The 173,039-nt window shown below is 37.7% G+C and carries 151 protein-coding genes and 2 tRNA genes (1 of these 153 cut by a window edge); 73 read left to right on the forward strand and 80 right to left on the reverse strand.

What is annotated here, in order from left to right; translation table 11 throughout:
* Positions 1–422, forward strand: partial view of a hypothetical protein gene (locus tag BM327_RS13255; protein WP_090251394.1) — the 3' end only. Its footprint begins 502 nt before the window's first position; only the last 422 of its 924 coding nucleotides appear in the window; its start codon lies beyond the left edge, outside the window; its stop codon occupies positions 420–422.
* Between the two features lie 65 nt (positions 423–487).
* Positions 488–1,600 (forward strand): TraB/GumN family protein, encoded by a 1,113-nt coding sequence (locus BM327_RS13260; RefSeq protein ID WP_090251399.1) that lies wholly within the window; start codon positions 488–490, stop codon positions 1,598–1,600.
* A gap of 78 nt (positions 1,601–1,678) precedes the next feature.
* Here BM327_RS13260 and rnr read toward each other — a convergent pair whose 3' ends face one another.
* Both rnr and BM327_RS13270 read right to left on the reverse strand, forming a co-directional pair.
* On the reverse strand, positions 1,679–3,829 hold the full coding sequence (gene rnr, locus BM327_RS13265; RefSeq protein ID WP_090251403.1) for a ribonuclease R: 2,151 nt from the start codon (positions 3,827–3,829) through the stop codon (positions 1,679–1,681).
* 198 nt (positions 3,830–4,027) lie between these two features.
* Complete coding sequence (locus BM327_RS13270; RefSeq protein WP_090251407.1) at positions 4,028–8,683, reverse strand: hypothetical protein; 4,656 nt, start codon at positions 8,681–8,683, stop codon at positions 4,028–4,030.
* Between the two features lie 196 nt (positions 8,684–8,879).
* On the opposite strand from BM327_RS13270, the gene BM327_RS13275 reads away from it, so the two are divergent.
* The gene (locus BM327_RS13275) at positions 8,880–10,124 is read left to right on the forward strand and encodes a T9SS type B sorting domain-containing protein (RefSeq protein WP_090251411.1); all 1,245 of its coding nucleotides are present in this window, start codon (positions 8,880–8,882) and stop codon (positions 10,122–10,124) included.
* The gene (locus BM327_RS13280) at positions 10,124–11,053 is read left to right on the forward strand and encodes a PorP/SprF family type IX secretion system membrane protein (protein ID WP_090251414.1); all 930 of its coding nucleotides are present in this window, start codon (positions 10,124–10,126) and stop codon (positions 11,051–11,053) included. The genes BM327_RS13275 and BM327_RS13280 overlap by 1 nt, the downstream gene beginning before the upstream one ends.
* Before the next feature lie 17 nt (positions 11,054–11,070).
* Here BM327_RS13280 and BM327_RS13285 read toward each other — a convergent pair whose 3' ends face one another.
* Both BM327_RS13285 and metG read right to left on the reverse strand, forming a co-directional pair.
* Entirely contained in the window at positions 11,071–11,679 is a 609-nt protein-coding gene (locus BM327_RS13285; protein ID WP_139230378.1) for a hypothetical protein, read from the reverse strand.
* A gap of 163 nt (positions 11,680–11,842) precedes the next feature.
* Positions 11,843–13,897: a methionine--tRNA ligase gene (gene metG, locus BM327_RS13290; RefSeq protein WP_090251421.1), complete on the reverse strand. Its 2,055-nt coding sequence runs from the start codon at positions 13,895–13,897 to the stop codon at positions 11,843–11,845.
* Between the two features lie 181 nt (positions 13,898–14,078).
* On the opposite strand from metG, the gene BM327_RS13295 reads away from it, so the two are divergent.
* The 5 genes from BM327_RS13295 to BM327_RS13315 all read left to right on the forward strand — a co-directional run bounded on the left by BM327_RS13295 (position 14,079) and on the right by BM327_RS13315 (position 19,627).
* Positions 14,079–14,528: a DUF1569 domain-containing protein gene (locus BM327_RS13295; RefSeq protein WP_090251425.1), complete on the forward strand. Its 450-nt coding sequence runs from the start codon at positions 14,079–14,081 to the stop codon at positions 14,526–14,528.
* 80 nt (positions 14,529–14,608) lie between these two features.
* Positions 14,609–15,190 (forward strand): MiaE family protein, encoded by a 582-nt coding sequence (gene miaE / locus BM327_RS13300; protein WP_090251430.1) that lies wholly within the window; start codon positions 14,609–14,611, stop codon positions 15,188–15,190.
* A 47-nt stretch (positions 15,191–15,237) separates the two neighbouring features.
* A complete protein-coding gene (locus BM327_RS13305; protein ID WP_090251435.1) occupies positions 15,238–17,598 on the forward strand; it encodes a TonB-dependent receptor in 2,361 nt (786 codons plus the stop codon).
* Between the two features lie 70 nt (positions 17,599–17,668).
* On the forward strand, positions 17,669–18,913 hold the full coding sequence (locus tag BM327_RS13310; protein ID WP_090251439.1) for a DEAD/DEAH box helicase: 1,245 nt from the start codon (positions 17,669–17,671) through the stop codon (positions 18,911–18,913).
* 87 nt (positions 18,914–19,000) lie between these two features.
* Positions 19,001–19,627, forward strand: coding sequence for a DsbA family protein (locus tag BM327_RS13315; protein ID WP_090251443.1), 627 nt, complete (start codon positions 19,001–19,003; stop codon positions 19,625–19,627).
* A 415-nt stretch (positions 19,628–20,042) separates the two neighbouring features.
* Here BM327_RS13315 and BM327_RS13320 read toward each other — a convergent pair whose 3' ends face one another.
* Positions 20,043–20,468, reverse strand: a complete 426-nt coding sequence (locus BM327_RS13320; protein ID WP_090251447.1) for a hypothetical protein — start codon at positions 20,466–20,468, stop codon at positions 20,043–20,045.
* A complete protein-coding gene (locus BM327_RS13325) occupies positions 20,458–21,555 on the reverse strand; it encodes a hypothetical protein (protein WP_090251452.1) in 1,098 nt (365 codons plus the stop codon). Before BM327_RS13325 ends, BM327_RS13320 begins: the two co-directional genes overlap by 11 nt.
* Positions 21,556–21,746: 191 nt before the next feature.
* Here BM327_RS13325 and BM327_RS13330 point away from each other — a divergent pair, with 191 nt between their 5' ends.
* The 4 genes from BM327_RS13330 to BM327_RS13345 all read left to right on the forward strand — a co-directional run bounded on the left by BM327_RS13330 (position 21,747) and on the right by BM327_RS13345 (position 23,253).
* Positions 21,747–22,118, forward strand: a complete 372-nt coding sequence (locus BM327_RS13330) for a hypothetical protein (RefSeq protein WP_090251456.1) — start codon at positions 21,747–21,749, stop codon at positions 22,116–22,118.
* A gap of 156 nt (positions 22,119–22,274) precedes the next feature.
* Positions 22,275–22,751: a hypothetical protein gene (locus BM327_RS13335; RefSeq protein ID WP_090251461.1), complete on the forward strand. Its 477-nt coding sequence runs from the start codon at positions 22,275–22,277 to the stop codon at positions 22,749–22,751.
* Complete coding sequence (locus BM327_RS13340; protein ID WP_090251465.1) at positions 22,748–23,071, forward strand: hypothetical protein; 324 nt, start codon at positions 22,748–22,750, stop codon at positions 23,069–23,071. The genes BM327_RS13335 and BM327_RS13340 overlap by 4 nt, the downstream gene beginning before the upstream one ends.
* A 2-nt stretch (positions 23,072–23,073) precedes the next feature.
* Positions 23,074–23,253, forward strand: a complete 180-nt coding sequence (locus BM327_RS13345) for a hypothetical protein (protein ID WP_090251468.1) — start codon at positions 23,074–23,076, stop codon at positions 23,251–23,253.
* A 102-nt stretch (positions 23,254–23,355) separates the two neighbouring features.
* Here BM327_RS13345 and BM327_RS13350 read toward each other — a convergent pair whose 3' ends face one another.
* A complete protein-coding gene (locus BM327_RS13350) occupies positions 23,356–24,630 on the reverse strand; it encodes a DEAD/DEAH box helicase (RefSeq protein WP_090251472.1) in 1,275 nt (424 codons plus the stop codon).
* Positions 24,631–24,841: 211 nt separating this feature from the next.
* Entirely contained in the window at positions 24,842–25,048 is a 207-nt protein-coding gene (locus BM327_RS13355) for a YwbE family protein (protein WP_090251476.1), read from the reverse strand.
* Between the two features lie 86 nt (positions 25,049–25,134).
* Between BM327_RS13355 and BM327_RS13360 the strand changes: the two genes are divergently transcribed.
* The gene (locus tag BM327_RS13360) at positions 25,135–25,608 is read left to right on the forward strand and encodes a GNAT family N-acetyltransferase (protein ID WP_090251480.1); all 474 of its coding nucleotides are present in this window, start codon (positions 25,135–25,137) and stop codon (positions 25,606–25,608) included.
* Positions 25,609–25,697: 89 nt separating this feature from the next.
* Here BM327_RS13360 and BM327_RS13365 read toward each other — a convergent pair whose 3' ends face one another.
* Positions 25,698–26,303, reverse strand: coding sequence for a hypothetical protein (locus tag BM327_RS13365; protein ID WP_090251485.1), 606 nt, complete (start codon positions 26,301–26,303; stop codon positions 25,698–25,700).
* A 152-nt stretch (positions 26,304–26,455) separates the two neighbouring features.
* Here BM327_RS13365 and BM327_RS13370 point away from each other — a divergent pair, with 152 nt between their 5' ends.
* On the forward strand, positions 26,456–27,415 hold the full coding sequence (locus BM327_RS13370; protein ID WP_090251490.1) for an isopenicillin N synthase family dioxygenase: 960 nt from the start codon (positions 26,456–26,458) through the stop codon (positions 27,413–27,415).
* Between the two features lie 235 nt (positions 27,416–27,650).
* Here BM327_RS13370 and BM327_RS13375 read toward each other — a convergent pair whose 3' ends face one another.
* From BM327_RS13375 to dprA, 12 genes are all read right to left on the reverse strand, one after another.
* On the reverse strand, positions 27,651–28,364 hold the full coding sequence (locus tag BM327_RS13375; protein ID WP_090251495.1) for a head GIN domain-containing protein: 714 nt from the start codon (positions 28,362–28,364) through the stop codon (positions 27,651–27,653).
* Positions 28,365–28,770: 406 nt separating this feature from the next.
* Entirely contained in the window at positions 28,771–30,507 is a 1,737-nt protein-coding gene (locus BM327_RS13380) for an STN domain-containing protein (protein WP_139230379.1), read from the reverse strand.
* The gene (locus BM327_RS13385; protein ID WP_170853767.1) at positions 30,479–31,465 is read right to left on the reverse strand and encodes a FecR family protein; all 987 of its coding nucleotides are present in this window, start codon (positions 31,463–31,465) and stop codon (positions 30,479–30,481) included. Before BM327_RS13385 ends, BM327_RS13380 begins: the two co-directional genes overlap by 29 nt.
* A 14-nt stretch (positions 31,466–31,479) precedes the next feature.
* On the reverse strand, positions 31,480–32,037 hold the full coding sequence (locus tag BM327_RS13390) for an RNA polymerase sigma-70 factor (protein ID WP_090251507.1): 558 nt from the start codon (positions 32,035–32,037) through the stop codon (positions 31,480–31,482).
* 134 nt (positions 32,038–32,171) lie between these two features.
* Positions 32,172–33,140, reverse strand: a complete 969-nt coding sequence (locus BM327_RS13395) for an OmpA family protein (protein WP_090251510.1) — start codon at positions 33,138–33,140, stop codon at positions 32,172–32,174.
* 90 nt (positions 33,141–33,230) lie between these two features.
* Complete coding sequence (locus tag BM327_RS13400; RefSeq protein ID WP_139230380.1) at positions 33,231–33,803, reverse strand: hypothetical protein; 573 nt, start codon at positions 33,801–33,803, stop codon at positions 33,231–33,233.
* 11 nt (positions 33,804–33,814) lie between these two features.
* Positions 33,815–34,027, reverse strand: coding sequence for a hypothetical protein (locus BM327_RS13405; protein WP_090251522.1), 213 nt, complete (start codon positions 34,025–34,027; stop codon positions 33,815–33,817).
* Between the two features lie 53 nt (positions 34,028–34,080).
* Positions 34,081–37,968 (reverse strand): adenylate/guanylate cyclase domain-containing protein, encoded by a 3,888-nt coding sequence (locus BM327_RS13410; RefSeq protein ID WP_090251527.1) that lies wholly within the window; start codon positions 37,966–37,968, stop codon positions 34,081–34,083.
* A gap of 137 nt (positions 37,969–38,105) precedes the next feature.
* Positions 38,106–38,627 carry a ferritin gene (locus BM327_RS13415; protein WP_090251532.1) on the reverse strand — a complete coding sequence of 174 codons (522 nt, stop codon included), beginning with the start codon at positions 38,625–38,627 and terminating at the stop codon, positions 38,106–38,108.
* 373 nt (positions 38,628–39,000) lie between these two features.
* Positions 39,001–41,226: an NADP-dependent isocitrate dehydrogenase gene (locus BM327_RS13420; protein WP_090251536.1), complete on the reverse strand. Its 2,226-nt coding sequence runs from the start codon at positions 41,224–41,226 to the stop codon at positions 39,001–39,003.
* 196 nt (positions 41,227–41,422) lie between these two features.
* Positions 41,423–42,178 (reverse strand): response regulator transcription factor, encoded by a 756-nt coding sequence (locus BM327_RS13425; RefSeq protein ID WP_090251541.1) that lies wholly within the window; start codon positions 42,176–42,178, stop codon positions 41,423–41,425.
* A 92-nt stretch (positions 42,179–42,270) separates the two neighbouring features.
* On the reverse strand, positions 42,271–43,371 hold the full coding sequence (dprA, locus tag BM327_RS13430; protein WP_090251545.1) for a DNA-processing protein DprA: 1,101 nt from the start codon (positions 43,369–43,371) through the stop codon (positions 42,271–42,273).
* Positions 43,372–43,479: 108 nt separating this feature from the next.
* On the opposite strand from dprA, the gene kdsB reads away from it, so the two are divergent.
* From kdsB to BM327_RS13450, 4 genes are all read left to right on the forward strand, one after another.
* Positions 43,480–44,217 (forward strand): 3-deoxy-manno-octulosonate cytidylyltransferase, encoded by a 738-nt coding sequence (gene kdsB / locus BM327_RS13435; RefSeq protein ID WP_090252049.1) that lies wholly within the window; start codon positions 43,480–43,482, stop codon positions 44,215–44,217.
* Positions 44,218–44,278: 61 nt separating this feature from the next.
* Complete coding sequence (locus tag BM327_RS13440; RefSeq protein ID WP_090251550.1) at positions 44,279–45,442, forward strand: HU domain-containing protein; 1,164 nt, start codon at positions 44,279–44,281, stop codon at positions 45,440–45,442.
* A 49-nt stretch (positions 45,443–45,491) separates the two neighbouring features.
* Positions 45,492–46,688, forward strand: a complete 1,197-nt coding sequence (locus BM327_RS13445; protein WP_090251553.1) for a C1 family peptidase — start codon at positions 45,492–45,494, stop codon at positions 46,686–46,688.
* Positions 46,689–46,845: 157 nt separating this feature from the next.
* Positions 46,846–47,142: a BlaI/MecI/CopY family transcriptional regulator gene (locus BM327_RS13450; protein ID WP_090251558.1), complete on the forward strand. Its 297-nt coding sequence runs from the start codon at positions 46,846–46,848 to the stop codon at positions 47,140–47,142.
* 5 nt (positions 47,143–47,147) lie between these two features.
* On the opposite strand, the gene BM327_RS13455 is transcribed toward BM327_RS13450, so the two are convergent.
* The 5 genes from BM327_RS13455 to BM327_RS15800 all read right to left on the reverse strand — a co-directional run bounded on the left by BM327_RS13455 (position 47,148) and on the right by BM327_RS15800 (position 50,771).
* Complete coding sequence (locus BM327_RS13455) at positions 47,148–47,969, reverse strand: UbiA prenyltransferase family protein (RefSeq protein ID WP_139230382.1); 822 nt, start codon at positions 47,967–47,969, stop codon at positions 47,148–47,150.
* Positions 47,966–48,421 (reverse strand): hypothetical protein, encoded by a 456-nt coding sequence (locus BM327_RS13460; protein ID WP_090251568.1) that lies wholly within the window; start codon positions 48,419–48,421, stop codon positions 47,966–47,968. The genes BM327_RS13455 and BM327_RS13460 overlap by 4 nt, the downstream gene beginning before the upstream one ends.
* Before the next feature lie 82 nt (positions 48,422–48,503).
* Complete coding sequence (locus BM327_RS13465) at positions 48,504–48,917, reverse strand: BrxA/BrxB family bacilliredoxin (protein WP_090251572.1); 414 nt, start codon at positions 48,915–48,917, stop codon at positions 48,504–48,506.
* Positions 48,918–49,007: 90 nt separating this feature from the next.
* On the reverse strand, positions 49,008–50,066 hold the full coding sequence (locus BM327_RS13470) for an NAD(P)/FAD-dependent oxidoreductase (protein WP_090251575.1): 1,059 nt from the start codon (positions 50,064–50,066) through the stop codon (positions 49,008–49,010).
* A gap of 63 nt (positions 50,067–50,129) precedes the next feature.
* A complete protein-coding gene (locus BM327_RS15800) occupies positions 50,130–50,771 on the reverse strand; it encodes a ComF family protein (protein WP_139230383.1) in 642 nt (213 codons plus the stop codon).
* A 532-nt stretch (positions 50,772–51,303) separates the two neighbouring features.
* Here BM327_RS15800 and BM327_RS13480 point away from each other — a divergent pair.
* A complete protein-coding gene (locus BM327_RS13480; protein ID WP_090251588.1) occupies positions 51,304–52,278 on the forward strand; it encodes a ribonucleoside-diphosphate reductase small subunit in 975 nt (324 codons plus the stop codon).
* A gap of 36 nt (positions 52,279–52,314) precedes the next feature.
* On the forward strand, positions 52,315–54,675 hold the full coding sequence (locus tag BM327_RS13485; RefSeq protein ID WP_090251592.1) for a ribonucleoside-diphosphate reductase subunit alpha: 2,361 nt from the start codon (positions 52,315–52,317) through the stop codon (positions 54,673–54,675).
* Positions 54,676–54,837: 162 nt separating this feature from the next.
* On the opposite strand, the gene BM327_RS13490 is transcribed toward BM327_RS13485, so the two are convergent.
* Positions 54,838–56,343, reverse strand: a complete 1,506-nt coding sequence (locus tag BM327_RS13490) for a T9SS type A sorting domain-containing protein (RefSeq protein WP_090251596.1) — start codon at positions 56,341–56,343, stop codon at positions 54,838–54,840.
* A 263-nt stretch (positions 56,344–56,606) separates the two neighbouring features.
* Between BM327_RS13490 and BM327_RS13495 the strand changes: the two genes are divergently transcribed.
* Complete coding sequence (locus BM327_RS13495; RefSeq protein ID WP_090251600.1) at positions 56,607–59,396, forward strand: alpha/beta hydrolase family protein; 2,790 nt, start codon at positions 56,607–56,609, stop codon at positions 59,394–59,396.
* A gap of 448 nt (positions 59,397–59,844) precedes the next feature.
* On the opposite strand, the gene BM327_RS13500 is transcribed toward BM327_RS13495, so the two are convergent.
* The 3 genes from BM327_RS13500 to BM327_RS13510 are packed head-to-tail and all read right to left on the reverse strand — an operon-like array spanning position 59,845 to position 61,917.
* Complete coding sequence (locus tag BM327_RS13500) at positions 59,845–60,825, reverse strand: glycosyltransferase family 9 protein (protein WP_090251603.1); 981 nt, start codon at positions 60,823–60,825, stop codon at positions 59,845–59,847.
* A 4-nt stretch (positions 60,826–60,829) separates the two neighbouring features.
* Entirely contained in the window at positions 60,830–61,441 is a 612-nt protein-coding gene (locus BM327_RS13505; protein ID WP_090251606.1) for a suppressor of fused domain protein, read from the reverse strand.
* Positions 61,442–61,443: 2 nt separating this feature from the next.
* Positions 61,444–61,917: a DUF6495 family protein gene (locus tag BM327_RS13510; RefSeq protein ID WP_090251610.1), complete on the reverse strand. Its 474-nt coding sequence runs from the start codon at positions 61,915–61,917 to the stop codon at positions 61,444–61,446.
* A 200-nt stretch (positions 61,918–62,117) separates the two neighbouring features.
* Between BM327_RS13510 and ricT the strand changes: the two genes are divergently transcribed.
* Entirely contained in the window at positions 62,118–63,647 is a 1,530-nt protein-coding gene (gene ricT / locus BM327_RS13515) for a regulatory iron-sulfur-containing complex subunit RicT (RefSeq protein ID WP_090251617.1), read from the forward strand.
* Positions 63,637–64,101: a gliding motility lipoprotein GldH gene (locus BM327_RS13520; protein ID WP_090251622.1), complete on the forward strand. Its 465-nt coding sequence runs from the start codon at positions 63,637–63,639 to the stop codon at positions 64,099–64,101. The genes ricT and BM327_RS13520 overlap by 11 nt, the downstream gene beginning before the upstream one ends.
* 196 nt (positions 64,102–64,297) lie before the next feature.
* On the opposite strand, the gene BM327_RS13525 is transcribed toward BM327_RS13520, so the two are convergent.
* Complete coding sequence (locus BM327_RS13525) at positions 64,298–65,167, reverse strand: hypothetical protein (RefSeq protein WP_139230384.1); 870 nt, start codon at positions 65,165–65,167, stop codon at positions 64,298–64,300.
* 451 nt (positions 65,168–65,618) lie between these two features.
* On the opposite strand from BM327_RS13525, the gene BM327_RS13530 reads away from it, so the two are divergent.
* A complete protein-coding gene (locus BM327_RS13530; RefSeq protein ID WP_139230385.1) occupies positions 65,619–66,023 on the forward strand; it encodes a hypothetical protein in 405 nt (134 codons plus the stop codon).
* A gap of 70 nt (positions 66,024–66,093) precedes the next feature.
* Here the strand turns inward: BM327_RS13530 and BM327_RS13535 are convergent, their stop codons facing one another.
* From BM327_RS13535 to kynU, 3 genes are read right to left on the reverse strand one after another with little or no spacing between them, the layout of a single operon-like run.
* Complete coding sequence (locus BM327_RS13535; protein WP_090251635.1) at positions 66,094–67,428, reverse strand: FAD-dependent oxidoreductase; 1,335 nt, start codon at positions 67,426–67,428, stop codon at positions 66,094–66,096.
* Between the two features lie 39 nt (positions 67,429–67,467).
* Complete coding sequence (locus tag BM327_RS13540) at positions 67,468–67,677, reverse strand: hypothetical protein (RefSeq protein ID WP_090251639.1); 210 nt, start codon at positions 67,675–67,677, stop codon at positions 67,468–67,470.
* Position 67,678: 1 nt separating this feature from the next.
* Positions 67,679–68,953: a kynureninase gene (gene kynU, locus BM327_RS13545; RefSeq protein WP_090251643.1), complete on the reverse strand. Its 1,275-nt coding sequence runs from the start codon at positions 68,951–68,953 to the stop codon at positions 67,679–67,681.
* Between the two features lie 510 nt (positions 68,954–69,463).
* Between kynU and BM327_RS15805 the strand changes: the two genes are divergently transcribed.
* Positions 69,464–69,991 carry a hypothetical protein gene (locus BM327_RS15805; RefSeq protein WP_139230386.1) on the forward strand — a complete coding sequence of 176 codons (528 nt, stop codon included), beginning with the start codon at positions 69,464–69,466 and terminating at the stop codon, positions 69,989–69,991.
* Between the two features lie 91 nt (positions 69,992–70,082).
* Here BM327_RS15805 and BM327_RS13555 read toward each other — a convergent pair whose 3' ends face one another.
* Positions 70,083–71,372 (reverse strand): peptidoglycan DD-metalloendopeptidase family protein, encoded by a 1,290-nt coding sequence (locus BM327_RS13555; protein WP_090251652.1) that lies wholly within the window; start codon positions 71,370–71,372, stop codon positions 70,083–70,085.
* Positions 71,373–71,650: 278 nt separating this feature from the next.
* Here BM327_RS13555 and purD point away from each other — a divergent pair, with 278 nt between their 5' ends.
* The 3 genes from purD (at position 71,651) to BM327_RS13575 (ending at position 77,056) form a co-directional block, all read left to right on the forward strand.
* Positions 71,651–72,925, forward strand: a complete 1,275-nt coding sequence (gene purD / locus BM327_RS13560) for a phosphoribosylamine--glycine ligase (protein WP_090251657.1) — start codon at positions 71,651–71,653, stop codon at positions 72,923–72,925.
* A 156-nt stretch (positions 72,926–73,081) separates the two neighbouring features.
* Positions 73,082–74,338 carry a hemolysin family protein gene (locus tag BM327_RS13565; RefSeq protein ID WP_090251661.1) on the forward strand — a complete coding sequence of 419 codons (1,257 nt, stop codon included), beginning with the start codon at positions 73,082–73,084 and terminating at the stop codon, positions 74,336–74,338.
* A 537-nt stretch (positions 74,339–74,875) separates the two neighbouring features.
* Positions 74,876–77,056 carry a peptidylprolyl isomerase gene (locus BM327_RS13575; protein ID WP_090251671.1) on the forward strand — a complete coding sequence of 727 codons (2,181 nt, stop codon included), beginning with the start codon at positions 74,876–74,878 and terminating at the stop codon, positions 77,054–77,056.
* 355 nt (positions 77,057–77,411) lie between these two features.
* On the opposite strand, the gene rlmN is transcribed toward BM327_RS13575, so the two are convergent.
* Together rlmN and BM327_RS13585 are read right to left on the reverse strand one after the other, a co-directional pair.
* The gene (rlmN, locus tag BM327_RS13580) at positions 77,412–78,482 is read right to left on the reverse strand and encodes a dual-specificity RNA methyltransferase RlmN (RefSeq protein WP_090251674.1); all 1,071 of its coding nucleotides are present in this window, start codon (positions 78,480–78,482) and stop codon (positions 77,412–77,414) included.
* A 112-nt stretch (positions 78,483–78,594) separates the two neighbouring features.
* Positions 78,595–80,454 carry an LTA synthase family protein gene (locus BM327_RS13585; protein WP_139230387.1) on the reverse strand — a complete coding sequence of 620 codons (1,860 nt, stop codon included), beginning with the start codon at positions 80,452–80,454 and terminating at the stop codon, positions 78,595–78,597.
* Between the two features lie 283 nt (positions 80,455–80,737).
* Between BM327_RS13585 and BM327_RS13590 the strand changes: the two genes are divergently transcribed.
* The 11 genes from BM327_RS13590 to BM327_RS13640 all read left to right on the forward strand — a co-directional run bounded on the left by BM327_RS13590 (position 80,738) and on the right by BM327_RS13640 (position 89,540).
* A complete protein-coding gene (locus tag BM327_RS13590) occupies positions 80,738–81,124 on the forward strand; it encodes a DUF983 domain-containing protein (RefSeq protein WP_090251685.1) in 387 nt (128 codons plus the stop codon).
* Between the two features lie 2 nt (positions 81,125–81,126).
* Positions 81,127–81,426: a thioredoxin gene (gene trxA / locus BM327_RS13595; RefSeq protein ID WP_090251689.1), complete on the forward strand. Its 300-nt coding sequence runs from the start codon at positions 81,127–81,129 to the stop codon at positions 81,424–81,426.
* A 292-nt stretch (positions 81,427–81,718) separates the two neighbouring features.
* Positions 81,719–82,108 (forward strand): ribonuclease P protein component, encoded by a 390-nt coding sequence (locus tag BM327_RS13600; RefSeq protein WP_139230388.1) that lies wholly within the window; start codon positions 81,719–81,721, stop codon positions 82,106–82,108.
* 4 nt (positions 82,109–82,112) lie between these two features.
* Positions 82,113–83,750 (forward strand): S41 family peptidase, encoded by a 1,638-nt coding sequence (locus BM327_RS13605; RefSeq protein ID WP_090251696.1) that lies wholly within the window; start codon positions 82,113–82,115, stop codon positions 83,748–83,750.
* Between the two features lie 113 nt (positions 83,751–83,863).
* On the forward strand, positions 83,864–85,327 hold the full coding sequence (locus BM327_RS13610) for an O-antigen ligase family protein (RefSeq protein WP_170853768.1): 1,464 nt from the start codon (positions 83,864–83,866) through the stop codon (positions 85,325–85,327).
* 93 nt (positions 85,328–85,420) lie between these two features.
* Entirely contained in the window at positions 85,421–86,326 is a 906-nt protein-coding gene (locus tag BM327_RS13615; RefSeq protein ID WP_090251704.1) for an N-acetylmuramoyl-L-alanine amidase, read from the forward strand.
* A gap of 62 nt (positions 86,327–86,388) precedes the next feature.
* A complete protein-coding gene (locus BM327_RS13620) occupies positions 86,389–86,835 on the forward strand; it encodes a single-stranded DNA-binding protein (protein ID WP_090251707.1) in 447 nt (148 codons plus the stop codon).
* Positions 86,836–86,950: 115 nt separating this feature from the next.
* Positions 86,951–87,024 (forward strand) — tRNA-Asn (locus tag BM327_RS13625).
* Positions 87,025–87,188: 164 nt separating this feature from the next.
* Entirely contained in the window at positions 87,189–88,355 is a 1,167-nt protein-coding gene (locus BM327_RS13630; protein ID WP_090251710.1) for a hypothetical protein, read from the forward strand.
* A complete protein-coding gene (locus BM327_RS13635; RefSeq protein WP_090251714.1) occupies positions 88,348–88,908 on the forward strand; it encodes an RNA polymerase sigma factor in 561 nt (186 codons plus the stop codon). Before BM327_RS13630 ends, BM327_RS13635 begins: the two co-directional genes overlap by 8 nt.
* Before the next feature lie 11 nt (positions 88,909–88,919).
* Complete coding sequence (locus BM327_RS13640) at positions 88,920–89,540, forward strand: hypothetical protein (protein ID WP_139230389.1); 621 nt, start codon at positions 88,920–88,922, stop codon at positions 89,538–89,540.
* Positions 89,541–89,598: 58 nt separating this feature from the next.
* On the opposite strand, the gene BM327_RS13645 is transcribed toward BM327_RS13640, so the two are convergent.
* The 3 genes from BM327_RS13645 to BM327_RS13655 all read right to left on the reverse strand — a co-directional run bounded on the left by BM327_RS13645 (position 89,599) and on the right by BM327_RS13655 (position 90,870).
* The gene (locus tag BM327_RS13645) at positions 89,599–89,799 is read right to left on the reverse strand and encodes a hypothetical protein (protein ID WP_090251722.1); all 201 of its coding nucleotides are present in this window, start codon (positions 89,797–89,799) and stop codon (positions 89,599–89,601) included.
* Between the two features lie 66 nt (positions 89,800–89,865).
* On the reverse strand, positions 89,866–90,486 hold the full coding sequence (locus BM327_RS13650) for an HAD family hydrolase (protein WP_090251730.1): 621 nt from the start codon (positions 90,484–90,486) through the stop codon (positions 89,866–89,868).
* A gap of 21 nt (positions 90,487–90,507) precedes the next feature.
* Positions 90,508–90,870 carry a diacylglycerol kinase family protein gene (locus tag BM327_RS13655; protein ID WP_090251734.1) on the reverse strand — a complete coding sequence of 121 codons (363 nt, stop codon included), beginning with the start codon at positions 90,868–90,870 and terminating at the stop codon, positions 90,508–90,510.
* Positions 90,871–90,984: 114 nt separating this feature from the next.
* On the opposite strand from BM327_RS13655, the gene BM327_RS13660 reads away from it, so the two are divergent.
* From BM327_RS13660 to BM327_RS13670, 3 genes are all read left to right on the forward strand, one after another.
* Positions 90,985–91,692 (forward strand): hypothetical protein, encoded by a 708-nt coding sequence (locus BM327_RS13660; protein WP_090251740.1) that lies wholly within the window; start codon positions 90,985–90,987, stop codon positions 91,690–91,692.
* 2 nt (positions 91,693–91,694) lie between these two features.
* A complete protein-coding gene (locus BM327_RS13665) occupies positions 91,695–92,333 on the forward strand; it encodes a cation diffusion facilitator family transporter (protein ID WP_090251745.1) in 639 nt (212 codons plus the stop codon).
* 62 nt (positions 92,334–92,395) lie between these two features.
* Positions 92,396–93,952 carry a sensor histidine kinase gene (locus BM327_RS13670; protein WP_090251750.1) on the forward strand — a complete coding sequence of 519 codons (1,557 nt, stop codon included), beginning with the start codon at positions 92,396–92,398 and terminating at the stop codon, positions 93,950–93,952.
* Between the two features lie 55 nt (positions 93,953–94,007).
* Here BM327_RS13670 and BM327_RS13675 read toward each other — a convergent pair whose 3' ends face one another.
* Positions 94,008–95,738: a TonB-dependent receptor gene (locus tag BM327_RS13675; protein WP_139230390.1), complete on the reverse strand. Its 1,731-nt coding sequence runs from the start codon at positions 95,736–95,738 to the stop codon at positions 94,008–94,010.
* Complete coding sequence (locus BM327_RS13680; RefSeq protein ID WP_090251757.1) at positions 95,713–98,811, reverse strand: tetratricopeptide repeat protein; 3,099 nt, start codon at positions 98,809–98,811, stop codon at positions 95,713–95,715. The genes BM327_RS13675 and BM327_RS13680 overlap by 26 nt, the downstream gene beginning before the upstream one ends.
* A 153-nt stretch (positions 98,812–98,964) precedes the next feature.
* Between BM327_RS13680 and BM327_RS13685 the strand changes: the two genes are divergently transcribed.
* Positions 98,965–99,666 (forward strand): cell division ATP-binding protein FtsE, encoded by a 702-nt coding sequence (locus tag BM327_RS13685; RefSeq protein ID WP_090251761.1) that lies wholly within the window; start codon positions 98,965–98,967, stop codon positions 99,664–99,666.
* Here BM327_RS13685 and mce read toward each other — a convergent pair.
* Complete coding sequence (mce, locus tag BM327_RS13690) at positions 99,656–100,069, reverse strand: methylmalonyl-CoA epimerase (protein WP_090251765.1); 414 nt, start codon at positions 100,067–100,069, stop codon at positions 99,656–99,658. The two genes, BM327_RS13685 and mce, sit on opposite strands and share 11 nt — an antisense overlap.
* A 49-nt stretch (positions 100,070–100,118) precedes the next feature.
* Entirely contained in the window at positions 100,119–100,919 is an 801-nt protein-coding gene (locus tag BM327_RS13695) for a hypothetical protein (protein WP_090251770.1), read from the reverse strand.
* 159 nt (positions 100,920–101,078) lie between these two features.
* Between BM327_RS13695 and BM327_RS13700 the strand changes: the two genes are divergently transcribed.
* From BM327_RS13700 to BM327_RS13710, 3 genes are read left to right on the forward strand one after another with little or no spacing between them, the layout of a single operon-like run.
* Positions 101,079–102,818, forward strand: a complete 1,740-nt coding sequence (locus BM327_RS13700; protein ID WP_090251773.1) for an ABC transporter substrate-binding protein — start codon at positions 101,079–101,081, stop codon at positions 102,816–102,818.
* A gap of 11 nt (positions 102,819–102,829) precedes the next feature.
* A complete protein-coding gene (locus BM327_RS13705; RefSeq protein WP_090251777.1) occupies positions 102,830–105,265 on the forward strand; it encodes a TonB-dependent receptor in 2,436 nt (811 codons plus the stop codon).
* 39 nt (positions 105,266–105,304) lie between these two features.
* Positions 105,305–106,162 (forward strand): DUF6252 domain-containing protein, encoded by an 858-nt coding sequence (locus BM327_RS13710; RefSeq protein ID WP_139230391.1) that lies wholly within the window; start codon positions 105,305–105,307, stop codon positions 106,160–106,162.
* Between the two features lie 70 nt (positions 106,163–106,232).
* Here BM327_RS13710 and purQ read toward each other — a convergent pair whose 3' ends face one another.
* Both purQ and BM327_RS13720 read right to left on the reverse strand, forming a co-directional pair.
* Entirely contained in the window at positions 106,233–106,922 is a 690-nt protein-coding gene (gene purQ, locus BM327_RS13715) for a phosphoribosylformylglycinamidine synthase subunit PurQ (RefSeq protein ID WP_090251787.1), read from the reverse strand.
* Between the two features lie 77 nt (positions 106,923–106,999).
* Positions 107,000–107,953 (reverse strand): hypothetical protein, encoded by a 954-nt coding sequence (locus BM327_RS13720; RefSeq protein ID WP_090251792.1) that lies wholly within the window; start codon positions 107,951–107,953, stop codon positions 107,000–107,002.
* Between the two features lie 72 nt (positions 107,954–108,025).
* On the opposite strand from BM327_RS13720, the gene BM327_RS13725 reads away from it, so the two are divergent.
* The gene (locus BM327_RS13725; RefSeq protein ID WP_090251795.1) at positions 108,026–108,214 is read left to right on the forward strand and encodes a hypothetical protein; all 189 of its coding nucleotides are present in this window, start codon (positions 108,026–108,028) and stop codon (positions 108,212–108,214) included.
* Positions 108,215–108,289: 75 nt separating this feature from the next.
* Here BM327_RS13725 and BM327_RS13730 read toward each other — a convergent pair whose 3' ends face one another.
* The 4 genes from BM327_RS13730 to BM327_RS13745 form a co-directional block, all read right to left on the reverse strand.
* The gene (locus tag BM327_RS13730; protein ID WP_090251800.1) at positions 108,290–108,700 is read right to left on the reverse strand and encodes a hypothetical protein; all 411 of its coding nucleotides are present in this window, start codon (positions 108,698–108,700) and stop codon (positions 108,290–108,292) included.
* Positions 108,701–108,744: 44 nt separating this feature from the next.
* Positions 108,745–109,128: a hypothetical protein gene (locus BM327_RS13735; protein ID WP_090251804.1), complete on the reverse strand. Its 384-nt coding sequence runs from the start codon at positions 109,126–109,128 to the stop codon at positions 108,745–108,747.
* A gap of 77 nt (positions 109,129–109,205) precedes the next feature.
* Positions 109,206–109,589 (reverse strand): hypothetical protein, encoded by a 384-nt coding sequence (locus tag BM327_RS13740; protein WP_139230392.1) that lies wholly within the window; start codon positions 109,587–109,589, stop codon positions 109,206–109,208.
* Positions 109,590–109,603: 14 nt separating this feature from the next.
* Entirely contained in the window at positions 109,604–109,999 is a 396-nt protein-coding gene (locus BM327_RS13745; protein WP_090251811.1) for a hypothetical protein, read from the reverse strand.
* Positions 110,000–110,349: 350 nt separating this feature from the next.
* Here BM327_RS13745 and pheS point away from each other — a divergent pair, with 350 nt between their 5' ends.
* From pheS to BM327_RS13770, 5 genes are read left to right on the forward strand one after another with little or no spacing between them, the layout of a single operon-like run.
* Positions 110,350–111,372 carry a phenylalanine--tRNA ligase subunit alpha gene (pheS, locus tag BM327_RS13750; protein ID WP_170853769.1) on the forward strand — a complete coding sequence of 341 codons (1,023 nt, stop codon included), beginning with the start codon at positions 110,350–110,352 and terminating at the stop codon, positions 111,370–111,372.
* Between the two features lie 11 nt (positions 111,373–111,383).
* Positions 111,384–111,746 carry a bacillithiol system redox-active protein YtxJ gene (ytxJ, locus tag BM327_RS13755; RefSeq protein ID WP_090251815.1) on the forward strand — a complete coding sequence of 121 codons (363 nt, stop codon included), beginning with the start codon at positions 111,384–111,386 and terminating at the stop codon, positions 111,744–111,746.
* A complete protein-coding gene (locus BM327_RS13760) occupies positions 111,743–112,465 on the forward strand; it encodes a LytR/AlgR family response regulator transcription factor (RefSeq protein ID WP_090251818.1) in 723 nt (240 codons plus the stop codon). The genes ytxJ and BM327_RS13760 overlap by 4 nt, the downstream gene beginning before the upstream one ends.
* Entirely contained in the window at positions 112,466–113,533 is a 1,068-nt protein-coding gene (locus BM327_RS13765) for a glutaminyl-peptide cyclotransferase (protein WP_090251822.1), read from the forward strand.
* A 53-nt stretch (positions 113,534–113,586) separates the two neighbouring features.
* A complete protein-coding gene (locus BM327_RS13770; RefSeq protein WP_090251827.1) occupies positions 113,587–113,910 on the forward strand; it encodes a hypothetical protein in 324 nt (107 codons plus the stop codon).
* 6 nt (positions 113,911–113,916) lie between these two features.
* Here BM327_RS13770 and BM327_RS13775 read toward each other — a convergent pair whose 3' ends face one another.
* On the reverse strand, positions 113,917–114,171 hold the full coding sequence (locus BM327_RS13775; RefSeq protein ID WP_139230393.1) for a hypothetical protein: 255 nt from the start codon (positions 114,169–114,171) through the stop codon (positions 113,917–113,919).
* A 309-nt stretch (positions 114,172–114,480) separates the two neighbouring features.
* Between BM327_RS13775 and fbp the strand changes: the two genes are divergently transcribed.
* On the forward strand, positions 114,481–115,488 hold the full coding sequence (gene fbp, locus BM327_RS13780) for a class 1 fructose-bisphosphatase (protein ID WP_090251835.1): 1,008 nt from the start codon (positions 114,481–114,483) through the stop codon (positions 115,486–115,488).
* A 49-nt stretch (positions 115,489–115,537) separates the two neighbouring features.
* Here the strand turns inward: fbp and BM327_RS13785 are convergent, their stop codons facing one another.
* From BM327_RS13785 to bcp, 4 genes are all read right to left on the reverse strand, one after another.
* Positions 115,538–116,215, reverse strand: coding sequence for a DUF4377 domain-containing protein (locus tag BM327_RS13785; protein WP_090251839.1), 678 nt, complete (start codon positions 116,213–116,215; stop codon positions 115,538–115,540).
* A 49-nt stretch (positions 116,216–116,264) separates the two neighbouring features.
* The gene (locus BM327_RS13790) at positions 116,265–117,203 is read right to left on the reverse strand and encodes an alpha/beta hydrolase family protein (RefSeq protein WP_090251844.1); all 939 of its coding nucleotides are present in this window, start codon (positions 117,201–117,203) and stop codon (positions 116,265–116,267) included.
* A gap of 191 nt (positions 117,204–117,394) precedes the next feature.
* Positions 117,395–118,408 (reverse strand): recombinase RecA, encoded by a 1,014-nt coding sequence (gene recA, locus BM327_RS13795; protein WP_090251848.1) that lies wholly within the window; start codon positions 118,406–118,408, stop codon positions 117,395–117,397.
* Between the two features lie 52 nt (positions 118,409–118,460).
* A complete protein-coding gene (bcp, locus tag BM327_RS13800; RefSeq protein WP_090251853.1) occupies positions 118,461–118,931 on the reverse strand; it encodes a thioredoxin-dependent thiol peroxidase in 471 nt (156 codons plus the stop codon).
* A 192-nt stretch (positions 118,932–119,123) separates the two neighbouring features.
* On the opposite strand from bcp, the gene BM327_RS13805 reads away from it, so the two are divergent.
* Positions 119,124–121,973, forward strand: coding sequence for a PD-(D/E)XK nuclease family protein (locus tag BM327_RS13805; RefSeq protein ID WP_090251858.1), 2,850 nt, complete (start codon positions 119,124–119,126; stop codon positions 121,971–121,973).
* Positions 121,974–121,976: 3 nt separating this feature from the next.
* On the opposite strand, the gene BM327_RS13810 is transcribed toward BM327_RS13805, so the two are convergent.
* Positions 121,977–122,837 (reverse strand): DUF547 domain-containing protein, encoded by an 861-nt coding sequence (locus tag BM327_RS13810; RefSeq protein WP_244526230.1) that lies wholly within the window; start codon positions 122,835–122,837, stop codon positions 121,977–121,979.
* A gap of 24 nt (positions 122,838–122,861) precedes the next feature.
* On the opposite strand from BM327_RS13810, the gene BM327_RS13815 reads away from it, so the two are divergent.
* From BM327_RS13815 to BM327_RS13830, 4 genes are all read left to right on the forward strand, one after another.
* Positions 122,862–123,560 (forward strand): TIGR04283 family arsenosugar biosynthesis glycosyltransferase, encoded by a 699-nt coding sequence (locus BM327_RS13815; protein WP_090251865.1) that lies wholly within the window; start codon positions 122,862–122,864, stop codon positions 123,558–123,560.
* 403 nt (positions 123,561–123,963) lie between these two features.
* Positions 123,964–124,893, forward strand: a complete 930-nt coding sequence (locus BM327_RS13820; RefSeq protein ID WP_090251869.1) for a PfkB family carbohydrate kinase — start codon at positions 123,964–123,966, stop codon at positions 124,891–124,893.
* Between the two features lie 21 nt (positions 124,894–124,914).
* Positions 124,915–126,618: a DUF349 domain-containing protein gene (locus BM327_RS13825; protein WP_090251873.1), complete on the forward strand. Its 1,704-nt coding sequence runs from the start codon at positions 124,915–124,917 to the stop codon at positions 126,616–126,618.
* A gap of 9 nt (positions 126,619–126,627) precedes the next feature.
* Positions 126,628–127,311, forward strand: a complete 684-nt coding sequence (locus BM327_RS13830) for a hypothetical protein (RefSeq protein WP_139230394.1) — start codon at positions 126,628–126,630, stop codon at positions 127,309–127,311.
* A 2-nt stretch (positions 127,312–127,313) separates the two neighbouring features.
* Here the strand turns inward: BM327_RS13830 and BM327_RS13835 are convergent, their stop codons facing one another.
* The 7 genes from BM327_RS13835 to BM327_RS13865 form a co-directional block, all read right to left on the reverse strand.
* Positions 127,314–127,982 carry a 2-C-methyl-D-erythritol 4-phosphate cytidylyltransferase gene (locus tag BM327_RS13835; protein WP_139230395.1) on the reverse strand — a complete coding sequence of 223 codons (669 nt, stop codon included), beginning with the start codon at positions 127,980–127,982 and terminating at the stop codon, positions 127,314–127,316.
* Between the two features lie 133 nt (positions 127,983–128,115).
* The gene (locus BM327_RS13840) at positions 128,116–130,005 is read right to left on the reverse strand and encodes a T9SS type A sorting domain-containing protein (RefSeq protein ID WP_090251890.1); all 1,890 of its coding nucleotides are present in this window, start codon (positions 130,003–130,005) and stop codon (positions 128,116–128,118) included.
* A gap of 203 nt (positions 130,006–130,208) precedes the next feature.
* Positions 130,209–131,372, reverse strand: coding sequence for a 1-deoxy-D-xylulose-5-phosphate reductoisomerase (locus BM327_RS13845; RefSeq protein ID WP_090251898.1), 1,164 nt, complete (start codon positions 131,370–131,372; stop codon positions 130,209–130,211).
* A 38-nt stretch (positions 131,373–131,410) separates the two neighbouring features.
* Positions 131,411–132,703, reverse strand: coding sequence for a glutamate-1-semialdehyde 2,1-aminomutase (gene hemL, locus BM327_RS13850; protein ID WP_090251901.1), 1,293 nt, complete (start codon positions 132,701–132,703; stop codon positions 131,411–131,413).
* A gap of 307 nt (positions 132,704–133,010) precedes the next feature.
* Entirely contained in the window at positions 133,011–133,334 is a 324-nt protein-coding gene (locus BM327_RS13855) for a hypothetical protein (protein ID WP_090251907.1), read from the reverse strand.
* Positions 133,335–133,509: 175 nt separating this feature from the next.
* Positions 133,510–133,585 (reverse strand) — tRNA-Met (locus BM327_RS13860).
* Between the two features lie 114 nt (positions 133,586–133,699).
* The gene (locus BM327_RS13865; protein WP_090251908.1) at positions 133,700–135,646 is read right to left on the reverse strand and encodes an ABC-F family ATP-binding cassette domain-containing protein; all 1,947 of its coding nucleotides are present in this window, start codon (positions 135,644–135,646) and stop codon (positions 133,700–133,702) included.
* Between the two features lie 320 nt (positions 135,647–135,966).
* Between BM327_RS13865 and BM327_RS13870 the strand changes: the two genes are divergently transcribed.
* From BM327_RS13870 to BM327_RS13905, 8 genes are all read left to right on the forward strand, one after another.
* The gene (locus tag BM327_RS13870) at positions 135,967–136,539 is read left to right on the forward strand and encodes a hypothetical protein (protein ID WP_139230396.1); all 573 of its coding nucleotides are present in this window, start codon (positions 135,967–135,969) and stop codon (positions 136,537–136,539) included.
* A 285-nt stretch (positions 136,540–136,824) separates the two neighbouring features.
* The gene (locus BM327_RS13875; RefSeq protein ID WP_139230397.1) at positions 136,825–137,145 is read left to right on the forward strand and encodes a hypothetical protein; all 321 of its coding nucleotides are present in this window, start codon (positions 136,825–136,827) and stop codon (positions 137,143–137,145) included.
* A 61-nt stretch (positions 137,146–137,206) separates the two neighbouring features.
* Entirely contained in the window at positions 137,207–137,608 is a 402-nt protein-coding gene (locus BM327_RS13880) for a hypothetical protein (protein WP_090251916.1), read from the forward strand.
* Between the two features lie 25 nt (positions 137,609–137,633).
* Positions 137,634–138,512 (forward strand): hypothetical protein, encoded by an 879-nt coding sequence (locus BM327_RS13885; RefSeq protein WP_139230398.1) that lies wholly within the window; start codon positions 137,634–137,636, stop codon positions 138,510–138,512.
* A gap of 61 nt (positions 138,513–138,573) precedes the next feature.
* Positions 138,574–138,948, forward strand: a complete 375-nt coding sequence (locus BM327_RS13890; RefSeq protein ID WP_090251925.1) for a hypothetical protein — start codon at positions 138,574–138,576, stop codon at positions 138,946–138,948.
* A gap of 519 nt (positions 138,949–139,467) precedes the next feature.
* The gene (locus BM327_RS15810; RefSeq protein ID WP_170853770.1) at positions 139,468–139,833 is read left to right on the forward strand and encodes a hypothetical protein; all 366 of its coding nucleotides are present in this window, start codon (positions 139,468–139,470) and stop codon (positions 139,831–139,833) included.
* Between the two features lie 106 nt (positions 139,834–139,939).
* Positions 139,940–140,587, forward strand: coding sequence for an ankyrin repeat domain-containing protein (locus tag BM327_RS13900; protein ID WP_139230400.1), 648 nt, complete (start codon positions 139,940–139,942; stop codon positions 140,585–140,587).
* Between the two features lie 200 nt (positions 140,588–140,787).
* Positions 140,788–142,920, forward strand: coding sequence for a prolyl oligopeptidase family serine peptidase (locus BM327_RS13905; protein WP_090251946.1), 2,133 nt, complete (start codon positions 140,788–140,790; stop codon positions 142,918–142,920).
* Between the two features lie 216 nt (positions 142,921–143,136).
* On the opposite strand, the gene BM327_RS13910 is transcribed toward BM327_RS13905, so the two are convergent.
* The 15 genes from BM327_RS13910 to BM327_RS13980 all read right to left on the reverse strand — a co-directional run bounded on the left by BM327_RS13910 (position 143,137) and on the right by BM327_RS13980 (position 161,112).
* Positions 143,137–144,873 (reverse strand): hypothetical protein, encoded by a 1,737-nt coding sequence (locus tag BM327_RS13910; protein ID WP_139230401.1) that lies wholly within the window; start codon positions 144,871–144,873, stop codon positions 143,137–143,139.
* Positions 144,874–144,925: 52 nt separating this feature from the next.
* Positions 144,926–147,577: an AsmA-like C-terminal region-containing protein gene (locus BM327_RS13915; RefSeq protein ID WP_090251954.1), complete on the reverse strand. Its 2,652-nt coding sequence runs from the start codon at positions 147,575–147,577 to the stop codon at positions 144,926–144,928.
* Between the two features lie 106 nt (positions 147,578–147,683).
* Positions 147,684–148,883 carry a GTPase HflX gene (gene hflX, locus BM327_RS13920; RefSeq protein ID WP_090251959.1) on the reverse strand — a complete coding sequence of 400 codons (1,200 nt, stop codon included), beginning with the start codon at positions 148,881–148,883 and terminating at the stop codon, positions 147,684–147,686.
* Between the two features lie 15 nt (positions 148,884–148,898).
* Positions 148,899–149,207, reverse strand: coding sequence for a c-type cytochrome (locus BM327_RS13925; protein WP_170853771.1), 309 nt, complete (start codon positions 149,205–149,207; stop codon positions 148,899–148,901).
* Positions 149,208–149,218: 11 nt separating this feature from the next.
* A complete protein-coding gene (locus BM327_RS13930) occupies positions 149,219–149,662 on the reverse strand; it encodes a hypothetical protein (protein WP_090251965.1) in 444 nt (147 codons plus the stop codon).
* Between the two features lie 133 nt (positions 149,663–149,795).
* Positions 149,796–151,019 (reverse strand): glycosyltransferase family 9 protein, encoded by a 1,224-nt coding sequence (locus BM327_RS13935; protein ID WP_090251968.1) that lies wholly within the window; start codon positions 151,017–151,019, stop codon positions 149,796–149,798.
* Complete coding sequence (locus BM327_RS13940) at positions 150,988–153,795, reverse strand: hypothetical protein (protein WP_139230402.1); 2,808 nt, start codon at positions 153,793–153,795, stop codon at positions 150,988–150,990. Before BM327_RS13940 ends, BM327_RS13935 begins: the two co-directional genes overlap by 32 nt.
* 109 nt (positions 153,796–153,904) lie before the next feature.
* Positions 153,905–155,239: an acetyl-CoA carboxylase biotin carboxylase subunit gene (gene accC / locus BM327_RS13945; protein WP_090251976.1), complete on the reverse strand. Its 1,335-nt coding sequence runs from the start codon at positions 155,237–155,239 to the stop codon at positions 153,905–153,907.
* A gap of 32 nt (positions 155,240–155,271) precedes the next feature.
* Entirely contained in the window at positions 155,272–155,760 is a 489-nt protein-coding gene (accB, locus tag BM327_RS13950; protein ID WP_090251978.1) for an acetyl-CoA carboxylase biotin carboxyl carrier protein, read from the reverse strand.
* 38 nt (positions 155,761–155,798) lie between these two features.
* On the reverse strand, positions 155,799–156,788 hold the full coding sequence (locus BM327_RS13955) for a beta-ketoacyl-ACP synthase III (RefSeq protein ID WP_090251982.1): 990 nt from the start codon (positions 156,786–156,788) through the stop codon (positions 155,799–155,801).
* A 1-nt stretch (position 156,789) separates the two neighbouring features.
* Complete coding sequence (gene plsX, locus BM327_RS13960; protein WP_090251987.1) at positions 156,790–157,728, reverse strand: phosphate acyltransferase PlsX; 939 nt, start codon at positions 157,726–157,728, stop codon at positions 156,790–156,792.
* Positions 157,729–157,764: 36 nt separating this feature from the next.
* Entirely contained in the window at positions 157,765–157,956 is a 192-nt protein-coding gene (gene rpmF / locus BM327_RS13965) for a 50S ribosomal protein L32 (RefSeq protein WP_090251990.1), read from the reverse strand.
* A gap of 23 nt (positions 157,957–157,979) precedes the next feature.
* Entirely contained in the window at positions 157,980–158,546 is a 567-nt protein-coding gene (locus tag BM327_RS13970; RefSeq protein ID WP_090251994.1) for a YceD family protein, read from the reverse strand.
* 93 nt (positions 158,547–158,639) lie between these two features.
* Positions 158,640–159,746 carry a 4-hydroxythreonine-4-phosphate dehydrogenase PdxA gene (pdxA, locus tag BM327_RS13975; protein ID WP_090251998.1) on the reverse strand — a complete coding sequence of 369 codons (1,107 nt, stop codon included), beginning with the start codon at positions 159,744–159,746 and terminating at the stop codon, positions 158,640–158,642.
* 1 nt (position 159,747) lies between these two features.
* Entirely contained in the window at positions 159,748–161,112 is a 1,365-nt protein-coding gene (locus tag BM327_RS13980) for a leucyl aminopeptidase family protein (RefSeq protein WP_090252002.1), read from the reverse strand.
* 459 nt (positions 161,113–161,571) lie between these two features.
* On the opposite strand from BM327_RS13980, the gene BM327_RS13985 reads away from it, so the two are divergent.
* Genes BM327_RS13985 through BM327_RS14010 form a run of 6 tightly spaced genes read left to right on the forward strand, consistent with a single transcriptional unit; the run spans position 161,572 to position 167,369 of the window.
* The gene (locus BM327_RS13985) at positions 161,572–161,757 is read left to right on the forward strand and encodes a Sec-independent protein translocase subunit TatA/TatB (RefSeq protein ID WP_090252006.1); all 186 of its coding nucleotides are present in this window, start codon (positions 161,572–161,574) and stop codon (positions 161,755–161,757) included.
* 14 nt (positions 161,758–161,771) lie between these two features.
* The gene (gene gatA / locus BM327_RS13990) at positions 161,772–163,178 is read left to right on the forward strand and encodes an Asp-tRNA(Asn)/Glu-tRNA(Gln) amidotransferase subunit GatA (RefSeq protein ID WP_090252010.1); all 1,407 of its coding nucleotides are present in this window, start codon (positions 161,772–161,774) and stop codon (positions 163,176–163,178) included.
* A gap of 5 nt (positions 163,179–163,183) precedes the next feature.
* Complete coding sequence (locus tag BM327_RS13995; RefSeq protein ID WP_090252013.1) at positions 163,184–164,440, forward strand: lytic transglycosylase domain-containing protein; 1,257 nt, start codon at positions 163,184–163,186, stop codon at positions 164,438–164,440.
* Between the two features lie 2 nt (positions 164,441–164,442).
* Positions 164,443–165,579 (forward strand): DUF4837 family protein, encoded by a 1,137-nt coding sequence (locus BM327_RS14000; RefSeq protein WP_090252016.1) that lies wholly within the window; start codon positions 164,443–164,445, stop codon positions 165,577–165,579.
* The gene (locus BM327_RS14005) at positions 165,572–166,339 is read left to right on the forward strand and encodes a glycosyltransferase family 2 protein (RefSeq protein WP_090252022.1); all 768 of its coding nucleotides are present in this window, start codon (positions 165,572–165,574) and stop codon (positions 166,337–166,339) included. The genes BM327_RS14000 and BM327_RS14005 overlap by 8 nt, the downstream gene beginning before the upstream one ends.
* Positions 166,317–167,369 carry a glycosyltransferase family 9 protein gene (locus BM327_RS14010; RefSeq protein WP_090252026.1) on the forward strand — a complete coding sequence of 351 codons (1,053 nt, stop codon included), beginning with the start codon at positions 166,317–166,319 and terminating at the stop codon, positions 167,367–167,369. Before BM327_RS14005 ends, BM327_RS14010 begins: the two co-directional genes overlap by 23 nt.
* A gap of 57 nt (positions 167,370–167,426) precedes the next feature.
* Here the strand turns inward: BM327_RS14010 and BM327_RS14015 are convergent, their stop codons facing one another.
* Positions 167,427–170,336 carry a T9SS type B sorting domain-containing protein gene (locus BM327_RS14015; RefSeq protein WP_090252029.1) on the reverse strand — a complete coding sequence of 970 codons (2,910 nt, stop codon included), beginning with the start codon at positions 170,334–170,336 and terminating at the stop codon, positions 167,427–167,429.
* Positions 170,245–172,407, reverse strand: coding sequence for a hypothetical protein (locus BM327_RS14020; RefSeq protein ID WP_090252034.1), 2,163 nt, complete (start codon positions 172,405–172,407; stop codon positions 170,245–170,247). Before BM327_RS14020 ends, BM327_RS14015 begins: the two co-directional genes overlap by 92 nt.
* Positions 172,408–173,039: the final 632 nt, after the last annotated feature.

A 173,039-nucleotide genomic window follows, 5' to 3' on the forward strand; every position in this document is an offset into this window, starting at 1 on the left:
ATTATGGGAGTGATCACGATTCTACCAAAGCTGCCGAAGAAAGGGTGTTTTATATTGACAGTCTTAATCAATCCAAATTAAAAGATATAATAAAAGAGTATGGTTTTCCAGGGGATTGGCTGTGTCCTGGTCAGTCTTATTTGATAGGAACTCTTTTAATGCATGCTACTCGCAAAGAGTTCTACCTTGAAATGAAGGAAATCTTGATTGATGAGGTAAGGAAAGGACATTTAGCACCCAGTAATTTTGCATATTGGGAAGACCGATACTACATAGATGTTTTGAATAAAATGAAATATGGCGTTTATCCTCTTCCTACTAATTTTAGTGGTGTAAGATTGAGCAAAAAGGATATTATTGATAACAGAATGGAAATAGGACTATCAAAATACTTTGGAAATTTTAATTCAGAATATCAATAGTATGAAATCCAAAATGTAGTTTTCTTGCCTGTGTGCTTCTAGTCCACCATCTTAAAATCAAATCAATGAAATTTTTGATAATACCCATTATTCTTCTATTCGTAACCTTTATCTCCTTTACGCAAAATGGAATACTAAACCTAGGGGAGAAATTAGACGCAAATGAAATACTTACTCATGTTGCATTTAAGGAAGCTCAAGTCATTGTCTTGGGAGAAGATCAGCATTTTGGTAGTGTAGAGAATAAACTAAATGCGGATTTAATTGAGGTTTTAGTTAAAGACCATGGTTTTACAGATTTGATCATAGAATCTGATTTTTTTGCTTTACATCAAATATCTCAAGGAGAAGAAGGTGTTGTAAAAGAGAACATTTTCCCAGCCTGGAGTGAGGTTAAAGAATTTGAGAAAATCTTTGATTTGGTGAAGGATACTTCTTTAAATATTTATGGATTTGATTCGAACCACCATGGTATTTATTCAAAAAAGAATGGAGTTGAATTCATTGTTAATCAGATAATTCAACTTAACGCGGCAGATTCTATTTTCTTTATTGAAAAGGCGGAAAGTTTGCTTAATTTATGGATAGACGATACCATTTGCGCGTTTAATAAACAACGCTTTTGTTCTTTGTTAGATACGTGGTCTCGACAGTTTAATAAAGCAAGTTTTATTCACCAAGAATTGATGAATTTTAAGGGATATGCGCAACAAACATGGGCAGATAAAACAGGTGGTTGGCGTGAGTTAGTTCGTTTACGAGATGAGAATATGGTGAAGAATGTGGAGTATTTGCTTGATTATCCTTTAAAGGAAAGAAAAGTCATAGTTTTAGGTGCCAAACTGCATGTGGAGCCAGGTATTACTGCATACTCAAAACATGTGGATAAGAGTATAGGAGATCTTCTCTCAGAAAAGTATAAGGTAGTTACACTTTTACCTTATGTTTATGAAGGGAGTAGAGGCTCAAAGGATTACACGATCACTCGAAAAGTATCGAAAAAAAGAAGATACACCTTAGCCCATCAATTAGCCCATCAAAAAGTTGAATTTGCACTAATAGATGTGCACGTATTAACTGATAAACAAATCGTGTATGTAAAGAAGGAAAACACTAGTAAGTATGGAAATTATTTAATTTTCATAAGGGAAACCCAACCCGCAGAACGAAGTAAATAAAAAAAGGAAACCACACCTGTAGTTTCCTTCTCAATATTTTTCTAGGTATCTAGCTGTCTAGAACTCTAGATATCTATTTTAAAATCCTTGATAGATCTCTAAATCAATTTGTCTTTTCTTAGGATTAACACCGGTAATTTGAACTTTTACCTTATCTCCAAAGTTGTATTCTTTGGTAGAATTTCTTCCCACTATACTAAATACTTCTTGATCAAAATAGAAGTTGTCGTCGGGTAAACTTTGTAAACTTACCATACCCTCACATTGGTTTTCGTCCATTTTCACAAACATTCCAAAGTCAGATAAACCGGACACCGTTCCTTCAAAAACTTCACCTACCTTGTCTCTCACAAATTTCACTTGGAAGTATTTGTTCGAGTCTCTTTCCGCCTCTGTGGCTTTTTTCTCTTGATTCGAAATGTGTTTACAAATTCCGTCCAATTCGCCACTGTAAGGATGTGTTTTTCCATTCAACTCATCAAAGAGTATTCTATGTACCATTAAATCGGCATAACGACGTATGGGCGAGGTAAAATGGGTGTAGTGTTCAAAGGCTAAACCGTAGTGACCAATGTTTTTGGTTTCGTAGGTAGCTTTAGACATAGAGCGTATGGCCATCAATTGAATCAGGCCGTATTCATTCTTCAATTTGATATCACTCAAAAGTCGGTTAATAGCAGTTGAAATTTCATCCTCATTAGAAAAGTGGATTTCATACCCAAATTTGTCGATAAAGGTTTTGAAGGTTTCAATTTTACCGATATCTGGCTTGTCGTGTACCCTGTAAACAAAAGGAACATTACCCGCTTTGTCTTTCTTCTTTCCTACATATTCTGCTACCTTCTTGTTGGCCAAAAGCATGAATTCTTCAATCAGTTTATTGGCATCTTTCGATACTTTATAAACGACTTCTATAGGTTCACCATTTTCATCGAGTTTGAATTTAACTTCTTCCGATTCTATGTTTAGAGCTCCGTTTTTCAAACGCTTTTTACGGTAGATTTTTGCAATTTTATCGAGGGCAAGAATTTCTTCTTTCATGTCCCCATCGGCCCCTTCAATAATTTCTTGGGCTTCCTCGTAGGTAAAACGTCTATCACTGTGAATAACCGTTTTACCAAACCATTGATGATATAATTTTCCTTCTTCATCCATTTCAAAAATGGCAGAGAAGGTGTATTTATCTTCGTTAGGACGTAAAGAACACGCCAAGTTAGAAAGCTGTTCGGGTAGCATAGGAATTACTCTATCTACCAAGTAAACAGAATTACCGCGCTTTAGAGCTTCGGCGTCCATGGCACTGTTTGGCGTAACGTAATGACTCACATCTGCAATGTGAACACCTACTTCTATATTTCCGTTTTCCAGAACTCGGTAAGAAAGCGCATCATCAAAATCTTTTGCGTCAAATGGATCTATGGTGAAGGTAGTAACCCCACGCATATCTCTACGCTTTTTAATTTCTTCAGGATCCAGCTCCATACTTACTTTCTCGGCTTGAGCAACAACAGCATTCGGGAAGCTTGTTTCAAAATCATTGCTGATAAGTATAGCTTTCATTTCAGTGTCATTGTCGCCCGGTTTCCCTAAAACTTCAATAATTTCACCGAAAGGATTTTGCATGGCTTTGGGCCAAGAAACCAATTTACACACTACTTTATCACCATCCTTCGCTCCGTTGAGTCGCTCTGGTGTAACATAAAGGTCCATGTTCAAACGTTGGTTGTCTGTAGAAACAAAAGCATATTTTGGGTGCATTTCAACCGTACCCACAAATTGGGTTGATTTACGTTCGGTAACCTCTATTACTTTTCCTTCAATACGGCGTTTACCGTGTTTTATGACCATTACCTTCACTTTGTCACCGTGCAAGGCTTGGTTGGTATTTTCTGGTTGTATGAATATATCTTTCTCGAGTCCTTCGATAATAACGAAACCGGCACCTCTTTGGGTAATTTCTATTACTCCATCGTAGTATTCTGTTTTAGATTCATTGATGCAGAAGTTTCCGCGCGAGTATTCATTGAGAACTTCATCATCTTTGAGTTCGTACATGGCTGTTAATACCAACTTTCTTGTGGCACCATCTTTTACTCCGAGTGAAGCACTAACTTGTTTATAGTTGAGTTGGGCGTCTGGGTTTTGTTCAAATACCTTACGAATATTTGATTTTAATCTTTGTTTGAGTTTGTTCGATTTTTTTCCGCCTTTTTTCTTTTTTCTTGACATAAATTGTTTTGTAAGGTTCGCGAATATTTATGCTAAACCTAATCGGTACAAAGGTAAGTAAATTCGCGATGTAGCTCAGCACTATAATTTTAAGAAAAGGTTACTTAAGGTCCAAATTAAAAGCTACGTAATTATTTTGTGATTGATCCTCTACAAAACACAAAAAAACCGCTCTTAATCAAGAGCGGTTGTAATCTATTATCTTCTTCTTTGAATCGGTGTGGGTTGTGTTGTACCCCCTTCATTTTTTATATCCAAGACTTTGCTTTGTTGCAAGCTTACCACTTGTGTGGCAGAGCTGCTTCCTCCAGAATTGGTTGCAATAATCTGAAGGTTAACATTGGCATTGCTCGCTGTAATTGATAAGGTAGTGTTGAGCGTAAGCACTCCGTTGTTCAATTCTGCTTGGTAATTGGTGTAAAGTTTACCATTCATATACACTTTAACCTGAGAAGCTGTAGTGATATTGGTCACATTTGCTTGAAACAACACCCTACCTTCTTTGGTTAATATGCTCGGCGAAGCATCTGGGTTTGTGATGGTAATAACCGGTTTTGCTTCTTGTTTTTTCTCTTTGTAATCGATTTCAAAATTTAAACTAGCACTTCCACTTGCATTAACTGCGGTAACAGCGAAGTTGTTTACACCTGTTTTTAAGGTTGTATTGAAGGTAATCATTTGAGATGCTGCTTGGAATTTGAACTTCGTGTTTACACCATTAATTTTAACCTGTATATCTGTAGCAGAGGCAACGTCAGAAGCTTTGATTTTTACCGTATGATTGGCTTGTTCTGTGGCAAATTTTTGCGTTTGAGGGTAAACCAATCTCAAAGTTGGTTTTGCTACCACAGGCTTCGGCATGTAGTTAAAGCTAAAGGTTTGTTTGCTTTCACCACATTCATTTTTCGCCTTTACAACAATTAGGTTTTTCCCGATGTTTAAGTTTTGTCTCAAAGAGAAAGCACCATTGTTTGGAGAATAATTAAAGGCTATAGCACGACCATTAAACAATACCTCAACATCTGCTCTATTGTTTACATTGCTGATACTCCCTGATATCATTACTAATTCCTCTACGATTGTTTTTTGAGTAACCGTCTGAGATTCTTTTAAATTCATTACTGGTTTCTCACAAGCTTCTCTGAAAATCACATAGTTTGCATCTGTTCCTCCACAAGCGTTGTTGGCCATTATTTTAAGGGTATTATTCCCCATTTGTAAAGGATTGATAGCAACACGGAGTTGTTTACTTGCTGGGTCATAAGTGAAAGGATGTGTTTTACCATTCACCATAACTTTGATCATGTTAGCACCTGTAACGCCATTGACTTGAGCTAAGAAAGAAGTAGCACTGTTTTTCGTGTTTATTTTACTTGCTTGTCTGCTCGTTATACTTGGTTTATCACATGGTTTTTCTGGAGCCTTGTAATTTACAGTGATGTTTTCTTTGCTTTGTCCACATTCATTGGCAGCAATAATTTCTATACTGTTACTACCTTCAGTCAAGTAAATTTTAGCTTTTAATAAACCGTTTAAGTAGCTAAAGTTCTTCGTATTTCCATTCACTTTTAATTGAACTTGGTTAGCGATAGCTACATTTTTGATGTTCAATTCTAAGTTTAAACTGTTTCTATCTGTAGAAAGACTCGTTGTTGAAGGAATAGATAAGCGAATCACTGGTGCATCACATTTTACTACAACCGTTCTGTAAACAACAGAGATACTTTCTTCTGTGCTTCCCGCTGCATTTGTTGCTATGATTTTGTAGATGTTGTTTCCAGCAACCAAATTGTGGTTAAAGCTTAATTCTTTGCTCGCCGTATTAAAGTTGTAGAGGTTACCGTTTACGGTTTGACCGTTGTGCTGTAAAGTAATTTGTGCTTTTGTATCAACGTGTAAAACCTTCGCTTTTAAGTTGTAGTTAGGAGTATTTACCGTGATATTACTACTTGGTTGTAAGTAATATACTTCTGGTAATTTTTGCGCTTCTTGTGGCTTGTAGTTAATGTTTACATTGTCGCTTGCAGAACCCGCAGCATTGCTCGCTACAATTTGAACCGTGTATATCCCTGCATTGTTAAAGTTGAGGGTATAGCTCAATTCTAAAGTATTCGGATTGTAGGTGAAATTGTTAATTCCACTTCCGTTAATTACCAAGTCTATATCGTTTGCACTGTTTATGTTCTGAACAAGCGCTGTTATTTGGTAGCTGTTAGTTCCTACCGTAACATTGGTAGCCGGTTGCGTAATGTGCACAACAGGTGGCGTTGCTACTTGCTGTCGTTTGTAAATGATGGTAGTGCTCTCGCTGTCTTGCCCTGCATTGTTGCTCGCAATAATTTGTACGGTGTTCGCTCCTTCATTCAACCCTACATTTACGCTTACCTGATTGTTAGAAGCTACGTAGTTGAAATTCTGAGTGGCAATACCGTTAATTTTTACAGAGATGTCTTGACTTCCATTTACATGTTGTACTTGCGCTTGTACCAAGTAACTGTTGTTGTATACAGTAAGCGGACTTTGAACTGGGTCAACTATAATAATGATGGGCGGATTTTGTGTTACGGGTTTTCTGTAGATAATCGTTTGCGTATCATTATCAGATCCTGCAGAATTTGTAGCACTAATTGTAATGATGTTAGCCCCTTCAATTAAGTTCACTGTAAAGCTTACTTGGTGTGCGTTCGCATTGTAAGAGAAGTTATTGAAATTGCTTCCGTTTACACTGATGTTAATTTCATTGGCATTGTTCACATTATACACCGCTGCAGTTATATATTGTTGCGGTGTGTTTGTAGTGAAAGGAGTGTAATTAGGCTGTGTGAATTCAACACTTGGCGCTTGAACCGTAACCGGTTTTCTATAAACAATCGTACATTGCTTGCTATCCGTTCCATCTCCATTTGTGGCAGTAATAGATATGATGTTGTTTCCTTGCACCAAGTTTACATTGGCCGTAAGTGTATTGTTACTGTTGTTGTAGCTAAAGTTTTGTGTGGCATTACCATTTACTGTCATTGTAATTTGACTCGCAGAACTAATATTCAAGATGTTGGCAACTACCGTATGGTTGTTATTGTTGGTAACATAGGTTGGGTTTTGAGGATTTGTAATAGCTACAACCGGAGGAGTAGGTGCAGGTTCTCTATAATTAATGAAAACGATATCTTGATCTGTTCCTGCGCTGTTACTTCCTATGATTTCAAAGACGTTTTGTCCACCCATTAAGATTACATTGGCTGTAAAAACACCTGTATTGGCGTTGAAATTAAAGTTCTGGTTCTGCGTTCCATTTACTTTAAAAATGATGTTGTTGATGTCCGTTACATTCAACACATTCGCCATTAAGTTAAAAGTGTTGGTATTGTGGGTATATGGACTTATAGAAGGATTAGTAAACTGAACATCGGGTTGTTTTACGGTTACCTCTCTTTTGTAGATCAATAAAGTTTCATCACTGGCGCTTCCATCCGTATTTGTAGCAGAAATATGAACGGTATTCGTTCCTGGAATTAAAATCAGATTAGCACTTAAAACACCGTTTTGCGTATTGAAATCAAAGTTGTTTAATACTTGATTGTTTAAGGTAAACGTTATGTTTTGCTTACTAGCAACATTTAATACATTCGCTGTTAAGCTGTACACACTTTTGTAAAGGGTGTGCGGAGAATTGTTAGGGCGTGTAATTTCAACTACTGGTGGAGTTTTTACTTCTCTTTTATAATTGATAATTATCGTTTCCTGATCTGCTCCTTCTTCATTAGTTCCCTGTAAAGTAAAGGTATTTTGTCCTGGAATCAGCGTAACATTCGCTGTAAATACATCCGTGCTAGCATTGTAAGTAAAGCTTCGTGTACTTTGCCCGTTCTGACTAAATTGTACATTGTCTTTACCCGCTACATATTGCACCTTAGCTTTTAGCGTATAACTTGGATTGGCAACTGTAGTTGGAGTAGAAGATGGTAAGGTGAAATCAACGATGGGTAAGTAAACTTTGTTTACATCTTCAACGATATTATTCTCTTCGGGTTGAGGTTCTTCAACGTGCTCAACTTCATCTCTGTGTCTGTCTTTGATATACCACTTCAAGTATAAATTGGTATAGTGGTACAAGTCATTATAGTTATCTGCGAAACCGCTCTCGTCTACCACCGTTCCATCGTAGTAATCGGTTAAAGTGAAAGTAGTTCTGTGTTCAAATCCTACAGAAACACGAGGGGCAAAATAATACCCTAAACCAAAACCTAAACCTGGAGTAGTTCTCCAAACAAAATCATTGTAGGTAAGTGTTCCATCATTTGCTTCCAAAGGTGTTCTGTATACACCACTTAATTGTTGACCGGCTTCAAAATCATAAGGAACTTGATTAAAATCAGCGTCGTAAGTAAAGATGTCACCATAACTTTGGTGAGCTGTAAATCCTATCGCTCCAAAAAGGTAAGGATCCCAACCTGTTCTTTCTCTTAATCGGTTAAAGTGAAGGGCAAGTTCTAGATCACCGGCGTGTTGTTCGCTTAAGAAGTTTTGTTGGAAAGAACCTAAATTACTGTAGTAGTTGTAAACAGGTGTGTTGGCAGAGATGTTTGTGGTTCTAAAATCGTCCACACCTTCCCAATATCCGTAGAGATATCGTACACCTAGGTCGAAAGAAAGTAGTCTTCCCCTGTCCATGTTGAATGACTTCCCAAAAACGAAGCCTGAACCCAATCTAACTTTGGTGTTAACATCGGTGGTTTGCCAAGTGGCTCCAGCGTTTAAACCGAAATACCATCTACTGTTATAGTCGTAATCTACCTTCTGGGCAGTAGTTGTAAAGAGGGTTAAAATTGCGAGTAGTGTAAAAATTCTTTTCATATCCCTAGTGTTATTTGACAAGGTAAAATCAGTTACTATGCCACGAAATGTTAAAGATGTTAATTTTCACAAAACTAGGGAATGGAGGTTAGAAAATGTTATCGCTATAGGCTTGTGTATAAAATGAAAGGAAGTCCTTTGTAATCCTTGCAATGAGGCCCTTTATTTTTCGTTTATAAAATGTAACTTAGTCGAAATGAAAAGAATTAGTAGCATATTATTTATCCTAGGCTGGATGGGGTTTGCACACGCACAGCCTACTTATGACCTTTGTAATCAGGCACTGGAGATTTGTGCGAATACTCCCTTAACGGTAAATAATATTGGTGCTACGAGTTGTGCTTCTTGCGCCGATGACGCCCCTTCTTGTTTTACAACCCAAAATTCTGTTTGGGTAAAATTTACGAGTGATAACAACGGTGGCGATGCGAGTATAAACTTTTCTAATTTTTCTTTTCAAACGGGTGCTGCATTTCAGGCTGTATTGTTCGAAGCAAGCAATGGATGCGATCCAAATGGACTGACAGAGGTAAGTACCTGCGAAGCCAATATCACTACTAATTTCACCTTAAATGCTTTTGCTTTAGCAGCGAATCAAGAATACTTTTTATTGATCAATGGCAATGCCGGGGCAGAAGGAAGTTTAGACCTATTATTATCAGGAACAGCCGTGCAACCCGATCCAGTAGATTTACTTATTTCTTATGAAAATTCCATCATCTGTTTTGGCGAGGAGGTAAGTATAAATGCTTCCATTACAGGTTGCGATACGAGCGCTGTAAATTGGTATATCAACGGCAATTTTATAGAAACTAATACCCAAGGATTTTTTACCACTTCGGCACTTCAAGATGGTGATGTGGTAACAGCAGATATAGTTTGTTTTGCTCCATGTAATCAAACGTTTACAAGCAATGCCCTTCCATTTACAGTGAATGGATTTAATGTTTATGCGGGTGTAGATAGAACCATAGAATTAGGAGAGGATACACAGTTAAATGCTAGTACCAATGCTCCAACGTTTACGTGGTTTCCTACCATAGGAATGAAATATCCAGACTTAATTCAACCTTTTGTTTCTCCAAAACAAACCACAACTTATACGCTCACTGTTACAGATGGAAACTGCACGAGTAGTGATGAGGTTGTAGTAACCGTAGACTCTCCTTTGGACATAAAAAACACCTTCACACCCAATGGCGACGGAAAAAATGATACTTGGGAGATCTTAGGGATAGAAAAATATGCTGATTGTAGGGTAGAGATTTTTAACCGTTGGGGACAGGTGGTTTTCAAAAAAACGGGATATAACAAGGAGGAAGAATGGAATGGTACGCACAATGGACAAAACTTGCCTGCAGGCGTGTATTATTATGTGATATATTTGACACAAGATAAAGACGAAACCCCTTTGAAAGGTCACATCAACCTTATTAGATAATGAGATACATCCTTTCTCTTTATATATGTATTTGTAGTTCGCTTTTGTTTGCACAACAATTGGGAAGATTCAGTATGTGGTCAGAAAATTCTTTTGCCTATAATCCCTCTTTTGCTGGAATCACCAAAAAGTTTGAATTCAAAACAGGTTACAAAGAACAATGGGCCGGTTTTGATGGAGCACCGAATATTGGGTTGTTAACCTTTAATGCTCCCATGGTGTTTAAACGAGGGAATTATTTAAAACCTTATCATGGTGTTGGACTCAATGTACAACGCGACCAAGCCGGTGAATTCACCCACATGATGGTAGGATTCAACTACGCCTTTCATATACCATTAGATAGGGTACAAATGTTGAGTTTTGGAACCAGTGTAGGTATACAACAATTGGCTTTCGATCAAATAAATGCCACTACAGTGGATCCTGATATTACAGTGGGAACTAACGTTTCTAACATCTACTTTCCGCGCGTTACATTAGGTGCACTCTACAACAACAGTGATTTTTATTTAGGCTTGAGCGGAGAAGAAATATTGCGTAATAAATGGACAGCTCCCGGTACCGAAAGTCGTTTTCGCATGCATTATTCCTTACAAGCAGGCTATAAATTCGATAACAAGTATGGTTTCTGTTTTTTACCTAGAGCCAAGATAGACTATGTTCGTGGTGCCAATCCCCAAGCGAGTTTAATGTTCATTTTTGACTATTTCGACAAGTTTGCATTTGGTGTGGGATACAGAACAGAAGATGCCTTGACAGGTATGCTTCGTTTACGCATTAAGGAAATGTATACCATTGCTTATAGTTACGATTTCACAACCACTTCACTGCAAAGCAACACCTTTGGTACACATGAAATCATGTTCTCGTTTAAAGCGGGGAAAATGTATCATGAATACGATAAAGGAGTTCCTGTTTTTGATTAAGGGATGATGTTTCCATATTACTCGGCATTCATTAATTGATCATGTCCTGTGTTTACTAATATGAGCGTAACCTCCTCTTTATTTCTTTTTTTGAAACCTGACAATTTCTTAAGCATTTGAAGAGAAGACCATCCTGACGAAATGTTCCAATAGCCAACAATAAAATACTTACTTTTTGTTTGTGTTATTTCGTCTAAAGTTGAAGGCTCAATATCCCAAAATCGCGCATCTGATTTTAGCTTTAGATGAAGGTTCCAATAAGAAAGGAAACTGTCAGGAAACTGGTGATAATCTAATATTGTTGTATCGCCAATTTCGCTGAAAGCTGAAATTTTACCGTAACATAAGCTATATCCATTAAGAATTTCCCCCTCAATATTGTAAAACCTACTTTGTATTAATCGAGCTTTATTTCCATTTTGAATTCTGTACAAATAGAAAGCATTTTCTTCTTTGGATAAACTATCTAAACAATCATCTTTAAATGTGAAGGAGTAATCGTAATTATCAATTCCTTTTCGTTTTAAGTACTTACTTATTTCGGAAAGGGATTCATCGCTTGGTTTTTTCGAGGATAGATAACTATAGAAAACACAGGAGTTACATAAAAGAAGCGTTACTATCATTAATAAGAATTTTGGCATAGGAAATGATTTAAGTGCAGCACCAAGGTTTTAATTAATAATTAGTGAACCAAATTTTTTCTGTTTTTTTAGCAATATAGGTTAATGATAAAACAAAAAAGGAGTCACATCACTGCAACTCCTTTTCTTATTTTAAGGTAAATTCTTATCTAATTTCTCCTCCGGCTTCGAAGGCTTTTTCTGGTGAAACAAAGCTCAATTCTCCCGCTTCATTTTCGGCCATTAAAATCATACCTTGAGATTCAACACCTCTAATTTTACGTGGCGCCAAATTCATCAAAACACTTACTTTTTTACCAATAACTTCTTCGGCGTTGTAGTGTTCAGCTATACCCGAAACGATAGTTCTTTTATCAATTCCTGTATCTACCAATAACTTCAACAATTTATCCGCTTTGGGTACTTTTTCAGCTTCTAAAATGGTACCAATTCTAATGTCCATTTTCGTGAAGTCGTCAAAAGAAATATTCTCCTTTTGTGGCGGTAAACTTGGGTTACTTTGTTGTGACGCTTTTAAAAGATTTTGTTCCTCTTCTACCAAACTGTCTTCTATTTTTTGGAATAAAATTGTTGGCTTATTGGTAGCAGCACCTTCTGGCAATAAATCCATGCTACCTGCTTTACTCCAGTCCATTTTTTCCAAGTTCATGAAGCCTCTTAACTTATCTGCGGTGTCTGGTAAGAATGGTTCAAAGACAATGCTCAAGTTTGCCGTAATCTGTAAGGCAATGTTCATGATAGTCTTTACACGCTCCGGATCTGTTTTGGCCAATTTCCAAGGCTCTGTATCTGCCAAGTATTTGTTACCAATACGCGCCAAGTTCATAGCTTCTTGTTGGGCTTCTCTAATTTTGTATTTGTAGAGCAATTCAGCAATGCGTGTAGGAATATTTTCTACTGCTGCAATTACTTCTTTGTCGTAAGCATCTAATTCTCCTCTTACCGGAACTTCACCTTGGTAGTACTTTTGATTCAATACCAATGCACGGTTTACAAAGTTCCCCATTACGTCAGCCAGCTCGTTGTTCACACGTGCTTGGAACTCATTCCACGTAAATTCACTGTCTTTACTCTCTGGAGCAATCGCAGTAAGGGTGTATTTTAATTCGTCTATTTTGTCTGGGTGTCTTTCCAAGTACTCGTGCAACCAAACCGCCCAGTTACGAGAAGTTGAGAATTTGTCTCCTTCTAAGTTTAAGAATTCTGAAGCAGGTACATTGTCTGGTAAAATTAAACCACCGTGTTCTTTCAACAAAATAGGGAAAATAATGGCGTGGAATACGATGTTATCCTTCCCAATGAAGTGTACTAGTTTTCTATCACCTGTCCAGTAATCTTCCCAGTTTTTACCATTGTCCAAAGCCCATTGCTTGGTTGCTGAAATGTAACCAATAGGAGCATCTAACCAAACGTACAATACTTTTCCGTCTGCACCTTCAACAGGAACGGGAACTCCCCAGTCCAAATCTCTGGTCATGGCACGAGGCTTTAAACCACCATCTATCCAACTCATACATTGCCCAATAACTTGCTTACGCCATTCATTTGGGTTGTGTTGTTGTTCTCCGTTTAATTTTCCTTCCTTAATCCACTCTTTTAACCACGCTTCTGCTTGGTCCATAGGTAAGAACCAGTGCGAAGTTTCTTTTAAAATAGGTGTTTTCCCACTTAAGGTTGATTTTGGGTCTATTAATTCTGTTGGACTCAAAGCCGAACCACATTTCTCACATTGGTCACCGTAAGCACCTTCGTTTTTACAGCTCGGACAAGTTCCAGTAATGTATCTATCTGCTAAGAATTGGTTGTATTCTTCGTCGTAGTACTGTTCACTTGTTTTTTCAATGAATTTCCCTTCATCGTTCAATTTCTTAAAGAAAGCTTGTGCAGTTTCTTTGTGAATTTCTGTAGATGTTCTGTGGAAAATGTCAAAATTGATGTTGAAATCAGAAAATGATTGTGCAATAATACGGTTGTATTTATCTACAATTTCTTGTGGGGTAATCCCTTCTTTTTTCGCTCTTAACGTAATGGCAGCTCCGTGTTCATCACTTCCACAAATGAAAGCCACATCATGACCGTTTAAACGTAAGAACCTCGAAAAGATATCTCCTGGTAAATAAACACCCGCAACGTGACCTAAATGAAGGGGTCCGTTAGCATACGGAAGGGCTGCGGTAATTGTATATTTTGCTTTGCTCATTGTCCTAATTTTATGGCAGCAAAGATAATTGTTTTAATTGGATGAGCAGGGGAGGAGAGAGAAGAGTTTTTAAGTGCCAGACCAGCAGTGAAATCAAGGGAAAAATGACGAATATAAATTTTGTAATCAACCAGGAGTTAGATGTGAACTATCCCCCTATTTTTGTAGCAAAATAAAGCACATGAAAATTTATAACGACGCCTATTTAACAGAAGTTCAAGAGCGCTTGGATAAGCTTGATACAAATACGCAACCCTTATGGGGTAAAATGAATGCTCCACAGATGTTGGCGCATTTGAATGCTACCTACACCAACAGTTTTTCTAAAGATGAAAAGAAGAATGGATTTTTGATGAATTTCATGTTAAAGAAATTTGTGAAACCTTTGGTGGTGGGAGACAAGCCTTACAAGAAAAATATACGTACTTCTCCAGCATTTTACATCGCTGATGAAAGAGAATTTACAAAAGAAAAAACGGAGCTTTTGGCAAACATAGAGAAGGTAATTCAAGAAGGTGAAGCAAGTTTTGAAGGAAAAAAGAGTCCCAACTTTGGTACTTTAACTGCTGCAGAATGGAACACTTTGTTCGACAAACATTTGCAACACCACTTCGCACAATTCGGTATATAAAGTCCGTAAATCTTAAATAAATAGAGAAGGAGACCGAAGAAAACTTTCAAATTCCTTTTCTTTGCAAAAAATTTTATCAGATGCTTAGATTAAAGTTACCTACAGATCCAAGATGGGCTAAACTTGTGGAAACGAACATACAAGAAGTGTTAACCGACCATGCTTGGTGTGAACAAAAAGCAGCGAGTAATGCAATTTCTATTGTGGTTCAAAATTCAGAGTACCCAGATTTGGTAACGGAAATGTTGAAGCTTGCCCAAGAAGAATTGGAGCACTTCGAAATGGTACACGAAAAAATCAAAGCCAGAGGTTTTAAACTAGGTTTAGAGCGTAAAGACAGCTACGTAAATGAATTGTACAAATTCATGATTAGTGGCGGATCTAGAAACCAGCGTTTGGTAGATAGATTACTTTTCTCAGCAATGATAGAAGCCAGAAGTTGTGAGCGTTTCAAAGTTTTGTCTGATAATATAGATGATGAGGAATTGGCTGAATTCTACAGAGAATTGATGATTTCTGAAGCGGGACATTATACGATGTTCTTGCGCTTGGCCAAAGAGTTAACAGAGGGTACAGACGTAGATCAGCGTTGGAGAGAATGGCTGGATTACGAAGCGGAAGTGATAAAAAATTACGGAAAAGAAGAAACAATTCACGGATAAGTGAACAATTGATTTGAAGTGTTGTTATTCCTGCATAATTTAGTAGCATGCGAGGAATAACAACACTTTTTTTATGCCTGATAGTTTCCTTTATAGGTCTAGCTCAGGAAGGTACGCTGAGAGGTACCGTAACCGATCAAAAAACAGGTGAGGCCCTGTTCGGAATCAAAGTGAAAATTGTAGGTGAAGACAAAGGAGCGGTCACCGATTTTGATGGAAAGTATGAGATAAGCGGACTTTCACCGAAAACCTATGCTTTAGAAGCAACAGGTACTGGGTATAAAGCGGAAATCAAATATAACATAGTGGTGAGATCAGGTGGTAACCCAGATGTAGACTTTGTTTTACAAGAAGAAGCCACAGATTTAGAAGGAGTAGAAATTGTTGCCAACCCTTTTAAAAAGGATAAGGAAACGCCTCTTTCTTCCAATAAATTGAGTCAAGAAGAAATTGCAACCTACCCTGGAGGGAACAATGATATTGCTAAAGTTGTACAATCGCTACCTGGAGTTTCGGGTTCTGTAGGTGGTTTTAGAAACGACGTGATTATACGTGGTGGAGCACCCAACGAGAATGTATATTACTTGGATGGAATAGAAATTCCGAATATCAATCACTTCTCTACACAAGGGAGTGCGGGTGGACCCGTAGGTCTGCTCAATGTATCTTTCTTTGAAGGAGTAACGCTTTCAACGTCATCTTTTGGCGCACAATACGACAATGTACTTTCTGGAGTTTTACAGTTTGAGCAAAGAACGGGAAATGCACGTGAGATGAAAACCAACTTTAGGTTGAGTAGTAGTGAAGCGGCATTGACTTTAGAAGGTCCTTTATTTAAGAAAGACAACGAAGAGGCTAAAACAACTTACATCGTTTCTGCAAGAAGATCTTATTTACAGTTTTTGTTTCAGGTTTTAGACCTTCCTTTCTTACCCGATTACTGGGATTACCAATATAAAATCAACCATAAAATCAATAAATACAATGAGTTGAACTTTACAGGTGTGGGTTCAATTGATGATTTTGCCATTAACGTACCGGATGAATTTGATGCCGAACAGCAAGCCACTTTAGAGCAAATACCAGTGATCAAACAATGGACAACTACAAGCGGATTGAGTTGGAAAAAGCGTTTTAAAGATGTGAACGGATACATGCTTACGGCTGTGAGTAAGAATATTCTCAACAACAACTTTAAACGTTACCAAGACAATATTAACCTTACCGGTTTGTACTTAAACAACGAATCGCAAGAACAAGAAACAAAGGCGAGATACTATTACAAGCGTTTCTACGACAAATGGGAATTGGCCTTTGGTGGAGTGGTTCAGAATGTTGATTACTCCAATAGAACCACGAACACCGTTAGCGGATTTAATTATGAAAACGCATTGAACTTTTGGAAGTACGGTGCTTTCGTGCAGGCATCTACCAAAGTATTAAAGGATAAATTGAGCATTTCTGGAGGTTTGCGTTTTGATGGAAACGATTTCACCAAAAGAGGAAATGATATTTACAGAACCTTGAGTCCACGAGCGGCATTGTCTTATTCTTTAGACAAAAAACAACGTTGGAGTTTGAACGCTTCTGTAGGTCGTTACTTCAAATTACCAAGTTATACGATTCTCGGGTTTACAGATAACCAAGGGATGTTTGCCAACAGAGAAGTTGACTACATTCAATCCGACCACTTGGTAGCAGGTGTAGAATTTTTATTGAATTCTTCTACAAAATTCACGATAGAAGGATTCTACAAGAAATACAGCAATTACCCGGTGTCTTTAACAGACTCTGTGAGTTTGGCCAATTTAGGAGGAGATTTCTCTGTGTTAGGAAACGAACCGGTAACCAGTATAGGTTTAGGAAGAACATACGGGGTGGAATTGTTGGCACAAAAGAAATTCACCAAACATTTCTATGGAGTTGCATCGGTTACTTTCTACAAGAGTGAGTTTACAAGTTTCGATGAAGATGTATACTTACCCTCAGCATGGGATAACAAAGTCTTGATCAGTTTAACGGGTGGATACAAGTTTGGCAAAAACTGGGAATTGAGTGCCAGAACACGCTTCTTAGGTAAAACACCTTACGCTCCTGTTGACGTAGAAGCAAGTGAGCAAACCTATCCTGCTTTGGTAAAAGATTACAACCGTTTGGGTGAGGAGTTCTTGGCTTCTTTCAACCAAACAGATATACGTATAGATAAGAAATGGAACTTTGAGAAGTGGACATTGGACATTTACTTCGAAGTGCAAAATGTTTTCGGACAAGCTACTCCATCTGAACCTTCGTACGGTTTAGTGCAAGATGAAAACGGAGTGCCTGTTCAACCAACAGAATTGAAACAATTCCCATCAGTGGCTTCAGGAACTGTACTTCCTTCCCTAGGAATTGTGATAGATTTCTAATCCAATAGAATAGACTATCTTTGTACCAAATAAAAGGGACGACACGAGTTCGTCCCTTTCAAGTTTATATATGACATTCAAATCATTAGGATTAAGAGAAGAGTTGCTAACTGCAATTCAAGAACAAGGGTATACCACGCCTTCACCCATTCAAGAAAAGGCCATTCCAGTTGTATTAGAAGGAAAAGATGTTTTAGCTTCTGCACAAACGGGAACAGGGAAAACGGCAGGATTCACTTTGCCGATATTACACAATTTAAGTCAACAAGAAGTTAAAGGGAAAAGAGCCATTCGTGCCCTTATTTTAACTCCCACTCGAGAATTAGCCAGTCAGGTATACGATGCGGTGAGAACCTACGGTGCGCATTTAAACCTGAAGGCTGCGGTAATTTTTGGAGGAGTTAATCAAAACCCACAAGTAAGAACCTTAAACCAAGGCGTAGATGTTTTAGTAGCTACACCGGGTAGGTTGTTAGATTTACACCAACAGAAACACATAAAATTAGGTCAAGTACAAACCTTTGTTCTCGATGAGGCCGATCGTATGTTAGACATGGGGTTCTTGCGCGATATAGAGCGTATTTCTAACCTTATTCCCAAGCAAAAGCAAACACTTTTGTTCTCTGCAACTTTTAGTAAGGAGATTAAAAAATTGGCCAATGGCATCTTAAAACATGCGGTTCAGGTAGAGGCAACACCAGAAAACACTACGGCAGAACGAGTTGATCAGGAAGCGTATCGCGTGGATAAATCAGACAAAACTGCGGTGTTAATTAAGTTGATTTACGACTTAGAAATGGAGCAAGTATTGGTTTTTACCCGTACAAAATATGGGGCCAATCGCTTGTGTCAAAAGTTGGATAGACGCGGTATAAAATCTTCTGCGATTCACGGAAACAAGAGTCAAAACCAGAGAACTAACGCGTTAAACGACTTCAAAGCAGGTAAAATAAAAGCCTTGGTAGCTACAGATGTTGCTGCACGTGGATTAGATATTCCTTTGTTGCCGCACGTGGTGAACTATGAGTTGCCCAACGTACCCGAAGATTACGTGCACCGTATAGGTAGAACAGGTAGAGCAGGAGCTGCAGGTTTGGCGATTTCTTTGGTAGGAGCCGATGAACTCGATTATTTAAAAGGAATAGAGAAATTGTTAAAAACGCAAATTTCTTTACAAACCGTAGAAGGTTATCTTCCTACTGATGAACCGGAGCCGAAGGCAGAGAAAAAGAAAAAGCCCAACCGTAACAGAAAGCGCAAGCCAGATCCAAATTCTAAAAAGGAGAGAAGAAAGCAGGTGCTGAATAAAAAATAGACATAGATTTTGTCATTCTAAGATAGTTACAGAGGATATAAACCCAAAGCGTTTGTATCCTCTTTTTTTACCCCTACTTTTGCCCCCATGAAAGGAACAATATTTTACTTCTACGACGCCCTTTGCGGATGGTGTTACGGATTTTCTCCTGTGATGATGGAGTTGTACGAGAAATACAAAGACGAATATGATTTCCAGGTGATTTCTGGAGGAATGATTACGGGAGATAGAGTAGGACCCATCGGAGAAGTTGCACCCTACATTAGCGAAGGTTACAAACAAGTAGAAGAGCGTTCTGGTGTAAAATTCAGCGAGGCCTTTTTGAAAGACATTTTGGAAGAAGGAAGCACAGAATTTACTTCTATCCCAACTGCTGTGGCCTTAAGTGTTTTTAAACAACACAAACCACAAGAACAAGTCGCTTTTGCAGCACGTTTGCAAAAGGCCATTTACTTTGATGCTATTCAACCGATGGATACAGAAGCTTACGGTAAACTAGCCGAAGAATTTGGTTTAAACGGTGATGAGTTCATTGCGCAAATGCAAGACAAGAAGATTGTTGAACAGAGTTTCGAAGAATTCAGTGTTTGTCAGCAAATTGGTGTAAACGGTTTCCCAACGGTAGCTGTTGACAAAGGAGAAGGAAAACTCTACGCCATCGCCAGAGGTTACGTGCCTTTAGAAGTGGTAGAAGAGAACTTGCAGAATTTGTAAAAATTTTGAAATATAGCATTATTGAAGGGTCCGAAAGGGCCTTTTTTTAGTTATGGGTTAGTGAGTGCAGAGTTAAGAGTTTTTTATAATTGATTCCCGAGCGGAGCGCCGTACTGAGCATTTGTCGAAGTGTCGAGGGGCCAATATCCAATTAAGGTTCCCGAGCGAAGTCGAGGGGCCAATTTCAAATCTAATACGGGGCTTTTAACGGGCTCTCCGCTCTAGTCCTCGGCTGCAAAGTGCTTTTAGTAACACGGGCCAAAAAGCTTCTTAAGTCGCTTTCCACCCCGCACAAAAACACCCTTTCCATCCTCCGGGCTGCCGCTGCTATCCCTAAGCGAAGGCAGTTTGGAGTGTGAGTAGGGAGGATGGAATGAAGTTATGAGTTAGTGAGTGCAGAGTTAGGAGTTTTTTGTTATTTCACTACCAAATTTACGGTTTCAGGTGTAATTAAAATGGTTGAATCTACAGCGCAGTTTTTTAGAATGAAAACAGCGGGTGAATTGATATTAAAGTAAGTATCAATGATTTCATTCGTGTCATAGATAATATTGGGATTGGTAGAACTAATAAAAGAAGAGTAATCTACTTTGCTGCCCAATCCCGAAAAGAAAATGAGCGTACTATCTTTAAATTGTTCTTCTTCTAAAAACCGCATAAATTTATAACTGCACTTAAGGCAGTACCCTTTTTCATTCAAGGCATAGATTTTATTAAAGTCTTTACAATCTATCGCAAATTTACTTTCTAACAGACTTGCGAATGACTTTTCATTTTTTGATGTATCAGAACATGCTATTAAGATGAAAAGTAGAAATAAGGGAAGTAGTTTATTGAGCATACAGTGATGGGTTAATTTCTAGTAATTGAAGGCTGTTTAGTTTTGTTTTATTTAGCAAATAGACAGAGCCATCGTACTCAAGTAATTGATGAATAAGAATGTTTTTGTCAATTATTTCTTCATGTATTAATTGTTGAGAAGATGAATAAAGTTGTATTACCTTTTTGCCGCTTCTGTTATCCGCAAGAAAAACAAAATAAGTATTTAGTGTTGGAGAATAATGAGCACTTGAACAATGAGCACCTTTGGTTAGAATTTTCATTTCGTTTTCAATTAATTTGTCAATAGTAACTGGAGATATTTTTAACGAATCGAAAAACTTACTATTGAGTTGAAAAGAAGAAATACTTAAGTCGGTGTTATTAATTACGAACAATGAGTCAACCCTACAACTTGTATAAATTTTGTTTTTTGAGTTATAGGTAAAGTGTCTTCCTTCACTCGAATATTGGGTAGATTCTAAGAATCTAGATATTAAGTTTTTAAGTAAAAAATCACCCTGATTTAAGGTGTCTTGAGATAGGTTAAATTCTAAGAAAATTGGAGAAACTAGAGCATTGGTAAATGATTTTTGCGCAATTTCTTTTAGGCTAAGTATTGAATCTGCTGCTTGAGAATTATGTGAATAAACAATAGCTGCTTGTATTTTACTTTGAGTGAAATTAAGAGGAGGTAGAAACAAATGGCCTTTTAGTTTTTGTTCTTGGAAATCCCATTTTTTCAAAACCTCTAATTTTCTATTGATGAGGTAGAACTTGTTGGTGTATTTAGAAAGAAGTAAAATTGAATCACGAGAAATAACATTGTAAGTCAGAATTCCTTCAGGAATAGAATCATACAATTTATGAAGATTTAATACCTCAGCAGACTTATCCTTAAGGTTTAAGGAAGCAATTTGTTTTCTGGTATTAAATTCTGCAAAATAAACTCTATCGTTTACTATAGAAAATGTATTAAAAGCTTGAATTTGAGGATGGTCTAATGTTAGCGTGTCCACAATCAAATCTATAGGAGCAATGTCTTTTTTGTTCTGACATGCAAATGAAATACAGGCTAATACCAAGCCGTACAAAAACAATCTTTTCAAGAGTTAAAATTTAAGTGTTTATGAGTTGGTTGAAGCCAAGTTAAAAAATAGATGGCTAATTCATTCAAAGGAACAATAAAATTTTATTTGTACAACTTCGGCAATTTCATTTATACTACTTATAAAAACATATATATCACTTACATGGTGCAACACTAGAACCAACATCCCTCCTCAAACGTTCATATCACATGACAAACGACGAACATCTTTTGGCCCTCCGAACTTTCGAAGCAGATATAAAAGCCAATAAGTCTGAAGTAGAAGAATTTCAGCACCGCGTTTTGCGACCGGTTTTAAAACATTTGAATGAAAAACTATTGGCCCTTATCGCACAAGAAACGCACTTTCAATTGCTGCTCAAAAAGAGTTTGCCTGCCAAAGAGAAGGAGCTAGAACTCCGCAATTTCATTAAGAAAAACAAACATTTTAAGTTTACCAGTATAGGTTTAACCTGCGCGCTTTTTACCACCGAAGAATTTGAGTTTTATCTAGCCCATAAAAAGGACTTGGATAAACGAATTAGTCAGATGGTGGAGGAGAGAGTGGTGAGTCAGTTTTGAGAGAGAAAAATACACTCGTAGTCGAATGTAAATAATTGGTAAACTTTTAGCTTTGGTTTATCCTTATTTAATAATAAATCTATTAAAAGGACTTATGATAACGAATAAGTCAGGTGAATGTGTACAAAAGTTTTTTATATTGCAAAAAAAATAAGAATGGACCCCCTAGATCAATTTGCATCTGAATTGAAAACATTCAGATTAGGAAAGGTAGAGGATATTATTTATTCATCCTCAAACCCAATTAACGATATTATAGATTTCTTTTCAAAAGAAGCCAAAAGCCGGAGTTCTTTTACAGAATCTGGATTATTAGTTCATAGCTTTATTCTAAGAAAGAATTTAATCGGTGGAATGCCCCGAGAAGTTGCAACAGTTTCAATAGATAATGGAGAATTAGTAGGTATTGGTATCCATGGGAATACAGATAAATTGAGGGCTGAATTCAACAATTTAAAAAGATTGATGAAAAAGCTTGATGAACAGCCTGAATTCTATTTAGGAATGCTAGGTGAGAGAAAAGGATATGAGTATTATGGAAATCTTTATTCAAATTATGTTTTTGGCTTCGCATCTAATATTCAAATCCAAGGAGACACAGTTCAGACAATTACCATAAACCCTTTTAAATGAAAATAAGGATTAAAAAAGTATACTCTAAAACAGAAGCAACAATAAAACTAAGTTGGTTAAGAAGTATTGACGTAACTGTTCCGACTCGACATGTAATGTATATGTGTTCAGATCCCCTCCGATGGAATGAAATAGACCAAATAAATTTTAATAAGGAAACACTTAAAGAAGTAGTGAGTGATTTATTGGATTTAGAAGTTGAACATAATGCTGTGTTAGCAGAAATGTTTTTGAAAATTTCAGGCAATCATCCAAATAAATTTGAAAATGAATTTGTAAAACAGATGATTGTTAATCATGAATTGAATAATAAAAATTAGATATGGTATTACTCGGTATTATAATAGGGTATTTTGTAGGGAAAATATTAATAGGTGGAATATTATTTACTTTTTTAACAAAGGCAGACGAGGACCCAAATGGTTCTTCAGGTAAGTTTTTTGAATATTTTGGCGGGTTAATTGGAGCCATTTCGTTAGGATTCCTATTTAATGAATTTTAAAAATTAATTTGGTGAATAATTAATAGTTTATATTGAATTTAAGTGGAGTTGTTTTTAGCTTTTCAAGAGTCGAACAACTCCCTACTCACTCTCCAGACTGCCTTACCCTTCTTTCTTCGGACTTTGAGCTTTAGGCTTTCCACCATCTTTGTTCCCGTTTCCGCTTTTTCCTTTCTTGTAAAACTTCTTCTTTCCAGAATACCTTTTGTTTTTAGAGCGGGCTGGGGCTTCTTTCCATTCTGGTCCGGGGGCAAAGCCTTCGGGTAATTCTAATTTTGGGATAGAATTTTCGATTAACTTCTCGATGTTGCGTACGCGGAACATGTCTTTTTCGTTCACCAAAGTAAAGGCTTCTCCCTTTGTGTTGGCACGGGCTGTTCTACCTACACGGTGTACGTAATCGGCTGCGTCATGCGGTACATCATAGTTGATGACCATGTTGATTTCTTTGATGTCAATACCACGACTCATCACATCAGTAGCCACCAAAATACGTATGCGCTTAGACCTAAATCCACGCAATACTTCTTCTCGTTTGTCTTGTTCTAGGTTAGATGAAATTCCCTTGGCTTTAAAACCATTTTGGTTGAGCGACTTCACAATTTCACTCACCTTACTCTTCGATGAGGTAAAGATGATAATGGAATCGTAATCTTTTCTATCTGCAAAAATATGTTTAAGGATGTCTAACTTTTGGTTGTCGTGTACCAAGTAGATTTTATGATCTACACCTTCTGCAGGTTTGGCAATTCCCAAACGAATTTCTGTATGATCATTTAAAATACGTGTAGCTAAGCCCATCAAACTTTTGGCCATAGTGGCACTAAACATAAGGGTTTGGTGCTTTTTGGGCAAGTAAGAAATGATGGATTTTAAATCGTCGATGAAGCCCATGTCTAACATACGGTCGGCTTCATCTAAAACCAGGTGCTTCACGTGTTTAAAGTTTACGTGACCCATTTTTAAATGCGATAACAATTTACCGGGCGTTGCAACAATGATGTCTGTTCCTTTAGAAAGCGCTTCCTTTTGCTCCGACCAATCGGCACCGTCTCCACCACCATAAATGGCTTTAGAACCCACAGAAATAAAATAAGACAAGCCTTGAATTTGTTGTTCAATTTGAACGGCCAATTCACGCGTTGGAACGATGATAAGTGTATCTATATTGGTGTCTTGTTTTCCAACTAATTTGTTGAGTATAGGCAAAACGAAGGCCGCTGTTTTTCCCGTTCCAGTTTGGGCACAGGCCAAAACATCTTTGTTTTCTAAGATTAAAGGAATGGCTTGTTCTTGAATGGGTGTTGCCGTTTCAAAGCCCATGTAATCTAAGGCACTTACGAGCTCGTCGTTTAAGTTTAATTCTGTGAATTTCATTGGGTTTAAAGATAAGGAGATAATTGGAAACCTGCTCCGAATTTGTGGATTGTTCATTTTTTCATCTCCACCAGAATTAAACAATGGTTCTAGTTATAGGTTCCCGTGCGGAGTCGAGTTGCCGAATATTAAGTATAGGTTGAAATTTTGCCAACCTACAATATGACAAACCATTTAACTTTTTTATCTAGCCATCTAGAACTCTAACGGTCTAAACATCCGTATCCAATATATGCTGTACACGCCCAACTTCTCCAGTGGTCAATTGCACTTTAATTCCATGAGGGTGTTGCGGACTCTTGGTCAGCAAACGCTTTACTTCTCCTTCGGTAAGTTCACCCGTACGTTGGTGGTGCTTTTGCACAATTTCTACGATGTAACCTACCTTGATGTCTTTGCGAAAAGTCCCTTCACTCATGAATTCTGATTTTGTAACAAAGATAGCGTTTCTACGGTGCTACGAAAGCGCAAGTTCTCCTATCTTTAGTGCTTTATTTTTCACAAATGATTAGAGAAATACAAGTCCAAGATAATGTAGCCATTGCCCAAGTAATTCGCAGAGCTTTGGAAGAATATGGTCAGGCCAAAGAAGGAACGGTTTATACAGACCCAACCACGGATGATTTATTTGAACTTTTTAAAACGGAGGGTTCTGTTTATTTCATTTTGGAATTGGACGGTAAAGTTGTGGGCGGTTGTGGTATTTACCCGACCAAAGGTCTCCCAACAGGCTACGCAGAATTGGTAAAACTCTACCTCAACGCGGATTTAAGAGGGAAAGGTTACGGTAAAGCACTCATGCAAAAAAGCATGGAAGCCGCACAAAAAATGGGTTATACTCACTTGTATTTAGAATCCATACCTGCTTTAAACGAAGCCGTGCATTTGTACGAAAAAGTAGGTTTTGAAAAGTTAGACGCACCGCTGGGAGACTCTGGTCATTTTTCCTGTGATCTTTGGATGGAAAGGCAGCTTTGAGCAAAGACAGTCAAGAGTGTGAGTAGGGAGTAATTAGGATTTTTAGTAAACTTGAACTACACTCTTGAATGAAATAACATCTAAGCGTTTTATTTTTTGAATTCCTCTGCAGTTATTGTCCATTTATTAACCCACGTACCTTTCATTTCTTCTCTGAAATCCATGTTTACTTTTAGGACTTGAATGCGTAATTCGGGGTTATTTAAAACGAATTGCTTTTCGAAGTCAAGAATTTCTCCGCTGAATTTTCCTCTCCAGCTCGAGAAGTAAATGATAAGTGTGTAATCGAAATTTTTATAGTCTTGTTTTATATGATTATAAATGATGGTGTCTTGAGCGAGGTGTTGTGAAGTATCCTGTACTTTCTCCATTTCACTAAAATCTTTCAGAAAAGTATAAGAATTTGCTCTGCAGGTAATGCTATCGGCGTTGGTTTGATTTACGCGAAAACCTTCTTGATCATACAGTTCCCATTTATCAAATGACCAACCGGGTTCTTGTATCTTTTTTACAAGGTTGGAATCGCTTAAAGTGATATACTCCGTTTGCGTAGAAGCATATTTATCATAAAACTTATTGATTTGCTTTTCACTTGCGTAATTGGGAAATATTTTAGCCTTTTTTACGGTCTTAAGCATGACCAATTTACAAGAAGAAAGACTCAACAGAGCGAGTGCGATTAAGATGGTTTTCATGTTTCAAATATAAAAACTCTATTTAAGCAAACATTGAACCATTGAAGAACCGAAACTTTAGCATTGTTCTAAACGTTCTAAAAATCTAAAAGTCTAACCGTCTAAAAATCTCAAACTCTTTCCTATTTTAGAGTTTCCAAAAATTAAAAAACATGAGTACACCCAAAGGCATACCTTCCGTAGATTTAGCAGATTTTGTAAAGGGAACAGCAGCACAGCGCGAGCAGTTTGTGCAGGATCTCGGTAATGCTTACGAAACCATAGGTTTTGTGGCGGTTAAAAATCACGGTATTCCTCAAGATTTAATTGATGCTTTGTACGCAGAAATGAAGGCCTTTTTTGCTTTGCCAACGGAAGTGAAAGCAAAGTATGAAATAGAGGGTATAGGCGGACAACGCGGGTATACATCTTTTGGAAAAGAACACGCCAAAGGGATGAAGGCGGGAGATTTGAAAGAATTCTGGCATTTTGGTCAGTTTGTGGAAGATGGAGACCCCATTAAAGCACAATATATTGATAATGTGGCTGTGGAGGAGTTACCTAACTTTTTGCAAATTGGTAGAGATGCTTACAAGAGTTTTGAGAACAGTGGTCAAGAATTATTGAAAGCCATTGCCTTATTCTTAGGCTTAGAAGAAAACTACTTCCACGAATTTGTGCACAACGGAAACAGCATCTTGCGTCCTTTGCATTACCCACCTATTCAAGGAGAAGTAGAACCTGGAGCCGTAAGAGCAGGTGCGCATGAGGACATCAATTTAATTACCCTTTTGGTTGGAGCTTCGGCAGACGGACTAGAAGTATTGAACAAAAACAACGAATGGGTGGCGGTCACTGAAATTCAAGACCACATCGTTGTAAATGTTGGAGACATGTTGCAACGCTTGACCAACAACAGGTTAAAATCTACAACTCACCGTGTGGTAAACCCACCTGCTGCAGAAATGGGCAAGAGCAGGTATTCAGTACCTTTCTTCTTACACCCCAAACCAAGCATGCCTTTAAACTGTTTGGCATCGTGTATAGATGAGGACAACCCACAACACTACGCAGACATCACCGCAGGAGATTATCTGATGGAAAGGTTGAGGGAGATAGGGCTGGTGAAGTAGGACTATTCAAGAATTTGAAAATTCAACGATTCAAAAATTCATTTCTCGGCTATCGCTCGAGAACCTTTTATTTAAAAATTTAATGATTTAAACATTTAAAGAAATAGAAAAAGGGAACCCAAGTGGTTCCCTTTTTTACTTTAAAGCCTGATTATTTTGGGTTCTCGAGCGGAGTCGAGAGACTAATAATCTACTCGTCTAGGCATCTAGAAATCTAGCAATCTAGACATCTAACCTACATTTTTGTCACAGACGATGCATCCGTAATATCCATGTGATCTATCGTTGGATTTCCTTTGTATTTCAAGCTACTTGCGTCTTTGGCAGTAACTTTCAAAGTTTGGTTTACCGTAAGTTTTGCGCTGCTGGCATCTTTTAAGAAAATATCCAAGTGCTCTACTTCAAATCCGTAGCCTACGAAAGAGGATGCATCTGAGATATTGATTTCCGTTGTGTTACACACGCCCGAAAAATCTACGTGCGAAGCATCACTAATGTTTAAAATGGCATCGTCTAATCTTAATTCGCCTTCGAAATGACTCGCATCTGTTACCTTAGCTTCAAAAGTTGCTGTTTCTAGTGTGTTTTCAAAAATAACGCTACTTGCATCGTGGGCGTCTACGGCTTTTAAATACGGCACGGTGATGTAAGCATTAATCACGGCTCCTTTTCTGAAACTGGTGTTGTGTTTCAATTCAATTTCCAATTCTCCAGAAACCATGGTAACTACGATTCTATCGTGAATGTTTTCATTGGCTTCTATAATTACGCCCTCATTTTCGCTAGAGAAAGTAACGTAAGCATTGATGTTGTCTCTTAATTTTAGTTTCGTAAAACCAGTTATTCCTTTATCCTCTGTGGTTATTGTTGATGATGGGTTGATTTTAAATTTCGAGCAAGAGCTAAATACCAATCCAACCAATGCTATAAGTAATACATAACTTTTCATAATCTTCTTTTTTATAGTAGACAAGGCAAAAAGTGTTTACCCCTACGCGTTAATTAAAAATTTAAAGTTCAAAATTCAAAAAACCAACTTAAAATTTCTTTTTCAAACAGTGACAGCAATGGCAGCGCCCTGAGGTTTGAACTTAGTAAGCGCAAGGAAAAGCTTACGACCACCGGAAGTGAGCTTGCCCTTTTGTGCGACTTGGGTTAAACCTTAGGGACTATAATGGATGGCACGGCCGTTTGCCTAAAACAGTTTGGAGTTTGAGTAAGGAGTATAGAGAAGCTTCAACTTCTGGTATGTTCGTCTTTTTGAATTTTGATTTTTTCTTTATGAATTAAAGCTTGCCACCTATTCCGGCTATACGTTGTAGTCCCCAATTTTGTTGGGGACTATCCGGGGTGGATTAGAAAAATCTCAAGGCTACATGAGCACCAATCCATGCGTTGGATTTTACGTAAGTATCATGGGTATAGCTATATCCTTTCCAAGGCATCAAATTATCTAAGAATTGTCCGCTTACGGAACTGTAATCTGAAATAGTATGTACGTTCAAGCTTGGACCAAATGCCAAAGCCACTTTCTTAAACATTTGCCAATGGAAACTCATATTTATTTTACCTAAAACGTTGGGGTTTAAATAGTATTCCGTTTGTAAACTACTGGCTTCTAAATCGAAGAACAAGCGCAAACGTTTACTCAAACCAACCGAAGATCCTATTCCATACCCAAAGGTATACACGGGTTGACTTCTTTTGAAACTTGCACCTACTCTAAACGTGTTGTAAAAACTGTGCGATCCGGAGCGGAGTGCAATGTTGGCTTCTGTTATTTCATTGGCAGAAAGTTCTAAGTTGTGATAACCGTGTTTTGAATAAGAGAAGAAACCGATTGTAGGTCCGGAAATACTATCACTAATATTGATAAACCCAATTTGGGCTCCTTTTACGTGGGTAGCAATATTCAGAAATCCTGCGGCTTGTAAACCTCTAACTTCTCCACGAGCTATGTTCATAAAACCAGCCAATTGCGCACCTTTCACGTTGTTGTTGGCATAGTTCATAAAACCAGCTCCTTGCACACCCTTTACTTCTCCTAAAGCTATGTTTGAGAAACCGGCAAATTGTCCGCCCTTAAAAGATCCTTTTGTGTAATTTATCAAACCTCCGAACTGACCACCGCTGAAATTAGCACCATTCAAATTGGTAATACCTGCCATTTGCACACCGCGTTGGTTTCCTCCAACCGCATTAAACAAACCTGCCGATTGGAAATAACTTACGCTATCTACGTTTAAATTGAACAAGGTTGCGACTTCCAATTTGTTTACACCACCCGTAATTCCTCCAAATAAGTTGAAAGAATAATCATAGGTACTGGTGCTACTTAGTTTGCCTGCTGTTCCTACACCTGGCACTACAGAAAACTGCGCTTTACCTTCTAACTTATTAGAGAAGTTTGAGATGTTTGCCTTGTTTTCATCGGACAGTTTAAACCACTTGAAAGATTTTACCTTATCTAGCAATTGATTTTCTTTTAAGGAATCTGTAGCAGTATTTATTGGTGTCATTTCAATGTTGAGTACTGCATATCCATCTGTTGGCCAAAGGATCAAGGTGTCTTTGTAGCCTTGTTTTTTAACGTTGATGTATACCTTTTCAGCACTGGAAACTTGTAAATCATAATAGCCATATTGATCAGATATGGATGAACTCAAAGTCAGGGTATCGTACAAACTCACATAAGGAATTTTGGCTTGTGTAGTTGCATCTACCACATAACCTTGTAGGTGTACCTCTCCAGGTTTGGGAACCGTTGTTTCGCGCAATAGGATATAATTACCTTTTACCTTGTAAGTGATCTTTCCTTGGAAAATATCGTCCAATACCTCACGTGTAGTTTGGTTCTGGTAGGTGCGAGATAAACGTTGGTTTTCGTCTATGGCATCCGTTCTGTAGGCAAAGGTATATTCGCCCATTTTTTCCATTTCATCCAAAACCACTTTTAAGGTAGTAGATTGCAATTGTAAACTTACTTTGCGCTCCAAGGGTGGTAAGGGGTTGCTTTGTCCGAACGCCAGGGCAACATTGATATAACAGCCCAATAGAATTAGCTTAAATACATTCATCTCCGTAAATTTCATATTGGTTATTGTTATACTTCACCTCTAAATCCATCAATTCTTTGATGATGTTTAGTATGGTTGCCAAATCTTCATTTTTAAAGGTCACACTCAATTCACAGTTTTGAATGGCTTCATTTTTAATAATGATGTCCTTTTGGTAGAAAGCGGAGAGAATTTCGGTTACTTCTTTGAGTTTAGTTCCGTCAAATTCAAAGACTTTGTCTTTCCTTGCTTCCACTTTCTCATACTTCTTTACAAGCGCTTCTTTGGCTACATAAAAGGCGCTGTCTCCTTCAATGAGACGTATGTCTTCATCTCCTAACTTTAATTCAACTATACCTTCTGTAACTACAACTTTCACTGTGTCACCTTTGTCTTGAATGTTGAACACCGTTCCTATATCTACCACTTTGAGTTCTTTCACGTGAACGGTAAAGGGCAAATCGTCTTTGTGTTCCACCGCAAATTCTGCACTTCCTTCCAGGGTTAAACTTCTGTTGCTTTTGTCAAAACCTTCGTTGAGCATTATTTTACTGTGCGGTTCTAATTTAACCTTAGAGTTATCCTTCAAGGCAAAAGAAGTGGCTTCCGTACTCGCGGTGTAACTCTCTAAGCTAAAGGTGTTTTGTATGCTGTCATTGATCACGGGTTGTTCAGCTATTTCACTAGGCTCAACTTCATTGTTCCATGTAAATACAGTAAACACCAGGGCAATACTTGCAGCTACAGCTAAGGCACTGTACAACATACGCAGGTTGTTTTTTCCTTTGTTTTGGATTTGACTTTCTACTTTCTGCCAAGCTTCTTTTGTATTCACTGCTTTAAAAACTTCTTGTTGATGCGAAAGCGCAAAGGCTCTTTCATACTCCAAGAACAAGGCTTTGTTGGCAGGGTTTTCATCCATCCAGCTTTGAACTTCCTGGGCGTGTTGTGGTCCTGCTTCTCCTTTTAAAAAAAGAAGAATTAAATTTTCCATGTATGTGTTTTCTTCTACCATCCTCTTAAAATTAAAATGTGAATGATAAAAGCCGGTAGGTATTCTTGTAGCGCCGTGCGCATCAATTTTAAGGCTTTGCCCATTTGATTTTCTACCGTTTTGGTTGAAATGTTGAGTTGATCAGCTATCTCTTTATAGGAGAGTCGTTCCTGTCTGGAAAGCTGAAAAACTTCTCTACACTTGGGGGGTAATGTTTGCATAGCTAATTCTATGGTTTGTTCTAATTCCTTACTTTCTATACCACTGTCTGTTCGTTCAGAACCCGACAAGCTATAGTCTTCTTCTACTTCGCGATGATAATTTTTACGAGCTGCTGAGTTTAAATGATTGAGACTGGCATTGTGTACAGCGCTGTACAAATAGGATTTGGTTTGACCTGTAATTTCCAGTTCTTTTCGTTTTTCCCAAAGCTTGATAAATAGCTTTTGTACTATATCTTCTGCTTCTTCTTGTCGCTTCACCATGGTAAAGGCGTAGCGCGCTAAAGGCTCATAGTATTGGTTAAACCATGCCTCTAAGGTTTGGGAAGTAATCGCTTCAACTAGCTCCATTCTTTATTATCGCTTTGTGTAGTAGACAGCAGAAAGTAAGCATACCCCTATGCGTATTTCAACTTTTTTAAAATTAAGGCAAAAAAAAGAGGAAAACTGTGTTTCCTCCTTTAAATATTTGGTGTGAGAAGTGCTTATTGCTCGTTTCCGATAATCTCAAACAAGGCGTTTAAGTTTGGAGAGATAATTACTTCTATTCTTCTGTTCTTTGCTTTATCCGTTTCGCTTACAGGGTGGAATTGAGATCTACCTGAGGCACTTAAGATAGCTGGATTGATGTCAGAATTTGCCAACATGATTTCAACTACAGCTGTAGCTCTTAATACAGATAATTCCCAGTTGTTTTTTGGGTGTTTTGCACTGTTTAAAGCATCAGCATCTGTGTGACCTTCAACAATGATTTCTAAATCATCATCACCTTGTATTGCTTTAGCCAATTCTATGATCGCTTTTTGTCCTTCTGACTCAACATTTGTAGAACCAGAAGCAAACAACAATTTCGCTTCAAGACTTACGTATATTTTTCCATCTTTTTGCTCTACGGTTAATCCTTTATCGTTGAATCCGTGAAGGGCTTCAGCTACTTTGTTTTTCAGAGCTGAAACTGCAGCATCTTGTCGCGCAATGATTTCCTCTAATTCTTTTACACGTTGCTCTCTATCTACCAACAACTTTTGCTTTCTTCCTAACTCATCCTCCAATTTTAAAAGAGCATCCTCTTTACGCTGTGCTTCTAAAATACTTGCTTCTAAGTTGGCTTGTAATTTTGCAGTTTCTATTGCATCTCTAGATCTAGAAAGGGTGAACTCTTTTTCTAAAGTCGTGTTGAGTTCTACCATTTTATCGTACTGCGTTTGTAAGACACGGTAGTCTACACCCATTTTTAAGGTGTCTTTCTTCAACTGTGTTACTTCAGCGCGTAAAACATCTCTTTCTTCAGTAAGGTTTTTTGCTTTGGCCTCATTATCTATGGCCATTGTCTTGTATTTTTCAAGCTCTTGACTACACGCTTGTTCCTTGCTTAATAAATCTTGGTATTTCTGAGGAGTTACACAAGAGGCAACAATTAATCCTATACCTAGTATGCTAACAATAGACTTCATAACTGATTATTTTAAACAAAGATGCGAAGGATTATAGGTCCCTCGCATCTAAAATTTTAATGTTATAAACAGTTGAATATGAATAGGTGCTTATTGTTGCTCCTTTTCTAATTCCGTTAGTATTTTCTTTTTCTTTTCTAATTCCGTTTTCAGAATGTTTATTTTTTGTTCTGCTTCGGTAATCTTTTGCTTTTTAGCATCGTGCTCTTCTTGAGAGATTTCTTTGTTTTCTAAAAGAATTCGAATCTTTTCACGCGCTTCTCTTACTCTCTCTTCTCCAGTGGCAATTGTTACTTCGCTTTCTTCGATTTCTTGTTCAAGTTCAGCCTTTGCTTTTTTGGCATCTTCCGCTCGTTTTTGTCCGAACTCTCTTCCACTTAAATCACCCTTGTTTTTACCGTAGGCATTACCTTTTCCTGGGTGTTCTTTGTCTTTACCTTTTGCTTTGTCCGACTTATCCTTTTCCTTATCCTTGTCTTTCTCTTCTTTATCGTCGTCGTCGTTTTCTGCTTTTTGCTCTTTCTTTTCTTTTTCTTTCTCTACGAACTCTGATTTTTCAGCCTTCTTTTCTTTCCCTTTTCCCTGAGGTCCTTGAGCAAAACTAAACTGGTTCATCCCCATGAATAGGAGGAGGGCAAACAATACTTTTATTAACTTTTTCATCTTCTTAAATTTTATAGACTATCTAATTCGTGCAGTGCTTCAGCGGCATCGTCGTTATACTTTTTCAATTCATCTGTTGCCGTTGAAAGCTCTTGAATTACCTCCTCATTTTTTTCAATTTGTGCACTTTCTTCAGGAGTTAATTCTGCTTCATTAGAAGTTGTGTTTGACGTACAGGAAAGCATGAATAATGCCAATCCTAAAAAGATCAATCCTTTTTTCATAATATCAAGTTTTGATGGAAGATACGATATTTTTGGAAAAAAGTTGGTAGCAATTAATAATCGTCCTTAGCTAATCGCTCTTCGATTTCTTTGAGGTTCTCCATTTTTTTAGGACGACGCGTTTCTATAGATGTCTTGGTAAAATACTTGTGCATTTTTAAGAAAGCCACCTGCATCATATCCCATTCTTTAGCACTAGCTATTTTACCATGTTCCATCAATTCTTGCTTCAATTTGTCGGCAATTTCATGGAAATCGTCTCTACCTAAATAATCTAAATCTGCGTCACAAATAATTTCCTCTAAGTGATTTTTAGGGTTGTGAGGTATGGCAGTAGAGTAGATCAATTCCTTAATTCGAGCAATGTCCTCTTCCGTATAACCGTATTCAGGCAAAACTTCTTCGGCCATGCGCGCCCCTATGGGTTCATTCTTTTCGTATTGCTCAATAAACCCAGCATCGTGGTAAGACGCTGCAGATTTCAACAAGAACAAATCTTTATCTGTAATTCCTTCTCCAATGGCAATACGCTCGGCCTGACGTGTTACGTCTATGGTATGAGCCACACTGTGGTAATGTAAATTCGGAGAAAGTCTTTTCTTGAGCATGCGCATAATTTTACGCTCTGCATTCATGTAATTAATGGAAGAAAAGTGGTGCAAATTCACCAATTTGTAGAAGGCTTCATTGGGTAGAATTCCTTCTCCGTTTACAGAAAGTTCAGGCTTGATGCTGTCTACAAAGTACATATCAATTTTTCCCTTACTTTTCGATTCTGCAATACCTGCAAAAGAACATTCAAAGTAGGCTTCTATGTGTTCGAAAGTGGATCCTGTAATGGCTATTCTTCCCGGTTGTGAAAGTCGCTCCATACGCTGGGCATGGTTCACGGTTTTTCCCCATACGTCGTAGGCAAAACGCTTGGTTCCTATAATACCTGCAGATACAGGGCCTGTGTTTATACCTATCCTAACCTTCCATTGTATATCTCCCGTTTCTTTCGCTCTTTCTTGTTCTTCTTTAACGAATTCTCTAATTTTTAGGGCAGCTAAAACGGTGTCTATAGGATTGGTCTTGTTGCGTATAGGAACCCCACCCGCACACATGTAAGCATCACCTATGGTTTTGATTTTTTCCAAATCGTGTTGCCCAATGATGTCGTCAAACTTTCTAAAGTACCTGTCTAAAATAGAAACCAATTCTTGCGGTTCTAGGTTGTCTGAAATAGTGGTAAAGCCAACAAAATCGGTAAACATTACAGATACCGTTTCGTAACCACGGGCATTGGCTTTTCCTTCTCGTTTTAGTTGGGTTAAGGTATCCGAAGGTAAGACATTACGCAAAATACTGTCCGATTGATTCTTCTGTTCTTCAACCTTGTCTTTTTGCTTTTCTATCTTGGCTTTTTGTTCCTCAATTTTCTTTTTCTGCTTCTCAATTTCTCGGTTCTTTTCTTCGAGTTCGTGGGTACGTTCTTTTATGCGCAACTCAAGAATTACCTGCTCTCTACGGGCTGTATCTATACGTTTTCTGATGTAGATGAAAATGAACAAAGCAAATAAGAGTGCTACGGTAATTCTAAACCACCACGTCATCCAAAAGGCCTTTTCTACCATGATGGTAATACTTGCCGGCAAACTTGTCCATTCACCATTTCCACGACGCGCATAGACGTGCAGGGTGTAGATTCCTGGAGAAATACTGGTAAAACGAATTTGGTTTTCATCCCCTAAAAGTTCTTCCACCTCGTCATCTCCTTTGAGTTTGTACTTGTAGTTAATTTGTTGTGGATTGGAAAAATCATCAGCGTAGAAACTTAAACTCAAGGTTCTGTGGTTGTAAGGAACGGTTATAGTTTTGGTAAGTGCTAAGTTTTGGGCTAAATAATCTGTGTTGCCCGGAATAATTTTTTCGTTCTCCAACCATAAACTCGAGAAGTATACATTCATGCGTTTGTATACTTGGTTCAATTTAGAAGGATGGAAGTAATTGTAACCCATGATACCACCGAAATAAATATTACCCTGGGCATCTTGGTAAGCGGCATTCATGTTGAATTCATCACTCAACAAACCATCTTCTTCTGTATATGAGGTGAATTTGTTTTTCGGGATGGAATATTTAATAATACCGCGGTTAGAGGATAAAAAGAGGTCTTTTCCATCGGTAGATTTTATACCGTAAATCACTTCATTGGGTAGTCCTTGCGCCTTGGTAAAGCTTTTAATTTCTTCTGTTTTTTGGTTAAAATAGTGTAGTCCTCCACCCAAAGTTCCAAACCAATATTCATCGGCGTTAGGTTGATATACCGTAGTAATGTAATCTTGTATGGTCAGTTTTATTTTGCGGTAAAAATTAGGCTGCTCGGCTATGAACTCACCTTTTTTATTGTAGCGCAACTCATACAAAGAACCTGAGCTTGGAGCTGTATAGAATTTACCGTCTAAGGATTTGAAAATTAAACGACAACTACCCGGACCTATGGTTTCACCATCATTGAGTTTATGCACCAAAAATTTCCAAGTATCTGTAGATTTAAACCAAACGGCAACTCCACCTTTGGTACCAAAGAGGTAAGTGTCTTCATCAAAGGCCTCTATATCGTAAATCAAATTAAAACCAGGTGGTCGATTTGAAGGCATTTGAATACGCTTAAAGCTGTAATTGTTATAATCAGTGGTGTCTATAATTAAGTGAAACAAACCGTCGTCATTACCTACCAATAAATTTCCGTTGTGCATTTCGTGGAGGGATAGGGAAGGGTGACTCGCCATTTGCTCTCCCGTAGAGGATAGTCGGGTATAATGGTAAAACCTTCGTTGCTTATGGTGATACATGCTCACGCCTTTGTCTGTAGCCACATAAAGGTTTTGGTTGTTTTCATTTTTGGTTAAGCTCCAAACCGATAAGGTGTTTAGTCCCTTTTGCGGATTAGTAGATATTCCCACCGAAACAAATTCCTTTTGCATGGGGTTATAACTCGAAATACCGCGGTTAGATCCCACCCAAATTACACCTCTTAGGTCTTCATAGATAAAATTAATATGGTTATCGGCGATTGCGTTCTTTTGAAAAAAATCGGCCATGAAAATTTCAGGAACTTGATCTTTTTTGTTTCTGTTTACACGAACAAAACCATTTTTTGCCGAAGCCAAATAGAGGGTTTCTTGGTTGAAATGTAAATCTTGTATATCAAACTTAAGGAGTTGTTCAGAGAAAACGTGCAGACTTTCATCCTTTAAATTATAGGTAAACAACCCATTGGTGGTACAAATAAATAAACTGTCTTTGCTAAACTTTTTAATTTTGTTGATGCGAGAATTTGGAGCAAGTTGCGTTTTTAATTCTACCAATTCCTCATCAGCGATGTTGTATTGAAATATGCGTCCGAATTGTGTAGATAAAATAAGTTCATTTTTATTACCTTCTTCTATACTGTTGATCCCACTTCTCAGAAAAACAGGCTTTTTAACTTTTAAAAACTTCTTTCCTTTTTCTTGGGTTAATACCAGTAGTCTACCGTCTTCAGTTCCTGCCCAAATTTCATCATTTAAAAAAGCCAAGGTATTGACCTCCTTACGGGCTCCACTTTCAGAGTAAACGGTTTCGAAAGATTGAAGAAAAGGGTTGTAGATAATAACCCCTTTGTAGGTTCCAAAGTAAAGGTAGCCCCTCTTGTCTTTGGTTGCACAAAGAATAAACTCATTCTCTATTCCTTTGGTTTCCCCCGAAGTGAATACATCAAATTTACTTCCATTGAAACGGTTCAAACCATCTTGGGTACCTATCCATAACGCACCGAAATTATCTTGTATCATGGCCGTACTCACACTCTGAGATAAACCATCTTTAATCGTGTAATTATTAAACTGTATGTTTTCCTGACCTATCGCAGAAGATAGGCATAAGAGTAGGGTGAGGAAAACCAATATTTGTTTCATTCTATACGGTATAGATACGTGCGTTTCTTAGACAAAGATAGGGTGTTTGGTGAAATAAAGAAGGACAAAGAAATTGAAAGCGCAAAAGAAAAGCCGTATCCCAAAGAATACGGCTCAAATATGATTAAAAACGAGTATTAATTTCCTGCTCCAGGACCAGCAGCTTCTGGTGCAATTGCAGCATTTTCTAAATCTCTATCGAACAAGTAAAGTCCACCCTTATCTTGACCAATTAATTTCAATTTATCCAAAATAGTTCTTGCCAAAGCTTCTTCCTCTAACTGCTCTGTAACATACCATTGCATAAAGTTGTGTGTAGAGTAATCTTTTTCCTGTAAACATACATCCACCACTTCGTTAATGCTTTCTGTTACCATAATTTCATGCTCCAACAACAATTCAAAAACACGTTCTAAATTGTCGAATTCTTGTGGCGGTTGCTCAACAGAAGGAATTATAGCTTTTCCTCCACGCTCGTTAACAAATTTCACCAATTTCAACATGTGGAAACGCTCTTCATCAGAGTGTGTGTACATGAATTTTGCTGTTCCATTCAATCCGTTTGCCTCTGCCCAAGATGCCATGGCCAAGTAAAATTGAGATGAAGATGATTCTTTAACTATTTGCTCGTTTAATTTTTGTTCTACTCTTGCGTTCATATTGTGGGTATGTTTATTTGTATCAAATTTAACATTTATCTACTAAACAGCTAGTGTGCCTGCTTTGTTTAGATTCATTTTAGAGAACCAAGCGCGTGAAACCCTAATATCAATTTTAAATGTTGAATTTTGATTTTCGAATGTTGAATTAAAAGGAGGGGCTTTTAACGGGCTATACGCTATAGTCCTTTGTTGCTTTTGTTTTGCGTTAAAACCTACACCAAGCTTCTAAAGTCGCTTTCTGTAGGCTAAACTCCAATACAAAAGCACCTGCAGGCCTGCCGCTGCTATCCCTAAGCCAGTTAATCTTTCTCAGGCATAAAAAAAGGGTGATACATTAGTACCACCCTTCTATATTTTTCAAAAGCTATCCTTAGATGGCTTCGATAATTGCGTTTAAAGTTGCACTTGGACGCATAGCTTTGTTCACCAAATCAACTGATGGGTAGTAGTACCCTTTGATTTCTTGCGCTTCACCTTGTGCAGCATTTAATTCCTCAATAATTTTTGCTTCGTTTGCAGCCATATCTGCGTAAACTTTAGCAAAAGTTGCTTTCATATCTGCATCTTCGTCTTGCGCAGCCATTGCTTCTGCCCAGTACATTGCTAAATAGAAGTGAGATCCTCGGTTGTCTAACTCATTCACCTTACGTTTTGGCGATTTGTCGTTCAATAAGAATTTCTCTGTTGCTTTATCTAATGCAGTAGCCAATACGATAGCTCTGTTGTTGTTGTATTTCTCTCCTAAGTGCTCTAAAGAAACCGCTAAGGCTAAGAACTCTCCTAAAGAATCCCATCTTAGGTGACCTTCTTTCACAAACTGTTGAACGTGCTTCGGTGCAGAACCTCCCGCTCCAGTTTCAAACAATCCACCTCCGTTCATCAATGGAACAATAGATAACATTTTTGCAGATGTTCCTAATTCTAAAATTGGGAATAAATCTGTTAAGTAATCTCTCAATACGTTACCTGTAACAGAAATTGTATTTTCTCCAGCTTTTACTCTATCCAAAGTGTAGATTGTAGCATCGTATGGAGTTTTGATCATGATTTCTAATCCAGAAGTATCGTGGTCTTTCAAGTACATGTTTACTTTCTTGATCAATTCAGCATCGTGCGCTCTGTTCTCATCTAACCAGAAAATTGCTGGCCATCCTGTAGCTCTAGAACGTGTAACAGCTAATTTAACCCAGTCTTGGATAGGTGCATCTTTAACTTGACACATTCTCCAGATATCTCCAGCTTCTACATCGTGCTCAATAATTGTGTTTCCAGCTGCATCCACTACACACACTTTTCCATTTTCTGACATTTGGAAAGTCTTGTCGTGAGAACCGTACTCCTCAGCTTTTTGTGCCATCAATCCTACGTTAGGAACAGTTCCCATAGTTGTTGGATCAAATGCACCATTTTCTTTACAGAAGTCTATTGTCGCTTGGTAAATTCCTGCGTAAGATCTGTCTGGAATAACTGCCTTCGTATCTTTTGGATTTCCATCAGGTCCCCACATTTGTCCTGAATTTCTAATCATCGCTGGCATAGAAGCATCGATAATTACATCAGAAGGAACGTGAAGGTTAGTAATTCCGTTATCAGAATCAACCATAGCTAAAGCAGGTTGTTTTCCGTAGATAGTTTCAATAGCGCTCAACAATTCTGCTTTTTCGTCTGCAGAAAGTTTTTCCATTTGCGTGTATAAATCACCCAAACCATTGTTAGCATCGAAACCTAATTTTTCCATTAATGGAGCGTGAGAAGTGTACAAGTCTTCAAAGAAAACCTCTACCAAAGATCCAAATAAAATAGGATCACTCACTTTCATCATTGTTGCTTTAAGGTGTACAGAGAATAATACATCCTTTTCTTTCGCGTCAACGATTTGTTTTTTGTAGAAAGCTCTCAATTGGTTCATGCTCATTACAGAAGCATCAATAATTTCACCTTCTAAAAGGTTTAAACCTTCTTTCAATATAGTCTCTCCGTTTGCACCTTTAAAAACGATGTTTACCGTTTCTGGCTTAGAAGTAGTGTAAGATTTTTCAGAACCGTAGAAATCTCCACCTTCCATACTTGAAACGTGAGATTTAGAATCTTTTGCCCATGCACCCATAGAGTGAGGGTTGTTTTTCGCGTAATTTTTAACAGCCTGTGGTGCACGTCTGTCTGAGTTACCTTCTCTCAAAACAGGGTTTACAGCACTACCTTTAACTTTGTTGTATAAGGCTTGAACCTTTTTCTCCTCATCTGTTTGAGGGTTTTCAGGGTAATTTGGTAAAGCAAATCCTTGTGCTTGTAATTCTGCAATTGCCGCAGTTAACTGTGGAATAGAAGCAGAAATATTTGGAAGTTTAATGATGTTTGCTTCTGGTGTTTTTGCTAATTCACCTAATTCTGCTAATGCATCACTAACTTTTTGATCATCGTTTAAGTAGTCTGAGAAATTAGCTAAAATTCTTCCGGCTAACGAAATGTCTCTCGTTTCCATGTTTACATCCGCCTGAGCTGTAAATGCTTCAACGATAGGAAGTAATGAATGTGTTGCTAAAAACGGCGCCTCGTCTGTTTTTGTGTAAATAATTTTTGCTTTCTCTGATGACATAATTAAAATTTTGTAGTGCCCACAAATCTAATAAAATCTTCTTGTTTTTAGGTAGGAATGTGGTGCTTAAAAACAGGACAAAAGTCTAGCAGTTTTAAAACAACGAGATGTATTCCACAAGGATCTTTTCTAGTTTTATCGTCAGATCAAAATCCAGAAAGAATGCGGCAAACAAATTAAGGATGAATGCTTTCCTTTAATTGTTGGTTTTGAAAATCTCTACTAAATCAGAAATTTTATGAATGTTGAGCTTTTTGTAAATACGCTTCACATGCGTGTTCACGGTGAGGTAAGAAATGTTCATTTGGTCGGCAACCTCTTTGCGCGAATATCCTTTCATCAAATGCTCGGTAATTTCTTTTTCCTTTTTGGTAAGTATCTCCACAACATGAGAGATGGTTTCGTCAAACAAAGTTTGCTGACCATTGGCAGTGTTCAAACGAACGATGCCTCGAACTCCGTTGAAATTGAGAACTGATTCAAAACACATACCCGTAGAAAGAACAGGAACACCCTTTTCGTCTAGTTTACTGTAAGAGCTGTATTCTACAATGGGAGTTTTAACCTCGGTAGTTGGATTAAACATGTTGTAGTGCATTTCGAAAACAACTTGTGTAATGTCAATGTCTTTTTGTTCGGCCACAACAGCGTTCATCTTTGGAAATAAACTCGTAGATAAAACCTCAAAATCTATAGGGTCTATAATCTCCGGCAATATACTTACCCCTTTTTTGTAGAAATCTTGAGCACTTTGTCCGGTAAAACTTTTACATACATCATTGATGTAGGCATATTTCATGGAGGTCAAATTCAAGATGTAAAAAATAGAATTGCGGTTAATTCCTGTATTGGCTAAGATTTTAAACTTTTCAATGTATCCTTCTATTTCTTCTTTGGAAATAGTATTGGGATTTTTTATTTCCTCTATGTGCGTTTGTAGGGGTGTTGACATTTTTAATAGCAGTTAAAAAGTGACGATAATACGAACTTATCGCCACTGAAAGTATTAAAAATAGTTTAAATTATCATGACACGCATAGTTTTTTAAACTGCAAGTAAGTAGCGTTTACCTGGTAAACTTTTTACACAACCTTGAAATTCTAGGTTGAGAAGTGTAGTGCTTACTTGACTTACGGGCTGTTTTAAATGATAAGCCAATTCATCTATACTTTGTTCATTTTTATCCCTAAGTAGGTCCACTATATTTTGCTCTTCTGCATTTAATTCTAAAAAGAGAGGGATTTGTACGGCTTCAGGAGCTGATTTTTCCCAATTCATGAGGTAAAATAAATCTTCAGAAGAGCTAATGAGATGGGCGCGTTGCAGGCGTATGAGTTTGTTGCATCCTTTGGAATAGGGTTTATTTACATCACCAGGAAAAGCAAATACATCTCTGTTGTAATCATTCGCGAGGTAGGCGGTAATGAGGGAACCACCTTTTTCACCACTTTCAACAACTATGGTAGCGTCACACATACCGGCAACAATTCTATTTCGGGTGGGGAAGTTTTCTCTATCGGGTTTTGTACCTGGAAGAAATTCGGTAAGCAAACCTCCTTTAGCCATCATTTGTTGGGCTGTGTTTTTGTGTATGGCCGGGTAAATTCTATCCAAACCATGTCCTAAAACACCTACAGTAGAAAGTCCGTAATTGACACAAAGTTTATGGGCGTGTATGTCTATACCATAGGCTAAACCAGAAACCACTTGTAACTTGTGTTCGGCAAATTTTTGTATCAATTCCTCAACAAGCATTTTACCGTAAGGTGTTGCGTTTCGCGTTCCTACAATGGCAACTGTTTTGGGATAATCAAAATCTAAGTTTCCTTTTCCAAATAGGAGTAAAGGTGCATCTGCACAATGTTTTAATCTTCTAGGATAAAGAGGAGATAGGTAGTTAAAAACGGAGAGGTCTTCACGGGTGAGAAAGTCGAGATATTCTTCTGCTTCCTTTAAAGCTTCCTTTCTTTTTATTTTTTGAACAAGCTTATCACTGGCACCTTCTAAATTTTTCAGTTGCACCTTACTTAAGCTGTAAAAGTTTTCTATTCCTCCACTTTGGGCAATAAGACTTTTGGCGGTTTTAATTCCTATTCCTTTCATAAATTGAAAGCCGAGGAACAATTTCAATTCTTCTTTTGTCATTACAATTAGGTTGATGTGAGCATGTTGCTTCTTTTAAAGATAAAGAAAGTTCTCCAAGCATCAAAAACTAATTCCTTTATCTTTGAAGCCAATCCAAAAACATCAATTATGAAAGTACTGGGGGTAATTCCATCTCGTTACGGTTCTAGCAGGTTTCCCGGAAAACCCTTGATAGATATTAAGGGAAAGTCCATGATACAACGCGTGTATGAAGGAGCTAAACAATCTAGTTTATTGGATGAGTTAGTGGTAGCAACAGATGACCAACGCATTGTAGATGAGGTAGAGGCTTTTGGAGGAAAAGTGATGTTAACAGCCGCGCATCACCCGAGTGGAACAGATAGATGTGCCGAGGTGGCAGAGCAGTACGCAGATTATGATGTGGTGATCAACATACAAGGAGATGAACCTTTGGTAAATCCAAAACAATTGGATGCCTTGTTGGCAGTGTTTAAAGATTCAAAAGTAGAGATAGCTACTCTCGCTACACGTAACATTTCGGAGGAGGATGTACAAAACCCAAATCGTATAAAATTAGTGTGTAATGCAGAGCAAGAGGCCTTGTATTTTTCGAGAAGTGCTATTCCTAATCAACACCATGCCAAGCAAAGTGCTTTGGAAAACTTCCCCTTCTTTAAACACATAGGATTGTATGCATACAAGACAGAAGTTTTAATGAAATTGACACAATTAGAACCAAGTCTTTTGGAGCAAGTGGAGTCTTTAGAACAATTGAGGTGGATGTATTATGGGTATAAAATTAAAGTGGTAGAAACTGATTTAGAGACCCCAAACATAGACACACCAGATGATTTGGAAAAAGTATTGCAATTTTTAGAAGATTAGCGCAACTTTTTTCCATTGGTGGCGTAGACTTTCTACTCCAAATTGAGTATTTTTGTTAGGAATGAAGCAGGTAAACGAGGCGATAGCAGAACTATTATTAAGACACAATTGTGTGATCATCCCCAACTTTGGTGGATTCATTGCCAATGTGCTTAATGCTCAAATAGATTTAAATCAAGGAAGAATAGAGGCGCCTAAAAAGGCCCTTACTTTTAATACAAACCTGATCAACAACGACGGTTTATTAGCCAACTATATGGCCAATAAAAACCAATGGAGTTTTGAGCAGGCAAGTACAACCATTCAAGAAGAGGTTGTAACTTGGAAACAACAATTGAAGCAAGGAGAGCGCGTGGAAATCGAACGTGTAGGTTTCTTGTATTTCGATAAAGAACAGAACCTCAATTTTGAACAAGACAGATTCTTTAACTTGTTGTTGTCTTCTTATGGTTTAAGCGATGTTAATTTCGTTCAACCTGCCAAAGAAGAAAAAACAGCTCCGGCTTTAACCGCTGTAAAAGCAATTGAGGAGGAAAAAGAAGAGAAAACACCTATCATTTCTATAGGGAAAGCAGAAGAAATAAGAACGGTTGCAGAGCAAGAGGTAGAACAACCAACAAAGCGTAAGCGTGCGTTCTGGAAGTATGCAGCGGCTGCGGCATTTATTCCCGTTGCCTTCTATTCTTATTGGATACCGACACAAACGGATGTTTTACAATCAGGAGTTGTGTTGAAAGGAGATTTTAATCCTTTTGTACAACCAGAGCTAAAACAATACGATCCTGCAAATTCACCCGTATTAGAAGTTGAGCGTTTAGCACCAGAAAAATCTTTGGAAGAGATTATGAATGAACTTCCGGAGGGTGTGGAAACCTATACCTTCCCTGTAGACGATTACTTCTACTTAACGGTAAAAAAAGAAAGCACTGAAACTATTCCAACGCAAGTTGAAAAGGTTGAAGAGGTTTCTACTCCTGTAGCAAAAGAAGAAAGTGTTGCCACTACTTACAGTCGTCATTTAATAGCTGGGTGTTTTACAGAAAAAGAAAATGCCGAAAGTTTGGTAAATGCGCTTAAAAATGATGGCTTGAATGCTTTCGTTTTGGATTATCACAAAGGTTTGTACAGAGTGAGTGCTGCGCAAAGCAATGATAGAGAAGAGGCATTGGCCCTAAAGAAGAAATTACAAGGATCAGGTGTAATCACTTGGTTACTTCATCTATAATAATTTAAATGCTCCTTTTCGGAGCATTTTTTAATTCAATACATTTTATATGAAAAAATCTGTGTTAATGTTAGGTGCTTTGGCGCTTACATTTAATTCTTTTAGTCAAGATTTCACAACGAACAGTGAAACGTCACAATACAAATTTGAGAAAGTGGCACATTTGGATGCTACACCTGTACAATCTCAAGGGTATACAGGTACTTGTTGGAGTTTTTCAGCCTTGTCTTTCTTTGAGTCAGAAATGATAAGAATGGGGAAGAAAGATGTTCCACAATTGTCTGAAATGTATGTAGCGCGTAAAGCTTACGAAGGAAAAGCAGAAAAATACATCCGTATGGATGGGAAAACAAACTTCTCACAAGGTGGTGCTTTTCATGATATTCCTTGGGTATTTAGAAACCACGGATTGGTTCCTGCAGAAGCTTATGAGGGATTGAACTATGGTACTGATAAGCACAACCACAGCGAAATGTTTGCTGGTTTAGAAGGTTTTGTAAAAGGAATCATGTCTACCGTAGGTTCTACAGGTTTAACGAGTTCTTGGAAGGCTGGTTTTGCAGCCATCTTGGATGCTTATTTGGGAGAAGATCCAACAAACTTTACGTACAAGGGTAAAGAATATACGCCACGTTCTTTTGCAGATGAAACAGGCTTAAAAATGGATGATTATGTTTCTTTAACTTCATTCACAAACCATCCTTTGAACCAACAATGTTTCTTAGCGATTCAAGATAACTGGGCTTGGGGAAGTTCTTACAATGTAAGTTTAGAGGACCTCGTAAGTGCAACAGAAGAAGCCTTGAAAAATGGTTATACTGTTGCTTGGGGAGCTGATGTTTCTGAAAAAGGATTCTCTTTTAGAGATGGATTAGCAATAGTACCCGCAGATGAATCTACCATTCAAGTTAGAGGTAGAGACAATAGAAATTATTCGGATGCAGGAGCAGAGAAGATTTCAAATGCTTTTGATACACCTGTTGCAGAAAAAGAAATAACTGCGGAGCTTCGTCAGAAAGGTTATGATAATAAAACGACTACGGATGACCACGGTATGCACATTACAGGTTTGTACAAAGAAGCGAATGGAACTCCTTACTTCTTAGTGAAAAATAGTTGGGGAACAGGTAATTACCCAGAAGGTTACTTATACGTTTCTGCTAACTACTTTAAATGGAAGACCATCAATGTTTACTTGCATAAAGATGCATTGACCAAAGAAATGAAGAAGAAATTGAATTTATAATTTCGTTCAACTAAAAATGTGAAAAGCCTTCCTTCGGGGAGGCTTTTTTTATGCAATGGCCTGCTATGATTTGTATTTGTGATGGCAAAATGAATATTTGATTTTGTGTATAACTAATAATGTCGTAACTTGTGTATAACAACTAAACGTATTGATTATGCAACGATTAACTCCAGCAGAGGAGAAGGTTATGCTCAAATTATGGCAACTGGAGGTTGCCGTAGTGAAAGACATTCTAGAGCTTTATGAAAAGCCCAGACCTTCGTACAACACAGTTTCTACCATTGTGAGGATACTCGAAAAAAAGAAATTTATTGAACACAAAAAGAAAGGACGAGGTTACATTTATATGCCGCGCGTTACGAAAATGGACTACAGTGAGTATCTCATTTCCTTTCTAAAAGTCAATTATTTCGACAATGATGTAGAAAAATTTAAAGCTGCAATAGTGTAATAAGCTTACGGAACAGAACAAAAACTGATGGCCAACAAAATTATACCGCCATCGATTAAACCTGAGTAAAAGAGCTCAGGTTTATTTTTTGTAGTAAGTTGTATCAATACCGCCTGATAAATTAAAGCAATCGTTAATAGACTTTGTTGCAATAAATTTGTGCTTAAGTAAGAAAAGATACAAGCAGATGAAATCAAGGTAATGAGTGCTATTTTCTTGGCTAAATCAATTCCAAAAACTTGAGGAACCGTTTTGCTGTTGGGATCATCATAGTTTAAATCTCTAATGTCAAATGGTACGGTAATGGCCAAAATGTAGAGGTAAAATGCTGCGCCGAATAAGAAACTATTCCAACTTAAAAGCTCTTCGTTTAAGGCCGGAAAAATGCAAGTAGAGCTTACCCAAACGAGGGCAATAAGGTGAATCTTTACGTGTGGAATTTCTCTCAAATTTTTAAGGTTACCCAATTTTAAGGCGTAGAATATGGAGATAAAGGCTAGGGGAATAAGAAAAATAAAAGAGTGTAAATGGTAAAGGTGTTGGAAGTAAATGATCAAACAAAGTATAGAACTCAATATACTAAGAATGTAAAGTAGTTTGGAATGTTGCTTTAACCAGAGTAAACGGCCGGTGTCCCATTCTTTTTTATCCTGACTCCTTTTTATAATGCGCTGAGCGTTGTAGGTTAGAAGGGTAGCAGAGAAAACGAAAAGGGCATAGTAGAAAGCATTTTCAATATCCTGTTGTACACAAAAAGCATAACTCATACTCGCAGCCGAAAGGCTTACTAAAATATTGGAGTATACTATGAACCGAATGCTTTTCAAAATTCAATTTCTTTGCTTTCGCCAAAGCTATCTAAAGTATCGATTTCTACATCATAGGCGGCTTTAAATCTTACCTGTATAAGCGCATGAAAGTAAATGGAGTCTAATACATAGTACCCTACAATTAAGAGGGAAATTCTGCTGAATTCACTCGCCGAACTTCCAAAAATGTAAAATGCAAGTATGGTTAAAAATGCTCCCGCAGTATGAATAACAAAGGTAAATAGATGAAGTCCCATTTTACTATTTTCCTTTTGAAGTCTGTAATACATTAGAGCAAGGAAAATAATAATGAAGGGCAGTGAAGTGATCAAAGCGACTACGGCAGCAATTAGTCCCATACCTATAGCTTCTAAAGAACCGTTAATAGGGATGGCTAAAAATATAGAGCTCACCAAGCATGCTAAATAGGCTAAAAGAAAATGTCGGGCTTTAAGGTTTTGCTTTTTCATACCCACAAGATAAACAAACAGAAAGTATGGAAAAAGAAAAAGGACCAGTTACCTGATCCTTTTCGTATGCTTTTGTGAGGAATTAACAAAATTGTTTGTAAGCCTCTTTTAAATTTTCAGCAATCATTTCAGCAGTTCCACCTTCGATGTGGTGTCTTTCTAAGAAGTGAACCAATTTACCATCTTTGAACAAAGCAATAGATGGAGATGATGGAGGGTAAGGTAAGAAGTACTTTCTTGCTTGGTTTGTAGCTTCACCGTCAACTCCTGCAAAAACAGTTGTTAAAGCATCTGGTTTTACATCACCTTGAATTGATAATTTAACACCTGGTCTCATGTTACCAGCTGCACATCCACATACAGAGTTTACAACTACTAATAAACTTCCTTCGCTTCCGTTTATTTTATTGTCTACCTCTTCTGCTGTTGTTAATTGTTCAAATCCAACTGAAGTTAAATCTTCTTTCATTGGAGCAACTAATTCTGGAGGGTACATATTTCTCGTTTTTTAATTTTGTACAAAGATAGTAAGCATCTTAACATAGCGGCAAGAAATTACTGTCTGGTGAAGTACATCATTTCAATTCTACAACTCTCCTGCCTCTTGTTTCCTAAATCTCTTATGAAAACGTTGGATGTTTACTTCTGCTATTAAGTCCTCTCCATTTAAAATATGGTCTAACAAATGTTCGCTCAAATAAGGTGCTAACATATAACCTTTTGTACCCAGACCATTAAAAACAAACAAGCCTTTGTGTTTGGGATGTTCGCCTAAAAATGCACGTCTGTCTGGAGAGGTAGGACGTATACCTGTGATGTGTTCGTTGATAGTAAACTTAGCCGTAGAATTTAGGTCATATTTTTCTAAAAGCTCTGCCTTCTTTTCTTCAGTTGGCGTTAAATCAGTAGTGTTCCAATCGAAAGTTGCACCCAGTTTAAAACGTTGGTCACCAACAGGTAATACAAAACATTTACGGTTTAAAATTTCATCTTCACTTAACTCATCAGAGGAAATGTCTAACAATTCTCCTTTGGTTTGACCCAAGGGCAAGTAATTGAACCAAGGGTTTTCCTTGCCTTTATATCCTTCCGCAAACACAATGAAATCAAAGTGCTCTTGCTTGTAGCTTTTTTGTTCAATATCAATGGCTTGATGGTCTATACTTTCATAGCGAAGTAAGCCTTTTCCTTCAAAATAGTCTCTGTTGGCTTTCAAGAAATTTTCGCTGTGTATGTAGCCGCCTTTTAATACAAAACCTTGACCAAAAGTGTCTTTTGCATAAGCAGGATGAGGTTGAGCATCCAATTGTAAATAGGATGAGTATTCAGGATCTTCACTTCTTTCCTTCCACAATTTAGCTTCATCTTCGGAAGAAAATAAGCGTCGAATAGGAATGTGATGAAAGAAAGTGCTTCCCGTTTTTTCTTCGAGGTTTTTATAGAAATTATTGAGGTAGGGAATGAATTCATCTGCTTTCCAACTTTTGAGCATTCTTCGAAAAACAAAAGGATTGATCATACCTGCAGCAACACGTGTACTGTGGTTTTCTTTTTCAGTAATGATTAGAAAATCTTCTCCTCTTTTTTCCAATTGATGTGCGATACTGAGTCCGGCAACACCTCCACCTATAATCAATGTTTTCATACGAGATCAAAAGTAAGCAATCCCTTTCATCAAAGGATGAACAGATATCAGTTTTCCGCGTGATTATTGTGCGTAGGCCAAGGTGTAAATACTTATAGTGAGGTTGGGTACGCTTTCTTTTAAAGTGAGGGCACAGGCTTCTAGGGTGGCACCTGTTGTTAATACATCGTCCACCAATAAAATATGTTTGTTGGCTATGCTTTCTGCGTGCTTTACGTAGAATACTTTGCGCACATTATCTATGCGTTCTGCACGTGATTTTTTGGTTTGTGAACTGTTGTGCTTCCCCTTGTAAAGCACCTTGTCGTAGATGGGGATTTCAAAGACTTCACTCAAACCTTGAGCAAGTAGTTTACTTTGGTTATATCCGCGTTTAAAGTGTTTCTTTTCGTGTAAGGAAACGGGAATGATTCCGTCAAATGCTTCGAAATGAGGAGAAGCTTTCCATTTTTCGGCCATGAGTTGACCCAAGTAAATGGCAAGTTCTTTTCCGTGATTGTATTTTATTTGATGAAGTATATTTTGTGTACTTGAATTGGTTTTGAAATAAAGTAGAGAGAGGACAAGATTTAAATAAACCCGACCGTAAAAAATTTCATTGATATAAGCGTTTTTCCCTTGTTGTTCGAAGTGGGTAAATCGTAGATTATCATGACAATCAATACATAAGCATTTTTGTTGATAAGGGAGGTCCTTTTCACACACAAAACAGCGGTTAGGAAATGGAATTGACAGTAGAGATTCTCCTATTTTCGTAACTTGATAATATAGCTTATTTAATCGAGACAAAAGGCGGTTTTTTTGTTTATTTCTTTAAACAAGTTGATGTTGGAAAATATACTTAAAAATTTCCTAAGATTTTGATTGATAAGTCATTAATTTTATAAAAAGTTCATTAGTAAGTGGTTTTACTGGGCTTCTAAGCGGAGAAAAAATTTCTAAAGAAATTAGATTAATTTTATGTGAATATCTTTTAAGCAGATGTTAATAATCCGGTTTCCTTCCACAAGTCAGGGGTTTACAATCTTCAATGTGGATAAAGTTGGAAAATTGTGAATTTCTTTAGTTGATTGATGTCAAAAAATTAGCAACATTTGTACACGCCTCAAATGAATGACTGATTCGAGAAATTCTTTCCAAATAATTAGAGGACAAGTAAAATTTTAAGACTAATAAACAGGGCAAACAAGAGTTGTTTGCTTATTAGATAAATATTGCACTAAAAAAGGTTAAACAAATGGCACAAAATGAACCAATTTTAGAGGAAAACAAGGACAGATTCGTTCTCTTCCCAATTAAACACGACGACATTTGGTCGTTCTACAAAAAAGCTGAGGCAAGTTTTTGGACTGCTGAGGAAATCGATTTATCTCCAGACTTAATCGACTGGGAAAACAAGTTGAATGACGACGAGCGTCATTTCATCAAGCACGTCTTAGCATTCTTTGCTGCATCAGATGGGATAGTTAACGAAAACTTGGCAGAGAATTTTGTTGCCGAGGTGCAATATACAGAGGCTAAATTCTTCTATGGTTTCCAAATCGCCATGGAGAACATCCACTCAGAAACGTATTCATTATTAATAGATACTTACATTAAAGATTCTAAAGAAAAGAATCAATTGTTCAACGCAATCGAAACGATGGATTGTGTTCGTAAGAAGGCAGATTGGGCTTTGCGTTGGATAGACGAAGGGAGTTTTGCTGAGCGTTTGATCGCGTTTGCAGCAGTAGAGGGTATTTTCTTTTCAGGATCATTTTGTTCTATCTTCTGGTTGAAGAAAAGAGGCTTAATGCCAGGATTATCTTTCTCTAACGAGTTGATCTCAAGAGACGAAGGATTGCACTGTGATTTCGCTTGTTTATTGTACAACAGCCACTTGAATAACAAACTTTCAACAGATACGGTTAAGAGCATCATCTTAGACGCTGTTGAAATTGAAAAAGAATTTATTCTTGAATCTCTTCCTGTACGTTTAATCGGGATGAACTCTGAATTGATGTCGCAATACATTGAGTTCGTTGCTGATAGATTACTTGCGGAGTTAGGATGTGAAAAAGTATTCAATGTATCAAATCCGTTTGATTTCATGGATATGATTTCTATCCAAGGGAAAACTAACTTCTTTGAGAAGAGAGTAGGAGAGTACCAAAAAGCAGGAGTAATGTCAGGAAATGAAGGACAATCATTCTCTATGGATGAGGACTTCTAAGAACCAATTATTGAGAAACACCAAAAACACGCGCCCATGTACGTTATAAAGAGAGACGGAAGAAAAGAGCCGATTAAATTCGACAAAATTACTGCCCGTATTATTAAGCTTTGTTATGGATTAGACCCATTAGTATCTCCAGAAGGAGTAGCTATGAAGGTTATTGAAGGAATCTATGACGGGGTAACCACTACTGAATTAGATAATTTAGCAGCTGAAGTTGCAGCAGCTAAAACAATCGATCACCCAGATTACGCTTTATTAGCATCACGTATTTCTGTATCTAACTTGCACAAGAAGACAAAGAAAACCTTCTCTGAGGCAATGGAAGATTTATACAGATACATTGATCCTAAGACAGGTGAAAACGCTGCTTTGTTAGCCGATGACGTGTACAACGTTATTATGGAAAACAAAGACAGATTAGATTCAAGCATCATTTACGATAGAGATTTCCGTTACGATTACTTCGGTTTCAAAACTTTGGAAAGATCTTACTTATTAAAGTTAGATGGTGAAATAGCTGAACGTCCTCAACATATGTTGATGCGTGTATCTGTAGGTATCCACAAACACGATATCGAAGCAGCTATCAAAACGTATAACTTGATGTCTGAAGGTTGGTTTACTCACGCTACACCAACTTTATTTAACGCCGGAACTCCAAAGCCGCAAATGTCTTCTTGTTTCTTGTTGACAATGAAAGAAGATAGCATCAGCGGTATCTACGACACTTTACAATCATGCGCGCAAATCTCTCAAAGTGCTGGTGGAATTGGATTGGCTATTCACGATATTAGAGCAAAAGGTTCTTATATAAAAGGAACAAATGGTACTTCTAATGGTATCGTTCCTATGTTACGTGTATTTAATGACACGGCACGTTACGTTGACCAAGGTGGAGGTAAACGTAAAGGTTCTTTCGCAATGTACTTGGAACCATGGCATGCGGATGTGTTTGACTTCTTAGATTTGAAGAAAAACCACGGTAAGGAAGAACAAAGAGCAAGAGATTTATTCTACGCACTTTGGATTCCAGACTTGTTCATGAAGCGAGTAGAAGAAAACGGACAATGGACCTTGATGTGTCCTCACGAATGTCCAGGACTTTCTGAAACTTACGGAGATGAGTTCGAAGCATTGTACACAAAGTATGAAGCAGAAGGAAAAGGAAGAAAAACAATCAAAGCACAAGATCTTTGGTTTAAGATATTAGAATCGCAAATCGAAACAGGTACACCTTACATGTTGTACAAAGATGCTGCGAACAAGAAATCTAACCAACAGAATTTAGGGACGATCAAGTCATCTAACTTGTGTACAGAGATTATAGAATACACGGCACCAGACGAGGTAGCTGTATGTAACTTGGCTTCTTTGGCATTGCCGAAGTACGTTGAGGATGGAGTATTTAACCACGATAAATTATTCGAGGTTACTTACCAAGCAGCAGTGAACTTAAATAGAATTATCGACGGAAATTACTACCCAGTACCAGAAGCTGAGAATTCTAACTTACGTCACAGACCAATCGGTTTAGGAGTTCAAGGTTTGGCAGATACGTACATTTTAATGCGTTACCCATTCGATTCTCCTGAAGCAAAACAATTGAACAAGGAGATTTTTGAAACAATTTACTACGCGGCAATGACTGCTTCTAAGGATTTGGCGAAAGTAGAAGGACCTTACCAAACAATTGAAGGGTCTCCAGTTTCAAAAGGAATTTTCCAATTTGATATGTGGGGTGTTACTCCATCTAACAGATGGGAATGGGATGTGTTGAAAGAAGAAGTGAAAGAGCACGGAGTACGTAACTCATTGTTGTTAGCACCAATGCCAACGGCTTCAACTGCACAAATCTTAGGAAACAACGAATGTTTTGAGCCTTACACTTCTAACATTTACACAAGACGTGTATTATCAGGTGAGTTTATTATCGTAAACAAGCACTTGTTAAGAGACTTGGTAAAAGAAGGTTTATGGAACAACGAAATGCGTCAAAAATTGATGGCTTCTAATGGTTCTGTACAAAACATTTCTGAGATTCCACAAGAATTAAAAGACCTATACAAAACAGCATGGGAGTTATCTCAAAAAGAGATTATCGAACAAGCTGCAGATAGAGGAGCTTACATCTGTCAATCTCAATCGTTGAATGTATTTATGGAGAACGCTAACTTCGGTAAGTTAACTTCTATGCACTTCTTCGGATGGAAACAAGGATTGAAAACAGGTATGTACTACTTAAGAACGAAAGCTGCAACAGACGCAATTAAGTTTACAGTAGACAAATCAATTACAGCAGACAAAGTAGTAGCGAAAACGGAAGAACAAAGACAAGCAGAAATTGCATGTTCTTTAGATGATCCGGATAACTGCGAAATGTGTTCAGGATGATATCTGAGGGAAATGATAGGGTCATAATCAAAGGCTTGAGCGGCATAACTCGAAAATTTGAGACCCAGTCATTTTAACAATACTGCGTAAAGGTTAATAATTGTGCCGTTTTTATAAACCACGCAATGCAAACGCCCCATGTTTTTGGGGCGTTTTTTTTGTCTAATTTTTAATGATTTTTTGACATGTGATTCCTGCGTCACTTTCCAATTGAAGCAGATAGACACCAGCAGGAAAGGCTGAGAGGTCAATTTGGTTTATAGGACCATTCGAACATAATTGCCTTAGGAGTAAGTTACCTTGTAAATCTGTTATGGAGCAGGAAGTTAGAGTTTCCGTATTTTTTATCGTTAATAGGTCTTCAACCGGGTTTGGATATACCACGAATGTTTTAGCAAGCGGATTTTCACTATTTAAATACACTTTTGTTCCAATTCTATTGCCACCTATGTTCGCATATATTAGCTCGGCATAAGTGTCATAATTTGTCCATAAATCTGGATAGTATGACTTTCTTTTCTCTGTTTGACCAAAATTTGCTGTGTAGGTATACCCCTCAAAAGTACCGGAGACTTCCCATGTGTAATAAGGAATAATTCTATCTATAAATGGACAGTAGCCCTCAATGTTAAAGGCATCAATTACTTTTTTGTAAGTGGGGTACAAATCGCCGTAAAAATTAACCTCTCCCTGTTGGAATTGATAATGGGTGGTGTATGTTACTGGAGCAGAGGAATAGGCTACTTTGCCACTAACGAAACTAATGGGATTCGGATATTCTACCGTATAATCAATTGTGGTAGTATCTATATTAGCAACCTGGTTGTTATGATATTGGTAGTGAAATACATCTCTGTCCCAGTATATTTCAACATATCCATTATTTTCAACCCTGGAGGTAATAATGTAAGTTACATAGGTTTCTGTAAACGTTCCAACACCAGGAGCCGTTACGCCTTTGTAAATCAAAGTGTCACCAGGCTGCCATGGGTATAATTCATCAAAAGTGATGTGGGGGTAATCTCCATAGATAACTTGGTTTTCATAGCTTCCTATCGCCCTGAATTCTTTTTGTGTTGAAGGGAAATTACGCAAGTTTATAAACGCAGTAAGACCATAATTTTTTGAAAGTTGTATAGGTTCTATCCCAAAATTATGAGTAAGGGAAATCCCTGAATTGTCGTATTTGTGTATGGTGTAAGTTAAAACAGAGTCGAGATTACCGTATATAAGCTCTTCAGATTTATGATCCAGTTTTAAGTAGTAGCTAACCATATTCGTATCGGTATACAGTAAAGTAGAATCACCTATGATTTGTGTGAAATAGGTGGTAATGGCATCCCTATTATTATTTCTAAAGGTGAGTTGAAAACCGTTGTTCTGAAGCGAAGTCAACGTTTCTAAACCTAACCAATTATCAAGGTTGTAGATAACGGCAGGGCTGTAAAAAGAAGCTCCCGATGAGCAGCTGTCTATGTCGCTAGGACTAGGTTCTAAACTACTTAATTGGGTGATGGGTTGTGTTGGGCTATGGAAAAGAAAGGTGGTTTCACCTATTCCGTCCAAAGGTTCAAATTGAATTTTTCCATGAAAGGGGTAGTAATCAAAGTTTTGAGCGCAGGTATAAAAGCTTAATAAGATGAGAATAGTTTGAATTAGAGTTTTCATACAATGTTGATTTGGTGGATACTAAAGGTAGATAACTTTATAGTGTGACTCGTCATTTAATTCAATTTTTTTATTCTTCCCGGAGGTAAGTACTTGTTTAGATTTAATAACAGCTTGACGTTATTGGCTTTGAAATTGAAAATTTTAGATTCGAAATTATCAAGGTGTAGTTCTGAAGTTAAGTCCAATGTTTCATACCGGAAGATTTAGTTGAGATTTGAGAGTGCTTTTGTTTTACTATTTTTGGGGAAAATCAAAACCAAATGAAACTAAGACTATTAGTATTATGTGTGCTTACAGCAGTTGGTAGCGCTGTAGGACAAAAGAAAATACTGGATCACACAGTATACAATGAATGGAATTCTGTACGCAACACAGAGACTTCAAAAAATGGTAAGTGGGTAGCCTATCAAGTTGACCCTCACCGAGGAGACGGAACTTTGTACTGGTACAATACGGATACGAAACATCAAAACGCCGTAGAACGCGCACAAAACCCAGTATTTAGTGCTAATAGTTCTTTTTTAGTTGCTGGAATATCGCCTGGTTTTGATACACTTAGAACCTTAGAATTAGAGAAGGTTAAAAGACAAAATTGGGTAAAGGATAGTATGGTTGTGGTTTGGTTGGAAAGTGATTCCATTCGAAAATTTGCAAATGTAGCTTCTTACCAGGTTAACGAAAGCAACGATTGGATGGCTTTTTTACGCACCGAAAACCTAGAAAAGGAAGTAGAGAAGAAGCGTTTTAGATTATTTAAAAAGAAAAATAAAGGTCCTGAAATAACAAGTGAAGGAAAACAATTAAATCTATACAACCCTATTACAGGTGCTGACCATAGTTTTGGAGATGTTAGTGATTACGGTTTTGGAAAGAATGGAAAATATTTCTTGTACACCAAAAACCTTAAGATAAATGGAGCAGACAGCAGTTTCATTTTTGTTTTTGATTTGGCTAGTGAGAAGCACCTCACTAAATCTCCGGCATTTACAGCTTTGGGTAATTATGGTATGGACTATGAAGGAAATTTTATCGCCTTCTTGGCCAGTAGAGATACAGTTGAAGAAAATAAAGTTTTTGATTTATACGAATGGGATATAGCGCAAGATCAATTAACGAAACTCGTAGATACAACTACACAAATCCTTTTAGGAAAAACTGTTTCTAATTTCGCAGCACCTTCTTATTCCAGAGATGGAAGTAAGTTGTTTTTTGGAATAGCTGATATTCCAGAACAAGAGCCTGAAGATACTTTGTTGGCTTCGGAAAAAGCAACCTTAGATTTATGGCATTATAAAGATAAGCAGTTACAGCCGCAACAGTTGTTGTATAAATCGTGGGAAGAAAGAAAAACCTTTATGGTAGTTCACCACAGAGGAGATAAGGATGCATTTGTGCTATTAAGTAATGATACCTTGGATGTTAGAATATTGGATCATGGCAACAGTGATGTTGCATTAGGAACTTCGAATGAATCTTACGCTGGAACCTATAATTGGGAGTATCCTTGGCCTTCTGATTACTATGCGGTTGATGTGAAAACTGGGCAAACACGTTTATTGAAGAAAAAGGTGGGATACAACTTCGGTCTCTCTCCACAGGGGAAATATTTCTTGTATTTCGATACGACGGGAATAGTGATTCAAGACCTAAATGTGGGAACTGAAAAGTGTATCACTTGTTTAGCTCCTGGAGTAAATTGGTTAGAAGACATGAATGGTATGCCCGCAATGGCAGGTCCTATTGGCGTAACAGGATATACAGAAAATGAAGAAGGAATTTTGTTGAATTCAGAGTTTGATGTTTGGTATTACGATATAGAGGCACACACCTTGAGAAGAATAACTGAGGGTAAAGAAAATAAGGTGGTTTACCGTATCAACCAATGGGAGCGAGACAGTACGTATTTTGCTGCTGACAATGCTTACGTAAAAGCATTCGATAAAGTGACTAAAGCAGAAGGTGTTTTTACTATAGATTCATTTAAGGAGGATGCAAAAGTAAAAGAGATGTATTTTACAGATCACGCCATAGTATACTTACACAAAGCAGAGGAAGGAAATACAATTGTTTACCGAGAGATGTCTATCAAAGACTACCCGGATGTTAAAGTAACAAAGGATAATTTTAAGTCGACCGAGCAAGTTTCTACCGCAAATCCGCAGCAAAGTGAATACAATTGGGCTACCGTTGAGCAGGTGAATTGGACAAGTTATGCAGGAGATAGTTTAAATGGATTGTTGTACAAACCCGAGAACTATGATTCTACGAAGTCTTACCCATTATTGGTGTATTACTATGAATTGTACTCAGACGAATTGCACAATCATTATGCACCGAGACCAACAGCTTCTATCATATTTGCAACAGAATACGCTTCAGCTGGATACATGGTGTTTTTCCCAGATGTGAGATACGAAGAAGGTCACCCCGCTCAAAGCGCTTACGATTGTATTATGAGTGGAACGGATAAAATTTTGGAATTATACCCGAATGTAGATTCTACCCGTATGGGACTTCAGGGACAAAGTTGGGGTGGTTACCAAACTGCACAATTAATTACGATGACCAATAGATATGCTGCAGCAATGGCGGGAGCGCCAGTATCTAACATGTTCTCAGCTTATGGAGGAATTCGTTGGGGAAGTGGGTTAAACCGTCAATTCCAATATGAAAAAACGCAGTCTAGAATAGGTAAAACGATTTGGGAAGCGCCAGAATTATATGTAGAGAACTCGCCAATTTTCCATTTACCAAATGTGGAGACTCCCGTATTGATTATGCACAATGACAATGATGGAGCAGTTCCATGGTACCAAGGAATTGAGATGTTTGTTGGTTTAAAGCGTTTGGGTAAACCCGTATGGATGTTAAACTACAATGGTGACGGACACAATTTGATGGTGAATGCCAACCGTATGGATTTAAGTATTAGAATGCGTCAATTCTTTGATTACTATTTATTAGGGGCTCCAGCTCCTGAGTGGTTAGTAGATGGAATTCCAGCTTTGGACAAGGGAGTAGATTACAAACTTGAGCTTGAAGAGAAATAAAAAAGGTATTTGACAATATATTAAGAAGGGTTTCCGAGAGGGGACCCTTTTTTTAGTTAGGAGTTATGAGTAATGAATTACGAGTTAGGAGTTTTGCGGTGGTGAGAAGGAAGTGAAAGGAGTTGGTTTTAGTGGGGGTTTGGGAGGTTTTAGAAAAGTCCTGTATGAATATCCGCTATGTTGCCGAATGAAGGGGAAGTTTAAACCGTTTTAAAAAGAAAGAGGATAGCTTATCACCTGATTATAAAGCTAAGCAGCTACTTGTTACGATGAAAAAAGACAGTGTATAAATTTATCCTTTTTAAATCTTTATCTCGTACATGGTTTGGTAAGAAAAGCCACTATTTCTGGTCTATTTGTCTCATTTAGATGTAGCTTTCAAGGTGTCATTGAGGTCCATTCGGCAGAATGGCGGATATTCAGGTGAAAAGATGTGTAATCCCTTGTTTTAGTAACCATTCACATCACGAACAATCTCCTCTACATCCTGTTTAACCATACAATTAAAGTGCTTTTTTGGACACCCCTTGTATCCTATCTTCGAGCAAGGTCTACATTTTAAATCTTTTACTTCATGTATATGTACCAACTCTGGTTTAGCAGGCATGTAGGCGTACATTCCTAAATCAGGAACTGTATTTCCCCATACAGACACGATAGGCATCTCAAAGGCTGAGGCTATATGCATTAAACCTGTATCGTGGGTCAGTAAAACAGAAGCTTGCTTAAGTACACTAGCACTTTGCTGTAAATTAAGTTTACCACAAAGGTTAAGAATGGATTTATCAGTTAAAGAATCTTTGAGCTGATCTCCTAGTTCAGTGTCTGTTGGACCACCGAGAAGAACAACATCTCCCTCCAATGTAGCAATGATTTGTTTCAGCTGTTCAAAGGGCAAGCGCTTGGTTGCAAATTGAGCTCCGATAGCTATTGCTTTGTAATTTTCTAATCCATACACTTTGGTAATGTCAACTTCATTGCCAGGACGTATGAAGAAGTCCAAACCTTTCATATCGTTTTTAACGCCTAGAACTTTTACAGCTTCGAAGTAGCGGTCTACAATGTGAAGTTTAGGCATTTTGTTGACTTTGAAATTGGTCAACAACCATTTTTCTACATTTAGCTTAGGGAAACTAGTATGCTTAACTTTTAATTTAGAGATTAATCGTTTCGATCGAAGGTTTTTGTGCAAATCAACAACGTGGGTATAGTCTTCTAGTTGTAATGCGGGTAGTACTTCATTGATGTCTTTTTTTATGGTGTAAAGCTTATCAATAAAAGGATTGTCTATTAGCAAATCCGTAAACTGAACCTTACTTAAAAAGTGAATTTCTACGCGTTCGCCCAGTTGTGCTTTTAGACAACGTATGATGGGAGAGGTTAATACTATATCTCCTATAGAACTGAAACGAACGATGAGTATCTTCATGGATTTAGAACAGTTTTAAACGACTTTTACGAATAGATTCTCTAAAGTCATCTAGTTTTTCTGTGTGGTTGTTACCGGTAAATTTGCGCATAAATTTGAAGTGACCTTTGGCATTTTTCCAGTCAAATTCATCTTCAAAAATAGGTACGATGGCAAAGAAGTAGACGTCCTCATTTTCTATAGGAGCCAATTCTCTTTCAAGTAAAATTGGATCTGTTAATATGAGGTGATTTTGCTTCATAGTTTGAGAGATAGGATTTCCTTCTCTGTTGGCTTTGAAGGTATGACCGGCATTGTAATACGTATCATTGTCCCTCAAATGTTTAGCCAAGCGTTGTATGGCCGGAAAAACCCAGTTCATGTTTGGGTTTTCTATGTCTTCCCATTCCCAGTAACTCGGTAAGCAAAAATAAAGCTCACAGTGTTTTCTGTCTTTATATTTTTCAGGAACGGGCATGTCTTTGGCTGCCAATCCGTTTGTCATAATAACAGTTACGGGAGTTTGCAGCTCCAATTCTAGCATCAGTAATGAAACTTCATCTTCAGATTTTGCTTCGTAGGGAATTACTCTCCCTTCACCAAAGCGCTTAATCATTTCTTGTTCTACAACTGTCATGCTTATTGTATTGATTTATTCAAAGCCATCCAAAATGCCTCGTGAGAAGGAACACATCCGTTTTCTATCATTTCAAAAACCTCTAGTTCTCTTTCCTTACTGTAGCCTTTCTTGTGCTTAAAGAATTGCAGTTCTTGTGCCTTTTGGCTCAAGCTTTCGTGTATGCTCTCCGGCGTAGATAAATCAACAGGTGCATCTGCAGATTTTGGATGAATACCGATCAATTCAATTTCATCTTTACTACAGTTAAACACAAGTAGGCTATCCTTAGCACGCAATTCTAAGAATTTCATTTTTTCCATTACTTTCTGAAAAACGGTATCTGAAAATATGGCCACTAACTCTTCGGCTTTTTGAGGTTTAGTCTCATTCATTTCAAGCCACTCTTCATTGCTTACTCCATTGGTAATCAAGAAGTGTTTAAAATCCTCGTCAAAAGCTGCTCTCTCTTCTTGGTTTAATAAACGAAATTTCATGCTGCGAAGTTAAGAAATGCAGGTGATGTTCCTCGCTTTTCTGCGTAAATAGTTCATCTCTACGGTAAAAAGAAGGACAGATATTAACTGAGTTTGTTGCCCGGAGGTTGAAAACTGACAAATAAGCAAAGCCTAGAGGCGTATTATGGTTTGAAACGCCTAAATAATTGTTATTTTTGAGTTCAAAATACAAAGTAACTATGGGATGTTCCAGTTGTAGCAGTGGAGGAGGTACTCCGAGAGGCTGTCAAAACAATGGAACTTGTAGTTCTGGTGGATGCAATAAACTTGGCGTTTTTAACTGGTTGGCAAATATGCAATTGCCTGCTGGTCAGAGCCAATATGATATAATTGAAGTAAGATTCAAAAATAGCCGTAAAGGTTTTTATAGAAATGTTAAAGACTTATCGTTACAAGTTGGCGATGTAGTTGTTGTAGAAGGTAGCCCAGGGTTCGACATTGGAGTAGTGTCTATCGTGGGTGAACTTACCAGAATACAAGTTCAAAAGAAAGCGCCAAATATGAAGGCGCACGAAGCAAAGAAGATTTATCGCATTGCGAATCAGGAAGATATAGATAAGTGGGTAGAAGCAAGAAACCTTGAGAAAGAGGTGATGCATCAAGCCCGCGAATTGGCAATTAACCTGAATTTAGAGATGAAAATCTCTGATGTGGAGTATCAGGGTGACTTAACGAAAGCCACTTTTTATTACACCGCAGATCAACGTGTGGATTTTAGACAGTTGATCAAAGACATGGCTGAGGCTTTCAAGATTAGAATTGAAATGCGTCAGATAGGAGCCCGTCAGGAGGCGGCTCGTTTAGGAGGAATAGGTTCTTGTGGTAGAGAATTGTGTTGTTCTACTTGGTTAACAGACTTTAGATCTGTTTCTACAAGTGCAGCCCGTTACCAACAATTATCTTTGAACCCACAAAAATTGGCCGGACAGTGTGGAAAGTTGAAGTGTTGTTTGAACTACGAGTTAGACATGTACTTAGACAGCATCAAGAAATTCCCGAAGCCGGATACGCGTTTGTATACGGAAAAAGGATCAGCGATTCACGTAAAAACGGATGTGTTTAAGCGCATTATGTGGTACGCCTACGAAGGTGAAGCAGGTGTAGGATCTGGATTAATTCCTTTATCTCCAGAGCGTGTAGAAGAAATTGTAGAACTCAATAAGAAAAGAGAAAAACCTACAGATCTTAAAGACTTTGAAGAGCAAATTAAAGTTGAGCCAGATTACTCTAATGTGGTAGGACAAGATGACTTGGATAGGTTTGAACACGTGTTTAAGCGCAGAAAGAAAAAGCGTAAAAAACCGGGAGGAAGACCAGCAGCTATTAAAGCGGAGGGGCAAAAGTCCGGGACAAAACCTGCGGCGAGTAAACCAGCGGCAAAAGACGCGAAAGAGGGAGACGCTAAAAAGGCTCCAGCTCGTAAGCCAAGACCTCAGAATGCCAAAGGGCCAAATACCAATGCAAACAAAGGTCCGCGCAAGCCAAGGCCACAAAACGCTGGGAAAAACGCCCAAACACCTAAAGAGGTAAAAGGAGGAAGCAAACCCAAACCGAGAGGGCCAAAGCCAGAGGCAAAGCCCAAAACGGATAAAGGTCCAAAACCTGAAGGGCAACAAAATACAGCCCCAAAGAAGAAGTACAAGAAAAGAAAACCACGTCCGCAAGGTGGTGGAGACAATAAACCACAAGCCAAGAAAGATGGTGAATAAATTTGTAATGATATTGAGTTTAGGATTACTCCTCGCATCTTGTGGGGAGCGTCCTATGTTTGATAATAGTTATACGTTTAATAATAACGCTTGGAATCAAAATGAAAAAGCGGTGTTTCATGTGGAGGTAGAAGATACCTTAACGCCCTATTATTTTGATGTACAATTGCGCACCACTACAGATTATGGCTTTAGTAATTTGTGGGTGATGGTAAACATTACAGCACCGGATAGTACAACTTCTAAGCAAGCCGTAAAGGTGAATATTGCCGATGATAAAGGGAAGTGGATAGGTACGAAATCGGGATCTCTGGTAAGCAGTGCTATGCGTTTTAGTGCACAGCAATTTCCCTTGAAAGGAAGCTATACCTTTGAAATAGAACAAGCCACCAACCAAGAAGAAATACAAGAAATTGTTGACGTAGGTATACGCATTATAGCCAAGGAAAAGTAAACCCTGCCCCAGATAGGAGCAGTAGCTTGCCCGTGCAAACATTTAGAAGCATTACAAGAAAAGGTACGACCCCAGGAAGTGCCTTTTTTTGTGCCCTGCTACTTGATGTTGGCGCGGGGAACTATAGTGGATAGCTGGTTGATGTAAACCATAGTTTTACCAGGTTTTTGGCAGCCAAATAGAAAAGATAAACCTGCTACATTTTACGCATCATCTCTCTATCCTTCGAATTTACTTCTACCGGCGGACAACGGTTGGGGTCTTTCTTGAATAACCACACAAATTTTAGTTTCATCATTAAGGGTTGATACGTGCTCGAATACCACTCTAGCGAAGGATTTCCCGTTCTCCACTCGTAGATTTCCATAACGGGCATGCGCACACCAGGAATGATGAAAAAACCACCGTTAATTTTGAACCCGTAACCGATTTCGTAGTTCAATTGAGAAACAAGGTCATTTTGGAAAAACTGCGTTTCGGGCAAGCTGCTACCAACGTATTCCATGTTTCCACCTCCAACGCGAAAATCGAGGTTTACGCCTAAAGCGTGATCTATGAAATTGCGTGGATTGAGTTGAATGACGTTGTGAACCCCAAAACGCGCAAAGGCATATCCTAAATTAAAGTCGCCCGACCCAAATTCTGAGCTTTGAATTTCGCCAGAACTATTGAGTAAGTCCAATTGTAATTCTTCCTTACCACCAAAGTGTTTGTAGCCCAAAGACCAATCGTAATATTGTATAAATTTTCTCGGACGTTTGGTTATGTGAACCATTCCAATTTCTCCATAAAGGCCTAATTTCCCTGCAGGATCAAACTGATAGAGCGCAGGACGACCGCCATAGGTAATTTCTCTTTGAGGAACCTCTAAGTTGGTTAAAAGATAAGTTGGCCCTACAGCCACTTGTATCCCATGACGCAAGTAATCTCCGGTTACCCAACGGTAAAGCGGTTTGTGCAAACGCGGATTTGCAAAGTGTTGCTTGCGCTTTTTCTTTTGTTTATAGGTTTGAGCGCTACCGTTAAAGGCAAATAAAGAAATCAATATAAAAACAAGAACTCTCATACTAGAATAATTCATGATTGCGAATGGGTTACAGACAAAGGTAAGGATAGATGGAGTAGATAAGTAAATGTGGTGTGAAAAACTTATAGACACTTATTATTTGATAAGGTGAGGGGGTATGTGCTTCCATTCCATTTCAGCCCACCGGGCCATCCACTATAATCCTCTCCCAGTTCATTAAAAAAGAAGTCGTGCACAAAGCTTCCAAGGTCGCCTTCCGCACTCGTCTTTTAAAGAATTCACTGGGCTGTGGGTTGCCGTTGCTGTCCCTTACCCTATCTTTATTCCTTGAAAAACAGAAAGTTCTTACCCGAAAATTTGTTTGTTCAAATAGAAAAATATATTTTTCGGTATGAAATTACAGCAATGTATATTTCTGCTACTAATTATATTATTTACTACTAGTTTCTCTACAAAGAAACATTTTCCGAAGGCTTTATATATAGAGCTTGTGATACCCCTAAATGATAGTGTTGAACCACGAGCCGAAGGTTTGGTGTTGATGGATTCTTTGTTGTACTATAGCAATAGTGCTTTATCGAGTTCTTACTTGGCCAAGTCCTTTCGTTGTTACGAGAAGAATTTTAGCTCATCGTTCGCGTATTATCAGGGAATTAGTCGTTCTGACTTAGAAGTATTAAGTATATATTTTGGTGCGGAGAAAGACCAGCAGAAGGTTAAAAAATCGGACATGCATAAACTGCGTATCTGTAACTCATTTGGAACTTTAAGTTTGGAGGTAAAATCTGCTGCGCACATCAAAAAAGTAGTTAGAAATGTACAGAAGTTAAAGGGACTATCAACTCGCACTAAGAAAATGTTTTCTTCTTGGGAAGCATTACAAGCGTGCAACTAGTTTATAGTAAAGTATATGCGTAAAAAAGGCTTCCTGGAGAGGAAGCCTTTTATTTTATGGGTGTATTTACTTAGAGTAATTCTAACATTTTATCCATCACCTCTGGAGTATCCCAGTTCTCATGAATATTATCCATCTGCATTACTTGCTCCATTATCTTGTTTTTAACTTCACCACCTTTTAAGGCTTGAGAATATGGAATATGACTAAAAGTTACCTCTGAGTACAAAGGCATCCATTTGTCTGGGTGTAATTTTGCAAATTTCTTTTCAATTTTCTTACGCAATAAGAAGTCTGGATCTCCAGATAAATCGCGCATCTCAATGTAATTGTACAACGCTAAATCTGCGATAGCATCTGCATCTGGTTTACGAGAGGTGCTGAAGGTTTCAAACAACTTATCCCAATCTCCTTCCATTTCGTTGTACATGTTGTGGAAAACAGTACAATCTTCAAAACCAGAGTTCATACCTTGTCCGTAGAAAGGAACTATGGCGTGAGATGCATCTCCTAAAATCAATACTTTGTCTTCGTAATTCCATGGACTACATCTCACCGTAACCAAAGTAGAAGTTGGATTTTCGAAGTAATCTTCTACCAATGTTGGCATATGTGGAATGGCATCCGGGAAGGTCTTTTGGAAGAAATCCATTACCTGTTCTTCTGTTTTAATGGTATCAAAAGAGAGTTCTCCTTTCATTGGGAAGAATAAAGTACAGGTAAAGCTACCATCCATATTTGGAAGGGCAATCATCATGAACTCTCCTCTTGGCCAAATGTGTAAAGCATCGTTCGCTATACGGTGTGTTCCATCTTCATTAGGTGGAATAACCAATTCTTTGTACCCGTGAGAAAGGTATTCTTGCGAGTAGTTAAACATAGGCGTTTTCTGCAAACGCGAACGCACTGCAGAGAAGGCACCATCTGTTCCAAAAATCTGGTCGTAGGTGTATTCTTCCTTTTTATTTTCCTCAGTGTTTTGGAAAGCAATGGTGTTTGATTTTAAATCAAGATCTAAACACTTTCTATTGAAACGGTAGGTAATATTTGGGTAATCATCCGCCAAGTTCATTAGCTTTTGATTCAAACCTCCACGCGAAACAGAGTAAATAGCTTCCCCGTTTAATCCGTAAGGAAGGTCAGATAAATTTCCTTCAACGTCGTGCATCTTTCTACCATACATGGGTAGCGACATCTTTTTAATTTCATCAGCAATTCCTGCTAATTCTAATGCTTTCCATCCTCTATCCGATAAAGCTAAGTTGATAGATCTACCACCAATCTCATCTGCCTTACGCAAGTCAGGTCTGCGTTCAAACACGTCTACTTGGTAGCCTTTTTTTGCCATTAAAATAGCTTGTAAACTTCCCACTAAACCTGCTCCTACTATTGCAATTTTTTTCATAGTTCTATAGTCAAAGACATTAATTAAAACATCTAAAGTTTATTTTCTCCACTTTGTTTCGTAACGTTCTCGGGTAAACATATTATCGGCACGTTTCGCTTTTTTACGGTTATGAACCGCTGCCATACCTCGCCACACTACGATACCAAAAACCAATACAGCAATGGCCTGAACAATAATTTCTATGTATTCAGCCTCGTTGTTTATTGCCCCAGAAAATCGGGTTTGTATTAATTCTTGGATTTCCATCTTACTGTATACTTTCTTCTAATATTCTACCGAAGTTGTATACATCTTCGTAGCTGTTGTACAATGGAGCAGGAGCAACACGGATAACGTTTGGCTCTCTCCAATCTGCAACTACACCTCTTTCTGTCATTGCGTCAAATAAAGCTTTCCCTTGTCCGTGCGCTAAAATAGAAAGTTGAGCCCCTCTTTTAGACTTATCTCTTGGCGTAATAATTTCAAAGGTTGCATTTTCATTACGTGCTGAAATCTCGTCGATTACGAACTCTAAGTAAGCCGTTAAATCATCGCGTTTAGCACATAATTTTTCCATACCCACTTCATCGAAAATATCCAAAGAAGCAAGGTGAGCGGCCATTCCTAAAACTGGAGCATTACTCAACTGCCAACCTTCGGCACCTTTCATCGGGTTGAAACCAGGTTCCATTTGGAAACGCGTTTCTTTATCGTAACCCCACCATCCAGCAAAACGTGGAAGTTCAGGCTTGTATTCGTGACGTTCATGCACGAAAATACCAGATACACCTCCTGGAGAAGAGTTCAAGTATTTGTAAGTACACCAAGCGGCGAAATCAACTCCCCAATCGTGTAATTTCAAGTGAATGTTACCGGCTGCGTGAGCTAAATCAAAACCACAAATGGCTCCAACTGCATGTGCTTTTTCGGTAATTGTTTTCATGTCAAACAACTGTCCTGTGTAGTAATTTACACCTCCTATCATCACTAAGGCAAGTTCATCACCTACTTCAGCAATTTTAGCATAGATATCTTCCTCTCTGATTAAGTGTTCACCTTCTCTTGGGGCTACTTCCACTAGATCAGTTTGAGGATCTAGACCATGGAATTTCACTTGAGACTCTAAGGCATATTGATCGGAAGGGAAGGCTTTGGCTTCGCAAATAATTTTTTTACGTTTTCCTTCTGGACGGTAAAAGCTAACCATCAAAAGGTGAAGGTTTGTTGTTAACGAGTGTGTAATTACAACTTCTTTCGGTAGGGCACCTACAACGCGGGCTGCTTTATCGGTTAAAAACTCGTGGTATTCAAACCAAGGTTTTTCAGCATAGAAGTGTCCTTCAACCCCCCACTTTGCCCAATCGTTAAGTTCTCTTTGTATGTAATCTTTGGTTGTTTTGGGTTGTAACCCAAGAGAGTTTCCAGTAAAGTAAACCACATCTTCACGGAAGTTAGGAATATGGAACTGGTCTCTGTATTTATTTAATTCGTCTTTCGCGTCTTTCTCTCTCGCAAATTCTAAGCTATTTGTATAGTTTGTCATTGTTTTTTATGTTCTTCAAGAATGGCTTGCAATTTAACAAAAAAGAAGGTTTTATCAAGTGATATATGTCAATATGATGGGGATGTGAAATACTTGTTTCTTATGAATCTCCGCTATTCTGCCGAGCAATTTTAGTTTTTCGGCAAATTGTCGTAACTTTTTTTAAATCAATCAACCTAAATTGTCATGACGAATTTTGAATTCTATCATTTTTTCGATAAAGAAAACAACTGTCTAAATTTCTTTAAAAAGTATTATCAAAGGGTGCTTCATAAGTGTCCTAAATGTGGTCACGAAAAGCTGAAATGGAGTAAGAAAATCATAGGCTGGAGGTGCTGTAAATGCTCAAAGAAAATTTCTTTAAAATCTATTTCTTTTATGAGGGACAGCAATAAATTGTTTATGGATTGGCTAGAGATTTTGCATTTGGTTTGCCATTCAAAAAAATCAGTTTCTATTAATGAGATCTTCCGTAAATCCAGGCAAACAAGGTATGAAACAGTCTATCATATGGTACAGAAAATTCGTGTAGAAATGGGTAAGATAAACAGTATAGACGCAATTAATTCATATACAGAGTTTATGTTTTTGGAAATGAATAGAAAGGTATTTATGAATTTGCCTTTGTCAATTCGGATGACTTTTTGGAAGTCTCCAACGAGAACTAGAGATAAGGTTAGGTTGGTAGTACCTGTATTTTTACACGAGGCAATTTTGAATACAAAAGTTCAACTGTTAGAGAAAAATAATTATCCCTACAAGAAATTACTCTTCGTAAATCATGAAATTGTTTTCAATAAGAAAGCGACACAATTGAGTGAGGAAATAATTAACCTAAAATGGAGGAGTCATTTAAGGAACAATGTAATGAAATTATTGAAAGGAATTTATCATTATACCACGGGCTTACATTTGCAGGGAGTCCTTGATGAATATAGCTTTAAGTACAATTATAGGAATACCAAATGGTGTAAATTGAGGATGTTTATGAATCTTGAAATTAAATGCATTCGGCAGAATAACGGAGACTCAGGGTAGTTTTATGATTTATTGAGAAAGAACCTCAAAAAAAATCCTCCAGCCTTTATCGCCAGAGGATTTCTAAACATCTTCACTTAATCCCTTTCCATTATTCTTCTCCAATATTACTTGGAGCTATCGCTAAACTATCTAGTTCTGCTTTTAATGGAGCTATAAAGCTTAAGTAACCGGGTATCAAATCTTTTTTCATAGGTTCTGATTGTGGGAACTTCTGAGCCCTGTGGTCAACCTGTTTTCCATTTTTCCAGAAACGGTAGCATACGTGCGGACCAGTGGCAGCTCCAGTAGAACCAACATACCCAATAACATCACCTTGTTTTACGCGAACCCCTGGTCGAATGCCTTTGGCAAACTTTTGCATGTGCAAATATTGTGTTTCGTAAGTGGCGTTGTGACGAATTTTTACATAGTTTCCATTTCCACCTGTTCTAGAAGCTTTCGTAACCGTTCCATCCGCTGTACTTAAAATAGGTGTTCCATATGGTGCCGCGTAATCTGTGCCTTTATGTGCTTTCACCCTTTTGTAGATGGGGTGGAATCTTCTCAGGTTATATGCCGACGTCATTCTTGCGAATTTTACTGGAGACATTAAGAAGGGTCTTTTCATTTCTTTACCCTCTTCATTATAATAACCAGTTTCCATTGTTGTAGAGTCTGTCGTATACCTAAATGAATACATACCTTCACCACTATGTTTAAACCAGATTCCAATGATGTCTCCTATTCCATAGGCTTTACCATCTATACTTTTTTGTTCGTAAACTACTTTGAATTGGTCACCGGCTTGAAGTTTAAAGAAATCTATACTCCACGCAAAAATGTTTTCAAAAGCTTCGGCCAAAGCGGCTGTAGTTCCAAAATCATTCACTTGTTCGTCTATGGCCAAGGTCAAATTTGAATTTTGAACAATTTCACCCGTTAACGTATTTCGGTTGATTTTAATATCTCTGTAGTGCTTTTCAACACTTAAACTGTCACCAAAATTGAAAACGTAGTAACTTTCAATATTTGCCTCGTAAATCAAATGTTGTGCACGTTTGTTCGTGTCACCTTTATTTACCAGAACAATGAAGGGGTCGTTGTAATTTACATAATCTAAGCCAACTGCAGTATCCCCAGCCATTTCAGCAATGAGATTAATGCTGTATTGATCTATACCGTAAGGCAAGAGCATGTGACTCATCGTCCAATTCATTTTAACCGTGTCACGGTAAACTTCATAGGCATTGAAGTCAAAACCATACTTCATATTTTTCGGAGTTTCAACGACTGTATCTTTGGCAACAGTTGGCTGAGCATCCGATTTTAATTTTTTCTCATTTCCTCCACAGGCTACAAGTAAAGCAGCAATTCCAGCAACAAAAAATTTCTTTATCATTCTCCTCTTAATTTCTCACAAGTAATGGGGCCTATGCATTTTAGCCCCTCTAAACCAATGTGTGCAAATGTAATGAACTCTTCTAGAATCATTTTGTAAAACCCACTTGAGCTCAAATTATTTTGTAAAATTTTGGCGAAATAAATTAACTAAACGACTCCATAAAACCATGTGTAGGATTAATCTAGTGATATACTTACTAAAAGTGGAGCTTCTATGGTGCTCAAATTCTACCAATTGTTTAATTTTGCGCACGCGTATAAATTACATAGAAAAAGATGAAAGTTTTAATATTAGGATCTGGAGGTAGAGAGCATGCATTTGCATGGAAAATTGCACAAAGTAGTCACTTAGATGAATTGTACATTGCACCAGGAAATGCTGGAACCAAAGAGTTGGGAACGAACGTGAATATTTCGGTTACTGATTTTGAAGCGATCAAAACTTTTGTGATTGAAAACGCAATTGAAATGGTTGTGGTTGGACCAGAAGATCCATTAGTATTGGGTATCTCTGATTTCTTTGCTGCAGACGATGCTTTAAAGGGAGTTTACGTAATTGGCCCTAACAAGGAAGCTGCTCAATTAGAAGGGTCAAAAGATTTTGCCAAAGAATTTATGATGCGTCATAACATTCCGACCGCAAAATACAAGACGTTTACCAAAGATACTTTAGAAGAAGGAAAAGCATTTTTAGCATCCTTAACGGCTCCTTACGTTTTAAAAGCGGATGGATTAGCAGCTGGTAAAGGAGTATTGATTTTACCAACTTTAGAAGAGGCGCAGCAAGAACTTGAAAGCATGTTAAGCGATGCTAAGTTTGGTGATGCATCATCAAGAGTGGTAATTGAAGAGTTCTTAACAGGTGTTGAGATGTCTACTTTTGTATTGAGTGATGGAGACGGATTCAAAGTATTGCCAGAAGCCAAAGATTACAAAAGAATTGGTGAAGGAGATACAGGTTTGAATACAGGTGGAATGGGAGCTGTTTCTCCAGTACCTTTTGCGGCATCAGGTTTTTCTGATAAAGTATTGAACCAAGTAATTATTCCTACTATCAAAGGTTTAAAGGCAGATGGTATCGAATACAAAGGATTCATTTTTATTGGATTGATCAATGTAAAAGGTGAGCCATTTGTTATCGAATACAATTGTAGAATGGGTGATCCAGAAACTGAAGTTGTTTTACCACGTTTAAAGTCTGATTTATTAGATTTATTTGAAGGTGTAGGTACACAGACTTTATCTGAGCGCGATGTGGAGATAGATCCAAGAACGGCTACTACAGTAATGATGGTTTCTGGAGGATATCCTGAAGCTTACGAAAAAGGTAAAGCAATTTACGGACTGAATGCAGTTCAAGATAGTATTGTTTTCCATGCAGGAACAAAAGCTGATGGTCCGGCTGTAACTACAGCGGGAGGTAGAGTTTTGGCTGTAACAAGCTACGGAAAAGACATGGAATCTGCTTTAGAAAAGTCATACGAGAACATTCAAAAAATAGAATTTGAAAAGTCGTACTACAGAAAAGATATAGGATTCGATTTGAAATAAATTGAAGCAAAAATGAATATTAAACGAATGGTAGCTTACTGTTGCCATTCGTTTTTTTGTTTTATAGAAGAGATATTTTACGCACCCCGATGTGGATTAAATATTTATAAGGTGAGTTTAAGCTGCCATTAATTTTATTAATTTCGGGTTTTACAGATGGAATCATATACCATATTTTTCATTATTGGAACGCTGATAGCTTCAGCCTTTTTCTCTGGAATGGAGATAGCCTTTGTCTCGGCTAATAAATTGAAAATAGAATTAGACAGAACCAAAGGAAATATAAGCGGTAAAATATTGGGTCGTTTTGTACAATACGATGCCAATTTCATTGCGGCCATGTTATTGGGTAACAATATCGCATTGGTTATTTACGGTATTCAAATGGCCAAACTTATTGAAGCTCCGCTAGAAGCTATGATGGGTGAAAGTGGATGGGTACTTTTAGTTCAAACTATAGTTTCAACGCTTTTAATATTAGTTACAGCTGAGTTTTTACCCAAGGCTATTTTCCAAATCAACCCCAATAGAATCTTAAAATTCGCAGCCATACCTTTGGCCATCATTTATTACCTCTTATTTATTCCTACTCAATTTACCATGCTTTTGAGCAACGGGTTGTTGCGTTTGTTTCGGGTAAAAACAGACAATGGAAGTAATGTTTTTTCTAAGGTTGATTTAGACCATTATGTGCGTGATTTGAACGAACGAATGGAAGATGAAGATGAGCTAGGGAATGAAATGCAGATTCTTCAGAATGCGTTGAATTTTGGAAATGTAAAAGCAAGGGATTGCATGATTCCTCGTACTGAAATTGTTGCTGTTGACGTGGAGGATGATATTCAACATTTGAGTGAATTGTTCATAGAAACGGGCTTGTCTAAAATTTTGATTTACCGCGATAATATTGATAACGTCATAGGATATTCTCACAGTTTTGAATTGTTTAAGCACCCTAAACGCATTAAAGATATTTTAATTCCGATAAGCTTTGTACCTGAGGCAGTTCCAGGAAAGGAGCTCCTTGAGTTGTTTACAAAACAACAGGGAAACATTGCGGTTGTGGTAGATGAGTTTGGAGGAACATCTGGAGTTGTTACCATAGAGGATGTTATAGAGGAAATCTTTGGTGACATTGAAGATGAACACGACGCAGACGAATTATTGGAGGAAAAAATTGATGATTATACCTACAGATTTTCTGCCAGAACGGATATCGATTGGCTGAATGAAAAGTATGACTTCGAGCTTGAAGAATCTGCAGAGTATGAAACCCTAGGAGGTTTGATATTGAACAAAATTGCCTCTATACCGGAAGAAGGAGATGAGGTGGAAACGGACCATTACAAGTTTGTGATTGAAGAAGTTTCTGATCGAAGAATAGAAGTGGTTCGCATAGAGATTAAGGATTAAATTTTGGAAGAGTAAAACACCGTTTTTCTCTTTGATCACTGCAATTTTCTAAATATCCGCTTTGCTGCCGAATACTGATTTCCAAAATTTTTAGATAAGGTACTTCCCTCCATTTTGTGGGTGTTTTATCTCTTTCTTTCAGGTGCTAAACGCAAAAAAAGACCTTTTCGGCAAGATTGCGTATAGTCATAAGTGCACCCATAAAAATCCCCATTTTATTGGCTTAGGGATAGCAACGACAGCCCGCAAAAAGCGCTGTTGTCTGCGTGCCCTTTGGGACTTTGCGACCTCAGAAGCTAAGGCACAAATAGCACAAAGAACACCGCTTTTGAGGACTAAAGTGTATAGCCCGTAGAAGCCCCAAAATCTTGTTCTGCACACATAAAAGATTTTTCTTAGTTACTCATAATGAAGGGCTAACCGTATGCGGGAGCTATAATTTAACAGGTTTCCGTGAAAACTCTAAAATACTGTGGGTAGTAGCTTTCATTTATAAATTCATATCATTATATTCGCAACCTTATAGAAAAAGAACAAATGGCTTTAATTGGACAAATTCGCGAGAAATCGTGGTTATTATTAGTAGTGGTAGGTGTGGCTATGTTGGCCTTCATTTTACCTTGGGACCAAATTTTTAACGGGTCTGCTAGTCGTGGTGAAAACATTGGGATTGGTACCGTTAATGGTGAGAGAGTTGATGCTAATGCTTATGAGCAATACAAAAACAATATTGCTCAAAATATGTTCAATAGTAAAAGGCAACAAGACCCTAACGCTAGTTTAACTGAAAACGATTTAAAAAATGCAGAAAATCAGGCTTGGAATGCGTTGGTAGGTAAAATGCTTACTATTGAACAGTACGAAGAGTTAGGATTAGTAGTTTCTCCTTATGAATTGGACGGTATTATGTATGGAAGAAGTGGTTTTGAACCTTCTCCGTTAATTCGTCAGGTAGCGGTAGATTCAAATGGTATGTTTAACTCGGCAAGAGCTCAACAAATTTTGGATCAGTTGCAAATGGAGGATCCTGCAAGATACCAAGCGGTAGTTGAAGAAATCAAATTCACTCGTTTGAATGAGAAATACATGTCTATGTTATCTTACGGTGTGAAGGCAACGAGCTTGGAAGCAAAAGAAGATTACGAAGCAGGTAAAACGGTAAAAAATGTTTCTTTCATTTTTAAGCGTTACAGCGAAATACCATCTAACGAAGTTGAAGTTTCTGACGAAGAGTTGAAGGCTTACTACGCAGAGCACAAAAACGACAAGAAATATGAGCAACAAGGAATGCGTAAGGTATCTTACTTCTCTGTTCCTGTAACTCCATCTGAAGACGATACGATTTCTGCATTGAACAGCATGGTTCAATTGAAGAATTCTTTCGAAAATGCAGAGAATGATACTTTGTTTGTACAACAATACATGCAAACACCTGAGGTGAGCACAGTGAAGTTTTACCCAGAGGATTCTTACTTGAATCCACAACAGATGCAACAAACGTATCCTGCAGAAATGACCAACTTAAATGTGGGTGATGTAGTAGGGCCAATTAGTACTGCGACCTTTATCGGTGTTGCAAAGGTGAAAGAGATAGAAGAGCAAAAACAAGCACACGTTCGTCATATTTTGATTTCTGCAAACAAGAGTGATGAGGATGCATATGCTGCTGCAAAAATTAAGGCAGATAGTATTGCAAACGTGATCAGGACACAAAACAACTACGTAGAAATGGAAGCTCAATTCAATGAGGATCCAGGAGGGAAAATGAACCACGGTGTTTACAAAAACTTCCCAGAAGGAGTTATGGTTACTGAGTTTAATGATTTTGCATTTAACGAGCCTGTTGGAACAATTGGTGTTGTAGGTACAACTTACGGTTACCACGTTGTTGAAGTAATGGGACGTAGAACGGTTCCTGTTTACGGAATGTTTGCAGTGAATAGACCGGTTACCGTTACATCGAAAACAGTTTCTACGAGAAAAACAGAAGCAAGAAGCATGATCAGTGAAATCAACAGAGTTATTGCTAAGTTCCCAGTTGAAGAAAGAACTGCAGCTTTTGATTCTATGGTGAGATCATTAGGGTACACTTCTCGTTTAGCGAATATTTTAGACAAATCTCCACAAGTTTCTGCATTAGGAACACAAGGAGAAGGGCAACTTATTAAGTTCGTTTACAAAGAAGGAAATGAGCCAGGAATGATGAATCCTTTCCCTGTTAAAGACAACGATAAATACGTAATTGCATACTACGGTGAAAGACAAGAAGAAGGGATTGCTCCTTTCGAAGCTGTAAAAGAGAGAATGCGTTACGAAATTGTTAAAGAGAAACAAGCTGAAATGTTGATGGCTGAATTCGAAGGTAAGACTGACTTAGATGTAGCTGCGCAAGAATTAGGATTGAAAATAGAACAGCAAGGAATTACATTTGATGCTACAAGTGTAACAGGTGCTGGAAACGCTCCAATCTTCGTAGGTACTGTATTCTCAGGATTGCAAGATGGTCAAACAACAGTTGCATTCGAAGGTAAATCAGGAGTATTTATGGTTAGAGTGGACAACACAGTGCCAGCACCAGAAACTACTGACTTCTCTACAGAAAGAAAAAGTTTACAAGAAACAAACAGAAGTAACATTACTTCTAGATTCCAAAACGCTTTGATTCAAAAAGCTGATGTTGTGGATAATAGAAAATTGAATGCTTTAGGTTTGAGATAGACTTCAAAAGATAATTGTAAAGATTCCCTTGCCCGTTTGGGTGAGGGAATTTTTTTGCAGTTTATTTGGGTGAGTTGTATGACTCTCCGCTTTTCTGCCGAGTGATTATTTTTCAGAATGTGGAGGTTAAGAAATATGCTGTTTTATTGAGGTAGTTATATGAAAGAAAGATGCTAACAAAGGTGAACGACTACCATTCGGCAGCATTGCGGATATTCATAAAAGGTATAGAAAGATCAATCTAAAACACTACCCTTCCGTGATAGGTATTCACAAATAATCCAAGAAAAATTAGGGTGATCAACCAGGAAAACTACTTTGTCTAAAAGTCTAAAAGTCTAAAAGTCTAAAAGATCTATTTAAGCACTCTTTCCTTCAATTCTATGGCCTTGTTTTTATTGGCTAACTGACCACAAGCGGCATCTATATCCTTACCACGAGAACGTCTGATATTCACAATTAAATTGCGTTCTTCCAGGAATGCGGCAAAGGCGTCAACTTTTGCGCGAGGAGCTTGTTGAAATTCACCATCATCTATAGGGTTATACTCGATGATGTTTATTTTACAGGGAACATTCTTACAGAATTCAGCCAACTCTTGTGCATCTTCCAAGGCATCGTTAAAATCTTTAAAGATGATGTATTCAAAGGTGATTCTAGTTCCGGTTTTGCTGTAGAAATATTTTAATGCATCTGCTAATACGTCCAAGTTGTTCGTATCGTTGATCTCCATAATTCTACTTCGTTTTTTATCGTTTGCAGCATGCAGAGAAAGCGCTAAGTTGAATTTAACTTCGTCATCCCCCAGCTTTTTAATCATCTTGGCAATTCCGGCTGTGGAAACGGTAATACGTTTCGGTGACATACCCAAACCTTCTTCAGAGGTGATTATTTCTGTACTGCGAAGCATGTTTTTATAGTTCAACAAAGGCTCACCCATACCCATGTATACGATGTTTGTTAAACTCTTGTTGTAACGTTGCTCAGCTTGGTTTTTTAGGTAAACTACTTGGTCTACAATCTCACCAGCCGATAAATTCTTCATGAGTTTAAGTCGACCAGTTGCACAGAATTTACACGCTAAACTACATCCTACTTGAGAAGAAATACAGGCAGTCGTTCTTGAGGCAGTTGGAATTAATACTCCCTCAATCACTTGTTTTTCTCCTGCGTGGAAAGCACATTTTATTGTTTTATCACTCGATATTTGCTGATCGTCTAAAACAATAGCATCAATGAAAAACAATTCTTCTAATTGCTCACGTAATTTCACACTTAGATTGCTCATCTCCTCAAAACTATGTGCGTTTTTCTTCCAAAGCCATTCGTAAACTTGTTTCGCTCTAAAAGCTTTTTCGCCCATACCTGTGAATTGATTTTTTAATTCAGCAAGTGTTAAATTTCTGATGTTTGTTTTCTGTGCCATAGTAAAATTCCGCTGCAAAGGTCGCTAATTTTTTAACGTAAACAAAGAAGGTAGGGGTTGTGCAGCTTTGAAATCTATTTCTGATCAGCAAATGACACTTTCTATTCAGATATTAACGCGTTTCAAAGTCTTCCAGCAAGGCGTTAATTAAGGCGTAGGAATTGAGTTTTCCCTCTTCGGAAATATCATTTAAATGTTCCTTTTGTGTGTCGAAAGAATAAGCGTAATTTCCCTCGTTGGATAAATAACCATAGCCCATTCTCAATGTATGTAGGGCAAAAGGATGTATGGTCGTATCCATTAAATCTTTACTCCAAGGGTAGCGGTCTGTTGCCATTCCCATTTGATTTAAAAGTGTTTTTGCAAAATCGGATTGAGAACCTATGATGTTGTTTTTTGTTCCCCTATAAGCTTCTTGAATTACTTCTCCATAAAAGAGAAGAGGTATTCTAAAGAAGTTAATATCACTTGGGTTGCGGTAATGGGGAGCAGCATGACCGTGATCGGCCATAAAAACGAACAAAGTGTTCTCATACCAACTTTGCTTTTTAGCCTTGGCCATAAATGCACCCAATGCTTCATCTGAATAAATTAGGGCGTTCATAAAATCTTCTTCCTCACCTTCGAAATTGTTTTGCTTCGGAGAGGGTTGATCAAAGGGGGAGTGCGTACTTCCTGTAAAAGCACAGTGGAAAAAGGGTTGCGGACTCGCATTTATTTCCGCCAATAAGAAGTCGTACAAATCCGCATCGTAATAGTTGAGTTTTCCACGTTTTTGAATACCGCTCGGAAAATCCAATTCATCTTTTACTGCATCAAATCCGTGATTTAACAAGTAACCTCCAATGTTTCCGTATTTTAAATCACCACTAAATAGGTAAGAACTGTAGTAGCCTTTTTGTTTTAAATCCTGGTTTAAGGACGGTAGAGATCTACTTTTGTCAGATTGCATGGTAACGCTTATTTCTGGCAGAGCTGGGTATCCACTTAGTGTGCTAGAATTCCCAATTTCTGAGGTCCAACCACAAGAATAGATGTTGTCAAATAAATAGCCCTCTTGTGCCAATGCATCAAAATTGGGGGTGGTATTTTTTAGGTCACTCGTTGCGCTTACTGCATTGGCACTCCAACTTTCGAGGAGAATGAGTACGATATTTACATCCTTCTTTTTTAAGAATATATTTTGATGTTCACCCGTTGCAGCGTAAAGCATTTTAACGCGTTGCTCTGTTTCAGCCTCCGCCATTTCGGGGTAGAGATTACCTATACTTCCCCTTCTGAATAAAAGAAAATCTTTACTTGAGAAATAGGTAGAATTAACAGCGATATCATTCACAACATAGTTGTTGGAAAACATGGCCGAATTAATATTGATGGGAATGGGTTGTAAACCTCCGCGCAAACCAACAAATGAAACTCCAAAGGCAAGAGCACTGGCCAGGTGATAACTCCAATTGTGTTTTGTTGTTGTTTGCTGAAAAAACTGGTGTTGGAAAAAGAACTTCCACACGAGATAAGCCCATGTAAATTCTAAGAGTAGAAATAGTGCGAAAAAAATAAAGTGTTTGAACTCTGCCGTTCTAGCAACTTCGTCGGGGTTGCTTAAATGAGTGAAAATCCTAGAACTTAATTTATGGTTCCACTCTTCATAGATGTTGAGCTCGCCACAATGTATCAATACACTATAGACTAGGGTTAAAAGGAAAAGAATTCGAAAGAAAAGATGTCCAAATCGTGGGAGTATGGTTTTTAAAGGAAGGTAGACTAAAAGTGGTAGTAGAAGTAAGGATGCCGTTGCGAAATCTAATCGTATGGCGTGATAAAATATCCCAAAAATATCGGTAACCCCTGTGTTTTCTAGTTTATCTGAATAAAATAGAAGGAATAATATGCGTTGAAAAAGGAAAAGCAAAAACCAAAAAGCATAAAGCTTTAAGTAGCTTTTACCATATGTCCATACAGATTTTATCACCCGGCAAATTTAATTTTTTTTTAAGAGTAGATAACCTCTATGTAAAGTGGGCCGATTTAGAGATAGAACTTTCAATCCTTACTACTTTATTCTTTATGATAGAGATGCTAGTTATGGGAATTCTGTGCTATTTATTGTCTAAATAAACCGTTGTCTATTCCCAAGATTAGCTGTTATTTAGACCTTGAATAAATAATAGGTTTGCGTAACAAAAGTTGCAGATATAATGCGTGTTTAGTCTTATATTTGTTGAGCAAACAAAAGGATCATAAATAAAAACACAATGGGGTTAAAAGGCACTAAATTGTACAGCATCTTTAAAGGAAAATGTCCTGTTTGTCATGAAGGAAAAGTCTTCTCGTCTAAATCGGTATACAGTTTCAAGAAGTTTGATAAAATGGAGGAGAGATGTTCGCACTGTGGACACAAATACGAAATGGAAACAGGTTTCTTTTATGGAGCAATGTATGTCGCTTACGCCGTGAGCGTGGCATTTTCTGTTGCGGCTTTTGTGAGTACGTATTTACTCTTCCCAGAAACACCGTATTGGGCATATATAATAATTGTAGTGGCAACCCTTGTTGGTTTGGCGCCGGTTACTTTTAGAGCGGGGCGACTCATTTGGATTAATTTGTTTAGCACTTATGATTCATCAAAAGCAAAAAAATAAAAATGGAAAGTTTTAAGGAAATAGTAAAAGGAGAGGTACCTGTTTTGGTAGATTTTCATGCTACATGGTGCGGTCCTTGCCAAACCATGCATCCTGTGGTAGACGATGTAAAGAATGAATTTGGAAAAGATTTACGTGTATTGAAAATAGACGTAGATAAAAACCAGGCCTTGGCGGCGAAATATAAAATTAGAGGCGTACCTAGTTTCATCGTTTTTAAAGAAGGAGAAATTGCTTGGCGCGGAAGTGGGGTAATGACAAGAGCTGATTTAAGTTCTATTATTAAACAATCATTGAAATAAAGACCTGGAGTCATATTTCTAAAACATAAAAAAAGGAGGTTCTTTTACGGGACCTCCTTTTTGCTGTACTAACTATAAACTATTACTTTAACTATTTAACAAGTTCTTGGTTTAGAAACTGAATGTAAGTACTCAAATCTGTACTTAGCATCAATTCAATGGCTTTGGATTTCTTAACTGTTTTCATGTGTTTTTTGTTGCTTGTTTAGCCTATTTCAAAAGCTGTGCCAAAAAATATTCAGGGAATCTCATAGACGTTTTTGTAAGCGAGTACTTCTGTTATCTTTGTAATATGAATCAAGGATTTGGAAAGGAGTATAAACTGTGCAGTCGAAAAATTATCGACGCCTTGTTTAATGAGGGTGAAGGAATCAAATCTTATCCTTTCATGATACGATATCAAATTACTTCCTTGCCAAAAGAAATTCCTTTTCAAATCGTTATAACAGCTCCCAAACGTAATTTTAAACGTGCCGTGGATAGAAACAGAATCAAGCGTTTGATGCGAGAGGTGTTTCGTAAAAACAGGCACCAACTTGAAGAGCGTTTGCAAAAGAGCAATCAGCAATTGGCCCTGTTTATTATGTATACAGGTAGAGAAATGCCAGATTACTCCTTAATAGAATTAAAATTACAGAAGGCTTTGTTGAAATTGAATGAAGCCCTACAGATAGAAAATTAAGCACATGAGAAAGTTCTTATTCTTGTTAATCACCGTGTTGAGTATACACACTACTCAAGCCCAAAGCAATAGTTTCGAAGTCATTAAATCCATGGAGCTCATGGACCTTATTTACATGAACCTAGAAAAGTATTATGTAGATGAACCCAATACAGGTGAGCTTTCTAAAACTTCTATAGACGCTATGTTGCGTGCCTTGGATCCTTACACCGTTTATTACCACGAAGCCAACATAGAAGATTATAGAATGATGAACACTGGCCAGTATGGTGGTATAGGTGCTACCATCAGAAAGGTAAATGAATACACTATAATTACTGAACCTTATGAAGGAAATCCTGCGCACAAAGCCGGACTCCAAGCAGGTGATATCATTCTTTCCATAGATGGAAGAGATATGAAGGATAGAAGTTCTGAAGAAGTATCGAATGCTTTGAAGGGACTCAAAGGCTCTGAGGTCATTGTGAAGTATAAACGTCCAAATGTTGGAGAAGGAGAAGCCAAAATTATTCGAGATGAAATTAAACTACCAGATGTTCCCTATGCAGGGATGCTGGAAAATAAGGTGGGTTATATAGCCTTAAATTCTTTCACCCAGACAGCGAGCGCCAATGTTACAAAAGCCTTTCAATCCTTAAAACAAGAAGGAATGGAATCCTTGGTTTTGGATTTGAGAAACAATGGGGGTGGACTTCTAATGGAGGCCGTGAAGATCGTTAATATGTTCGTGCCGAAAGGGCAGGTGGTTGTTTCTACCAAATCGAGGGTAAAAGAAGAAAACAGAATATACACTACCCAACAAGAACCTTTGGATTTAGAAATCCCCATCGTTGTACTGATTAATGAAGGATCTGCTTCTGCATCAGAAATCGTGAGTGGAACTTTACAAGATTTAGACAGAGCTGTTGTGGTAGGAAGAACTTCCTTTGGTAAAGGTTTGGTGCAAAGAACGGTAGATTTGAAATACGGTTCAAAAATGAAATTAACCATAGCCAAATACTACACGCCTTCTGGAAGATGTGTTCAGAAGTTGGATTATTCTCACAAAGTTGGAGGAAAAGTAGAAGAAGTTCCAGACTCGCTTTTACAAGTTTTCTATACCAAAAATGGGAGAGAAGTAATAGACGGTAGAGGAATAGAACCAGATATTAGCGTTGAAAGTGAAAACATGAGTAGACTGGCCGCCATGCTTATCACAAAAAATATCATTTTCGACTATGCAACTTTGTATAAATTCAAACACGATAGCATAGCTGCGCCAGGCGAGTTTGTGTTGAGTGACAAAGAGTATAACGATTTTATTGAATACGCTTTGGGTAAAGAGTTTTCATACAGCACAGCTTCTGAAGAGCAAATGAAAGAGGTAATGGATATTGCTAAAGAAGAAGGTTACTTCCAATCTGCAGAAAAAGAATTCGAAGCCTTGTTGGCAGCTTTGAAACCTTCCAAAAAGGAAGATATGTTGCGTTTTAAAAAGCAAATTAAGGAAATGGTGCAAAATGAAATAGTAGGACGCTACTACTATCAAGAAGGTAGAGTTTTAAATAGTTTTATTAGTGATCAGAGTTTGGCAAAGGCGGTGGAAGTATTAAATAATGAGAAGTTATACAATTCTACCCTACAAGTTAACGTTAAGAAATAAAAGAAACTACTCTACTTATGCTCGACAAGCTTTTTGGCTATCGTGTCCATACTTTAATTCATCAGCTGTGTTTTTTCGCACTGTGTGTAGGACTTCCTCTTAACAAGGTGGTGTTGTCGCTTGCTACAATGTTGTGTTTTCTCAACATACTTTTAGAAGCACACTTTGCCACTTACCTAAAAAATATACGCAAGAATAAAATTGTAGCATTAACCCTTCTGTTTTTTGGCTTTCACTTTCTGGGGTTAATCTACACCTCTAATTTTGATTATGCCTTTCACGATTTACGCGTAAAACTTCCGCTTTTTGTTTTACCCTTCGTGTATGCTGCACGCCCCTTGCAAGTAAAAGAAGTAAAGCATGGTTTTCTTCTCTTTCTGTTGAGTTTATTGGTTACCACGGGTATCAATTTCTATAATTATCATCAAAAAATTAGCGAAGGCATTTTCTTAGATATTCGTGAAATGTCTTTGTTTGGATCGCACATACGCTTTGCCTTGTTGGTGGTTTTTGGCGCTGCTATCACTTTAATTTACACGGTTAAAAGAACGAAGTTATACTGGTTGTTTGCCCTTCTTTTCGCATGGTTTTCTTACTATACCCTGTACAGTCAAGTGTTAAGCGGTGTGGTAGCCTATGCATGTTTAATGGCTGCTTTATTTCTTTACGCAATAGCTCAATTAAAGATAAAAAGTTTAAAGTGGAGTTTATGGATAATGTTTGTAGGTTCCCTTTTAACTGTAGGAATAGCTATGGTTCAATTTCTATGGCCAGAAAATGAGGATTACATTTATGGTGAGCTCGATTATGCGAGTGCAGAAGGAACCATCTATTACCACGATACGCTCTCTACATTTTTCGAAAACGGCGAACCTATTATGATTTACATCGCCGAGGAAGAAATGCGCCGCGAATGGAACAAAAGGTCAACCATTCCTTACGACAGTTTAGACAGAAAAAAACAGCATGTAAAATATACGCTTTGGAGGTATTTAACTTCTAAAAAGCAAAGAAAAGATGCACAAGGTATCGCCCAGTTAACCGATGAAGACATAGACTTTATTGAACAAGGCATTACCAGTTTGGAAGCTCAAAACGGAGGTTTACAAAACCGACTCAACGGGTTGAAAACACAGTTTCAAACCTATGCGGCAAATGGAAATCCAAATGGTCATTCACTCCTACAGCGTTTAGAGCACTGGTCGGCTGCAGTTTACATTATTAAAAACAACCCCTATTTTGGTGTAGGAACCGGTGATGTACAAGATGCCTTCAATGATGCTTATGATCACTTAGATTCTAAGTTAGATGAACACCATAGAAACAGGGCCCACAATCAATTCTTAACAACCTGGATTACCTTTGGTTTGCCCGGTATGATACTTTTCTTGGCAATATGGATAGTCTTTCTAAAAGGTGCATTGCGCAACAAGCATATCTTAGCTCTTGCTTTTGGTATAATTGCGCTGGCTAGCTTTTTACCGGAAGATACCATAGAAACACAACAAGGAGTTACATTTATAGCTTTATTCTTAGCGGTATTCTCTACCCAGTTTCATCAAAAAACTGAAGCTTAAGCTTTTTACACATTGGGTTCTTGACAATCTTCTCCCACGCCGGGTTTAAGACATGTAGATTTTAACTTATTTTGATAGTTAAAACGTTTAACAATGAAATTTTTCTTTCTCGCACTAACACTTTGCTTAAACCTATTTGCTTTTGGTAAGGATAAAGTGATCGTGGTTATTGATCCAGGACATGGTGGTTCAGATCCAGGTCATTTGTCGCACGATAAAGCTTTAAAACCTGAAAAGGATCTCAATTTAAGTATAGCTTTAAAGTTTGGGAAGTACATCGAAGAAAACTTAATCAACGTTGAAGTTCATTATACGCGTAAAACAGATATTTACCCTTCACTCGATGAGCGTGTGGATATGGCCAACGAACTAAATGCAGATTACTTCATTTCTGTTCACTGTAATGGAAGTGCAAAAAGTACGGTGTATGGAACGGAATCTCATGTACACAACTGGGGATCTAAAAAAGCTGTTCGTTTGGCTACAGAGTTTGAAAATCAATTTGAGAATAGAGCCAAGCGTAGAAGTAGAGGTGTTAAAACAGGTGAGGATAGGGGTCATTCTGTACAGGTATTGAAATATACCAAAATGACCAGTGTTTTGGTTGAGTGCGGCTTTGTTACCAATACATCAGAGGCCAATTATTTGAACTCAGTTTACGGTCAAGAAATTATTGCTTCGGCACTTTACCGTGGTTTTAGAGATTTTATTCAACGCGAACATAAGGACATAGACTTTATCAATACAGAAAAAGAATTATCTCAAAGTGGAGAAGTATATAAGATACAAATCATGTCGAGCATAGACCCCGTTGAAACAGATATCGCAGAGTTTAAAAAATTAGGTGTAACTGTAGAACGCATAAAGGTAGAATCGAAAAGCATGTATAAATACAAGTATTACGTAGGTAAATTTTCAAATAAAAAGGAGTGTAAAGCCTTGCTCAAAAAAGTCAAGGAAAATGGCTTCCCCGACGCTTATATTGTTAAATTTGAGTAGCAATGCAATTTGCATACAAGAAGATACCACAACACATACACATTTAAATACACAAAAAATACATGGCTACGGTTTTTGAGACACGACTCATAGGAAACATAGGTAAAGACGCAACGGTAAGGAACATGGAACGAGGAGTAATCGCCATCAACTTTCCGGTAGCACACAATAAAAACTGGAGAGATAAACGTACGGGAGAATCTAAAACAAAAACAACTTGGGTAAACTGTACGATTTGGAAAAAGGAAGGAGCTAACCTGAGAATATTAGACTTCCTTAAGAAAGGGGCTTTGGTAGAATTGGTAGGAACACCCTTTCCGAAAGCTTACTTGCAAGACGATAATTCCATTAAAACAGAAATAAGATTGAACGTTTCTAAAACGAATATTTTGCGTCCGAGTAAGGACCAAGGTATGCCTTCTGATGATGATTTCAGCATGGAAGACTCCGAAAATGATTTAGGGACTGGAGGTTTTGAAGATTTCACCCTAAATGAGGAAGATTTTTAAAGAATTGATATTCAATATTTAATAAAAAACTTTGAAATTTTTTTAATTTTTTTTGCGCAAAAGCATTGCAGTTCTCTAAAGAATGCATATCTTTGTCCCCGCAAACGAAGCACACTCCTCCTTAGCTCAGTTGGTTAGAGCATCTGACTGTTAATCAGAGGGTCCTTGGTTCGAGCCCAAGAGGAGGAGCAAAAAGCACTTAGAAATAAGTGCTTTTTTTTTGCTTTATACTTTTGTGAAAACAATAGGTTTTATTTCAATCCCAACTCAAACCCTCCCCACCTTTTAACATTTCTTTCAACTTTCTGGCGAACGTTTTCTCGTCTATTGTGTAATACGGGAAAACATCATCCATGAAAAAATTAATGATTTTAAGTCTTGTGCTAATTTCTCAATGTGGAATACTGCACGCACAAGCAACGAAGGCAGAAGAAATTTATTCGTTTACACGCGTAATCAATTCTTACAAGTGGTATGTTACCCAACACGAGCTTTGGGCCAAGGAAGTTAAGAAGGATAAGAAAGATGAAGAGGCGTGGACCAATTATTATGCAGCCACGCGCTATGCGGGTCGTAGAGCGGAGACTGAAGAAATAAGGTTGGAGTGGGTAGAAAAAGAGGAAGATGTACTGGCTCAAGTGGCCAAGAACATCCCCAATACCTTTGCTTATTATTACATTATGTCATGGGCGAAACCCGTCTATGCAGCGCAAAACCCAGAGGAGAGAAAAGAGTTTATCGATAACGTACTTAAGGCTCATCAAATCCAACCAGAAAACAGTGAGGTGTATCCCGAACTCATGAACATTTATGAAGTCTATGCATATAACCCAACGCAATTAGAGGAGATTTCTAAGTTGTGGAAGAAAAGCGCTCACTTTACTCCGGCCACTTTTTTACTCGCACATAATATGTTGAATGGAGCACAAAAAGATGCCATTATTTTAACGGCTGGAGATAACGATACCTATCCTTTATGGGTGGCGCAACACGCCGATAATGTGAGAAAAGATTTGACCGTACTCAATGTGTATTTAGCACAAATAGAGAGTTACCGTAAACGAATTTTCAAAAAATTAAATATTCCAGAACTGGTAGGAGAAAACAAATCTTTCGAGGAGATTATCCAACATATCATTGAGCATAAAGGACAGAAAACATTGTATTTTACCTCAAGGAGTTTATTCAATGATCAAGAGGATTTACTCGAACAAGTTTACAATGTAGGATTGCTTTACCAGTACAGTGAAGAAGAACTCGATAATGTTTCCATCCTTGTGCACAATTTCGAAGAGGTATTTTACACGGATTTATTGATGCATAATTATTATACAAGCGAATGGGAAGATTTGGACTTGAGAATGAATAACATGTACGTTCCGGGTTTAGTGCACCTCTATAAGTATTATCAACTCATCAATAAAACAGAAAAAGCAGAGGAAACCTTTAAGGTTATTCAGCGCTTAGCGCAACATTTCGACTACTACGAATCGGTGAAAAAACAGTTGGGCATTGAGTAAGTATAAGAACGTTAAAGATGAAGAGCTGATGCATCGCCTTACCCAAGGGGATGAATCGGCATTTAATGAACTTTATGAGCGTTATGCACAACGCATTTTGTTGTTCATGTACAAAATGTTGAAGCAAGATGAGGCCAGAGCTCAAGACTTTACGCAGGATGTTTTTTTGAAAGTAGTGGAAGCTGCAGAAAGTTTTGATCGCTCAAAGAATTTTAAAACTTGGGTGTTTACCATAGCGGCTAATTTGTGCAAAAATCACTTTCGAAAAAATGGCGGTGATGTACGTGAATTTTCATCTTCAACGCAAATCACAAACAATGGAGGTGTAGAAAAGCTGGAGTTAGAGGTAAAACAAAAGGCTTTGCAACAAGAAATCGCTGCTTTACCCTCACCCTTCAGAGAAACTTTTTTGCTGCGCTATCATGAAGAGATGAAGGTGAAGGAAATAGCCAACATTCAAAAAATACCTGAAGGAACGGTGAAGTCACGCCTCAACAAAGCCACACAAATACTCGCCGAAAAAATGCGCGCGTATGCACAAGTTCAATATTAAAAAAAGAAATCATGGATATCCTTAATTTATTAGAAACAAAAAACTTTGAAGATCTAAATACAGCGGAAGTAAACTTTGTGTGCCAACAAATGTCTGCCGATGAATACAAACAACAGCGTGAAATTATTGTAATGACGCAAGGTCTTTTTGCGGAAGATATATCTCAGCCGACTATTGTTCCTTTGCCCCCAAATAAAGCCTTAGCAGCACTAAAGAACAAAAAGAAATCGGGAATTTTACTTCTGTTTCAAAGCAAAATTTCTCTGTGGAAAGCGGCAGCAGTATTTGTTGCCCTGTTGGGTACTTACCATTATTTCATACAAAATTCAAGCACAACGAAAGCCCCCGTATATATCACTGAATATGTAGAAAAAGAAGTCGTGGTGCCCGCAGATCCGGATACAGTAATTAAAGAAGTGGTGGTAGAGGTGCAAAAAGAAAAGTTGGCAAGCACCGAAACTTCTTCTCAACCCTATAAAGTAGGAGAACTTCACCAAATATCTCCCCTGCGTTTAAACATAGAAGAAATGGCTATGCTCAATAACCTAGAAGCTGAAATTCTAGAAATGAAGCAAAAAGATGGGGTTAGGGTGAGTGAGGACAGCATAACCCGTAAAGTTTTGGGGATATAAAAAAACCGTCTAGAAACTAGACGGTTAAATTGTGCTAATTAAACGATATGAAACCTTTCTACCCTTTCTTCCTCATCAAATGGTAGAAAATATAAATGATGGCCACGAATAAAATGAGGTAAATGTAATTACTCCATTCTACTGTTTCCGCAAGGTCAGAAGGTATAGACAAGCTATCAACCGATGCCCAATGAAATTGAGCATTACCCTTAACGGTAGAAATACTGTCGCTATCTATCTGGCCTTCCCATTTATACATACTTCAATTTACGGAGAAGTACTTGTGTTTAAGAAATTGCTTAGACTAATTGAACAAAATATTCGATTAACGTAAGAAATCTAAACGTTCAATAGTTTCGCCATTGGTTAAATGATACCCCATGAGTCCTGCCTCTTTAGCTCCCTCAACGTGTTGGATGGAATCATCTATAAATAAAGTAGTTGCAGGGTTGAGTTGATGAACCTCACAGAGGTGCAAGAAGGTATCCACATCAGGTTTGCGTTTACCCAATTCATTTGAGTAATAAGTCGTATCGAAATAATCTTCTAAGTTCTTTAAACCGTGTTGTTGATGTATGATGGCATGAAAAGCATCTACGTGAATTTCATTGGTATTACTCAATAAAAAGGTAGTATACTTTTCTTTTAAGGCTGCCAAAAGATCCAAACGTTCTTGTGGCAAATCCAACAACATCGCATTCCAAGCTTTCACCACTAAGTTAGGAGAGGTTCCAGCCGGTAAAAAGTCTAACATCTTATTGATAAAATGCTGGGAAGAAATTTGCCCAGTTTCCAGTTTATCAAAAATATCTGTTTGTTTTGCTTGAGAGTAAATAACATCAAAATCATCTATCCCTAAACGCTCAAATGCTTCTTTGGTTAGGTTGTAATCTATATTTAAAATTACTCCTCCTAAATCAAAAATAATGGCATCAAAACCTTTCATCTTTTTTATTTCTAAGTTGTTTTATGGCTCAAATGTAGTGCATAATTCTAGGATATAGGGTATAAAAATGAGCGCGGCAATAACTAAACTAAAAATTGCAGCAACCAAAACCGCACCAGCGGCAACATCCTTTATCCAGGCTATTTCTGCGTTTTGATTGGGTTCTATTTTATCGCAAATCTTCTCTAAAGCACTGTTGAGCATCTCTAATGAAAATACGAGGGCAGAACACAAGAGCACCATGCACCACTCCAATCGGGTTATGTTAAAAGCAAGGGATGCCACAACAAGCAAAAGGAAGAGAAAAAGATGAATTTTGAAATTCTTTTCTGTTGAAAGCATTTTCCTGATGCCCCTAAAACCGTATTTAAATCCTATGTTCATACTTCTTCTTTGGGTCAAAATAGGTAATTATTTATTAATACAATTTAATGCAGGATTAATTGTGGTTTAACCCCTAAAATAAAGGAAGTAGAGACCTTTGTAAAAAATAAACGCATGAAACTCTTCTTAGGACTTACCAGTGTTTTAGTGATATGTGTGATGCTCATGTCCTTGGATAAGCCCAAAGCTACACCTGTTGTAAAAAAGGTGGAGACGGAACGCAACACGGTATTGGATAGATTGGTTGAACTGGGTTCTAAATGTTTGTATTTAGAGAATAAATGGGAGGATTTGGAGACGGAAGAAAAGTTCAACAGACTCCAAGAAGCTAATGCCTTATTTGGAGAGTTTGAATACTTACAACTTTTCATCAAGTCCAAAACGCATGTACACAACGATGCAAAGAGTTTACATAATTATGCCTTGGCGGCCTATGCGAAGGATGAACAATTCTTACATGTAAAAGCCTTACGTAAAACTTTAGATGAAATGTACAAGGAGTTGGTGAAGCTTCATTTTAATGATGCCCAACTTTTTGAAGCCCTCAACTTGGTAACCTTCCAGCTAGACACATGGAATACCCACAGAAAATCAGCGGTGTTAAAAGGCATTACAAAAGCGATGGAACCTTTCAAAGAAGAAGCGAAAATGGAAGAGGAAAGTATGTTGTTTGAACAATTGGAAAACCTTTGCTCTACTGCTGAATTGGTGAAAAGCAAAGATGTGGAAGGCTTGTATATTTTAAGCTTGAAATCGGCCCTTCATGAGATAGAATATTTTGTAAAAAATAGAGAATTAGACGAAACGAATTACAAGGTTTAAAAATGGAAACACAAACATTAACCCAAGAGAAATCAAAAAAGATAATTTCTAAAAAATCGGCTTTACTACTGAGTATTTGCATAACACTTGCTGCTATGGTGGTAGAGTTTGTTTACGGTGTACTTTTAAATAGTGTTATGCTGAAGAGTGATGCCATTCACATGTTGTCTCATGCTTTGGCACTTTTTATTGCCTTGTTTGCACTCATGTACACCAAGAATCTGTCCGAAGAAAAAGCCAAGAAAGTGGAGGCGCTCTCTGCTTTTACCAACGCATTGTTAATCTTTGGTTTTGTGCTATGGATAGTTATTGATGCTGGAATCAAATTCACGCATTTGGAAGAAATGGAAACATCACAACTCCTTTGGGTGGCTGTGTTTGGTTTGGGAGTTAACCTTTTAACAGCGCTTATTTTGGCTTTAGGGGGGATAGAAGATTTGAACACGAAGGGTGCTTTCCTGCACCTCTTGGCAGATACTTTCTCATCTGTGGCTATAATACTCGGTGCTTATTTAACAGAATATTTTCAATGGTATTGGTTAGATCCTGTGTTGTCTTTGGTGATAGCTTTTGTTGTTGCAAAATGGGGAGTGGGTCTAATCAAGGAATCTACTAAAGTGTTGTTGACCGAAAAAGAGTAGTCCGTCCATCCATAGTCGCATTTGTTCTAGAATAATTACATTTAGAATTCGTTACAGAACAAATGAATTTATACTCAAATAAGCAAAAGTGGAAGATCGTATTAATGGTGGTAGCCCTCTGTTTAGTTGGTGCTTCACTTTTTGTGTCTAACCGCATTGTAGGAAAAGTTGCCAAACGTGAACGCGAAAGAGTAACCCAATGGGCCGATGCCATTAAGAAAAGAGCTGAATTGGTGAAATTAACCAATCGTTCTTTTGATGAATTGCGTACCAAAGAACGCAGTGAAATGGAGTTGTGGATAGAAGCAACGAAAGAGGTGAGTCAGAATACAGATTTTGGAAGTACAAAGTCTTATGATTTACCCTTGCGTATCATCAATGCCAACAATAAAATTCCTGTAATTGTATTGGATCAAAAAAAGAGATACAGTCAATCTAGAAATGTATCCTTAAGCAAGGAGCGTTTAGCCGAAGTTTTTCCAGACTTATCCAAAGAGGCTTTAAAGAAGAAGTACGAAGACTCCATGGTGAGCTTGGCCTTAAGCTGGCAGAAAATTAACCCGAGCTTTACGGTAGAAATCTATACGGATTTGTACATGACCTATTACTTTAACGAGAGTTTAAACATTACCCGACTTCAAAACGAAAGGGATTCTTTGATACGTTCTTTTAACGAAGAGTTGATAGATAATACAAGTTTTGTTCCTGTAGTTTTGGTAAATGGAAGTAAAGACAGCATCATAGCGCACAATTTAAAGGCCGAAGATATGGAGGCTTTTGATTTGAAATCTGGATGGAAACCCGAGACTTTTGGGAACGCGCCCATAGAAATATCCTTTGCCGAAGACGAAGTGAACTATGTTTTTTATGATGATTCGCAAGAGTTAAAGCAGTTACAGTATTTTCCGTATATACAGTTCTTAATTATAGGTCTCTTTATTTTCATAGGTTACCTCATCTTTTCAACTTTTAGAAAAGCAGAACAAAACCAAGTATGGGCGGGTATGGCCAAAGAAACGGCCCACCAATTAGGTACACCTTTATCCTCTTTGATGGCATGGATTCAACTCTTAGAAACCATGGATGTTGATCCATCTATTCCTCAAGAAATGAATAAAGATATTAACCGACTTACGCAGGTTACCGATAGGTTCTCTAAAATAGGTTCTGGTGCTAAACTCGAGGAAGGTGATATTGTTGCTACCGTAGAGAATATGGTGAATTATTTGAGGTCTAGAATTAGCAACAAGGTTAAGGTGGAGTTTGAAAGTAGTGAACCCTCCATTTTAATTGCCCACAATGTTTCTTTGTTTGAATGGGTGGTGGAAAACATTTGTAAGAATGCTGTAGACGCCATGGAAGGACGTGGGGAGCTTCATATCAATGTCTTCCAAGAAAAAGGAAAAGTGAACATTGATATTAGTGATACAGGTAAAGGAATGACCTCGAAGGAACAACGCATAGTTTTTCAACCTGGATTTACCACGAAGAAAAGAGGTTGGGGACTCGGTTTGAGTTTGGTAAAACGCATCGTGCAAGATTACCACAAAGGTCGGGTGTATGTGCTGAAGTCGGAAGTAGGTGTAGGTACAACCTTTAGAATAAGTTTAAACATATGAAAAAAGGAGGTCAATACAACGACCTCCTTTTTTATGTATGATTAATTAACCTTGCCTAAAATCTGAATGTAAAACCACCCAATACTTGGAAGCCTTGTACGGGATAGTTGTACCATCTGTTGTAGCGTTGAGCCGCAAAATTATTGAAGTTTACGTAAGCAGAAAAACGCTTGTTGTACCTATATTCAAAGCCTAGGTTGGCATCAACTATAGTACCTAAAGCAACACTGTAAACGCCGTCTTCAACTTTTACATCTTCTATTGTTTCGTCATAAACTAAAGCTCTTCTTCCAGCCTCAGCGCCTACTGTTAGGTTCAATAAGAATTTGTCAAACAAGTTGTATTCTCCACGTAGAATAATCTCTAATTGAGGAAGATTCCATGCGTAAGGGTTGTTTCTTGCTTGGTAAGAATTGAAACGACCGATGGCATCCACTTTCAATTTTTCATTGTGTTGGTAACTCAAAGAAGCCTCCAATTTAGTGATGTTTATTGTATCGTAAATCACCGCAAACTGTGTTTGAGCACTGTAAGTGGTATCGTTTACAAACAAAGCTTTGTTTCTGTTCGAAGAGAAAGATGCAGAAACATTAAAACCTATGCGTTTGCTTAAAGTTCCTTTGATACCAAAGTAAGCGTTCAAAGCTTGAGATTCATTATCTAAACGAATATTAGAGAGTATAAATTCGTTTTGATTACTTAAACTAGAATAAGTGTTTTGCTTTAATTGTCCGTTTAAACCAGCATAAGGAATAAACAAATCGTTGAGCATGCTGTATTTGGCTTCTAACACAGGGTAGAAGTGCGCTTTGGTTTTGTAATGACTGTCTATCGTTACATCAAAACCGGCAGTAGCTCTTAATTTTTTATCCTTGCTGTAGGTAGTAACTGTTGGCTTTAATTGGAAAATCAAATTCGAAGAAACGATACCTGTATCTAAAGGAGTATCTAGAGCGATAACTTTATTTTGTTCTCCGTATTGATAGTTGTTATACTTCACATTAAAAGCCGCATTAAACACTTCATTGTTGAGCTTGTATTTCCAATCTGATGTAATGGTAAAGTTGTTTTCTCTTGCTCTCCATTTAGAAATACTATCGGCATGTTTCTTATCAAAGAAGTTGTAATAGCTCACACCTAAAACATAATTCAACTCTGCAGAATCTTTTTTGTGTGATTCGTACACAGAATTAAATCCAATTTGCTGAAACCTGTTGGCAATGCTGTCTCTGTTGGCATTCGGATTTTGAAAACCATAGTGATGTAGACCTATGTTGTTGTAGTTTATTTGGCCGTACAAACTATATTTTTTCTCGTTGATTTGTCCAAATACTGCAGCTTTTGTTCTATCGTATTGAGAAGGTGCGTAGTTAGACATATCATTGAAAGAGCTAAAGTGTCTGGCTTCAACTCCCCATACATGCTTGCGCGAACGCAGGGAATTGTAGTAAAGTTCTCCCAAAGTAATTAAATCGCTACCTATACCCACCTTTGCATAACCTCTGTATAATTGATCCAATTTCGGGTTAATGTTAACGCGAGCAGGATTAATCTGATCCAAGGTAAAGCTGGTCTCATGCTTCAAAGAGAGTAAGGGATACTCTATGGTTGGAGCAGGGATAATAGAGTCCTTTTTTACAGGTCTATCAGAAATACGGTAAGCCTTCTCAATAGGTCGTTGTCCTTTCGTAGTTAACTGTACGTCTTCTTGCGAAAAGACAAAACTTACTGAGAGGAGTGCTAGTGCTAATACGCTTATTTTATTCATCATTACCTCCTTCGTCATTAATTTCTATGGTCTCAACCCCGCCTTCTTCGATTTGTTTTGGGGTGTTTTGTAATTGTTCAATTTCTGCTGCTATGGCTGCTGCTTCGTCCAAAATTCCATCTTCCTGATTCGGGTAATTTTGAAGAATAACATCAACCGTACTTTTCGCCTGGAATAGTTCATCTGTAGCCATTAAAACATTGGCGTGTAATAACAGTGATTTTGCTATCCAGTAATCGTAAGCTGGTTTACGCTTCAACAAGGCTTTGTGCTCTGCAGTTGATTTTTCATACTCTCCTTGTAAGAAGTAGATCTTTGCAATGGTGTATTGTGCCTCAGATCCTCGCGCGTCTCCTGCGTTTTTCGACAACCATTTTAAGTAAACCAATGCTTCATCATATTCTTCCACTTGGAAAGATGAAAGTCCTACAATGTAGTAAGCTTGTTTTTCTATGTCGTCAGAAACCTGCTTGTCTTGCATTACTTTAAGTCCCGCAACGATAGCGTTCTCGTAATTCTCTAACAAGTAGTTTGTACGCATTAAACCAATACGCGTGTTGTAGATAACTTCTGGGGTAGAAGCAATGTTCTCCAATTTCACGTAGTAAGGCAGCGCGCTTTCATAATCTTTCGAGTTGTAGTAATACTTCGAAGCACGTATCAAGGCCAGTTCTGTGTACGAAGAATAACTGTCGTTGATGATGTCATCATACACCTCCATAGCCAAACGCATGCTGTCTATACTGTAGTAAGAATCTGCCAAGTAGTTTCTTATTTCTACGGCGTATTTACCTTGTGGGAAGTTCTGTATATATCCACTTAAGCCTGGAATGGCATCTTCGTATCTCGACTCGTTGTAGGCAATCACTCCATTCTTGTAGTAAATTTCCTCTTCAGCATCATCAGAGATTTCTGCACAAGGATATTCTATACGCAAGTTTCTTATTTTTTCAATTTGAGAAAGTTGTTCATAAATGGCTACTAATCCTTTCGTTGCCGGCTTACAAACACTCGTATCTCTTGCACTGTACTCGTTTAAAACACGTTTGAAGTAACTTTCAGAAGCGCTGTATTCTTCTTGTTTAAACTTGATGTCACCAATCAAAAGAAGGGCGTCTTTCACCAAAAGGTTACTTGGATAATCTCTGGCCAATTGCTCTGCATAACGCACAGCATCTTTGTAATTCTTAGAACGGTAATAAGCGATAGAAATATCGTAAACGGCTCTTACGGTATACACCGAGTTTTTGTAGTTATTTACGATGTCTAGCAGTGATTTAACAGCATTCTCTCTATCATTTAACCAGCTGTATGCTTTAGCTTGGTAGAAACGAGACTTGTCTTCGGCACCTTGACCTAATTGTATAGAAGCCTCGTAGTTCTGAACGGCTAATTTGTAGTTCTCTCTCCCTCCAATGTAGTAGGTAGCATCACCAATTCTTGCGTAAGCATCGGCCAATTTATTCTTGTTAGCGATGTTACCCAATCCTGTATACGTCCTAAAAGCTACCAAAGCTTGATCGTAATCTTGTTCGTTAAAGTAGGCATAACCTATGTTGTAGTAGGCATCTTGCTTTAAGTTAGAGGTGTAATTACCCGGTATAGAAAGGAAGTTTCTGTACTCTAAGATGGCTTGCTGGTTTTTTCCTTGCAAGTAATAGGCTTCACCTGTCCAGTAAACCGACTCCCCTAAGATATCAGCGTTAATAGGATAGTTTCCCACCTTTTTAAAGGTGGCAATGGCTTCTGGGTAAGCACGTTGCTCTAACAATTCTAACCCTCTGTTGAAGGCTATAATTTGGTATGCAGATTTTAACTTGATATTTAAACTTGGTAAATTCTCCAAAGAAGTTAAAGCTGCTTGGTAATTTTTGGTATTAGAATACACATTCACCAAATATTGGTAAACATCATTTTTACGTTTAGAATTCGGGTATTTGTTTAAGTAGGTTTCAAAGGCAACAATGGCTTGACTGTAAGGGTTGTAATCTAATTTGTACGATAATATAGCACTGTTGTATAAAGCGTCTTCTTGTATCGTTTCGTTGAAATCTAATTCAGAAGCTTTGAAGAAGGCCGTTCTCGCAAAATCTAAATTCTCTAATTTAAGGTAGCACTCACCAGCATGGTACATGGCGGTTTGACCCAATTCATCATCCGTTCTTGCTACGCGTTCAAACTTTTTACTTGCTTTCGAATAGTTCCCCGCTCGGTAATAAGCATAAGCCAATTGGTAATCATCTTCGCGTGTTGTTTGTGCCGATTCATTGTATTTTTCTAAGTAAGGAATAGCTTCATCATATTGTTCCACTTTGTAGTAAGCGTCACCAATAAGATGATTCAAATCTCCTTTGTCTTTGTAGTTTTCGTTAGATCCTATTTCTGGAGCAAGTTCAGTTACCTTGTCGTACTTACCCTGTAGGTAGTAGATTTGAGTAATGTAGTAAGGAACCAAAGCCGCAAAACTTTCATCCTCTTTTAATTTCTCAAAACCTTCTAATGCTACTTGGTATTGTTCTTTTTGGTAAGCAATGTGTGAATAGTAGTAAAGTGCTGGATGCGCGTATTGTGTTACCCCATCCTTAATTTCATAAAAAGCATTTCTTGATTGTTCAAATTTACCTTCTTGAAAACAAGCATAACCTAACTTGAAGTAGTATGCATCCTTATCATCTTCGGCGATGTCATTAACCTTGGTCTTTTCGTACCATTCTATACTTTCAGGATACTTCTTTTTTTGGTAGAAGTAATTTCCGAGTTTGAAGTAAATGTTGTTCTTGTATATAGATTCTGGGTAATCTGTATTGAACTGTATCAATAAATCTACGGCATCATTGTTAAATAATTCAAGAGCTGATAGTCCCTCGTAATACCTTGCCTTGATATAGAAAGGATCATTGGAGTGGTCAGAGAAAGAAAGTATGAAGTCGTGAAAACTTTTCCTTGCTGCGCTGTATTGTTGCTTTTCAAAAAGTTCTTCGGCACTGTAGAACAAAGCATAATCGCTTCTGTAAGCCTCAGTTTGTTGTGCCCACATCGAAAAATTAAGACCTACCACTAGTGCAAGGAGGAATAAAATTCTATAACGCATAGTTTCCTTTTATTTTAATTATGTAAAATTAATAGGGATTAGCGCTGGCTTAGCTCCAAGTAGTGAAAGTTTTAAACGCGAATCTGTTAAGATTGTTTTATGGGCAACGCAAAGTATTGAAGGAGATTTTGCAATTTTACAAAAAAGTCCGTCGTGAGTGTAATAGAAATTAGTTCAGGAAAAATTTATCAGCGCAACAGCTTGGTTTTGGATAACATCAACTTTAAGTTGGACAAAAATGAGTTTGTATACGTCATCGGTAAAACGGGTTCTGGAAAGAGTAGTTTCTTGAAAATGCTTTACGGCGAATTGAGTTTAGCAGATGGGGCTGGACATGTTTCAGAATTCGACTTGCGCAAACTCAAGAAAAAACAAATCCCCCTCCTGCGCAGAGATATAGGTATCGTTTTCCAAGATTTTCAATTGTTGATGGATAGAAGCGTAAAAAAGAATTTGCTCTTCGTTTTAAAATCTACAGGTTGGCGTAAGAAAAAAGAAATGGAAAAACGAGCGCTTGAAGTGCTAGGCATGGTGGGTGTTGAAAACAAGGCAGACAGAATGCCTCATGAACTTTCGGGGGGTGAGCAACAACGTGTGGCCGTAGCCCGTGCTTTACTAAATCGTCCTTCGCTTATTTTAGCCGATGAGCCTACAGGAAATTTGGATCCCGAAACTTCAGAAGAAATCATGAAATTGTTAACGGCCATCGCTCAAGAAGGAACTTCTGTGTTAATGGCAACACACGATATGGCTTTGGTAGATAAGTTTGGAGGGAGAGTATTAAGGGTTGAAAATGGAGGAATTAAAGAAATTTCTTCGATCAACAATTTCAACCCCTTTGAGGCTATGCCTTAAACTTTTCTTTGTCCATACATAATTCCACCAAAATTCCATCCGTACTTTTAGGATGTAAAAAGGCAATTACCTTATCGTCTGCTCCAGCTTTAGGTTGGGTGTGTATTAATTGAAAACCTTCACCTTCTAAGCGTGCAATTTCCGCATGTATATCTTCTACATCAAAGGCGATGTGGTGTATACCCTGACCTTTTTTCTTGAGAAATTTGGCGATAGGACTATCGTCTTTAGTTGCTTCTAACAACTCTATCTTTGATTCTCCAATTTGGTAAAAAGCAGTTTTAACTCCTTCACTTTCTACTTCTTCAATTTTATAGCATTCAGCATTTAAAAGTTTCGCGTAAATCTTACTACTTTCTTCTATGCTTTTTACAGCAATTCCTAAATGTTCTATTTTCTTCATGAGCTAAAAATAAAAAATCCCACTTGTTAGAGTGGGATAGCTATAGATGTTATTTTTTTATGACCCGTTCTGTGGTATTGTCGAAGTTCAAATGGTAAAGTCCTTTCTTCAAGGTTCTACAATCTACTTCCTTACCATAACCCTTCTTTACGATGTTTCCGTATGCATCAAACAATTCATAACGGGTGGGTGTATCTTTTTTCTGTTTGTCTACAAAGCGAATGTATTCTTCAATTTTATTGTTCTCCAAGAATACCTCTTTGGCATTGGATTCAAAGGTAATTTCTGGACTCTTGTTTTTAATTCCTGTATGATCGATTTGAACAACACGTATTTTGTTTTCACCTGAGTGAGGCGTAATTTGGAAAGAATAGTTATTCACATCGGGTGTACCTATTCCTTCAACTTCACCAACTGTTATCCATTTATTCCAGCGGTATTGTTCGATTTTAAATGGAATTTTACCTTCTTCATTTTTAGTTGCCCAAGAAATAACGCCCTCTTCCGTAGCAGAAATTTCTTCTGTTGTGAAAGTAGAAGAATGTAAAAGTACCTCTGGATTTAAGATTTTCGGCTTGCATTCATCGGAGTGATAAATCACAATAAAGACAGGCGTTCCTATCGCTAAATCGAGTTGAGAAAAATCTATGGTAAATGCCAAACGGTTAATGTTGGCGGGTAATATCTGGTCGTTAACTGTTATTCTTGTTGCGCAAAAACCAAATCCATCAGGCGTTTCAGGGTTTTGTACATAGAGGTTCCTTCCTTGATAAGTTCCTTCTATAGATAGATTTGCGCACGCAAGATGTACAAACCCAAATATAGTAGCAAGCGTAAAAAAAAGTCTCATTGTAATGGTGAAACGTTAAATGTTCGTATGCAATATTAACTCCTATTTTTGTAAAAAGCAATATGGTAGTTGTTTTTTAATACGTATTATTGTAACAGGTATTTTACCCTGAGGCGGTAGAGGTTAAACATCACTCAACTAACTTCTTAATACAACGTTATGAAACTTATTTATTACTACTTCATTTGTGTTTTCACTTTTTTGATGTCGTGTACTTCCAAACCCGAAGCTCAAATCTATGAATACGCTGGAGGATGTTTTAAAACTGCACTTCAATTTAACCCCACAAATGTTGTTGTAGAAGATATCAATGATTTGTACACTGACATGGTCGTACACCAAGTTTTGGAGGGTCTTTTTGAACTCAACGACATGGATCTTCAACCTGTTAACCGGTTGGTAGAGGACTACAAAATAGAAGATAACGGTAAGAAATATAGGTTTAAACTCCGCAAGGATATCTACTTCCATCCCCATTCGCTTATCGGAAAGAAACATCCCTTTGAAATGCACGATGTGATAGCCACTTTTGAGCATGCTTGTAAAGCCAATAAGGAGGGAGAACCCAGTGTGTTGTACCAAATGGTTTTCGAAGGGAAAGTGAAAGGGGCCATAGAATATTTTGAAAATAAAACGGACCACCTTGCAGGAATGTATGTAGAAAATGAAGAGTTGGTGATAGAATTAATTGACCATGATTTTAATTTTCTTGAAAAACTCTGTGTACCGTCTGCTAAAATCATCCCCAAAGAAATTATAGAAGCCGATCAGGGATCTGCCCTTGTGGGTACGGGCCCTTTTGTTTATCAAGGAACCCAATTGTTTGGAGAAGATCAGGCTATTGTGATGACGAAAAACCCGAATTACTACAGGGTGGATGCCAAAGGGAATAGTTTACCTTATTTAGATTCAGTGATGTTCTATATAGAACCGAAGAATTTAAAGCAATTATCCGATTTTGAGGAGGGTAAGATACATTTTGTGGAAGGTATTCCTCCCGCACGAATTGCTATGATGTTTGAGGCGCATCAAGAGGAGTTTTTTAATGAGCCACCCCAAATTTTATTGCGCCGTAAACCTTTGCTTGGTACGCAATATTACGCCTTAAATATGGAGTCGCCAGCATTACAAGATGTACGGGTGCGCAAAGCCTTAAACTATGGCTTAAATAAGGAGCGATTGGTGAAAGAAGTTTTACATGATCAGGCCTATGCACCAGGTTACAGAGGCTTAGTTCCTCCTTTTGTGTTGAGTGATTATGACAAAAATGATAGTATCTTAAATGGATACGAATTTGATTTAGCAAAAGCAAAAGCACTACTCGCAGAGGCAGGCTTTCCGAACGGAGAAGGTTTTCCTACCCTTAAACTTGCTTTCGATAAGGGAACCATACATGCTGCAATTGCTGGTGAGTTCGCTGCTCAAATGGAACAAAACCTAGGAATATTTGTCAATCTTGAGGGATATTCTTTTAGAAAATTAAATGAGGTAATGTCGAAAGGACAAGGGGATATTTTTCGCTCTTCATGGTATGCAGATTATAAAAGTCCGGAGAGTTTCTTGAACTGTTACAACGGTTTGTTGGTCGGAGATATTACAGGAAAATCTTCCAAAATCAACACCTCTAGGTTTAGGAATCTAACATTTGATGAATTTTTGAAAAAAGCATTAAATTCTGAAAATAAACTGGAGCGTTTATCATTATTTGCTCAAGCTGAGGAAGTTCTGCTTGCAGAGGTTCCTTTCATAATTTTATGGTACGATGAATCTATTACCCTAACCCGCTCAGAAGTGAGGAATTTAGCGGTAAATGAGATGAATATATACTATCTTGACCGCGTTTATTTAAAAAAATGGTCAATGGAAGAGTATCAAAACTCTACCGGAATTAAAGGTTAAAAACTAAGCTTATGAGGATATTTTTACTTACTATACTTTTCGCCCTGTGCGCAAATATTTCACAAGCACAAATTACTCAAAACGTAAGAGGTACTGTGGTAGATAATGAAACGAAGTATCCGCTCATAGGCGCTAAGGTGCAAATCTTCACCAAAGATTCAACTCAACTATTTAGGGCTTTAGTAGATGAAAATGGAAGTTTTATTATTAAAAATGTTCCCATAGGAAAACATCGCTTGGTAGCTACTTATATTTCTTACGAAACTAGAACTATCCCCGTAACGGTAAACTCTGGAAAGGAGTCTGTGGTAAACTTAGAGATGTCTGAAGAGGTTTTTGAAACCGAGGAAGTACAAATTGTTGCCCAACGTAAGGGTGAAGTATTGAACGAAATGGCTACGGTATCGGCACGCCAATTTTCTGTTGAAGAGACGGACAGGTATCCAGGATCGCGTTCAGATCCTGCACGTATGGCATCAAATTTTGCCGGTGTACAAGGAGCCGATGATTCTCGTAATGATATTGTTGTAAGAGGGAATTCACCTCTAGGTTTATTGTATAAGGTAGAGGGCATAGATATTCCCAACCCTAGTCACTTCAGTACTTCTGGTTCAACAGGTGGTCCTGTAAGTATTATCAATAATAAGATATTAGGAAATTCAGACTTCTTCATGTCGGCTTTCCCGGCAGAATATGGTAACAGTACGTCTGGCGTCTTTGATTTGAAATTAAGAAACGGGAATCAGTCTGTACACGAGTTTACCGGACAATTTGGCTTTTTGGGTACAGAGGTGATGGCCGAAGGTCCAATTAATAAAGACAAGCGTTCATCTTATATTGTTATGGGTAGATATTCTACCTTAAGTATTTTTCAATCTCTAGGTATACGCATAGGTACAGATGCAGTACCTGTATATGGTGATGGCGCCTTCAAGCTGAATTACCCCTTGAAAAAAGGGGGTGCCTTGAGTGTTTGGGGAATGGGTGGTAAATCTGAGATTGCCATTAAAATTTCTGAACAAACCGAGTTAACGGATGAGGTTTATGGAGAAGGAGATAGAGACCAGTATTTTGGAACTTCAATGGGCGTAGTTGGTTTGAGCTATAAAAAACCGGTAAGTACCAATACCTTTTTAACGGCTACTTTAGCTTTGTCTGCAGACGAACAACATTCACGTCATTACCTTTTAGATAGATCCTTGGATACAAACATCGTGGATGGACAACAGAAAATTTCCATTCGTACAGATTCGATTTATCAATTGATGGGGTATCAGTTCTACAACACCAAACTTTCAGGTTATTTCAGTTTGAATCACAAGATCAATAAAAAGCACATCATTAAGGCAGGTATTAATATAGATGGAATTTATACCAATAATTTAGATTCTGTTTTAACGGAAAGTGGAGATGCATTTAGGTTGAGGTATGATTATGCTCAGGCTTATACCTTAATTCAGCCTTTTGTACAATACAAATGGAAGGTAAATCCGAAAATGGACCTTACAGCCGGTTTGCACAACCAGTATTTTTCTTTGAGCAACTCCTTGAGTATTTTGGAGCCTAGACTAGGATGGAAATACACGTTAAAGAAGGATCAAGTACTTACGGCAGGTGCTGGATTACATTCTCAAACACAACCCTTGTATTTATACGGTTACCAACAATACGATAGCGAAGGTAACGCGGTGTTGCACAATAAAAACATGGATTTCACCAAAAGTATACATACGGCAGTAGGGTACGAACGTAGCTTTAAGAAAGGGTTTAATGTGAAGGCTGAGGCTTATTACCAACATTTATACAATGTGCCTGTAGAGATTCAAAGTTCGGCTTTGAGTTTGATCAATATGGGAAGTGGTTTCCAACGATTTTTTCCTGATTCATTACAAAATACAGGAACGGGTAGGAACTACGGTATTGAACTTACGGTACAGAAGTTCTTTAGTAAATCTTTCTTCTTCTTGGTAACAGGATCTTTATATGATTCTAAATACAAAGGAAGCGATGGCATAGAGAGAAATACGGATTACAATGGAAGGTATACGGTTAATGTTCTTGGAGGAAAGGAATTTACTTTTAAAGGAAACCAGTCTATTTCTTTAGGTTTAAAATGTACTACTGCTGGTGGAAAAAGATATGGTTATGTTGATGTTGCTGCGTCGCAGGAAGCACAGGAGTTAGTGTTCTTATCTGAAGGTTATAATGAACGTCAGTTTAAAGATTACTTCCGTTTGGATGTAAAAGTAAATTACAAATTGAATACAGAAAAGATTACCCATGAAATAGGATTGGATTTGGTGAATGTTTTGAACACCAGAAATTTACTGGGCTTAGCTTATGCTCCAAACATTGGAGATCCAACTGCAGAACCTATTGCCGAAAGAACGCAATTGGGATTCTTACCTATTTTCTATTACCGTATAGATTTTAAGATTAAAAAATAGCAACATTAAGGGCGGATTTGCGTTTATATTTATATGAACATGAATAGATATTTTCCTTATTTCGCCTTGGTGATGCTTACGCTTCTTTTTGCCTGTAAAAAAGAGGTGGATGATACGGATACAAATGATCCCGGTGGAGGAGGCTCTGTAGCGGCTAAAAGTTTTAAGGCTGAAGTGGATGGTGTGATTTGGCAAGCCACGGATGTTGATGCTTCCATAGATAATGGAGTGATGACCATTAGCGGAAGTAATGGTTCGGCAAGTATTTCTTTGCTTGTGAATCAGGAAGGACAAGGGTCGTATTTGTCACCAAGCTCAGCGTGTACCATGACTTATGTAACGGGTGGAAGCACAAGTGAAGAAATTGAAGGCGTTTTAAAGGTGACAAGTATAGACGCGAGCAACAAACGTATATCAGGTAGTTTTTCAGGTACAACCACAAACGGTGTTCAAATTAATTCAGGAGAATTTACATCCATTCCATATTCAGGCGTATACACGGGAGCAGGAATCCCTGTAACGCAAAGCGGAACAGTTGATTTGGATGGAACAGCTTTTAATGCAGATGTTTTAACAGGAAATAAAGGGTTTGGAAGAATTGCCATTAACCTGGCTAGAACTAGCGATAATTATACCGTAGGATTGAATTTAATAGAGACAATAGCAGCAGGTGAGTACAGCTTGTCTGGTCAGGGTGATTACCGAGCTACATTCTCTACTTCCGGTGCGATTAATGATCAATATGTTGCTGGAAGCGGTAGTCTCAGAATCATTGCACACAATACGCAGAATAGTTACGTTGTAGGTGAGTTTAATTTCTCAGCCGTTCCTAGTGCAGGGAGCTCGAGTACAAATACCTATAGCTTAAGTAACGGAGAGTTTGGCATAAACTATTAGCAAAGTATTGCAACAAAAAAAGGGCGATAATTTATATTATCGCCCTTTTTATATTATTTGAGTATTCTACTTATTTGCAGTGAGCAAGAATAGATTCAAAGAATGCTTTTCCATCCTCATTTGCTAATGCTTCATCAGCAGCTCTTTCTGGGTGAGGCATCATACCAAATACGTTTCTTCCTTCGTTCGTAATACCAGCAATATTGTTGATAGAACCATTTGGATTGAACTCTTCAGTTGTATCTCCACCTTTAGAAGTGTATCTGAATAAGATTTGATTGTTGTCTTCTAATTTTTGGATAGTCGCTTCATCTGCGTAAAATCTTCCTTCACCGTGAGCGATAGGAATTTGGTACGTAGCGTTTACATCCAAATCTTTTGTGATTGCTGAATCGTTTGTTGCTGGCTTCAAGTATACATTCTTACAAATGAACTTTTGGCTGTTGTTGTGCAACAAGGCCCCTTCTAACAAACCACTTTCTGTTAAAATTTGGAAACCGTTACAAATACCCATTACGTAACCACCGTTGTTTGCGTGCTTAATTACTTCTCCCATAATTGGAGATAATTTTGCAATTGCACCAGAACGCAAGTAATCTCCGTAAGAGAATCCACCTGGTAAAACGATAAAGTCACACCCTTGAAGGTCAGTGTCTTTATGCCACAATTGAACAACTTCTTGATTTAAAATAGTTTCCAAAACGTAGACCATATCTTGGTCACAATTAGATCCTGGAAAGGTAACAACACCAAATTTCATATTATAAATTTTAAATGCACCAAACGTGCAACTTTTAAAAGTTAGGGCAAAAGTAATTAATTCTTACGCAAGGACGATCAATAAATAAAAAATTTAGCCACAGAAATTAACAAGAGGGTTAAAATCAAGACTTCAACCAGTCCCTTTATGCGCAGAGAAAGATAAGAATAGGGTAAAATAAAGGCCAGAGGAACAATTAGCATACTGCTGTAATAGACAGATCCGCCAAGGGCTATACTTAAGCCAACACCAAGAACAATAAAGAGTATAAAACTCAAGGTAATGTTACGAAGTTTCTTAAATCGTATAGAGCTCGTTTTGCTGCGGTTCAGAAGACCCATTATTCCAAAGCTCAACAATATTCCAACCGTAATACTGGAAACGATAAACAACAGGAGGTTTTCACTGGAAAATTGAAATTTATCTAAGAGTTGAAAGAGGTTGCGAGACAGTTCAATATCAAATACTAGCAAGTAAATAAAGGGCAGTATAAATCCTAAAAGGAGTAAGATGTATTCCCTCAATACAAACGGTCGAATAAATTTTAAACTGATCATTACACTTGGTAAAACCACGAGGTACAAAGGATTACAAACCACAGCCAAGGCAGTAAATAGTCCCATGTTAAAACTCTTTTTCCTTGCATCATCCTGTTGGTTTAAGGAATAAAGTTGGTAGAGAATCATCAATATAAAACTCTGGGCCAACACTTCTCCAGTAAGGTAAACCGAGTGCGGGAAGTAGAAACTTAGTAGTATATAGATGAAGGAAGGTATGTAGGTACTTTTCACCCAGAACTCATGGGTGTTAAAAATGAAATTCAAAAAAATGGCATTGGCCAAAAGCAAAACAAGCGATAAATAATTGCTCCAAGGTTGAAAAGTGTTAAAGTAATAGCCCGTGATATTGGTATCACTGTTAATTCCCGCTTGGAAGTAATCAAAATTTAGCTCAAAAATTAAATGTGCTATCAGCAGTAAAGGCAAAAGAGCCAATACAAAGGGCTTGTTATTTGAAAAAAAATGGAGCATTGAGCAACGAAGATAGAAACTATATGAAGAACTTAAATTTTTTTATTTACTTTTGTTCAAAATTGAAATACGATGAACTCAAACACTATATTTGAAGCAATAGCAAGTTTAATGCAATGGACATTCGGAATTTTCGAAGTAATTGGAAATTCATTTAACAACGCAATGATCGTTTTAGGATTCATTGGATTGATTTTCTGGTTAAGAACACAAAAGAAATTCAACGATGAAGCTGCGAACAATCCTAATCAAATGAAATAGTTGTTTGTCGATAATATTATAAAACCCGATGTAAATTTTACATCGGGTTTTTTGTTGTATTAATTTTTTGAGAGGTTATTGTACGATGACTTCCCCCTCATTATCCTTTTCATGTTCTACCAAAAGGGTACTTGTACCATGGTAATTCACTCCATTAGCATCCTCTAAACTTGCCGAGATGTAGAAGGTTTTGGAGTTTTCCATGCTTTCATCAAAATATTGAGAATAGTCAAAAGTTACTACCCCGAATATATCCGACATTGCAGTATCGTTTAAAATCTGCGTAGTGTCCTGTGAATTTGAGGAAACGAATAAGGTATAAAGACTTACTTGAGCCCCGGGAGCAACCTCATCGGACGTGTCTTTAACTGTTATTTTAACGTGAGTTGCTTCAAAGGATAAGGGCTCTGGCGTTGGTTTTACTTTTAGACAAGATATAAAAAGTAATGAAGAGAGTAGCGTTAAGCAAAAAATAGATTTTCTCATTCTAGTGGATTTAAGTTTTCGAAAAGTTAGGGATAAATTTTCAATTATTGTATAAAAACGGTTTCCTTGTTGAGTGTTTCTTCTTCTATTTTAAGGGTACCCGTGCCGGAGAAGGTAGTACCATTTGCATCCGTAACCTCAGCATCTATGTTGAGAACGGCAAAACCTGCTTGTCCGCGTTTAAAATTTTCGGTATAGTCGAAATGAGCAACGCCAAAAATATCTGTGGTAGCGGTATCCTTTAACACAACATCTCCGTCTTTGTTGGGAGTTTCAGTAGATTCTCCATAGAGTATAACACGCACACCGGGAACAACCTCATTTGCAGTGTTTTTTACGGTAATATCAGCCAAAGTAGGTTCTTTTTTACTGCATGCAATAAGAAGGCTGCTAAATAATAAGATTAAAATGTTCGTGTAGTTTTTCATGGTTTTGGTTTTTGGGGATACAAAAAAAGCTTCTTTTAAAAAAGAAGCTTTTATTATTCTTGTGGAAGAAGAGAGGATTACTGGATGTAAACCACTTCTTCATTCACTTTTTCTTCTTCTATTTTGATCGTTCCTGTTCCACTAAAAGTGTTTCCAGTGTCATCAGTAACTTTAGCATCAATGTTTAATACGGCAAATCCGGCTTGACCTAATTGGAAATCTTCTGTGTAATCGAATTGAGCAACACCAAAAATATCTGTAATCGCCGTGTCTATACGCGTAACTGGCTTGGGTGGAGTTTCTGTAGATTCTCCGTATAAAATAACCGTTACACCAGGAATAACTTTGTTGTCAACATCCTTAACGGTAATCTCTGCTATAGTTGGTAGTTTTTCTCTACATGCCATAAAAGATAATCCTACTAGGGCAAAAAGAGATAATGTTTTCAATGACTTTTTCATAATCTTAAGTAATCTTATTCTGGTAAGTAAACCGTAATAACTTGTGTAATGTGTGCTCTTGCTTTTAATTGTTCATCTTGAGATTCATCACTCCAAACTTCTTTGTCTTCGTATTTTACAAGTACATCAAAGTAAGCTATTTTTTCAGCGTCTTTGTCGTAAGTATCAAACAATTCAGAAAGGTCAAAAGCAGCAAAACCAGATGCATTTGTTGTTAATGTATCTGTGTAACTTGGTGTTGCAGGATCAGAATCTTTATCTCCTACAATCACAACTGTAGCATCACTAATTAACTGGTTGTTGTAGTTTCTTACAAATACCTTTCCTACAGAAGGATCCTTTTCTTTACAAGATGAAAGTACAAGAACTCCCACCATTAAAAAAGCAAAAAGGCTTACTAGTTTTTTCATATTCTTGGTTTGTTTAGAATAACAATTTCATGTTAAACACATCCTACAAATATATAACATTCCTCTTCAAAAGAGGTTGCTTATAAAAAGGACTTATTTATTGTTCTATGCTCCTTTAACAGTTAAACGTCTTAAAAAGTTACAATAGGTCCCAAAAATAAATTTATTTCATATGTGATTTTCAATTTTTTGGAAATAAGGCGTGGAAAGAAATTCTTAAGTACTTTACCTCCATTTATTGTGGTAGATCTGTGGTAGAACTCGTCTTTGGTTGTAATAGTTTTTGTAAATTCGCACACACAGAACGGCAGAAGGCAGTTCTCTGTAAAATCAAAGAAAGATTACTTGTGATGAAAGAGCAAATCAGCGCAATAGAAGAGGATATAAAAGCATACGAAATAAAGGACGCGGCAAGTCTAGAAAAATTTAGAATTGAATTTTTGGGTTCTAAAAACAGAATCAAAGATTTGTTTGCTTTGTTGAAAACTGTTCCTAACGAAGAAAAAAGAGCGGTAGGTCAGTTAATCAATGGAGTAAAGGTTTTGGCCGAGACGAAGTTCAATGAGCAGAAAGAAGTTTTGGAAAACACCAGCGAGGAAGGGGAAAAGTTAGACTTTTCTCGACCAGGAGATCCTTTAGAGGTGGGTTCTCGTCATCCTATTGCTTTGGTGAGATCTGAAATTATAGAAATATTTAACCGTATAGGTTTTAGTGTTTCTGAAGGACCAGAAATCGAAGATGATTGGCACAATTTCTCTGCTTTAAATTTCCCGCCAGAACACCCTGCTAGAGATATGCAGGATACTTTCTTTATTGAAAAGGGAGAAAATGAAATGGCTTTGCGTACCCATACGTCATCTGTTCAGGTGCGTGTAATGGAAAATGGTGAAGCTCCAATTCGTACCATTTCTCCAGGTAGAGTTTATAGAAACGAAGCCATTTCTGCACGTGCACACTGTTTCTTCCACCAAGTAGAAGGTTTGTACATAGATAAAGATGTTTCTTTTGCCGATTTAAAGCAAACCCTCTTGTACTTTGCCAAGGAGATGTTTGGCGAAAAAGCACAAATTCGCTTGCGTCCTTCTTACTTCCCGTTTACTGAGCCAAGTGCAGAGGTAGATGTGAGCTGTACGATATGTTCTGGAAAAGGATGTAATGTTTGTAAGTACACAGGTTGGTTAGAGATTTTAGGATGTGGTATGGTAGATCCAAATGTTTTGGAAGCTTCTAACATAGACCCGAAAGAATACTCGGGTTATGCCTTTGGTATGGGAATAGAAAGAATTGCACAATTAAAATATAGAGTAAACGATTTGCGTTTGTACTCTGAGAACGATGTACGTTTCTTAAAACAGTTTACATCTGCATTATAAGACATTAAGTTATGGGTTTATTTACACGATCTAAAAGGGAAGAGCTTGCTTGGACACCCTTGAACCAGGAGAAAATGATAGCTGAAATTATTGAAGCATCAAAAGAGAAAGCGCAATTGATTTTTAAACACAGTACGCGTTGCTCTATTTCTTCTATGGCGCTCAATAGATTTGAAAGTGAATGGCCCCAAGATGCAAATTGCTCCATTTATTTCTTAGATTTGATTGCCTTTAGAGCTGTTTCGAATCAAGTAGCGGAAGATTTGAAGGTAGAACACCAATCACCGCAAGCCCTACTCATTCAAAATGGAGAAGTAACCTATAGCGCTTCTCATTCAGCAATAAGAGCGTCAGAAATTTTAGAGAAACTATGAAAGCAGTTATTATAGATGATATGGAAGCAGCGCGTACTGCGCTGAAAGCCGATTTAGAAAGTTATTGTCCGGATATAGAAATTATTGGAGAAGCTCAAGGTGTTGTTTCTGGAGCGAAACTGATAAAAGAAGTGAGTCCGGAATTGGTATTCTTAGATGTACAAATGCCAGATGGTTCTGGTTTCGATTTGTTAGAGATTTTACCGCAATTGGATTTTGATGTGATCTTTACTACTGCTTCTGATGCTTATGCCTTGAAGGCATTTAAAGTATCGGCTGTTGATTATTTAATGAAGCCTATAGATCCAGATGATTTGATGGAGGCGGTAAAAAGAGCCAAAGATCAAAACAATAGTTCTGAACGTTTGAGTTTGCTCAAGGAGAACATGCAAGGATCTAAAAAAATTGCCCTGAATACACTGGAGAAAATCCAAATAGTAAACATAGAAGATATCATTCGTTGTGAGTCTAGTGTGAATTACACGACTTTCTATTTTATGGATGGGACAAAATTATTGGTGACTAAAACTTTGAAGGAATTCGATAAAATGTTGTCAGAATACAACTTCTTCCGTGTGCACCAATCGCATTTAATCAATACAGAATTCATCAAAGAGTTTTTGAAAACCAATGGTGAGCTAGTAATGAAAGATGGAACGAAAGTACCCGTGTCTACTCGTAAAAAGGCACAGGTGATGGAGATGTTAAACAACCTGTAAATGAAAATTTTAAAACCTATATTGGCCTTCTTAACCGTGGGCCTTTTTTTTGTTGGATGTGAAAATGATAAAGCATCCAAATCTGAATACAGACCCTTGTTTGAGGCCAAGTTTAAAAGTCCAAACAACAATGTATACTACAATGCGGGTATGCCCATACCTGTACAATTAGAATTCGATTCAACCAAAATAGAGCGTTTTACCCTTTGGTTAAACGATAGCGTTATTGCCCAAACTAACTTTGGAGGAAGAGTTTTTGAAAAAGTGGTTCAATCTAAATCGTTGGCATTCGGATCTTACCAGTTTAGGTTAGAGGCGAAGTTGAAGGAAGGGAAATTGGTGAAGGATACGCGTAATATTCGTGTGTTGAGTAAAACGGAGCCTGAACGTTGGGAGGCTGTGGTTGAAAAAGCCATGCCACACAATACCACTTCTTATACCCAAGGATTGGAGTTTTACAAAGGTGAATTATACGAGGGAACCGGGCAATATGGGAGAAGTAAATTGCTTAAAGTTCTGAAAGAAAAAGGAAGTACTTTAAAGGAAGTAAGTTTAGACAACCAGTATTTTGGAGAGGGAATTACCATACTTGAAGATAAGATTTATCAATTGACCTGGAAGGCGAAAACTTGTTTTGTTTATGATGTAAATACCTTTGAAGAAATTAAACGCTTGGCCTACCCTACAGAAGGTTGGGGCTTGTGTAACAACGGTGAGCAAATTATTATGTCGGATGGTTCGCATAAAATTTACTTTAGAAACCCAGAAACTTTTGCGGTGGAAAGAGAAATTGAAGTCTATACCAATAGAGGTCCCGTTGGAAATTTGAACGAACTCGAATACATCAATGGGAAGATTTATGCCAATGTTTATACCTCAAACAGGTTGGTTGTAATAGATCCAAATACAGGAAATGTGGAGAGCGTGATTGATTGCGATCTTTTGGCTTTAGACCATAGAGGAAGCGGTGAGGTGTTAAATGGAATAGCCTATAACCCCGTTTCTCAGAAGGTATATCTTACCGGAAAAGAATGGCCCGAATTACTCGAAGTTAGTTTCAAAAAATAATAAAAGAAGTCCTCAAAATTTTGGGGACTTTTTATTTTTCAGGATATTGAAGTATGAAATATTTAGGGGGAATATTAATGACTGGTTTACTACTTTTTTCTTGTAGTGATTCGGGGAGAAAAGTAGGAGGACCTTGTCAGTATGAAACTGTGGAATTTAAGGCGATTGGTTTAGGATGGGATGATAATAAACATCAAATCTTTCGTTTTAAATCAGAGCTAAATAACCAGTGGTACGGTTTGGATAGTTTGGATATGTTAGATCATGGATTAAGCGTTGAGGATTTGCGAAAGGATGGTCAGTATAAATTAGTGATCAATGAAATTACAGAAGGTTCTTGTGTGCCTTTTGTAATCAAGGATATAGAGCTGTTGTAAGTGGTTTTAGGCTTTTTTAAGTCCCTTGAATAGTCGGCTAATTTGCTTTCTAAACAAAAACATAAGTATGATGTAAGGCACAGCCATGATGTAGAGTATACCTTGGTTGATGTTGGTTGTATTAGTAATTCCTAAGATTTCGGCATCCTTGTCAACCCCGCTAGCTTCTGCTACCAATTTACATTGAGAACATTGCGCATCACCTAAAAATACGAAGGCACCTACAAAAATTGCTGTTAAGATTACTGACTTCCAATTCATAGCACAAAAATAAGGCATATCTCTTAGAACAGTGGTGAAGGAAAGACAAAAATTCGCTTTTATTGACGGGTATCAATTTTCCACCAGTGGGTGAAACGGCACCCCGCAGGCCAAAAGGACTAAGAAACACTTTTTAAAAGAGCGACCCGAGAAGCTTTTGGAAAAAGATGTTGAATGTACTTTTGGGGGAGGAGTAGAGTGGAAGACACGCCCGGGTGGCCAAATACATAATCAGCTCCATTTAAATTTCCGGAGTTCAAGTTCCTTGGACTAATTTAAAATGACGATATTTGCCCAAAAAAATTTCTTATGTCTAAAGTTGTTACACTGAACGAATTTATTTTGGATAGACAGGATGATTTTCCGTTTGCTACAGGAGAATTATCACGTTTATTAAATGATATAGCCTTGGCTTCTAAAATTGTAAATAGAGATGTAAACCGTGCTGGTTTGGTTGATATTTTGGGTGCGCAAGGAAATACGAACGTACAAGGTGAGGAACAACAAAAGTTAGATGTTATTGCCGATGAAGCGTTTATTAAGGCGTTTGAAAACGGTGGAGAAGTTTGTGGTATTGCCAGTGAAGAAAACGATGATTTCGTTGCTTTTGAAAGTGAGGCGGCGATGAATGGAAAGTACGTGGTTTTGTTCGATCCTTTGGATGGTTCTTCTAACATAGATGTGAATGTGTCTATAGGTACTATCTTTTCGATTTACAGAAGAAAATCTGCTATAGGAACGAAGGCGACTTTGGAAGATATGTTGCAAAAGGGTACGGAGCAAGTAGCTGCAGGATATGTGATTTACGGTTCTTCTACGATGTTGGTATATACAACAGGAAAAGGTGTGAATGGATTTACTTTGGATCCTTCTATCGGGGAGTTTTGTTTATCTCACCCAGATATCAAGGCACCAGAGACAGGACGTTTGTACGCCATTAATGAGGGGAATTTAAATAGATGTCACCCAGGTTTAAAAGACTACTGTGAATACGTTCGTCAGGATGATCCATCAACGGGTAGACCTTATTCTGGACGTTACATCGGTTCGTTGGTTGCGGATGTTCATAGAAACTTGATTAAAGGTGGAGTATATGTTTATCCATCGACTACAAATTCTCCGGAAGGAAAATTGAGGTTGATCTACGAATGTAATCCCTTGGCATTTATCATAGAGCAAGCGGGAGGTTTAGCTACGGATGGTAAGAACAGAATTATGGAAATCGAGCCGAAACGTTTACACCAGAGAGTAGATTACTATGCGGGTTCTAAGCAAATGGTAGAGAAGATACACGAGTGCTTAAGAGCTGCGGAATAATAGATATTTAACAAAGAAAAAGGGAGGTAATAATTACCTCCCTTTTTTATTAGTCTACCTTTTTCAAGGTTAATATTACTTTGCGTTCTTCATTCATTAAATAAAGAAAGCCTTCTTTGCGTTGGTAGTGTTTTACTTGACCAAGTACTTTGTGAAAAGCATCGGCAATAGGCATTGTTTCTTGGCAGTACATTTTGGTTGCCATGGCCATTCCGAAACTAATATCTGTTGCATTTAAGTTTTCGATTTGTGCCCCGTAAGTGTTACAAGCGTCTTTACCCGAAATTCTGTTTTGCGTTACGTTGATTTCCATGGTAGGAGCCAGCGATAAATCTTTTAGCTCTCCGTAACCTGATATATTTGTGATGACATAGATATCGTGGATTTGTAAACGAACATCCATAGTTTTAGAAATTTCTTTCACCAAGCTGTATTTGATAGTAGAAGCATCTGCTGGTACATTTGCTGGATCCAACACCGTTTTTTTCACTTCTAATTCATAGATATAACCCGGTTCATAGGTAAATCCTTCAATTTGATCGTAGAAGTTTGACCAGTTATTACCTAAGCTATCGCCATGTTGAATGAGTAAGCATTGCTGGGGACCAACGCCTGTGCAATCTGTTTTGAAACTATTCACCCACATGGTTTGGGTATCTGCTTTCGATTTAAATAATCCACAAGAAGTGAGTAGGCTTAGTGTGAGAACGATTTGTAATAACTTCATGTTTTCCTTTTTTACAAAGGTAAGCAATGTTTGTGCCGAATAGAAGTCTTTAGGGCATCTGCGCTATATTCGGTTTTGTGAAGAGATGATTCGTGAACCAGTATTGTATAAGGTCGATTACCTCTGAGTTGTTGGAACTGAAAAGGATACGGTTTTTAATGAGCTTGTGTTCGCTAGATATGTCAATCTGTGCTCTTTTGTTTTGTTCGTAGAAATTTTTTGTATTCACCTGATATTCCTCAATGTTGTTGCTGCTCATGTTGAGTATAGGTGTGTTATGAAAACTTGTAGTTTGCAATCCTATGTCGTTGTTTTCATCTGCAAGATGTTTTTGATAAAAGTTGTGTACGGAATTTACATCTATTGAGGTAGAGCTTAAACCAGTAATGTTAATTGCAGCTTGTACAAGGTCTTTATTTTTTTGCAAGGATAGGTAGTTGATATAGCTACCAGAGTTTATTCCTAAAAGTCCGATTTGAGAAGATTTAACTGTGGGGTAATTCTTCATATAGCCAATAAGCTTACTCAAATCTTTGGTATGTTGGGTGATTTCAAATTTTCCTTCACTACCACCTGTGCCAGCTTGGTTATAGGCAACAACCACAAAGCCTTTTGCGGCTAAGGGTGCAAGCATGTTGACAGTGGAAGCTATGTTGATTTTATTTAAGGAGTCGTTGATGTCGTGATTAACGATAATACAAGGATAATTACCTGTTTCTTTAGGTTGAACAATGGCACCGGTTAAGAACTTACCATCGCTTAAAAAAGCAAGTTTCTCAGATTTAACCTCAGTTAGGTAGGTATACTGATCTAAGTTGTGTTGTATGGTTTTGCTTATTGGTGATGCGCTATAGTCTATAGGAAGGGTTTTGATTGAATCGTTTAAAAAGGCACCAAATTTTTGCTTGAGCTCTATAGTAGTTAACTCCACTTCTCCACAGGAGGAGAGCAGGATGATAACGAGGATTATGCAGGTAATTGGTTTCATTTTCGTATGCTTTGAGTAGAAAAAACGTTTTCTAAACTTCGATAGTTGCTTGTAATTGTTTGGTTAACAGTACAAATATGGCGATAAAAATCCAGATGAAGTACTTTGTAGCTTAGGTTTAACCCTAAATTAATATAAGGAAAAAGCCACCCCATAAATGGGATGGCTTGCATTATTAAACGATATGCAGTTTACGCTTGCGTATTTTCCGCAAGAGCTTCTTTAATTTGTGCTTCTAATTCGTCCATTAATTCTGGGTTATCCCCGATGATAGTCTTTACAGCATCACGTCCTTGTCCTAAGCGCGTTTCTCCATAAGAGAACCAAGAACCCGACTTTTTAATGATACCTAAATCTACTCCTATATCTAATATTTCTCCTACTTTAGAAATACCTCCACCATACATGATATCGAATTCTGCTTTTCTAAAAGGTGGAGCTACTTTATTCTTAACTACTTTAACTTTTGTTCTGTTACCGATAACTTCGTCACCATCTTTAATCTGTGAAGATCTTCTGATGTCCAAACGAACCGATGCGTAGAACTTAAGTGCGTTACCTCCTGTTGTTGTTTCTGGGTTACCGAACATAACTCCAATTTTTTCTCTTAACTGGTTAATGAAAATACAACAACATCCTGCTTTGTTTATTGAAGCGGTAAGTTTTCTCAAAGCTTTAGACATCAATCTTGCTTGTAGTCCCATTTGAGAATCTCCCATTTCACCTTCGATTTCGGCCTTAGGTGTTAAGGCTGCAACTGAATCCACTACTAATAAATCGATAGCTCCAGAACGGATAAGGTTATCTGCAATTTCTAATGCTTGCTCACCATTATCTGGTTGCGAAATCAATAAGTTGTCTATATCAACACCCAATTTTGCAGCGTAGAATTGATCGAAAGCGTGCTCAGCATCTACAATAGCTGCAATTCCACCCTGTTTTTGTACTTCAGCAATGGCGTGAATAGCCAAGGTTGTTTTACCAGAAGATTCTGGTCCGTAGATTTCTACTATTCTACCTTTAGGGAAACCGCCTACCCCGAGTGCTAAATCTAGGGTTACAGAACCCGTAGGAATTACTTCCACTTGTTCTACAACTCCGTCACCCAATTTCATAACGGTACCTTTACCAAAGGTTTTGTCTATTTTCTCCATGGTTAATTGGAGAGCTTTTAACTTGTCTGCGTTTATTTCTTTTGCTGCCATATCGTTTAATTTTTAGCTAATTTAGGTTGGTTGATCGTAAACTATTTACGTTCTAATTTTTTTCGTTAAATGCTTCCAAAATTTCTTCCGCGTGTGCTTTAGTTTTTGGCTTTTCTATAATATGTGTAATTACACCCTCTTCATTAATTAAGAAAGTTGTTCTGTGAATACCGTCGTATTCTTTACCCATAAATTTTTTCAATCCCCAAACACCATAGTCGTTGATCATTTTCTTGTCAACATCTGCCAATAAGGTGAAAGGTATATTGTACTTGTCAATGAACTTTTGATGTCTAGCCTCATCATCTGCACTTACACCAATTATCGCAATTCCCTCTTCTTGTAAAGCAGCATAGTTCTCTGTTAAGTTACAAGCTTGGTTGGTACAACCAGGAGTCATGTCTTTGGGGTAAAAGTAAATGGCAAGTTTCTGACCTTTAAAGTCGGCCATGCTTATGGCTTCACCTTTTTCGTTGTTTACTGTAAAATCGGGTGCTTGGTCTCCTACTTTTAAATGTTTCATTGTTTGTGTTTTTATGTCCGATCAATTAAAATGACGAATATATAGTCAAAAGTAATGCAAAATAATTAATCAAACAAAGTTTATGTTTAAATTCGTTGTTGCCTTGCGAAGAAACTCGACAAAAAAAGGCTTCTCACCTTTTCAATCGAAAAAAAATAATCATCTTCGTTTACCACAAAGAACAAAATAAATATGGAAAAGTTTGTAGATAGAATAGCGAATCATATAAAAGTGAAAGACTATGTATTAACAGATTTAACCATAGTTCTTCCTTCGCGCAGGGCCAAGAAGTATATACAGAAGGCTTTGTTTGAGCAATACGATAGAGCTGTTTTTTCCCCAAATATTTTAACCATAGATGAATGGGTGAAAAATTATACTCCACAATCTATCATAGATAAAACCTGGGCACTCTTTAAGTTGTACGAGATACACGAGAAGATTAGTGGTCCGGAAAATAAAGGTTTGGATGAGTTTCTAAAATGGGGGAGAACCTTACTGAGTGATTTTGATGAAATTGATAGGTACCTGATAGAAACCAAACAACTCTTTGTAAATCTATTGGATGTAAAAGAATTGGAAGCATGGAATGTAGGAGAAGATGAATTAACCGATGCGCAAAAGAGATTTTTAGCCTTTTGGGAAACTTTACCCGACTATTACAAAGCCTTCAAGGAAATGCTCAAAAAAGAGGAGGCGATTAACATGGGGGCTGCTTATGCCAATTTTAGTCAAAACCTTCATTTACTTTTTGAGGATAACAAAAATGCTCAATTCATTTTTGCTGGTTTTAATGCCTTGTCTAAGGCAGAAGAAAGCATCATGCTACAACTCAAGAAAATGGGCAAGGCTGAAATCTTTATAGATGTAGACGAGTTTTACATGAAAGATCACAACCACGAGGCGGGTATGTTCTTGCGCCCGTTGACAAAATCTTTTGAGTTGAAAAAAGAAGAGTATCTTAAAAATCACTATGCTACTTCAGTAAAGAAAATTGAACTCATCAACTGTAAGCAGAGTACGGGACAGGCCAAAACCATAGCAACCCTATTAAAGAATGAAATTCAACCCAAAGATTTTTCTGATACCGTAGTACTCTTGGCCGATGAAAACATGGTGGTTCCTGTATTGAAAAATATACCAAGTAACATTAAGGAAGCCAACATCACCTTGGGTTTACCCTTAAAGAATACTTCTTTGCGTGCTTGGGTGGATATGATTTTTAATATTCAAGAAAACTTCAGAAGGTTCAATACCAAAAGTATTTACTACAAGGATTTGTTGAAACTCATTAAACACCCTTTTATGCTTGCGGTGTTGAGTGAGGAGGATAAAATTCAGTTGCAAAGTTTAGAAGATAAAATCGTTCATAATAACTGGTTGTTCTTACAACTGGATCAGATAAAAATCTCCAAACGTATTAAAGAAGTAATTCAACTTCTTACTCAAGCTTGGAATTTACAAAACGAAAAATATACCCTCGAGGCTTTGGGGGTGGTGCGTAAATTAAATGATTTATTATACGCCTATATAGATAAGGAAGAACACACTTTAGAAAAAGCCATCATTTATAATTTTGATGCTTCGCTTGTGGCGCTTCAAAATATACTCGAAAGCTTTACGCCGAAAATCAATTTTAATTCTTTTAAGCAAATTTTCAACGAGCATTGGTCGACACAAAGTTTGGCTTACTTCGGTAACCCTTTGGATGGCTTGCAGATTATGGGACTCCTTGAAACGCGACTCTTAGATTTCAAAAACTTGTTGGTAGTGGGTTTAAATGAAGGAAGCATGCCGCCCAACAACCCTATTCAAACTTTAATTCCTATGGATTTGCGTAGGTTCCATGGATTGCCAACACCGCGAGAAAAACAAGGTTTGTTTGCACATCACGTATATAGATTGTTGCACCACGCTGAAAATGTTTGGATTACCTACTCTTCTGCAGAACGTAGAATGGGAGTGGACGAAGCCTCGCGTTATGTGCACCAAGTGAAACTGGAATTGTCTCGACAGTTTAAGAACATTTCGCTCGTAGAAAGGGATTATTCTATAGAGGATACTCAGCAATCTAGTGAGATCATTTCTGTTGAAAAATCACCCGCTATTTTGGCGCGACTGGATGAATATTTTGGAAATAGAACTTCCGCATCAGCCTTGAATAAGTATTTGCAATGTCCGCTCGATTTCTACTATAGATATGTACTCGGTTTTGGAGAAGAAAAAGAAGTGGAAGAAGAAATTGAAGCCAATAACTTCGGTAGTTTTATTCACAACACCCTTGAAATTCTTTTGAAACCCTTCAGTAGAATAGGGGATGGAAAACGTAAAGGTCAAAATATCTTACCTGAAGATATAGATCAGATGTTAAAGACTTACGGACCTATACTCCAACAAGAGTTTATTGCTCACTTTGATAAGCACAAAGAATATTTAGAAACGGGGAAGAACTTCTTGAGTTTGACCGTAGCTAATCACTTGGTGAAAAGTATACTAAAAGCCCAAAAGGAGGAGTTGATTTCGAATCCTACTGCGCAACTTTTTATTGAAGAAGTAGAGGGTGAATTTACCAAAGAACTGACTGTACAATTAGGGAAAAGCGAGAAGTTGGTGAAGTTTGTTGGGTTTATTGATAGAATAGACAATTTTGAAGATGAAGTAAGAATTATTGATTACAAATCAGGGACTTGTAACGAGGATAAAGTCAAAATTCCATCAACCCGAGGAGGAAACTCTCCGCAAGATGTCTTGTTAAATGTTTTGAGTAAGAAACACTATGTTTTCCAGTTGTTGGTCTACAACATGCTTTACAAAGCCAGGTATCCTCACAAACCTTACCCTGGAAAAACGGGTATACTCTCCATGGTAAATTTAAAGGACGGCATTTTCTTTTTAGACAATAAGCTCAAAGAAGCTGCAAACATGGATGATTTGATGGAACTTTTTGAAGAATGTTTACAACAAATCATTGCAGAAATTTACGATGAAACGAAAGCATTCGAACACAATCCAGATGCACAGTATTGTCAGTATTGTGGCTAAAACTTATTCATTCAAATCCCAATTGTAATCTTTATAGTTGATTTTAGCGTCCTTGTCAATTTTTATGTCGCCGTAGCTGTTTAGAAAATCAATGATGTCTCCTTCTTCGGTAAAATCTCCACTGAACCATTTGAAGAGTGAAGAGATTTCTATGTCCTTTTTGGAAAGAGTATTTTTCTCGGGGTTGTTTACAAAAGCACGCATTTGGTCGGTGAGTTGCGCCTCGAGTTGATCTGCTCTGTAGGCTTCCTGTCTCAGTTTTGGACAAGAAATAGAAGCACAGTTCACGGCAGCATGTATACGCGGATCGCTAAAGTCTTTGCGCAAGATACCGTGTTCTATGTTGTTCAAGTCATAGGTTTTCTCCCCCAATTTAATAAACTTGATATCCCATGGTGTGTTTACTTTATAGATGCCACCGCCCAAATCTTTGATGCTTTTAACCGGGTAGTTATCTACAATTAATTTTACTGTAAATGCATTGTAAGCGTTGATCCAATAGGCCTTTTTTTGGTTGTAGGTCCAACCGTCATTTACCGTATGTTTGGCCAACTGTTGCAGATAAGTGTTGAGTGCTAAGGAATCTTTTTGAAAACCGACATAATCAACCTTTCCGGTGGAGTCTACATATTTCACCAATAAATCCGTCCACAATTGATGCTCGTGAATTTTTAAATGATCTATCATTTTTCCATCCGGATAATTTTTACTGGGTGTTAGCGCTTCTTGTTGAGGCAATGAATTGGTATTCAAATACTCAGGAACTTTGATGTCTTTACCCGTTGAGCAAGCCACCAAAAGAAAGAGGCTAAAATAAAATCCGTACTTCATGTATTGACGTATATGTGTTATATTTAAAAGCATAGTTACTAAAATTATTATAAACGCGTGAAATTATCCATCATCATACCTACACTCAATGAGGAAGATAACATCGAAAAACTTTTAGGTTTTTTAAATGGACTTCAGCAAACTTACGTTGAAATCATCGTTGTGGATGGAGGCTCAAAAGATAGTACGGTTGAACGAGCAAAAGCTTACAAGAATGTACTTTGTTTCGATACCCAATTGATGAGTAGAGCCAAACAAATGAATTATGGAGCAGAGAAAGCAAGTGGAGAAATGCTTTATTTCATACATGCCGATGTAATGCCGCTACCGAGTTTTTACGCCGATATTTTACAAGCACAAAAAGAGGGGTATGACTTTGGTTGTTATCGATTTAAGTTCGATAAAGAACACAGGGCCCTGGCTTTCAATGCCTATTTTACACGCTTCAATAGAATGTTTTGCAGGGGTGGAGACCAAACCATGTTCATCACAAAAACGCTGTTTAACAAATATGAGGGCTTTGATACCTATTACTCTATCATGGAAGATTTCGATTTTATTCGTCGTGTAAAAAAGAAGGAGAAGTTTAAAATTATTCCAAAATCGGTAGTAGTATCTGCGCGCAAGTACGATCATAATTCTTACCTCAAAGTGAACTTGATTAACCTGATGAGTTATTGGATGTTTATGTTGGGTAAATCTCCAGATGATATACGGACATTCTACAAAAAGAATTTGGTGATGAAGTACGAATAATCGGTGGGGATAAAGGGATTCATCTATCGACGCTCGCTCGAGAACCTGTTATTTTTTGGTTTGAGTGTTTGAAAAGTATGAAAGTTGGAGGTTACACCGGTTTTAGAACTAATCAAGATTTCTAAAAGTTGAGGTGTCTAGCTTCTATTATTATTTAAAAATTTAAACACGAACGATGTTCTTATTTAAAGATTTAAAGAAATACGGACAAGAGCATTCTTAAATTCTTAAATCGTGAACGCCAGTTCACACTTAAATCTTTAAATCCCTTTTTATCACTACTCTCTACTCACACTCAAAACTGTTTTTCTCGCACTCAATACTGCAATTCCTATATTCTTGGGCTCAAGTGGATAAAGCAATCGTTATTTCTTTATTTTTGTACTCTAAAAATTACAGATTAATGAGTTTACTTACAGTAGGAAGCGTAGCTTTTGACGCGATAGAAACACCATTCGGGAAAACAGATAAAATTATTGGTGGAGCAGGTACTTACATTGCCTTTGCTTCTTCTTATTTTCAACCTTCACAGAACATCGTTTCTGTTGTTGGAGAAGATTTCCCAAAAGAAATGATAGCGAAGTTGGAGTCAAGAGGCGTGAACGTAGAAGGTTTACAAGTAAAAGAAGGAGAGAAAACTTTCTTCTGGTCGGGTAAATACCACAACGACATGAACACGCGTGATACTTTGGTAACGGAATTAAATGTATTGGAGCACTTCGATCCTATTATTCCAGCAAGCTACCAAGGTGCGGAATACGTATTGTTAGGAAATTTGTCTCCACAAGTTCAGAGCACAGTTATCGAAAGATTAACAGAGCGTCCGAAGTTAGTAGCTATGGATACCATGAACTTTTGGATGGACATTGCCATGGATGATTTGAAGAAGACCTTGACGATGGTTGATGTGTTGATCATCAATGATGAAGAAGCAAGACAATTATCTGGAGAGTATTCATTAGTTAGAGCGGCTCGTGTTATTCGCGACATGGGACCTAAATATTTGATCATCAAAAAAGGAGAGCACGGAGCTTTGTTGTTCCACGGAGATAAAATTTTCTCTGCACCTGCTTTACCTTTAGAAGAAGTATTTGATCCAACAGGAGCAGGAGACACGTTTGCTGGTGGATTTATGGGATACATCGCTTCAACCGATGATTATTCTTTCGAAAACATGAAAAGAGCAATTATTGCAGGATCTGCATTGGCATCTTTCTGTGTAGAAAAATTTGGAACTGAAAAATTAGAAAACCTTACAAAAGAAGAAGTTGACGCACGTATAGAAGAGTTCGTTCGTTTAACAAACTTCGATATGGTACACACTGTAGGATAATATCCTAAATTCTCTCATATTATGGAAAAACAAGCTTTTATCGATCAACTTAAAGCCTTAACTACACAAGAAAATGTTTTGGCAGTTAGTAGAGATGTAAACGAATTGCAATCGAAATTTGAAGATTTCTTATTAGAAGAAGGACGTTTACGTCAAGTAGCACAACTAGAAGCCCAGGAAAGAGGTGAAACCCCTGAAGAAGAACCTGCAGTTGATCCTTTGAAAGATGAGTTTTATGCTTTGTATTCTGACTACAAGGAAAGAAAGAAAGCCATCATAGATGAGAAAAATGCAACGCAAAGCGAAAACTTGAAAAAGAAAAGGGCTTTGATTGCAAAACTACGTGCAGTAGTTGAAGAAGAAGAAAACATTGGTCAGGCCTTTGGAGCGTATAAAGAAATTCAAGAAGCTTGGAAGCAAGTAGGAGAAATTCCACGTGATAAGCGTCCGGATATCCAAGGTGAATATTCAAGATTGTTAGAGGAATTCTTCTACAACATGAAGATCTACCGCGAAATCAAAGAATACGATTTCAAGAAAAACTTGGAGGCGAAAGAAGCCATTATTGAGCGCATCAAGGAATTGACAAATATCGAGTCCATCAAAGAGGTGGAAACATCTTTAAAGGCATTGCAAAATGAATGGGAAGATGTTGGTCCAGCTCCGCAAGAAGAGTGGGATCGCGTGAAAGAGGCATACTGGTCTAACGTAAAGGCAACATGGGATAGAATTCAGGCATTCTACGACGAGAGAAAGTTGAAAATGCAAGAGAACCTAGACCAGAAAAAAGCACTGTTAGAAGAGGCAAGAGCTTTGGTGGCACAAAAGAACGAATCTGTGAAGGATTGGGATGTGAACACGAAGGCATTGTTGGCGCTTCAGGAAAAATGGAAGACAGTAGGATTTGGTCCGAAGAAAGAGAACGAAGAGGTTTGGAAATTATTCAGAACAGAATGCGATACTTTCTTTGAGGCAAAGTCAAATTTCTTTGAAGGAATTCGCGAGGTTTACGATAAAATTGCAGAGCGTAAAAAAGGCTTGATTGCCAAAGTAGAAGCATTGAAAGATTCTACAGATTGGAAAGAAACGACACAGCAAATCATCAACATTCAAAAAGAGTGGAAGAAGGCTGGAAATGCAGGTCAACGCAACGAACAAGGTTTGTGGAAGGCCTTTAGAGCAGCTTGTGATCACTTCTTTGATGCAAAACAAAAGCACTTTGATGATTTAGATCAATTGAACGCAACGAATTTAAGTGCTAAAGAAGCTTTGATTAAAGAAATTGAAGACTTTACACTACCTGGAGATAAGAAGGAAGCCATAGATGCTTTAAAGACTTTTTCTCAAAAGTTTGCTGAGATAGGTAAGGTTCCTTTTAAAGATAAGGATAGAGTTTACAAGGCGTACAAGGCAGCTTTAGACGGACATTACACCCAATTGAAGTTGGAAGGTCAAGAACGTGATAAAGTAATGTTTGAAGCAAAAATTGATACGATAGCCGGTAGTGCTGATGCGAAGAAAATGTTTGGAAAAGAAAGACAGGATATTCGCAATCAAATCAATGAAATTAAACAAGAGATTATTCAATACGAAAACAACTTAGGTTTCTTTGCCAACAGTAAGGGAGCGAATGCTTTAAAGCAAGAAGTTGAACGTAAGATAGAAGACTCAAATCAGAAAATTGCAGCGTTGAAACAACGTTTAAAAATGATTCCACAAGACTAGTACTTTAAGATGAATAGATTCGTAAATATTTGGACCGTAATTTTCTTTATTATTTCCCTTCCGTTTTCCATGGCTTTGGATTATGCAGGGATTTATAAATTGTTTGGAGTGGAGTTTCCAGGACCAGACTTTGAACACAATGACCTTATTTACGGAATCTTAGCGGGAATTTTCTTGTTGTTGGGTGCTTTGAAGGCATCGCGCAGATGGGTGGGGTTATTCATCGCCAGACAAAAGCAAAAATTTGTATGGTCGGCACCTTTATCTAAGCCAAGAAAACAACGTATTTTAATGTACAGTTTATTAGAAGTAACCGTATTGGTGAGTATGGCGATATTCTATTTTACGATATCGCCTATACTTATCTATGTTGGATTGGCCCTTGTAATTGTAGCGACCGAACATTTGCTGCACACCTTTGTAGGACTTGGCAAAGATTGGTTTAGAGTTGGAATTACCTCAAAGGCTGTTGTAAGTACAGATAGAGAGGTTACAGTAATGTATTACACGGGGTTAAGAAAGGTAAGTATACACCAACAAACCTTGTATTTAGAGTACATTAAAGACTTAACCTTACACATTCCAAGTAATGCCATACAGCAAGGTGAAGTGGAGAATTTTAAAAAGCATTTAGCCGACCAAGTAGATAAAGAAAAGGTGTTCTTTAACGAGGCCTTTAAAGCTTGGAAATAAAACTAGTCTTCGTAGACCTTATTAAACACCTCTGCCCAGAGTAAATCGCTTTTGGAAGTGATTTTTATGTTTTCTTCGTTCCCCATACAGGTGTGAACTTTTTTACCCAGTTTTTCAATCAAGCTAGCATCGTCTGTGATGTCTTTAGAAAATTCTATGGTATAGGCTTCTTGTATTAATTCACGCTGAAATACTTGAGGTGTTTGCACACTTAAGAAGTTACTTCTATCTACAGCCTTAGACTGCAATTCAATTTTTTGGCGCAAGGATTCTTTTAGAGGAAGACAAGGAATAGCACTTCCTTTTTCAGCAGCCATTTTAAAGCAGTTATTTAAGGTGTAATCATTTACAAATGGACGTACACCATCGTGTATGGCAATGAGTTCACCAGAGGCTACTTCTAAGGCATTTTTAATGGAATGATAACGCTCTTTACCTCCCGAAACTATACGATGAGGTATGGGATCGTAATTCACACAAACATTTTCCCAGTACTCCACCCATTCTTCCGGTAGCGTTAAGATGATTTCTAATTCTGGATTGTAATCATAGAAGCGCTTTAAGGTTAACCACAAAATAGGTTTTCCATTGATCAATAAGAATTGCTTAGGGAGTTTGGTTCCCATTCTTTTTCCTATTCCTCCCGCTGTTATGATTACCGTTTTTTTCATAAAATCTTGTGCTTGTTCAAAGTTAAGGCTTAATTGTGAACTCTGTGTAAAGCAGTTGATAATCTCAAGAAAAAAAGACAAAATAAAAAGGGCAACCTTTCGATTGCCCTTTTCAAATTTATGTGTGTAAGAATTACTTCTTAACGATCATTTTCTTAGTAACTGATTTTCCACCAGCTGTCATAGTGTATGTGTAAACACCACCAGACAAGTTAGATGCATCAACCGTGAACGTGTGAGTACCAGCGTTTAATGTATTCAAGTCAGCAGATTGTACTAATCTTCCTGATAAATCTCTGATTTCGAAAGAAACTGCTTGAGCTTCTGCTAATTCGAAAGTAATTTCAGATGTAGCTGAGAATGGGTTTGGAGCATTTTGTCCTAAAGTAGCACCTAATGCATCAATCTCCTCAGTTCCAACTGTACCTTGAGTGTTCAATCTAACTACTGGAGTAGCGCTTGTGTAGTAGTTTCCACCTTGTACTGGAGCCATCATACCACCACCGTAGTAAATTAAAGATAAACCTCTTGGAGAGAATCCTGAAGTTAAGTATTCGAAGTCAGACTGTGTACCTACACAAGCAAAGTATAATCCACCAGCTTGTAAAGTTGCAGGTGCTTGGAAGTTCAAAGTAAGAACTTTTCCTAAGCTCCAGCTTGGTACTTCTGTGTAGTCAGTAACAGCAACTAATGTGAAAGATCCTTGTCCATCTGGAGTGTAGATAGCACCGTAAATTTCATCACCTACGTTTCCTTGCTCGTTTCCGATACCTACGTCAATACCCATTACATCCATGTTAGCAATGATTTCAAAGTAGTTTCCAGCTTCGTAACCAAATACTTCATTTCCGTCGATAGTAGCCGTTCCACCACCTAAATCGTAGTTAGAGTACTCATCTCTTGCAAAGATGTGTGTATCCGCTACGATGATGTTCTGAGGAATTACTTTCAATGCGTTGTCAGAAGGAACGTCATCAGCTTCTGTCATTGTAATAGACTGAGAAATTGTGTAAACTCCGTTTCCTGGTAATGTAAGGCTTACAGATAAACTGTCTGTTGCTCCAGCTGCAAGTGTAGTTGGAGTAGAAGAAGTAACTGAACCATTAACATCAACTTCTAAAGCAACGTTAGTTAATGCTTGTCCACCTGGGTTGTTAACGTTAGCAGAGAATGCCATTTGACCAACCTGTGCAGTAGGGATGATGTAGTAAGGAATCTCGTTAAAGATAAAGTTACCACTTCCATCATCTAAAGAGTAGCTACCCCAGTTAGAAGCAGATACTGATAAATCGTAATCGTTTAATGTAGAAATTGCTAAATCATCAATTGCCCATCCGTAAGTAACCCAGTTGTTTGGGTTTGTAACGTTTGCTGAAGCAGTTGTCCATCTGAACTGAATCCAAACAGAAGTTGCTCCACCAGCGATAGCGTCAGAAATGTTTACGTATACTTTTTCAGTGTTTGCGTAAGCAGATCCTCCAGTAGATGATAAAATCTCTTTTCCGTTGTTGTCGAATACAGATGTAAAGTTAGTACCGTCAGTACTTACTCTAACTTCTTGTAAATCGTTGAATTTCGCTCCGTATTGTTCGAAAGACAAGTTTACTTGATCTGTAGCACCTCCACCATTAGCAGCTGTTAAAGCCATAATGTCTAAAGGAGCTGACGTAGTCATTGTGTATACTTTATTCAAAATTTGTGTACCCGCGATTGGATCACCATTGTTAACCTCAGCGAAAGATCCTCCTGATGTAGAAGCGATATCAGCTAAAGCCCAGCTATCGTTTGTAGCATCAATGTTCCATCCAAATGTTGCTCCTGATTCACCGTCGTTGTCAATCGTCCAGTTAGCTGGAGTTGAGAAATCATCTGTGTACACATCAATACCTAGTGCCTTTGCAGTTGCATTGTTAGCACCTTTTTCGTACGGTCTTAATGTAGAAAGGTTTGGCACACCACTTTGAGCCATAACACTACCAGCACCAAGCGCAATTGCTAACGCACTTAAATATACTTTTTTCATAGTTTATACTGTAATTAATTATTTAACGCTAAAGATATAAAGAATTAAGAATTAATCGAGCATAGCTAAGGGCTTTCTCTACCAAAATGTCGGTGAAAAGTGGTATGCTAAATGCGCACCTATGGTCTAATAAGTAGGCATAAGGTATCTTAACACCCTAAAAACACGGTGTTTTTGTAGGGACGTTAAGGATTTAGAAATGTTTATTTATTGAATTTTTTGACCAATTCCCAAGCTTTTTCACGAGCTACATTATCTGTCTTAACATAGTCTTCATAAACCGGCTTCAAAATGTTTGGAGCCTCATTCAACACGGCTTCATTAATATCGGCTATAGCCAAAAATGAAATCTTCTCTTCTAAAAAGGCTTGAACAGAAACTTCGTTAGCTGCATTTAATGTACAGGCAGCAGTTCCTTCCATTTCCATGGCTTTGTAGGCCAAACCTAGGTTTTTAAAGGTATCCGCGTCTGCTTTCTCAAAGGTTAATTGTGGATAATCCATGAAGTTGAAACGTGGAAAATCTGTTTTGTACCTTTCAGGATAAGTCAAAGCATATTGAATAGGAAGTTTCATATCTGGCAAGCCCATTTGCGCCTTCATACTTCCGTCTTCGAATTGCACCAAACTGTGTACTATACTTTGTGGATGAACGATGGTATCGATTTGATCTGGACGCAAGTTGAACAACCATTTGGCTTCTATCACTTCCAACCCCTTGTTCATCAATGAGGCAGAATCTATGGTGATCTTTGCACCCATCTCCCAGTTGGGGTGTTTTAAGGCTTGTGCCTTAGTAACAGCAGCGAGTTGATCTTTTGTGTATCCACGGAAAGGTCCACCCGATGCTGTTAAGTATATTTTTTCAATTTTGTTTTCAAAGTCGCCCACCAAACATTGGAAAATAGCCGAGTGCTCAGAGTCTACCGGGTAAATATTCACCCCATTTTCTCTGGCCATTTTTGTCACCAATTCTCCTGCAACCACAAGTGTTTCCTTGTTGGCAAGGGCAATCGTTTTCTTGGCTTCTATGGCACGTAAAGTAGGTTTTAAACCTGCGTAACCTACTAGTGCAGTAAGTACGGTATGGATTTCATTACCTTCTACAACTTGCGCCAACGCTTCTTCTCCTGCGTATACGTGTATATCGTGTTCCCACAAAGCAGTTCTTACTTGTTCAAACTTGCTTTCATCTACAATAACCACCGTGTTGGGTTGGTGTTTGATGGCTTGCGTTATTAAAAGGTCAGCATTTCTATTGGCAGTAATCACTTGTAAATCAAACTTGTCTGGGTAGTTTTCGATTACCTCCAAAGCTTGGGTTCCTATCGATCCTGTTGATCCTAATATTGCTATTCCTTTCTTCACGTTGCGGGTTTTGGTGTTAAATTACTTTTTTCTCTGAGTTATTTGGCAAATGTAGCATCTAATGCTGCACAGAATTTGTCTGCTGCTTCGGCCAAAATTTCTTTGGTGTGTGCTTGAGAAACAAATCCTACTTCGTATCCACTTGGACCTACATAAACTCCGTTTTCTAATAGGTTTCCGTAAAGATCTTTGAACGAAGTCATGTCTCCATCTATTTCATCTGCTCTTCTGATCGCTAATTTGTCAGAGAAGGCCATCCAGAAAATAGAACCTATGGTAAACATCTCAAATAAAAATCCTTTTTCCTTGGCGTGAGCGTTAATCTTATTCACAAAAAACTGTGTTCTTTCTTCTTGATCTTCGTAGAATCCATCTTTGATACATTCTTCTAGTTGCGCAATTCCTGCCGCCATAGCCACGGGGTTACCACTCAAAGTTCCTGCTTGGTAAACCGGACCATCTGGCGCAACACATGCCATAATTTCTTTACGTGCTCCGTAAGCGCCTACTGGTAAACCTCCACCGATAATTTTTCCGTAAGAAACGATGTCTGGTGTAATTCCGTAGTATTCTGATGCTCCACCGAAGGCAACTCTAAATCCAGAGATTACCTCGTCGAAGAATAAAAGGATGTTGTTTTCCGTACACAACTCTCTTAAGCCTTGTAAGAATTTTTTGTCTTGTAACAATAATCCGTTGTTGGCTGGAATAGGTTCAATGATTACACAGGCAATGTCATGTCCCCATTCTGCGAAACATGCTTTTACAGCGTCTAAATCATTTAACGGTAAAACCAAAGTTTCATTCGTGTATCCTTCGGGTATACCTGCTGAAGTTGATTCACCAAAAGTTACCAATCCAGATCCTGCTTTTACCAACATGGCGTCTACGTGACCGTGGTAACATCCTTCAAACTTTACAATTTTGTTTTTACCTGAGTAACCTCTGGCTAAACGTAGAGCCGACATCACCGCTTCTGTACCTGAACTACAGAATCTGATTTTGTCAATCACAGGGTTGTTCTCCACTACCAAAGCAGCTAATTCATTTTCTAAACGCGTTGGTGCTCCAAAGCTAGAACCATTGTGTAAAGTTTCAATTACTTTTTCTCTTACGTTTGGGTTGTTGTGACCTAAAATAAGTGGTCCCCAACTACAACAAAAATCGATGAATTGGTTATCATCTTCGTCCCAAATGTTTACTCCATCACCTTTTTTAATGAATAATGGCGCACCATCCACTGATTTAAATGCACGAACTGGAGAGTTAACACCACCCGGTAAGTATTGTTTAGCGGTTTCGAAGAGTTGTTCAGAATTTGACCTTTTCATATCTCAATTTTTAAGTTGCAGAATCTACAAGAGATTCATGATTCGGCCCCAAAATTAAGAACTTTAAAACAAAGAAGTGTCAGAGAATTGTTGATTTGAAGCAGAAGGTTGAGAATCTTCTACAAAGATGAAGGAGTATTGCTTTCAAACAGGTATAGGAGCGGCAGCCCCGCCCCCAAGTTCCTTGGGGGGGACTACAGCGGATAGACCGGCCGTTTGCCAAAATATTAGCAATAAAAAAGGGAAACTCAACATTGAATTTCCCCTTGTTAAATAGATGCTAAAACTGTTTTGAGGCGAGAGGGAATTAACAATCTTCCTCACCGTCGGTATCTAGGCCAGCTTCACCTAGGCAATGTATGGACATGTATGCGTCGGTTGCTACCCATTGTAAGAATTCATCTTCAAATTGAGATCCGAATTCCCAGGCTTTGTCTAAACAGTCGTCTGAAGAGGAAGTTTGATATTTTGCTTGAATTTGTTGAAGGGTTACACCTTGTGCCTTCAACTTCGAGGCATGCTTGTATACTGTTTCGATTGCTTCCTTAGAAAGAGTTCTTTTTTCTTCGGCAATTACGACCGTTGCAATTAAGATTAGCGCTAGAGTAATCAGAGATTTAAGTGTTTTCATGATTGTTTTTTTAACGAATATAATAGTTGGAGAGATGGGTGTTGGGAGTAAATAAGTCACTATTCCCGGGAATTATACACGTCAAATACTAGAAGAGTACAGGTTGAAAACAGTTTGAGTTCACAAAAATTAGACACAAAAAAAGGGAAACTCAAAATTGAATTTCCCTTTTTAATGGTAGCGAGGGCCAGACTCGAACTGACGACCTTCGGGTTATGAGCCCGACGAGCTACCAACTGCTCCACCTCGCACTATATCTTAAAATAGTTATTTCTTTTTCTAAACAAACTCGCTTGTTTGTGTCCCGTTGGGGGTGCAAATATACATAGCTTTTTTAAACCTGCAATGAAAAAATGAAATTATTTTTAATTTTCTAATTCCATCAACTGTTCTGTACCTTCTTCCCAAGCCATCATTTCTTGGTCTAGCTCGGCTTTTAAGCTTTCATATTTAGCGAGTTGCTTGGCAGAATTTTCTTCGTCTGTGTAATCTAAATCTGCCAAAATTTTATCCATCTCGGCAATTTCTTTTTCTAGACGTTCTATGTTTTGCTCTGCTTTGCTTACCTGATTTTTGAATTTATTGCGTTGACGTTTCAACTCTTTAGCCTCTTCGTAACTCAATTCAGGTTTTTTCTCTTCAACCTTTTTTACTTCCTCTTTTTTAGGTTTAGCGGCTTTCTTCTGCGCTTTGTGCTCTCCGTTCAAACTCATTTTACGTTGCAAGAATTCTTGAACGGTAAAGTGGTGAATTTTCAAGGCCTTGTCTTCGATGTCCCAAATACGGTTGGTCAATCCATCTAAGAACTCTCTATCGTGCGATACAATAATGAAGGTACCTTCGTAGTTGATCAAAGCATTTTTCAAAACCTCCTTACTTTGGATGTCCAAGTGGTTGGTGGGCTCATCGAGAATTAAAACGTTACTCGGACTCAACAACAATTGACATAAAGCCAAACGCGTACGTTCCCCTCCAGAAAGTACACCTACTTTTTTATCTACATCTTCACCACTAAACAAGAAAGCACCTAAAACAGATCTCAATTCTTTTCGAATATCTCCTTTGGCAACTTCGTCAACCGTTTCTAAAATGGTTTTTTCTTTGTCCAATGCCTCAGCTTGGTCTTGGGCGAAGTAGGTTACTTGTACGTTGTGACCGTAATTTACTGTTCCCTCTCCGTCCAAAGTCTTCATGATGCGCTTCAGCAAAGTAGATTTACCCACACCGTTAGGACCTAACAAGGCAATTTTTTCACCTCTACCCACAGTAAGGTTTACGCCTTTAAACAAAAGATTATCGCCGTAGGTTTTACCCAAATCTTCCATTTCTAGCACCCATTTACCCGGTTGCACACTTAAAGGAAAGGCAATTTTCATTTTTGCTACCACATCATCTTCTACTTGTATGATGTCGGTACGCTCTAATTTCTTAATCAACGATTGGGCAAAGGCCGCTTTGTTTTTCTTCGCACGGAATTTATCAATCAACTCTTTGGTTTGTTTGATGTCTTTTTCCTGTTGCTTGGCCGCAGCTTTTAAACGCTCAATTTCCTCGGCTCTTCTTTCTTTATATAAGGAGTATGGATACGGGAAATCCAAAACTGAACCCTGAGAAATTTCTAAGGTACGTTTGGTCACGTTATCCAAGAACAACCTGTCGTGAGAAATCGTAATTACAGCACCGTCAAAAGTTTGCAAGTAACGCTCCAACCATGAAATGGAAATAATATCCAAGTGGTTGGTGGGCTCATCCAGTAAAATTACATCAGGTTGGTTTACCAGAATTTTAGCCAACTCAGCTCTCATTTTCCATCCTCCAGAAAGATCGTCTAAAGGACTCTCAATTTTCTTTTCATTGAAACCTAGCCCGTCTAAAGTAGCCATGATTTTTTCTTCCCATTGGAAACCATCGTGCAAAGAGAACTGGGTGTTGTAATCGTTCAAATCATCCAACAAAGTCAAGTAAGAATCACTTTCGTAATCTGTTCTTGTGGTCAATTGATGATTAATATCGTCTAATTTCTGACGAATATGATTCAAAATTTCATTGGAGTACTTCAGGTAATCAAACACCGTTTTGGTGGTATCGATTTCTATATCCTGCGTTAAGAACCCCACCGTACAATCTTTGGGTTTATGAATTTTCCCTTCAGAAGGTTTATCCCACCCCGCAATTAATTTCAATAAAGTTGACTTCCCTGCCCCGTTTTTACCAACAAGACCTATCTTATCTCCTTTATTGATTTGTAAACTAATATCGTTAAACAAATACCCTTGCGGAAGGTGAACTCCGAGCTGCTCCAAATTAATCATGCTGCAAAAGTAGTGATAAGAATGGGTTTAGGGAATAGTGATAAGCGATTAGTGATAAGTCAGAAGTGGTTTAATTTGATAATTGTGACATTTTGTAAGGAGGTAGGTAAGAGGCAATAGTGGTTGATGTCTTGTCCTGATTGAATTTTAATTTTAATCTTTGGGAGAATAGATTGGTTTTGTTAGTTTAACTCTCTAAACAGACTTTTAAAAACCAGTTTATTTTGATAAAACAGAATGCATTTTTATAAATCCATCAAATTTTCAATTCATAATTATCCTGGAATCCTGTCGTGATAGACCCTACATAAAAAATAGAAATGAGTAAATTATTAGTATCAATAATGATTTTGTTTGGCGTGGTTTCCCAACCCAATATTGGTAAAACGGATTTTGAATGGGGGAATTGCAAAAAAAATGACTCGTTAACGATAGTTAATTTGTTGGATGCCACGTTTTTAACAGAAGGATATTCTTGCGATTCTATTCAAGCTTATAGGAATCTTGATCAAGATACATCTCATCATTTTGATCTTTTAGAGGGATGGATTTTAAAGAAAGGTAATATTCATGTGTTTTTTAATGACTATCCGAAACAAAGTGAAAAAATGGGATTCTTTAATGAAAAAAAAGAACTGAAGTATATTCTTTATTTTGATAGGATATCCAAGAGTATCAAAGGAATTTCAAAAGTAGAGACTAAAGGAAATTCTGTTTTCGAAAAATTTATTTTTATACCTTCATCTGGTCAAAGTTTGGATAAAATTCTTTTATCAGATTTTTATAAGGAAAGTTTTTATTCGGAATTGTATAGGGATTATTTTGTTGAAGATAAATTTTTCGAAAAGGAACATAAAAGATATATGTTCAATTATTTGTTTTGGTTAGACTGAGCGTGGTAATCATTTTTGGAGAACTTTTGAGACTTATATAAATTATTCAAATCCCAAACGCAGTTTGGTTTCAAATCCATCAAATCATATCAAAAAAGAACCAACCAAATGAAAATACCCACTTTAATCTTTCTTGTTACAATATTATTTTCCTGTGCCATCTCAAATAGAAAGGTGAATACTAGGCTGCGAAACAATACGTTGAAAGTGGTATATTATGGTAGAAAAGGTGATAGAATAACGAAGGCAAATTTTTATTTTAATTCACCTAATATTTTGAAACAAATGGATACTGTAAAAAGCGATTTTCTCGATTTAATTCAACCACAACTTCTGTTTTATACAAAGGGTAAAGAGGACACTTTAATCTATAATGTTTCTGACGAATGTGGGTTAGATATGGACTCAATTTGCTGTTATGGTCAATCCTTTTACGGTTTTGCAAACGGTTTAGAAAAAAGAAGAATGGTATATAAAATTCCTCTGTGCATAGCAGATAGCATTGTTGAGAAATATACGCATTTTGAATATAGATTGTTGTATCATCGGAGTTTGACTTGGGACCTGGAGTATACTAGAATTATTGATAGAGGTAGGTTGAGGTAGTAAGCTTTACATTCTAGTTGTTATCCTCCACTAAAATTCTAAACATAAATCATCCTTTAATATGATACAAAAGCAGAACAAACAGCCCATAGAAGAAGCTCTAAAGGAATTCGGTTTTGAAAAAATGTTTATAGATCATTACAGAAGAACGGTGAGCTATCAGGATGAAAATTTCCGTCTAGAACTTTTTAATTTTCGAGGTGCAGACGAATTAAGAATAGCTTATAATGCAGCACCCAACGAGATGTTTAATTATCAATTGTTGATTAAGTTTTTCATAGACAACTTATATGATGTTGAGGAATGTTGCGATTTGGCCCATGATTTAAAAACAACCTTCCCTTTGATAAAGAAATTATTGTTAACGTCAGACAAGATAGATTTAAGCAAGAATTACGAAGAAAAACTGAAAACACATAGTGGTGAAATCATGAAATCCTTGGGATTTGAAGGTGAGGATTGAGGTGAGAATTTTTAAACTGAAAATGATGAATAAAATTAGAGTTCTGTTAAAAGCCTTGGGTGTTTTTATTGCGTATGGTCATTTGAGCTTTTTACCGGATAAACCATTTGGTTTTTCTAGTGTTTTGTACCTTCCCATACTCTTAATATGCGCGTCTTTTTACCAGGGAAATCTCACCTATTTTGGAATCGAGATAATATTACTTTTAATTACAACCCACCTTTGTATAAAAGGAATTACGAAATCTGCTATTCGTAACTATGGAAAGAGGTTTATTTTTTCTAGAAAAAGGAATTTTGTAATTTCTTTTGTTGCTTATAATTTAATCCCTAAGCTGTCGTGCGATTGCATCACCCACCGAATTAATATACAGTTACAAATGTTACAACTTCAGAAGTTAAAACAGATTATAATCCCAATCAAAATTATAATTCTACTCTTTGTTTTTGTTAGTTGTAATAGTAAAAACTCGACACCAAATAAGTTTATTTTTTCCCCAAACAAATATGGTTGGTACGTTATTGTTAATACAAAGTACGGTGAGAAAAAACTAGATAATGAATACTACTTTCCGGATGATGGAATTTTAGTAATTCAACAAGAGGGATTTAGGGTTAACGGAGAGGATCTGTTTTTTTGCGGTGAAAAACAGTTTTTCCCTTCAGGTGATTCTATTGAGGGAGACATTAGGTTATGTTATTATATGAAATCAATTAACTCTGGTTTCAATGCGCGTACAATGACCGAACAATGTGGTTTACAGTCAATAAATAATTTGAATGACTTTAGCTCAATAGATTTGTATTTTTTTCGAGTAAATACAAATTGTGATAATGTTGACATAGAATTAGATACTTTTATACAAGAGGTGTTCTGTAATCTAATCGAAAGAGAGTTCGATTGAAGATAGCTTTAAATTAGCTATCTCGCGATTCTATCCCGCTTTTACATTCATTATTTTAAATATGATTTTAGAACAGAAAAAACTACTGGAAGAATTTGCGAAAAAACACTCCTTAAAAGAAAGGACTATTGAAGGTTTTAAAAAGAATCGAGATAGGTGTTATAAAGAGGATGTCGAGATTGGTATTCCTCCGTTGAATGGTTATCCGAAAGATACATTGGTTTGTTTCTTTCGTAGCCATTCCTTAATTTTTGAGAGAAGTTATAGATATTCACCTTGTATTAGGACCCATGTTAGTATCTGTTATAAAGATCACGATACAGAAAATATGTTGGATTTAGAGTGTGTTGGTTATTATCAGTTGGATGTAGATGAGAATGGAGAATCTTTTGATGACTGGTTTGTGTTAGAATCTCAGTTTTCTCCTGAAGATTAAAATAAGGAATGAGTGTGTTTTTTCAAATCCATCAAATTTTCAAATCTCGAATTTCGTGTGTCTCGATAACTGTCGGTAGCCTTGATGGCGAGGTTCTTTATTTATTGTCTAACAACAAAAAAATACTAAAAAAAGGGTGGGACATAACGTAAAATTCTATTACAAAAGTGAGGATTCTGACAATGGCATAAGAGAAATTTCAAAGGGAGATAGATTTAGGGCTAAAAAGCTATTTTCGTCTCAGTTTTATTTAGAGGAAATATGATTAAAATACTAGGCTTTTGTTTACTGCTATGTTCATGCAAAGTGTATGTATATCAAAGTGATAATACGGAGAGTTACATTGTAGGTAATAAAAACAAAATAAAGATCTTAAAAACCGATTGGATTGTCGAAGATTCAGTTTTAAAAGAGTCACATCTAAAAGTCAACTATCTCTATAAATATCAAACTAAATTATCAGATTCCTCATTCCTGTTGCAAGATGAATATGGAGAATTTTCATTTCCAAGATCAATAATGGATACTTTTCTGGTTCATTACCTACCTAAGATTGTGTATAGATTCATTGATCATCATTCAGTTAGCAATGAACACAACCTCTTTCCCTTGCTGTACAATGATGCCCAAGTGAAAAGGCAAAACTCCTTTAAAGTATTCAATGCGGGTGATACCTTGTGGAATAATATGCTCATTCACATGTATAATATTTACCCAGTAACTTATACCGAAGACCGTATTTTAAATTACGGAAATCCTATTAATATGGGGTTCACAAAAGATGGACGAATTGCGTATATAGCAGTAAGTACTGAAACTAGTCCAAATTGGATTTTTAGAAAAGAAATGATTTTATCTGAATATAGAAAGCGAAGATATTTTTAGGAGTTAAGGTGAATTATTTAAATTTTTTCAAATACCAAACGCAGTTTGGTTTCAAATCTATCAAATTTTCAAATCATAACCATTATCAGAATCAAAAAACAACAAAATGAAAATACCCATCTTATTCTTATTTGTTGCAATGTTATGTAGTTGTGTAACCCTGTCGTCGAAACAGGCGGGCTTGGATTGTGATTTATTTGAGATAGTTCAATCCTCTACCTATGATAAAAGCACTTCTTCAGTAGAAAAGTTTGAGAAATGTGTTCAAAATGGTGTACCGATTGACGTAATAGATTCTACAAGAGGTTTATTGTTAAATAGGTGCATCGAGAATTTAGATGTACGTTTTACAAAACTATTGCTCGAGAAAGGAGCTAATCCCAATCAAATTGATTCTTTACATATCCAGAAAGATAAGTTTATCCCCAAAAATGTATTATACATTCCTTTAGCCTACGCTGTACTATTTGGTTCTGAAAAATTTAAATTGCTAATAGATAAGGGGGCAAGCTTGGAGAGTGACTTTATTTTTGAGCATGTCCTATATAGTACTTGTATCAATTCAGATTATGAAATATTTAAGTTTTTAATTGAAAAATATGGAGTAAGATGCTGTAAATCTAAAATTCTTGGAGCTTTTTTAAACGATTCTAGTGTTTTGAATCATCTAAGGAATCATAATATAGGACCATCTATGATGACTAAAGAACAAAAAGAGGAAATAATATCGTCTTTAAAGCAGTTATGTAAATAGTTAACAGGTATTCGAATACTTTTAATATTCAAATCCCAAACGCAGTTTGGTTTCAAATCCATCAAATTTTCAAATCTCAGCTATAGCTCATCCCGATAATTATTGGGAGCATCGGTGATAGTAAATAAACCACTCAACCTTTTTCTACCGCCACTTCTTACTTCTTTGCTTATTTTAGTCCAACTATAAAACTTAAGAACATGAAAAAAACGCTAATGGGTTCCTTGGCCATGCTTACGCTTTTTGCGTGTGAACAGCCAGAACAACCGAAAGAAGAAATAGCAACAATGCAATATCCGGAAACGAAGAAAGTAGATAGTACCGATACCTATTTCGGGACTACCGTAAAAGATCCTTACCGCTGGTTGGAGGACGATATGAGCGCCGAAACGGCAGAATGGGTGAAGGCACAAAACAAACATACCTTTGCTTACCTCAACGAAATTCCTTTCAAAGACAAAATCAAAAAGCGCTTGGAAGAATTGTGGAACTACGAGAAAATTGGTTCGCCGTTTAAGGAAGGAGAGAATACCTATTATTACAAGAATAACGGACTCCAAAACCAATACGTCATCTACAAAGTAAACGAAGAAGGCGAAGATGAGGTGTTCTTAGATCCGAATAAATTCAGCGAAGATGGAACAACCTCTTTAGGAGGATTGAGCTTCTCTAAAAATGGAGAGAAATTAGCTTACTCTATCTCAGAAGGAGGAAGCGATTGGCGTAAGGTCATCGTGATTGATGTGGCGTCTAAAAATATCATAGAAGATACTATTGTTGACGTTAAATTCAGCGGTATTTCTTGGTTGGGGAATGAAGGGTTCTATTATTCTTCTTACGACAAGCCAAAAGGAAGTGAGCTTTCAGCAAAAACAGATCACCACAAAGTATATTACCACAAGTTAGGAACGCCACAGTCGCAAGATCAATTGGTGTTTGGTGGAAACCCGGGTGAAAAATACAGATATGTAGGAGCCGATGTTTCTGAGGATAACAGATACCTTTTCATCTCTTGTCAAGAATCTACCTCAGGAAACAAATTGTTCATGAAAGATTTGACCATCAAAGATGCACCTTTGGTGACTATGGTCAATCACTTCGATAACGATTCTTACGTAATGGATAACAAAGATTCATTATTGTACATTGTTACCAACATGGGCGCACCAAATAAGAAGGTGGTTACCGTGAATGCTAACAATCCAGCAAGCGAAAACTGGGTAGATTTCATTCCAGAAACTGAAAATGTATTGAGCGTTTCAACAGGTGCAGGTTACATCTTTACAACTTATATGGTAGACGCGGTTTCTCAAGTGAAACAATACGATTACGATGGGAAATTGATCAGAGAAATTGAATTACCAGGCTTAGGAACAGCTGGTGGTTTCGGAGGTAAGAAAGATGCAGAAGTATTATACTACTCTTTCTCTAACTACAAAACACCAGGAACAAGCTTTGTGTTTGATCCTAAAGATGGAACTTCAGAGGTATACAAAAAGCCTGCTGTTGATTTCAACGCAGATGATTATGTAAGCGAACAAGTGTTCTATACTTCTAAAGATGGAACAAAAGTGCCGATGATCATTACCTACAAAAAAGGAACGGAAATGAACGGTAAAAACCCAACCATCCTTTACGGTTACGGAGGTTTCAACGTGAGTTTAACACCTTCTTTCAGCATAGGAAACGCAGCTTGGTTAGAAATGGGTGGTGTATACGCAGTTCCTAACTTAAGAGGTGGAGGAGAATACGGTAAGAAATGGCACGATGCAGGAACGCAAATGCAAAAACAAAATGTATTCGACGATTTCATTGCAGCGGCAGAATTCTTAATTGAGAAAAACTATACTTCTTCAGATTACCTTGCAATTAGAGGGGGTTCTAACGGAGGATTATTGGTTGGGGCTACAATGACGCAGCGTCCTAACTTAATGAAAGTGGCATTGCCAGCGGTAGGTGTATTGGATATGTTGCGCTACCACACCTTTACAGCAGGTGCAGGTTGGGCTTACGATTACGGTACGTCAGACCAAAGCGAGGAAATGTTCAACTACCTGTTAGGTTATTCTCCAGTGCACAACGTAGTAAAAGGATCTGAATACCCAGCAACCATGGTAACTACAGGAGATCACGACGATAGAGTGGTACCGGCGCACAGTTTCAAGTTTGCAGCTGAGTTGCAAGACAAGCAAAGTGGTGCTAATCCAGTGTTAATTCGTATAGAAACAAATGCGGGACACGGAGCAGGAACACCCGTGAGCAAAACCATAGAGCAGTATGCAGATATCTTTGCCTTTACGCTGTATAATATGGGATATACACAACTTCCATAAGTTGAAAAGAAAATAAATAAAGACCGCTTTCTAGCAATAGGAGGCGGTTTTTTTATGGCTGGTTTTACGGGCTATCCATTGCAACTCCTCACTTATAAAGGTCTTCAACAAACCCAGCATGCAAAGCTTCCAAGGTCGCTTTGTTGCAAGGTGTTTCAAAACCTTTCTAAGCTGCGGGGTTTCCATTGCTATCCCTACCAGGTATTAATCTATACTTTATTCAAATACCAAACTATCTTTAGCATGTAAGGCATATATTTTAAGTTCTTCTATATGACCTTGAAGATGATCTGGATTGTAGAGAAACAAATGAAAACTGTCGCTAGGCGCTATATTATTAAATCTAAACCTGTAGTAAAAATTGAGCTTGATTTGGTCAGTATTGTAGCTAGATGCAGGAGCTGTTCCGTATTCATCTTTTGTAATATTGCTTGTATCTATTAGTCTCAAATAGGTGGAGAGTCCGTCAAGACTTTCGTCGCAAATGGCCGATATGCGTATGGCATTGGTACCAGGAATAAAAAACTTAAAATCTCCTTTGTACATCTCCTCTTTAGAAAGGTAAAAGTCCTGAAACTGCTCGGGAGTTAAAATGGCCAAAGTATCATAGGTCCAGGTATGACGTACGTTCTTACCCGCTAAAGCATAATCGGTATCGTATTTTTCCAATAGATCATAAAACTCGAAAGAGTTTCCTGTTTTCCCCCAGGCGTGCTTGTAACTTTCAAAGGTCATGGCTTCATACCGAAGAATGTCCTTTTCGAATTGGTAGGTCTGAAACAAATTGAGTCCAACCCCACAGGCTAGAAGTACCAAGAAGGGATAAAAAGTCAGTTTACCTTTGCGTAACTGTGCAATGAAATGTGCAAGTGGAATTAGCAAGAGGGCATAGAGATTTACAAAAGCCCTGTTTCCAAAACCAACATACCACCAACACCACCAGGCACTCAATACATAGATGTAAACAGCACTAATGAGCAACCAAGAAAATTCTTTTTTACGCAAGAAGTAGATGCATCCAAACACGCCGAAAATCATCAAGGGGGTATAGATGAGCCAACCATTGTTAAAGCTGAAAAGTATGTTCCATAGCTCTGGGTCAAAGAAGAAAAACTGTTCTCCCTTATAGGTGTTAATGGTAACTTTCTCAAAGATGCTATAGTTGTAAATCAGTTGCGGAATCCAGATCAAAACTGCCGTGCATATGGCGAGTAAAAGTTGCCAAATATGACCAAATAAATAAGTTATACGTTTCTTAAACGCTTTAACACTATCTACGCCATATAGTATTGGGAATAAAAGGAAAATTGCATCCACTGGACGTATCAAAGACATCATCCCAAAAGCAAAACCAGCATACAGAGCATTTTTCCAGTTCAACTGTTCCAGAGCTTGTATACATCTATCAATAAAAAGTAGAATGAAATAGAAACTATAGATGTGTGAATAGCTTAAATAACTCGTGGCGTAGTGAAAGTAATTGCTTCCTAAAAACACGATCAACATAGTCAAAGCTATGGTTGTATCTTGGTAGTACCTTGCTAGTATTTTTATGGAAAGGCGCAGACTTAAAAACAAGAAGAAAAGTGCCGTACAGATAAAAGCAATTTGATAAGGTAAACTATAACCGTCAGCTTCTAGCTTAAAAAATGATGCAAAAGCATGTGCCACTATAAAACCGGGGGTATAACAAAAGGCTGTACCCATGGTGTATTTGATAAAGGGTTTTTCGTCCTCTGTGTATTTAAGTCCGGCGTGTTTTAAGCTTTGTTCTGTATCAAAAGCAAAGGAATGATGTATAAAGGCAGCGGGTAAGTAGGTATAGTAACCACCGGCGTCAGAAAAAGCGTAACCACCTTCATTCTTCCATTTGGATTCACTTAAAATGGTAACAAGGGCACTGATCATTACTACAAATGAAAGTAGTACAGACCACGGGTGCTTTTTGAGCATGTTCTTTTTTTCCAAGGAGTTCAATTAGGGGATTAAAGTAAAGAGAATAAACTTATTGACCAATTTGGAATTCAACCTCGTTTTCCTTCTCATTCTGCTCCTTAAGTTGTTCCAGTTTCAACTGAAATTTAGATTTCTTCTTCTCTTCTTCCTTCTCTTCAGGAGGAGCTAAAGTGTCGGTATCAAAACTCAAGGTAATTTCTTCTTTTGGACCGTGGTCAACGGTATACTCCAAAATAGTAGTATCTTTTTTATTGATACCAAAACCTGATTTCAAGATAGATTTGGCCGTGTTGATTTCTTCTTGTCTTTTCTCTTCCCTGTCTTTTTTCTGGGCATCTTTATCCCAAGCATAAGAAGGGTCGTCTATGTTTCCATACATACGCAGATAGACCCTAAATCCAGTTCCGTCATCCACCACTTCACCAAATTCGGTTTGTTTGTTCTTCCCCTTTATTTCTCTAAACCTAAAGTCGAAATGGTAATCGATATCGTTGTTGAAACTGTGCTCACCTGATACCAAAACGTCCAAAGCATTACTTTCAATTTTCATTTCAGGGATGTAAAGCTTACCGTCTCTAATAATTACCTGATTACTCATCTTATTGAATTTCAAATTCAACAACTTGGCTTCAAAGGCATTTATTTTCTGCGGAGAAATTAAAAGTGTAGCGGAAGTAGATTTAATGCTGGCCGTAATTTCCTTAAACGTTTCTACGTTGTATAATGCACCGTCTTCAATTTCTATGTCTAAGGTACTTGCTATCAAATCTTTGTTCAATCCTGTGATGAGGTCGAAAGGAGCTGTAAACTTCAGTTTTATTTTAGCAATACCTTGTATGTTCTCAGCTGCAATCACCGTTTGCTCAAAGTTGTTCCATTCCTTAAATAAAGGGGCAAAGCGTATGTTGTTAGAGTAAAGATCGGTAGATACAGTAAGTACTGAAGGGTTTTTCTCAGTGACCAGTACGTTTCCTGAGATATCAGCTCCGGCATTTCTACCTTTTAAGTGAGAAAACTCCAATGATCTATCGGTTAAACGCATGCGTGTTGTAATGTCTGAGTAGGTATGACCTCCATATTTAATTTCTGCTGCATTTACTGTAACATTACCCTTAATTTTTGTAGGGAGCAACCAACTTCTACTCGCCTCTGTCATGCTACCTCCTGTAGAAGAGAAGTCATCTACATTTATGTTTTTACTGCGCGTATAGGCATCAATAAACAAGGTTTCCGTTCCTTTAAAATACCCTGCAATGTTGTTCAATTCTCCGCTAATGTTGAAGTCGGATTCACCTATGGTTAAATACAAATTCTTTATAACGGCCTCTTCATTTCTTACCCCAATTTCACCGTTAATATTTTTAAAGATACGGGTGTCGTTTAAGAATTGAGCCGTAATGTTTTTCAAGTGTATATTTCCTTTCAAGGCGTAAATACTCAAATCTTTTGGGTTGTAAACAGGGTTATTCATGCGTAAATTGAAAGCACTATTTACATCAAGATTTCCTTCTAGATCTTGTAAACCAAAGGGACCAAATAGGGTGTGTACGGCAGCAAGATTAATGGCTCCTTTGGCGTTTCCACGTATCAATGGTTTGTCAAAATCGCTAATTTTAAGTTGCGCATCAAAGGCACTTCCAGAGGAGAGGAAATGAAGTTTTTCCAGTTCCAACTCACTGGTGTTGGCATCGCTGGTATATTTTCCTCGCGCATCTATGTTAGAAAGACTAAAGGTAGTATTGGCCAAGCTCCCATTTTGTATGCTAAATCCGGCGTGTATGTTCAGGTTGGCATCCGTTTTATTTAAACCTATTAATTCCAAATCGAAGCTTACATCCCCATTACCGTTAAGCTCTTTTACGGTGTTCAATTGCGCCAAAGTAAAGTTGTTGGCAACATCTGTAAGGTTTAATTTTTTAGCATTGATGGCAAAGCGTATACTATCCGGACTCACCCTTCCTTCTACGTGGAAAGGGAGGTTTTGAATTTTTACATCGGCATTTACAATTTCGAAGATATCATCTTCTGTATTCATGGAAATAGCTATGTTGCAATTGGCGCGTTTGTTACTAATCAAAGTAAGCGCTTCTCGCTTGATTTGCTTCACCATCATATCGGTTTGCGCCTGCATGGTGTACTTGGTGGCACTGAATTCTCCCGAAAGGTTCAGTTGATCTAAGTGTGAAGCATAGTATTGTTTAGTGATGTCGTTTTGATAAGAAAAATCAGTGTCATCCAATTTTATCTTCTCCAAGGAGAACTCGAAGTTTTCAGAACTTTCGCCCTCTGTGGGTTTCAATAAATCGTAGTTCACACGATTTTGCTCATCCACTTTGAGGTTAATGATTCCCTTTTTAAGGATGATACTTTTTACCGTATAGTTACTTTCTAAAAAGTCCATAGGGTTGAAGCGCAAACTCAGTTTTTTAGCATAAAGTGTGGTGTCTAACTTTTGCTCCTCTCCGAATTTGTCATGTATCAAAACATCATCAAAATCTAAAGAAAGGGAAGGGAAAGTCTTCCACAAAGTAACATCTATATAGCTAACGTGAAGTTTTTTGTTGAGGTGAAGGTTCAACTCCTGGATGGCATAACGCTTTATGTCATCTTTAAAAATGACAAGTGCAGCACTGATCAAGAGCATAAGTGTAACCACTATACCCACTGTCCATTTGAAGATTTTAAAAAGTCGCTTCACCATGCTACGAAATAAAAGGAAATAACCTTGCAGAAAGTAAGAATCAACAAAAGTTGTTTACATTTTAACGTTGATAGCCATGGCTTATTTTAGGTGTGCCTAGAATTGCTTAGTACAAGAAGTTGTGATACGGATAACGTTTCTCAAAAATCGTTTTTACCTCTTCGTAAATCACGCTTTTTAATTCTTCAATGTTCTCCTTGTCTTGGGCCGAAATAAACACACATTTGGTATCGTTCATTTTCGCCATCCATTGTTTTTTAAGCTCCTCTAAACTGTAGTTTTCTGGTTTCTTTTCAGACAAATCATCTTCGTCTTGTGGAACATAAGTGTAGGCATCAATTTTATTGAAAACCAAGATTACCGGCTTGTCTTCCTTATCTATTTCCGCCAAAGTTTCATTGACCACATTGAAGTGATCTTCGAAGTTGGGATGAGAAATGTCTAGTACGTGTATCAACACATCAGACTCTCTTACCTCGTCTAAAGTAGATTTAAACGATTCTACCAATTGGTGAGGCAATTTACGGATGAATCCAACGGTGTCTGAAAGTAAAAAAGGCAAGTTTTCTATCACCACTTTTCTTACCGTAGTATCTAAAGTTGCGAAGAGTTTATTTTCGGCAAATACCTCAGACTTACTCAACATGTTCATGATGGTACTCTTACCTACGTTGGTATATCCTACCAATGCGGCACGAACTAATTGCCCGCGGTTTCCACGTTGAACTGCCTTTTGTTTGTCTATGGCCTCTAATTTCTTTTTAAGTAAAGCAATTTTGGTGTTGATGATACGTCTATCCGTTTCTATCTGCGTTTCCCCAGGTCCACGCATACCAATTCCCCCTTTTTGACGCTCAAGGTGCGTCCACATTCGGGTTAATCGAGGCAATAAGTATTGGTATTGTGCTAACTCTACTTGAGTTTTGGCGTGAGAAGTTCTTGCTCTGCTGGCAAAAATATCTAAGATAAGGTTAGACCTATCCAAGATCTTCACTTCCAAAATACGTTCAACGTTACGCAACTGCGAAGGAGAAAGATCATCGTCGAAAATAACCATGTCTATGTCATGGGCATTGACGTATTCTTTTACCTCTTCTATTTTACCTGATCCGAGAAAGGTTTTAGGATTGGGAACCGTAAGCTTTTGTAAGAATTTTTGGTGTGTTACAGCTCCTGCAGTCTCTGCTAAAAACTCTAATTCATCCAAATATTCATTCGCTTCTTGCTCGGTTTGATCTTGAGAAATAACTCCAACCAACACCGCTTTTTCGCCTTCAACCTCTTTGTTTATTAAACCAATCTCCATGTAAAATATACTCGCTTATTTTGTTCTTAATGTAAAAACGTGTTGTACTAAAGAGTCTAATTCAGCCTCTGTTTCAAACAAGTTTTTGTAGCCCATCATTCCTTTGTCATTTCCATTTAAAATCACATTGCGAACTTGAGCGTCTGTCATTGTGCTCGTTGTTAAATCAGCAGCATTGCCTCTGCGGGCATCGCCGGTTTTACCGTGACAACTTTGACAGTATTTTTTGTATAATTTCTGACCGCTTTCAGCAGGTTTGGGCGCTGCATTTAGATCTACCGTTTCCGAAGAATTACAGGCAACTAAACCCAAAAAAGCACTCAATAACAGTGTTCTTAAAACCATCCTGCTCCTATTCCTTCTCTTAAAAATGGCCATGGAATAGCAAAGAAAATAATGATCAATGCTAAGCCATAAAAGTTACGGATTAAACGGTGTTTGTTAAAACCAGCCAATCCTTCTTTCTCTGCTTTCTTTCTTCCTATCGTAATTAATGCGATAGCAATTATCATCATGAATATGTGCTCAACGGTGTAAAAACGGAAAGGCATTTTCATAGCAGCACCTGCTGGAACTTTTGAAATCCAAAAGTTAATGTACAATACCAAACCAATTAAAAGTTGAATGTGCATGGTGATCATGGTGAAAAGGTTAATCATTTTATCCTTTTTCAAGTATTCTCCTTTTGTTTTGTTTCCTATTGCGTTAACAACAGCTATCACCAAAAGAAGTAAAGCTATATACCTTAAACCACTGTGTGCACTTACTAAAATATCCATAACAAAAATTTTGTGTAAAAGTAATGATAATGGCCGAATTACAAGGAAGAAAAATACAGGGTAAAGAGGACTGAAATTGGGAATTTATGGATTTTGTAATACAGAGGAACTTGTAGAGGAATAAAAGGGTATCCTATCTTCTTACTAAGCCCAAAATGGCATCGCCATGTTTGTACTTCATGCCTTCCAATACTTCATTTCTGCGGAGAGGAAAAGAACCATTTTCATGTACCTCTTTCACCGCTTTGAGTACTTCAGATACTTCTATCAATTGCATACAGGTATTGTTTCCCTTACACGGTGAAATACTAAATTCGTGTACACACGGACTGCAAAACACATCTTTGAAAATGATCTTGGCATTCGAAAAATGTCCGTATTGATCGGGAGAACAAGGACCGAATAAGCAAATGGTAGGAGTGTTCACTGCAAAAGAAATGTGCATGGGTCCCGTATCATTGGTCACCATAAATGCAGCACCTGCTATAAGTGAAATAAGTTCGTTGATGGATGTTTTTCCTGCCAGATTGATCAAGTTCTCATGTGTAATATCCTCAATTACTTTCTCCGTGTAAGGTCTTTCGTTTGGACTCCCCACCAAGTAAATTGTATACGCTGGATATTGCAACAACAATTGCTCGATTAAAAATTTATAGTTCTTACGTCCCCACCTTCTTTCCAAACGCAAGTCAGAGGCATTGGGGTTGATAACTATGTATCTTCCTTCTTTCGGGGGAGTATATGAACCTGCAATACCTTTGGCTAAGGGATATAATTCCGTTGAGTTGAAGTCTTTCCCAAAGAGTCGAGCAATTTGCAAATAGCTTTCAGAAACAGGAATTTTCGTATTGAAATACATCATGTGGGTGTAAATTCCCATCTTAAAAGAACTTGACCTGAGGTAATATCCTACACGGTTCTTTGCCAAAGAAAGGAGGGTGACAAGTGTGGAGAAATTAGAGTAGATCTCTAAGTCTATATATACATCCGGTCTTTTTCTAATAAGTTTTAGAAGAGTAGTGGTCAAAGATTTTAAGAGTGGAAAAATACCCTTGTCATTAATGGTGTAAATGGTATCTATCGTATCAATTCTCTTTAAAATTGCAGTATTGGCATTGGTGGAAACAAAGATGATTTCGGCATTGGGGTGCTGTTGTCGGAGGGCATCTAATAGAGGAGTGGCTTGAATTATACTCCCCATTCCCTTGAATTTACACACAACGATGCAATCGAGTTCTTTGTGTAAGTTATGGTCTATGTTTAGAATTTGACCCAACAAACGAACTAAAAAGTTTAACAAGAAAGCCAGGGGTTTGGCAATCAGGTTATCTATGAGAAGTTGTTGTTTTGTCTTCAATTCTTGAGTCTTTTAATAGTCGTACTTGTTCTAAGGTGAAATTTTGTTCAGACTTCACAATGATTTCAGAAACTTCACGGCTATGCCAAAGATAATGATTCGAAAGTCTTAGCAGGTATCTATTTCCTATATCTGTGCGTGTTTTGAAGAGGAAGGAACCGATATTTTGCTGAGAGCTATCCTTCATTTCTATCCTGAAATGTTGTTCATTGGATGCGTTTTGAAAATTAAGTTCGAGGTAAACACTGCTGTGGTTGCTTTGTTGCTCATCCAAAATTATTCGCGTAGATCTGTCGTCAAGCTCATCACTTTTAAGGTCTGAGCTAGTTAAGTAATCTGCGGGGTGGAGCGAGTAATACGTACCTATGAGTCCAGCCATATAACCATAATCATAGTTTTGTGGCGCATCAACTAATGTATCTTTAGGTAGTTTGGATTTCTTCTCAACGCTACTCTTTGCTACCCAAATGGAATAACCCTGTACTATACCTCTAGGAACATAGTTGGTATGTATATATTCAGAAAGTAAGTAATAGCGTATCGTGTTGTCTATACCGTCTGTTTTATCAAACCAATTTCTGGGTACGTGACCATAAATAACATAAGGATATTCCTTAGTTGTTAGTTCTTGGAGCAAATGAAGCTGAGTTTTATCGTCTATGGTATTCTGTAAATTTTGGTTGAAGTAGCCAGGAGACTTTCTTTCTGTGTAGAAGTAAAGCATAGGCGTGTTCGAGAAGTCAATAAAACTTTGTTCCTCACTTAAATTGCTGTCGAAGAAAGACTTGAGTTGGGCGTAATGTTTTTGAGCAAATTCTTCTTGTCCAATTACTCGTGTTGTAGGTTGCTGGGCAAAAAGTGAGGGGAGTTGATAGAAGGTACTGTTGCTTAAACTACGTTCAAGATCCGTTTGTTGAGGGTGAAAATTGAAAAATTTGGTAAAGAGAACGAGCACAAAACCTAGGGAATAGAAAAGTATTTCTTTAATGTTCTTTTTATTGATAATTCCAATGAGGAATAAGGTAAGGGCAAGGTAAAAGACGCTGATCAGGTAAAATTCTTTTTGCTCGGCAAAACCATGACGAACCAGTCCTCTTTGAATATTGGCAAAATAGAGGAGGAAAGTAAAAAGGGAAAAAAGTAAATATCTGTTCTTTTCTAGCCTGAGCTTAAATACGGAAACAATACTCGCAACTGCGGCAATAATAGGAAAGAATATGTGGTAGATATAGTATTGATGTTGTTCTATGTTTTTGATTTGTGCGTAGCCGTGGGCCTGACTCCCTTTTACATAATGTAAAGCACTTAAGAAGTTATTAAAAACGTATTCACCAGAGCGCAATAAAACGGCTGCAAGAACCAGTATCGTTAACATTCCTAGGAAATATAGAAGGGCAAAAATAAGGTTGCGATAGATTACCTTGGCACGCTTGATAAATATAAACAATGGAAGAAAAACGAGAGAAGTAAATAAGGTGGCAACACCTGTATCTAAACGCCAAAGGATGAGTATGAAAAGTAAGAAGAAAAAGAAGAAGTAATTTTTCACACTTTGTTTATCAACCACTTTTATAATTTGGAAGAGGGCTAAAATTCCTAAAAATATTGGCGGATATACGAAGTAATAGAGGAAAGGAAATGTGAGTATAAAGGCTAAGCTGTAAATGGGTTTATTGAAAGCTTTATTTAAGAAGTAGTATAGCACAAGTATTCCAATGATGTCGTTAAAAAACACGTAGGTATAAAAGGAGACATCAGCACTGTAGCCGTTAAAAAGTGTGAAGAGTATACCGTAACCTTGCTCCGAGAACATGTGCGAACTCATGAAGTCTAAGAAAGGAATTTCCTTATAATTGAATATGTTCATTAAAGCATTTGCCGGATTGGCAAGCTCGAAAAATTCAGGCAATGTGGAGATGAAAGGCGTATACCTCAAACTCATTACAAAGAAGAGGAGTAAAGCAGGTATGAGGAAATATTTTAGTCCCGTATCAGTTTGAGGGAAATTGAACTTTAAGAATTTCTTTAAAAGTAAAAGTAGCAGGATGGATGTAAGGAAAAGAGTGAAGAATATCTTTTTATATCCAAAGCTAAACACATCGTTGACGTCAAATTCTATGGCTAAAAATACCAGGATTGGACTGGCAGCTATGCTTATAAAGTAAGGTTGAAACTTACCATAACCTTGTCTACCAAAAATAAGTGGAAAGCAACAAAATAGAATAAACAAGGAAATAAAAGTAATCGAGGTGTTTTGATTGATCCAGGTATGTGAAGGAAATAGAAATTGAAAAGTATAGATGATTAATAAACAGAGTACTACGTTATAAGCGGCTAATCTTTTTCCTGCTAATTTCTCTTTAATGGTTTGGTTTAAAGGGATGGAGAGGAGGAAGGAAATGAACAAAAAGACATAGAAAAATAGGTGTATAGTTTTAGTGTTGTCTATGTCTAAAGCAGTTATCAAAATCTGCAAAGAACCTACAGTACTTAAAAAGATTAAATTTCTATTGATTCTTTCACGAAGAAATCTACTGTATAGGTAGTATGAAAGCAAAAAGGAGGGTAGAAAAACAAATAAACTCTTATAGATTATTGATGACCTCGCACCTATGTTTACGGCATGTTTCGTTGCCTCGCCAATGTATAGCTCGTTTAAAGAGGTCATGGAAAAGTCCAAACCAGATGTACACAGGTACATTATATAAAGACTCATGAACAGGGAATACAAGAGGATGTATCCATCAAATTTATAAAATTGACTGAGCTTGTTCATGGCATGAATTTATGCCTTGAAGTTAATAATTTCAGATAGTGATAAGGAATCATGGGCAAAAAAAAACTCCCGTTCTAAGAACGAGAGTTTATAAATGATAAGGAATTTTCTAGTATTCAAAAGTTTCCATGAACTTAGTGGTAAAATTACCAGCTTTGAAATCTTCGTTATCCATTAATTTTAAATGGAAAGGAATCGTAGTTTTAACTCCGTCAATAACGTATTCTTCCAATGCTCTCTTCATTTTCAAAATAGCCTCTTCTCTTGTTTGAGCTACTGTGATTAATTTAGAGATCATAGAATCGTAGTGAGGTGGAATTTGGTAACCCGCGTAAACGTGTGTATCAATTCTCACTCCGTGTCCACCTGGTGAATGGTAATCTGTAATTCTACCTGGAGATGGTCTGAAGTCGTTTGCAGGATCTTCAGCATTGATTCTACATTGGATAGCGTGCAATTGTGGGAAGTAGTTCTTTCCAGAAATCTTCTCTCCTGCAGCTAATTTAATTTGTTCTTTAATCAAGTCGAAGTTAATTACCTCTTCAGTAATTGTGTGCTCTACCTGGATACGTGTGTTCATTTCCATGAAGTAGAAGTCTCTGTTCTTATCTACTAAGAATTCAACTGTACCAACACCTTCGTATTTTACTGCTTTTGCTGCTTTAATGGCAGCTTCACCCATACGCTCTCTCAACTCATCTGTCATAAAAGGAGAAGGAGTTTCTTCTACCAATTTTTGGTGACGACGTTGAATAGAACAGTCTCTTTCAGAAAGGTGACAAGCGTTTCCAGTTTGATCACCGGCAATTTGGATTTCAATGTGACGAGGTTCTTCAATGAATTTCTCCATGTAGATTCCGTCGTTACCGAAAGCAGCTGCTGATTCTTTTCTAGCAGAATCCCAATTAGCTTCGATATCTTCTTCTTTCCAAACAATACGCATACCTCTACCACCACCACCGGCAGTAGCTTTTAAGATAACTGGGTATTTAATTTTCTTGGCTGTTTTCTTCGCATCTTCAACGTCTTTTAACAATCCGTCAGATCCTGGAATAACAGGTACTCCAGCTTTTTGCATGGTAGCTTTAGCTGAAGCTTTATCACCCATTCCGTCAATTTGTTCTGGTGTAGCACCGATAAATTTAATATCGTGCTCTTCACAAACTTTAGAGAACTTAGAGTTTTCAGATAAGAATCCGTACCCTGGGTGTATTGCGTCTGCATTTGTAATTTCTGCAGCAGCAATAATATTTGGTATCTGTAAATAAGAGTCTGAAGATGGTGCTGGACCAATACAAACTGCCTCATCGGCGAAACGAACGGGCAAACTGTCTTTATCTGCAGTTGAATAAACTACAACAGTTTTAATACCCATTTCTTTACATGTACGAATTACACGCAAAGCAATCTCGCCCCTATTGGCTATAAGAATTTTCTTAAACATGCCTTTTGGGTTTAAAAGGGATTAATAATGTACTAAGCTGGCTCTACCAAGAATAATGGTTGATCGTACTCAACAGGAGTAGCGTCGTCTACCAATACCTTAACAATTTTACCAGAAACTTCTGCTTCGATTTCGTTGAATAATTTCATCGCTTCGATAATACAGATGTTATCACCAGGCTTAATGCTCTGACCAACCTCTACGAAAGGTGGCTTATCTGGAGAAGATGCACGGTAGAAAGTACCAATCATTGGTGACTTCACAGTGATTAAGTTATCTTCTGCTGCTGGAGCTGGAGCCGCTGGAGCTGCTGCAGGAGCTGCAACTGCTGCTACAGGCGCTGGTGCCGCTGCTACAGGAGCAGGAGCTGCTTGTACTATTATTTGTTGTTCTTCTAGTCTTTTCGATTTCTTACCTTCAGACTTGATGGTAATTTTGAAGTCTTTTTTTTCGATTTCTACCTCGGTTACACCTGATTTAGAAACGAACTTAATAAGATCTTGTACTTCTGTAAGATTCATGGGTTTATGAATTTATTTTAGAATAAATTTAATGAATTTTATGAATTGTAGGCCCATTTCAAGTAAACGGCACCCCAAGTGAATCCACCTCCAAAGGCTGATAAGATAATGTTATCTCCCTTTTTCAATTGTGGTTCCCAATCCCACAAACATAGAGGCAAGGTACCTGCAGTAGTGTTACCATACTTTTGTATGTTAATCATAACCTTCTCTTTTGGTAAGCCCATTCTGTTTGCTGTGGCATCTATAATACGTAAGTTGGCTTGGTGAGGTACTAACCAATCTACATCATCACTTGAAAGATTATTCTTTTCCATGATTTCTGCAGAAACCTCCGCCATGTTGGTAACCGCAAACTTAAACACTTGTTTTCCTTCTTGGTGAACGTAGTGCATGCGTTTGTCTACCGTTTCATGTGAAGGTGGGTTAACTGATCCACCAGCCGGTTGTATTAAATATTTTCTTCCCGATCCGTCACTTCTTAAAATAGAATCAACCACACCGTTACCTTCTTCGTTTGGCTCTAGCAAAATTGCACCAGCTCCATCTCCGAAAATTACACAAGTAGCTCTGTCTTCATAATCTATGATAGATGACATTTTATCTACTCCTATAACGATAACCTTTTTGTGATGTCCAGATTCTATGAACTTTGCTCCTGTTGTGATGGCATATAAGAATCCAGAACAAGCTGCCTTAAGGTCATACCCCCATGCGTTGCTCATTCCTACTTTATCACATACAACATTTGCTGTAGAAGGGAAAGGGTAGTCTGGTGTTACTGTAGCAACGATGACAAGATCTATGTCTTCTGGAGTGTTGTTGGTCTTTGCTAATAATCCTTTAACAGCTTCTGCTGCCATGTCTGATGTAGACTGATCTTTTGCAATACGCCTCTCTTTAATTCCAGTTCTAGTAGTTATCCACTCGTCGTTCGTATCAACAAGTTTTTCTAAATCCTTGTTCGTTAACACGTGCTCTGGTAAATACCCTTGAACACCTGTAATAGCTGCAGTAATTTTCCCCATACTAGTTAATTGCTTCTTTAATTTTGTCAGTAAGCTTTGACTTTGTTACATCGTACGAATGTAACAACATATTTTTAACCGCAATATCATTTGATATTCCATGTCCGATAATTACGTTAGAATTCACCCCTAAAATTGGAGTACCTCCGTAATTTTCGTAGTTGAAACGGTCAAAATATTCGTCGCGCAAACCTCGCTTTTGCATAAGACCAAACAAACCTTCTGCTTGCTTTAGAACCACGTTGCCCGTAAATCCATCACAAACAATTACGTCAACTTTTCCAGTAAAGATATCTCTACCTTCTATGTTGCCGGTAAAATTAAAGTCTGTAGTATCCTGCATAAGTTTAAAGGCAGACTGCGTTAGCAAGTTACCTTTAGTTTCTTCCTCACCGATGTTCAATAAACCAACCTTAGGGTTTTCTATACCATATACTTCTTTGGCATACATAGATCCTAAAATGGCAAATTGATACAATACATCTGGTTTACAATCGGCATTCGCACCCACGTCTAATATTAAAGAGTTACCTCCTTTTATATTAGGAATGGTAGATGTAATACACGGTCTAATAATTCCCGGAACAGCATTCACTTTGTAAATGGCACCAACGAGCATAGCCCCAGTGTTACCGGTGCTAGCGAAGGCCTGGATTTCTCCAGATGCCAAAAGGTCGAAACCTTTGGAAATTGTACTGTTTGGTTTTTGAGGAATTGCACGCGTCGGATGATCGTGCATAGTAATTACATCAGGGGCATGGACAATCTCGAAGTCATCCGGGTTGCCACCTAATTCAACTAATTTTTCGCGTACCACATCTTGGTCGCCGAATAAAACGATGCTTGTGTCCTGAGGAAGTTCTTTATTGGCGAGGATCGCTCCAGAAACGTTGGCTTCTGGAGCAAAATCTCCTCCCATAATATCTAATCCTATCTTCATCAGGAAATGAAATGATTTAATTCACTTCAACGGTAATTATACCGCAACTTCTTTTTCAGCGATTACTCTACCCTTGTAGTAAAGTTTCCCTTCGTGCCAAAATGCACGGTGGAACAAATGCGGCTGACCAGTAGTTGGACAAGTAGCGATGTTGTTAGCAACTGCTTTTACGTGCGTTCTTCTCTTGTCACGTCTTGTTGTTGACGTTCTTCTTTTTGGATGTGCCATTTTACTTTATTTATTTAAAACGTTTAATTTAAATTCTTTAATGCTGACCACCTTGGATCTATATCGTCGTCGTCGTCATTATCGTCGTCGTCGTTATCGTCTTCCAAGTCGTCGTCTTCTTTCAAATCTTCTTCTTCGACTATAGAATATTCATCTATTAATGCTATCATTTCTTCGTTACAATCTCCGTCGTCATGAACAGATCTTGTTGGTAGTGAAATTGTCATTAATTCATAAATAATAGGGGCTAAATGCAATTCGTATTCATTCGGCTCAAGTACAATTAAATTTTCATCGTCACTGATTTCAGTTCCGAATTTGAAAACTATCCTGTACTCACCGTAGATATACTCTTCTAAAGGATCATTACATCTTGCACATTCTACGTCAACGTTTCCATCAACCACGAAATTTGCAATAAGCATGGTTTCCTTTTTCTCCAGCTCCATCTCTACTAAAAGCTTTCCAGCCTTAATAATAGAGTATTCTAAATCTTCAAAGAACTCGTCCGTAATGTCAAATTCAAAGTCGTGAAAACCGACTTTTAACCCTTCAAAAGGAACAATAAATTTATTCTTCGAACTTCTCATCGTTCAAAAATTGGTGTGCAAAGTTATAAAAATAAAATGATTATCTACACTTCATTTTTAAAACTTAGGATTATTATTCTAATTTATAACACCTTATTCTCTATCTCGGCCTTTTCCTTTGTAGGGTTTTGGCTCTGAAATAGCTAAAGGATCTTTGTTGATTTCCTTTATAAAATCTCTGGTGCGGTAAACATCCATAGCCAAATAGATGGCCTCTCTAAAAGATGCTTCATCCGCTTTATCTTGTCCTGCAATATCGAAGGCAGTACCGTGATCTGGAGATGTTCTTACGATGGGCAAGCCCGCTGTAAAATTTACACCGCTATTAAAGGCAATTGCTTTAAAAGGCGTTAATCCTTGATCGTGATACATGGCTAAAATAGCATCGTATTGTGTGTAATTGCTTGAGCCAAAGAAACCATCAGCAGGGAAAGGACCGAAAGCTAAAATCTTTTCATTGTTCGCAGCTTGTATTGCTGGGTTAATGATTTCACTTTCTTCTGTTCCCATTTTTCCTTTTTCACCGGCATGAGGGTTTAAACCTAATACCGCAATTCTTGGGCGAACGATACCAAAGTCCTTTTTCAAACTGTTGTTAAGCTCCTTGATTTTAGCTAAAATACCTTCTGTGGTGATGGTAGTGCTTACATCTTTTAAGGCAATGTGACTCGTAACTAAAGCCACGCGTAACTTGTCAGAAACCATCATCATCAAAGCTTCTTTTTCGCCTGACATATCTGCTAAATATTCTGTATGTCCGGGGAATTTAAAACCAGCTTGTTGTATGGCTTCTTTTGAAATAGGGGCAGTAACCAAAACATCCACCTTACCAGCGGCTAAATCTTCTGTTGCTCTTTCTAAAGATTTGAAAGCGTATTGACCACCCACCTCATTAGATTTTCCTAAAGTGATGTTAACCACCTCGCTCCAACAACTAACCACATTGATTTTTTTGTGATGTATATCTTTTGCATCCTCTATGCGTGTGAAGTTGAAGTTTTTATCGTTAATGGCTTTTTTATGGTAAGAAATAGTCTTGCTAGAACCGTAGATAACCGGAGTACACTCCGTAAGAATACGTGGGTCACCCAAGGCTTTGATGATAACTTCTGGTCCAATACCATTGATATCACCAAGGGTAATTCCAACGCGTATAGGTTCACGTGTAGAAATTAATTTTTCTTTTTCCTGTTTCTCCATTTTAATACTCGTTTTTAAAGAAGTGTTGTAATAAACGAACTCCTGTTCCGGTTCCACCCAAACCTTTGTAATCTTCTTTCGATTCCAAGAAAGCTGGTCCGGCAATATCTATATGTACGTAAGGGTATTTTACGAAGTGCTCTAAGAATTTACCCGCGGTAATCATACCTGCATACGGTCCACCTAAGTTTTTCATATCCGCTATGCTCGATTTCAATTGTTCAGCATAGTCATCCCAGAAAGGGAAACGAACCAAGCGCTCATGAACCTCTGTACCTGCTTTTTCTAATTTGGACAAAATAGCATCGTCTGCATTCCCCATCACACAAGCTGCTTTCTGACCAATGGCTCTAACGGCAGCTCCGGTTAAAGTAGCAGCGTCAATTACCAATTCTGGTTCGTACTTGTTGGCGTAAGCAAGTGCATCTCCTAAAAGTAAACGACCTTCAGCGTCTGTGTTCAAAACTTCGATAGTTGTTCCATCGAACATCGTAATTACATCGCCTGGTGCGTAAGCGTTTTGTCCCGGTCTATTATCTGTAGCTGGAATTAATCCAATAACGTGGTGCTCGGCTTTGTTTAACGCCATGGCGTAGATAGTACCCACGATACAAGCTGCTCCACCCATATCACTTTTCATGATATCCATAGAGTGCGCTGTTGGTTTTAAACTTAAACCTCCTGTATCGTACACCACACCTTTACCTACTAAAACAATAGGCTTTTTATTTTTAGCCTTTTTGGGCTTGTATTCTAAAATGGTAAATGTTGGTGGATCAATAGATCCTTTGTTTACAGCCAGTAAACCTCCCATTTTTAAACTTTCTATTTTAGATTTATTGAAAACTTTAACTGAGATGTTGGCTTCTTCTCCGCGTTCAACGATTTCCTTACTCAATTGCTCAGCAGTAAGGTAAGATAAAGGTTCGTTTACCAAATCTCTCGACCAGTAAACCGCTTTAATGGTATTGTTTAAATACTCTGCTTGTTTTTTATCTCCGTTGATCCAATTGATTTTTTGCAATAAATACGCTTTTTCTTTGGCGTCTTTGAAATACTTTAAAAATTGGTAGTTGCTTAAAAGTAATCCTTCTGCTAAGTGGTAAACACCTTCTTCTCCGTGGATGTCAATTTCTAAAACATCTTTGTCTAAAAGGGTTCTGATTTGATGTCCAACTTTTCGAAGTTTTTCAGCATCTTTTTCTAAAACGTAGAAAAGGTATCCTTCTTCAGTTTTGTAGTACTCAAAATTTTTCTTCCCGCTCAAGCTTAAATGAGAGGCTTTTTTAACGCTTTTTTCATTCAGTACATGAACTTGCGCATTGGCTTCATTAAACTTCTTTTCTATTTTTATTTTTGCTTGCATTATCTACTTCTTTGAATGTGTAAAAATAGTAATGTTTTATAGAAAGAAGAAGCACTGCGGTTTATGTGAGTCAAACAGGGGGTAAATAATAGTGTGGAGTGAGAGTATGGAGTAGTGACAAGATTTCAAACAGGGGGTGGAATACAGTTTTGAGTATGAGTAAAGAGTATTGATAAGAATTCAAACAGGGGGTGTAGTGATAGCTTTGCGCGGCAAAACGATCGTTTTTAGACTTTGTTTTTAGCGACCTGAGAAGCTGAAATAAGAAGTTTGTAAAAACAGCGTTTTGCAAGTGAACTTTAGCGAAACACCTGGCCGTTTGCCAATATTTTCTCTGGCTGAACCTGAAAATTATTTCACTCTGTTCGCCTATTGTTTGGAGAGGTCAAGAATGATACATTACTTTGTTATCAATTTATAGATAATTACGTAACTTTGCGTCAAATAAATTAAGACAAGATGATTTTAGGAATGATTGGGTGGCCCCAAGTTATATTAATTGCAGTGATTGTTTTATTACTGTTCGGAGGAAGAAAAATTCCAGAATTAATGAAAGGACTAGGGAAGGGAGTCAAAGAATTTAAAGACGCAACAAATACCCCAGAAGACGATTCTACGTCTACTGAGTCTAAAGAAAACAAATAGTCAAACCAATTTTCATGTACAAAACTTTTGCAGAAGTTAAGTTAGCGCTTAAAGAGGGTGCAACAGTAGAATCTATTGTTCAACATTACCTTACTGAGATAGAAAACAGAAAATCTTTGAATGCCTTTTTGGAGGTGTTTACAGAGGATGTTTTGGCTCAGGCCAAAGAGGTGGATGCAAAAATCAAGGCCGGAACTGCGGGTAAATTGGCAGGAATGGTAGTTGGTTTAAAAGACAATATCTGTTATAAAGACCACAAAGTTTCAGCTTCTTCTAGAATTTTAGAAGGATTTGAATCTATTTATTCTGCAACGGTTGTACAACGATTATTAGACGAGGATGCAGTTATCATTGGTCGTTTAAATTGTGATGAGTTCGCAATGGGAAGTTCGAATGAGACTTCTTACTACGGTCCGGTGAGAAATGCAATCAACGAAGAATATGTTCCAGGTGGATCTTCAGGAGGTAGTGCATCTGCTCTCGCAGCAGGTTTATGTACGGTAACTTTGGGAAGTGATACAGGAGGGTCTATTCGTCAGCCTGCGGCCTTTACAGGTACGGTTGGTTTAAAGCCAACTTATGGTAGAGTAAGTAGATTTGGATTGATCGCTTATGCGTCTTCTTTTGATCAAATTGGACCATTTACAAACAATGTAGAAGATGCTGCATTGGTGATGAATGTGATTTCTGGTGAAGATGAATACGATTCAACATCGTCTTCTAAGCCCGTTGAGGACTATACAAATATCTCTTTTGAAGGGAAGAAAAAATTTGCTGTAATTAAGGATGCCATTCAGATGGATGGTTTGGATCCTGAAATTAGAGCAGCGTTTAACGCACAAGTGGAAGCATTGAAGGCAGAAGGGCACGTAGTGGAAGAGGTTTCTTTCCCTTACCTTGACGTGATGGTTCCTACTTACTACGTTATAACTACGGCAGAAGCTTCTTCTAACTTATCTCGTTTTGACGGTGTTCACTTTGGCTACAGAAGTGAGGATGCAAAAGGAGTAGAGGCGACGTACAAGCAGTCGAGAACAGAAGGTTTTGGAGCTGAGGTGAAACGTAGAATTATGTCGGGTACTTTCGTTCTATCGAATGAGTACTACGATTCTTATTACACAAAGGCGCAAAAGGTAAGAAGAGTAATTCAGGATAAAACCAATGAAATTTTGGCAAATTACGACTTCATTATATTACCAACAACGGCGTCTACAGCGTTCAAGTTAAATAGTGTTACAGATCAAATTCAAATGTACTTGCAAGATATCTTTACAGTACAGGCAAACTTGGCAGGTAACCCAGCGATTTCTGTTCCTGCAGGAACGCACTCGAATGGATTGCCATTTGGAATTCAAATTATGGCCGACCATTACAAGGAGAAAGAACTATTGGCTTGTGCTGAACACTTGATGAAAAAGTAAACTTTATGATAAAATATTGCTGGTCTGTATTTACTGCGGTTTTTTTTGCTGCCCTTAGTTTTGGTCAGGCAGAAGATAGCCTTCAACGTCAACAAGAAATTTTAGAAGGTGAGCAATTCATCGCTACAGTAAACGCAAGCTTGCAAGAGTTTTATAAAGAATGGGCCAACAGTGAGAATTACGATTCTATTGTTGCTGCCTTAGGATACGATGAAGGACATGTACCTGAGTTTGATGATTCTATTTATTGTCTGCGTTTGGCGGAAATGAATGAGATGAGTCCTTTTCACTACGCATGTAATCCAACCGTATTATCTACTTTAAAATACTTCACCAAAAACCGAAGAAGATTCACAAGCATCACCCTGGGTAGGTCTAAGCTTTACTTCGATATGTACGAGGAAAAGTTGTCTAACCACAATATGCCGCTTGAATTAAAGTATTTATCGGTTATCGAAAGTGGATTGCGTCCGCAAGTTAAATCTAGAGTTGGTGCTACAGGATTGTGGCAGTTCATGTACAGAACAGGGAAGAAGTACGGATTGGAAGAAAATTCCTACATCGATGAACGCATGGATCCGGAGAAGGCCACAGAGGCCGCTTGTCTTTATTTGAAAAGATTGTACAATGCCTATGATGATTGGAACATGGCTCTAGCGGCATACAATGCTGGTCCGGGAAATGTTAATAAAGCCATTCGTAGATCAGGAGGAAAAACAACTTACTGGGAAATAAGACCGTACTTACCGAGAGAAACACAAGCCTATGTTCCTAATTTTATAGCCATGAGCTATATGATGACCTATCACGTAGAGCACAATATTATTCCAGCCGAAGCAAAAGTTTACGATTTTGAATTGGATACAGTTTGTTTATCACAAGGTGTTCATATGAATATTATAGATAGTCTAACATCTTGGTCTATGGAAGATATTCAGTTTGTAAATCCTATTTATAAAACGAGTTACATTCCTAAAACTTCACCCAAACAGTGTATCAATATTCCTGTTAATAAGGTAAATGAATGGATAGCGATGGAAGATTCTATCTACGCTTTAGATTCTGCCATTTACAATTTACCTGTAGAGGAAGAGTTGGCAAAATTAAAGGAGTCAACTGAAGACTATCACAAGGTGAGAAGTGGAGAAAATTTGTGGATAATTGCTCGTAATAATGGTACGACTGTTGCAAGGTTAAAGCAATTAAACCCTGGCATCAACTACGACAGGTTGAAAATCGGTCAGCGCATCAGAATTAGATAATTATGAGAAACTCAATTTTTAGCTTAGTAACCCTATCTCTTCTCCTCTTTTCTTGTGGAGAAAATCAAGAATCTAGCTCAAGTATAGTGGTAAAATCCGAAACTTCTACGGAAAATGGGAAAACCACAATTTCAGAAAATCAAGGATATACGCAATCTACTTTTCCGGTGGTAGGTAAAGTCGGTTTGATGGCTGTTGTTTGTCCGGATGAATTGTGGACACCGCGTGTAGAAAAGGCTTTAGATTCAGTTTTCGGAGAATATTTCAGACCTTTCTATCCACCTCAAAAGAGATTTGAAGCTTATCACCTTACTCCTGAAGAATTCGAAAAGCGCAATAAACGTGTTAGAAACCTAATGGTTTTGTCCTTAGATCCTAAAGTGGAAGCAGGAAAACCAGAAATAGATTTAAAAGAAAGTTATTACGCGGCTACACAGATGGCAACGTACATTTCCGCAAATAATGTAAAAGATATAGAAGCAGCTTGCGAAAACCAATTGTGGAATATCGCCCACCGTTATGATAAAATGGCGTGGAGAAGAGAGGTGATACGCAACCAAAGGGAACCTGGTAAAATGGTGGAACAACGCGTTGCAGAGAAATTTGGAATTCATTTAGATTTGCCGAAGAATGCGAGTGTAGCGGGAGAGTTGAAAAATTTTATGCGCATTGCCTTCCCAGATGAAAGTAGGCCGATGGATTTAGCGGGAGGTTCTTACCAAACTACACGTACTAACTTCAACCAATACGGTATTATGGTTTGGCAATATTCATTCACAGATTCTAGTTTGTTAGAATACCAAACCATGTTGAATTCTAGAGATACGATTTTAAAATACAACGTACCCCATGAGTATGAAGGGGTTTACATGGGGACGCAATATCACCCGGCTGTAATTCCAATTCGCAAGCAGTTAACATTAAACACTATAGAAGGATACGAACTTACTGGGTTGTTTAAATTTACGGGTGCTATGGAACCTTCAGGTGGAATGTTCTGGAGTTTTACTTTCCGTCACCCAAAAACCAATAAAGTGGTAACCGTAAGTGGATTTGTGGATGTAATTCCAACCACTTCAGCCGTACCTTATATCCGAAGAGTACAAGCCATTATTTATTCTTTGCGTTTAGATGACTAAAATTTCTGCGACAATAATTACACTTAATGAGGAGAGAAATATAGAACGATGTATTCTTTCTCTGGAGGGTGTAGCCGATGAAATTATTGTATTAGATTCCTTTTCTACCGATAAGACAGAGGAAATTTGTCGCAAGCTCGGAGTAAGATTTGAGAAAAGAGCTTGGGAAGGCTATAGTCAGTCTAAAAACTACTTAAACGCATTAGCTTCTTTCGATTATATTTTTTCCATTGATGCAGATGAAGCCCTAAGTGAAGAACTGAAGACATCGATTTTAGCGGAAAAACAGAAAGGTTTAACTGGGGTTTATGCTGTAAACCGTATGACCAATTATTTGGGGAAATGGATCAAGCATTCAGGTTGGTATCCAGATGTGAAAACTAGAATTTTTCCAAAAGCAAGTAGTAAATGGGTAGGAGCCTACGTGCATGAAGAATTAGAAGTAGAAGGAAATCCAACTCCCGTCTTACTTAAAGGAGATTTACACCATTATTCTTACTACAGTTTCGAAGACCACAGAAGTAGGGCAGATAAATATTCACGGTTGACTGCTCAAAAAATGAATGTTAAAGGTAAAAGGGCATCCATTTTAAAACCCTATCTTAGCGCGTTGGTTCGATTTGTAGGTATGTATTTTATTAAGCTCGGTTTTCTGGACGGAAAAATGGGATTTAAAATAGCACAAATATCTGCGCTCTCGAACATTTACAAATACAAAGAATTGAGGAGGTTAAATCGTGAGCAAAACAATAAATCTTAATAATAAAACTGTTGTAATTAGTAGAACAGATAGCATAGGTGATGTAGTGTTAACGCTACCCATGTGTGCTTGGTTGAAGCAACAGTTCCCAGAATGTAAAATCGTTTTCCTAGGTCAAAGTTATACGCGACCTGTATTGGAGTCGGCTCCTTTCATTGATGAAATTTTGGAGTGGAATAAAATAGAAGCACTACCTGTTCAATCGCGTGTAGAAGAGTTGAAAAAGCTTGAAGCAAATGTTTTTATTCACGTTTTCCCAAATAAAGAGATTGCTAAGTTAGCTAAGAAGGCAAAAATACCTTTCCGCATAGGAACATCGCACCGCAGTTATCATTTCTTGTCGTGTAACATTAAACCTAATTTTACGCGTAGAAAATCTGAATTCCATGAAGCTCAATTGAATTTTGAACTTTTAAGAAGTTATGGTATTAAAGAACTTCCAAGTCTAAAGGAATTATCTGCTTTGATGGCTGACTTTCACCCCAAGGGTACTTTGCCGCAAGATATTCAACGTTCTATAGAGGGTTTGAACTTAGAGCAAGGAAAAAAGAAGGTGATTTTACACGCAAGATCACAAGGAAGTGCGGTAGAATGGGACATTGAAAAATTTTCGCGTTTAGCTAAATTGTTGGCGGATAATGGTCATGCAGTTTTTTACACAGGAACAAATGAGGAAGGGGTGAATATACGTGGAAGTATTCCCACTGCTCAAAATGTTTTTGATGTTACGGGAAAATTGACTTTAGCAGAACTACAGAGTTTTATTCTACAAATGGATACCTTGGTAGCGTGTAGTACAGGACCTTTACATTTAGCAGGTATACTGGGAATAGAAGCAATTGGTTTATTTTCACCAAGAAGACCAATTCATCCTGGTCGATGGATGCCTTTAGGTGAAGCAACAAAAGTAATCGTTCACGATGAAGATTGTGAATTGTGCGCGAAAGGTGAAGATTGTGATTGTATTACAAAAATTACAGCCGAGAAGGTCTATGATACGATTACTTCAAACATAGAAGAATTAGCATAAAAGAATTATCAGATAAAAAAAGGCGGAGTATTTAACACTCCGCCTTTTTTATTTCTGTTAGTTTCGAATTACTGTAACAAAACCTTCTACCATTTCCATTTGGTTGGCCGCGGTTTGCTTATAAGTTACCTTGTAGAAATAGGTTCCATCAGAACAAGGTGTTCCAGTATTTTTGTTGGTACCGTCCCAAGCTTCTGTTGCATCATTCGATTCGTACACAACATTTCCCCATCGGTTTACAATGAGCATGTAAAACTCATCAATTTCTCCTATGTTAAGCGTAAGTACATCGTTCATATTATCTCCATTGGGTGTAATCACATTCGGTACTTCTACACCACAGAAGTCAAATAAAATTTGTGTACCCATTTCTCTTATGTGACAATCGTTAAACAATTGTACGGTCCAGTATCCTTCTGACTCAATAAGAACACTATCTGCTTCAGACCCGTTGAACCAAACAAGACTGTCTACATCTGTAAGGTTATCAACTTCTATTTGCACAGGTACCTGATTTGGACAGATCACCATGTTTTCTGTGATCGTAGCTTGAGGATAGGCAACAAAATCATAGGTTACACTATCGGTGAAGCCACATTGGTTGTCGGTATAAACAAAAGTGTATTCACCCGTTTGGAAAAATTGTAAATCTGGATTGTCATCGTTTGGTGTAAGTACGGTAGCACCTGAGTTAGGGATTACCGTCCAAGTTCCTCCGTTTGTTGATGTAACACCAATGGCCGTAAAGATGGTATCACAGATTAAAGAGTCGGTTAAAGTAAATTCTGGTGGACCGTAAAAAGTAACTTCTAAACTATCTACATGGTTACATTGGTTTTCTGTGTAGTATACCCAATATGTTCCATCATTGGTATTGCTAATCGTTACGGCATCAGAAGTAGGATTGTCAATGGATAAGTCAGTAGAGTTGGTCGACCAACTTCCTCCTTGTACAAAAGAATTTGCTAAGGATAGATTCAAATCATCCGTACAGGTTGATGCAGAACCAACGATTTGTGGATCGGCAATTAAAGTAATGTCGAATTGATTACTTGCACCACACTGATCATCTGTGAAAGTGATGGTGTAAGTACCAGGGTTGAGTAAAGTGATATTGGGGTTGTCCACATTTTCATCGGAGAAAAGTACAGATGCATCACTTGCATTCCATGTTCCTCCATTGAAACTAGAAACTCCAGAAACAGGATAAAGATTGTCACAAATCGTTGTATCACTTAAGTTAAATACAGGAGCTGAGGCATAAGTCAGTAAGATACTGTCTTGTGTTCCACAGTTGTTTTCTGTATAATATACCCAATAACTACCTGGTGTGTTTGAAGTGGCGTTCGTCGCCGTACTCGTTGGCGTGTTCAAACTTACTTCTGGAGCGTTGGTACTCCACACACCTCCAGCTGGGAAGTTAGACGCTATCGTTAAGTTGATAACCGTGTTACATGTTGTATCATTGGCCAAAATTTCGGGTTTATCCAGGTAGGTTAGCGTAAAGCTTTCAGTATTTGGACAGGTGTTTTGTGTAAATGTAATCGTATAGGTTCCGAAATTATTTACAGTTATCAACGGATTGTTTACAGCAAGATCAGAGAAAGTAAGGTCAGAAGGTGATGGATTTGTCCATACACCACCACTTAATGAATTCACCCCAGTTACTTGGTAAGTTGAACCACACAACACTGTATCTTGTAAAGAGTTGGTTACCGCTGGAGGTAAGAAAGTGATAAACAAACTATCTTCTTTGTTACAGTAGTTTTCTTCGTAATAGACCCAATAAGAACCATAGGTAGTGGCTGTGATATCAGTATTTGCTGTTGTTGAAGAAGAGAAACTAATTTCAGGAGCGGTAGTTGACCAGCTTCCTCCAGAAGGATATGCGTTGCTTACAGTATAAGGAGAGGTTAATCCACAAACTGTATCAGCTCCATTAATAGTAGGGGCATCGAAATAAGAGATGTCTATATCTACAACATTCCCACAAGTATTTTGTGTGAAAACAAAGTTATAGGTTCCAAAGGTATTAAGGGTGATGAGTGGATTATTGTCCGTATCACTGTTAATGGTAATGTTATTAGGGTCGGGATTTGCCCAAGTACCTCCATTCGGAGCTACAATTCCAGCAACTTGGTGTATACCGTCACAGGTAATGGTGTCACTTGCTCCAGTGATATTGGCGGGTTCTATATATATCTGTGCTAAACTATCTGTTTTGTTACAGTGGTTATCTGTAAAATAAATGGTGTACGTACCATAGTTTTGCGCTAGGGTAAATACAGTATCTGATGAAAAAGGATCATTTACACTAATATTTGCTGGATCACTCGTTGTCCAAACTCCTCCCGCATACATGGTGTCTGCCAAGTAGATTTCATTTTGTAGTCCACATAAGGTATCCTGACCAATAATTTGAGGTTCACCATAGAAAGAAATACGCAAGGTATCAGAAACAGAACATTGATTATCTGTATAGATAAATTCAAAAGTTCCTGCTGTGTCTAGCTCTATGAGTGGGTTATCCAACGTGTCCTCAATAATGGTAATAACATCTGGGAAAGGATTACTCCACGTTCCACCATTCCAAGAATCAACGTTGACAACTTGGAAAGAACTATCACATACCACAGTATCTATAAAATTCGTGCGAGGAGGGTAAGCAAAAGTGATGTTAATCGTATCTGTACTTCCACAAATATTATCTGTATAATACAATTTGTAGTTCCCGTATTCAGAAGTGAAGACATCTGTAATGGTATCATTAGGGCTAACAAAGGTAATTTGTAAACTGTCGCTCGACCAACTTCCAGCATTTTCAGAATTGAAAACGGCTACATTACTTATAGAATCACAAACTAGTGTGTCTGGACTAAAGCTTAGTGCAGGGTAAAAAGAAACTATGGAGGTTAACGTATCTAAACAAGCATTGTCTATAAAGGTATAGGTATATACTCTGTCCATCAATTCCAATATAGCTTAAAGGATTGTCGGCCAAATTATCATCAAAGAGAATTCCATTGGTTGCCGACCAAACACCTCCTTGATAAGTCACCGTGTTCGTAATTTGGAAAGTGTCCGCACAAACATTGGTGTCTGCAAAAATAGAAGGTCTAAAACCGTGGTTGACTTCCATAGAATCCATCATCCCACAAACGGTGTCTGTAAAGTATAAAGTGTAAATCCCCAAAGCAGAGAAATAAACATCAGGGTTATTTAAAGTAGAATCATTAAAACTAACTTCACTAGGGTTAGATGATGTCCAAAAACCTCCAGAAGAAGCAAAGGCATCAACCGCAAATAAAGTATCATCACATAATAAGGTGTCATTTGGCAATACTGGTGGTTGTGTTACATATATAGAAACAACCGTATCGTGTGTACAACCAAAATTATCGGTTGCTTCATAGGTATAACCAGTATATCCATATTGTGTAGGTAAAACCCAAATAGAAGTATCCGGATTCATGCTAAGTATGGTTGAGTTAGCTACCCAACCTTCGCTTACTACAGTGTTGGAAAAAGTAGGAGCATTCGGATCTAATGTTTTATCAAAGGAGATTCTCCAACTCGAAACATATCCATCGTTTGCACCTGTTTGTATGTTATCTCTTACAATCAGTTTCCATGTTCCGTCTATAGGACATCCCGCTAACGCACCAAAACTTTCCTCAGGTTGGTAGGTGTCCTCATCCATGGTTAATATACTAGGGTTACTCGGAGCATTTACCAAATTTCCAGTTTCGTTAGGAAAACTCCCCAAAGTGGCATTCATATCAAAGCAATAACGCCAGGTTGTACCTTGTACCCCGGCAATGGTCGAAGGGTCTCCAAGTGCTATACCGTTTGACAAGTATCCACCAGGTACTAAACCACCGGAGGCATTACTGGCATTTACTAGGGTGAGTTGTGTTCCGTTCGGACATTCAACAACAATTTCTAAGTTAGATAAATCGGTATGTTCTATGTCCACACAAATCTCATCTATACTGGTAGCATCAACTAAGGTTGCACCATTAAAAGTACTCACAACGTTGTTAGCTACGTAGTTGTTTCCATCTCCATCTGGGATGAGTTGGTTCTGTATTTTCTCAAAAAAGTTATTTGTTTCAAAAATCCCAGGAGGGTAAATAACCGGTCCGGTACTAATCAATGCCGAGTCTCCTAAACAAATACTGTCGTCTATAATAGCGGAGGGTGCAAAAACAGGAACTGAACCTACGCGTATGCTTCCATAGTTTTTTATCGATTGAGGATAACTATCTTTTATTTCTAAATTGATGTAATAACCACCATACCCCGGCGGCACAAACCAAACGCTGTCATTGTCTTCCAATACTTCACCATCGCTAGTCGTCCAAATGTATTCTACGTTTTCAGGGGTCTGACTGTAACCGTATCCATTGGTTTCAAATGAATAAGGAAAAGTAGGCTTGGCAATAAATAGTATTGAATCGTAAATACAGATATCCATGAAGGTTCCGGTGGTAGAATCAAATACGTCAGGCATTGCTCCATTGATGTATGCTTCTACTGTGGCATCGAAAGGTTGTGCGGGAGTAGTACAGGCAATGTTTCCTTCCCAACCCGTTCCTTCATTTGATGCGTCAGAACTAAATAAGAGGGTTAAACAACCACTAGGGTTGTTGGTAAAGCTAGCGCTTAGGCTAAATCCAGCACCTATATTAGTGTTGTTATAGGCTCCAAGCAAGGGTGCGCTCGCATCAGGGCCGTCATAGATATAAAGTGTATCACTAGGATGAATGTCAAAAGGGAAACCATAGGCAGAACCCATTCTCAAAGAAACTTTTGTTCCATTGACAAGGTCAGGACAAATGGTAATGGTATCCTGTTCATTGGCAGAATAACCCGCTCCTTGGTTTCCGGAGTCGATAAAGTTAGAACTGGCTTGGTTTCCAAATAGCGCACAGTTCAAGGTTTGGTCAGCATCAGCTACTTGTAAAAACTGCCCCAAAGATGTGTTGGAGTAGATCAACAAAAAGCACGTTGCGATCAGCAATGTTAAAAATTTCATATACAGTAAGTTTTATTAAGGGGATAGTTGTAAAAAGTCGATGTAGATTCCCTTATAAAATATACGTGTAATTCAGTCTATTAGTTCAGTGACTGATGGTTTAATAATCAGAATAATATAGTTAATGTTTAGTTTAGTTTTTATGTCAATCAATTAAATGCTCGTATTATCACCTAAACGGTATGGTTTAGAACATGTAGGTAAATTAAGACTTTTAATTTTAATATAAAAAAGAAGTCCCTATTAAGCACCGGGCAAAGATAAAGGGCAAATTTAATATGTAAACATAAGTTGATACATATCAATCAATATTCGAGGTACTTTATTCCGTAGTCGCAAAAAGCAGTTTTTTTATTGCCCTACATATAAGGTATAAAATACAAGTTAAGAATGATGAGTTAAGAATTAAGAATGCTGAATTAAGAATTATAGAAAGTAGAGGGGTTCAATTTCAAATATCGAATCTCCAATTTCAAATTTAGATAAGGCTGTTGGCTGCGCTATCCGTTCTACTCCGTTGTGTTCGGCTTAGTGGTCTATGGTCAAACAACAAGTTTCTTGCAGTCACTTTCTGTTTTCCCTATCCCACACAGCCGCTCCCATCCGGGGTGCCACTGCTATCGCTAACAGAA

Source organism: Lishizhenia tianjinensis, from assembly GCF_900116425.1.
Taxonomy (GTDB): Bacteria; Bacteroidota; Bacteroidia; order Flavobacteriales_D; family Crocinitomicaceae; genus Lishizhenia; species Lishizhenia tianjinensis.

Bases quoted from the DNA above. Each gene is read 5' to 3' on its own strand.
- BM327_RS13525 (WP_139230384.1), bottom strand. From the start codon at position 65,167: ATGAGAGTTCTTGTTTTTATATTGATTTCTTTATTTGCCTTTAACGGT.
- BM327_RS13970 (WP_090251994.1), bottom strand. From the start codon at position 158,546: ATGAGAAGTTCGAAGAATAAATTTATTGTTCCTTTTGAAGGGTTAAAA.
- BM327_RS15805 (WP_139230386.1), top strand. From the start codon at position 69,464: ATGGTACAGAAAATTCGTGTAGAAATGGGTAAGATAAACAGTATAGAC.
- BM327_RS13840 (WP_090251890.1), bottom strand. From the start codon at position 130,005: ATGAAAAAAGTATATTTAAGTGCGTTAGCAATTGCGCTTGGTGCTGGT.
- BM327_RS13695 (WP_090251770.1), bottom strand. From the start codon at position 100,919: ATGAGACTTTTTTTTACGCTTGCTACTATATTTGGGTTTGTACATCTT.
- BM327_RS13350 (WP_090251472.1), bottom strand. From the start codon at position 24,630: ATGAAATTCACAGAATTAAACTTAAACGACGAGCTCGTAAGTGCCTTA.
- BM327_RS13410 (WP_090251527.1), bottom strand. From the start codon at position 37,968: ATGAAACAAATATTGGTTTTCCTCACCCTACTCTTATGCCTATCTTCT.
- BM327_RS13305 (WP_090251435.1), top strand. From the start codon at position 15,238: ATGCGAGGAATAACAACACTTTTTTTATGCCTGATAGTTTCCTTTATA.
- BM327_RS13775 (WP_139230393.1), bottom strand. From the start codon at position 114,171: ATGAATTGGAAGTCAGTAATCTTAACAGCAATTTTTGTAGGTGCCTTC.
- BM327_RS13285 (WP_139230378.1), bottom strand. From the start codon at position 11,679: ATGATAGTAACGCTTCTTTTATGTAACTCCTGTGTTTTCTATAGTTAT.
- BM327_RS13275 (WP_090251411.1), top strand. From the start codon at position 8,880: ATGAAAAGAATTAGTAGCATATTATTTATCCTAGGCTGGATGGGGTTT.
- BM327_RS13500 (WP_090251603.1), bottom strand. From the start codon at position 60,825: ATGAAGATACTCATCGTTCGTTTCAGTTCTATAGGAGATATAGTATTA.
- BM327_RS13390 (WP_090251507.1), bottom strand. From the start codon at position 32,037: ATGGAGCTAGTTGAAGCGATTACTTCCCAAACCTTAGAGGCATGGTTT.
- BM327_RS13445 (WP_090251553.1), top strand. From the start codon at position 45,492: ATGAAAAAATCTGTGTTAATGTTAGGTGCTTTGGCGCTTACATTTAAT.
- hflX (WP_090251959.1), bottom strand. From the start codon at position 148,883: ATGGAGATTGGTTTAATAAACAAAGAGGTTGAAGGCGAAAAAGCGGTG.
- BM327_RS13915 (WP_090251954.1), bottom strand. From the start codon at position 147,577: ATGGTGAAGCGACTTTTTAAAATCTTCAAATGGACAGTGGGTATAGTG.
- BM327_RS13785 (WP_090251839.1), bottom strand. From the start codon at position 116,215: ATGAAGTTATTACAAATCGTTCTCACACTAAGCCTACTCACTTCTTGT.
- BM327_RS13670 (WP_090251750.1), top strand. From the start codon at position 92,396: ATGAATTTATACTCAAATAAGCAAAAGTGGAAGATCGTATTAATGGTG.
- BM327_RS13910 (WP_139230401.1), bottom strand. From the start codon at position 144,873: ATGCTCAAAAAGCACCCGTGGTCTGTACTACTTTCATTTGTAGTAATG.
- BM327_RS13825 (WP_090251873.1), top strand. From the start codon at position 124,915: ATGGAAAAACAAGCTTTTATCGATCAACTTAAAGCCTTAACTACACAA.
- hemL (WP_090251901.1), bottom strand. From the start codon at position 132,703: ATGAAAAGGTCAAATTCTGAACAACTCTTCGAAACCGCTAAACAATAC.
- BM327_RS13835 (WP_139230395.1), bottom strand. From the start codon at position 127,982: ATGAAAAAAACGGTAATCATAACAGCGGGAGGAATAGGAAAAAGAATG.
- BM327_RS13590 (WP_090251685.1), top strand. From the start codon at position 80,738: ATGGGGTTAAAAGGCACTAAATTGTACAGCATCTTTAAAGGAAAATGT.
- BM327_RS13375 (WP_090251495.1), bottom strand. From the start codon at position 28,364: ATGAAAAGTTATGTATTACTTATAGCATTGGTTGGATTGGTATTTAGC.
- BM327_RS13820 (WP_090251869.1), top strand. From the start codon at position 123,964: ATGAGTTTACTTACAGTAGGAAGCGTAGCTTTTGACGCGATAGAAACA.
- BM327_RS13415 (WP_090251532.1), bottom strand. From the start codon at position 38,627: ATGAACGCAAGAGTAGAACAAAAATTAAACGAGCAAATAGTTAAAGAA.
- BM327_RS13355 (WP_090251476.1), bottom strand. From the start codon at position 25,048: ATGAGTGAAGGGACTTTTCGCAAAGACATCAAGGTAGGTTACATCGTA.
- accB (WP_090251978.1), bottom strand. From the start codon at position 155,760: ATGAATCTTACAGAAGTACAAGATCTTATTAAGTTCGTTTCTAAATCA.
- recA (WP_090251848.1), bottom strand. From the start codon at position 118,408: ATGGCAGCAAAAGAAATAAACGCAGACAAGTTAAAAGCTCTCCAATTA.
- BM327_RS13365 (WP_090251485.1), bottom strand. From the start codon at position 26,303: ATGAAAACCATCTTAATCGCACTCGCTCTGTTGAGTCTTTCTTCTTGT.
- plsX (WP_090251987.1), bottom strand. From the start codon at position 157,728: ATGAAGATAGGATTAGATATTATGGGAGGAGATTTTGCTCCAGAAGCC.
- BM327_RS13420 (WP_090251536.1), bottom strand. From the start codon at position 41,226: ATGTCATCAGAGAAAGCAAAAATTATTTACACAAAAACAGACGAGGCG.
- BM327_RS13605 (WP_090251696.1), top strand. From the start codon at position 82,113: ATGAGAAAGTTCTTATTCTTGTTAATCACCGTGTTGAGTATACACACT.
- rlmN (WP_090251674.1), bottom strand. From the start codon at position 78,482: ATGGCACAGAAAACAAACATCAGAAATTTAACACTTGCTGAATTAAAA.
- fbp (WP_090251835.1), top strand. From the start codon at position 114,481: ATGTCTAAAGTTGTTACACTGAACGAATTTATTTTGGATAGACAGGAT.
- dprA (WP_090251545.1), bottom strand. From the start codon at position 43,371: ATGACAAAAGAAGAATTGAAATTGTTCCTCGGCTTTCAATTTATGAAA.
- purD (WP_090251657.1), top strand. From the start codon at position 71,651: ATGAAAGTTTTAATATTAGGATCTGGAGGTAGAGAGCATGCATTTGCA.
- BM327_RS13615 (WP_090251704.1), top strand. From the start codon at position 85,421: ATGAAATTTTTCTTTCTCGCACTAACACTTTGCTTAAACCTATTTGCT.
- BM327_RS13830 (WP_139230394.1), top strand. From the start codon at position 126,628: ATGAATAGATTCGTAAATATTTGGACCGTAATTTTCTTTATTATTTCC.
- BM327_RS13335 (WP_090251461.1), top strand. From the start codon at position 22,275: ATGGACCCCCTAGATCAATTTGCATCTGAATTGAAAACATTCAGATTA.
- ytxJ (WP_090251815.1), top strand. From the start codon at position 111,384: ATGGGTTTATTTACACGATCTAAAAGGGAAGAGCTTGCTTGGACACCC.
- BM327_RS13465 (WP_090251572.1), bottom strand. From the start codon at position 48,917: ATGTACCCTCCAGAATTAGTTGCTCCAATGAAAGAAGATTTAACTTCA.
- BM327_RS13380 (WP_139230379.1), bottom strand. From the start codon at position 30,507: ATGAAATTTACGGAGATGAATGTATTTAAGCTAATTCTATTGGGCTGT.
- BM327_RS13400 (WP_139230380.1), bottom strand. From the start codon at position 33,803: ATGAAAAAGTTAATAAAAGTATTGTTTGCCCTCCTCCTATTCATGGGG.
- BM327_RS14020 (WP_090252034.1), bottom strand. From the start codon at position 172,407: ATGAAATTTTTAACATTGCTGATCGCAACGTGCTTTTTGTTGATCTAC.
- BM327_RS13315 (WP_090251443.1), top strand. From the start codon at position 19,001: ATGAAAGGAACAATATTTTACTTCTACGACGCCCTTTGCGGATGGTGT.
- BM327_RS13805 (WP_090251858.1), top strand. From the start codon at position 119,124: ATGGAAAAGTTTGTAGATAGAATAGCGAATCATATAAAAGTGAAAGAC.
- BM327_RS13770 (WP_090251827.1), top strand. From the start codon at position 113,587: ATGAAATATTTAGGGGGAATATTAATGACTGGTTTACTACTTTTTTCT.
- kynU (WP_090251643.1), bottom strand. From the start codon at position 68,953: ATGACAAACTATACAAATAGCTTAGAATTTGCGAGAGAGAAAGACGCG.
- BM327_RS13720 (WP_090251792.1), bottom strand. From the start codon at position 107,953: ATGCTCCATTTTTTTTCAAATAACAAGCCCTTTGTATTGGCTCTTTTG.
- BM327_RS13710 (WP_139230391.1), top strand. From the start codon at position 105,305: ATGAATAGATATTTTCCTTATTTCGCCTTGGTGATGCTTACGCTTCTT.
- BM327_RS13345 (WP_090251468.1), top strand. From the start codon at position 23,074: ATGGTATTACTCGGTATTATAATAGGGTATTTTGTAGGGAAAATATTA.
- accC (WP_090251976.1), bottom strand. From the start codon at position 155,239: ATGTTTAAGAAAATTCTTATAGCCAATAGGGGCGAGATTGCTTTGCGT.
- BM327_RS13320 (WP_090251447.1), bottom strand. From the start codon at position 20,468: ATGCTCAATAAACTACTTCCCTTATTTCTACTTTTCATCTTAATAGCA.
- rpmF (WP_090251990.1), bottom strand. From the start codon at position 157,956: ATGGCACATCCAAAAAGAAGAACGTCAACAACAAGACGTGACAAGAGA.
- purQ (WP_090251787.1), bottom strand. From the start codon at position 106,922: ATGAAATTTGGTGTTGTTACCTTTCCAGGATCTAATTGTGACCAAGAT.
- BM327_RS13510 (WP_090251610.1), bottom strand. From the start codon at position 61,917: ATGAAATTTCGTTTATTAAACCAAGAAGAGAGAGCAGCTTTTGACGAG.
- BM327_RS13995 (WP_090252013.1), top strand. From the start codon at position 163,184: ATGATAAAATATTGCTGGTCTGTATTTACTGCGGTTTTTTTTGCTGCC.
- BM327_RS13880 (WP_090251916.1), top strand. From the start codon at position 137,207: ATGATACAAAAGCAGAACAAACAGCCCATAGAAGAAGCTCTAAAGGAA.
- rnr (WP_090251403.1), bottom strand. From the start codon at position 3,829: ATGTCAAGAAAAAAGAAAAAAGGCGGAAAAAAATCGAACAAACTCAAA.
- BM327_RS13405 (WP_090251522.1), bottom strand. From the start codon at position 34,027: ATGAAAAAAGGATTGATCTTTTTAGGATTGGCATTATTCATGCTTTCC.
- BM327_RS13660 (WP_090251740.1), top strand. From the start codon at position 90,985: ATGAAACTCTTCTTAGGACTTACCAGTGTTTTAGTGATATGTGTGATG.
- BM327_RS13645 (WP_090251722.1), bottom strand. From the start codon at position 89,799: ATGTATAAATGGGAAGGCCAGATAGATAGCGACAGTATTTCTACCGTT.
- BM327_RS13650 (WP_090251730.1), bottom strand. From the start codon at position 90,486: ATGAAAGGTTTTGATGCCATTATTTTTGATTTAGGAGGAGTAATTTTA.
- BM327_RS13330 (WP_090251456.1), top strand. From the start codon at position 21,747: ATGACAAACGACGAACATCTTTTGGCCCTCCGAACTTTCGAAGCAGAT.
- BM327_RS13505 (WP_090251606.1), bottom strand. From the start codon at position 61,441: ATGACAGTTGTAGAACAAGAAATGATTAAGCGCTTTGGTGAAGGGAGA.
- BM327_RS13575 (WP_090251671.1), top strand. From the start codon at position 74,876: ATGGCTTTAATTGGACAAATTCGCGAGAAATCGTGGTTATTATTAGTA.
- BM327_RS13675 (WP_139230390.1), bottom strand. From the start codon at position 95,738: ATGACGAAGGAGGTAATGATGAATAAAATAAGCGTATTAGCACTAGCA.
- BM327_RS13460 (WP_090251568.1), bottom strand. From the start codon at position 48,421: ATGAAAAAGCAAAACCTTAAAGCCCGACATTTTCTTTTAGCCTATTTA.
- BM327_RS13425 (WP_090251541.1), bottom strand. From the start codon at position 42,178: ATGTCAACACCCCTACAAACGCACATAGAGGAAATAAAAAATCCCAAT.
- BM327_RS13370 (WP_090251490.1), top strand. From the start codon at position 26,456: ATGAGTACACCCAAAGGCATACCTTCCGTAGATTTAGCAGATTTTGTA.
- BM327_RS13905 (WP_090251946.1), top strand. From the start codon at position 140,788: ATGAAAAAAACGCTAATGGGTTCCTTGGCCATGCTTACGCTTTTTGCG.
- BM327_RS13725 (WP_090251795.1), top strand. From the start codon at position 108,026: ATGAACTCAAACACTATATTTGAAGCAATAGCAAGTTTAATGCAATGG.
- BM327_RS13555 (WP_090251652.1), bottom strand. From the start codon at position 71,372: ATGATAAAGAAATTTTTTGTTGCTGGAATTGCTGCTTTACTTGTAGCC.
- BM327_RS14015 (WP_090252029.1), bottom strand. From the start codon at position 170,336: ATGGACAGAGTATATACCTATACCTTTATAGACAATGCTTGTTTAGAT.
- trxA (WP_090251689.1), top strand. From the start codon at position 81,127: ATGGAAAGTTTTAAGGAAATAGTAAAAGGAGAGGTACCTGTTTTGGTA.
- BM327_RS13890 (WP_090251925.1), top strand. From the start codon at position 138,574: ATGATTTTAGAACAGAAAAAACTACTGGAAGAATTTGCGAAAAAACAC.
- BM327_RS13495 (WP_090251600.1), top strand. From the start codon at position 56,607: ATGAAACTAAGACTATTAGTATTATGTGTGCTTACAGCAGTTGGTAGC.
- BM327_RS13680 (WP_090251757.1), bottom strand. From the start codon at position 98,811: ATGCGTTATAGAATTTTATTCCTCCTTGCACTAGTGGTAGGTCTTAAT.
- BM327_RS13470 (WP_090251575.1), bottom strand. From the start codon at position 50,066: ATGAAAACATTGATTATAGGTGGAGGTGTTGCCGGACTCAGTATCGCA.
- BM327_RS13340 (WP_090251465.1), top strand. From the start codon at position 22,748: ATGAAAATAAGGATTAAAAAAGTATACTCTAAAACAGAAGCAACAATA.
- mce (WP_090251765.1), bottom strand. From the start codon at position 100,069: ATGAAGAAAATAGAACATTTAGGAATTGCTGTAAAAAGCATAGAAGAA.
- BM327_RS13940 (WP_139230402.1), bottom strand. From the start codon at position 153,795: ATGAACAAGCTCAGTCAATTTTATAAATTTGATGGATACATCCTCTTG.
- BM327_RS13295 (WP_090251425.1), top strand. From the start codon at position 14,079: ATGAAAATTTATAACGACGCCTATTTAACAGAAGTTCAAGAGCGCTTG.
- kdsB (WP_090252049.1), top strand. From the start codon at position 43,480: ATGAAAGTACTGGGGGTAATTCCATCTCGTTACGGTTCTAGCAGGTTT.
- BM327_RS13955 (WP_090251982.1), bottom strand. From the start codon at position 156,788: ATGGGGAAAATTACTGCAGCTATTACAGGTGTTCAAGGGTATTTACCA.
- miaE (WP_090251430.1), top strand. From the start codon at position 14,609: ATGCTTAGATTAAAGTTACCTACAGATCCAAGATGGGCTAAACTTGTG.
- BM327_RS13665 (WP_090251745.1), top strand. From the start codon at position 91,695: ATGGAAACACAAACATTAACCCAAGAGAAATCAAAAAAGATAATTTCT.
- BM327_RS14000 (WP_090252016.1), top strand. From the start codon at position 164,443: ATGAGAAACTCAATTTTTAGCTTAGTAACCCTATCTCTTCTCCTCTTT.
- BM327_RS13745 (WP_090251811.1), bottom strand. From the start codon at position 109,999: ATGAAAAAACTAGTAAGCCTTTTTGCTTTTTTAATGGTGGGAGTTCTT.
- BM327_RS13810 (WP_244526230.1), bottom strand. From the start codon at position 122,837: ATGCTTTTAAATATAACACATATACGTCAATACATGAAGTACGGATTT.
- BM327_RS13640 (WP_139230389.1), top strand. From the start codon at position 88,920: ATGGATATCCTTAATTTATTAGAAACAAAAAACTTTGAAGATCTAAAT.
- BM327_RS13535 (WP_090251635.1), bottom strand. From the start codon at position 67,428: ATGAAAAAAATTGCAATAGTAGGAGCAGGTTTAGTGGGAAGTTTACAA.
- pdxA (WP_090251998.1), bottom strand. From the start codon at position 159,746: ATGGAGAAACAGGAAAAAGAAAAATTAATTTCTACACGTGAACCTATA.
- BM327_RS13765 (WP_090251822.1), top strand. From the start codon at position 112,466: ATGAAAATTTTAAAACCTATATTGGCCTTCTTAACCGTGGGCCTTTTT.
- BM327_RS13875 (WP_139230397.1), top strand. From the start codon at position 136,825: ATGGATACTGTAAAAAGCGATTTTCTCGATTTAATTCAACCACAACTT.
- BM327_RS13865 (WP_090251908.1), bottom strand. From the start codon at position 135,646: ATGATTAATTTGGAGCAGCTCGGAGTTCACCTTCCGCAAGGGTATTTG.
- BM327_RS13485 (WP_090251592.1), top strand. From the start codon at position 52,315: ATGTACGTTATAAAGAGAGACGGAAGAAAAGAGCCGATTAAATTCGAC.
- BM327_RS13655 (WP_090251734.1), bottom strand. From the start codon at position 90,870: ATGAACATAGGATTTAAATACGGTTTTAGGGGCATCAGGAAAATGCTT.
- BM327_RS14005 (WP_090252022.1), top strand. From the start codon at position 165,572: ATGACTAAAATTTCTGCGACAATAATTACACTTAATGAGGAGAGAAAT.
- BM327_RS13735 (WP_090251804.1), bottom strand. From the start codon at position 109,128: ATGAAAAACTACACGAACATTTTAATCTTATTATTTAGCAGCCTTCTT.
- BM327_RS13360 (WP_090251480.1), top strand. From the start codon at position 25,135: ATGATTAGAGAAATACAAGTCCAAGATAATGTAGCCATTGCCCAAGTA.
- BM327_RS13450 (WP_090251558.1), top strand. From the start codon at position 46,846: ATGCAACGATTAACTCCAGCAGAGGAGAAGGTTATGCTCAAATTATGG.
- BM327_RS13490 (WP_090251596.1), bottom strand. From the start codon at position 56,343: ATGAAAACTCTAATTCAAACTATTCTCATCTTATTAAGCTTTTATACC.
- BM327_RS13385 (WP_170853767.1), bottom strand. From the start codon at position 31,465: ATGGAAAATTTAATTCTTCTTTTTTTAAAAGGAGAAGCAGGACCACAA.
- BM327_RS13310 (WP_090251439.1), top strand. From the start codon at position 17,669: ATGACATTCAAATCATTAGGATTAAGAGAAGAGTTGCTAACTGCAATT.
- BM327_RS13620 (WP_090251707.1), top strand. From the start codon at position 86,389: ATGGCTACGGTTTTTGAGACACGACTCATAGGAAACATAGGTAAAGAC.
- BM327_RS13870 (WP_139230396.1), top strand. From the start codon at position 135,967: ATGAGTAAATTATTAGTATCAATAATGATTTTGTTTGGCGTGGTTTCC.
- BM327_RS13395 (WP_090251510.1), bottom strand. From the start codon at position 33,140: ATGAAGTCTATTGTTAGCATACTAGGTATAGGATTAATTGTTGCCTCT.
- BM327_RS13440 (WP_090251550.1), top strand. From the start codon at position 44,279: ATGAAGCAGGTAAACGAGGCGATAGCAGAACTATTATTAAGACACAAT.
- BM327_RS13630 (WP_090251710.1), top strand. From the start codon at position 87,189: ATGAAAAAATTAATGATTTTAAGTCTTGTGCTAATTTCTCAATGTGGA.
- BM327_RS13705 (WP_090251777.1), top strand. From the start codon at position 102,830: ATGAGGATATTTTTACTTACTATACTTTTCGCCCTGTGCGCAAATATT.
- BM327_RS13980 (WP_090252002.1), bottom strand. From the start codon at position 161,112: ATGCAAGCAAAAATAAAAATAGAAAAGAAGTTTAATGAAGCCAATGCG.
- BM327_RS13985 (WP_090252006.1), top strand. From the start codon at position 161,572: ATGATTTTAGGAATGATTGGGTGGCCCCAAGTTATATTAATTGCAGTG.
- BM327_RS13730 (WP_090251800.1), bottom strand. From the start codon at position 108,700: ATGAGAAAATCTATTTTTTGCTTAACGCTACTCTCTTCATTACTTTTT.
- BM327_RS13280 (WP_090251414.1), top strand. From the start codon at position 10,124: ATGAGATACATCCTTTCTCTTTATATATGTATTTGTAGTTCGCTTTTG.
- BM327_RS13885 (WP_139230398.1), top strand. From the start codon at position 137,634: ATGAATAAAATTAGAGTTCTGTTAAAAGCCTTGGGTGTTTTTATTGCG.
- BM327_RS13740 (WP_139230392.1), bottom strand. From the start codon at position 109,589: ATGAAAAAGTCATTGAAAACATTATCTCTTTTTGCCCTAGTAGGATTA.
- BM327_RS13565 (WP_090251661.1), top strand. From the start codon at position 73,082: ATGGAATCATATACCATATTTTTCATTATTGGAACGCTGATAGCTTCA.
- bcp (WP_090251853.1), bottom strand. From the start codon at position 118,931: ATGAAACATTTAAAAGTAGGAGACCAAGCACCCGATTTTACAGTAAAC.
- pheS (WP_170853769.1), top strand. From the start codon at position 110,350: ATGAAAGAGCAAATCAGCGCAATAGAAGAGGATATAAAAGCATACGAA.
- BM327_RS13480 (WP_090251588.1), top strand. From the start codon at position 51,304: ATGGCACAAAATGAACCAATTTTAGAGGAAAACAAGGACAGATTCGTT.
- BM327_RS13855 (WP_090251907.1), bottom strand. From the start codon at position 133,334: ATGAAAACACTTAAATCTCTGATTACTCTAGCGCTAATCTTAATTGCA.
- BM327_RS13790 (WP_090251844.1), bottom strand. From the start codon at position 117,203: ATGAAACCAATTACCTGCATAATCCTCGTTATCATCCTGCTCTCCTCC.
- BM327_RS13260 (WP_090251399.1), top strand. From the start codon at position 488: ATGAAATTTTTGATAATACCCATTATTCTTCTATTCGTAACCTTTATC.
- BM327_RS13270 (WP_090251407.1), bottom strand. From the start codon at position 8,683: ATGAAAAGAATTTTTACACTACTCGCAATTTTAACCCTCTTTACAACT.
- BM327_RS15810 (WP_170853770.1), top strand. From the start codon at position 139,468: ATGGATACTTTTCTGGTTCATTACCTACCTAAGATTGTGTATAGATTC.
- BM327_RS13700 (WP_090251773.1), top strand. From the start codon at position 101,079: ATGAAACTTATTTATTACTACTTCATTTGTGTTTTCACTTTTTTGATG.
- BM327_RS13600 (WP_139230388.1), top strand. From the start codon at position 81,719: ATGAATCAAGGATTTGGAAAGGAGTATAAACTGTGCAGTCGAAAAATT.
- gatA (WP_090252010.1), top strand. From the start codon at position 161,772: ATGTACAAAACTTTTGCAGAAGTTAAGTTAGCGCTTAAAGAGGGTGCA.
- ricT (WP_090251617.1), top strand. From the start codon at position 62,118: ATGGGATGTTCCAGTTGTAGCAGTGGAGGAGGTACTCCGAGAGGCTGT.
- BM327_RS13520 (WP_090251622.1), top strand. From the start codon at position 63,637: ATGGTGAATAAATTTGTAATGATATTGAGTTTAGGATTACTCCTCGCA.
- BM327_RS13900 (WP_139230400.1), top strand. From the start codon at position 139,940: ATGAAAATACCCATCTTATTCTTATTTGTTGCAATGTTATGTAGTTGT.
- BM327_RS13540 (WP_090251639.1), bottom strand. From the start codon at position 67,677: ATGGAAATCCAAGAATTAATACAAACCCGATTTTCTGGGGCAATAAAC.
- BM327_RS13760 (WP_090251818.1), top strand. From the start codon at position 111,743: ATGAAAGCAGTTATTATAGATGATATGGAAGCAGCGCGTACTGCGCTG.
- metG (WP_090251421.1), bottom strand. From the start codon at position 13,897: ATGAGCAAAGCAAAATATACAATTACCGCAGCCCTTCCGTATGCTAAC.
- BM327_RS13930 (WP_090251965.1), bottom strand. From the start codon at position 149,662: ATGGATATTTTAGTAAGTGCACACAGTGGTTTAAGGTATATAGCTTTA.